The organism is Phytobacter diazotrophicus, assembly GCF_052061655.1.
Classification (GTDB): Bacteria; Pseudomonadota; Gammaproteobacteria; order Enterobacterales; family Enterobacteriaceae; genus Phytobacter; species Phytobacter diazotrophicus.
In genome coordinates this window covers 3,430,325-3,657,916 of the sequence record NZ_CM125428.1, presented here as the reverse complement: position 1 = coordinate 3,657,916, position 227,592 = coordinate 3,430,325, and the positions used below count along the sequence as shown (strand labels likewise).

Below are 227,592 nucleotides of genomic sequence, written 5' to 3'. Positions count from 1 at the left end.
GCCTGCCAGCGTTTTCTTGATGATCTGGCGCACGGTGAGGAGCGGGGCATTTTTTTCAGCGAGGCGCGCGCGCAGCACATCCTCAATTTTTATAAATTTGTGCCTCACGTTAAGGGGGCACTGGCAGGCCAGCCGATAGAATTAATGGACTGGCATGTTTTCATTCTGATTAACATCTTCGGCTTTGTTATTCCCCTGGTGAATGAAGCGACCGGGGAGGTGGTTCTGCGTAACGATGGCAGCGGACGCCCGGTAATGGTTCGCCGCTTCCGGACCGCTTATAACGAAGTGGCCCGAAAAAACGCAAAATCTACGCTTTCCTCCGGTGTTGGCCTCTATATGACCGGGGCTGATGGCGAAGGGGGCGCAGAGGTCTATTCAGCAGCGACCACCCGCGATCAGGCTCGTATTGTTTTCGAAGACGCCAAAAACATGGTGAAAAAGGCGAAAGCGACACTGGGCCGACTGTTCGAATTCAATAAGCTGGCGATTTACCAGGAGCAAAGCTCATCCAAGTTTGAACCGTTATCGTCTGACGCCAACAATCTCGACGGCCTGAATATTCACTGCGGCATTGTCGATGAGTTGCACGCACACAAAACGCGTGATGTGTGGGACGTTCTGGAGACAGCAACAGGTGCGCGCCTGCAGTCGCTTTTGTTTGGCATCACAACCGCCGGATTTAATAAAGAGGGCATCTGTTACGAGCTGCGCGACTACGCCATAAAGGTTCTGCAGGGCTACAACAGCAAGGTTGAAGGTGCTGTTAAAGATGACAGCTTTTTTGCCATCATTTTCACCCTTGATAAAGGCGATGATCCGTTTGATGAAACGGTCTGGCAAAAAGCGAACCCCGGACTGGGCATCTGTAAACGGTGGGATGACCTGCGCCGCCTGGCGAAAAAAGCCAAAGAGCAGGTTTCCGCACGTGTCAATTTCTTCACCAAGCACATGAATATCTGGGTTACGGCTGAATCAGCCTGGATGGACATGATGAAGTGGGAAGCCTGTGAAGACATCGCGCCCGTTCATGAGCTGAAAACCTACCCGATGTGGGTGGGTATGGATCTGGCACATAAAATTGATATCTGTGCCGCCGCGAAAATCTGGCGGGCCGATAACGGCCACCTGCACGCGGACTTTAAATTCTGGCTACCCGAAGGGCGTCTGGAAAAATGCTCTGAACAAATGGCGCAGATGTACCGGGGATGGGCCATGCTCGGAAAATTAGAGCTGACCGACGGTGACGTAATCGACCATCATCAGATCAAAGCTGATTTGCTCGACTGGATTGGCGGGCAAAGCCTGAAAGAGGTCGGTTTTGACCCCTGGAGTGCCACACAATTCAGCCTTGCACTCGCCGAAGAAGGGATCCCGCTGGTGGAGGTTCCTCAGACGGTCCGCAACTTCTCTGAGGCCATGAAAGAGGTTGAGGCGCTGGTGTACGGGGGCAGATTTCACCATTCAAATCACCCGGTAATGAACTGGATGATGTCGAACGTGACCGTCAAACCGGACAAAAACGACAACATTTTCCCTAACAAATCCACACCGGAAGCAAAAATCGACGGTCCGGCAGCGCTGTTTACCGGGATGAGCCGCGTGCTTGTGAACGGCGGCGATGCCCCCGACTTCCTTTCCACTCTCGACCCGGATGACGACCTGCTAATCCTATGAAATCTCTGATTATCGATATTATCGGGCTGTCCGGTTTCGGGCTGCTCGCGGGCGGGGTTTACCTGCAATTTGGGCTGGCCCCTGCGTTGATGTTTTCTGGTGGGTTGCTGCTTACAGGGGCGCTGCTGACAGCAAAAGGGGGTAAGCGTGTTACTTGATGCCATTTTCCGCAGTGAACCGCTCGAAAACCCCGCCACGCCGCTGACAGGTGAGACCGCCGACGCTGACAGCAGCCTGGGGCGTGATATTTACGTCAGCCCGGTGACCGCCATGAAGCTGGCGGCGGTGTATTCCTGTATTTACGTGATCGCGTCCAATCTGGCGCAAATGCCGTTACACGTCATGCGAAAGAACGGGAATGCGGTTGCCCCGGCGCGCGACCATCCGGTGTTTTACCTGCTGCATGATGAGCCAAACATCTGGCAGACCAGCTATAAATGGCGCGAGCTTACTCAGCGGCATGTGCTGGGCTGGGGGAATGGATATGGCTGGGTGAAGCGTTCCCGGCGCGGGGAGGTTCAGTCGATTGAAAACCCGATGCCCTGGGAAACCACCTTACTGAATACCGGTGGGCGCTACACCTACGGGGTTTACAACGAAGAGGGCGCTTTTGCGATCAGTCCCGACGACATGATTCATGTTCGCGCACTGGGTAACAACCAGAAAATGGGCCTGTCGCCCATTATGCAGCACGCTGAAACCATCGGTATGGGGATGAGCGGCCAGCAGTACACCAGTTCATTTTTTAACGGCAATGCACGACCTGCCGGGATTATCTCCGTGAAAAACGACCTGAATGAAGAAAGCTGGTCGCGACTGAAAAAAGTATGGCAAAAAGCCGTGGCCGCGCTGCGCAGCCAGGAAAACAAAACGATGTTGCTCCCGGCGCAACTGGATTACAAAGCGTTGACGGTTTCCCCGGTCGATGCACAGATCATCGATATGTCCAAACTGAACCGTTCAATGATTGCCGGGATTTTCAACGTCCCGGCACACATGATTAACGACCTGGAAAAAGCCACGTTCAGCAATATCACTCAGCAGGCCATTCAGTTTGTCCGCTATACGATGATGCCGTGGGTGACTAACTGGGAGCAGGAGTTAAACCGACGCCTGTTTACCCGCGCCGAACGTGCCGCCGGGTATTACGTCCGCTTCAATCTTACGGGGCTGTTGCGCGGTACGCCGCAGGAGCGAGCCCAGTTCTATCACTTTGCCATCACCGATGGCTGGATGAGCCGCAATGAGGCGCGCGCCTTTGAGGATATGAACCCGGTTGACGGGCTGGATGAAATGCTGGTCAGCGTGAATGCCGCAAATCCTGCCGGCGATTTTAAACCCGATAAAACAACAGAGGATAAAACCGATGAATGACCGTGAATTACGGTGTTACAGCGGCGAGGTTCGGGCAGAACAGCAGAGCGATCAGCCCACGCGGATCATCGGTTACGGTTCCGTGTTCAATTCCCGTTCCGAGCCACTCTGGGGCTTTCGCGAAATCATCAAGCCCGGTGCGTTTGATGACGTTCTGACAAACGACGTTCGCGGACTGTTTAACCATGACCCGAATTTCATTCTTGGGCGCAGCGCGGCGGGTACGTTATCGCTGAGCGTGGATGAACGCGGCCTGCAATACAACATTCTGGCACCGGATACGCAAACCATTCGCGATCTGGTCATTGCGCCGATGGTACGGGGTGATATCAGCCAGTCTTCGTTTGCGTTCCAGGTGGCCCGTGATGGTGACGACTGGTACGAGGATGACGAAGGCATTGTTATCCGTGAAATCAGCAAGTTTTCCCGTCTGTACGATGTCTCGCCGGTGACGTATCCGGCCTATCAGGATGCTGATTCCGGCGTCCGCTCTATGAAAGCCTGGCAGGAGGCGCGCAACAGCGGTGCGCTAAAGAACGCCATTAACCAACGAATGGCGCGCGAGCGCCTGCTGACTCTTCTTAACGCGTAAGGAAAATATTCTATGGCACTTCATGAACTTAAACAGAAACGTAATACCATTGCAGCCGATATGCGTGCGCTCCACGAAAAGATTGGCGATACCGCCTGGACTGACGAGCAGCGCACGCAGTGGGGCGCGATGAAATCTGAGCTTGACGCGCTGGACGCCCAGATTGCTCGCGAAGAAGAACTTCGCCGCCAGGATCAGACTTATATTGAAGATCAGGAAGGAGAGCAGCGCCAGCAGCAGGGTAACCATGGCGATCCACAGCAACAGGCCAGTGAACGCCGGGCCGCCGCATTTAATGGCTTCCTGCGCCGTGGCGTGGTTGAACTGAGCGCAGAGGAACGTCAGGCATTACGTGAACTGCGTGCGCAGGGCACCAGTCCTGATGAGCAGGGCGGTTATACCGTTCCGACCCAGTTCCAGAACCGCATTGTTGAATCCATGCGGGCCTATGGTGGCATTGCCAGTATTTCGCAAATCCTCACGACAGCCACCGGGCTGGATATCGCCTGGTCAACGTCCGACGGTACGACAGAAGAAGGTGAACTTCTTGCTGAAAATACCGCAGCCAGTGAGGGTGATACCACGTTCGGTACCGCCATTCTGGGTGCAAAAAAACTCTCCTCCAAAATCATCCGTGTATCCAATGAATTGCTGCAGGATAGCGGTGTGGATATTGAGGCATTTCTTGCGTCACGCATTGCGTCCCGTATTGGACGCGGTGAGGCGAAATACCTTGTGCTGGGTACGGGGGCTGGTACGCCGCTGCAGCCGAAGGGGCTGGCAGCATCAGTGACCAATACGGTCAGCACAGCAGCCGCCGCAACCTTTAAATGGACTGAGCTGAACTCCCTGAAACACGCCGTTGATCCGGCATATCGCAATGGTCCTAATGTGCGCTTTGCCTTTAATGATGCGACGCTGCAGGTCATTGAAGAGATGGTGGACGCGCAAAACCGTCCGCTGTGGTTGCCCAGCATCATCGGCGGTGCGCCGGCTACGGTTCTCCAGACGCCATATGTTATCGACCCGGCCATTCCGAATGTTGCAGCGGGCGCTAAGTTCGCTTATTTCGGTGATTTTAACCGCTTCATCATTCGCCGCGTGTCGTATATGACCCTCAAACGCCTGGTGGAGCGTTACGCTGAGTATGACCAGACCGCATTTCTGGCCTTCCATCGTTTTGACTGTGTGCTGGAAGATACTGCAGCGATTAAAGCGCTGGCGGGTAAAGCCGCATAATCGAACCCCGGAAATGCCTCCACCGCTTCGGCGGTTTTTTTATGCCCGCAGTTCGCTGCGGGCTAAGGAAAATCATGGTTCCTTCACTCGAACAACTGCGGATGCAGTGCCGTATTGATGACGATGACACATCAGGCGACGCTCTTTTAACGCTGATGGCGGCGGCGGCACGAAAGCGTGCGGAAAACTTTATCAACCGTAAGCTGTATGACGTGTCAGTACCTGACACCGATCCTGACGGTCTGGTTATCAGCGAGGATATTTGCCTCGCGCTGATGCTGCTGGTGGGCCACTGGAATGAGAGCCGGGAAGAAGCCGCCGAAGTGGCAAAAATGAGTATCCCCTGGGGCTTCGCTTCGCTGCTTGAGCCTTATCGTTATATTCCACTTTAAGGGGCACGGTATGCAGGCAGGTCGAAACCGTCACCGCGTCACCATACAGAATTCAGTAACAGTCAGATCATCTTCGGGTCAGCCAAAACAGGACTGGCAGGACGGGAAAACAGTATGGGCTGAGGTGAAGGGCATCAGCGGGCGCGAGCTGATGGCCTCCGGTGCAGAAAAAGCCGAAGCCACGGTGCGGGTGTGGCTGCGGTATCGTCAGGATATTTCTGCAGCGTCTCGCCTTAAAGTGCTGACTGGCCCGTTTCGTGGGCAGATCCTTGAGGTGTCAGGGCCACCTGTCCCTGATGAACGAGCCACACGGCTGGAAGTTCTCTGTAAGCAGGGGGTAAAAGCGTGATTGACCATAAACTGGATTTTTCAGGCCTGCTGGATATTTCCCGCGATATGGAAGTGCTCAGCAAGGCAGAGAACAAAAAGGTTTTGCGTGACGGGACACGGGCCGGGGCGGAAGTGCTTAAAGAGGAAGTGATTAAACGCGCGCCGGAGCGTACCGGGAAACTGAAACGCAATGTTGTCGTGGTCACGAAGCGGGGCAGCAGAAATGCGATCTCGTCCGGTGTCCATATCCGTGGCGTTAACCCCGAAACGGGAAACAGCGACAACACCATGAAAGCCAGCAACCGGCGCAACGCGTTTTACTGGCGTTTCGTTGAATTAGGCACGTCGAATATGCCTGCGCACCCCTTTGTGCGGCCTGCGTTTGATGCGCGGCAGGAAGAAGCGACCCGCGCCGTGATCGCCAGGATGAATAAGGCGATAGATGAGGTGTTGTCAAAATGAATGAGGCAACAATTTATGCGCTGATCGGTGCGCTGGCCGATGGGCAGGTCTATCCCTACGTTGTGCCATTGAACGCACAGGGAGAGCCTGACGTTAGTCCTCCCTGGGTTGTCTTCTCGCTGCCGACTGATGCAATGGCCGATGTGCTTTGCGGGCAGGCTGAATCAACCGTTTCGGTTCAGGTTGATGTCTATTCGCCGGATATTGACGAAGCCCGCAGCATCCGTGATCAGGCGCTGACCAGCCTGTCGGTACTGGGGCTGGAGAACATCAATAAGTTTCCGCTGTATGAACAAGAGACCCGTCTTCACCGCGCCTCGCTTGAGGCCTCTGTGATTGTCTGACACGTCACGCATCATCCATCCAATAACCCGCTCCGGCGGGTTTTTTTACATCTGGAGCAAACATGACCAGTAAGTATGAAAAAACAAAGGGCACGCAGATCGGTATCTCGAACGCCCCCGTCACAGAAGACGATTTTAAGGCTGCAGGTTTCCCGACGGCAGGCGTGACGTTCCTTGAAGCTGAATGTGCCACGAAGGAGATCAGCTACACAGGCGGCCAGAAAAGTGACATCGATGTCACCACGCTTTGCTCCACCGAGCAGGAGCAGACCAACGGCCTCGCGGCTCCGGCAGAAATGTCCATTTCCCGTAACTGGGTCGGTGATGAAGCCGCGCAACTGGCGCTGCAGACGGCATATGAAAATGACGAGCTGCGGGCGCTTAAAGTCGTTTTCCCTTCCGGTAACGGTTTTTATGTGCTCGTTGAGGTCCGTCAAAGTAGCTGGTCTGCAGCGACATCCCAGGTCGTTGGCGCAACCTATTCGCTGCGCGTGAAAGGCAAGCCGAAACGCATTGTAGCCTCCGGTTCTTAAGCGCCTGCGGGCGCTTTTTCCCCTCCATCTGATAACACAGAGAGTATAAAAATGTCCTTACGTGAACTGGCTCTGACACCTAATCTGGCGTTCCGTACAAAAAGCATCACCGTTCCTGAATGGAATAACGTAAAAGTCATTCTTCGTGAACCGTCAGGTGATGCCTGGGTTAAGTTTCGTGAATTTATCACCCCACCGGAACTGGGGGAGGGTGAGGAAGCTCCGAAGCTGACTGCTGCGCAGGAATTTATCCGCAATAAAAAAGCGGACACGATCCTCTTCGTTGATGTTCTTCGCGATGAAGCAGGCGAACGTGTTTTTTCTGATGATGATATCGGTACCGTCGCAGACGTTTATGGACAGGTGCATAAACGTCTCCTGAATGTGGCTCTGGCGCTCGGCGTGGATCAGGATCAGGCCGAAAAAAAGTAAAGCAACCCCTTACATTCTTTCTCATGACGCTGGCGCTCCGGCTGGGGCGCACACTCCACGAGCTGCGCAGCACCCTGACGGCCAGTGAGCTGAAAATGTGGATTGCGTATGACCGGATGAGTCCGATTGGTGACTGGCGCGGCGATGTTCAGGCAGCACAGGGCTTTGTTGAATAAATCAGATTTCGGGTAAGTCTCCCCCGTAGCGGGTTGTGTTTTCAGGCAATACGCACGCTTTCAGGCATACCTGCTTTCGTCATTTTGTTCAGCGCTCGTACCAGGGCCATAGCCTCCGCAACCTGACCATCGTAGTCACGCAGCGTCAGTGACCCCCCGAACAGCTGTTTTACCCGGTACATTGCCGTTTCCGCTATCGAGCGACGGTTGTAATCTGTTGTCCATTTCCACCGCGCATTACTCCCGGTCATTCGCTGATTAGCCACTGCACGGTTACGGTCTGCATATTCACCGGGCCAGTAACCCGCACCTTTTCGGGGAGGGATAAGCGCGCTGATTTTCTTACGCCGCAGTTCATCGTGACAGAGCCGGGTGTCGTAAGCGCCGTCTGCCGATGCTGCCCTGATTTTTCTGTGAGTCTGCCGGATAAGACCCGGGAAGGCTTCTGAGTCCGTCACATTGTTCAGCGACAGGTCTGCACAGATGATTTCATGTGTGTTGCTGTCAACGGCTAGATGCAACTTTCGCCATATACGACGGCGTTCTTTGCCGTGTTTTTTGACTTTCCATTCGCCTTCACCAAAGACCTTCAGCCCGGTGGAATCAATCACCAGATGCGCGATTTCACCCCGGGTGAACGTTTTGAAACTGACATTAACCGACTTTGCGCGCTTGCTGACACTGGTGTAATCCGGGCAGCGCAACGGAACATTCATCAGTGTAAAAATGGAATCAATAAAACCCTGTGCAGCCCGCAGGGTCAACCTGAACACGCGTTTAATGACCAGCACAGTCGTGATGGCAAGGTCAGAATAGCGCTGAGGTCTGCCTCGTGAAGAAGGTGTTGCTGACTCATACCAGGCCTGAATAGCTTCATCATCCAGCCAGAAAGTTATGGAGCCACGGTTGATGAGGGCTTTATTGTAGGTGGGCCAGTTGGTGATTTTGAACTTTTGCTTTGCCACGGAACGGTCTGCGTTGTCGGGAAGATGCGTGATCTGATCCTTCAACTCAGCAAAAGTTCGATTTATTCAACAAAGCCGCAGCACAGATATCGGCGGCAGCATTCAATGCCCAGGGCGGCAAAGCGAATATGGCTGACCTGCTGCTGAAATGGGGTGCTGAGGAAGAGGGGGGTAAAGAAGTTTCTGAGCTTGAAAAATGGATGTCTGATCTTTGAAAATCGGCTCATGCTTGAATCTTTCATTCATTAGGTTCTTTTGTGTTGTACCAGCACGGCAATCTAAAATGTTTATTGGTAAAATGGTCGCTCTAATGATGAAGGAGTGCTTATGGAACCATTATGGATTTTGTTGGGCTTTTTGGGATGGGTGTTTAATATTTTTCTTTTATTTTACTTAGCGAGAGCCAGTGTAAGAGCAAATGATCAAGTTAAAGCTCTACAAGAGATTAATAAGAAGCAAGACGCCCAAATAGACTTGTTAATTCAAATAGCCCATAACAATAAACAAGTATGAAATATAACCCGCCTCGCAGCGGGTTTTTTTTATAGGTGAAATATGGCTACGTTGCGCGAACTCATCATTAAAGTTTCTGCTGATTCCGGTTCATTCCAGCGCGAAATTGCCCGTGCCTCGCGGATGGGGCAGGACTATTACAAAACAATGGAGCAGGGCGGCAAACATGCTGCCGCCGTCACCCGTGAAACACAACGCTCAATTGCGGCGCTGAATGCTGAGCTGGTCAGCGTTAAATCTACCGCTACGGGCCTTGCGGGGGCGTTTGCAGGGGCATTTGCCACACATCAACTTATTCAGTATGCCGATACCTGGAACCAGTTAAGCGGGCGTCTGCGCCTGGCTTCCACTGGCGCGGAGGATTTTGCAGCAGCGCAACGCTCGTTAATGGCAATCAGCCAGCGCACCGGCACATCATTTGAGGCCAACGCAACGCTATATGCCCGTATAGCATCTTCATTGCGCGATGCCGGTTATGCCTCCACCGATGTGGCGAAAGTAACTGAAACGGTCGCAACTTCGCTGAAATTGTCTGGTGCCAGTACCGAGGAAGCCAGCTCCGTTATTACACAGCTTTCACAGGCTCTTGGTTCCGGCGTACTGCGCGGCGAAGAATTTAACGCCATCATGGAAAACGGTGGTCGCCTGGCGAAGTTACTGGCCGATGGCATGAAAACCACAGTGGGCGGCTTGCGCAATATGGCGCAGAACGGGCAACTGACAACGGATAAAATTGTCCCGTTACTGACCAATGTTGAATTACTTCGCAAAGAATTTGAAACGCTACCAGCCTCAATCAGCGGTTCAGCGCAGAAAGTGGAGAACGCATTTCTGGCATGGGTTGGTGGCGCGAATGACGCCCTTGGCGCGTCCACTGCGCTGTCAGGGGCGCTTGATGGTCTGGCGTCAAACCTTGATACAGTGGCTAGCGGGGCGGCAGTTCTGGCCGCTGTCGGCGGTTCTCGTCTACTTGGTGGTATTCTGTCCGGTGTTACGTCATCTGCAGGTGAGGTGCTTGAAGCCAGAAAAAACCAGATTGCTCTGGCCGATGCACAGGCATACGCCGCAACACAGGCACAGCGCAAAGCCCTAGCGAACGCCAGTGCAGCAACCTCTGCATATAACCTGGCGCTGGCCGAAGCAAATGTGGCTAAAGGTTCAAATGCTTCATTACTGGCCTCAGATAACGTCATCAAAAAACGGCGAGAGCTGATAGCTGCGAATGCCGGACTTGTGCTCTCAAACCGCGCCGTTACTGCTTCCGAAGAGGCTCTTAACCGTGCAACATCAACAATAAATTTGATGTGGAGTGGGGCTAAGGGGCTGGTATCTCTAATTGGCGGCATTCCCGGGTTGGTAATGCTAGGAGCAGGAGCATGGTACACCGTATACCAAAATCAGGAGCAAGCGCGAAAATCTGCGCTTGAATATGGGGAGGCCATAGCCAAGGCGAAGCCTGTCTCTGGATTGGTGGTGCAGGGTAATAATAGTAACGAAATCGATAAAACCGCTGTATCAATGCGTGTGCAAGCCGAAGAGGTCGCGGGTTTAAATAGTAAAATTGCCGAACTGGCTCAGCAGCAGTACAACGCTCGCGCGGCGATGAAAAACAGCGAAGAGGGGAGTTGGTCATACAATAAAGCACAAGAGTCGCTGGTAGAAATTAATGGTGAACTTGCTGATGCTGAGCGCCGCCGTGATGAGGTATCCAAACAATTAATATCTACCACAGATCGGCATAATGTCTTACTGCAACAGAATGCTGCTGCTGCAAATGTTTATTACAACAATCTGCTTCTGATGACTGGGCAAGGTTCAATATTCAGACAGGTGCTTGACGGCATAAATGATGCTATTGAGCATAATAACTCACTGACAGCCAGCCCATTGCGTTTACCCCAGGCATCTGTCTCTGACAAAGATGCCAAGAGCCTCCTGAATAAGCAACGCCAGGCTGAACTGGCCGGGTTAACTGGCATTGCTAAGGTCAATCGGCAGGTTGATTTTGACCTGCAGGATATGGGCCGAGACGGTCCGAATAATTCAACCTTTGCGTCTCAATATCGGGCAGCGGCAGAAAAAGACTATAACAACACGCAGAACGTGGCAGCGGCACAAAAAGCAAAAGCAGACGCCACCAGGGAAGCTGAAAAGGCTGACCGTGCTGCGGCGTCTCAGGCTGAACAGTACAGCCGAAAAATGGCTGATCTTTCCGTAGCTATCGAGGTGCAGAAAGTCCGCGCGACTGATGGCGAGAAAGCGGCAGATCTCTACGCCGCCGCGAATCAGGCAGGTACGAAATGGACGGATGAGCAGCGCAAAGCGATCCGTGAGTCCTCAGCAGAGTTAGCCCGCTGGACACAGCGAGCAGAAGAGAACGTGAAGAAACAGCGCGATCAGGCCGAAGCGCTGAAACAACTCACCGAAGCCGCGCGGAAATTTAAGGATGAGGCAACGGCGGCGACGGATACCGCCGGACTGAGCGACAGGCAGCGGCAACGTTTCGACGAGACCCAGCAGGTTGAACGTCAGTTCGATAAAACCGACAAAGGAACAGCCGCTGTCGCAGCACGCTCGGCAGCGTTAACCGAGCTTGATAATAAGTATCGGGCTATTGCCGAATCTGAGGCAGACTGGCGTAATGGTGTATCGCGTGGTTATGAAAACTGGCTACAGAACACGATGGACATCGCCGGGACCGTTTCACAGGGAGTTACTACCACAATGGATAGTGCTATGGATAATGTGGCATCCATGCTGGTTCGTGGTAAAGCTGACTGGAGGTCATGGGGGCTGTCGGCGCTGGAAATGATCGCCAAAGTCTCCCTGCAAATGGCAATTGTCAGCGCCATGGGTAAATCATCTGGTCTGCTTGGTTCTTTGGTTAGTGGTATCACCGGAATAATTGGCGGAAGTGCATCGTCTGCAATGTCCACCACGTCAGGCACTGTTGTTACCGGACAATCCTTTTCCGTACCCACTCCGCATTTAGAGCCTCTGGCTCTGGGTGGGGTGTTCGACTCACCGTCACTCAGCGCATACAGCAATGGTGTTTACAGCACCCCGAAAACATTCGCATTTGCCAAAGGCGCGGGTATTTTCGGAGAGGCAGGACCAGAAGCCATTATGCCTTTAACGCGCGCCAGTGACGGCTCTTTGGGTGTGCGTGCTGTCAGTTCTGGTGTGAATAATACCAGTGGCAACGCTACGAATATTCATGTCGAGGCACCAGTGAGTATTTATCAGGATTCCGCAGGGGGTGGTGGTAACGCCTCTGATACAAGCGCTATTTCCAGTCAGTTACAGTCTATTATTCAACTCACCATTACCGACAGGTTAAGAAAAGAAATTACGCCTGGCGGGATTCTGTACCGAAGCTAAATCCCGCAGCGGACGACGGGTAGGGTATCTCTATGGCAATTGAAACATTTATCTGGCCTGTGCGCACGGGGGCCACTGAAAGCATAAATATTGCAACGCAGGAAATCCAGTTCGGGGATGGTTATAAGCAGGTTGCTGGTGTTGGAATAAATGAGGATAACGCGACATGGGAACTTAGCTGTAACGGAAAATTATCTGATATGGCAGTTATTCGCGCATTTCTTAAATTCCATGTCACTAAATCATTCTGGTGGTCTAATCCGTGGGGAGAGAAAAAACTTTACAGGGTAAAGCGGGATTCAATAAAACCTGTTTTTACGAATGGAAATTTTGCGGAAATAAGTTTTGTATTTGAACAGGCTTATGCACCTTAACGGTATTTTTCTGCCAACAGATAACGTAGCTGGAGTTATTAATGAGTTTTACTCAGGATATTCAACAACTGGAACCCGGAAATATAGTTCAGTTAATTGAAATCGACGGTACGGCATTTGGTATGGAAACTGTGTTACGATTTCATGCCTTTAATATTTCAGATAATAACTGGAATGCCTTTGCTGGTGAAAATCTGCCAGCAATAATCTGGCAGGGGAATCAGTACGATCCTTATCCTTATGCGCTGAAAGGGGTGGAGCTTTCAAGTACCGGCTCTCAACCCACGCCGACGCTCTCTGTCGGTAATGTTGGTAACTATGTGACAGCGCTTTGCCTTGAGTATGATGACCTGGTTAAGGCAAAGGTTAAAATCCACACCACGCTGGTTAAATACCTTGATGCGGCTAACTGGGTTTCCGGGAACCCCGCGGCTAACCCGAACGAAGAGCGGGTGCAAGTGTTTTATGTTAATGCCAAAAAAGCCGAGAACAGAGCTCAGGTTGATTTTGAACTCTGCTCACCTTTCGATATTCAGAGCCTGCAATTACCGTCCAGACAGATAACCCCTGTCTGTACCTGGTGCCTCCGTGGGCTGTACCGGAGTGGAACGGGGTGTGATTACGCCGGAACGCTGTATTTTCTGAAAGATGGCACCCCGACAACCAATCCCGCGCTGGATGTCTGTGGAGGACGACTCCCTGACTGTGAGGCGCGTTTTGGCCCCGGAAATCCTCTGCCGTTTGGCGGGTTTCCGGCGGCAAACCTGCAGGGTAAATAATATGCGCGAAAAACTTATGGCGGCTATTCGCGAACATGCCGCTGCGGAATATCCCCGTGAATGCTGCGGCGTCGTCGTTCAGGCAGGACGAAAACAACGTTATATTCGTTGTGAAAATATCTCTGATAAACCAGAAGAACATTTCACCCTCTCGCCAGCCGATTATTTAAATGCCGAAAAGGAGGGTGAGATTATTATGGTTGTTCATTCGCACCCGGATGTGGCTCAGTTAATCCCCTCAGAGACTGACCGTATTCAGTGTGATCACTCGGGGCTGGAATGGGGCATTATTTCATGGCCGGACGGTGACTGGTGTACGTTTTCGCCGCGCGAAAATCGTGACTACACCGGACGATCCTGGGTACTCGGTCACGCGGATTGCTGGGCGCTAATCCGTGAATACTATCGTCGCGAGTTTAATCTTTCTCTCGGTGATTACTCTGTCCCGCGTGAGTGGTGGAATAACGGCGAAAACCTGTACGATGATAACTGGCAGTCGGAGGGCTTTATTCAGGTTGAATTAAATCAGATGCAACCCGGCGACATTATTATGATGCAGCTCAGCGCTCCCGTAACCAACCATGCCGCCATCTGGTTAGGTAACAATATTATTCTTCATCATTCTTCCGGCAATCTTTCTGCCCGCGTTCCCTACGGTCAGTATTATCGTGAGCGTACAGTCAGAATTGTCAGGCATAAGGAACTCATGAAATGCTGAAAACGCTGACGCTTAAAGGTGTGGCCGCAAAGAAATTTGGCAGGATTCATCGCTTTCACGTTGCTGATATTCGCGAAATGCTTCGGGCTATGTGTTCACAGGTGCCGGGTTTTAAAAAATACATGTCCAATGCGCATCACAGCGGCGTGCGCTTCGCCTTTTTCCGGGATGGTGAAAATATTGGGGTGGAAGAATTTGAACTCACGTCCACGGCCAGCGAATTTACCATGATGCCTGTTATTGAAGGTGCCAAGCAGGGCGGTGTTCTCCAGATTGTTATTGGTGCGGTGGCGCTGGTCGCGGCTTTTTTCACTGCAGGCGCTTCCTTTGCTGCATGGGCTGGCGCGGCTGGAATGAGTGCAGCCGCTATCGCAGGAACGACAACAGCATTAACCGGACTTGGAATATCTATGATGCTGGGCGGTGTTGTGCAGATGCTGACGCCTCAACCCAAAATTAATATCGGTGCCAGCAGTAGCGCAGACAATAAACCCAATTACGCCTTCGGTGCACCCGTGAATACAGTGGCGATGGGTTACCCGGTTCCACTGCTCTATGGGCAACGTGAAATTGGCGGGGCCGTCATCAGTGCCGGATTGTTCTCCAGCGATCAGCAATAGGCACGTTTATTCAGGTACAGCCGCCTCCGGGCGGTTTTTTTATGGGTGAATTATGCATATTCAGGGCAGGAAAGGTGGGGGCGGTAGTGCACATACGCCAGTTGAAGCACCTGACGATCTGTTGTCGACCGCAAAATTAAAAATGCTGCTGGCTATTGCCGAAGGCGAAATTCAGGGCGAACTGACGGCACAACAAATTTTCCTCAATGATACAGCGCTGGCTAACGCCGACGGCAGTTACAATTTCTCCGGTGTTGTCTGGGACTGGCGGCGTGGAACGCAGGACCAGACGTACATACCAGGGATGCCAGAGATTGATAATGAGCTGGCCGTAGGCGTGACGGTCACGCAGTCTGTACCCTGGACACGCCAGTTTACAAACCTGACACTGGACGCAGTTCGCATCAAATTATCTCTCCCCGTCCAGTACCAGTACAAAGACAATGGCGACATGGTGGGTACCGTTACGGCGTACGCAATTGATTTGTCCACTGACGGTGGCGCCTATCAGACCGTGGTTGATGCGACGTTTGACGGTAAAACCACCTCCGAATACCAGCGCGATCACCGTATTAATCTGCCAGAAGCCACCACCGGATGGACTGTTCGTGTCCGACGGATCACAGCGGATTCGGTTGGCAACTCAAAGTTAGCCAACGCGTTTAAGGTATTCTCGTTCGCAGAAGTTATCGACAGTAAACTCCGTTATCCGAATACCGCATTGCTCTATATCGAAGTTGATGCAAGCCACTTTAATGGGAGTGCCCCGAAGGTGACATGTGTCCCTCAGGGCCGCCGGATCCGTGTACCGTCAAACTATGATCCTGTTACCCGCGAAAGTTCCGGCGCGTGGGCTGGCGACTTCAAATGGGCATACAGCAACAACCCGGCATGGATTTTTTACGATCTGGTGCTGGATAAAATTTTCGGCATGGGCAACCGCGTGGATGCTTCCATGATTGATAAATGGGAAGTCTACGCCATTGCTCAGTATTGCGATGAAAGGGTATCTGACGGTGCGGGCGGTACTGAGCCGCGTTTTACCTGTAACGTTTACATCCAGAGCCAGCAGGATGCATACGCTGTTCTGAAAGATCTGGCCGCAATATTCCGGGGTATTACATTCTGGGGTAATGAACAGATTTACGTAAACGCTGATGTTCCGGTGGCAGATCTGGATTTTGTTTATACCGCCTCAAACGTGGTGGACGGGCTGTTTAACTACGCGGGTGGCTCCTATAAAAACCGCTACAGTTCCTGCCTGGTGTCATGGTCTGATCCGCAGAACCATTACAGCGACACCATCGAGGGCGTTTACGACAGCGATCTGGTAGCTCGCTACGACATCAATCAGACGCAACTGACTGCTATTGGCTGCACCTCGCAAAGTGAGGCACACCGCAGGGGGCGCTGGGTCTTACTGTCAAACGCAAAAGACGGCACAATCTCGTTTAACGTCGGTCTGGACGGACATATTCCGCTGCCTGCATCCGTTATTGGTGTTGCGGACCCGTTCCGCGCCGGAATGCAGAATGGAGGGCGAATCAGTGCGGTAAACGGCAGGAATATTACGCTGGATCGCGCTGTTGAATATGCGTCCGGTGACAGGCTGGCGCTGAATCTCCCCGACGGAACAACGCAGACGCGTACCATCAGCGCGATTAGCAGCGATAAAAAGACCGTCACGGTCAGCACCGATTACCGGCTGACTCCCGTTGCTGGCGCAGTGTGGGCCATTGACAGTGACAGGCTGGCTATTCAGCAATTTCGTGTGACATCCGTTGCTGCAAATGACGACGGTACATTTAACGTTTCCGGCATTCAGCACGACCCCAATAAATACCGGTTTATTGATGATGGTGTACGGATCACGCCTGCACCGATTACGGTAACGCCGATATCTGTCCTGCCTGCGCCGAAAAATATACTTATCAGCCAGACTGATTTTATCGATCAGGGGCTGACGGTCGCGAGTCTGAACAGTACCTGGGACAAAGTTGATGGTGCTGTCCGGTACCAGGCGCAATGGCGCAAGGACAATGGCGACTGGATTAACGTTCCGGTTGCCAGTGCCCAGGGTTTTTCCGTTCAGGGCATTTATTCCGGCAATTATGATGTGCGTGTGCGTGCCCTGAATGCGCAGGATTCGTCGTCGCCCTGGGGTTATGCCGATACGACCCACCTGACGGGAAAAAATGGTACACCGGGCACGCCGCAGTCACTCCTTGCTTCAAATGATGTGGTCTGGGCTATCGATATTACCTGGGCGTTTCCTGACGGATCCGGTGATACTGCTTATACCGAACTACAGCGCGCCACCACGGACGATAAGGCAAATCCCGAACTGCTGACACTGGTGCCTTATCCGGCAGCCAGCTATCAGCACGGGCCAATGCTGGCGGGTGTGCGGCATTGGTACCGTGCACGGCTGGTGGACAGAATTGGCAATGTCGGCGAGTGGACCGCCTGGGTAATGGGGCAGTCGTCGGTTGATGTCAGTGCCATTTCTGCTGAGATTCTGGAGCAGATGAAGGACACCGCGGTATTTAAAGAAATCATCGAAAACGCAGTTGAAACCAGCAAAACTGTTGCTGACCTCGCCACGGCAATTACCCAAAACGCCGACCAACTGGCGGCGGCTGTGGGCGCGAACCGGCAGACGGCAGAGGCCATCATTGGTAATGCACTCGCCATCGCTGATGTGGTAGTGAGGCAGTCGGCGCAGAACGGGGCAAACTCGGCATCGTTCACTCAGTTGCGGGAGGTGATAGCCACAGAAACACAGGCCCGCGTTACGGACGTGACGCGCCTGGAGGCGAAAACCGACCAGAACGCGGCACAGGTAACGCAACTGACTCAGGCGCTCGCCGACGAGACGCAGGCCCGCGCCACGGCAGTTGAGACGCTGACGGTGCAGACGGAGGACAATACCGCTAACGTAACGCAGCTCACACAGGCTGTGTCCACCCTCGACAGCGCTACCGCGTCCCGTTTCGACGAACTGTCAGGGAAAACGGCTAATGCGTCCGGTGGGGTGCAAAACACGGCAGTAGCGTTGATTCAGGAAACACTGGCGCAGGTTAACACCCGGATGACGCTCAGTGCTCAGTACGGCGCAAACAGTGCCGGTATCCAGCGTGTTGATAACGTGATGGTGGACGCGAGTAAAGCTGTCGCTGAGTCGCTGAAAACCCTGGATGCCACGGCTGGTGGCAATGCCAACATCACTGATTTTGCGAAAACGATGTCTGATTTTACGCAGACCTCTGCAACGAAAATTAACTCACTGAGCGTCACGGTAAACGACCAGGCTGTGGCAATTACCACTAACGCCCAGGCGGTAGCGGATATCAACGGCAACCTGAACGCGATGTACTCGATAAAGGTTGGCGTGGATGTCAACGGTGTACAGTACGCGGCAGGGATGGGGCTGGGCGTTCAGAACACTCCTTCAGGAATGCAGTCACAGGTTATTTTCCTTGCTGATCGCTTCGCTGTTATGTCTCAGGCTGGTTCAGCCGTCACGCTGCCGTTTGTTATTCAGAACGGACAAACCTTCATCAACGATGCATTTTTCCGTGATGCCAGCATTCAGTTCGGGAAAATCACCGATTCATTGAAGTCAGATAATTTCGTTTCTGGTTCTGGTGGCGCCGGGTGGAATCTGCCAAAAAGCGGCAATGCCGAACTCAACAATGTAACGGTGCGCGGAACTGTTTACGCGACGAATGGAGAATTTACGGGGAAAATCAATGCAACCAGCGGGACGTTTAAAGGCACCGTTCAGGCTGAATCATTTATCGGTGACGTAGCTGTGGGGCAGACGTTTGCTGATATTGAGGGGGAAAATGTCACCCGAAACTTTTCGTACACCGATTCTGGCAACCAGCCTGGTGAAAAACACGTAGTAGTAATGGCGCTGGTTAAGGTCCAGTTGTCTACGACTGAGGCCGGTGCAGGGATTACTCAGACAAAAGGGACGGCGATTCTCACCATTGGTGGGTCGAGCAGAACCATTGACGTTTATACCCCACCAAATACTGACAGATCGCGTCCTACGTACGTCACGGTTATGCATAGCGCCCGCGTTACCGGACAGGTGGTGAATTGTTCGATTCAGATGCGCAGTGATAATGCGACATATCATGCGAACGTTGGTATTTATTCCCCGACAATACACGTATCCAGAGGTTCCGGTTCGTTCACTCAATCCTGATTTCAACCCGCTCCGGCGGGTTTTTTTTGCCTGGAGAAAATATGATTTACACAACTGGTAGTGTTTCTGTCGCCGGAAATACGGTGACCGGAACCGGCACGAATTTTACAGCCGCAGGGTCATTGATCCGCGTTGGGTGCACTCTGGTCACTCTGGCAAACCCGGTACAGGTATTCCAGATAACGGCAATCAACAGCGCAACCCAGCTCACCGTAACGCCAGCGGCAAACCCGGCAATTGCAGCCGGTACCGCTTACGCCATCCTGCTGAGTGATTCGCTAAGCGTTGATGGTCTGGCGCAGAATATTGCTGAAACGCTGACGCTGTATCAGCGGAATATGAGCGGCTTCGCCGACGTGATGAACGGGGCGGGTGACGTCACTATCACGATTAACGGTGTGGCCGTCACGGTTCCCGGTCAGAAAGCTCTGGCAAAAAAAGGGGCGAACTCAGATATCACTTCACTCTCAGGGCTGACAACACCGCTCAGCCAGGGGCAGGGCGGGACGGGATTAGCAAACCCATTCGGCACCGTCGCCGGGTCATTTTGCCAGGGCAATGATACGCGCCTGAGCACAATAGACGGGAAGTCGGGCGGGGTTATCGCGGGGTCGGTAAAATCTGGTGGTACTTCACCCGCTGCAAACCCTGCCAACGGTACAACAACAAACGCAGAGTCAGTCGGTTCCAGATTCCGCACTGGTGTTTATGCCGGGATTGATTTTTCGCTGTATGCGCAGGTTGTCCATGGTAACGGCTCGTACGGGGTAATTCAACTGGCTTACGGAGGCGCACCAGCTTACTGGATTTTCTCTCAGTCTGGCGTGGCAACTGGCGTTTCATGGACTCCGACATGTGACGAACGACTGAAAGACCTGGACGGCCCAATCACTGACCCGCTGGGAAAAATGGCTCTTATGCGGGGGCAATCCTGGCACTGGAAAACCAACGGCAGTTACGGAATAGGCCTGACAGCACAGGATGTGCAGCGCGCGTTCCCGGATGCAGTTGTTGAGACTCATGATGTGACCCTGCCAGATGGCGGCGTGGTGAAGAATGTATTGTCTCCGGACTCCTACGGCGTTGCGGCAGCTCTGCATCATGAGGCCATTCTGGCTCTGATGGCGAAGATTGACGCACTGACCGCACGCGTTGCTGAACTGGAGACAAAAAAATCCGAGGTACCAGCGGCAGAATAATCAACGCGTTATTCAGTGCTAAAAATTGATAGTCATTAGCGGGGTTGATCTGGCCGCCATTAAAAACTACTGTTTATATATACAGTATTAGCGAGGAGGTGGAGCATGCCACGGCACCAGAAATGGACTGGTCGGAGCAGGTAATGACATAATCAACATGGTTAATTTCGGTTTTTTATAGTCATCATTTACCACAAGGCGGTGGATTATTTTGTATTTTATTTCTTAATAAGGGTGGTTATTGGAATGAAATAATTAAATGAAAAAGATAATGATGGTATTTAAAAAAGGAGAGTGGGATCTTTTTTAATATAGCAAAGGCTATGTTTTGTATTTTTTGTAATCATTATCAAAACTTGCTTGTTTATAATAAAAAGGATTTAATACTGCTGTCAGCGCTGAATGAAATTTAAACATAAACTCATCCCTAGCCGTAATCTGCAGGAAAATTAAATGGCAAATGAAGATTTAATTAATATTAATGATGAGCATGATAATGACTCTCATGAACGTTTTCAGGCAGCGAGGAAAAGTACATGGGTTAGTGTAATAGTTAATTGTCTGTTGACACTGGTTCAGGTTATTACAGGTGTTTTTTCCGGCTCTCAGGGGCTCATTGCTGATGGTATTCATTCACTTTCAGATTTGATTGCTGATTTTGTAGTGCTAGTTGCGAATAAAAAAAGCAAGAAAGAACCAGACGAAGACCATCATTACGGACATCATAGATATGAAAATGGAGCATCATTAATACTTGGCGCTCTTTTGATGGTAGTTGGCATTGGAATGCTATGGTCGTCCGCCAATAAAATCCATGCTCCGGAGACTATTACCCAGGTTCATATTGCTGCCCTGTGGGTTGCTTTACTTGCAATCGCTTTTAAGGAATTGCTTTTCCGCTACATGTTATCCGTAGCAACCCGCATAAAATCAAGCATGCTGATTGCGAATGCATGGCATGCCCGCTCGGATGCAGCATCTTCGCTTGTTGTGGCGTTAGGCATTATTGGCAATATTTCAGGATTCAAACTTCTTGATCCGGTAGCTGCATTAATTGTCGGTCTCATCATTACTAAAATGGGGTATTCATTCCTATCAGATGCGTTACATGACCTGATGGACAGGGCCGCGGATGCGGAAACAGAAGAAAAAATAAGGCTTACATTACTGGAAACCAATGGAGTCATTAATATACATAACTTAAAAACGAGAAAAATGGCCGATTCTGTAATTGTTGATGTTCATTTGGAAGTTAATGGTGATCTTTCTGTCCGGGAAGGGCATGATATAGCTATTAATGCCCGAAGAGCAGTATTGGATAAATATAACGTGTTAAATGTTATGACTCACGTAGACCCCTACAAGGGTGATTTTCGTAATCAATAAAAGATCATTCGTAAACTCATCTGAGAACAATGGCAATTTATTGTTTTTGAGGGTGTTTTTATGTTGTTGATATTTATGCAAAGTGATAACCATTTTTTTCTTAAGGATAAACTAAGGTTTACAGACTAATCTTAATGGCAAGGACAAGCAAACAGGAGTCACAATGAGCAATCAAAGCAAAAAAATTAAGGTTTGGGATCCTTTCATAAGATTTTTTCACTGGACAGTTGTTATCTTATTCTTTTGTAATTATCTGTTATCTGAAAGAGGCCAGCTATTCCAGAAAGGTAGTGCTCTCCATATATATTCTGGGTATATCATCATCAGCTTTGTGCTTGTACGTCTGGTATGGGGAATTATTGGTAGTAAAAATGCAAGATTTTCTTCTTTTATTCCTTCCTATACAGAATTTAGGGAGTATAAAAAGAAATTACTTCGTGGAGAGCACCCATACTATGAAGGGCATAACCCCGCCGGTGCCGTAATGATTGTATGCCTGCTCGCTGGGTTACTTCTTACCGGTGCGACTGGTTGGCTTGCAAGCATATCAGATAGGATTGATGGCTGGCAGGCCGTTATCGCCAGTGCTACAGATATAGTTCCCTGGGGGGACATTCACAGCTTTTTTGCTAATTTAACGATGGTTGGTGCGGGTATTCATATAACCGCCGTATTGGTTATTAGCTACCTGACCAAAGAAAACCTGATACGTACGATGATATCAGGGTATAAGAAAATTAAATAATAAAGAGTGAGAGGCAGAAATGCCTCTCACTATCAATCAAACACCAAGTTTAGAATGAAACTGCTCCATTATATTACGTAATTTTTTTGCTTCCTGTTGTGCTGGTGCTAGACCCTTCTGCTCTGCTGTCGTCTCAACTATATTTACCTGATCCAACAATTGCTTCATTCCAGAATCGAAAGTTGTCTTATCGGCCCCAGGAAGAGAGGTTCGCTGAGCCTCCTGTACCGACATTTTAAAAGAGGATAAATCTTTTTTGAATGAATCAATATTTTTATCATTCATCACTGCACGATAACTTTTACTCATTAACTTCATTGAATCTTTTACTGTAGGTGAATTTGCCATAGCATTCACACTTACAAAAAGCACAGAACTCAGAGCAACTAATACAGGAATAATTTTTTTCATAACTTGTACCGTCATTTATAAAATAAAGAGCGAATCTTCACACTAGCAAATAAGAAAATAAAATAAAAGCAATATATTAAACATTTAGACAAGAACTTAGATTCTGAAATGTCTATAAGAATTATTTACGTTTAAGAAACGTGCTGTTCTATATTAAAGTGAGAGTGATTTTTATGAGTATACTAGGTTTAATAAAAACTAAGATTTAATATAATTAGTGATGGTGACAAGACTTTTGCTCAAATTGACTGGAATGGATTTCATAATGGGAAATTAGAGGAGAGTGTAATACAGCTGTCCCTGGAAGACGTGATCGTAGTTGGTCGGGTGACATATTTCGTTAACCGGGCAGGGGAGGACGAATGCCCGGCGATGTAAATGTAATTAATCAGCAACCATCCACATATCTGCTTCTTCAAACATTTCTTCAAGCATGCGGTTGAGTCGCTCCTTCTCAGTTTTCGTACAATCGCTGTTCAGCGCGTTCGCCTGCATTGGTTTAACTCTCACATCTGCACCTGGGAAAATCTTGTGAACTCTCTTTGTCAGTTCAGCCAGAATGATTTCTTTTGCGCTTGGTAAATCCTCAACGTTTCTCTTGTCGTAAACGAGTTCAACGAACATACTTACCTCAGTTAAATTACTGGTTGGATATACAGCTATTATTAGCTGGATATTTATACAGTGTCAAGTGGTCGCTCATCTAGCAGCGAATCTGTGGGGTATTTTCGACCAGAGTTTTAGCGCGAGGCCTTTATCCGTCTGGGCTGCAGAGAATTGTCTATGGGGCACCAATGGGGCATTTACCATCGATGAAAATCGCTAAAGTTCGCAAATGTGAAATTCGTTTAATCAGTCCAACCGTGATTTACGGCGCTCCTGGACGATATTTGTCGATTTTTAAAATTACTGTTTCATGTTACTAAAATGTAGCATAGTGAGCTTTTCTCCCTGAAAAGATGAACATTCTGCGTGGCGGGATTTACGCAACAGGAATAGACTGGAGACGTAACCAAACAGAAGATGCTAAAGGTTTTTTATGACACAACAGCCACAAGCCAAATACCGCCACGACTACCGTGCGCCGGATTACCTGATTAGCGATATTGACTTGACCTTTGACCTGGATGCCGCAAAAACCGTTGTCACTGCGCTGAGCACTATTTCGCGTCATAGCGCCTCTCCAGTGCCATTGCGTCTGAATGGCGAAGACCTGACGTTAGTGTCAATCCATGTTAACGACCAGCCATGGACACAATATAAAGAAGAAGACAATCACCTGGTCATTGACGGCCTGCCTGAGCGATTCACATTGCGTATCGTGAATGAAATCAGCCCGGCTGCGAATACTGCGCTTGAAGGCCTCTATCAGTCTGGCGAAGCACTCTGTACCCAATGTGAGGCAGAAGGTTTCCGCCATATTACCTGGTACCTGGATCGCCCTGATGTTCTGGCGCGGTTTACCACCAAAATCATCGCCGACAAAGCTGCTTATCCCTACCTGCTCTCTAACGGTAACCGCGTGGACCAGGGCGAGCTGGACAATGGCCGTCACTGGGTGCAGTGGCAGGATCCGTTCCCGAAACCGTGTTACCTGTTTGCGCTGGTCGCGGGTGATTTTGATGTGCTGCGCGATACCTTTACAACCCGCTCCGGGCGTGAAGTTGCACTGGAACTCTTCGTTGACCGTGGCAACCTTGACCGCGCGCCGTGGGCAATGACCTCGCTCAAGAACTCCATGAAATGGGACGAGACCCGTTTTGGCCTCGAATATGACCTCGACATCTATATGATTGTCGCCGTGGACTTCTTTAATATGGGCGCGATGGAGAATAAAGGCCTCAATGTCTTTAACTCCAAATATGTGCTCGCCCGGACCGATACCGCAACCGACAAAGACTATCTTGATATCGAACGGGTGATTGGTCATGAATATTTCCACAACTGGACCGGTAACCGCGTAACCTGTCGCGACTGGTTCCAGCTCAGCCTGAAAGAAGGGCTGACTGTGTTTCGCGACCAGGAGTTTAGCTCGGACCTGGGTTCCCGTGCGGTAAACCGTATCAATAATGTCCGTACCATGCGCGGGCTGCAATTCGCCGAAGACGCCAGCCCGATGGCGCATCCAATTCGCCCGGATAAAGTGATTGAAATGAACAACTTCTACACCCTGACGGTGTATGAGAAAGGTTCAGAAATCATCCGCATGATCCACACCCTGCTGGGTGAAGAGAATTTCCAGAAAGGGATGCAGCTCTATTTTGAGCGTCACGATGGCAGCGCCGCAACCTGTGATGATTTCGTCCAGGCAATGGAAGATGCCTCAAATATCGATTTGTCGCATTTCCGTCGCTGGTATAGCCAGGCGGGGACGCCGATTGTCACGGTACACGACGATTACAATCCGACGACCGAACAGTACACGCTCACTATCAGCCAGCGTACGCCGCCTACAGCGGAACAGCAGGAGAAACATCCGCTGCACATCCCGTTTGATATTGAACTTTATGATAATGAAGGCAAGGTCATCCCGTTGCAGAAAGACGGTCACCCGGTGCACCATGTGCTGAATGTCACCCAGCCCGAACAGACTTTTGTCTTTGATAACGTCTACTTCCAGCCAGTGCCGTCGCTGCTGCGTGAGTTTTCCGCGCCGGTGAAACTGGAATATAAATGGAGCGATCAGCAACTGACGTTCCTGATGCGCCACGCCAGCAATGATTTCTCTCGCTGGGATGCCGCACAGAGTCTGCTGGCGACGCACATTAAGCTCAACGTTGCCCGCCATCAGCAGGGGCAGGCGTTGTCTTTGCCACTGCACGTTGCCGATGCGTTCCGCGCGATCCTGCTGGACGAACATATCGATCCGGCTCTGGCTGCGGAAATTCTGACGCTGCCTTCAGCAAATGAGATTGCCGAATTGTTTGACGTTATCGACCCGGTAGCCATCGTGACGGTACGTGAAGCGCTAACCCGCACCCTGGCCACCGAACTGGCAGATGAAGTGCTGGCCGTTTATAACGCCAATAAGCTGGATACCTACCGCGTGGAACATGCGGATATCGGCAAGCGTGCCTTACGTAATACCTGTCTGCGTTATCTGGCCTTCGGCGACGCGCAACTGGCCGATAAGCTGGTAAGCGAGCAGTATCACAATGCTGATAACATGACGGATGCGCTTGCGGCGCTGTCTGCCGCGGTTGCCGCCCAACTGCCGTGCCGTGATGCGCTGATGCAGGAATACGATGACAAATGGCATCAGGATGGTCTGGTGATGGACAAGTGGCTGATCCTTCAGGCCACCAGCCCGGCAGAAAATGTGCTGGATACCGTGCGCGGTCTGCTTAAACACCGTTCGTTTACCATGAGCAACCCGAACCGAGTGCGTTCACTGATTGGCGCGTTTGCCAGCAGCAACCCGGCAGCATTCCATGCGCAAGACGGTAGCGGCTATCAGTTCATGGTCGAAATGCTGACAGAACTGAACAGCCGTAACCCGCAGGTAGCTTCGCGCCTGATTGAACCGCTGATTCGTTTAAAACGTTACGATGCGAAACGTCAGGAAAAAATGCGTGCGGCGCTTGAGCAACTCAAAGCATTGCCGAATCTGTCAGGCGATCTGTATGAGAAAATCAGTAAAGCGCTGGCATAACATTCAGCGGGCAGGCACTGTGTGATAACAAGCCGGGTTAGCGTCTACAGCGCGACCCGGTTTTTTTATTACGAGGCTCTGGCAACACCCGGTATATGGGCACCGAAGGTGGGGACTTGCGTGTCGCGGCGGTGTAAGGCCTGCCAAAATGTTTCCAGTGCACTGTCCAGGCGCGTCTGCAAATTCGCGGTGAAGCGGGGCTTATGCTGATAATCCTCCACCTGGCTGTCATCGGCGAAGACGCCATGCAACACTTCCTGGGCTTTCAGTGCGCTCAGAACTGGCTTGAGCGCATAATCCACGGCCAGCATATGTGCAATGGTACCGCCAGTGGCGACCGGAAGGACCACTTTGCCTTCCAGCGCTCGTTCGGGGAACAGATCAAGCAGGGTTTTTAGCGCGCCGGAAAAAGAGGCCTTGTACACCGGGGTAGCGATGATCAGCCCATCGGCCTCATGTAATTGTTCGAGCAGTGTCTGCAGCGCCGGGCTGTCGAAGCGGGCGTAGAGCAAATCTTCCGGGACAAAGTTATGCAAATGCCAGTGACACACTTCAACATCAAGGGCCGTCAGGTGTTCGCGCGCATATTCCAGCAGGGCGCTTGAGCGGGAAGGGTAACGCGGGCTTCCCGCCAGGGTGACAACTCGCATATTCACTCCTTATAACCATTTGCTTCGTTTTATTAAACATCGATAACTATTTTCTCAGTGTCGCAGAGGTTTTATATTCCGCTAAATGATTTTTTTAGTGAAAACACGTTAAAAAACGAATATGCAGAAAAGGATAAGGAAACGATTGCGTTCAGTTCACCTTTTTTTGCCCAAGGTCAATTCCATTTCTTCGGCTAATCAAAGATAATACGCCCCCGGTTTGCACACCGGGAATCCAGGAGAGTTCATGTACTACCCCTTCGTTCGTAAAGCCCTTTTCCAGCTCGACCCCGAGCGCGCTCATGAATTTACTTTTCAACAATTACGCCGCATTACGGGTACGCCGCTAGAGGCACTGGTGCGTCAGCGTGTGCCGGAAAAACCGGTACAGTGCATGGGGCTAACGTTTAAAAACCCACTGGGACTTGCCGCTGGCCTCGATAAGAATGGTGAATGTATCGATGCGCTGGGTGCTATGGGGTTTGGCGCGATCGAGATCGGTACCGTGACGCCGCGCCCGCAGCCGGGCAATGACAAGCCGCGCCTCTTCCGCCTGGTCGACGCAGAAGGGTTGATCAACCGTATGGGCTTCAACAATCTGGGCGTTGATAACCTGGTTGAGAATGTGAAAAAAGCGCATTTTGACGGCGTGCTGGGTATTAATATTGGCAAAAATAAAGATACGCCCGTTGAAAACGGCAAAGATGACTATCTGATTTGTATGGAAAAAATCTATGCCTATGCCGGTTATATTGCGATTAATATTTCCTCACCAAACACGCCGGGCCTGCGAACATTACAATATGGCGAAGCGCTGGATGACCTTCTGGGTGCCATTAAAAATAAGCAGAATGAGCTTCATCAGACCCACCATAAATATGTTCCTGTTGCTGTGAAGATCGCCCCGGATCTTTCCGAGGAAGAATTGATCCAGGTGGCCGACAGTTTAGTTCGCCATAATATTGATGGCGTCATTGCCACCAATACAACGCTGGACAGAAAACTGGTTCGCGGAATGAAAAATTGTGATGAAGCGGGTGGGTTAAGTGGCCGTCCGCTGCAATTAAAAAGCACCGAAATTATTCGTCGCCTGTCCCAGGAATTAAATGGCCGCTTACCGATTATCGGCGTGGGTGGCATCGACTCCGTGATTGCCGCGCGCGAGAAGATGGACGCAGGAGCATCACTGGTACAAATTTATTCCGGCTTTATATTTAAAGGACCGCAACTGATTAAAGAAATCGTTACCCATATCTAATCTTTTGCTCACTATCGGACAACCAGGGCTTTATTTCCGGCCCTGGTTGTTTTATATTCCGTGATTGTTGCTAATTTGTACATTTTAGTCTTTGCTTATTTAGCGTAATAAGCGAAACGGCACAGGATGAAAAAGGCAAAGGGATGTTTACGGAGAGAGGGGAACAAAATGCGAATTAAACCTGACGATAATTGGCGCTGGTATTTTGATGACGAGCACGATCGTATGATGCTCGATCTGGCCAATGGCATGTTATTTCGCTCGCGTTTTGCCCGTAAAATGCTTACCCCGGATGCGTTTTCCCCCTGCGGATTTTGTGTAGACGATGCCGCCTTATACTTCTCCTTTGATGAAAAATGCCGCGACCTGATGCTTTCTAACGAACAACGTGCCGAGCTGGTGCTTAATGCACTGGTGGCCATTCGTTTTTTGAAGCCGCAAATGCCAAAAAGCTGGCACTTTACCAGCTACAATCAGCCGTGGTCTCCCTGTGCGGGAGAAGCTGCGAGCGTCGTGATGAGTGACAGCGGCGAAGAGGTGAGTTTACTGGTCGTTGAACCGGGTGAAAATGCCGCACTTTGCCTGCTGGCCCAGCCGGGTGTGGTTATCGCCGGGCGTACGATGCAATTAGGCGATCCTATTAAGATCATGAATGACAGGCTGAAACCGCAGCTCAGTGCTGCCAGTTTCAGCTTTGAACAGGCCGTTTAACTTTCCAGGCGAACTGAGGTTTTTGGTACACAGCTACAACTCAGGATAGAACCATCTTGCGCAATAGCTGATTTTTTCAACGGGCTGACCTCACCCTCAATCAGGCGAATGCGACAGCAGCCGCAAATGCCCGCCCGACAGGAATAGGGCACGCGTATCCCCTGATTTTCCAGTTGCTCAAGCAAGATTTGCTGATTGTTACCGCGAAAGCTTTGCCCCTGCCAGACAATATCCACCACGTCTTCTGTTTTCTGCTCTTGTTCTACAGACTCAACAGCCTGTCCTGCGCCATAGGGTTTAGCGGGTGCACTGGAAAGGACCACGACCTCATCACCTACCCGGACGACCCCACTATTGCGGGCAATTAAGTTCTGACCGAAATCAACATCACCATTATCTTGCGCAGTGCGAAAACGGGTGAGGGTTGCCAGGGGTTCGCCAGCGGGATGTTTTTGCCCGCGTTCGGGACTGACGGTGGTAAAAACGCAACGGCTGCACGGTTTCACCACGTCAAAGACGACATCGCCGATGCGTATTACTTTCCACGTGTCCTCTTCCCAGGCACTGGCACCCGTGACCACCAGGTTAGGGCGGAACTGTTCCATTTGCACACTCGCCGGGCAGCGGTTTTGTAAATCGCGTAATGAGGCTTCGTTGGTCAATAAAAACGGAAAGCCATCGGCAAATGAGAGTGGAACATCCTCGTAACGTTTTACCCGGCGTGTGGTTTGCGGCCCCACCCAGCGAAGCTGAACGTCTCGTGCGAAAAAACCACTGAGCCACTGGTTGATGTGTTCGGGGGCAACCCGGGCAGTAAAATGATTTCCCCATACTTCCGTTGGCTCACTCTGAGGCGCAAAATCATTAAAACGCACCACAGCGCTGCTGCCATCAGGCGCGGTTAAATGCAGGCCATCCGTCAGGGGAGAGGGAATAAAACGGACCATCTGCGGGAACTGTCGTGCAGTAATAAAGGTGCCATCCGCTTCGGTCACCATAAAAATGCGATCAAAGGATAACCCGCAGGTGTCTGCCAGGGCATGCGTCAGGCCAATACCGCGCATGGATTTCACTGGATGGATAAAAAGACGCGAAAGGGTAGCCACGTCATTTCCTCTGTGAACGAAAATAAGCCCTCAACTTTATGACATGAACGCCAGATTGGCTATAATGCGCAACAATTTTCTTCATCGATAAGTGATTTTATGATTTCTCTGTTTGCCAGTACGGCCCGTGGGCTGGAAGAGCTATTAAAAACTGAACTGGAAAACCTGGGCGGGCAAGAGTGCCGGGTGGTTCAGGGGGGCGTCCATTTCCATGGTGACACACGGCTTATTTACCAAAGCCTGATGTGGAGTCGTCTGGCCTCGCGCATCATGATGCCGCTCAGCGAGTGTAAGGTTTACAGCGATCTGGACCTTTACCTCGGCGTGCAGGCGATTCCGTGGACGGAGATTTTCAGCCCTGATGCAACCTTTGCGGTGCATTTTAGCGGCCTGAATGAAGAAATTCGTAACAGTCAGTATGGCGCGCTGAAAGTAAAAGACGCCATTGTCGATAGCTTTACGCGCAAAAATCTGCCGCGTCCGAATGTTAATCGTGAATCGCCGGATTTACGCATCAACGTCTGGCTGAACAAAGAGACAGCCAGCATTGCGCTCGACCTGAGTGGTGAAGGGCTGCATTTGCGTGGCTACCGTGATGGCACCGGTATGGCGCCAATCAAAGAAAACCTCGCCTCGGCAATTGTGATGCGTTCTGGCTGGCAGCCGGGCACGCCGCTGCTTGATCCGATGTGTGGTTCCGGCACTTTGTTGATCGAAGCGGCCATGTGGGCTACCGACCGTGCACCAGGTCTACACCGTGGCCGCTGGGGCTTTGGCGGCTGGGCTCAACATGATGAGGCAATCTGGCAGGAAGTGAAAGCTGAGGCGCAGACCCGCGCGCGAGCTGGGCTGGCTAATTACACATCGCATTTTTATGGCTCCGATAACGATCCTCGCGTCATTGAGCGCGCGCAGCGTAACGCCCGCCGTGCTGGCGTTGGCGAGCTGGTCACTTTCGACGTAAAAGACGTGGCGCAGTTAAGCAACCCGCTGCCAAAAGGGCCGTATGGTACGGTTATCAGCAACCCCCCGTACGGTGAGCGTCTGGAGAGCGAACCTGCGCTGATTGCCCTGCACAGCCTGCTGGGAAGGACATTGAAATCGCAGTTCGGCGGCTGGAATCTGTCGTTGTTCAGCGCCTCTGTCGATTTGCTTAACTGCCTGCAATTGCGTGCTGACCGTCAGTTCAAGGCTAAAAATGGCCCGCTGGATTGCGTGCAGAAAAACTACCACCTGGCGGAAAACACCGGCGAAGCAAAAGCGCCGGTAATGGCTGAGGATTACGCCAACCGTCTGCGTAAGAATCTCAAGAAACTGGAAAAATGGGCGCGTCAGGAAGGCATCGAATGCTACCGCCTGTACGATGCCGATCTGCCGGATTATAACGTGGCTGTTGATCGCTACGGTGACTGGGTGGTAGTGCAGGAGTACGCGCCACCCAAAACCATCGATGCGCAAAAAGCGCGTCAGCGTCTGTTTGACATCATTGCCGCGACCATCGCCGTGCTGGGTATTGCACCGAATAAGCTGGTGCTGAAAACCCGTGAGCGGCAGAAAGGCAATAACCAGTATCAGAAGATGAATGAAAAGGGTGAATTTATCCAGGTGAGCGAATACAACGCCAAACTGTGGGTGAACCTGACGGACTATCTTGATACGGGCCTGTTCCTCGACCACCGTATCGCACGCCGTATGCTGGGCCAGATGAGTAAGGGAAAAGATTTCCTGAATCTCTTCTCTTACACCGGCAGCGCGAGTGTACACGCGGGGCTTGGCGGGGCGCGCAGCACCACGACCGTGGATATGTCGCGTACCTATCTGGAGTGGGCGGAGCGCAATTTGCGTCTCAACGGCCTGACCGGCCGTCCGCACCGCCTGCTACAGGCCGATGTACTGGCATGGTTACGCGAAAGTGACGAGCAGTTCGATCTGATTTTTATCGATCCCCCTACATTCTCGAACTCAAAACGTATGGAAGACTCTTTCGATGTCCAGCGCGATCACCTGGCACTGATGAAAGATCTTAAACGTTTGCTGCGTAAAGGCGGCACGATCATGTTCTCAAACAACAAACGCGGTTTCCGTATGCATACTGAAGGGCTGGCTACGCTTGGGCTCAAAGCACAAGAAATTACCCAAAAAACGCAGTCGCAAGATTTCGCCCGTAACCGTCAGATCCACAACTGCTGGCTGATTACCGCAGCCTGAAAGGATAAATAGATGTCATTAATTAGTATGCATGGCGCCTGGCTGTCGTTTAGCGATGCGCCTCTCCTCGATAATGCCGAACTGCATATCGAGGATAACGAACGTGTCTGTCTGGTAGGACGTAACGGCGCGGGCAAATCGACGCTGATGAAAATCCTCAACCGCGAACAGGGGTTGGATGATGGCCGCATCGTGTACGAACAGGATTTGATCGTGGCACGTTTGCAACAGGATCCGCCGCGTAATGTCGCGGGCAGCGTCTATGACTTTGTGGCCGAAGGGATTGAAGAGCAGGCGGAGTACCTCAAGCGTTATCACGAAATTTCGCATCTGGTGATGACCGATCCGAGCGATAAAAACCTGAACGAGATGGCGCGCTTACAGGAACTGTTGGACCACCACGGTCTCTGGCAGCTCGAAAACCGTATCAATGAAGTGCTGGCACAACTGGGTCTGGAAGCTGACATGCCGCTGGCGTCGCTCTCGGGCGGCTGGTTGCGTAAGGCGGCGCTGGGCCGAGCGCTGGTCAGCGGACCGAAAGTACTGCTGCTCGATGAACCAACAAACCACCTTGATATCGAAACTATCGACTGGCTGGAAGGGTTCCTGAAAACCTTCAGCGGTACCATTATTTTTATCTCGCATGACCGTTCCTTTATCCGCAATATGGCGACCCGTATTGTCGATCTGGATCGTGGCAAACTGGTGACCTATCCCGGCGATTACGACACTTATTTGCTTGAAAAAGAAGAAAACCTGCGCGTTGAAGAACTGCAAAATGCGGAGTTTGACCGCAAGCTGGCGCAGGAAGAAGTCTGGATCCGCCAGGGCATCAAGGCTCGCCGTACCCGTAATGAAGGCCGTGTGCGCGCATTGAAAGCCATGCGTCGCGAACGCAGCGAACGCCGCGAGGTGATGGGCAGCGCGAAGATGCAGGTGGAAGAGGCAAGCCGCTCGGGCAAAATCGTCTTTGAGATGGAAAATGTCGACTATCAGGTGGACGACAAAGTGCTGGTCAAAGACTTTTCTGCTCAGGTTCAGCGCGGCGACAAGATTGCCCTGATCGGACCGAATGGCTGTGGTAAAACCACGCTGCTCAAATTGATGCTGGGTCAGTTGCAGGCCGACAGTGGACGTATTCATTGCGGTACCAAGCTGGAAGTGGCTTACTTTGACCAGCACCGCGCGGAGCTCGATCCGGACAGAACGGTGATGGATAACCTGGCGGAAGGCAAACAGGAAGTGTTGGTAAACGGTAAGCCACGCCATGTGCTGGGCTACCTGCAGGACTTTCTCTTCCATCCGAAACGGGCGATGACACCGGTTCGCGCGCTCTCTGGCGGTGAACGTAACCGACTCTTGCTGGCACGTTTGTTCCTGAAACCCAGTAACTTATTGATTCTCGACGAACCTACCAACGATTTGGATGTCGAAACGCTGGAGCTGCTTGAAGAGCTTATCGACAGCTACCAGGGCACTGTTATGCTGGTCAGCCACGACCGTCAGTTTGTCGATAACACCGTTACGGAGTGCTGGATCTTCGAAGGCGCGGGACGGATTGGTCAATATGTTGGCGGTTATCATGATGCGCGTGGTCAGCAAGCGGCATCGCAGGCATACAAATCCGCATCCGAGAAGAAAGTTGCCGAAGCTTCGGTTAACAAAACAGAAAGTGTTAAACGAACCAGTAACAAACTAAGCTATAACCTGCAACGTGAGTTGGAACAACTGCCGCAAAAGCTGGAAAAGCTGGAGGCGGAACTGGAAACATTGCAGGCGCAGGTGGCAGATGCCAGCTTTTTCAGCCAGCCTCACGACCACACGCAGAAAGTATTAGCCGAACTGGCTTCGGCGGAACAGGCGCTGGAAGAAGCGTTTGAACGCTGGGAGTATCTGGAGGCTCTAAAAAACGGCGCATAACTCAGGAAGTCAGTATGTGTGAACATCACCACGCCACACGGCATATTTTATGTACCCAGTGCGATTTACTGGTGGCTTTGCCGCCATTGCAGCATGGTCATAAAGCGGCTTGCCCTCGCTGTGGCGCCACATTAACCACGCAATGGGATGAGCCCAGACAACGGCCCACCGCGTATGCGCTGGTGGCGCTGTTCATGCTACTGCTTTCCAATCTGTTCCCCTTTGTGAACATGAAAGTAGCAGGCGTCACCAGCGAGGTGACGCTACTGGAGATCCCGGGCGTGATGTTCTCGGAAGATTACGCCAGTCTTGGGACGCTCTTTTTACTTTTCGTTCAGATGGTCCCGGCATTTTGCCTGGTGACCATACTGCTGCTGGTCAACCGCGTGTCGATGTCGCAGCAGACCAAAACGTTTCTGGCGCGTATCCTTTTCCAGCTTAAAACCTGGGGTATGGCAGAAATTTTTCTGGCCGGCGTGCTGGTGAGCTTTGTCAAACTGATGGCCTATGGAGATGTGGGCATCGGCAGCAGCTTTATTCCATGGTGTCTGTTTTGCCTGCTACAACTGCGTACCATGCAGTGTGTGGATCGTCACTGGCTGTGGGATGATATTGCCCCCGCGCCCGTGCCGGTCGCGCCGCTGCACGTTGGTGTGCCGGGCATTCACCAGGGATTACGCAGTTGCCCATGTTGCACCGCCATTGTGGCGGCGGACGAACCCGTCTGTCCGCGTTGTCATACCAAAGGCTATGTCAGGCGCAGAAACAGTTTGCAGTGGACGATGGCGCTACTGGTGACGTCGATCCTGCTGTATCTACCTGCCAATATTTTGCCGATCATGATTACCGATCTGTTGGGCGATCAGATGCCATCGACGATCCTTGCCGGGGTGATTTTACTCTGGAGCGAGGGGTCGTATCCGGTTGCGCTGGTGATTTTCATCGCCAGTATCATGGTGCCGACCTTGAAAATGATCGCTATCGCCTGGTTATGCTGGGATGCGAAAGGCCACGGCCGACGAGACAGTGAACGTATGCACTTTATTTATGAAATCGTAGAATTTGTTGGGCGCTGGTCGATGATTGATGTGTTTGTCATCGCCGTGCTCTCCGCGTTGGTGCGCATGGGAGGATTAATGAATATTTATCCGGCCATGGGGGCGCTGATGTTTGCGCTGGTCGTCATCATCACAATGTTTGCGGCAATGACGTTCGATCCCCGCCTGAGTTGGGATCGCGAGCCTGAATCGAGCCATGAGGAGTCGTAAGAACATGGAGAAAACCAGTGGGGAGGCGAAAGTGCAGAAAGTTAAAAACTGGTCGCCGGTATGGATATTCCCGATCGTCACGGCCCTCATCGGTGCGTGGATCCTCTTTTACCATTACAGCCACCAGGGGCCGGAAGTCACCCTCATTACCACCAATGCCGAAGGCATCATCGGGGGTAAAACGACCATCAAAAGCCGCAGCGTGGATGTCGGCGTGGTAGAGAGCACGACGCTGACGGACGATCTCACCCATGTTGAGATTAAAGCGCGCCTGAATACCGGGATGGAAAAGTTGCTCTACAACGACTCCGTTTTCTGGGTGGTTAAACCGCAGGTTGGCCGTGAAGGGATCAGTGGCCTGGGAACATTACTTTCTGGCGCCTACATCGAGCTCCAGCCAGGGAAGAAGGGCAACCAGCCGGAGAGATATAACCTCCTTGATTCGCCGCCGCTGGCACCGCCGGATGCAAAAGGGATTCGGATTATCCTGGACAGCAAAAAAGCGGGGCAACTCTCTCCGGGCGATCCGGTACTTTTCCGTGGCTACCGCGTCGGTTCTGTCGAGACAAGCACTTTCGACACGCAGAAACGTACGATCACCTATCAGCTTTTTATTAATGCGCCAAACGATCGTCTGGTCACCAGCAACGTGCGTTTCTGGAAAGACAGCGGTATCGCCGTTGATTTAACCTCTGCCGGAATGCGGGTTGAAATGGGGTCACTCAGTACCCTGTTTGGTGGTGGCGTGAGCTTTGACGTGCCGGAAGGGAATGAACTGGGCGAGCCTGTTGCTGAAAAAACGGCGTTTATGCTGTATGACGATCAGCGCAGTATTCAGGAGTCTCTGTATACCGAACATATCGATTATCTGATGTTCTTCAAAGATTCGATTCGCGGTCTGCAACCCGGTGCGCCGGTTGAATTTCGCGGTATTCGTCTGGGGACCGTGGCGAAAGTCCCGTTCTTCACGCCAGAAATGCGTCAGAAATTGAATGATGATTACCGGATACCTATTCTGATTCGTATTGAGCCTCAGCGTCTGATTAGCCAGTTTGGCGGCGATCCTAACGTGGATGAGCATATTACTGAGTTAATGAAACGTGGCCTTCGTGCGGCGCTGAAAACCGGCAATATTGTGACGGGTGCCCTGTATGTCGACCTCGATTTTTATCCGAAAGCACCACCTGTAACCGATATGCCGGAATTTGGTGGTTATCGCATCATCCCGACGGTCAGCGGAGGTCTGGCGCAGATTCAGCAAAAACTGATGGATACGCTGGATAAAATTAACAATCTGCCACTTAACCCAATGATCGAGCAGGCAACCAATACGTTGACGGCGAGCCAGCAGACGATGCGCCGTCTGCAGACGACACTCGATAATCTGAATAAGCTGACAGCCAGTCAGTCTATGCAGCAGTTGCCAGCAGATATGCAAAATACGCTGCGTGAGCTCAATCGCAGTATGCAGGGCTTCCAGCCGGGTTCGGCCGCGTACAACAAGATGGTGGCGGATATGCAGCGTCTTGACCAGGTGTTGCGTGAGCTACAGCCGGTGCTCAAAACGCTGAACGATAAGAGTAATGCGCTCGTATTTGAAGCGAAGGGTAAAGACGATCCGCAGCCGAAGAGGGCGAAAGAATGAAAAAAGGAATGATAGCGCTTCTGGCAATGCTTCTGACGGCCTGCAGCGCGAGCGGTGATAAGAAGAGCTATTATCAGCTACCATCACCGCCGCAATCAACGGTGACGCAAGGTGATGCGCGTGGGCAACACCTGCTGTGGGTTGAGCAGGTGACGGTGCCGGATTATCTCGCAGGAAATGGCGTGGTCTACCAGACTACCGATGTGCAATACGTTATTGCCACCAATAACCTGTGGGCGAGCCCGCTGGACCAACAGCTTCGCACGACGCTGGTGGCGAATTTAAGTAACGCACTTCCTGGCTGGGTTGTGGCTTCGCAACCGCTTGGCAGTGAGCAGGACACGCTCAACGTCACCGTAACCGGCTTTCATGGTCGTTATGACGGGCGGGTTATCGTGAGTGGTGAATGGCTGGTTAATCATCGTGGGCAGCTGATTAAGCGTCCTTTCCACATTGAGCTTAAGCAGCAGCAAGACGGCTATGACGAGATGGTGAAAATGTTGGCCCAGGCCTGGCAACAGGAATCGGCAAGCATCGCCAGTGAGCTTAAACGTCTGCCATAGTAAAATTGACTGCATTATCTACGCCGTCAGGTCATTTTTGTCTGACGGCTTTTTTTATTTTGTGCTCAATTCATTACCTGTGCTGGTTCACAGTTTTTGTACAAATGAACTTCTGTTTAGGTCACATTTATGACACTGGCGTGAATTTTGCGCATTGACGACAAACCGTATCCAGGGTATTCGTAGCCTGTGGTTGCATACTTAGTAACCACTGTTTTCTTTTCCACCAGACCAAAAAATGAGGGAAACGAGGCATGAAGAGACAAAAGCGAGATCGCCTGGAACGGGCACATCAACGTGGGTATCAGGCCGGAATCACGGGACGGCCAAAAGAAATGTGTCCTTATCAGACGCTGAATCAGAGATCCGAATGGATGGGAGGCTGGCGAGAAGCCATGGAGGACAGGGCCGTCATTGCCTGATTCTGTCTCTTTAACAAGAAACCTCCGCATTGCGGAGGTTTCGCCTTTTTTGCCCTACGCCATTTTCTGACGCATTACATGGCAATCAGCATCAGAATGCAGAAGTGTCCTGGAACAGGCCCACTTTCAGGTCCGTCGCAGTGTAGATAACACGGCCATCAACCAGTACTTCACCATCGGCCAGGCCCATCACCAGACGACGGTTGATGACGCGTTTGAAGTGGATACGGTAGGTGACTTTTTTCGCGGTCGGCAGAATCTGACCGGTGAATTTCACTTCGCCTACGCCCAGCGCACGGCCTTTGCCTTCGCCACCGAGCCAGCCCAGGTAGAAACCAACGAGCTGCCACATGGCGTCCAGACCGAGGCACCCCGGCATTACCGGGTCACCGATAAAGTGGCAACCAAAGAACCACAGATCCGGATTAATATCTAATTCAGCTTCAACATATCCTTTGTCGAAATTCCCACCGTTCTCGGTCATTGACACCACACGGTCCATCATCAGCATGCTTGGAGCTGGTAATTGTGGGCCTTTTTCGCCAAACAGCTCTCCGCGACCAGAGGCAAGAAGATCTTCTTTTGTATAGGATTCGCGTTTATCTACCATGTTCTATGTAAGCCTTATTGTGAGTTTCGGACGCAGGATAGCTAACACGTGTACGCTGAACAAGTCCGATCAGTTGGGACTGAACCAGCTAAGCCAACGAAGCGGCCACGGATAACGGTGACGAGCGTCTTGTTGCGTCGCCTGGGCGATACGCTCCAGGATGGTCTGCTTCAGTGTAGTTTGTCCTTCTGCATCCCAGACCAGTCTGGTCAATAAGGGGAGTGCATCCATGACATCTTCTATGGCCCAGATAGAGAATTGACCTGCCTTGACTGCATCCAGCAACTCCTGGCGCAGACAAAGATGGCGCACATTGGCAGCGGGTATGATCACCCCCTGGTTGCCGTCCAGACCACGCGTCTGACAGATAGCAAAGAATCCTTCGATCTTTTCGTTGAGCCCACCCACAGGCTGGGCACGACCAAACTGATCCACCGAACCGGTGATAGCGATACTCTGGCTGACAGGGACATCCGCCAGGGCGCTGATCAAGGCGCACAGTTCAGCCATCGAGGCGCTGTCACCGTCCACTTCACTGTAAGATTGCTCAAAGGTCAACGATGCGGAGAACGGGATCTGTTGCTCAAGCTCCAGCTCAGCCATCAGGAAAGACTGCATAATCATCATGCCTTTCGCATGAATATTGCCGCCCAGTTCCGCTTTACGTTCAATGTCGTTAAATTCGCCATCGCCGATGTGCACAACGCAGCTTATACGTGAAGGTTCGCCAAATGCACGTGGATGCCCCGGAAACTCAACCACTGACAGGGCATTGATTTGACCGACCTGTTCACCTTCAGTCTCAATGAGGATCTGCTCTAACAGAATTTCATCTTGCATGCGCTCCGCCAGATAGCCTTCTCGCCATTCACGCTGAGTAAGCATGGTGGTGAGCTGCTCAGCATCAAAGATCTGGGCGTTGGTCATTGCGGACACTTCACCTAACTGGCGCGTTAACCATAGCGGACAGAGCGGGAGCGTCTCTTGATCGCCGGTATAACGAACGGCTTCCCGAATCAGTACTGGCCACGCATCTGCAGACGGTGAAGGCAATTCAGCCTCCCGGGCGATCAATTGAACCCACTGACACCATTGCGCCAGTGTTTCCGCATCGCTAATCTGCAGGTTGTCTTCGTATTCGCTATAGATAGCTTGTTCGGCAAGTTCTGGTTCCATCTCCTGGAAATCAGCCAGAGAATCTCGTTCACCCACGAGGATAACCCGAAGGTCGAGCGGCAATGACGGAACTGACACGGGCAGTGGACGAGACTCATCGAATGCAACCCAGTCAAAACGACGACGCGTCACCATGGTTTTTAAACGCATCCACAGTAAAGGTTGCGCCAGAAGGGTGCGTAGAGAGATAACCAGCGTGCCACCGTTGGCCTGATGTACCAGTCCTGGCTGCAGGGTAATCTCGTTATTGAACTGGCGCAGGCAACCAAACAACTGCTCAGCTTCAGCCCAATCGGCAATAACTACCTGGTTTTTACCGGCAAAATTGGCTTCTGCGTTTTGCGCAGGGGTAAGCGTAACTGTCGAGCCATTAACCTGATAGTCGCCACCTACAACGTCGATCTCCTCGGACTGCAGCGCTGACACAGCCTCGGCGAGGATCGTCAGGTACTCTTCTTCTTCTGGCGCTTTGGCCAGCAAAAAGCGTGACGTCGCCGCAGGATGAAGCAACTGTTCCAGCGCATAGTGTAATCGGGGTTGGGTATCGCCCAGGAAGAAGACCGTCTCGTCAGTGAGTGCGGACTGCTTAAACACATCCTGATAGCTCTCGGTATCCGGAGTCAGTTCATTCCATTCAAGTTTTGTAATGGTCAAAGTCGTTTTTTAGTCTGATGTAAAAGGCGGGATTATACCGTAAACGCATGGGCAGCACACAGGGAATACACGTTTTCCCGTTGCAGATATGTTGTTGGGATAGACAGAATGTGATTTCTTTTCAGCAGAGCAGAAAAAAACTGATATTCTGAACAGAGTTACACGGTAACGTTGAGATCGCAATGAAATATCAACAACTGGAAAATCTTGAAAGCGGCTGGAAATGGAAGTACCTGGTAAAAAAGCACCGGGAAGGTGAGCTTATTACAAGATATATCGAAGCCAGCGCGGCCAAAGACGCCGTCGATTTATTGCTAACCCTCGAAAATGAACCCGTGCAGGTGAATGCCTGGATTGAGCAGCATATTAATCCGTCTCTCATGAACCGCATGAAACAGACTATTCGGGCACGGCGTAAACGCCATTTTAATGCCGAGCATCAGCATACGCGCAAGAAATCAATCGACCTTGAATTTGTTGTCTGGCAACGTCTGGCCGCTCTGGCACAGCGTCGGGGCAAAACCCTTTCGGAGACCATTGTGCAGTTAATTGAGGATGCCGAGCATAAAGAAAAATACGCCACCACCATGTCGTCACTTAAACAGGATTTGCAGGCGCTATTAGGCAAAGAGTGATTTTTTGTACAATTGGTTTTGTTCAGGCAATAAAAAACCCCGCATCGCGGGGTTTTTTTACAGCACGTGAACTTAAGCCTGAGGCTGAGTTACAACGTCTTTGCTGCCACGAACTTCGATTTCTACACGACGGTCCGGCGCCAGGCAATCGATCAGCGCAGGGCGCGCTTTCACGTTGTCACAGGTGCTGCCAGTAACCGGCTGGGATTTGCCCATGCCACGTGCAGAGATTTTGTTCGCCGGGATACCTTTAGAAACCAGGTAATCAACAACGGACTGAGCACGTTTCTCAGACAGACCCTGGTTGTAAGCGTCAGAACCGATACGGTCGGTGAAGCCCAGAACCACGACGGAACCGTCTTTCGGATCCAAGTTGCTCAGCTGACCATACAGCTGATCCAGTGCCTGCTGACCTTCCGGTTTCAGAGTCGCTTTGTTGAAGTTGAACAGGACGTCAGACTTCAGAGTGAAGTGTTTGGTCTGTACTTCCGGAGCCGGAGCCGGAGCTGGCGCTACTACTGGCGCTGCTTCTTCCTGCTGGCCGAAACGGTAGGAAACACCTACGCTCAGCATGCCGTTGTCCGGACGGGTACCAACGGTGTTTGCATCACCGATGTTGTTAACCCACTGGTATTCCAGACGGGTAGCGATATCACGGGTAACTGCCCACTCAACACCGCCAGCGAATACCGGGGAAACACCGGTGTCGTGGTCTTTGAAGTTGTTGATGTTGGCTTTAGAATCTGCACGCCATACCATGCCGCCCAGACGGGTGTAGATATCCAGATCGTCAGTGATCGGGTAACCCAGTTTAGCGGTCAGCTGTACGCCTTGAGCTTTGAACGCACCGTTTACGTTGTCGCCTTTGTATGGCATACGACCTAACCAGTCGTAACCCATCTCAAAACCAACGTACGGGTTAACCTGATAGCCACCGAACGCACCTGCACCAAGCTGGCTTGAATGGGTCGGGCCGTCGTTCGGAATGAAGCCGGTGTCGTGGAACTGAGACCAGCCCAGTTTGCCACCTGCATACCAGGTATTATCTTTCGGAGCGGCCTGCGCTACGGTAGCGAAACCAGCCAGTGCCACTGCAATCGCGATAGCTGTCTTTTTCATTTTTTGCGCCTCGTTATCATCCAAAAATCGCCATGAAAATCTCGATGAGAAGTCACGGTTAAATCCTTCACCGGGGGCGTTGCTCATCAGTCCCTATAGAGATATCTTCACGATATCTTTGGCTTATGCCGAGCACCCCTGGCGATGTAAAGTCTACAACGTAGTTGAAAACTTACAAGTGTGAAGTCCGTCAGGCATATGAAAAAAAAGGCTTTGTATACACAATATTTAACACTTTTGCGGAACTATTCGCCAGTTCAGTTGCCTTGTAAGTCGCCTGAACCGGGCGTTGGCGGCGTATTTTACTGATTACACGACAAACCTTGTCAGACAGAAAAATAATGCCAGGATTTATCCTAATTTTACTCAATGATACAAATTTGAGTGAATTTTTATCCCGGAATGCTGTCTCGCAGCGAGAGGATTACATTGTACTGGACGCATAACGAAGCCTATAGCGTTCCCTTCTTCGGCTGCAATCGCCAGACGCTGGTGTTCTTCTTCGGTCAATTCTTCGGCATGCCAGCCAATCACAACGCTATAGTTGCCGGTACGTAACGCACGAATCATCGATTCCAGCGTAAGGCAGGGGGAGAGCTGACTGATCTGCATAACTTTAGTCAGCGGCAGGCCTGCCGACAATACCCATTCACGGCTTAATTTTTGTTGCGGCGTTAACCAGAGCTGCCAGCGCGATTGTTGACCCAGTTGCTGTAATAACGGCAACAGCAGCAATTGTGTCATTCCGGGCTGATCTTCGCGATAAACAACCTCACTGATCAGACCCGTAGAAGCCTCAATGGCCTCCGCGTTGTGTGCGGAAAGAAATTGTGTTGAACGATTTGCACGGCTTAATGAATGGTACATGATCAACCCAGCCCTGTTAGTTACTGTATAAACATACAGTAACCCCTGGGCGTTCAAAGATCAACCTCATTTTCTGAAAGCATCTCGCAATTTTGTCTTGTATTGCGATGAAGACGCAAAATTTTCTTGCTGAGTTGCGCGCACTTGCCTATGTTCCTCAGTAGCGGATCGGTTAACAGAATTAATGTTTTTACTCCATGATTTACAAGGGAATAATCATGAAAAACATATCCTATCAAAGGATCTATCAGTCCCGGGAATACCTCGCACCTTTGGGGAAAATTCGCTTTCGCGCGCATTTTGGTGGCTACAGCTTATCGATAGACAACACCGTGTTTGCGATGATTTCAGAGGGAGAGTTATACCTGCGTGCCTGTGAGGAGAGTGCGCAATATCGGGTAATACGACGTTCACCTCTTCTGACAATCCAGAAGCGTGGCCGCGCTGTTTCACTTAACTACTACTTTGTTGATGAGCATCTCTGGCGTGACTTACCAACATTGTTGCGGCTTTCATCGCAATCGCTCGCGGCGGCTCGGGAGGAAAAAGCGGCGCGAGATACGCCACATCGCCTTAAGGACCTTCCAAACATAAGCTTTCAACTTGAGATGATGCTTTTTGATGCGGGGATACCAGACGAACGCATGCTGCGGCATCTGGGCGCAAAAGCGTGTTGGTTGCGTTTGAAGGCATTGAACAAACACATGGGCATCAAGGTACTGCTGGGTCTGGAAGGTGCGATCATTGGGCTGCATGAAGCTGCGCTCCCGGCGTTGAGACGCCAGGAGCTAATTGACTGGTACCACGAGGTGGGTCAGAAAAAAAACCAGGATCACTAAGTCATGATCTGCCGCTGTAAACGGCACATCTCTGGCAAAAGGGCGATAAGCAGCCCTATTTGTTGCAATACAAGGGGTTCTTTGCTGTCAGGTCGCGGCTCAAGATGCTTAATTCGTCGTGATAAATCTGCCAGTGTTAACTGTACGCGCTCTTCATCAGCAGGCTGGTGATGAAGGGCGTCATCAACATAGCAGACTGCATCATCCAATAAGCGAAGGATGGCCGGATGAGTAAGCTGTTCGCGATGCGCGCCAAGAGCAGAGATATAGCTGGTACAGGTATGATTCAGGCAAAGTAATCGAAATGCCACTTCACGCAGTTCAGGTGTCGCACCGGGTTCCGATGCCATATTCGAGACCACCGACGCCAGTTCGGCATCTCTGTTATAGGCGTTTCTGCGGGCAATACGGTAGGCCAGACGGTTATCACGCCCCTGATGATATTGTTCGAGAATTGCGTCCAGATAACGGCAGTTGGCATTAAATGCCTGCTCGGTCACGCGTGCCAAATTGCGAAAACGCCAGTCTGGCCAGATAAAACTTACCGCAGCCCAGGCGATGGCGCATCCGATGATTGTGTCAATAACTCGCGGCATGGCGACTTCAAAACCTTCGCCGAGCAAATTAAAGCAAAGCAGCACCAGTAAGGTGATGAACATGGTGGCCTGTGCGTATTGTACAAGACGAAAGGCGAAAAAAAGCACACCGGTAACAACAATCAGTATCAGTTGCCCCTCCAGGGAGGGAACAAAATAAAGGACCGGGAGGCCGAGGGCGATGCCTGCAATAGTTCCGACGATACGCAGCGTGAGACGGTGGCGCGTGGCGTTGTAGTTAGGCTGGCAGACAAACAGGCTGGTGAGCAGAATCCAGTATCCGTGGTGCAGACCGGTAATTTGGATGATGGCGTAGCCCGCACACAGCACAACAGACATCCGCACGGCATGGCGAAACAGTGCCGATTCCGGTGTAAGGTTGTTGCGTAAACGCAGCCAGATATCGCTCAATCCATGCAGGCTGTCATCTGCCAGTAAGTTTTCCGTTTCGTTTTTCTGCGCAGTTTGCGGTTGTCCGGACTCAATACTCGCTAGCTGTGCGTCGATGGCGCGGAGATTGTCGAGTAAGAAACCCAACGCTTTCAGTTGATCAGACGACGTTGTACCGCTGGCTCGAATGCGATCTAGCGCGGCATCAAGATGTATAAATGCGCGTTCGAAGCGGTGATCATGCTGGTAAGGTGTGCGAAGCAGGATGGCGTTAGCGAGCCTGGAGCAGGCCTGGGATTGCAGAGTAATCAACCGCTGAAAACGGAACATCACATCGCTGTAGCGAAAATGTTCCCGCAGTGTCTGGTACTGTATATGCGAAGAGCTGGCACGTTCATGAATATCCTGTGCGGCAAAATAGTAGTGCAGCGTACGCCGCGTTCCTCGCTGTCCGCGATCGCCCCGCAGGCGGGTCAATAATGACGCCTTGGTCTGGTTTAGTGTTGACACCAACTGCCCGTTGGCCAGCGCCAGCTCATAAAGCGGGGCCTGGCTTTCCTCCTCAATATCCGGATCGAACAGTCGCGCTTTGAGCTCCAGATAATGGGATAACTGCTCGTAGCAGCGCGCCAGATTATCCTGCAGCGGACGGATGGGGAAAACGAGATGCCCGACCAGCGTCAGCACGTTAAACCAGATGGCGCCTGCGAGCAGTAAAAGTGGCTGCTGATACCATGCGGTATATAACGTGGTGCCAAGCATGGTGTAGATGGCGATAAGCAATGCGCCGAACGCAATGGTGGCGTAGCTTTGCCCCAGTCCTCCCAACAAAATAAACCCAATGGTCGACGTGATAAGCCCAATGGCAAATAACCAGGGCCAGGGAAACAGAAGCTCGACCGACGCCGAGGCGATAAAAAAAGAAATCAGGGTAATGATTAAATTACGTAGACGGCCGGTCAGGCGATCATCGAGATCCGCCAGCGCCGCGGCAACAACGCCCAGTGTTAAAGGGATCGTTAGTTTCGCGTCGCCAAGCAGCCACGGCAATGCCGCCGTTCCGCTTAGCGCAAGAAAGATACGGATGTTGTAAAGCCAGGCACTATTCCAGGTGTACCGGCGAAGGAGGGGGCTTAGCATAGTATTCGTGACTCGTTTACGGGAAACGACGGCGAGCATTGGCTTCGCGCGCGGCACGGGCCACTTCAACCGACACAACACGACGGCCAACCGGCCATAAGGCGATTGCCGCAATTTTAAAATTGGCGATACCGACCGGGATGCCGATGATGGTCATGCACTGGGCAATACCGGCCATGATGTGCATCACGCAGAGCCACCAGCCAAACAGCACGAACCAGAGAATGTTGAGCACGGTCCCGCCAGCATTCATGAGGGTATTTTTACTGCCAGGGTTCAGCTCATCGACATGCACAGCTTCGTTGCCCCAGGGGATCAGCGACAATTTAGTGATTTCCCAACAGGAGCGCGTAAGCGGCAGGGTAATAACCAATGCAACACTCAAAATCGTTGTTAATAGCCAGCCGAGTGTGGTGGCAAAACCGCCAAGGACAAAGTTCAATATATTCAGAACGGTACGCATATTACCTCAATGCTATTCTGTCAGGGAATTGACCTGACAATTGTAACGATTTTTTGGGCTGGAGCACGTATTCTCTGGCGGTTAAACTGGCAATCACAGTCATAAGCTGAAAAAGGATGTGTGATGGAACTAAAAGCGACTTCGTTGGGAAAGCGGCTGGCGCAGCATCCATATGATCGAGTAGTCATCCTCAATGCGGGCGTGAAGGTTTCAGGTGATCGACATGAATACCTTATTCCCTTTAATCAGCTGCTGGCAATCGAGTGCAAACGTGGCCTGGTATGGGGCGAGCTGGAATTTGTTCTGGCAGATAATAAAGTCGTTCGTTTGCACGGGACTGAATGGAATGAAACACAGCGCTTTTATCAGCATCTGAATGAACGCTGGGTGGCGTGGAGCACCGAGATGAGCGAAGTGGCAGCGGGGGTGCTCTCCGAACAACTCGCGGACATTTCCGGACGTATGGATCAGGAAAAATGGCTCACTCGCGCGCAGCTTAAAGGTGTTCAGCAACAGCTTCACAAGGCGTTCGATGCGTTGCCTGTCCCCACCAGCCGCCTTGAATCTTTTGCTAACTGCCGGGAGCTGTGGCGGCAATGCCAGGCCTGGTTAAAAGATACAGAGGCTGGACGCGCGAAACATAATCAGGACTGGACCGACAAAATGCTGGTCCAGTACTCGGCATTTTTTAAAAATATCGAAAGTTCTCCGCTTAACCCGGCGCAGGCAAGGGCGGTGGTCAATGGTGAAAACGCGCTGCTGGTGCTCGCCGGGGCAGGCAGTGGAAAAACTTCGGTGTTGGTGGCTCGCGCAGGCTGGCTGCTGCTGCGTGGCGAAGCATCAGCGGATCAGATCCTGCTGTTGGCCTTTGGTCGAAAAGCCGCGCAAGAGATGGATGAGCGCATTCGTGAGCGGTTGCATACGGATGACATCACTGCACGTACGTTTCATGCGCTGGCGTTATACATCATCCAGCAGGGTGGAAAAAAAGCGCCGGAGATTAGCAAACTTGAGAGCGATACCAGCGCCCGACAAACGCTATTGCTTAAAGCCTGGCAAGCTCAGTGCGCAGAGAAAAAGGCGCAGGCCAAAGGCTGGCGACAGTGGCTGGAAGAGGAGCTGCAGTGGCAGGTTCCGGAAGGCAACTTCTGGGACGATGAGAAACTGCGGCGTCGGATGGGGCCCCGATTGGATCGCTGGGTCAGCCTGATGCGCATGCATGGTGGCAGTCAGACTGAAATGATTGATGCGGCGCCGGAAGAGGTACGCACGCTGTTCAGCAAGCGGGTCAAACTGATGGCACCCCTGCTGAAAGCCTGGAAAACCGCGCTAAAAGCGGAAAACGCCGTCGATTTTTCCGGATTGATTCATCAGGCGATTAACGTGCTGGATAAAGGACGTTTTGTCAGCCCCTGGAAGCATATCCTGGTGGATGAGTTTCAGGACATCTCGCCGCAACGTGCCGCGCTGCTGGCTGCATTGCGGCGGCAGAATTCACAAACCACTTTGTTTGCGGTGGGTGATGACTGGCAGGCCATTTACCGTTTCAGCGGCGCGCAACTCTCGCTGACCACGGCGTTTCATGACTCTTTTGGCGAAGGCGATCTGTGCGCGCTGGATACAACCTATCGTTTCAACACACGCATTGGTGAAGTCGCCAATGGATTTATCCAGCAGAATCCGCACCAGCTCAATAAACCTCTTAACAGCCTGAGCGCCGGGGATAAAAACGCGGTGACATTATTGGCGGCGGACCAACTGGATGCGCTTCTCGATAAGCTCAGCGGCTACGCCACCCAGGAGGATCGTATTCTGGTGCTGGCGCGTTATCACCATGGTAAGCCCGCCAGCCTTGAGAAAGCCGCCACGCGCTGGCCAAAACTGCAGCTCGATTTTATGACCATTCATGCCAGTAAAGGCCAGCAGGCTGAGTATGTCATTGTGCTGGGGTTACACGAAGGGCAGGACGGTTTCCCGGCTCCCGCCCGTGAGTCCATTATGGAGGAGGCGCTGTTACCGGTACCGGAAGATTTTCCTGATGCCGAAGAGCGACGCTTGTTGTATGTCGCCATCACTCGAGCACGTAAACGCGTCTGGCTGCTGTTTGATAAAGACAATCCGTCGCGATTCGTTGAGGCGCTCAGGCAGCTTAATGTGCCGGTGGCGAGAAAACCCTGAGAGCAGGCGGCATCAGCCGCCCGCAAAGACTATTTCAGACGTTCAGCGAGATAGCGCTGGTAATCGGGGATCAGGATTTCGACACTTTCTGCGAAACCGGGAGACTGGATGATGAAATCAGCGGTGGAAAGGTTGGTGGCGACCGGAATATTCCACACGGTCGCCAGACGCAGCAACGCCTTAACATCCGGGTCGTGCGGCACTGCGTTCAGCGGATCCCAGAAGAAAATCAGCACATCAATTTTGCCTTCCGAAATGAGCGCCCCAACCTGCTGGTCACCCCCCATCGGACCGCTCAGCATGGCATTCACTTCAAGACCGGTAGCCCGCTGAATCAGGTTCCCGGTAGTCCCGGTGGCATAGAGAACGTGATTAGCCAGTTTGGGCTGATGGCGTTCAACCCATGTCATCAGCATCTGCTTGCAATGGTCATGCGCAACCAGTGCGATGTGCTTACGCACGGGTAAGGAGCGTGTTGTGAGTTCCATAATCCGATTCCGTCAAAGTATTTTCGCTACAGATTACTGGAAGCGCCTGATGCTGCAAGAGAATGGCGTAAAAAATTATGCGCAAATGCGCGTAATGTTAACTGGCGCGGATCATGACGGGGGTTGTTGCTTAATCCATTGCATAAAACGGTCACGGGTTTGCGGGTCAGCCTGTTGGTACCAGAACTTAAGGCGCTGTTCTGTGAGGGTTTGCGATTGTGTCTGTGGGGTATCCAGTTCTGAAACGCCAGAGAGTAAGGTGCTGTCATCGGCCATCATCGTCGCAAATTTAGGCAGCGAAGCATATTTCCCCGCTTTGTTGTAATGCTCTGTCTCACGTTCATAATCAATGATTTTCCCGTTTGCACTGATCTCAAGGATATCGAGTTTTACCGGAATTGGTGTGGCGTTGCCATCCAGTAAAGCCAGATGAGGCGTGGCGTTAAACGCCTCGGCTGCCTTTTGCGTGTCGATAGGGGGAAGGTTGAAATTGACCTGGCTGATGCGCTGCGTATCGAAGGTGGCAATCAGCGGTACGGAAATAAATAGCCGGGATTCGTGATTGCCTGGCTCCATATTTTTTTCAACCCGGAAAACCACCTGATGAACGCCGTTTTCCAGTTCTATACTTTCCGCGCCGCGAAGTAGTGAGCTGGACACCTTTTTGCCATCAAGAACCAACAGGTCGATATCGCCAGACAGACGGAGCGACGTGGCCAGTACATTAACCGGTATCAAACACGTGATAATGAATACTGTCCACCCGCACTTCATTGCAAGCTCCCCTGTTCTCATTGCAAATTCACATTTCAATTTATTTATTAACTTATAGACATATAACCTGTTCTCGCACTCATACTTCTGTATGGGATACATGGTTGTAGCGCAATGTTTGACATACACTTTGGAAAACCGCTGGAGGAAACCATGAAAGAGACCGATATCGCCGAGATCCTGAAATCGACACGTACCATCGCGTTGGTGGGGGCGAGTGACAAACCTGACCGGCCGAGTTACCGGGTTATGAAGTATTTGCTTGACCAGGGCTACCACGTTATTCCGGTATCACCGAAAGTTGCCGGTGAAACGCTTCTGGGGCAGCAAGGATATGCCACGCTGGCTGATGTGCCGGAAAAAGTGGATATGGTTGACGTATTTCGTAATTCCGAAGCGGCATGGGGCGTTGCCCAGGAAGCTATTGCCATCGGCGCGAAAACATTATGGATGCAGCTTGGCGTAATCAACGAACAGGCCGCCGTGCTGGCCAGTGAGGCGGGATTGAAGGTCGTGATGGACAGATGTCCGGCTATTGAAATCCCGCGGTTAGGACTCGCAAAATAAAAACACCCCGCATTGCGGGGTGTTGTCAGTTACGCAGGCGGGGTGCCTGCAGTTGCCTGCGGATCGTCCGCGCCAGCTCATCCATCGAAGGTTGTTCAGGATGTTCTTGCTGAATCTCACTGGTCAGTTGTGCTTCGGCCAGATAGGTGTGTACCGGCTGGCCGTCATCATCTTCCATCACCACATGGTACCAGGGAGCAGCCCGGAGTTCATCGTTAACCGCCAGTTCGTCGACTGACGGTTCGTCGAGTGAATACTCAGGGTCAATATCCACCACTACGCCAAGATAGCCCAGCAGCGAGTGGCGAACCTGCTGACCAATACCGTATTTGCTGGCAATCATTGTCACCTCCCGGGAACCTGTACATGACCCAGATATGCGGGCAAGGCTCCAAAAATCAAGTTACATGACGCGACAGGCAAACCCTTTAAGGTACAGTCCTTCCGGGTAGGGAGCGATCACCGGGTGATCGGCGGCCTGACGGAACTGCTCTATAAATTGTACATCACGGCCAGCATCTATTGCGGCGTCGGCGATGATTTTCTGAAATAAATCTGTGGTCATCAGGCCAGAGCAGGAGAAAGTCAGTAACACGCCGCCGGGGTTCAACAGTTGGATAGCGAGCATGTTGATATCCTTATAGCCACGACATGCACCCTGAAGCTGACTCTTATTTTCTACGAATTTTGGCGGATCCATGACGATGACATCAAACGTCTCGCCCTGATCGCGATATTTGCGTAACAGTTTGAAGACGTCATCACGAATGAACTCAGCCTTGCTGAGGTCAAGCTTGTTTAACTCAACGTTCTTTTTGGCAACGTCCAGCGCTTCCTGGGAGGTATCCACACTCACCACCTGACGGCAATTGCCCATCAGAGCGGACACGGCGAAACCACCCGTATAAGAGAAACAGTTAAGGACGCGTTTGTCGGCAACGTAACGGCGGGTTGCCAGGCGGCTGTCGCGTTGATCGAGGTAATAGCCGGTTTTGTGGCCGGCCTTAATATCGACATACAGCTTCATGCCATTTTCCTGGATTGGCAGCAGATCAGGCGGCAACTCACCCACAACTGGACCCTGCGCGAGCGCCAGCCCCTCTTTTTTACGTACCGCAACATCGCTGCGATCGTAGATGGAGCATTGCGGATAGCGTGTCTGCAGCGCAGAGATAATGGCAGCGCGCTGATATTCAGCACCAGCGCTCAGCAATTGCAGTACCAGAAAATTACCGAAGCGGTCGATGGTAACGCCCGGTAAACCATCGGATTCACCTGCGATCAGACGATAGCTGTCCAGCCCGTCGCGCTCTGCCAGCCAGTCACGCCATTGCTGTGCCTGCTGCAGGCGGCGGGTAAAGAACGCGATGTCGATGAGCTCGTCTTTGTCGAAAGTCCAGACGCGAGCGCGAATTTGCGATTCCGGCGAAAAGGCGCCGCGCGCCAGCCATTTACCCTGCGCATCGACGATGTCGATAGTCTCACCGAGACGGGCTTTTCCTTCCATACGGCTTACGGCGCCGGAGAACACCCAGGGATGGCGGCGCAGCAAGGACTTCTCGCGCCCTTTGGCTAACACTAAACGGGGAAACCTTGCACTTGTAGATTCGGTCATACCGGGGAACCTCTGACGAACGTCAATATTAACCGGGGGATATCGGCCCGGCTCTTGATAATTAAACGGCGCGTAGGGTAGCACACATGCCCGGACCAGGCACCCGCCTGATGGGGTGAGCGTTTCGGCACAAAAACAAAACGTTCAGGCACAACGTCCATGCACGCTAAACCTTAAATTGTATTTCTCAACATCAACGAGGAAATACAATGAAAAAAATCACCTTCACCGTCTTAACTTTTTTGGCCGCCGGGAGTGTTAATGCCTTCGCGGCTGAGACGTTTAGCCTCAGCAGTGCGGATATTCAGAACCATCGCTTAACAGAACAACAGGTTTTTGCGGGATTTGGTTGTCATGGCGACAATACATCGCCGCAACTGGCCTGGCATAATCCACCCGCAGGAACCAAAAGTTTTGCGATTACCGTTTATGATCCCTCAGCCCCGACGGGAAGCGGCTGGTGGCACTGGACGGTGGTGAACATACCGGTGAAAACACAAACATTCCCAACGGGCGCCGGAGATGAAAAGAGCCCTACGTTGCCTGACGGGGCAGTTCAGGGGCGAAACGATTATGGCTATGCGGGCTTTGGGGGCGCATGTCCTCCCGTCGGCGATAAACCGCATCCGTATCAATTCACCGTATGGGCGCTGAGTACTGATAAACTGCCCATTGATAGCAACGCAAGTGGGGCTCTGGTTGGCTATATGCTCAACAGTAATGTCATTGCAAAAGCGAGTTTCACAGCAACATACGGAAGATAAAGGTGACACGGTGCAGAAAGTCCAGTTTCAGCATAAAACGTTAACGGCGGCAGAGGTTCGTTCGAACCATCTGCATCGTCTGCATCGTGTAAAGCTTTTCAGTGCTGCCATTTGCCATATTACGCAGGGAAGCAAGATTATTATTCAGGAAGATAATCGGGTTGTCGCGACACCTGATGAGCTTATTATCGTTCCGGCAAATACCTCTCTTGAAATCATTAATCAGCCAGTACAAGGCCAGTTTCACTCCGATTTATTAGTATTATCGCCCGATCTGCTCACAGAGTTTAAAACACAATATGTACGGGATTTTCCTGCCGCCAGGCCTGCGTCCGTATGCGCCCCTCTAAGTCATGATCTGGCATTTATGTGGGACAATTTATTGCATGCGGTTCGCCATGATTTACCGGAAAAATTACAAAAACATCAGGCGATGGGGCTTTTGCTAGCACTGCTTGAAGAGGGGGTTGCGGGTCCACTTCTGATTGAGCGTCGTTATAGTTTGACCGAGCAGGTGCGACAAATTGTCATGTTATCCCCCGCAAAAAACTGGAGTGTGCAAGAGATAGCAGGGCAACTTGCTATTGGCGAATCCACTTTACGCAGACGGCTTAAAGATGAGTCTCAAAGTTACCGACTAATTGTCGAGGAGGTTCGCATGTCGCTTGCCTTGTCACAGCTACAATCCACTACCTTGCCTATTGGCGAAATAGCTTCTCGCTGTGGGTATCTTTCGGGTTCGCGTTTTACTGCCAGATTCCGCGAGCATTATGGATGTTTACCTAAAACTGTACGCTGAAGGTTAACGTTTCTACTATTAAAAGAGAGACTGATTCTGCGTGAGAGGAGGTGGTTATGGCGAACGAGACAACATCGAATTGCGTAATATGTTGGGTTCATGGCATGGTCCAGGGCGTAGGGTTTCGTTATAGCACGCAACGTGAGGCGCAGCGTCTGGGATTAACCGGTTACGCGCGCAATATGGACGACGGCAGTGTAGAGGTTGTCGCTTGTGGCGATAACGAGAAAGTGGAGCAACTCATTACCTGGCTGAAAGCCGGTGGACCGCGCAGCGCCCGGGTTGAAAAGGTCTTAACAGAGCCTCATCAACCTGGCAGAGAATGGACGAATTTTGGGATTCGCTATTAAATGCATTTTACCGGTTTTGGCAGGCCGGCAATTTTTGTTGCCTGCTTTGCCGGTCCTTTCGGGAAGAGGCGATACAGATAACGACTGTTGCCTTTTTCTTCACCGAATTTGTTAGCCATCGCTTTTACCAGCATGCGGATGGCGGGCGACGTATTGAATTCCAGATAAAACTCGCGCACAAAACGCACCACTTCCCAGTGTTCTTCTGCGAGGGTGATTCCTTCATTTTCGGCAATCGCCGACGCCAGTGCTTCATTCCACAGAGTTGTGTCTTTCAGATAGCCTTCGCTATCGGTTTCAATTTCTTTACCGTCAAAGATCATGGTCGTTCACAAGGTGAGTCAATAACGCGGGGAGTGTAGCAAAAAACAAAGCCCCACATAAGCGGGGCTCTGGTAATGCACGATGACGCGATTAGTCGCGGCTGGCGAAGCCCAGAATGCTCAGCAGGCTTACAAAGATGTTGTACAGCGACACATACAGGCTCACGGTTGCGCGAATATAGTTGGTTTCACCGCCGTGAATGATGTTGCTGGTTTCAAACAGGATTGCGCCTGAGGAAATCAGGATGAACACTGCGCTAATAGCTAAATGCAACGCCGGAAGTTGCAGGAAGATATTGGCAACCATCCCGACCAGCACAATCACAATACCTGCCATCAGCATACCGCCGAGGAAGGACATGTCTTTGCGCGTGGTCAGCACATACGCTGAGCAGCAGAAGAACACCAGTGCGGTACCCCCGAGCGCCAGGCCGATGATATCGCCCATGCCTGCAGACAGGTAAGCATTCAGGATTGGGCCCAGGATGTAACCCAGGAAGCCGGTAAAAGCGAAGGCCGAAAAAATACCCGCCGGTGAGTTCGCCGTTTTATAGGTCAGGAACATCAGGCCGTACATCCCAACCAGCGTCAGAATCAGGCCCGGAGAGGGCAGCATCAGCACGGTGCTTGCGGTTGCCGTGATGGCGGAAAAGGCCAGCGTCAGGCTCAGTAAGAAATAGGTATTGCGCAGCACCTTATGGGTGCTAAGCAACGATGAACGGTCGCGCGAGGAGGTAATAATACGATCCATGAGGCACTCTCTTTTAACATAACAGATGTCATTAAATGTCGAGGATAGGAAATCCCCGTTTCCTTACAAAGTTGTTTTACCCATCTTTACTCAAAAAGCAAGCAAATCCATTTGGTTAAATATGCTTCTAATGCTCAAAAATTAAGCACAAGTGCGCATTTGAAGAAAATAACCATACCAGTGTCTTATATGTCACTGAAAAATATTGCCCTGATGACTTGAGCGCGCTAAGAAAGAAGTCGCGTCGTCATCAGAAATATAATCAGGGCGAAAAAGATGAAATCACGATATTTTACCCGTATTACCCTAAGCGCCTTAGCGTTAGGCATTATGAGCGCCTCCGCGTCGTTAAGTGCGGCGACAATTCCCACAGGAACTGAGCTGGCGGCCCAGCAGGAGCTGGTGCGTAACAATGGCAGCGAACCTGCGTCTCTCGATCCGCATAAAGTAGAAAGCGATGTCGAATTCGGGATTATCAGAGATTTGTTCGATGGGCTTGTTGCGGTAAAAAAAGATGGCTCTGTTGAGCCACGTCTTGCGCAATCATGGGAAAACAAAGACAACACGGTATGGGTGTTTCATTTGCGCCCTAACGTGACATGGTCTGATGGCACCGCCATTACGGCAAAAGATTTCGTCTGGAGCTGGCAGCGACTGGTCGATCCGAAAACCGTGTCTCCCTATGCCAGCTACCCCGGCAACATGCATATAGAAAATGCCGCCGACATTGCTCTTGGAAAAAAAGCGCCCGAGACACTGGGTGTCAAGGCGCTGGATGATAATACCCTGGAGGTTCGCCTGACGCAGCCGACGGCGGCTTTCCTCGCTATGCTGGGACATCCGGCAATGGTGCCGGTCGATAAAATACTTATCAACCGCTTTGGCGAAAAATGGACCAAGCCTGAACATATTGTTACCAGCGGCGCCTACAAACTTAGCGACTGGGTAGTCAATGAGCGTATCGTCGCGGTACGCAATACGCGCTACTGGGATAATAGCGCGACGGTCGTCAATAAAGTGACGTATCTGCCCATTTCCTCTGAAACCGCCGATGTAAACCGTTATAAAGCCGGTGAGATAGATATCACCTATACCGTGCCGGTAAATCAGTTTGCCCAGTTGAAGAAGACGCTCGGCGATCAGGTCAACGTTTCGCCGCTGCTGGCGACCTATTACTACGAATTCAATACCACTAAAGCACCGTTCAACGATCCGCGCGTACGTCGGGCGCTCAATATGGCGCTGGATAAAGATATTATTGCCGATAAGGTGATGGGGCAGGGGCAGCGTCCAGCCTGGTTAATCAGCCAGCCAGAAATTGGTGGAGTAACCTTATCCGCACCGGATTACGCCGCCTGGCCACAGGAAAAACGGATTGCAGAAGCGAAACGATTGCTCAATGAAGCCGGATTTAATGAAGCGCATCCACTGTCGTTTAATCTGCTTTATAACACAATGGAGACCCATCAGCGCATCGCGATTGCCGTTAGTTCGATGTGGAAGAAAAACCTGGGAGTAGAGGCAAAGCTGCAAAACCAGGAGTGGAAAACGATGCTTGATGCCATGCATACCGGTCATTTTGATCTGGTTCGCTATGCCTGGAATGCCGACTATGATGATGCCGCAACCTTTTTGAATAACTTCCGTACAGGCGATAGCGAGAATACCTCGCAGTACAGTAATCCGGCTTACGATAACGCATTACGAAATGCTGCCAAAGCAAGCAATCTCGCCGAGCGAAGCAAATATTACCAGCAGGCGGAAGATTTACTGGGGCAGGATGTCCCGGCGATCCCTGTTTACCATTATGTCCGCGTGCATCTTGTGAAGCCGTGGGTCGGCGGGTTTGACCCGGACAGGCTCGGGTATTATTTAACGAAGGATATGTACATCAAAAAACATTGAGGTGCTGTCGCCATAAAAAAACGGCTGTAAAATGGTCAGTGTGTTGTTATTTCAGGCGATTAACACACATTTGACTGTTTTTCAGGCATATGAACATTTCAGGGCTTTACAGATGCATCGGGGATGTTTATAGTGCGCCTCATTCCGGAAGTGTGGCCGAGCGGTTGAAGGCACCGGTCTTGAAAACCGGCGACCCGAAAGGGTTCCAGAGTTCGAATCTCTGCGCTTCCGCCAGATTAAACAAGGGCTTACCATTTGGTAAGCCCTTTGTTTTTGAGGCGAAGAATAAAAAGACTTTTCGAGAAGAGTAGCTCACCCCGCCATTTGCCTTAACAGTGATTTTCCCCAATAACCGCACGATCATGTCTCAGACTGCTTTGCACTCTTCGGTTATAGATCAGCACCTGACTTTCTTTTTTGGCCTGCTGAATAAAACTCCCCTTATCAGACACCTGCATCCAGCCCATCAGCTTGCCGCGTCAGCTTTTTGGACTCAAATAATGCGTTAAAACTGATCATGGTCTTTCCTCAATTGATGGATTTGCTCTGATCAGGCGCAGCTAAAACGGGATGTGGTGCATGTCTTGCGACATCGGACTGCGCATATTCGTCGTTGAGACCATAAGCTTGTTTCTGGCGTGCGGGTTTAAATACAGATGAGTTGAAAGCGTGGTGGTGTGCGCTTCCATAGCGACGCCTGTGATATACTTTCAGCCGGGCCACGGCATCGTCGTTGGTCTTTCCTCGGCGCGGGATTGGTCTCCCGTTGCCACTACCCGATGGATTGGTCTCCGCTCGGGGTAAAAGAGCCCACTTCGGTGGGCTTTTTTACATCTTTAAGGTTGTGATGCCAGGCGTTTATCTTCTGATTGCTGTCAATGCAACTGCAATTCACTCCGGGTCTTACCTCGGATCCTTTGTCTGTCTTTCCAGACTGTCAGAACGTTTTACTGAACAACTGCCGCGTGGTTAGTGCGTTGTTGGTGTGATTAATTTAGGTGTGTCTAACTTTTTATGCAACTTTAAAATTAGATAAAACGAACAAAACGAGTAAAAATAAAGTTATGTAATTGAAAAATAACTAATTATTTATTGTTTCTTGCTTTGAGCAATTCCTCGAACAACCGATTGAAATCTGCCACTTTTTCACGCAAGTCGGACAAATGTCGCTCTTTTTCAGACTCGGGAAGGGATGCAAATAGCGATAACAGCTCTTTTTCACTCTCGTTTAGCTGATTTTGCGGGGGGATGGGGTCGCCGGGGGCGCTGTTTTCGTCGCCGTAAAGAATCCATGTAGGCGAACATTGCAGCGCCGAGCTAAGGGAAAAGAGGTTCTTGCCCCCTGGTTCACTATCTCCAGTTTCCCATTGTGAAATAGTAACATGCGCGACTTTAACCAGCTTGGCTAACGCCCTCTGGGTAAGATTCAATTCTTTTCTGCGCGCTCTAATGCGCTCACCTGGCATCGTCATAGTTAGATAATTCTAAATTCCCTTGACTTCGTTATCTCGAACACCTAGCTTGTTAGAAAAATCTAACAAACAGGAAGAGATATGTTAACAAGCGAAGCGATCAAACATTTCGGTAGTAAGAAAAAACTTGCTGAGGCCGCCGGTGTGAAAGCACCGACCGTATACGCATGGGGTGAGTTGGTGCCCGAAGGTAAAGCCGCTCGATTAGCGCTGATCACCGAAGGGTTTTTGAAATATGACCCTGAGGCTTACAAAAATCGCAGCCATTCAACCCATGATGCAGCTTAGCAACAGGAGCTGGCAGACTGGGAATGACCGCCCAGTATTTGATCTGCGTGGCAATTAAAAAATTTGCGGCAGCGATTGTTGCGCTGCTTTTCGATGCGAGAGGCCGACCGCAGCACGTTGCATGCGCCTTACAGACCCAGCAGGAAACACAGCGCCTGACCAGCGTTTAACTGTGCCGAGGAAAGACCAATGCAAACACAATGTATTACTTGGCTTAATGGCTTTCGCCTGAATGCTGAGCCGGTATTTATTTCTGACGAACAGGAAATTTATGTGGTGCAGATTGACGCGGAAAACCAGGACATCCCTGGATCGCGAAAAGCTGAAACTCGTAAACAACGCCTGTCGACAGCTGATGATGAACACGTGTGCCGATACCAGGCTGAATTGTTGGGGATCTAACGATGAGCATGACGCTGACAGCCCGCGCAATGAGCATTAAAACGGGCAACCCAATTCGTAAACTGGTCCTTATCAAGCTGGCTGATAACGCCAACGACAACGGTGAATGCTGGCCGTCGTACCAACATATTGCCGATCACTGTGAATGCAGTCGAAGTGCCGTGCGCGAACATGTTGAAGCCCTGATTGAAATGGGCTTACTACAAAAACTTAATCGTCCAGGCGTTAAAAATGGAAAGGGCAATGCATCAAACATTTATACGTTAAATCTTGATAAACGTGTGCCGCGAAAAAGCACCCCCCCTGTGCCACAAGAAAACACAGGTATGCCGCCAGGGAGCACTCCCCCTATGCCAGCTGGTGGCACCAGAATCGGTCACTATTCTGAATCATCCATTGATCCAAAAGATCCCCCTTATCCCCAGCGGGAGGAGGATATGGGAATTCATGCTGACGCTCAAAAAGCCCTGGACTACTACAACGCCAAAACAGAGACCCGCTGCCGTGACATGAAACCGTTCGTTGTATTGCTGACACCGACAAGCACCCGGGCAGCATATAGCCTGGACGACATCAGACTGGTAATTCGCTGGGTGCTGGCAACCTGGAATCGACGCGGCACCGGCTTACCAAAACCGGTGAATATTTGCCGCGTGAACCGGTTCGATGGATACATCGCTGACGCTGAAAAATGGGCCATGACTGAGGCAAACATTGACCCGGTGGCTGTCATGGAGGGTTTCAATCAAATTTTTGCCGGGCTTATGCCGATGGCAGAACTGGACGCCGACCGTCGTCGCTCAATTATCCGTCTGGCTGCGCACATGAAAAACCAGACAACCGGGGCATTCCTGGGTTACTTCGAGAGATTCCGTGAAACCGCTTCTGATTTTTATTTCGGTGGTGAACACGACGACGGCTGGCGTGCCAGCTTTGACTACCTAATGAAGCCTGAAACGCTCCGCAAAACACGTGAGGGGGCACTGTGACGCCGCAGGAACTGGAATCAATCGTGCTGGCCGGGCTGCTGAACGGCGGCGCAACGCCAGACGCGTTTGACGTTATAGCCACGACGCCAGACACGGCATTCAGCACTGGATTTTACCGCCGGGCATTTGCTGAGATAAAAAAACAGGCACTGACGGACGGCATGATCGACCTGCTGTTTGTGAGTGAGGCGCTGGGCGGGCAGGGGACCCTGGGTAACCTGGCGGAAATCTGCAAACAACCCGCTACTGTGCCGAACCTCAAGGGATACGCCGCAAAAATGGTTAAGGCATGGCGTAGTCGAGAAATGGCACGCTTGCTGCAGGATGGTGCTGACGGCATACGCAATGCCGTCAATCAGGACCAGCGTGACCAGATCACAGAGAACACTATCGCGCAGTTGCTGGATATGACCGCCGACACCGGCCATGTTCAGCCGGTGCACATCCAGGATCTGTTGCCGCGCTACATGAATACGGTTCAAAAACGGATAAATGGTGATGCTGAAACCCGCAATTTAATGACAGGTATAGAAGACCTGGATCGGGCGACAGGCGGCATTAACACCACCGATTTAGTGGTTGTTGCTGGCCGCCCGGGTATGGGCAAAACCGAATTCAGTCTGAACATTGTCCATGCGGTCTCCGGACGTGGCGGAGGCGCGCTGGTTTTCAGTATGGAAATGCATGCCGGGCAAATTGTTGAGCGTTCGATCGCGGGCACCGGGAATATGTCAGTTTCGCGCCTGCGTAATCCGAAAGATATGGAGGATGGGGACTGGGCGCAACTGACCAGCGCGCTGGGGCTACTGAATAACAGGGATATATGGATTGTTGATGCAACGGATCTCACCGTTGAGCAAATCCGGGCTATCGCCGAAACCCATAAACGGCGTTATCCGCATCTGTCCATGATCATGGTCGATTACATGGGCCTGATTAAAAAGCCCAAAGCCGAGCGTCACGATCTCGCCGTCGCGCACATTTCCCGAAGCCTGAAAACCATGGCGATGCGCCTGCATACCCCGGTATTTGCCCTGAGCCAGTTATCCCGCGCCGTGGACACGCGCCCGGCGGCACAGCGCCGTCCGGTCATGTCTGACCTTCGCGATTCTGGCTCTATCGAGCAGGACGCTGACAGCATTCTGTTTTTATACCGCGAGGACGTTTACAACCTGGATAAGCCACCAACTAACATTGCTGAGGTCATCCTTGGAAAATCCCGCTTTAGCGCAGCCGGGACAGTGATTTATCAGGAATTTCGTAACGGGCATTTCCTGCCCATTGATCAGTATTGCGCAAGAGAGAAAACCCGCATTCAACTGGAGGCAAGTCATCCTAAACAGCCACGCCGCTATGACCAGAAGTACAGCAAAGAAGCCTTTTAACCGCGCCTGACCAGCGCTATTGACCAAACCGAGGAAAGACCATGACCGCTATTATCTATGTTGATCGCACCAAATACGCCGACGACGGTTGCGACTGGACCCATGTCATTGTGTGGCATATGAAGGCCGGTGCACGCGCCCGCAGCCGCTCTGTGTTGGTTCCGGCACCGCTGCCGTTTACTGCGCCACAGGTTACAACCACTCTGCCTGTGGTGTGTTCTGCTAAAGAAATCGCAGCCTGTTGTCATAACCTGTCAGAAAACCATGATAAAACCACCATCACAGCCGGTTTGTTAACCTTTTGGTAATAAAAGGAAATTTTGTAAATTTTCCAGAAATAGTGATCCTAAGTATTTGCACTACGGATGATTGGAGAGTATAAATACTGTTATTATATACAGTACTCTGAGGTGACACGTGATTGAAATTGAGGAGGTAACAGAGCAACTCCCAGCGGATGGACGTGTCCTTATAACGTGTAAAAACGGTGTTATCTGCAGCGTGCGCCAGGTGCACGAAAATGAACATGTGACATCACTTAATGCTCTGATTGAAATAGCAAAAATGGCTGGTTATACGATCACTAAAAACGGGTGCGTTAAGGTATAAAATGTGGGCTGGCCTGAACATCCAGTAACCACTTACTGAACAATTGCTGCGTTAACGGGGGAACCGATGGCGCAGTATAGTTTTATCAAATCTACTGGCGGGGTATTAATTCCCGCTACACCCGACACACAGGCCTTTATCAACTCAAAGGTCAAACCGGGTGCTGTTTTATATGCTGATTTCAGGCAAGCGCGTAATCCGGCGTTTCACCGGAAATTCTTTGCGCTTCTTAATCTGGGCTTTGATTACTGGCAGCCTGGCGGCGGTGCAATTTTTTCGGCCGATAAAACGCTGATTCGAGGTTATGTACAGCTCGTCGCACACCATGCCGGGCATGAGAAAACCCTTCTGCAATTAGCAGAGCGATATCTTCGCGAACAAGCCGGGATACGCGCCAGAAATAGCAGTCTGGTGAAATCCTTCGACGCGTTTCAGGCATTTCCCACACCGCAGGCCGCTGAAAACGCTGCCGCTCAGTTGCTGGATTACGCCGCATGAAAAAAGTCGATCTCACTAAACACATGTGCGGGCGCGCACTCATCGTCCGCATTCCTGGTCTCTGTAAATTCAATCCCAGTACCGGCGCTCCGGCGCATTATCGCATCGCAGAAACCTTCGGCACGCCGAGGGGATTTTTCGCACTCAGCAAATCTGGAGAGAAGGGGTTTTTAAAATGAAACTGGAATCATCACTCAAACATTTTAGCCCTCAGGGTATGCAGATTAGCGACAGCATAAAAGGGACTTCTCCGGATCGTCTTACTGGTACTGATGTTAAAGCTGCCATGGGTACCACCAGCACACGGGCACGCTTTGGACTTGCCGCTTTTTTGGGTAAAGCTGGCGTTAGCAAATCTGATGAGCAACTGGCGGTGCAGATGCTGGTACGGCACGCAATGGAGAATGCACCGAAGAATGTCCGAAAGGCGGCTGGCGGGCAATTCAGTCATTGTATGTTGTTGCTGGCTCAATTCGCTTTCGCGGATTACTCACGTTCGGCGGCAACTGACGCAACCTGCTCCAGTTGCAACGGTACCGGAAAGACGACCAGGACGCAGGTTACACGCAAAGTCTCTTATCCGTGGGGAAAGGCGCCTTACTGGGCCAGCCGATCCCGCGCGGTTCATCCGTCCGACTGGGAAAAATGGACAGAGGTAACGGAGATTTTTCCGATCAAATGCGAAGCCTGCGAGGGCAAAGGCCTACTAAGCGCCCGATGTCGCTGTGGCGGTAAAGGCGAGATACTTGACCGTAAGGCGACGAAAGAAAAGGGGGCTCCCGTATTCAAGACATGCAAGCGTTGCAATGGCCATGGATTTTCGACCGTCTCTTCTGCAACGGTCCATCGTGCCATCCTGACGTATTTACCAGACCTCCATCAGTCGTCATGGTCACGCAACTGGAAGCCTTTCTTTGAAAGGCTAGTGGATACGCTTCATAAAGAAGAGAAACATGCTGCGTCAGAATTCGAGAAGGTGACCTCATATTGATGCGCCCGGATAAATGACGATAACTTTTTGCATGACACTGTTGACTTTGCATAAACGTGTCCTGTATGATTCAAATCATGGGTATTAACGCCCGTAAGAAATAAGTTATAAAGCCCTGCCTTCTGGCGGGGTTTGTTTTTTTTGTGCATTGTTGTTTTTGTGAACTGTTGTTTTTGTGCATTGAATACCGTTGTTCAACGTCGGGTTACAAACCCTGAACTGGCCTGAATGATTGATGCGCGACCGCAGGATGTAATGCGTATTCTGCACTTACACCATTCAACAACAATCGCCACCCTCCAAAACGCGCTGGTGGCTCTCGGGCAAACCCTTGAGCTGAGCGCAGCGTAAAAATATTAACGTAAAAAAAGGCTCGCTTCGGCGGGCCTTTTTCATTGTCTATAGAAAACCCCCAGCTAGGCTGGGGGTTCCGGAAAGCTTTCAGCTTTAAGCCAGTTATTAAAACCCCTTTTGATTTGTTAAAACAGCTTGCGGTCTGGCAACTGCAAAAGTTCAACAAGAAATCAAAAGGGGGTCCCGATGGGGGACGAAAAGAGCTTAGCGCACACCCGATGGAACTGTAAATATCACATAGTTTTTGCGCCGAAATACCGAAGACAGGCGTTCTACGGAGAGAAACGTCTGGCGATAGGCAGCATTTTAAGAAAGCTGTGTGAGTGGAAAAACGTACGGATCCTGGAAGCTGAATGCTGTGCAGATCATATCCATATGCTTGTGGAAATCCCGCCCAAAATGAGCGTATCCGGCTTTATGGGATATCTGAAAGGGAAAAGCAGTCTGATGCTTTATGAGCAGTTTGGAGATCTGAAATTCAAATACAGGAACAGGGAGTTCTGGTGTCGGGGATACTACGTGGATACGGTAGGGAAGAACACAGCGAAGATACAGGAATACATAAAGCACCAGCTTGAAGAGGATAAAATGGGTGAGCAGTTGTCGATCCCTTATCCGGGCAGCCCGTTTACGGGCCGTAAGTAAGGAAGTTTGATGCAAATGTCAGATCGTATGCGCCTGTTAGGGCGCGGCTGGTAACAGAGCCTTACAGGCGCATCTGAAAAACCTCCGGCTATGCCGGAGGATATTTATTTCTGGCCTCGGGAATCGCACACAACCTTCACTTTTTACGAAAGAGCCCGAAGGCCAGATCTCTCTCATATAGCACCCCGACTCAATCGGAGGTGAATCTATGGCTAAGTGTATGCACGATAAAGAGGGTATTGCCGGGGTTACCTGGATTGTTCTGCTGGTCATTGCCGGCTGGGGCGGCCTGGTTCGCTATCTGATCGATATCAGACAAAACAAAGCAGCATGGAGTTGGGTAAACGCGTTAGCTCAAATGGTCGTCTCAGGTTTCACCGGTGTCATTGGTGGGTTAATTAGCATTGAAAGTGGCCTGAGTATTTACATGATTTTGGCTACTGCCGGAATTAGCGGCTCGATGGGATCGGTCGCACTGACGTATTTCTGGGAGCGGTTTACCGGAGTAAAAGTTCAATGAATCTCAATCAGTTCCAAAAGGCGGTCCCCATTGACGCCGGTTCAGCTTCGCGCTGGCTCCAGCCACTTAACGACGCGATGGCCGAGTTTGGCATTACCAGCACAATCGACCAGGCGATGTTTATTGCCCAGGCCGGACATGAAAGCACCAGCTTTAGCGCGCTGGTGGAAAATTTTAACTACAGCGTTTCAGGTCTTGCGGGTTTTGTCCGTGCGGGACGTATCACCCCGCAGCAGGCTCAGGCGCTCGGACGCAAACCTGATGAGAAAGTTTTACCCGTTGAGCGTCAGCGCGCGATTGCCAACCTGGTTTACAGCAAGCGTTTTGGTAACACCGCTTCCGGTGATGGCTGGAAATATCGGGGACGTGGACTGATTGGCATTACCTTCCTGAACAATTACCGGCGCTGTGGCATCGCGTTGAAAATCGACCTTGTTACCTCTCCTGAACAACTGGAACAGGAGGTAAACGCCGCGCGATCCGCCGCGTGGTTTTACGTCACTCACGGCTGCCTGAAATATCCCGGCGATGTGGGCCTGGTCACGCAAATTATTAACGGCGGCCAGAATGGTATCGGTGACCGCCTTGACCGTTACAACCGCGCAATACGCGCATTGGGGGAATGATGGTTATCGAAAACTGGAAACAAAGCTGGAAGTTATTCAGCGTTCAGGCTCTTGCTGTCGCCGGGGCAATCCCTGTTGTCTGGTCACAATTACCCGATGACGTCAAAGCAATGATCCCTGCGAGCTGGATGGGGGCAATCACTGCGGTTGTGGCGGTGTGCGGCATCGTTGGTCGCCTGGTGAAACAGCCTGCAGCTTCGGACCCGAAGTGATGGGCGCCCTGGAAGCCATTATCGGCGGCATTATCACTCTGGCCCTTCTTCTGTTTGGTGCACACCGTGTCGGAAAGAGTCAGGGTAAGGCAGAGGCAAAGGCCAACGTGCAAGAGCAGACCGCTGCCGCTGTTATCGCCGCCACTAAACGCCGGGTTGAAGTCATCAAAGAGGCCAGCGATGTACAGCAGACTGTTAACCATATGCCTGATGACGATGTTGATCGGGAGCTGCGCGACAACTGGACCCGCAAAGGTTGACGTTATCGACACTGCCTGCGACTGGGTAAAGCCAGTCTACCTGACTTTAGAAGACATCCGGGTAATGGTCCCGAACACAAAGAAAGACATCCTGATTCATAACAATTCCTGGCGTAGCAACTGCGCCGCAGAATCACACTCACGCCTCACTAAATGAGGTCACTTCCCAGTACCTTCTTAATGTAAGGAAATTTAATGAAAAAATGTATTTTTGCACTCGCCTGCCTTTTGTCTTTGTCTGCCCACGCTGAAAAATACCTGACTTATGCTGACTCCCCCGGTACTGCAGTGGGATTTGCTACTCAGGTTGTTTCGTATAATCCGGGGTCCGGTGCGTCGGGTAACTCGGCGCTGCCGAAAAGTGCGTTTGGTGCACCCGACGGTACTCTGGTCTCTTTAGGTAAATCAGGCAATATCGTTTTGCAGTTTGGGCCGAATGCGCTTAAAGCTGACGGCACCTCAGCTGCCGATCTGTATGTTTATGAAGGTGGCTGGTGGGAGTCCTTTGATGTCTATATTTCAACGGATAATGTCACGTACAAAAAACTGACCGCCACAACATCAGCGAAAGCCTCTGGCGGTACAGGCTCATGGCTGGGTTTCAATATTGATAGCCAGGTTGATCCTCTCCTTTCTTACCCGTACGTGAAAATTGTAGATACCAGTAACAGTTCTTCCGCTGTTACCGGAACTGACGGGGCGGATATTGACGGCGTTATGATTACCAGCGCAGTATCCCCGGTCGGCAATTACGTCATGTATGACACGGATGCTGCAGACGGGTCGGTCTACAACCTTTATCAGGATGCAGATACCGGCGCAGTGGGCGTAAAGGTTATCGCGGCGAACAATACGGTTTCTTATATCCCGTTCTCCAGCGATGACACTCTTGAGCCGATCGCGTTGTCCGTACAGTCAGATCTGAATGGCGACGCTATGAAAGACATTGACGTACTGGTTAAACGTAAAGCGGATAATGCTCAACTGAATATTACCCGAGCGCGTGACGGCTCGCTTATTGGCGTTGTTGATAATTCAGTGGCTAAATAAAAAATTGCATATTGCTGATATAGTCCAATCGTTAATTTTTTTGCAGGCGTAGATATTATCGGCGATAAACCACATAAACGATTGTCGGGATTTTTAACCGATAATAATTTCAGGTTTCGGGCACGGCTCAATGATTTGAAAATAGAAGCTTGAAAGGCCGAAAGTTAATTCTATTAATTTCTTAAAATGATGTGAAAATATATAGAGGTGCGGGCGACATGCAGAGTAAGCCAATTGCGGGAATATACAATGCCAACTGTCTGCAACCTTAAAATCATCTCTTGATATAGCGTCTCGTAATTGCGGGGATTTTTATTGTGCGTCGCATATGCATTCCGAAGAAAGACTTATCCGTGGTGAGCCCTGCCGAGTTGTTAACTCCTGGCGGGTTTGCCACCGACAGATTCAGATGCGGGATGAGGACAACTTTGCAGCCCATTCGCCGCAAGATACCCCTTTATATCCTTTTACCGGAGGTGCCTTGATTGAGTAATGACACTACAGAACCGGGGTACCTGACGCCCGTCGGCAAGGAGCCGGAGTATGACCAGGAACTGGAGCGGCAAATCAGCCGCTGGATCTGCGGCGTCACCGGGCTGGATGCCTCCCTGGTATCCCCGCGTTGGACCGACCCACAACCATCCATCCCGAATGACGGTGCAACATGCGCATTGTTCGGAATAACCACTCTGCCCGGTGACACCATGCCAGCACTCGTACAGGTTACTGACGAACAGAGCGAGCAATGGACCTGGGAACTGATAACGGTGCAGGCCAGTTTCTATGGCCCACAAGGTTCTGCTATGGCGTCGCGTTTTCACGATGGCCTCTACATCGAACAGAACAACATCACGTTGCGGAGTGCCGCCGGGCTTTCGCTGGTGGAGGCAGGAATAATTTCTAACCTTCCCGAATTAATTAACAACCAGTGGGTGCGCCGATACGACATCAATGTGACGTTACAACGCAAAAACACCCGCAGTTTTAACATCAAAACTATCCAGTCCACACCTACATTATTTTACGGAGAGTAAGTTATGGCACAGGGTTTACCTGTATCAAACGTCGTTAACGTCGACGTGATTATGTCGCCTAAGGCGGCCACGGGTCGAAATTTTGGTACGCTGCTGATCCTCGGCACATCGACTGTTATTCCGGTATCGGAGCGTATTCGTCAATATTCCAGCATAGAGGAGATTGGGAAAGATTTCGGTACTGACGCGCCAGAGTATGCCGCCGCGACTGTATTTTTTGGGCAATCACCGAAACCGACTCAAGTGCTGATTGGCCGCTGGGCTAAAACAATCGGCACGGGCGAAACGGGGAATATTGAAACGTTGCTTACGGCGGTGAATGCCTGTCTGCAGTACACCACCTGGTACGGGCTGGCCATTGCTGACAGTGCCGAGCTGGTGGATGCGGATGTGATTTCCGTTGCTGCTGCGATTGAGGCGTCCAGTCTGAGCCGCATTCTGGCTGTGACCACCAGTGACGTTAAAACCCTGACTGCGGGCGACACAACCAATCTCGGCTACAAATTGAAAGCGGCAGGCTATGCGCGCACCTTCTGGCAATACAGCTCGTCCAGCAAGTACGCGGCGATTTCTGCGTTTGGCCGTGCGTTTACGGTAAATTTCACGGGCAGCAACACCACCATCACCCTGAAATTCAAACAGGAGCCGGGCATTACGTATGAAACGCTGACGATGGGCCAGGCGGCCGCCATCGATGCTATCAACGGTAACGTTTTTGTTTACTACCAGAACGACACAGCCATCCTGCAACAGGGCGTGATGGCTAATGGCGACTTCTTCGACGAACGCCATGGCCTCGACTGGCTGCAGAACTACGTACAGACCAACCTCTTTAACCTGCTTTATACCAGCACAACCAAAATTCCTCAGACCGACGCAGGCGTTACCCGGCTGCTGGCAAACGTAGAGCAGTCTATGGATCAGTCGGTAACTAACGGGCTGGTGGCGGCTGGTGTGTGGAACGGTGGCCCTATTGGGCAACTGGCATCCGGCGACACGCTGACTAAGGGATACTACGTCTACGCGCAATCTGTTGCTGAACAGGCGCAGGCAGACCGTGAAGCCCGTAAATCGCCACTGATTCAGGTGGCCTGCAAGCTGGCTGGCGCAGTTCATTACGCCGATGTACAGATTAACGTTGTTCGATAAGGAAAAAAAATGGCTACTTATTCTTTTATGGACGTCACGGCGACCCTGGCAGGTCCGACGGGTGAAATTGATCTTGGCTACGGCTCAGCAAATGGCGAATCGGGCATTACCATCACACTCGCAGATGTCAAAAACACCATGACTATTGGTGCTGATGGTGAGGTGATGCATTCATTGCACGCCGGAAAAAACGGCACGATCACCGTCAGCTTGCTGAAAACGTCCCCGGTAAACAAGAAATTGAGCCTGGCCTATAACGCACAATCAATGTCATCTTCTCTCTGGGGGAATAACGTGATTCTGGTGCGTAACAATGTATCCGGGGATACCACTGTCGCCCGTAGTGTGGCATTTAGCAAACAGCCCGATCACGTTAACGCAAAAGATGCTTCGCTCGTCGCCTGGACGTTTGACTGCGGCAAGATCGATCAAGTGTTGGGGGAGTTTTAATCGATGGAATTTACGATCAATAGCGTGGATTACCGCGCCACTAAACTGAGTGTTTTTGACCAGTTGAAAGTCTGCCGGAAATTATTGCCGGTGCTGTCGAGCATCGTTCCTGACCTGTCAGCACTGCATAAAACCGCCACAGTTACTGGTGAAAGTGAAAAAACGGGACAGAACATTAGTACCATTCTACCGAAAATTGCTGATGTGGTGGCAGGGATGCCCGAAGAGGACGTTAACGCGATTCTGTTCCCGTGTCTGTCGGTCGTGACTCGTAAAGCGGTCACCGGAAACTGGACGCCTGTGTTCAGTCACGGTGAATTGATGTTCAAGGATATTGATCTGCTTACCATGCTGAATATCGCTGGCCGGGTGGCAGCCGATAACCTGGGAAATTTTTTGCCCGTCCCCCCTATGAGCGAGACAGCGGTCCAACAGCCAGCCTGACACTCAATACCCTGCCGGATGACGAAGACTATTTACGCCGTCCGGTACAGGCGGGTTTTATCCCCTATACCGCATTGAAAGATGGCTCCATTGATCTGGCGGATATCGCACGCATGAACGACTGGATAGATATCAAAGCGGATAACGATGCGCGTATCGCGCGCTGGGAGAGAGAACAGGAATGAATGCTGAAACCATAAAATCATTTTTGCACTCCCTCGGATTCGATGTTGATGGCGCGGGTGCCGCTAAATTTGAAGCCGCGATTTTGGGCGCAACCGAAGCCGTTATCGCACTGGGCATGGCCGTCGAGGCGGCGGCACTGTCTGTTGTGGGATTTACGACTAAAGTCGCGTCGGGGCTGGACGATCTGTCTTTGGCACCACAGCGCAGCGATGAGGCCGTGGCGGATATCCAGGCGCTCGGGTACGCAGCATCCCAAACAGGGAAGAGTGTTGCTGATGTGCGAAGTTCTCTGGAAGGGCTTGCCCGGTTCCTGCGCAGTAATTCTGGCGGTGAGGGGAGCCTGAACCGTCTGAACGTGGATACTCACGACGCTAACGGACAGGCTCGCAGTATGGAGGCGGTATTCTCCAGGCTGGATCAGAAACTCAGCACTATGCCGTCTTATCTCGCGAACCAGTACGCGCTAATGCCTGGCATTGATGAAAACACACTGGTGGCGATGCGTCGCAGCCTGGATGATTTCAATGCGCTGTATTCCCAAATGACGAAGGCTATCGGCAACAAGGCCGATACCGCGACCGTCAGCAGTAACCGCTTTATGACCTCGCTTCCTGTGTTCGGTCAGGTAGCAGGTATGGCAGACGATAAAATGGGTATCAGCCTGTCAGACGAGCAGGTCGGAAGCATTGATCACCTCTGTAAACAGATCCTGGATGACTTCTCGAAAATCGAAGAGGCAGAGACTGGTGTTATCAAAGGGACTCTCTGGCTGGGCGATTTCGGCGACCTGTTTGATAAGATCACGAAACTGAGCGGCGCAATTGTCGGTGCCAGTAAGGCCTTCTTTGAATTCCTGAACATCGACACCTCGACGTTTCCCGGTAAATGGCTTTTTGACCCGATAAGTGAATCCATTCAGAGCACTATCAAATACGTTAGTGCGTTGGTGGATGTGCTTAAAAAACGGGTTAAGGATGATTTCTCCGGTTCGTGGGGGCTGGTGAAAGACGCGGCGAAAGTCCTTTCTGACAGCCCTGTTGTAAAAGGGGGGACAAAGGTGGCCGTTGGACTGGCTGGCAGCGTCGCTGATGTCGCGCACGGGTCGCTGCCAGAGTGGATGGAGAGTAAGCCGTTACAGTCTATATCTGAAACAGAGCCAGGGCTGCAAGCTCAGTCCGTCAGAAATCCGCAGTTGAACATGCTGAACAAGGCGCAAACCGATTTACGCCAGGAGGCAGCGAAAGGCCGTCAGGAAAGCAACATGTCTGTCTCCGTCGCCAATACCTGGTTTGGGCGTATTTCGTCAAGTGTTCAGAAATCCAGTAAAGCGTTGATGCCGCTGCCGTCTAAAGAAGGGGATGCATTGCAAGGCTGGTTGCGCCCAGCGCTGGCGAATCTGGAGCGACTGTACAACCTCTCCGCGGGATTATTACAGAGTACGGTTGTGACGGAATCCGGGGGAGACCCGTTCCCAGGGGGAAAAGCGGGCGCGCACGTGCTGTTTCAGTTGATGCCGGGTACGGCGAAAGGTCTGGATCCGAAAGGCAGCGATGCTTTCGAACCAATGAAATCTGCCGAAACTGCCGTGCGTTACCTTAGTCAGCTATTGCGAGATAACGGTGGCGGATTGAGCAAGACTCTGGCGTCCTATAACCGGGGCATGGGTAACGTTGAGAAATACGGTATGGGCCTTTTACCGAAGGAGACGCGCGATTATATCCCCCAGTTGCAGAGCAATATGTTGCAGGGCAAGTTTGTCTCCGGTCCGCAAATTCAGCAGCAAAACACATACAACATCTACGGTGGAAACGCCCATGATATTGGCCGGGAAGTCGAGCAAAGGCAGATAAGTGTGAATTCACGTGTGTTACGAAGAAACCAGACAGGGGCGGGCTAATGGATATTCTATCAACGCTGTTTCACTTGCAGTCACGGAATATAGGGATACTCGTTCCGTCGGTCGTGGTGAGTGAAAAGCACACCGACAAACTGGAGATAACGGAGCACCCTGTCGAAACGGGCGCGGCGATTTCCGACCATGCCTATAAAAGCCCGTCGGAAGTTATCATGGATGTCGGCTTCGCGGGAGGGGGGGCGCTACTGGATTTCAAGAATGAACTGGCAGGTCCTCCTCTGCTTGGTATGAGTCCGAGAGAAACCTACCAGCAATTACTCGATTTGCAATCCAGTAGAACGCCGTTGGATGTAGTGACCGGGAAGCGTATATATAAAAATATGCTCCTGCGCAGTATTGAGGTAAATACCGATCAAAAAACTGAAAACGTGCTTTCTGCCTTATTGACGTTACGTGAGGTGATTATCACCAGCACGTTGGTAACACAGGTGGCTGATAAGTCCAATATGGCCCAGGGAGCTAACACGTCAGCGGTTCAGAACGCCGGGGTAAAGACAGCCACGCCGGCAAATAAAACCATTCTAAAATCGAAGGGTATTTTAGGTGGTCATAAGGGAGCCTCCAGCGGCAATATTCTGGGGAGAAAGTGATGGTATCAATCAACGAAATTCCGCTATCAGCAGATAATCAGCAGTTTTCCATCGCTATTGCCGGGGCCAGCTACAAAATGGCTGTGTCCTGGCGTGATCCTGTCTGGTGCCTTGACCTATTTCGCGACGATTCCACGCCGCTGGCGCTGGCGCTGCCTTTGGTGTCGGGGGCGGATTTGTTGGCGCAGCATATTTATCTTAACCTGGGATTTGCGCTGGTGGTCGGTACCGATATTGTCGGGCAAGAAAACCCGACAAAAACCGATCTGGGTATCACCAGTCATCTCTATGTTGTCACGGAGTAACCATGTCAAAGAACTGGATGCGTCATTTCGAGTTACTGTTGACGGACAGCAAAGGCCAATTGACAGACTTTGGGAAATTCAAAGTCCATTTCGATATCAGCTGGGTTAAAAGCAGTACGAATACCGCTGTCGGCACATTCAAAATCTATAACCTGGCGCCAGAAACTGTGAAAAAGATTTGCGAGAAGGAATTTACCCGCATTCAAGTCATCGCAGGTTATGACGGCATGGTCGCACAGGTGGTTGATGCCAGTCAGGTTGGGATTGCGAGAACGGTTAACGGCCAGTCCGACGGTCGCAACTACGGGCAGATATTCAGTGGTGAAATTCGTTATACCATTGAGGGTAAAGATGAAGATAAATCGGTGGACAGTTATGTCCTCATCCAGGCCGCTGATACCGACCAGGCATTTTCCACCACAGTGACCTCACAGACTTTAGCCGCCGGTTACCGTACCACTGATTTTGATACATTGCTGATGAAAGACTTCCAGTTGAATGGCGCGGAAGTTGGGCGTACACCAACCATGCCGGATACCGTTTTCCCGCGCGGGAGAGTCCTGTTCGGGATGACGAGACATCTGATGGATAATGTTGCGGCGCAATGTGAAGCGACATGGATGTTTGTGAATGGCAAGCGTGAGATGGTTGCCAAAAACGAGGTGGTACACGACGCCATAGTGCTGAACAGCGAGACGGGGTTAATCGGCATGCCTCAACAGACGTTTGGCAATGGCGTTAACGTCACGTGTCTCATAAACCCGAATATCCACGTCAATGGATTGATCGAGTTGAACCAGAAAAATGCTTTCATTAAACGCAAACAACTCAGTAATGAGGATCTCGGAAAGGATGGAAGTCACATTACTACAGAAACCAGGAACGGTAATATCACTGTTTCTGGTACAACTGAAAAACCTGCAAGTATTGCAACAGATGGTGTTTATGTCGTTCAGGGTATTACCTATTCTGGTGATACAAGAGGCAAGGAATGGTATATGGTTTTGACGTGTGTAGCGCGAGGGGCGTAGGCGCGGAGAATACCTGATTCTCTAAAAGGGGGCATTAAAAGCGTCAATATTTTGTATTGCTGCTTTTATCTGTTTCGGGGCTTTTACCCGCGTTATATTGCTCACGGTGGTACTTATATCCTTATATAACCAAAAGTGGCCAGATGGATATAATTGATGTCGAGCGTGTCACGTAGCAAAATCAAACTTCCAGGTTCTGACGGAATCAATGTCGACTCTGGACGTATGCAGGCCAGAGCCGATAATAATATGGGTTTCAGTCTATCCATTAGCCTGCTGTTAAGTCCCGGTTTTTGAACGTTCAGCCTTTACAAAATAATATGGATGCGTCGACGTTAATTGGCGTGTATCCATGTTGGATAATTCGCCAAATAGGGCGGTATTGTGCCAAATATCTAACTGGTGATATTTTTAAATATTCACAACCCATCCGGTTCGTGTGCAACCCAAAATTACTTGCAATTGATCAACTGATATCAATTTCCTATAAGCTTGGGTTTAATTATGGTCGCGCAATGGGCGTATGATGTCGTTAATAAATTCAAGGGTCGCTTCGGCGGCTTTTTTATTGTCCGGAGTAACCCATGTCAGCTTCAATCCAGTCTCGTAACGGCTCATTTGATGATGTTCTGGCCTCAGAACGTCAGGCGATAAATGAGCAACTTCGCGTAGCACTGCCTGGTATTGTCCAGTCGTTCGATCCTGGCTCGGTGACAGCGACAGTTCAGCCGTCGGTCCGCTGTATGGTGCGAGATAACGACGGCCACACAACGACCAAAGAGTATCCGCTACTGGTAGACGTACCTGTTATTTTCCCACGTGGTGGAGGCGTTACGCTGACATTCCCCGTCAGTCCTGGCGATGAGTGCCTGGTGATCTTCTCCGATCGCTGTATTGATTTTTGGTGGCAGAACGGTGGAGTTCAGGAACCGGTAGACCCGAGAATGCATGATTTGTCCGATGCATTTTGTATCGTCGGTCCTCAGTCTCAGGCAAAGAAAATCAGCGGCATCAGCGCCAGCGCTGCACAGTTGCGAACCAATGATGGGGCCGCGTTTGTTGAAGTGGCTGCCGGTCACGCGATTACCGTTAAAACGCCGGGTAAGTTGACGGCTAGCGCCGACGGTGGTACCGAAATAACGTCCCCGACCATCGTGCTAAACGGCAACGTAACCATTAACGGTAACCTGTCGCAGGGCATGGGCGCCAGCGGAGGCAGTGCAACAATGCTCGGTCCGGTTAACGTCACCAACGATGTTAAAGCCGGGAATAAAAGCCTGATGATGCACACGCATGGCGGTGTACAGACGGGCAGCGGAAATACCGGGGGGCCAAATTAATGCAATACCGACGTGAGGACACCGACGGCGATTATACATTTGGCCGTGGTGATGACACCTGGCTGATTAATTCACCGGAGGCGGTGGCACAGGCCATCAAAACACGGTTTGAGTTGTGGTACGGTCAGTGGTTTCTTGACACCACCGAGGGTACGCCATGGATCCAGTCTGTGCTCGGTAAGCAGCGTCCGGAACTTTATAACCTCGCCATACGGCAGCGCATTCTTGAAACGAAGGGCGTCAAGTCCATTACCGAATTTAACACAGCAGTAAACACCTCATCCCGGCGCGTAACATTCACCGCGACGGTCGAAACCTTCTACGGAATGACGACCCTTACAAGCGAGGCATAAATGGCTTTGAACCTCGACACGCTGGGGTTATCGGCAACGATAACCGCCCAGGGGATCAGTGCGCCTGATTACCAGACAATACTTGATACCGTAACCGGGTATTTTCAGCAGATTTACGGCACTGATGTGTATCTGGAACCCGACAGCAAAGACGGCCAAATGGTCGCGCTGGTGGCGCTGGCAATTCACGACGCCAACACGACAGCTATTGGGGTCTATAACAGCTTTTCTCCCTCAACGGCACTGAGTGACACTCTTACGCGCAACGTTAAAATCAACGGGATAGTGCGGCGCGGAGAAACGCGTTCGACGGTTGACCTGCTACTGACGGGGACCGCCGGGACGATCATCACCAATGGTTCGGCGAAGGATGCAAACGGAATCATCTGGCATTTTCCGGCGTCAGTTTCCATTGGAGTGAGCGGTAGCGTCACGCTCACGGCCACATGTGATGCCAACGGCGCTGTTGCCGCTCTGGCAGGTTCAGTGACGCATATAAATACCCCCACGCGAGGCTGGCTGTCAGTCACTAATCCACTGGCGGCTACGGTCGGAGCTGCCGCAGAAACCGATGCAGAGTTGCGCGCCAGGCAGGGCCAGAGCGTGGCATTACCCTCACTGACGCCGTTCGCCGCTGTTGATGGCGCGCTGGCGAATATATCCGGCGTGACACGCCACAAACTCTATGAAAACGACACCGGCTCTGTGGATGCAAACGGCTTACCGGCCCACTCCATCAGTGCCATTGTTGACGGCGGTGATGCAACAACGATTGCGCAGACGCTGCGGGGGAAAAAAGGGCAGGGGGTGGGAACATATGGCACCACAACCATTGTGGTTGCTGACATCTGGGGTAATCCGCATCCGATATCATTTTCCCGCCCGGTAAACGTGCCGGTGTTTGTCTCTATCACTCTGCGGGTATTTCCTGGCTACACCTCTTTGATTGCCGACCAGATAAAATCAACCATAGCCAGTTACATTAACTCGCTGGCTATTGGTGACGACGTGCTGATCAGCCGTGTTTACTCCCCCGCTAACCTCGGTGTCGTGAGCGGCGGAAATGCCCGTTATTACGACATTAACAGCCTGTCTATTGGTAAAACCGCTGGCAGTGTGGCGACGGCAAATATTGATATCGGTTATGCGGAAGCCGCCAGTTGCTCACCAGCGAATATCGCCATCACGGTGGTGCCATGAGCCAATACACCGATCTGATTACCAATTATCACGCTACGAAGCCTCTGTTCTTCCAGCATGTCGATTTGTCAACGCGTCCGTTTCTGGATACCAGCACTACGTTAAACCGCCTGGTGACGGCATTTGATATTGATAATGCTGTGGGCGTGCAGCTTGACATTTTAGGGGAGTGGATCGGACGCAGCCGCTACGTCGCCGTTCCCATATCCGGCATTTTCTTCGCCTGGGATACCGAGGGGCTGGGCTATGACCAGGGCGTGTGGCAGGGGCCATATGATCCTGACAGTGGGTATACCGCGCTCAGTGACGAAACTTATCGGGTAATCCTCAAAGCGAAAATTGCCATTAATAACTGGGATGGCACGAACGACACACTACCGCCCATTCTCGATAACGCGCTGGCCGGTTCCGGACTGCGTATGCAAATCGTGGATAACCAGGACATGACTATTGGTCTCTGGGTTTTTCCTGAGACCGATATTTCTCACGTCTCACTCGAACTGATAGCCGCTATCAGGCAGGGCTACCTGACCGTTAAAGCGGCGGGCGTGTGGGGTGGCAGCATTCAAATTCCGGCGGTGGAAACGCCGTCGGAGGGAAACCGCTTTTTTGGTTTTGACATGGATAACGAATACATAACCGGTTTCGATACCGGCGCATGGGGGACTTTACTGTAATGGCTAAAAATGACTTTAAACCGTTTGCGACAGGGGCCAGTGCAAACGTCATCACTCAGGCTGAGTATGAGGCGCTGACCGCTTTGTTGACGGGCTTTCAGGCTGGTAAGGCCAGCAGTGCCCAGATCAACAAGGCTATCCGGCAGGCAACATTTGTTGCGGCGGCGCTGGCGCAATACATCACCAATAAAACCGGGCAGGATGTTCCGGATAACGGCGATATCGCTGCGTTCATTACCAAAATGGCGGCAGCGCTCGGTAAAGACTTTCAGGCACTGGACGCCGCGCTGACGTCTCTGGCCGCGCTGCCGGGCACTGCTGATACTCTGGCTTATTTTACCGGGCCTGATACCCTGGCATTAACCAACCTGACCGCCGCCGGACGTAATCTGATTAATAAAGCGGACGTTGCCTCAATAATCCAGTACCTGGGATTGCAGAACACCATCACACAGGCGGCTAATGCCGTCCAGCGTATCGGTGACACCATGTCCTGGCTGAATGTCACAGGTCTGATCCAGTCGGCATCAATGCGCGTCAATACGCCTGCATCACCATCTGTACAGGGATTAACAATTGACTGGAACGGTATCGGGTTTGGTACAGCAGGGCTGACCAATAACCGGGGGCTCGGGACAGGTGGTTTTATTTTCCGCACAGTGGATGCAGAAAATAAAAATGAATATGGCCGGGTCACCTTTAATGAAGTGGGCGAGATTTTTGCCGGGCGTAACATCTATGCCGGGCCTGCCAAATACGCCATTGATGGCAATAGCTACGGCACCATATGGGGTACTGGCGGCAATAGCGAATGGTTGTCAAATAATCTGAATGCCCGTTTCGGTGCCATTCCCGTGAACAATACCACGGGTGATGTGAACGGCACCGCATGGGGCGGTTCGCTGGCCGTTAATCTGACCGCACGCTTTAATGATCTGCAAAGCAAAATCAACGCTATTCCGGTTGATAACCCGTCCGGGAATATTCGCGGTAGTGCCTGGGGTAATGACTGGTTGTCGAATTATCTCTCAAACAAATTTAACGGCATCCAAGGACAATTTTCGTCTATCCCGGTTGATAACTCGTCCGGAAATATTCATGGCAGCGCATGGGGCAACGACTGGCTATCAAACTGGTTAGCAGCACAGTTTTCTGCGCGTGACAGCAACATTAATACCAGAGCCACATTTGACTGGGTTACGGCTAATTATCTGCCTCGTGTGCAGAATTACGCTACTGTTGGGACGTTTATTCTGGCGTATTACAATGGCGGCAATATTGACCCGGAAACCATTGTTTCCGGTGGCAATCTTTTTCCGTCAACGGCGGACGGATTAGGCGCCACCTGGTCACTTCCAGGGTCGTGGCGGTGCGCCGGAATGTCCCGCACTGTTAACGACGCACATCGAACAACTTTATGGCAGAGGGTCGCGTGATGGCAAACGCTGAGCAGGAAGTGATAAAAGTAAGAAATCCACGCAGCATCAACCCGGAAAAATCAGTTGATGTTGATATTTCATTCGACGGAGAACAGTTTATCCCGTTCGCAGCAATGCCCGACGATACGGCAGGTCAGTCAATTTACCAGGAAGCAATAAAGGGCAAATACGGCGAAATTAATATTTCACCTGGCATAGAGTATTACTGGTCAGACGATGGATGGGTTGAAGTAGTTAAACCGGTAGCGGAAGATCCGAACGCGGTTAAACGTGATGAACTGCTCCGACTCGCCGCATTGCGAATTGCGCCGCTACAGGATGCCGCTGATTTGGATATGGCGACAGGCGACGAAAAAACGGCTCTCACTGCCTGGAAAAAATACCGCGTACTGCTGAGTAGAGTCGATATCTCAACTGCGCCGGATATTAGTTGGCCGGAGCAGCCTGCCGCGTAACGTTTTTGTTAACCGTGCCAATGGGGATAATTGCTCCACCATATAAACGAAAACCCATAGAACAAAAAACCGGCGACCCGCAGGGTCTTCGACTCCTAATCTCTGCGCTTCCGCCAGATTAAACAATGGCTTACCATTAGGTAAGCCCTTTGTTTTTGTCTCTTAGACATCTCATCAAATTTGAACACTTCAATGCTGGCAGTTCGCTCGTCGGCGCGACCTTAATTTTTCGGTCATACACCCCACGTGCCCCTCAGTTTTAAATCCGCTGGACAGTTCCTTTCCGGTTTCCCGCTTTGTTCTGTTCCAGCAATGGGTTAGCGTTTTGGAATTGCGCTTGCTTCCTTTCAGTCCCGGTATGATGTCGTCCTGCTGTCAGCAGCTTATAAGTAAGTTCGCTGGATATGATCAGGAAAATGCGCTGACGCGTCTTGACGATAACGAGTGTCATGATGAATACACTAGCTATATATTATATATTTAAATTTCCCAAAAGCTATTTCATCACCGTCATTCCAGCTAAGTGATATAATAAATACCCATACAAAGTTCTCCACCTGTTAAACACAATGCCGCTTTAATGGTTCTGTATTTTTAACGTTTATGTAGGACAGCTTAATTTTCCAAAAATTGGCACGGAGGCAAGGGGAATGTCAGGAAAACAGCGCTCTTTTTTTCTACAATCTTACATACTTCATTGGGAAGAAGTATGGCATTGTTTCTTTTTATCGTCAGCGTAGCCGTCGCAGCGATAAACAGTTGGACTATGTGGCAGTCCTGGCAAAATGAACTCGCAGAAAGTGAAAACCATGCACGAAACCTTTCTGTGTCGCTGGCTCGCCAGGCAGAGGATACCTTTTTACAGGTGGATATCACGCTTTCTGAGGTGGTGCGGCAATTAAATTTTTATGGTATAGACTACGCAAATAAGCCCCCCTTTGCCCGGCACCTGAAAGAACTACACGACAAACTTACACAACTGCATGGCCTGTTTATATACGACGCCGGGGGGAATTGGGTCGTCACCACAGGGAATTATATACCCGCAAAAGCTAACAATGCCGATCGTGAATATTTTATATGGCATCAGCAGCATACTGAGCAAGCCATTCATATTGGTCACGTGATACGCAGTCGCTCCACTGGCGATCTGGTTATTCCGGTGTCAATACGACTCAATGATGTGAATGGTGATTTTGCGGGGGTAGCGCTGGCTACAATCAAAGTCGATTATTTCCGACACTTCTATAGTTATTTTATTATCGGTCCGAAAGATACCCTCGGGCTCATTCTGGCTGATAGTTCTACCCTCTATGTTCGCCCTTTACCGGACTCGGCTATCAATAAGAATTTGTCTAACAGTCCTCTTTTTACTTTCGCACTTAAAGCGTCTGAGAGTGGAAGTGCGACCTGGGTTTCATTACTCGACGGCGTGGAGATGGTTTTTGGATATGCTCGCCTGGAACGGTATCCATTAATTGTGACCGCCGGTTATGACAAGGACCGGATTCGTACGAACTGGCTGCGAGAAAACATAGTAGATGCACTGCTTAATATCGCCATGCTCTTCATGATGCTTATTCTTGGCTTGTTTGTGCTGCGTCAGATTAACACAAATGCGCGAAATCAGGCTGAGCTGGCCTTAGTGCGGGACGAACTGACGACCATTAATCATACCCTCCAGTTGCTGGCACTGCTTGATGGGCTGACTGGCCTTGCCAATCGCAGACAATTTGATGAGTTTCTGGAAAGAAGCCTGATTCACTCGCAAAAAAGCAGGCTGCCTGTTTCTCTTATCATGATAGATATCGATTTTTTTAAACGTTATAACGACACCTATGGTCATGTGGCAGGTGATGCTTGCCTGAAAAAAGTCGGCAGCATACTGGGTTCTCTCGTTCATCGGCAGGGTGATCTGGTTGCCCGCTACGGTGGTGAGGAATTTGCCATCATTTTGTCTGAAGCTGATGCCTCGCAAGTAAAACAATTTGCTGATCATGTGGTTATGAGTATCAGAGCGGCGGCAATAGCGCACATCTCGACAGACCTCCCGGAAAAGGTCGTCACCATCAGCGCAGGTTGTGCAACCATCGTCTCTGATGGTCAGAAGTGGGAAGCCGAAATGCTTAAAAAAAGTGCTGACAAAGCACTGTATGAAGCAAAGTTAGCAGGGCGAAACTGCGCGCAAGCAGAAGAGAGTTAATTGCCGAATTGCGGGGGGCGGCAATACCCTGGAGTGCAGAAATTTCAGTTTCACTATGATGATATTGCCCTCATGTCAGGGCTTACTGAGTGGTTTTACACTTTTCGAAAATTAAACATACTGCTCGTTACGGGCGTATCACCTGCCGTCGATCCGCAAGGGATCAGCGTTTGAGTTTCTGCGCTTTCGCCGGAAAACGCCTGCTCATATACCTCACTTCCTCTTCGTCTCCTTTCCCCTGAACCTCCGCTTCTGTTTACAGCCCTCCGCGTAATCCAAATTACCTGCCTCATGTGCTTTCGCCAGTCAAACCCAATCCCGGTCTCCTATAGAAAAAGTCTGCATTAGGCTAGCAATATTAAATCGTAGTTCCCCTGGTATCGAAGTGCTATCACTCAGCAAATGACTGAATGCATTGACGCAAAAGGATAACGACGATGTCACTTTCTTCGATTTCGCCCATTACACCATCCGAAAGGGCAGAGCAGGGGCTTGCCGCGCTGGAAGCCCGAATCAAACAGGATTTGGAATGGCTGGCGTTGCCTGCAAAACGCTGGTTGCCACAACAATCTGACGCACAGGCGCAGAACGTGGTGATCATTGGCGCAGGCATGGCGGGCCTTGCGGCGGCGTTCGCACTGCGCCTGCAGGGTATTGACGCCGTGCTGTATGACAAAGCGCCCAAAGATTTCGAAGGTCCCTGGGCAACAACCGCGCGCATGGAAACGCTGCGCTCGCCTAAGCACCTTACCGGGCCGGCGCTTGATATTCCCTCTTTGACCTTTCGCGCCTGGTATGAAGCACAATTTGGCCTTGAGGCCTGGAATACGCTGGACAAGATCCCCCGTCTGCAATGGGCCGCGTATCTGCGCTGGTACCGCCAGGTGCTGGCGCTGGATGTGCGTAACGATCACGCCCTGACAGGTCTGAATCTACAGGACCCACAGCGTGTAGAACTGACCTTTTCGCACCAGGGTGAGATCCGGCGGGTGAGTGCGCGTAAAGTGATCCTGGCCATCGGAATGGATGCGTTTGGCGGACCTGCTATTCCTGATTTTGTCAGTGATGTACCAAAGCAGTATTGGGCACACTCAGAAGAGGCGATTGATTTTGCCGCTCTTGCGGGTCGTCGGGTTGCGGTTGTTGGCGGTAGCGCCACAGCGATGGATGTTTCGGCCACGGCGCTGGAAGCGGGGGCAGCGGGGGTTGAACTGCTGATCCGTCGTCCTGATTTTCCCCGCGTGAACCTGTTAAAAGGGGCTGGCAACCCGGGTTTTGAATCAGGCTATTTTAATCTGCCGGATGAGTGGAAATGGCGGCTGGCCCAGCATATCGCGACCGTCCAGACGCCACCGCCGCACGGCAGCACGCTGCGCGTGTCGCGTCATCCCAACGCCTGGTTCAATTTTAACGCCCCGGTTGAGCGGGTCGAAACCCGTCAGGAGGGCATCGTTGTTCATACCCCGCAGGGCGAAGTGCCGGTAGATTACCTGATCCTTGCCACGGGATATGCTCTGGACTGGCATGCCCGTCCGGAATTTCATGCGCTGGTGGATCAGGTCAAAACCTGGGGCGATGCCTGGCAGCCTCCTGCTGATAAGCAGAACGCGCAACTGGCGAGTTATCCTTATCTGGGGGCTGATTTCGCGTTTCAGGCAAAACACAGTGACAGCGCCTCTTCGCTGGCGAGGGTGCACTGTTTTAGCCACCCCGCGCTGTTAAGCAATGGTCATGTCGTTGGTCTTATTCCTGGAATCAGCCAGGGCGCACGTACCCTGGCACAACATATTTCCGGGCAGCTTTATTTTGAAGATCGTGAACACCATTATCAGGCCATTATCCATTACGATGATCTCGAATTGCTGGGTGATGAGTGGCAGCCTGCCGTGCCCTATGCCTGGCGAGAACGCTAATTTCCTTGAGGCGCAGGCTGGGGCAGTGTTGGCATTTTCCCGCCACCAGGTTGCCCCAGCCTGCGCCTTGCCGCCTGATAGCGATTACCCTTTATTTGCAGAACCCAGTCTGGCCTGGACCCTGCGCTGCTGCCGATTTGGTGTCACATCTCGCTAACAAATTTACGCATATTCATTATCAGTATTGTTCTTTGCGGTTTACCCATCGCTGTGAAAATATCAAATCAGGTTTCGGACGGCTAGCCGCCTGTATGGGGCGTCCGGCCGCGCTCAGCACGACGCTTAAACGATAACTACAGGAAAAATAACAATGTCGATTTTGCTCTCCACATACCGATTTCGCCTTTTCGCCACGATGGCACTGGCAGGGATCAGCACCGCTTCAGTGGCCGCAGAAAACGCGCCCAAAAATGGCGGCACGCTAATCTATCTGGAACAACAGGCGCACACTAACCTCTATCCGCCTGCGGGCGGGTTTTACCCTAACGGCGGAATCCTCAACCAGATAACCGACAAGCTGACCTGGCAAAACCCGAAAACCCTGCAAATTGAGCCGTGGATTGCGCAATCCTGGACCACCAACGCGGATTACACCGAGTACACCTTTAAACTTCGTCCTGGCGTCACCTTTTCGGACGGCACTCCGCTTGATGCCAACGCTGTAGCGAAAAATTTCGATACCTATGGTCTGGGCAATAAAGCCCTCAACCAGCCGGTGTCCGAGGTCATCAACAACTACCTGAAAAGTGAGGTGATCGATCCGCTAACGGTGAAGTTCTTTTTCAAATCTCCGTCGCCGGGTTTCCTGCAGGGCACCTCCGCCATTGGCTCCGGGCTCGTCTCGCTCTCGACCCTGGAGAAAAACTTTAACCAGCTCGGCAGCGCGCGCAGCATTATTGGATCCGGCCCGTTTGTGGTGGAGAGCGACCGTCCGGGTCGCGAAGTGAAACTGGTGGCGCGTAAGGACTATAACTGGGCGCCGCCGAGTTTTGCCCATCAGGGGCGTCCTTATCTGGACGGCATTAACGTGCTGGTGACGCCGGAAGATAGCGTCCGTATTGGCGCGTTACTCTCCGGCCAGGCCGATGCGATTCGCCAGATTCAGGCCTACGACGAGAAGCGTGTCTCCGACAAAGGCTTTGCCGTTTATGCCTCCCCGACGCGTGGGGTGAACAACAGTGTTAACTTCCGCCCTGATAACCCACTGGTGGCGGATCAAAAGGTGCGTGAGGCGCTGCTGCATGCCACCAACACCAAAGAGATTGTCCAGACGCTCTTCTCCGCAAATTACCCGCAGGCCACATCAGTGTTAGCCAAAACGGCGGTGGGCTATGTGGATCTTTCCGACAAGCTGAAATTCGACCCGGCCCAGGCGGCGCGTTTGCTGGAAGAGGCAGGCTGGAAAAGCGGCCCGGACGGCGTGCGACAGAAAGACGGGCAATCCCTGACACTGACGGCGTACGAATCGCCGCCACAGCCGCAGAACAAAGAGACACTGCAACTGGTGGCGCAGCAGTGGGCCAAAGTGGGCGTCAAACTCAACGTTCTGGCGGGGGATGCGGGCAGTAAAACCCTTGATAACCTTGACCCGGCTAAAACGGGCGTATATCCGAGCATGGTGGGCCGCGCGGATCCGGATGTCCTGAAAAGTCAGTACTACCCGACGCTGCGCAATGTGCTGCTGCAAAAAGGGGGCGCCAGCGACAAGGTTAAGCAGTTTGAGGACAGCCATCTGAACGGGTTACTGGAGGGTATCGCCTCCGCCACCTCACAGGATAAGCGTATTGCGCTGGTCAATGAGGTGCAGCAATACCTTATCGATAAAGCCTACGTGATCCCTATCTTTGAAGAGCCGCAGGTCTATGCCGGTGCGCCATCCACCAGGGGGCTGAGCTTCGAAGCCGTAGGGCGTCCGAGTTTTTACAACACCTGGTTAGATAAATAACGCATGGGTTTCCCCTTGTCATCGGGCGAGGGGTACCGTGCAAGAGGACAAGCCATGGGCAGATATCTGACGGTACGTTTTGGTCAGGCGCTGATAGTGTTATGGGCCGCCTTTACGCTCTCATTTGTGCTGTTACAGGCGCTTCCGGGCGACGCAATATTGATCAAGTTCCAGAATCCGGATCTTGGGCTGAGCGCCGATCAAATTGCTCAGTTGCGCCTGAGCTATGGTGCTGACACACCGGTGCTGACGCAATATGTCCACGCCGTGGTCAGCCTGTTACATGGGGATTTCGGCCTTTCCGTCCAGACCGGCGTGCCGGTCAGTGAATTGCTAAGTGAGAATCTTCCTTCCACGCTCCTGCTGGCGCTGTTAGGGCTGATCGTCGCCACGATCCTGGCCTTTGTGCTGGCGGCACTCTCATTTTTGTCGCCGTTTAGCGGGCTGCGTGCGGCGCTGCAATCGCTGCCATCACTGTTTATTTCGGTACCGACTTTCTGGCTTGGCATCGTGTTAATCCAGATTTTTTCTTTCCAGTTAGGGTGGATCCCCGTTATTAACCCAGGCCCATGGCAGGGGCTGATCCTGCCCACATTGACGCTGGCGTTACCGATTTCCGCGCCGCTGGCGCAAATTTTGATGCGCAGTATTGACCAAATACAAACCCAGCCGTTTGTCGCCGTGGCACGCGCGAAAGGGGCCAGCCGGGCGGGGGTATTGTGGCGCCATGTGTTGGGCAATGCGCTGTTGCCAACGCTGACCGTGGCGGGGCTGTTATTGGGCGAACTTATCGCCGGCGCGTTGATAACCGAAACCGTATTTGGTCGCAGTGGCCTGGGGCAACTCACCCAGGAAGCGGTCAATACCCAGGACAGTAGCGTGTTACAGGCCATCGTGGTGATTTCCGCCAGCGCTTTTGTGGTGATTAACCTCGCCATCGATCTGCTATATCCCTTGCTCGATCCCCGCCTGAAAAACAGTACAGGAGTCACCTCATGACGGTCGTTCCTCAGGGGAAGCTCAGCTTCCCGTCATTATACAAACGCGCTCGCGTACCCCGTATTACGCTGAGTCCGGGATTGATTGCCGCCTGGCTGGTTTTGCTGACGGTTGTGCTCTGGGCGCTGTTTCCCGCCTGGTTCACCCATTTCAGCCCGACAGACGGCGTGGCGGGCGCACAGCGTCTTGCCCCCGGCAACGGCTATCTGCTTGGCACCGACCAGTTGGGCCGCGACCTGTATACCCGCATTGTCTATGGTGCCGTGCATTCACTCTCCGGCGCGCTTATTGCGGTTGGTCTTGGGCTGGCGCTCGGTAGCACGCTTGGGTTATTGGCCGGGGCGATTAGGGGCTGGTTCGATAGCCTGATCATGCGCGTTATCGATATTCTGCTCGCTATTCCCGGGCTGCTGCTGGCGCTGAGCGTCATCATTCTGCTGGGCTTCGGCACGGTGAACGCCGCCATTGCGGTGGGGATCACCTCGATTGCCAGTTTTACCCGTCTGGTGCGGGGTGAAACCCTGCGTGTGCGCCACAGCGATTTCGTCGAAGCGGCATGGGGCAGCGGCGGCACTTTTTTCAGTGTTCTATTACGCCATATCGTGCCTAACGCCCTGAGTACCGTCTTTGCCTTTGCCGCCCTGCAATTCGGCAGCGCGATTCTGGCTATTTCCACCCTCAGTTTCCTGGGGTATGGCGCACCGCCGCCCACGCCAGAGTGGGGATTGCTGATCGCCGAAGGCCGGAATTACCTTTCAACGGCCTGGTGGCTGACGGCCTTCCCGGGGATTGTCGTCGTGCTGGTGGTGCTGGCGGCCAACCGTGTCAGCCAGTCATTACGCAGGGGGCAATCATGAGCCTGAACCTGAGTTTGCAACAGAGCAGCGCCACCGTACCGGTACTGGAGCTGGAGGATGTCACCATCCGTTACCGCACCGCCGAAGGCGATCGCACGGTGGTTGAAGGAGTGTCATTTCAGATCAACCCCGGTGAAGTGGTGGCGCTGGTAGGGGAGTCCGGTTCCGGCAAGACCACCACGGCACAGGCGGTGATTGGCTTGCTCAGTGAAAATGGTCGCCTGACCCGGGGGGCGATTCGCCTGAACGGCACCGATATCAGCCGTTGGTCGCAAAAGCAACTGGACGGCATTCGCGGTGCGCGTATCAGTCTGATTCCCCAGGATCCCACCAGCTCGCTCAATCCGGTCAAAACCATCGGCGCGCAGGTTGATGAGATCCTGCGTTTGCACCAGCGCGCACCCCGTCAGGTTATTCGCCAGCAAACTCTGGCGCTACTGGCCCGCGTTGGGCTGACGCAACCCGAGCTACGTGCGCAGCAATATCCGTATCAGCTTTCGGGCGGTATGAAGCAGCGGGTCTTGATCGCCATTGCCATTGCATTGAAGCCTGCGCTGATTGTCGCCGATGAGCCGACCAGCGCGCTGGATGTGACGGTGCAAAAGCGCGTGCTGGATTTACTGGATGAACTGCGGCGTGAAAGTGGCACTGCCGTGCTGTTTGTGACCCATGATTTAGGCGTGGCGGCAGAACGCGCCGACCGGCTGGTGGTCTTCCAGCGCGGACATGTGCAGGAGCAAGGCCCCATTCAGGCGGTGTTGCAGGCACCCCGCAGCCAGTACGCGAGAGCGCTGCTGGCGGATGTGCCGTCGCTCAATCCCACGCCGCGCGCGCCGCGGACAAACGGCGGTGACACAGTGATTCGGGTGGATAATCTGGTCCAGACCTATCCGCTCTCCACAGACAACAAAACGCTGTTCCGTGCGGTGGATAATTTGTCGTTTAGCGTTGAACGCGGCACCACACATGCCATTGTGGGGGAGTCGGGGTCGGGGAAAACCACAACGGCGCGCAGCCTGCTTGGCTTTCATCGCCCCACCAGCGGACAGATTCTGATCGAGGGGACAGACATCACCCGCCTGAAAGGAGAGCCGCTGCGTCAGTTCCGGCAAAAAATTCAACTGGTTTATCAGAATCCGTTCAGTTCGCTCGATCCAGCGCAGCGTCTGTTTGACATTGTGGAGGAGCCTCTGCGCAACTTTGGTCGCTTCGACCGGGCAACGCGCGCGCAGAAAGTCCATGAGATGTTTGAACGCGTGGCGCTACCGCACGAGCTACTGACCCGTAAACCGCATGAACTCTCCGGCGGCCAGCGCCAGCGCGTGGCCATTGCGCGAGCGCTCGTTCTGGAACCCCAGGTGCTGGTTCTCGACGAAGCGGTTTCCGCCCTTGATGTGACGGTACAGGCGCAAATCCTGCGCCTGCTCGACACGCTCCAGCGCGAACTCGGCCTGACCTATCTGTTTATCTCCCACGACCTCTCCGTGGTGCGGCAAATTGCCGACACCGTGAGCGTGCTCCACCACGGAAAGCAGGTGGAGTCCGGCCCGGTAGAACACATTTTTAGCCACTCCCGTGATCCTTACACGCGGGAGCTGATCGACGCCATTCCCGGCATGACGCACCGTACTCAACAACAGGAGATTTTATGACGTTGCATGACCCTTTGATTCCGGAAAAAGAGACGGCGTTACACGCTCACGACCTGCTCGACAGCCTGGCCGGGATTGCGCCGGACAGTGAACTGGCCGCCGCTCGCCAGACGCGGGAAGCGGCAACGCGCCATACTCAGGGCAGCTATGAGGCGCTTTTTTCCGCCCGGACTGTACAGGGAAAGCTGACGCTCACCGTGCGATTCTGGCTGGCGGCGCAAATTAGCAACTGGCTGCGGGACAGCGTACTGCGCCGCTATTACGAGCAACGCGGCAAGGACGTTACTGTCCCGAACGTGACCCCGGCGCTGAACGCGGCGCTGGCCCATGCCAGGACACTCACGCTACATCCCGTAAGCGCGCAGGCGGCTGACTTACAGACCTTGCTGAACGCCGGATGGTCAGAGGACGATATTGTGACCCTGTCGCAATTAACCGCCTTTATCAGTTTCCAGAGCCGCTTATTGCGCGGCTATCGTTTACTGGCAGGCCATGAGGTGGACATCCCCCAGCCACAAGCCGTAACGGCAGGGGAGTGGCATACGCAGCCACAGACGCTTACGGGCAAACGGGCGCCGGTTGCCTTTACCCAGGCGGAGCTCGGCTGGGAGCCGTGGATTGCGGCAAAAGCGCTGCCTGATTTTAACGCCGACGAGCAGGCGACCCTGGCCCGTTTCGGCCATAGCGAGTCGGACTATTTCCGTCTGCTGGGGCGTAATCTTCCCGTGCTTGAGCAGCGCACGCTGACGGATAAAGGGATTTTCTATACCGCGTCGGGACTGCCGCGCGCCGAGCGTGAGCTGGCGGCAACTGTCGCCAGTAAGGTCAACGGCTGCATTTATTGCGCCTCGGTACATGCCCGTAAAGCCAGCCAGCTTTCTAAACAGCAGGAGGCGGTGCAACGTCTGTTGGATATCGCCCCCGGTGGCGATTTGGCACAAGGGCAGTCGCCACGCTGGCAGGCGCAGATCAATTTCGTTGCACGTCTCTCCAGCACGCCCGCGCAGGCCAGCGCGCAGGATGTGGCGCAACTGCGTGAACAGGGGCTGAGTACCCTGGAGATTGTGGATCTTGTGCAATCAGCCGCCTTTTTCGCATGGGCCAATCGCCTGATGCTGACGCTTGGCGAACCTTACTGGCTCACAGGCGTGAGCCGTTAAAGAGAATATAAAGGATGATCCGCGACGATAAAGAGCGGATCATCCTTTCCCCCACCTTCATTTCCCCTTAATAGTTTAAATAGGTCAATTTCCGGAAATACTCCCATTTCGGAAATGTGTTTTTCAACTTTGCATATGTATTTTTCTTGTTTGTCTTTATAGACCCACCGGCAATATAGTTTTTGTAAAGAAATAGATGCCGCCGTTGTGCATTTATCAGGGATAGCCCGCTGCGAAAATATAATGATGATTGCCATTGAGAAAATCAGTAAAAGTTTTACTGGCGAAAAAATACTAAAAGAGGTTTCGCTTTCCATTAATGCAGGGGAAATTATCTGCATTATTGGCCCAAGCGGCTCGGGTAAAACGACACTGTTGCGCACGCTGAATTTTCTGGAACCCGCCGATAGCGGGCAAATAAAAATTGACGACGCCATTGTTGATTGCGCCAAAGCAGGAAAAAAAGAGATTGAAAAAATACGCGCGAAAACCGCGATGGTTTTTCAATCCTGGAATCTGTTTCATAATCTCACCGCCTTGCAAAATATTACCGAAGGCTTGATCTATGCGCAAAAGCGCCCGCGTCAGGAGGCGGTCGCGACGGCTGAACGCCTGCTAAAACAGGTCGGATTGTTACATAAAAAAGATCACTATCCGAACAGCCTTTCTGGCGGGCAAAAACAGCGTATTGGCATTGCCCGTGCGCTGGCGATTAACCCGGCGGTGCTGTTGCTGGATGAACCCACATCGGCGCTGGATCCGGAGAAAGTCGGCGAGGTTCTGACACTCATTCAGGAGATTGCCGCGAACGGGCAAACGATGATTATCGTAACTCATGAAATGGAATTCGCCCGCCAGGTCGCTTCCAGTGTGGTGTTTATGGAAAACGGCGAAATCGTGGAGCAGGGGCCGCCGGAGCAGATTTTTGGCGCGGCGTTACACACGCGCACACAGGCGTTTCTTGCCCGACTCCGTTTCCACGCCTGAGGCTAATGTAATGAATCCACAACCGTTGTTGCGTTCCGACGATCTGCTATTGATTGTGCCGAAATTACTGGAAAACCTGCCGATCACCCTGGGGATCACGCTGGCCTCTTTGTTGCTCGGTCTGGCACTTGGTCTGGTCGCTACTGTCTTGCAGTTTAGTCGCTCATCGTTATTGAGATGGCTGGCAAAAGCATACACCGATGTGCTGCGCGGTGCGCCGCTGGCGCTGTTAATCCTGCTCTTTTTCTTCGGCGGGAAACTGATTCTCTCAGCGCTGGAACTTCCTGTGCTACTGATTAGCGATATGACTTTTGCCATCTTGTCTATTTCCGTCGGCATCAGCCCTTATTTTGCCGAAATGATGCGCTCGGCATGGAATGCCGTGGATATCGGACAAAAAGAGGCGATACGCAGTTTGAATATTCCCTGGCACATGGGTATTGCGCGCGTTATTTTTCTGCAGGGGCTCATTATCGCTATTCCCAATTTCGGCAACCTTTTAATCAATCTGGTGAAGATGACATCGCTGGTAAACATTATTGGTATTGTCGATATTTTTGGTCGCGCACAAAAAATCTCGCAAAACAGTTATGGTGCGAAGCAGGTCGCGGCGTTTATTAGCGTCATTCTCATCTACTGGTTGCTTAACATGATTATCTTTTATCTCACAAATCGTATTGAGAAAAAGTATCAATATTTACTGGAGTAAAAGACGACTATGTTTAGCATCGATTTTATCCGAGATAACTTCACCTTTATATTAAGCGCGCTACCGGTCACGTTACTGATCACTTTTTTATCGTTAATATTTTCAACGTTATTAGGCGGTGTTTTTGCCTGGGTGATGATTGGCAATGTGCCGTACGTGAAATATCTGGTGCAGGTGTTTATCTCTTTCGGGCGCTCTATCCCCATGCTGGTAATGCTCTATTTTGTCTTTTATGTCTGGCCGTGGATTGCCAGCGGGCTTTGGGGCGGGCCGCAGGATACGCCGTTTAGTTACAAACTCTCACCGCTGGTGGCCGCCGTAACTGCTTTTTCCGTGGTGTTTAGCGCCTACTTTGCCGAGACTTTTCGCTCCGCGTGGAATGCCGTGGAAAAAGGGCAACGCGAGGCCGCATGGTCGATAGGGCTGAGCGGCTTTACCCAGTTTCGACGCATCATTTTTCCGCAGGCGGCGGTATCCGCTCTACCTAACTACACCAGCGTCCTGATTGACCTGATCAAGGATACGTCACTGGTTTACACCATTACGGTGGTGGATGTGATGGCTAAGGCGAATATCGCAGCGGTGCGCGGTTTTCATTATGTGGAGGCCTATTGCATCGTTCTATTTATTTATATTGCGCTCTGTCTGGTCCTTACCTGGATATTGCGACATATCGAGGTGTATCTCAGTAACCGGTGGAAAAGCCATGCACGTAAAGTGGTTCCATCTCACTCATTTTGGGGAAAGAAATATGTTCAAAAATAAGGTGTTGTTGGTAAGTTCACTGCTCCTGGCAATGAATATAACGGTGGCGCAAGCGGTCGAAAAAAGCCCTGATGCGCAAACTGTTGAAGTGGTGGTGAATGCAAACGGGTTCCCGTTTAGCTTTGTAGACGATAACAATAATATTACCGGTTACGACGGTGAGTTATTAAAGGTCATTGATCAGAAGCTCACCAACTATAAGTTCCATTTTAATGCGGTCTCCCGCGATGCGATGATTGTCGGTCTGTCCACCGGCGCATACACCCTTGCTGCTGACCATTTTTATCTGACAAAAGAGCGTGCGGCGCAATACGCTTACTCCGGCCAGCCTTCGGGCATCAGCGACCTGCGTTTAATTGTGCGTAACAATGAAAACGACATTCATACGCTGGCCGATCTGGCGAGCGGCAAGAAGAAACTGGTGCCGATTCATACATCCGATGCGCGTTATACCGTGATTGATAACTACAACAAAAAGCACCCAGGCCAGCAAATCAATCTGCAGCCGAACGGTGAGCAGTCTGCTGCGGACATTTTCAAAGCCGTTGCTTCTGGTGAATATGATGCGGCTATCTATCCGATTGGCGCCTTACTGGCGTTAAACAAAGCGCTCAATCTTAACCTGAAAGCCTCCGAGTCTGTCGGCCTGTTCCCTAACGTCTATCTCTACAAAAAGAGTGCTGACCCGAAACTGATCAAAGCCATCGACACGGAGCTGGAAGCCCTCAAAAAAGATGGCACGCTCGCCGCGTTGTCTCGCAAGTGGTATGACGAAGACGTTTACGGCCTGCCGGGTGCAGAGAACGTCAAAGTGAACACCGACTGGGAATAATCATTCAAGGGGGCTTCATGACCACATTAAAATGGGACCATGCCGTGCAGTTTGTTAACCAGCCGCAAGAGGCCATCACCATCTTTACGGGACAGAGGCTCAACGCGCTTGCCGGTGGGCGTCACCCTGGCTGGGGAACCTGGAATGCACTCAGCTATTTTGGGCTGATCTATATTGAATTTCTCGCCATCGCTGATCAGGCTGAACTGGCGTCGGCACAGACCGATTTTTTGCTCTCCCGCGATGCGGCGCACCTGTTGCCGGAAAACCAGGCGCTGCATCGGGTGGCGCTGCGCACGGATGATATTGACCAGACGCATGCGCAATTGCGCAGCAAAGGATTACAGGTCTCGCCGATAGTCGATGGCCAGCGTAACGACCCGCAGGGCAATGTGATTAGCTGGCGCATCTTCACCATCGATGGGGATTTTAACGGCCTGCCATATCCCTTTATTTTGCAATGGGGTGAAGACGATAACGCCCGGCTGGCGCGGCTACGTGCTCAGGGGCTCGACAGGCCACATCCCGCAGGCGAAGTGACATTACAGAGTGCCATTTTTGACGTGCAGGATCCGCAGGCCGCGCGAGCACACTGGCATAAGTTGTTTGGTTTCAACGAATCGCCGGAGGGACTGGCGGTGGGCGAACAGCGCTTTATCTTTCGCCAGAGTGTGGCTAATCGGTTAGTTGAACTGGTCTTTAACGTCTCTGACCCGGCGCTGAAAGGCCACCGTTTTCATGTAGGTAACGGCGAATATCGCTTTCAATAAGGAGAGGCGGCTCATGGCAAAAGTCCATTTTATTGGTGCCGGGCAAATGGCGGAGGCGATTATTCGTGCCTCTCTGGCGGCGGGAACACTCCGTTCGCAGGATATTTCGCTGGAGGATATCGACCCAAACCGTATTGCACTGCTCACTGAACGTTATGGTCTGGCGCCGGAGCGGCAGAACGGGCAACGGCTACACGAGGCTGCGCTGGTGGTTCTGGGGATCCGTCCGCAGGATGATTTAGCAAGTGTCGCTGCGCGTATTCAGCCTCATCTTTCTGCCGCAACGACGGTGGTCTCGCTGATTGCCGGGGTGACATTGCGCCAACTGGAAGCGGCGTTGGGGACGGGAAAACCCATTGCCCGCGTTATCCCCAATACGCTTACCGACACCGGGTTTGGCTACAGCGGGGTGGTTCTGAATGCGCAGGCGAGCGCCGAACAGGTGGAACCTTTTCTCAACGGCTTTGGCAAGGTGCTCTATCTGCCGGAACGGCTCATCGATATCTTTACCGGCTTCGGTGTTGCCGGGCCGAACTACATTTATTACTTTATCGAGTCGTTTACCGACGCGGGCGTTCTGGCCGGTCTGTCGCGTGCGCAGGCAAGCGAAGTGGTGCTCGAAAATCTGCAGGGCGCGGTAGAGATGCTGCGCCGAAGCCAGAAACATCCAAGACAGCTTCTGGATATTAACAATTCGCCGGCAGGCGTCGGGATCCATGGGTTGTATGAGCTTAACAACAGCGATTTTGCCGCAGGCCTGCAACGCAGCGTGCTGGCGGCGGTGAAACGTACCCGAGAGCTGGGTGAGGCACATTAAACGTAATCAGGAGGGATCGCTATGAAGAAAAAAAACACATTAATCCTCGCCGGGCTGCTCTGCGTGATGGGGGCATTGAGCACATCTGCGACTTGGGCTGTTACGCCTAAGTCCCCGCCTGCCTGGGGGGAGCGCTGGAAAAAATTACCGCGAACGCCTGCTCCTGTTGCCGCGCTGAAACCGGCGTATGCCAGCGTCAACGGTATACAACTCTATTACGCAACGACCGGAGAGGGGAAGCCGGTGGTGTTACTCCACGGCGGTCTGGCTAATTCCGATTACTGGGGCCTGCAAGTCGCCGCGCTGGCAAAAGATCATAAGGTTATCGTGGTCGACAGTCGGGGGCACGGGCGCAGTACGCGCGACGAACGGCCTTACAGCTACGACTTAATGAGTGATGATGTGGTGGCGTTGCTCGATCACCTGAATATTCAGAAAGCGGATATTGTCGGCTGGAGTGACGGGGGGATTATTGGTATCGATCTGGCGATTCGCCACCCCACACGAGTGAACCGTATTTTTTCCTTTGCCCCTAACACCAAAACCAGCGGTGTGAAACCGGATACCGAGAAAAACCCGGTCTTTGCCAGCTATATCGAGCGGGCGGGCAATGAATATCGCAAGCTTTCCAAAACCCCGGACCAGTATGATGCCTTTGTCGATCAGATAAGCCATATGTGGGCAACGCAGCCCAACTGGAGCGATGAGGATCTTAAGAAAATCTCCAACCGGGTACTGATTGTCGACGGCGATCATGACGAGGCCATTGTGCGTGAGCACCTGGAATATATCGCCAATACGATCCCGAAAGCCGGATTGCTGATATTGCCGAACACCAGCCACTTCGCCTTTATTCAGGCACCGAAGGAGTTCAACGAGGCCATCCTGAACTTTATCGATTACAAGTGATATTCAGGCCGGGTAACCAGCCTTATTTTATTCCCTTCTGAGTACTGACCTTCCACTGCTGCCTGTTGAGCCCACTGAACAAAAAACTATGGTTTAACAAAACGTTGCCGATAACAGTTTCACTGAAAGTCTATGAACAGGGAAAAGGTATAAATGAATCTGGCAACTTTTCTTGGTAAACAGGTGCTCGGCATATTGGCGGGTTACCAGCAGGACAATGTGGTTATTCATGTTTGTGGTGTTTTTATTCAGTCGGATAACAGCCTGCGGGTTTACTTCCCAAAAGGACATACGTTTTCGGCAGGGGATTTCGTTACCCTGCATCTGGATAACCGTTCGGGCGTTGATGAGTTCGATGCCGAAATCAGTGTATATCGCGCCTCGTATAAAGGCCGCGTTATCAGTCAGGAAGAAGACTGGGTGGTTGTCGCGCCACGGGAATGTCAGTTGATTCACGGAATGAGCGTCGTGCTTGAGATCCGGGAAGAGGGGTATCAATTCCCGGCTGACAACAGGCCCGAACTGCCTGTGCCATTCACCACGCTGCGCAATATGCCTGAACCTGAATCAAAAGATGCGGTGAATAAAGTTGGTGTATTGATTACCATGGCCAACGAGCAGCCGCACACCACGGTGCTGGCGTTTTTATCGTCCGTCGATGATGATATTTTCCTCATTACCTTCCCGCAGATGTTCAAATCCAGGCTGCTAAAACGTAATCCACATTGTTTTTTTGCCATGGATGAACGTGCTCACTATACGTTTGAGCGGGCGATTGAATGGAACTACACCATTGTGGAAGGCGAGGCTTCTCTGGTGCCATCAGATAGCCCACTTTATGAGACCATTCGGGAAGCATTTATCCGCAAAAATCCCTGGGAAATGGGCTTCTTCCTGCAATCGGATGTTGAGATGTACCACATCAAACGTCGACAACTGGTGTGCTCAGGTTCAAGAGGAACGTTGCGCTAGTTTTGCGATGTTGTCTGAAAGCGCGAACACTTTCAGGCCTGTCCGGGGAAGAGACGGGCTTTTGCGTTATGTGCTAAGGGCATACTGCGATACAAAAACGACGGTATACTCATCGGACGCGTCGATATTCCCTTCTGATAGCAGGGTGCCATGACCCCGATAAAAACGCTTTGTTTATGTATTTTTTGCATCATTCTGCTCTCTCTAATTGCCAGTCTCGTCCAGGCGATGCACCAACGTGAATCGCGGGTGCAGGAAGGGGGGTGGGCCGCCAGGCGTGATTCTTCTGGCATTGCACCTGATGCCCGGCAAAATGCCCAACTGGCGATTGTTCAGGTTTATGCCGCGCCGACATGGGGCTGGAAAGGGGTGGTGGCTGTGCATCCATGGATTGTGTTTAAGCGTGCGGGTGATACGGAATACAACCGCTACGAGGTTGCCAGTTGGGGTGGCGGCGAAAAAGTGCGACGTAACCGCAACGCGCCGGATGGCTACTGGTACGGGGCGAAACCCCGCCTGCTTGTTGAACACCGTGGCGCGCAAGCCGAGGCGATGATCCCGCAGATTGAGGCGGCCATCGCCTCATACCCGTGGCCGGATACCTATCACGCCTGGCCCGGACCAAACAGCAATACGTTTGTTGCTCATATCGGCCGTGTCGTGCCTGCTTTAAAACTGGATATGCCCGCTAATGCGGTGGGCAAAGATTTTCGCTCGCTGCGTAACCTCATCGGTTTACCCCCGTCCGGGCGCGGTATACAGGTGTCGCTGTTGGGTGTCGCGGGTATCACCCTGGGTGCAGAAGAGGGATTTGAGCTTAACGTCCTTGGCCTGAGCATGGGGCTGGATTTCACGCCGTTGCGGTTGCGGCTGCCGTTTATTGGCGGGGTGGGGCGCGATAATCTGCAAAACAGTGAGCCGTGAGGCGCCAGGGAATATATTGAATTATCATGGAGAGACTTTTTCCATCCGCAACTTTTCCCCAACTGTTTTGCCTTTCTCGCCGTCAATCCAGTACGAAATCGTGGCCCCCGGTTTTTCAGGGCATGCTACCCTCTTTAACCTGTTTCCCGACATTGTTTGCGTCTAAGCGTGGCTTTTCATGTCATGATATGGCAATTAATATTCCCTTCACGAAACGATGTGTTTAATAATGGAGGAATTAAAGGACGGGTAGTATTATCCTTTTGATGTATCAATAATACGATTATTTAAATTTGCGTAATTATTAATAGAGAATAATATTTTTTATCTCAAACACTCATGATATAGCCTCATTTTCGAGGGCGCTTCCTGTGGATTAACACGATTGTTAGACAGGAGCTTCGGCTTTTGCGTTATTTTTTATCAATGAGATTTTACATATGTTTCCTCTGTGACGCGTAGTAGTATTGAATACGATTAAATAAAAGTATTTGGCAACGGGGCTGTGATGCTAAGAGATAATTTTAACGATCTGTTCTACTTTATCGTTGTTGCCCGTGAACGCAGTTTTACTCGAGCAGCAGCAAAATTGGGATTATCTCAATCGGCATTGAGCCATTCAATTCGTGGGCTTGAAGAGCGCCTGAAAATACGGCTGTTAACCCGTACTACCCGCAGCGTCGCGCCTACGCAAGCCGGTGAGCTTTTAATTAATAGTATTGCGCCACGCTTTGCGGATATAGAAAACGAATTGATCATGTTGAGCAGCATGAGTGAGAACATTGCCGGGAATATCCGCATTACGCTCGGTGAGCATGCGCTGCAATCCACCGTCTGGCCCGCGCTGAAACCCTTTCTGCAGACATATCCGGATGTGCATGTGGAACTGGTAATCGATAACACGCTGACCGACATCGTCAGCGGGCGTTTCGATGCGGGGGTACGTCTGGGCGAGCAGGTGGCCAGAGATATGGTCGCGGTGCGTATCGGGCCGGACTGGCGGATGGTGGTGGTGGGTTCGCCCGACTATTTTTCTCGCTACGGTAAACCGCAAATGCCCCATGATTTGCAGCAACACAACTGCATCAATCTGCGCCTGCCGACTATGGGAGGCTTATATGCCTGGGAGTTTTCAAAAAACGGTCAGCAACTCCGCGTCAAAGTCGAAGGGCAGCTTACGTTTACTAACCTGTCCTCCCGTCTTGATGCCGCTTTGTCTGGTATGGGGTTAGCCTTTGTCCCGGAAGATTGCGTCAAACAAGATATCGCTGATGGGAAGTTACTCACTGCCCTGGACGAATGGTGCGAACCCTTTCCGGGATATTACCTTTACTATCCCAGCCGCAGGCAGCATACCCCGGCCTTTGCCCGGTTAATTGAAACCTTGCGCTATCGCCAGTAATCGGTGCGATGGGGGAGACGTTTGCCGTCTGCGGTAGTCGACCATAATCCCCACTCTCAATATTGCATTGCCGCTTAGACACAGTTTAAAAATAGTTACAACATACTATGGTTTTGGACTGCCTCGCCATCCATTGACCCTTTATCCGGGGAAAGCCGTTTCTGCAGATGATTGCCGTCACGTTTGTTTAAAGATTACTACGCTTATTAAGAGTGATCTGCTTCTCAGGAAAGCTTCAAAAATTTATGTTTTGTTTAATGTGGGAACAGTAGTGTTTACCACCATTAAATAAAGACCTGACAGTAGACAGTGACGTTTATTTCAGGATGGCAAATGTATTATGAGGTGGTATATGTTAAGGCTATTCATTGTGTGCTGGGCTATTGGGTGGGCTGCTTTCGTCCCGACTGATGCAGAGGCGGTCATTTACGGCGAACAACGGATAGCGCAATGGTGGGACGGGTTTAAACAAGATGTGACCGAAACCTGGGACCATCCACAGAGTTATGATCTCTATTTACCTTTTCTCACCTGGCATAACCGCTTCACCTACGACCAAGAAAAAACGGACCGCTATAACGAGAGGCCGTGGGGCGGCGGTTTTGGTGTGTCCCGCTATAACGCCGATGGAAACTGGAGCTCATTGTATGCCATGGCGTTTAAGGACTCCCACAACAAATGGGAGCCCATTATCGGCTACGGCTGGGAAAAGGGCTGGTATCTGGATCAAAACCGTGATTTTCGTCTGGGGCTTGGTTTGACGGCAGCGGTGACCGCGCGACAAGATTTCGCCAATTATGTTCCTTTGCCTGTCGTGCTGCCGCTGCTTTCTGCAAGTTATAAACAGGCCAGCGTGCAATTTACCTATATTCCAGGCACTTATAATAATGGCAATGTCCTCTTCGCCTGGTTCCGCTACGGTTTTTAACCACAGGCAGATTACGCAAAAGGATGAGAGTCGTGCATGTGATCACTGCAACTTGTGGGAGAAAGCGCCCGTTTTTATCGGTATGGCGATAAACACGGGCTTTGACGCATAACCGATTGCTGCGCAAATTTCGACACATTGTTGACGTTGCATTGCGCTATGGAATGTTATTTTATAACAGTTAATGGCGGTTGCGGGCTACCGGCATGTAGCGACTTATCAAAATGACGTCTTCCTTTTGAGGGCAATACCCTATGAAAATCAGTCAGATTTTAGCGATTTCGTTGTCGGTTGTGTCTGGTAGTGCGATGGCGTTTCAGGCGAAAGATAAAGATCCCGCTGAATTTTCCCGCCAGCAGATCCGTGGGGCAGAATTTGCTATCTATGATCAGGCCATCACTACCCAGGGAATGCCTGGTTTAAGCCTGGGGAGTTGCGCTGCCACACCGGTGAGCGGCTGTAATTGCCCGTTCTGCACCATGTTGCGCAGCCAGCGCGTCTGAGCCTTTAAGGTGAATGCAGTTGGTTCAGGCGAGTCTGTCGCGTCTGAACCCTCAGCCTTAGGCTGTCACAATCCTCTTCCTGCCAGGTAGTCGTTATCTTCAACACATACATGTGCGGAATATCGTCAGCATCTCATTTCGCAAGAACTCATTCCCGCGCTTTTACTACACAACACATTGCGTTAAGCGTAATAAAATCGAGCTGCCTGTATTGCACGATGGCATCGCTAAAATGGGAATTATCACTGACAAAGTCATGATGCGACATTGCCTGTTTTACACTTAACGGTCTCTTTAAATCGCCAGAACCCTATTCCGCCTCACCCGGTTTGTTGAGGTAATATTTAAGACAGACCCTGTTCAATACGCTAAAAGGGAATGCCCGAAATGCTCACGGACGCCGGAATGAATATGGAGTGGTTGAACAGCCTGCTTGCCCATTTTGCATCGCACCCGGTGCAGATGTTCGCGCTGCTGTTTATGGTGGCGTTTAGCAAATCCACGGTGCTCATCTCCACCGTGCTTCCCCCGGCGTCGGTGATGCTGGTCGCGGCGCTCTCCGCAAGCCATTTAAGCCTGCCGCCAATCATGGCGTGGCTGGCGGTCACCGCAGGGGCAACGCTCGGTTCGCTGGTGAGTTACCATCTGGGCTTACTGATAACCCATAGCGACCGTTTTCATCGCGTGACATCCCGGCATGAGGAGACATTGCTGCGCGTTCGCAGCAAGTTACAGCGCAATGGCGCCATGGTGCTGTTTACGTCCCGTTTTATCGCCTTGCTGCGCTATCTCGTTCCGCTGGCGGCAGGAATGCTGCGCCTGAATCCGGGCAAAGTTTATGGCATCTGCCTGTTTTCGTCTGCCATATGGGCCGCGCTGTTTGTCGGGGTAAGTGCAGGGATTAATCTGTTTCTGCCGCTACTTTTTTGATGCGAAGCGAAAGAGGTTCCGCTCCGCTCAGATTTACAAAATCCGGGTGCCGCCGCCCCATTGTTCTGCGTTGAGGGGTATCGCTGGATACAACGGCGTGAAGTAACCGCGTCTTGCGTGAAGCGTTCGCCAGTGGAGGTTGCAACTGGCGAACCGGATTTCACGCTCAGACTATTGGGTAGCGAGAGGCGGGCGTACCGTTACGTGATGCGCTGAACAGCGCCAGACGCGCTTCTTCCCAACGCTGCCACAGCTCAAGGTCTTCTACGGGTGGAATGGTCACTCGTTCACCCTGGTCCAGGCCTGCCAGCGCCGCGTCCACCAGATTTTCGGTGGTCATTACCGACCCGGCGGGCAGTGAGTCCAGCGTTACGCCGGAGTGTCCCCAAATTTCTGTCGCCGTCGCGGCAGGCAAAACTGCCTGAATACGCACTGCGCTGTCGGCAAACTCCTCCTGCAACCCACGGGTGAAATTCAGCACCCAGGCTTTGGTGGCGCTGTATACAGCGCTACCTGCCGGGGCGTGAAAGGCCAGTACAGACGCGATGTTGATGATGGTCCCGCGGTTTTGTTCAACAAAGCGTGGCAGGGCCGCCAGCGTCAGGCGCATCAGCGCCGTGGTGTTGAGCGTATTGAGCGCTTCATGCGAGTCGGCATCTGAGGAGAGAAACGGCGCGAGATTGGCGGCCCCGGCATTATTCACCAGCAGCTCAATGGCACTGTTTTGTCGTAACGTCTCTTCAACACGCTTAATGCCCTCTGTTTTGCTGAGGTCGGCAACCAGTGTCGTCACGCTGACGCCGTAACGTTTTTCCAGCACACTGGACAGCGCCTCCAGGCGGTCAGCGCGTCGTGCCACCAGCACTAAATCGTAATTGCGGGCCGCCAGTCTGTCGGCATAAACCGCACCAATGCCTGATGATGCGCCAGTGATAAGCGCGCTAATGCGTTGCGTAGCCATTCTCATACCTCGTTAAAACGAAAGGGGGATAAAAGGTTTTATAATGAAACCAAATTCAGCATGAAATATTTGGTTTTATAATGCAACCATTCAGCGTGGCAAAACGTGCGATTCGCGATCGCCGATTATTAACGCGTTGATTTATCGATATCAGGATAGCGGGGCGCGATCTCGTCGGGTTGCAGGACGCGGCCATCTTCTGCCAGCAGTTGTAATTTTTGCAATGGCCGACGGTGCCGGGCATCAACGAGCACCGTACCCTGCTCACCCCCGGCAAAAAGATGCTCATTGCCCCATTGTGACAGGGCAACCAGCACGGTTTGCAGAGCGCGGCCTTTTGCGGTCAACACATATTCCTGCCACGCGCTGCCGTCGGAGGCAGGCTGCAATTGCAGGATATCTTCATCAACCAGCAACTTAAGGCGCGTGGTGAGCATATTTTTGGCGATACCCAGACTTTTTTGAAATTCACCGAAGCGTGTCATGCCACGCAGCGCATCACGCACGATCAGTAACGACCACCAGTCCCCAACCACATCCAGTGAACGGGCGACGGGGCAGGTGCTGGCTTCAAGACGGGTACGTTTCATATTCACTCTCCGGTTAATGGTTTTATTATAAAACTACTCAGCCCCGTGGGAAAGCAATGTTGTGGCAGGCCACTTCTGTGCCCTAATTCACTGCAAAGCGTTACAAATGTGTCACACTTTCTGTTCACCACTATCAGGATGAGGAAGTCAGGATGAAGCCGTCTACATGGACACTCGCGCTTTCCGCGCTGCTACCGTTCACCACAACCGCGCAGGCAGACACCGTGCCGCAGGGTTATCAGCTTGAACAAGTGCTGATTATGAGCCGCCATAACTTACGTGCGCCGCTGGCAAACAACGGTAGCGTGCTGGAACAATCCACCCCCAACAAATGGCCGGAATGGGAAGTCCCGGGCGGGCAATTGACCACCAAAGGTGGCGTGCTTGAGGTCTATATGGGCCACTACATGCGGGAGTGGCTGGCCGGGCAAAAACTGGTGACCTCTGGCGAATGCCCGGCACCGGGAACCGTTTATGCCTATGCCAACAGCCTGCAACGTACGGTTGCGACCGCGCAATTCTTTATCACCGGCGCGTTTCCTGGGTGTGATATTCCTGTCCACCATCAGGAAAAAATGGGGGCAATGGACCCGACATTTAACCCGGTTATCACGGATGGATCCGCCGAGTTTGGCGAGAAGGCGATTAAAGCGATGGAGGCGCAACATCAGCACGATGCGCTGGGTGAAAGCTATAAATTGTTGGAAAAAATTGTCCGCTATGACCAGTCACCTTCTTGTAAAGAGAAGCAGAACTGTTCGCTGGCGACGGCCACCGATACCTTTAGCGCGTCGGTACAACAGGAGCCTGGGGTTTCCGGGCCGCTGAAAATCGGCAATTCACTGGTAGATGCTTTCACGTTGCAGTATTACGAAGGCTTTCCGTTGGATCAGGTCGCGTGGGGCGAGATCAAAACCGAGCAGCAATGGCGTTTGCTCTCTAAGATCAAAAATAGCTATCAGGATGCCCTGTTTACGTCACCTGATGTGGCGCGCAATGTGGCGAAACCACTGGTGAAATACATTGATAAAGCGCTAGTGACCGATGCGGCAAATACGCCAAAAGTGACCGTGCTGGTAGGCCATGACTCCAACATCGCATCGCTGCTGACCGCGCTTGATTTTGCGCCATATCAGCTTCATGACCAGTATGAACGCACACCGATTGGCGGCAAGATCGTCTTTCAGCGCTGGTATGACAGCGAGCGCAAACGCGAGCTGATGAAAATCGAGTATGTCTACCAGAGCAGCATCCAGTTGCGTAATGCGGAGGTGCTGACCCTGAAAGCCCCGGCGCAACGCGTGACGCTATCGCTGAAAGGCTGCCCGATTGACAATGAGGGTTTTTGTCCGCTGGAGAAATTCAATGCGGTTGTGAGCGCGGCGGCGAAATAAAAGAATCCCCCGCGCAGGCGGGGGAGAGTCTTATCAAACGTTTTGACGCTCAATCGTTTGTTCACCCCAGAAGAGCGAATCTTTGTCGGTTTTTTCGAAGGCGCGAATCAGAACCTCATCGCTGCCTTCTTCCCAAATTTTTTCGGCCAGCGCCTCGTCGTAACCTGCAACCTCGAAGATCGCTTCGGCAATTTCCGGTGAGGTGTTGCGTAAGCTGGCCCATTCCCCAACGTGGTGGGCTTTTGTATCTTGATTAGGCATTCATCTCCTCCTGTGGAAGCTTAGCCGTTCAGTTTGACTGCCAGACCGGCAACATATTCACCCTGGTAACGGGCAATCGCCAGTTCTTCGGGGCTTGGCTGACGCGAACCGTCGCCCCCGGCGATGGTCGTTGCGCCGTAGGGGGTGCCACCGTGTACCTGAGAAACATCAAACAGCTCTTGCGCAGCGTAACCGATGGGCACAATGACCATGCCATGATGTGCAAGCGTAGTCCATGTAGAGGAAATGGTGTGTTCCTGGCCGCCGCCTGTTCCCGTAGAGCTAAAGACGCTGGCCAGTTTGCCGTAAAGCGCGCCGGAGGCCCATAGCCCGCCCGTCTGGTCAAGGAAGGTGCGCATCTGGCCGGACATATTGCCAAAGCGGGTCGGGGTACCAAAGATGATGGCGTCGTACTCGGCCAGCTCCTGCGGCGTGGCGACTGGCGCATTCTGTGTTTTCCCGCCGGCTTTCAAGAACAGTTCAGCGGACATAGTTTCGGGTACACGCTTGATAACCACCTCTGCGCCTGACACTTTCTCTGCACCTTCTGCTATTGCATGGGCCATGGTTTCGATGTGTCCATACATGGAATAATAAAGCACCAGCACTTTAGCCATTTTCATCACTCCTCGTTTTGATGTTACCAGACGGCATTTTGCCGCGTTCACTTAAGCGTATGCCCTGGTGGGCAGAGTGCAAATTTGAACGTCATTTCCTTGATTGATAACAATTTGCCCATGGGCGGGTAGCGGTTGCGGTTAACGGCATTTCAAACGCCGCACTCTTTTGTTGCCGATGCTGCCCCCGGAAATAAAAAAGCCCCAACACCGGGGGATGAAGGGGCGAACACAATGTCAAGTTGGTCTACTTACCGCCACCGCTCAGGTTTCCCACCTTTGCGGTTTCGATGTGTCAATTCTACTTAAAGTGATTATTAAGTCAATTAACTATCATTGGTTTGTCATTGCAAAGTCAGTGGTGTAGTCTTTTTGATGTCTTTTTTACTGCTTAGGCATCTGAAATTCGAACTTGTCTAATGTGAGATCGCCTGCTTTCTGAATCGCTTGTGAAAGCTCGGCATAGAATTTTTCGAGACCGTACTCTTTGATTTGCAATAAGGTGGTTTGAATCGGTGCGCAAAAAACGTCAGCGTGACCAGCCGCAACTTTTTTATTGTTCGGCGGTAACTCACCCGTAATCGCTTTAAACCAGGTTCTTGTTGCGCCTTTGAGCGGCGTCGGCGCTTTACTGATGTCATCCTGGCCGATTAACACCTGCATGGTCGGGAATTGATTAGCGAGGACGGCATCCGAGAGATGTGAAAAGAACTGGCTGAACATTTCAAAAGAATTCAGGTCATGCACTTTGGGCTGCGTCGATAACCTGTTTTTATTGCCGATTCTACTTGCGGGTGGTTGAGTGTTAACGGCCGGCGTTCTGGCGTTAATGGTATCCAGTTTGAGATTAAACAGCAGATCGCAGTGAACTCTTCGCTCGTTGACATCGGTAAATCTTTCGAGGAACTCTTTAATAAACTGCACAATCGTCTGGTCGTGCATTTCTTTGTTTTTAAGCCATGTTTCACGCATAAACTCACCTGGCTCCGGGTACCAGTCAGGTGTCTTCGTGAGAGGGGGCTTAATCTTGCCTTTGCCATCAAATTCGATGAACTCTTTACCATCACCAAACGCAAAACAGCAGTTTTTGAAATCGGGCATTAACTGACCATCGCGAAAAGCAATGGCGCCTTTAATCCAGTGAACCAACTCAGGGGTAATTGAGTAGGTTGTATCTTTTGAATCACGCAAAACATGACTAAGATCGGCTGGGGTTTTTAAGCCTGGGTCAATACCCGAAATTTCAAGAAAGATGTGTGCCATTTATAAGTTCCTTGTAGGTTTACCAGGCCACTATAACAAAGATGTTACTTTTCGACCAGTGAAGGGTAAGCCTGGAAATTGTGAAAAAAGATTACGCCTCGTTTTTCACAAAAAAGTGATGGGCCAAGATTAACGAAAGTCATCACAATGGAACTCAAACAAATGTCTTTTCATTACACTTTTGACTGGCGGCTTCGTTGTAAGCGCTGGCTGCTTCCTCAATGGTGTCAAAGGTTCCCAGCGCTTTTAATTTACCATTAACCTGAATATGCGCCCGAAAGCGAGAACCTCGCTGAGTTACCCCTTTCACACCTAATTTGTTTCTTTTTCGATGCTGACGGTAAGCCTGACTTGCTGCGCCAGTAGACTCGCGCAGATTGGCTATCCGGTTATCTCTTTCGCCACGCTCATTTAACCTCACACAACAGTGGTCAATCAAATCAGGTAATACGCCTTTCTCCAGCCACCATATCAGGCGATGCGTGCGATAAAGGTTCTTCTGGAATCGAAAGCGTCGATAGCCGTTATGTACCAATACGCCTATTTCATCGTCGATTTTTACACGCTTACCCGGGCTGACGGCCCAAAATACGCGGCCTTGTTCAGCATCGTATCGGATTAGCGGTTTGAGTTTAATGAAGGTTGCAATCTCATTAGCGATTTTCTGTTTCACACATTTATCCCTGTCAGCAGACATCTATAAAGTCAGGATAACCAGCTCAGAACAACCAATATGGCGATGATGACGCAAAAGGCTTTAAACGTCTTACGTGACTCGGCGTAAGCGGGGTTCGTAACTGTGGTTCTGGTTTTGCCGCGCATTCTTCAATACTCTGAATGGATAAATGTCGGTTAATTTTTTTGCGCATCCCGACAAATAAAAAGGCTGCAAAAAAGCAGCCTTCAGTAACGGGGAACGATTTAATGCAAATATCCCTGAACCACACGATTTTTCAAAAGGGCAACCTTACCCGATTTGTACAACACCACCTGATAAAGCCCCTGAGAATAAACATCACTTGTTTCGCCATGTTCATCCCGTGCCGCGGGTTTATCATCAATATAAACTTGCTGACCATCGATCCTGACGGTGACCCCATATCCTTTAACGGTCCGTGTCGCAGGTGCGGTATTGATATGGCAGTGGGGGATCTGTTTTTGCTGACCGGGGGTAAGGGCTATGCCTGCGTCGATAAAACGCCGGAGATCGTCGCAGGAAATAGTGTCCCGGTTTTTATGTGCCGCCTGGGCGAATTGCGTTGAATCATGATGATGTTTATATCCCGCAGCCGGTTCGACAGGGTAGAGCACCTGAGCATTACGCATCGCCTGCGCTTGCGCCTGGGCGTTGATGCCATTTTGACGGTTCTGTTCAGCGACATAGCATGCATCGCGTGAAATACCCTGGGCCTCGCAATCATTCATACGTTGCGCAGCGCTTGTGCATCCTGCCAGAAAGGCCACCGGAACAAGTAAAAATAACTTTTTATTCATTATAATCAATAACCTTGCTAATCATATTAAAGGGTGGCGGTGTTCATTTTTGTGTTGCGATACCCGCCAGGGCTTCGTCGCAGCACCATCACGGAGTGCCTGCGTCTGTAATCATTCAGCATGCGCAACGTTCAATACTGTCGCCGCGAAGAAAGTCAGCGAAATGGCGCTTATCGGCAGTTGAATGTTTGCTCATGAGAAAGTAGTTTTACGCTTTTAAAGTCATTAATATGTCTTATAATGTTGTGCATTCTAGTCTTTGACTTTGTTTGGTCAAGTCTTTTTGTTGCTTATTTTTATTGTTATTTTAAGTCTTAGTTAAGTCAATGGTTTGAAAGGGTGTGGCTAGTCTGCAGTATCACCTGAACGTTTGCTGTCTGTACCATTCTTTGGATGGCTGAACAGTATCGGTTTGCGTGACATTGCGTTTATCTCTGCGGGTGAAAGCGGAAGGGAGGTATATCGTTGATTAATATCTCATTAATTAAATTTACTTTGCCTGTTGCAATTTGACACATTTTAAACGCAGCCGTTTTTTTAAAGCATAAGAGCGGCTTATCATTTTGCTGCTTAAAAAATCAACGATTTGCCCGATTTCCTGTTGCAGGATATTACGATTCACTGGCTGATTAACCTTGCTCTACTAAGCTTAGTTTCACGTGGCGAAGACATCGGTACATTGATGTCGCCGCGCGGTGAAAGAATCCTCTTTTACTGAATGCAGTATGATGTCTAATGTTTCACACAACCGGAGGTCAGAAATGGCAAACCATCGTGGTGGTTCAGGTAATTTCGCTGAAGACCGTGAAAGAGCATCAGAAGCAGGTCGTAAAGGTGGCCAGCATAGTGGGGGTAATTTTAAAAATGACCCACAACGTGCCTCGGAAGCTGGTAAGAAAGGGGGCAAAAGCAGTCACGGTAGCCGCAGCAGCTAGTCTTCAAGTGTTGTGGTAGCGGTTCATCCTTTTGACCGCCGCCGTCTGCTCGCCGCCGGGTTTTGCCCGGCGGTTTTTTTTTGAGTTGAAGAAATAGGCCGCAGGTCGCAAACTAGGCGGTTTCCGTTAACCGGTTTGCAACATGCGTACCTCGCGATTCCAGTTCTCCGTTAAACCTCAGGAAGCGCTCCTGATCCTCATCACCATGTTCTGGGGTGGGACATTCCTTGCCGTGCAATATGCGGTCACTATGAGCGGCCCGTTCTTTTTTGTTGGCCTGCGCTTCGCGACGGCCGCGCTGGCGGTGGCGTTACTCTCCTTTAATGTCCTCAAAGGTATCACCTGGCTTGAAGTTAAGGCCGGTGTCGCCATCGGTGTGGCGATTGCGCTGGGATACAGCCTGCAAACCTGGGGGCTACAGTCTATTCCCAGCAGTAAATCGGCGTTTATTACTGCCATGTACGTCCCGCTGGTGCCGTTGTTGCAGTGGTTATGTCTGGGACGTATACCGGGGCTGATGTCCTGCATTGGCATTCTGCTCGCTTTTATTGGTCTGATTTTGTTGGCCGGGCCGGATGGCAACATGCTGGCGTTGGGGAAAGGCGAAATCATTACGCTGGTAGGCGCGGTGGCGATTGCCGCTGAGATCATTTTGATTAGCGCCTGGGCCGGGAAGGTGGATGTGCGTCGCGTCACCGTTGTGCAACTGCTAACAGCTTCGCTGGTGGCATTCGCAGCTATGGCGCCGGTCGGAGAATCCCTTCCTGATATCTCGCCAACGCTACTGGGGCTGGCAGCGGGGCTGGGCATTTTCAGCGCAATTATCCAGGTCACCATGAACTGGGCACAGCGCAGCGTCTCGCCGACCCGCGCTACGGTTATCTATACCGGGGAACCGGTGTGGGCGGGTATATTTGGCCGTATGGCGGGAGAACGCTTGCCGTTGCTGGCTATTCTGGGGGGCGTGTTTATTGTCGTCGGCGTGTTAGTCAGCGAACTGAAATTAAAAAAGAAAACGGCGCCGATGAAAGCGCCGGAAACGACGGCTGAACCGGAGTCCTGATCAGCAGGCCGGGCGCATCAGCGTATGGTAATGACGATTAAACCACACCAGGCCCTCCGGGGCAGGGTGATGGATGATAGCTTTAATCTCGCAAAAAAGAATATCGTGTGTCCCCACACTCACCACCTGATTGATATGGCAGTCAAATGAGGCCAGCGCCCCCTCCAGCCGTGGACAGCCCGTTTCACCGGTTTGCCATTGCGCTGCGGCAAAGCGCTCCGCCATCGCCGTCTTCCCTCCAAATAAGTTCGACAGTCCCTCCTGACCTGCTGCCAGCGTATTTACGCACAGTGCCCGGTTATGATTAAACACCGGCCAGACCGATGCCGCGCGGTTCAGGCAGACCAGAAGCGTTGGCGGTGAATCGGTCACGCTGCACACGGCGCTGGCGGTAAACCCCGCCTGACCGGCTTCGCCATCGGTGGTGATAATATTGACCGCTGCCCCTACACAGGCCATGGCGTCGCGGAATGTCTGTTGATTAATCGCCATCATCACCTCTCAAATAAGCTGGCAAGCGTCGTTGAACGCCAGTCGCGGCAGGCGGCCATACAGCTTGCTGGCATCGCCATAGCCAATATTGACCAGCAGATTACTGCGCCAGGAGGTATCGCTGAAAAATGTCTTATCCACCAGCGCGCGGTCGAAGCCGGACATCGGTCCGGTATCCAGCCCTAAGGCCCGACAGGCAGCGATAAGATAAGCGGCCTGCATGCTGCTGTTACGAAACGCGGTCTCTTCTGCCAGTTGCGGGCTTGACGTAAACCAGCTTCGCGCGTCGCCATGAGGAAAGAGTTCCGGCAGTCGGTCATAGAATTCGGCGTCCCAGGCGACAATCGCGGTTACGGGCGCGCTGAGCGTTTTGGCCAGATTCCCACTCGATAATGCCGGACGCAGCCGCTCTTTGCCTTCCTCGCTGCGGATAAACACAAAACGTGCCGGGCTACAGTTGGCCGACGTCGGTCCCATTTTGACCAGTTCATAAATTTCGGCGAGTGTCGCATCGCTTACCGGTCTGTCCTGCCAGCCGTTGTGGGTGCGGGCGTCATAAAACAGGGTATTCAGCGCGCTTTGGCTCACGGCTTCACTCATAACAACTCCTTTTCGGCAATGGGCAGTAAGGTTTCCAGCCCGCTGAGTAACAGGGTATTAAAGGCGTCACTGTCGGTGACATTACAGGCGTGCCCCCCGCGTTCCATCAGCCGGATTTCACTATGGGGTAACGCGTCGTGCAGCGTTTGCGAACAGGTCCAGGGCACCAACAGATCGTCCCGTGAACAGATAATCAATACAGGGCAGCGAATCTGCGCTGCTGTGGCGCTAAAATCGGCGCGTTTCAGGGCGTTCAGGCGTCGCAGCAGGTTATGCTCGCCCTGAAAATGGGCCAGGGCGAGGGCTTCCTCCGCCTCCATGCGTGGCGCGTGCTCCTCCAGCCAGTCGGCGGGGTAGAGAAACAGCGGCTGCGCCTCAATCCATGCCTGTGCGCCGCCGGCCAGCAATAAGCGCTCGCGGACGTGAAAACAGCGGCGGGTGTGATCGCTCAGTTGTAGCCAGCCATTGACCAGGACCAGCGCGCTAATGCTATGCGGGTAATCCTGCGCCATATGTAACCCGACCAGTGCTCCCAGCGCGTGGCCAACCACGCAAAAACGGTCAATGCCCGCCTGTTGCAGGGCGCTCAGCAATTCTGCGGCCATATCGGCGATACGGTAGCCATCCGGCAGTGTCGCCGGGTTATTGCCGGTGCCGCATTGATCGTAGCTGACCACCTGATACCGGGTTTGCAGGGCCGCCGTTTGCGCCAGCCAGTAGCTGGCATTGCCGCCAAGTCCCGCAATCAACACCACCACGGGTGCGCCAGCAAAGGGCGGTTCACTGAGGATCAGTTTCATGCAAACCTCACTTTGCGATATGCGCGACGGTGGCGATTTCGACCAGTGCCTCCGGCTTAACCAACCCGCACTGGATACAAAAACGGGCGGGTTTATCGCCGGGGAAGAACTCCGCATAAACTTCATTAATCGCGGCGTAATTTTTCCAGTCGGTGATAAAAATACTGTTGAACGTCACGTCCTCCATCGAGCCGCCCGCCGTTTCGATAACGGTGCGGATCGTCTCCAGCACGTGACGGGTTTGCGCCTTTGGGTCGCCGGGGTAGACCACATTATTTTGCTTATCAAAGGGTAGCGTCCCGGAGACATAGACCACGCCATCTGCCAGCGTACCTGGCACAAACGGTGCAATCGGGGTGGTGGTTCCGGGGGGAATAATGACCTGTTTTGGCATGGTGTTCTCCTTAAGCAATTTTGACCCGAGGCTGAGGGGAAAGGGCGTTGCAGAATGTCCCGACATCGCTGACCCAGCCAAAGAACGTTTCAATGTTAAAAAGCGCGGCCTGTTGTGCGAAAGCCGGGCCAGCCTGGTGGGTGGCGTCTTCCAGAACCACGCCGAAATATTCGAGGAAAAAGCCGTCGCGCAGTGTCGACTCCACGCAAACATTGGTGGCTATACCGGTAAACACCAGATGGCGGATGCCACGGCTGCGCAAAATGCTGTCCAGCGGGGTGTTGAAAAAGCCGCTATAGCGGGGCTTCGGCAGCACAATATCGCCATCTTGCGGCACCAGCTCATCCACTAACTGGTAATCCCAGCCGCCTTTCGCCAGCAGCTTGCCCTGTAACTCAGGACGTTTGCGCATGGTCTTGAGCGCGTTGGACTTGTGCCAGTTCGGCGAGCCCGGACCGCCGGCTTCCACATACTGCTCATCCCAGCCATTCTGGAACCAGATAATGAGCATGCCCGCTTCGCGCGCGGCGGCAACGGCGGTCTGAATCTTCTCAATCACCGGCGCGGTGGCGGAGACATCAAACCCCGCCAGGTCGAGGTACCCCCCTTTTGTGGCATAGGCGTTTTGCATATCCACCACAATCAGCGCGCTCTGCGCCGGGTCGAAGCGCAGCGAATCGGGACGGGCGTCAAGCGTTATCATCAGGCGACCTCACGGGTAGGGGCAGGGATCTGGCGGCGGCAGTTCATCAGTGGCTGGATACGCTCACCGAAGGCCTCAATGCCAGTCAGAAAATCATCAAATGTCAGCAGCACGCCATCGGTACCGGGGACAGTTGCCACCTCATCGAGCAGACGCGCGACGGTGGCATACGAGCCGACCAGCGTCCCCATATTGATATTGACGGCGGAGGTGGGGTCAGCCATCTGGCGCACGTTGGTATCGCTGCCGGAGCGGGTATCTTTCTGGCTTTGCTCGGTCAGCCACGCCAGCGCTTCGTCATCCGCGCCTGCCTTGTAGTGTTCCCATTTAGCGCGTGCGGCGTCATCGGTTTCATCGGCGATAACCATAAACAGCACGTACGAGCCCACGTCGCGCCCGGTTTTTTGTGCCGCCTCGCGCATCCTTTCAGCGGTTGGCGCAAATGCCGTTGGGGTATTGACCCCTTTGCCGAAGCAGAAGTTGTAATCAGCGTATTGCGCTGAAAACGCCATCCCTGCATCGCTTTGCCCGGCGCAAATCACTTTCATGGGCTGCGACGGCTGCGGGCTGACGCGACAGTCATTCATGGTGAAAAACTCACCTTTGAAATCGCTTTTCCCGGTGCCCCATAAATCGCGCAGTACCTGGACATACTCGGTCAGGTAGTCATAACGGCGTGAAAAGTACTCATCGCCGGGCCAGATGCCCATCTGGTCGTATTCCGGCTTTTGCCAGCCGGTGACCAGGTTGACGCCGAAACGACCGCCGGAAATGGAGTCGATGGTGGAGGCCATGCGCGCCACGATGGCGGGCGGCAGCGTTAAGGTGGCGGCGGTGGCGTAGATCTGAATCCGCGATGTCACCGCAGCCAGTCCGGCCATCAGGGTGAAGGATTCCAGATTGTGATCCCAGAATTCTGTTTTGCCGCCAAAACCCCGCAGCTTGATCATCGACAGAGCAAAGTCGAAGTGATAATGCTCGGCCTTTTGCACAATCGCCTTATTGAGTTCAAAGGTCGGTTTGTATTGCGGCGCATGGGTGGAAATCAGCCAGCCGTTGTTGCCAATCGGAACGAAAACACCAATTTTCATCTCGTACCTCGCGTTGTCGGTTGAACGTTGGGCGTGGCGTTGCATCCTGCACTCTCCTGTGAGCCTCGCATCAACGATTTAGCAAAGGAGATGCCAGTTTTGAAAACTGCATTGTTATTAGGGTGTTAAACAAAAGTTGACGAAATGCAGATTAAAAAAGTGGACTAAATGGTCAAAAACAGTGCACAAAAAACAGGCGCCCTTGCGCCATGGCTGTGCAGGGGTCGAGTCGGCTCGCGCCATTTGATATGCTGAGAAAAATCAATAAGGAGAAAAATATGGCGCAGGATACGGCGAAAAAAGTGGGCAAGCGGACGCAGGCGGTGAACGAGAAAAAAGAGGCCATTCTGGCTGCGGCGCTTGAGACCTTTTCCCTGTATGGCATTCACGGCACGCGCATAGAAAAGGTGGCGGAGCGAGCGGGGGTGTCGAAAACCAATCTTCTCTACTATTACCCTTCCAAAGAGGCGCTCTACCTTGCCGTGTTGCGGCACATTCTTGCTATCTGGCTGGCGCCGTTAAAAGCGTTTCGTGAGGACCTGACTCCGCTGGTGGCGATTGGGGAGTATATTCGCTTAAAGCTTGAAGTTTCGCGTGATAATCCGCAGGCGTCACGGTTGTTCTGCATGGAGATGCTGCAAGGCGCGCCGGTGCTGAAAGAAGAGCTGGAAGGATCGCTGAAAGCGCTGGTGGAAGAGAAATCGGCCATTATTGCCGGTTGGGTGGCCAGCGGCAAACTGGCACCGGTCGACCCGCATCATCTTATTTTTATGATTTGGGCCTCAACCCAGCATTATGCCGATTTCGCCACGCAGGTAGAGGCGGTGACCGGCACAACGTTACAGGATGAGGCCTTTTTTCAGCGCACGGTAGAAAACGTGCAGCGGATGGTGACCGAAGGTATCCGCGTGCGTTAGTTGGCGGTCGGGAAAGGGCAGCTCAGATCACCCTCACCGCACTGCAGGAGAGACGAAAGCCAGGCTTCGCGCTCGTTCGTTTTATCGGTCATGCACTGGTTGATGACCATAGGCTGCGCGCTGCCTTGTTCGGAGCCGGAGCCGATAAACGCACAGTCGGCATCACGCAGGGCAATCCAGTTTTTCTGCGCTTTTTTCAGTAAGTCACGCTGTTGTGGCGTGGCGCGTTTGAGTGCCGTCTGCCAGGTCTGGTTGAGCTTTTTGTCCGCCTTGTCGTATTGATCGGCGCTACACATGTTCATTTCTGTCTGCGAGATGGCGTTGTCGCAGTCCTCCGCCAGTGCGCTGGCGCTGACCAGCAAAACCACCCCTGCAATCAATAAACGTTTCATATTTTCTCCGTATAAAAAAATGCCGGATAGCATTGTGCATATCCGGCATACGGTACTACGGCTTCGCGCTGAATTGTAGCCCCGACATTCAGTACATTATCGGCGAGTTTTGCGCCCTTAGCCGATGGTCATCAGGCTGGCATTGCCGCCTGCGGCCGCGGTGTTGATACTCAGCGAACGCTCCAGCCATAAACGCTCCAGCAAAATGTTGCTCTCACCACGGGCAAAACCCTGTACCGAGATGATGGCGCCATCGCGCGTCGCGATATGTCCGCACAGTTCGCGTAGCTGATCGGAGTCACCGTGATAGATAACCGCATCAAATGGCTGTGAAAGCAGGTTATCGAGCGCGGCCAGCGTGATCCTTGCGCTGACACTCTCCGGTAGGGCGTTATGCAGGGTGCGGTGAAGTTCATCATCTGGCCACAATACCCGACAGCCGCTGGCGAGGGCTGCCGCAAGCTGTGTCAGGCTATCTTCTGCGTTATCGGCTATGCAGAGAACCGACTCGCGGGGCAGCAGCGTCCAGGTATTGCGTTCACCGGTAGGGCCGGGGAGTACGCGCTGGATCCCGGTCTGGGCCAGTTCGCCAAACCGCTGGCAAATGGCCTGCAATGCCGGTTTATCCTCTGCCCATTGTGTCAGCGCATCCAGCGGCTGGATCAGGCTCGGTTTAAGCTGTGCATCAAGCGGGAAGCGGGCATCGTGACGTGACAGCGTCTGCTTGATGGCCGTTTCCGGGCGGCTGGCGAGCAGGCGATAAAGATACAACGGTCCGCCAGCTTTGGGCCCGGTGCCAGAAAGCCCTTCGCCGCCGAAGGGCTGTACGCCCACGACCGCGCCGACCATGTTGCGGTTCACGTACAGGTTGCCGACATGCGCGCTGCCGGTCACCTGAGCGATGGTCTCATCGATACGGGTGTGAACACCCAGCGTCAGGCCATAACCTGCGGCATTAATCTGACTTACCAGTTTGTCGAGATCGTTGCGGCGGTAGCGCACCACATGCAGCACCGGACCAAAGACCTCTTTTTTCAGCTCGTCCACACTCTCCAGCTCAATCAGCGTTGGCATCACAAAAGTGCCGGTTCGCCATTCACGGGCATCAAGGGTATTTTCATGGGCCGTCTGGAACACCGGGCGACCTTTCTCGCGCATTGCCTGAATATGTTTCTCAATATTCTCTTTGGCTTCGCGGTCAATCACCGGACCGATATCCGTTGTCAGACGTCCCGGATTCCCCATGCGACATTCCGCCATCGCGCCGCGCAGCATAGTGAGGGTATGTTCGGCAATCTCTTCCTGCAGGCAGAGTACGCGCAGTGCCGAACAGCGCTGTCCGGCGCTATCAAAGGCCGAGGCGAGCACATCGACCACCACCTGCTCGGTCAACGCAGAAGAGTCGACAATCATTGCATTCAGCCCGCCTGTTTCGGCGATAAGCGGCGTTGGACGCCCTTGTGCATCCAGTCTTGTGGCAATATTGCGCTGTAACAGGCTTGCCACTTCCGTAGAACCGGTGAACATCACGCCGCGTACGCGGTTATCTGACGTCAACTGCGCGCCTACGGTTTCGCCCCGGCCTGGTAGCAGTTGCAGCACGCCCGACGGGACGCCCGCTTCCCGCAGAATAGCGATGCCCTGTGCGGCAATCAGCGGTGTCTGCTCTGCCGGTTTTGCCAACACGGTGTTACCGGCCGCCAGCGCAGCCGCGATTTGCCCGGTGAAAATCGCCAGTGGGAAGTTCCACGGGCTAATACAAACCACCGGACCCAGCGGGCGGTGGGTTTCGTTAGCAAAATCTTCCCGTACCTGGCCTGCGTAATAGCGCAGGAAATCGACCGCTTCGCGGACTTCGGCAATCGCATTGTTGAATGTTTTGCCTGCTTCACGTACCAGGATGCCGAGCAGTGTCTGCATCTGATCTTCCATCAGTACCGCCGCACGTTCGAGGATCGCCGCGCGCTCCTGGGGCGGGGTGGCAAACCAGATAGGCGCGTTATTCACCGCACTTTGCAGCGCGCGCGCCACTTCACTGCCGGAGGCTTCCCGAACATAGCCAACAACATCTTTCGGCTCTGCCGGGTTGAGCACGGGCTCCATTTCACCTTCCGTTACCGGGGTTTCCAGCAACGGTTTGGCCTGCCATTTCTGCGTCGTGCTGTTGAGCAGGGAAGAGGAGAGGGAGGCCAGCCGATGTTCATTGGCCAGATCCAGCCCTGCTGAGTTGATACGCCCCTGTCCGTACAGCCAGCGTGGCAGCGGGATTTTCGGATGCGGCAGGCCAACATGGCCTTCTTGTGTCGCCAGTTTCTCTACCGCCAGCACAGGGTCGGCCACCAGTTCATCGAGCGGCAGTGATGTATCGGCAATACGGTTCACAAAGGAGGTATTGGCGCCGTTTTCCAGCAGGCGACGCACCAGATAAGCCAGCAAGGTTTCGTGGGTGCCCACCGGAGCGTAGATGCGGCAAGGGCGGTTCAGCTTGCCGTCCGAGATTTTTCCGACCACCTGCTCGTAGAGCGGCTCACCCATGCCATGCAGACACTGAAACTCGTATTGGCCCGGATAGTAGTTTTGCCCCGCCAGTTGATAGATAGCGGCCAGAGTATGGGCGTTGTGGGTGGCGAACTGCGGGTAAATCAAATTCGGCACGGCGAGCAATTTTTTCGCGCAGGCCAGGTAGGAGACGTCGGTATAGACTTTGCGCGTATAGACCGGATAGCCCTCCAACCCTTCCATCTGCGCACGTTTGATCTCGCTATCCCAGTATGCGCCTTTCACCAGACGGATCATCAGGCGACGGCGACTACGTGAGGCCAGATCCGTCAGGTAATCAATGACGAACGGACAGCGTTTCTGGTAGGCCTGAATCACAAAACCGATGCCGTTCCAGCCCGCCAGTTCTGGTTCGAAACAGAGCTTTTCCAGCAGATCGAGGGAGATCTCCAGCCGGTCGGCCTCTTCGGCGTCGATATTGATGCCGATGTCATACTGGCAGGCCAGCAGCGCCAGTGATTTCAGGCGCGGGTAGAGCTCGTCCATCATTCTATCGTACTGGGCGCGGTTGTAGCGCGGGTGCAGCGCAGAGAGCTTAATGGAGATCCCCGGCCCTTCATAAATGCCGCGGCCATTAGAGGCTTTCCCAATCGCGTGGATCGCCTGTTGGTAAGAGACCATGTAGGCCTCAGCATCGGCAGCGGTCAGCGCGGCCTCACCCAACATATCGTAGGAGTAGCGGAACCCTTTTTCTTCCAGTTTGCGGGCGTTAGCCAGCGCTTCGGCAATGGTTTCCCCGGTGACGAACTGCTCGCCCATCAGGCGCATCGCCATGTCCACCCCTTTGCGGATCAGCGGTTCGCCGCTCTTGCCGATAATGCGGTTAAGCGAGTGCGACAGGCTGGCTTCGTTGTGGGTAGAGACCAGTTTGCCGGTAAAGAGCAGGCCCCAGGTGGCGGCATTAACGAACAGCGAGGCGCTGCGGCCAATATGCGACTGCCAGTTCCCATTGCTGATTTTGTCGCGGATCAGCGCATCACGGGTGGCCTTATCAGGAATGCGCAACAACGCCTCTGCCAGGCACATCAGGGCCACCCCTTCTTGTGAAGAAAGTGAAAATTCTTGCAACAAACTCTGTACCATACCCGCCCGGCCGGACGCGGTCTTTTGGTTACGCAACTTCGCCGCCAGTTGGCTGGCTAACTGCTGGGTATTTTCGGCAATTGGCGGCGCAAGACGCGCCTGCTCAAGCAGCATGGGAACCGCATCCGTTTCCGGGCGACGCCAGGCGGCGGTGATAGCGGCACGTGAAACCGACTGCGGCAAAATGTTTTCGGCGAATTCGAGGAAAGGCTGGGCACTTTCATCAGCGCTGCTATCGGCTTCATCGTTTTCGGCGTACTGACCCGCATGGGTCGCAGGCAATTCTGGAATTATTTCGTTATTTTCGAGTTTTTCCAGGTAGCTAAAGATGGCCTGCTTAATCAGCCAGTGTGGTGTGCGGTCAATTGATGCAGCAGCGGCTTTCAGTCGCTCACGCGTCGCATCATCAAGTTTAACGCCCATGGTGGTGGTACCCATGTTTTTCTCCTGCAATTTTTGTTGTGTGCAGACTATCCGTCATGTTGCAACTTTGTGCAACCTTGTTAAATGTGACTGAGTTAACAAGGTCAATATTGAACGATAAGTTAATTGTATGTAACTGGAATTGGCATACTGAATTACGGTTAAAAGCGAGTTAGTTTGCGGTAGATAACACTTTTTTAAGGTGCAACCTTTGAAAGTGTGACATGGTGCAACCTGATGGAAAATAATGACGGTTTCGGGATGAAATTAATGTAAATGCTGTGTTAAATCATTTGTGAATAACCGGGGCTTCCGGCAGGATACGGTCGCTTCATAACAACAATCACATCGCTACCCCGTTCCGGTGGTGAAGATAACGGGTAAATCCTGGAGACTTTTATTGATGGCAATTAGCACACCGCTGCTGGTGACCTTTTTCATTTATATCTTTGGCATGATTCTCATCGGGTTCTTTGCCTGGCGTTCAACAAAAAACTTTGATGACTATATTTTAGGTGGTCGTAGTCTGGGCCCGTTAGTGACTGCGTTATCCGCAGGGGCATCGGACATGAGCGGCTGGTTGCTGATGGGGCTGCCCGGCGCCATTTTTATCTCGGGTATTTCAGAAAGCTGGATCGCCATTGGCCTGACGCTTGGCGCGTGGGTCAACTGGAAACTGGTCGCAGGGCGCTTGCGCGTGCATACCGAGGTCAACAATAACGCCCTGACGCTGCCGGACTATTTTACCGGCCGTTTTGAAGATAAAAGCCGCCTGCTGCGTATTATTTCGGCGGTCGTCATTCTGGTGTTCTTCACTATTTACTGTGCCTCCGGCATCGTGGCGGGCGCGCGTCTGTTTGAAAGTACCTTCGGCATGACATATGAGCACGCGCTATGGGCGGGTGCGGCGGCAACCATCATCTATACCTTTATCGGCGGTTTCCTGGCGGTAAGCTGGACCGATACCGTACAGGCGAGTCTGATGATTTTCGCCCTGATCCTGACCCCGGTGATTGTGATCCTCTCCGTGGGCGGCCTTGCGGATTCGCTGGAAGTTATCAAGCAGAAAAGCATCGAAAATATCGACATGCTGAAAGGGCTGAACTTCGTTGCCATTATTTCGTTGATGGGCTGGGGGCTGGGATATTTCGGTCAGCCGCATATCCTGGCGCGCTTTATGGCGGCGGATTCCCACCACAGCATCGTCCATGCCCGCCGTATCAGCATGACCTGGATGGTCCTGTGCCTTGCCGGAGCCGTTGCCGTGGGCTTCTTCGGGATTGCCTATTTTAATAACCACCCTGAACAGGCTGGCGCGGTCAATCAGAACGCAGAACGCGTATTCATTGAACTGGCACAGATTCTGTTTAATCCGTGGATTGCCGGGGTGCTGCTGTCAGCGATTCTGGCGGCGGTAATGTCCACCCTGAGCTGCCAGTTGCTGGTGTGCTCCAGCGCACTGACCGAAGATTTCTACAAAGCGTTCCTGCGTAAAAACGCCGGACAGATCGAACTGGTCTGGGTTGGCCGCGTGATGGTGCTGCTGGTGGCGCTGGTATCCATTGCGCTGGCGGCGAACCCGGAAAACCGCGTGCTGGGTCTGGTCAGCTACGCATGGGCAGGCTTTGGCGCGGCGTTTGGCCCGGTTGTGCTGTTCTCGGTCATGTGGTCAAAAATGACCCGCAACGGCGCGCTGGCCGGGATGGTTATCGGTGCGGTCACCGTTATCGTCTGGAAGCAGTTCGCCTGGCTGGGGCTGTATGAGATCATTCCGGGCTTTGTGTTCGGTAGCCTTGGCATTGTGATATTCAGCCTGCTGGGTAAAGCACCGTCTCGCGCAATGCAAGACCGCTTCGCCGAAGCAGACGCACATTATCACTCTGCGCCACCGACGCGCTTGCAGGCCGACTGATCCCTCTTGCTAAACCCGCTTCGGCGGGTTTTTTCTTGATATAACAGTGCATTTACGCTCTTATCACATTGCTTATAACAATGAGGATAGCAAGATGAAGATGAAGATAAAGACAGGGGTTACTGCACTGGCGTTCGCGGGTTTACTGGCAGGCTGCGTCGCACAGCCAGCAAAACAGGCGCAGCAGCCGGCCCAGAGCTGCAAAGCCGACAATCAGATGCAACAAACCACGCTCTATTTCGGCTTAAGCCGCCCGGCAGGGAAAGATGTCACCGCACAGGAGTGGCAGCAGTTTGTCGATACGGACGTGACGCCGCGCTTTCGTGATGGCCTGACGGTGTTTGACGCGCGCGGACAATGGCTGGGTAACGACGGCAAAGTGGCGAAGGAAGCGAGCAAAGCGTTAATGCTGATCCACGGGAAAGATGCCGGAAGTGAAAGCAATATCGAAACGCTGCGCACGCTCTACAAAACCCGTTTCGGTCAGGAGTCTGTGATGCGCGTAGATCAACCGGTTTGCGTACAGTTCTGATAAAAAAACGGCGGGCGTGAAGCCCGCCGTGAGGATTAAAGTACAACGCCTGCAAAAGCGGCGGAAAGCAGGCTTACCAGCGTTGCACCATAGACCAGGCGCAAACCGAAGCGTGACACGACATTCCCCTGCTGCTCGTTAAGCCCTTTAATGGCGCCCGCCACGATGCCGATTGAGGCGAAGTTGGCGAACGACACCAGGAAGACGGAGAGGATCCCAAGCCCGCGCGGCGTCATTTCAGCGGCAACTTTCTGCAGTTCGATCATCGCCACAAACTCGTTAGCCACCAGTTTGGTCGCCATAATGCTGCCCGCATGCAGGGCATCCGAAAGCGGAATGCCGACCAGCCACGCCAGCGGATAGAACACATAACCAAGAATTTGCTGGAAGCTGATGCCAAACAGGGCAGAGAAGAGAGCATTGACCGCGCTAATCAGGGCAATAAAACCAATCAGCATGGCCAGGATAATCATCGCCACTTTGAAACCGGCCAGAATATATTCCCCCAGCATCTCAAAGAAACTTTGTGATTCGTGGAGTTTTTCCAGCTTAATTTCCGGTTCGGCTTCCGGGCGCGTCGGGTTAATGACTGACAGGATAATAAAGGTGCTGAACATATTAAGGATTAACGCCGCCACCACATATTTTGCATCCAGCATCGTCATATAGGCGCCGACAATCGACAGCGATACCGTCGACATCGCGGTTGCGGCCATAGTGAACAGACGACGTGAGGACAGGTCGGCCAGAATCCCTTTGTAGGCAATGAAGTTTTCCGACTGGCCAAGGATCAGCGAGCTGACTGCGTTAAACGACTCCAGCTTGCCCATGCCGTTGAGTTTTGACAGCAGTGTGCCGATAAGGCGAATAAAAATCGGCAGAATACGCCAGTGCTGCAAAATACCGATCAGCGCGGAAATAAAAACGATAGGGCACAGAACGCCGAGGAAAATAAACGCCAGCCCTTTTTCACTCATCCCGCCAAAGACAAAACCGGTGCCTTCACCTGCAAATTTGAGCAGTGTTTCAAAAAAGCCAGAGACATATTTAATAAGCGTCTGTCCGCTTTGCGCATGCAAAAAGAACCATGCCAGCGCCAGTTCAATAACCACTAATTGCAGAATAAAGCGCACGCGAACTTTGCGGCGGTCAAAGCTGGTGAGCCATGCCAGAGCCAGAATGACGACCAGCGCCAGCAGAAAATGTAGGAAGTTGATCATGTCGAAAATTGTGCAGGTAATTGGGGCGCTCATTTAGCCACAGCCCGTATACTCAGTAAACAAAAAGTTAATGATTTGTAAGCTAACTTTTTGCCATATACCTTCTGATTCTGCATAACAGCCGTTTCGATTAGCCTTAGCCAGCTATCCGGTTACATCCTTTCATTATTCAGATTAATTTTCGCTTGAGTTTCTTTTTTCCGTAATGATAATCACTATCAAAGAAATTTACTTTTCTTTTCAGCAATTGACCATTGATGACAGCAGAGGCGTCCGCATGTTTGTTCCATTTCTCATTATGTTACGTGAAGGCCTCGAAGCGGCACTGATCGTAAGTTTGATTGCCAGTTACCTTAAGCGCACTCAGCGCGGACGCTGGATTGGCGTGATGTGGATAGGCGTATTCCTCGCCGCGGCGCTATGTCTGGCGCTCGGCATCATCATTAACGAAACCACCGGTGAGTTCCCGCAGAAAGAGCAGGAGCTGTTTGAAGGTATTGTCGCGGTGATTGCCGTGGTGATCCTGACATGGATGGTCTTCTGGATGCGCAAAGTCTCCCGCAACGTCAAAGTGCAACTGGAGCAGGCGGTAGATAACGCCCTCGCCAGCCGAAACAACCATGGCTGGGCGCTGATCATGATGGTCTTCTTCGCCGTGGCGCGCGAAGGGCTGGAATCGGTCTTCTTTCTGCTGGCGGCCTTCCAGCAAGATGTGGGGATCTGGCCGCCTGTGGGCGCGGTGCTTGGGCTGGTTACTGCCGTGGTACTCGGCTTCCTGCTCTACTGGGGCGGCATTCGTCTGAACCTTGGTGCGTTCTTCAAATGGACCAGCCTGTTTATTTTGCTGGTTGCGGCAGGTCTGGCGGCAGGGGCGATTCGCGCCTTTCATGAGGCCGGACTGTGGAACCACTTCCAGGATGTGGCGTTCGATCTGAGTAACGTGCTGACTACGCACTCCCTGACGGGCACGCTGCTGGAAGGTATTTTCGGCTATCAGGAGACACCGAGCGTCAGCGAAGTTGGCGTCTGGTTCCTCTACTTAATTCCTGCGCTGGTGCTGTATGTCATGCCATCGCGCTCAGGCTCGCAGCCTTCCAGAGCTGCACAATAATCGCTGTACCGGGTGAATTATAGTTACAACATACTTTAAGAAGGGAAGGGGTCATGGCAATTCATTTTCGTCGTAGTGCGTTACAGGCAGGGATCGCAACGCTGCTTTCTTGCGCGTTTGCTGCCCATGCAGCGGATGTCCCTCAGGTAAAAGTGACCGTCACGGACAAGCAGTGTGAGCCGATGAATCTGACGGTAAACGCGGGTAAAACGCAGTTCCTCATCGTCAACCAGAGTCAGAAGGCGCTGGAGTGGGAAATCCTCAAAGGGGTGCTGGTGGTTGAAGAGCGCGAAAACATTGCGCCGGGCTTTAGCCAGAAGCTGACCGCTAACCTGCAGCCGGGTGAATATGACATGACCTGCGGCCTGCTTACCAACCCGAAAGGCAAACTCATCGTTAAAGGCCAGGCGACGGCGGATGCGGCAAAAAGCGAAGCGCTGCTGAGCCTTGGCACTGCTATCACCGACTATAAAGCCTACGTGACGGCCGAGACAGCCGAACTGGTCAAAGGGACAAAAGCCTTTACCGATGCGGTGAAAGCGGGCGATATCGAAAAAGCGAAATCGCTGTATGCGCCGACGCGCCAGCACTATGAGCGTATTGAACCGATTGCTGAGCTGTTCTCCGACCTGGACGGCAGTATTGATGCCCGCGAAGATGACTACGAGAAGAAGGCGGACGATCCGAAATTCACCGGTTTCCACCGTCTGGAAAAAGCCCTGTTTGGCGACAACTCGGTGAAAGGCATGGACACCTATGCTGACCAGCTCTACACCGACGTGCAGGATCTGCAAAAACGCATCAGCGAGCTGGCTTTCCCGCCGTCAAAAGTGGTGGGTGGCGCTGCGGGTCTGATTGAAGAGGTCGCAGCGACCAAAATCAGCGGTGAAGAAGACCGCTACAGCCATACCGATCTGTGGGATTTCCAGGCTAACGTCGATGGCGCACAGAAAATTGTCAACCTGCTGCGTCCGCAGTTGCAGAAAAACAACGCCGAACTGCTCGGTAAAGTGGATGCGAACTTTAAGAAAGTCGACGCTATTCTGGCGAAATACCGTACCAAAGACGGCTACGAGACCTATGACAAGCTGACGGATGCTGACCGTAACGCGCTTAAAGGGCCAATCACGACGCTGGCGGAAGATCTCGCTCAACTGCGCGGTGTGCTCGGTCTGGACTAACTATCATGAATGACAAAGAAGAGTACGGCGTTAGCGAGCCTTCGCGTCGCCGTTTATTAAAAGGTATGGGCGCGCTGGGAGGCGCCCTTGCCCTGGCCGGAGGATGCCCGGTGGCGCATGCGGCCAAACCGCAAAGTGCGCCAGGCACACTCTCGCCGAATGCGCGCATGGAAAAGCAGCCCTTTTATGGTGAGCATCAGGCCGGGATTTTGACGCCGCAACAGGCGTCGATGATGCTGGTGGCGTTTGATGTACTGGCGTCCGACAAAGCCGATTTGCAGCGTCTGTTTCGTCTGTTAACGCAGCGTATCGCTTTTCTGACAGAAGGGGGGCCGGCGCCGGAAACCCCCAATCCGCGCCTGCCGCCGATGGATTCCGGTATTCTCGGGCCGTTTATCGCACCGGATAATCTGACCATCACGGTTTCGTTGGGCGACTCTCTGTTCGATGACCGCTTTGGCCTGCGTGCGCAAAAGCCGAAAAAATTGCAAAAGATGGAGCGCTTTCCCAACGATGCGCTGGTCTCTTCATTAAGCCACGGTGACCTGCTGGTACAAATCTGCGCCAATACCCAGGACACAGTGATTCATGCTCTGCGCGATTTGATCAAACACACGCCAGATTTACTGAGCGTTCGCTGGAAACGAGAAGGGTTTATCTCCGACCACGCCGCGCGCAGTAAAGGAAAGGAGACGCCGGTAAACCTGTTGGGCTTTAAGGATGGTACGGCAAACCCGGACAGCAATGATAACGCGCTGATGGAGAAGGTTGTGTGGGTAACAAGCGATCAGGCGGAGCCTGCATGGGCTGTGGGCGGTAGCTATCAGGCCGTGCGTATCATTCAGTTTCACGTGGAGTTTTGGGATCGTACGCCACTCAAAGAGCAGCAGACTATCTTTGGTCGCGATAAGCAAACCGGCGCGCCGCTGGGGATGCACAACGAGCATGATGTCCCCGATTACGCCAGCGACCCCGGTGGCGATGTGATTGCCCTGGACAGCCATATTCGTCTGGCAAATCCGCGTACGCCAGAGACGCAGTCGAGCCTGATGATGCGCCGGGGTTATAGCTATTCCCTGGGTGTCACCAATGCCGGGCAGCTTGATATGGGACTCCTGTTTGTCTGCTATCAGCACGACCTGGAGAAGGGTTTTCTGACCGTGCAAAAACGTCTCAATGGCGAAGCGCTGGAGGAGTATATTAAGCCCATCGGCGGCGGCTACTTCTTCGTGCTGCCAGGGGTTAAAGACCAAAACCAGTATCTCGGGCAAGCACTGCTCGAAGCCTGAAAAAGAATCCTGCCTGAAGCCAGGCAGGATAATCTCTTATCTGTAGCATCCGTTCACACTTTTTCTGCCATCAAAATATCGATTTTTCGTATTAGAAAGTATCTGTTATTTTTCTGTAATATTCTTCGTAGACACTCTTTTCCATAGCGCAGGGTAAACGCTCGTTACCTTTTGGTGAAAATAATGTTGCGTTTATGATAATTCCTGATGTACTTATTACATAGAATTACTGCCCTGCGGTGATGTCGTCACCTGGAGATCGCGGATGGTAAAGTCCACAACTGGACGTAACACCAACAAACAGCGCAACACCCGGCTCGGGGATGCACACTCCGGCAGTAAACGCTTCACCTCTGAATTTCTCTCCTTCATTCCTGTTTCTGATTTAACCGACATGGCAAGCGCTGATGACGGCTGCTTTGTTATGTCAATTTCAAAGGCAAGACATGGCTTAAAAGGAAGCCAAACCTCAGACGTTCGTGCGCATAATCGTGCCGATTTTGGTGCGTGTGATGTAAACCAACAACTCAAGGTGCTATCCATGGGAAGACAGAAAGCAGTGATCAAAGCTCGTCGTGAAGCTAAACGTGTGCTGAGACGCGATTCGCGCAGTCACAAACAGCGTGAAGAAGAGTCGGTCACCTCGCTTGTGCAGATGAGTGGCGTTGAAGCAATTGGAATGGCAAGGGATAGCCGTGATAATTCACCGATTGTTGCGCGTAATGAAGCTCAGGCGCAGTACCTGAATGCTATCGAGAGTAAACAACTGATATTCGCGACCGGGGAAGCCGGCTGCGGTAAAACATGGATCAGCGCGGCGAAAGCGGCGGAAGCCCTGATTCATAAGGATGTGGACAGGATTATTGTAACCCGACCGGTTCTGCAGGCCGACGAAGATCTCGGCTTCTTACCTGGTGATATTTCGGAGAAGTTCGCCCCTTATTTCCGGCCCGTCTATGATGTGCTGGTGAAAAGGCTGGGTGCGTCCTTCATGCAATACTGCCTGCGACCAGAGATTGGTAAGGTAGAGATCGCGCCGTTCGCCTATATGCGCGGACGTACCTTTGAAAATGCGGTTGTCATTCTTGACGAGGCTCAGAATGTGACCGCTGCGCAAATGAAAATGTTCTTAACGCGCCTCGGGGAAAATGTGACGGTAATCGTCAACGGTGATGTGACTCAGTGTGATTTGCCCCGCGGGGTGCAGTCCGGTCTGAGCGATGCGCTGTCGCGTTTTGAGGAAGATGAGATGGTAGGGGTGGTGCGTTTCACCACAGACGATTGCGTCCGCTCCGCACTCTGCCAGAGAACGCTGAAAGCCTACTACTAAGCCTTTTTAGCGCATGACAAGGGCCCGGGAAACCGGGCTTTTTTTTGCTTTAAATAAAATCATTAACGGGTTTCACGTGTACTAAAACAGGTGGGTACATGTCGTCTGATAATCCTGTTAGTGTTACGCGCCGTTTTTTAATTATCAACATTGCCGTTGGCTATTTCGCCTGACCTGAATGTGACAACTTCTGCGGACTGGACGCTGCCACTGATTGTTTTTAGGTGATGCTGATAAATGCGGAACATAAAGCAAAAGTGCCATTATTTTAAGAGGGAATTATGCGCGGGATTGTATGTATTTTAGGGCTGTCAGTCGTATTGGTTGGCTGCGATAAAGCGGTTGAAGATAAAAAAATTTCTGAACTGACAAGTGAAGAAGCTCAGACTTTATGTAAGTCGCCACAGGCAATTGAGCAATTAACGAACAACTTCAAAGCGGGCACCAGTGAGTTTTTAACCCAACATCCCTTTAACTATTATCCTTTTAGCGATCGTAACGTTGACTCGACCAAAAGCATTACTGATTCGGACCTGAGAAGAAAAAGTCGTATTGATGACAGTTTTCTCTATTCCGCTGATATCTTCAATAAAGGCTTTGGTCAGACAGACGTTCTGAAAATAAGTAACCCGACGCTTTCTGCAACAGGCCAGGACAGCCTGACCTGTAGTGCCCAGGCTGATTTCAGCAGTGATGAGATTTACGGTAAAGCCTTCTCAACGCCGGTCTCCTATACCATCACTAAGGCTGACAAGAAAATTATCACCGAAGGGAAATTCGCGCTGACCGACATGAAGCAGAGCAAAGTCGAGCCGACTGCGGGCCAAAAGGCGTGGCGTGATAAATATGAAGCAGAATTAAATGCAAGAGATCAGGCGCTGAAAAACGTTGCCGACAGCGAATACCAGCCGATTTCTACAAAAGATCTCTTTTATATCTATTTTGCCCAGACACCGCGCCAGTTTAACGATGATGAACTGATGGGACTCTTTAGCAACAAATGGAACAACACCAGCGATTCATTTGCGAAAGAAGACATCAAAAAAGAAGAACTGCCGCAAATTAAAGCAAAAATTGCGCAATATAAAGACATCAAAAATATCGTCATTTATTCCACCACCGATGGTTCTTATCATGATGAGGACTTCCTGAAGCTGAAAACAGCGTCGGGTGAAAACGCGATCAAAATTAACGACATGGGGATCTTTACCCTTACCGATAGCAGCTATGACTTTGCAAAGAAAGGCTATGAATATCATAACTTCCTTTGCAACATGAACGGTGGCATCACCGTCAACGAACGGGGCGTATCGTTATCTGTCGATAAGACTGTCCGTGGCTGCACAGTGCTGGTTCCTGACGATCAGGCCCGTGAGATCTCTGCGAAGTTCGCTGATTTCAAAGGCAAAGGCAAAAATGTCAGCACCGCAGCGAAATATTTCATTCATATTGACAGCATTAATGGCGATCGTAATACCATTGAGGCAACGCTGGTAAAAGATGATGTACAGCTTATCGACCCTGACACTAAAGCGGTGATTTTGCATACGGTCATCAATTAAAAGGCTGTTCAGCGCAACGAAAAATTGACGCCAGAATCCTTATTATAAATAGCCGGGCTTGTCCCGGCTTTTTTACGCTTATCGTTTCTGTGATACCCTTCTTTTTTATCCCTTATGCCATCAGGAGAGTCGTAAATGACCGAAGGCCCGTTAAATGAAAATGAATTGCAGTGGCTGGAAGAGACATTGGTCGCTTATGGCCACAACGATGAGTCCGTACTCGATGTGGCGGAGCTGGATGGTATGTTGACCGCCGTATTGTCCGGCCCGGTGGTTGTCGAGCCGGATCGCTGGCTGGTGGCCGTATGGGGCGGCGAAAAGAACATTCCGCGCTGGAAAAACGATCGTGAAATGAATCGTTTTATCGATCTCTGCTTTAAACATTTGAACGATATTGCCGAGCGCCTGAGTGATTACCCGGATCAGTTTGAACCCGTCTTTGGTTACAACGAAGTGGACGGTAAGAGCTACACGGTGGTTGAAGAGTGGTGTTTTGGCTATATGCGCGGCGTGGCGCTAACCGACTGGTCAGGCTTGCCGGAGGAGCGTAAGGCCGATCTGGATATTATTGCCTTGCACGGGCTGGAAGAAAACTTTGAGCGACTGGATGAATTCACCGAAGAGGAATTCAATGAAAGCGTAGAGGCTATCAGGCCTGCCGCTCTGCGTCTGTATGAGTACTGGTCGGCGAATCCACAACAGGCTGTTGCTCAGAAACCGCAGGTGAATGGTGTAAAAGTAGGGCGTAACGATCCTTGCCCGTGCGGCAGCGGTAAGAAATTCAAAAGCTGCTGCCTGCACTAAAAAATCGGGCTCCTGATGAGCCCGAATTCTTATCCCACTTCCGGCAGCAAGCCTGCTGAAATCGCAAACTGTACGGCAATAATGGTCACGCCGCAGGCCATCACCAGGCAGAGCATAGGTCTCCCGCCCATAACACGATATTGCGCTTGTCCATGCGCCTTACGGCTTTGCCATGCGAGCAGGGCGGGGATCAGCAGGGCCAGCACCGCAAGCGCCACGCCAGCATAACCGAGCGCCATCACGAAACCGCGCGGGTAGAAGAGGGCGAAGGCCAGCGGGGGCAAAAAGGTTATCGCCCCGGTTTGCAGACGTCCTAAGGCCGTGTTGCGGCGCTGGAAGAGGTCGGCCAGATAATCAAACAGACCAAGCGACACACCTAAAAATGAGGTCGCCAGCGCCAGGTCGGCAAACAGATGAACAGCCAGTTCCACATGCGCGGAGGCAACCACTTCGCGCAGCGCCTCAAGAAGTCCATTCAGTCCGGCATGGTTAGCCAGCATCCCCATAAAGGTTGAAGACTCGATACTGCCCAGGGTCGCCAGTTGCCAAAAAATATAGGCGACCAGCGGGATCGCGCTGCCGATGATAAATATCCCGCGCAGCTTGCGAACGTTACCGCCCATATAACTGACAATGCTCGGCACACTGCCATGAAAGCCAAAAGAGGTAAAAATCACCGGCATGGCGGAGAGGGCCAGCCCTTTTTCCAGCGGTAGGGTGAGTAAATTCACCTGATGGACATGTGGCAGGAGCAGCGCGAGCATTACCACCAGGAAAATAATCTTGGCACTAAACAGGAAGCGGTTGAATAAATCGACCAGTGATGTGCCAATACAGACCACGCCACCAGCGACAAAGGTAAACAAAAATACCCCGCCTGATGACGATACATTGATGCCAGTCCATACGCTGAGGCTGGATGCCAGCAGCTCACCGGCGCCGCTGATATAGGCCGCCGTCAGGGCATACATCAAAAACATCATGCTAAAGCCGGTGATCCACTGCCCGTAGCGCCCCAGGTAACGTCGCGCCAGACTACCGAGCCCTGTGTCGGCGGGCACGTGCTGATAGACTTCCAGCAATAACAGCGCGGTATAACACATTAGTCCCCACAGGGCGAAGAGTAAAACCAGCGTTACACTAAATCCGACCCCGGCGGCGGCCAGCGGCATCGCCAGCATCCCTGCGCCAATAGTGGTACCAGCCACAATAAAAACACTGCCAAGTGCTCGATTCTTCACACTTTCCTCTGGATTCAAACCACATTCTTTATCAAATATGCGGCGCAGAGTATGTGAAAAACCGATCTGCGTCAAACCGGACTTACAAACAGTGTAAATAAATAATTACATGAAAAGAGGCGCTTGCCTTTGGTCGTTTGGCTGGCGGCCTGGAGGTTGTGCGCAATGCAGGGAAACCTGTCGCAGCGCAATAAACCCTTATAAAGATGTGTCTATGATGCATCTTTTAAGCGGAGGATGTATGGCGTCAATTCATGGTCATGAAGTACTTAATATGATGCTGGAATCAGGGGAGCGTTATTCAGAGCAAAGTCTGGAAGCGGCAATCTGTATGCGCTTTGGTCAGGATGCCCGTTTTCATACCTGTTCAGCAGAGGATATGACGGCAGCGGAGCTGGTGGCGTTTCTGGCATCGCGTGGGAAATTTATTCCTGCGGAAAATGGGTTTTCTACCCACGAAAGTAAAATCTGCCAGCACTAAAAAATAATGCGGTAATGTAGAGTCATTACCGCAGTTTGCTTAATTTGCGGTATCGAGAGTAGACAGTTCTTTATCGATAAAATAAAGACCTTCGCCGCTTTTACCCGCCAGCGTCAGTTTATCAATAACGGATTTAAACAGTTTTTCTTCTTCATGTTGTTCCGCTACATACCACTGCAGGAAATTAAACGTCGGATAATCCTGCGAGGTCATTGCCACGTGCGCCAGTTCGTTAATTTTCTGGGTAATCAGTTGCTCGTGTTCGTACGTAGAACGGAAGAGTTCATCCAGCGAAGCGTATTCGGCAAACGGCGACTGAATAGTGTTAATACGCGGTAAGCTGCCGGTATCTGCCAGATAATCAAACAGACGCTGCATGTGCGTCATCTCTTCCTGTGCATGGCGGCGTAGAAATGCGGCAGCGCCTTCAAAGCTGTTATAGCTGCACCAGGCACTCATTTGTTGATAAAGCAGAGACGAAAAAAGTTCGAGGTTCATCTGCTCATTGAGTTTTTCAATCATTTCAGCTTTAAGCATGGTGCCACTCCGAAAAATAATAAAAGAGGTAAAGAGCGGCCACTATAATTTGTTATTTAATTATTTGCAAAAGGTAAAATAAAAAATAATTTTTATTAAAAATGAGAATGGGAATAACACGCATTGCAGGAAAATAACCGGGGAAATGATAATTATTCTTTTATTTAAATAAAGAGTAATGCCAGCGGTGGAGCACTGGCATTAATTGTTACCAGGCTCTGGCGGCCGGCACGTTGTTGAGCGCCATACCACGGCACTGGTACTGAATGGTGATGGTTGTGTTCATACAGACGGAGCCACTGATCAGGCTACAGGTCGAAATGGGCTGACCATAGGCCACTGCGGTCGCATAGCCCATTTGTTGACACTGTTTGTTGGCGGTTCCCTGCGTGGTGTATTCGTCATAGTGTGCGTTTTGCATCATCGCCTGATTAAAGCTAAGACGGATCAGACCATTGGTCGTATCAACATTGCTGACTTTGGGTTCTTTGGTTATTGAGCACCCGGCGAGCAGTAGCAGCGAGGTGGCAACAAGGATTTTGTTCATGAAAGCGCTCTGATTCATATGGGCATTGTTGCATCTTACCGACTTATTACCCGGGCAATCGGCAGAATAGCCTGCGTAACTGGCCTTTTTACGCGCAACGGCGGGACATGCAGGTTAATTTCAGGCAAAACTGTGAACGCAATTTGCTTTTTTAAAACTATTTTTCATTAAATTTGAAAGTGCGTTTATCAGGTAGTAAGGTTGATCCAATTTGCCAACTTGTTGCACTAACCAGGAGATGAAGATGAAGATTGCACTGATGATGGAAAACAGCCAGGCAGGGAAAAACGCCGTCATCCTTAAAGAACTGAAAGCGGTTGCGGATGAAAAAGATTTTCCGGTCTTCAATGTGGGTATGAGTGACGAAAACGATCATCACCTGACCTATATCCACCTTGGTATTATGGCCAGTATTCTGCTGAATGCTAAAGCGGTCGACTTTGTAGTGACAGGTTGCGGTACAGGGCAGGGGGCGCTGATGTCCCTGAATATTCATCCTGGCGTTATTTGTGGTTACTGTATTGATCCGGCTGACGCTTTCCTGTTTGCCCAGATTAACAACGGCAACGCGCTCTCATTGCCGTTCGCCAAAGGGTTTGGCTGGGGCGCGGAGCTGAATGTGCGCTTTATCTTTGAAAAAGCGTTCACGGGCCGTAAAGGTGAAGGCTATCCGCCAGAGCGTAAAGAGCCGCAGGTGCGTAATGCCGGTATTCTCAACCAGGTAAAAGCGGCGGTAGTCAAAGACAACTACCTTGATACCTTACGCGCCATCGATCCGGAACTGGTGAAAACCGCCGTTTCCGGCCCGCGCTTCCAGCAGTGCTTCTTTGAAAACTGCCAGGATAAAGCCATCGAAGCTTTCGTGCGTGAGATCCTCGCCTGATACCCCTGAGGTCAGCACACGCTGGCCTCTGTTTTCCTTCCGTGTTCACCCGCCACTGTTTCCTTGACTTATCCAATTATTTTTTAAAAATACAAAAAATTTTTAGATTGTAAGTCGCAGATTTCACACTAATTTTTAACAAAAACTGTTTTTCTTTAAAAATAAAACGTGATTTCTATCACGTAAATATTGCTTTTTGTGACGGAGGTCATATTATATGCACATCAACCGATAACACCTGCATAACAAATCGCCGGAGCAAAACATGAAACTGCGCAAAATCCTGAAAAGCATTTTTGAAACCTACTGCAAAACCTTCAAAGATGTACCCCCGGGTGCCATGTTCTGATGATAAAAAAACCTGCCGAGGCAGGTTTTTTATGTCCGCAACAAAAGGCGGAAGGATGATAAAAGCGGCGATCTTCGCCGCTTTTTGCTTATCAGAAGAAGGCTGAAACCAACATATAGCTGGCAGCGCAGGCACAACTCACGCCAATCAGACCCGGAATAATAAAGCTGTGATTAATGATAAATTTGCCGATACGCGTGGTGCCTGAGCGGTCAAAACCGATACAGGCTAGATCACTCGGGTAGGTCGGCAGAACAAAATAGCCGTACGAGGCCGGGAAGAAGGCGATCAACATTTTGGGTTCAACCCCCAGCATCAGGCCCATTGGCGCAACGGCGGTCAGTGCGGCGGCCTGGCTGTTAACCAGTTTTGAGACGAGAAACAGCACGATAGCATAGGTCCACGGATGGCTTTTTACGACCCCTTCCAGCGCCATTTTCAGTTCGTTCAGATGTGCCTGGAAAAAAGTATCACTCATCCATGCAACACCAAACACCGAGAAAATAGCCACCATTCCCGCTTTGAATACCGCACCGCCTGATATAGCAGAAGCGTTGACCTTACAAACCATTAGCATTACGGCACCGGCAATCAGCATCATCATCTGAATGACCAGGTTCATGGACAGGGGTGAAAGTTTACCTTTTACGTCGAAAGCCGGGCGCAATTGCGGGAGCGCGCCGAGTAATACCACGACCAGGATACCGGCAAAAAAGATCCACGTTGACCAGTAGGCCTCTTTGGGGAAGCGCTGATTCATCAGTGTTTCGCTACCGCCGTAAATGAATTCACGTTGTTTCGGATCTTTTAATTTTTCCTGGAATTCTTTGTCGTCTGCCAGATCTTTACCACGACGCAGACTCCACAGCGCGGCGATGGCGACCCCGAACAGCGAGGCCGGAACAGAGACGGCCAGTATTTCAAGGATACTCCAGGCATGACCAATGCCGTGTTGCGCGGCAAGAATGGAGACCAGCGACACGACGGCAACGGAGACCGGCGATGCGGTAATCGCCATCTGCGAGGCAATAGAAGCCACGGCCATCGGACGTTCCGGGCGGATATTTTTCTTAAGCGCAATGTCGGCGATAATAGGAAACATGGTGTAGACCACATGCCCGGTACCGCAGAGAAACGTCAATGTCCATGTGGTGAAGGGGGCCAGCAGCGTAATATGCTGGGGATGGCGGCGTAATAACCGCTCCGCAAATTGCATCATTACGTTCAGACCGCCTGCGGTTTGCAGCGTAGCTGCGCAACCAATAACGGCAAGAATCGTGAGCATAACATCAACCGGCGGCTTGCCTGGCTCCAGACCAAATACAAAACTCAGGAGAAAAAGGCCAATACCGCTGATTAAACCCAGCCCCATCCCGCCAAAACGTGTCCCTATTAATAAACAGAGAATTATAATGATAAATTCAATGGTAATCATGACTCACCTTGTCCTGGACATTAATACATTGAATAGATCATTACATTTTGTAACGTCTCTCAATGAGAGCCAGATCCAATTTGAGCAAAATTAATAAAAGCAATAACTTATATACTTTTTATTAACAAATAATTCATACCCTGGCAATATAATGGGTCAGTCGGGGGGGTAAACATCGACTGACCTGAGAAAGAGCTGGCGTGGAAATATTAACAGGCGAGGGAAGCGGATGCGGAATACTGAATAGCGAGAATGTTTTTTAATTCTTCGTTATTATTTTGGTACTCTGCACGAATGTTGTGTATGAGTTCGAGAGTGGCCATATTAGTGTCCAATGTGGTCTCTTCGGCCAGACATTCCAGTGCACAGATACGCAGGGCCTGGTTTTCCATGAGTTGCCTTAGAACATCCTCAACAGAAACAAAATTATTGTCCACCATATCAACCGCCGTAATAACTGGCCAGGTCCCTGATGCCTTAATATATTCGAACAGTTGCATCATTCGCGTCACACTTTTTTGTGCCTGAATGCGCAGAAACACTCCCATGCCAGCAAGGTTACGAGTCATACACCAGTTGCCAAGAGAGATATAAAGATGTGACGCATGAAACTCAAGATTCATCTGAGTATTCAATTTCTGAGTCATTACAGAGGTCATCATAATAATATCCTTATTACAGGGTAAGTTTTTGCACGTGTTAAATTAATACGGCAATCCATTCAGGTATCCCTCTGTCTCAACGTAAGTTGCATAACGAGTTCAGAAGAATAAGCACAACTTAAGTTATATTACGTTAATGTTCATTACGCCCATATGACATGCGGATGATAGTCTTATCCTGTCATAAATATTCGTTTTCTCTTACTTCGGGCGCACCTGTTCCGGCAGGAAAATAAAGCTATTTTTCAAAAGGGTGAGGTTTCTCTGGTTACCTGAAAAGTGACGGCTTGCGCACGTCTGGCGGTAAGAATGTGACTTAAGAACGATTTTGAAACGATGTTTTGATTTATCGTAGGGACAATTGATGACAACAACAGGGTAAGGAGTGGGCAATGAAAAAAGTGGCGGTGTTGTTAGCGCCAGGGTTTGAAGAAGCAGAAGCGATTATTACCATCGACATTCTGCGTCGCCTGAATATTGAGGTTGAAACGCTGGCCTGCGCACAATCACGTGCGGTAGTGAGCTATCACAATATTCCGATGGTGGCAGACAGCACGCTGAGCGAGCGCGCTGACACAGTTTATGACGCCGTGGTGCTTCCGGGCGGCCCGCAGGGTAGTGTTAATCTTGCCGCGAATGCAGAAGTTATCGCATTTATTAAGCATCATGATGCGCAGAATAAGCTGATTTGCCCGATTTGCTCCGCAGCCGCAAGAGTGCTTGGCGGCAATGACCTGCTGGATGGCCGCCGCTACGTCTGCTCCGGCGATTTGTGGCAAGGGGTTCGAAACGGTGAGTACGTTGATGCCCCGGTGGTGGAAGACCGTAATCTGCTAAGCGGCAAAGGTCTTGGCCACGCGTTTGATTTTGCGTTTGCCCTGTCGGCACGCTTGCTGGGTGATGAAACCCCCGTGCGCGATCACGCAGATCATATTTATTACCACTGGTAACCTGTACACCCCGATACACCTTGTATCGGGGGACAAGGATAACCGAGCTGGAGCTATGGATTATTCTGCTAACATCCTTCTGATTTGTACGACAAATACTCCCATTTTTATGTCTTAATCCGCTGAATTTATGTACGGAATTACTGTAATTCTGCGGTGTGATATTGCTCTCCTATGGAGAATCAATTTCCCGCTAAAACTACTGCCAGCACAGGTATCCAGGGAAGCACGGATCCTAATGCCTTGTTTTATGACCTTTTAAGTTAACCGGTAGTTATTTTTCCCTACGTAAAAGAAAGTCAAAGCTGGAGTTAACCATGCACAAATTCACTAAAGCGTTAGCAGCCATTGGCCTTGCAGCCGTTATGTCACAATCCGCTATTGCTGAAACAATGAAACTGGGTTTTTTGGTAAAACAACCTGAAGAACCCTGGTTCCAGACTGAATGGAAATTCGCCGATAAGGCGGGCAAGGATTTAGGGTTTGAGGTGATTAAAATCGCCGTTCCGGATGGCGAAAAAACACTTAATGCTATCGACAGTCTGGCAGCGAGCGGCGCAAAAGGCTTCGTTATCTGTACGCCGGACCCGAAATTAGGTTCCGCGATTGTTGCTAAAGCGCGCGGTTATGACATGAAAGTTATTACCGTGGATGATCAGTTCGTTAACGCCAAAGGCGAACCGATGACCTCCGTTCCTCTGGTCATGATGGCCGCCAGCGAAATCGGCGCGCGTCAGGGTCAGGAATTGTACAAAGAGATGCAAAAACGCGGCTGGGATGTGAAAACGACAGGCGTTATGGCGATCACGGCCAATGAACTGGATACCGCACGTCGCCGTACCACCGGTTCAATGGATGCGCTGAAAGCCGCAGGCTTCCCGGAAAAACAAATTTACCAGGTACCGACAAAATCAAACGATATCCCCGGTGCGTTTGATGCCGGTAACTCTCTGCTGGTGCAACATCCGGAAGTGAAACACTGGCTGGTGCTGGGTATGAACGATAACACCGTCCTGGGTGGCGTGCGCGCAACCGAAGGTCAGGGCTTTAAAGCTGCAGATGTGATTGGCATTGGTATTAACGGTGTGGACGCGGTGAGCGAGCTGTCTAAAGCGCAGGCGACCGGCTTCTACGGTTCTCTGCTGCCAAGTCCGGATGTACACGGCTATAAAACCAGCGAGCTGCTCTACAACTGGGTGACCAAAGGTGTTGAGCCGCCGAAATTCACTGCGGTTACCGATGTGGTGCTGATCACTCGCGATAACTTCAAAGAAGAGCTGGCGAAAAAAGGGTTAGGCGTGAAGTAAATCTCTGATGGTTGTGCCCTCCCTTGTCAGGGAGGGCCAGAAGTACACTGAACTGATTCACGGAGACGTTATGCAAGACTCTACTCCTTATCTTTCCTTCCGCGGCATCGGCAAGACGTTCCCCGGCGTCAAGGCCCTGAGCGACATCAGCTTTGACTGTCATGCCGGTCAGGTCCACGCGTTGATGGGGGAGAATGGCGCGGGTAAGTCGACCCTGTTAAAAATTCTCAGCGGTAATTACGCACCGACGACCGGTACGCTGGCAATTAAAGGACAGGAAGTTAGCTTCGCGGATACCACGGCGGCGCTCAATGCCGGTGTCGCTATCATCTACCAGGAACTGCATCTGGTACCGGAAATGACGGTGGCGGAGAATATCTATCTCGGCCAGTTACCCCATAAAAGCGGGATCGTTAACCGCTCACTCCTTAATTATGAAGCGGGTCTGCAACTCAAGCATCTGGGGCTGGATATTGATCCACAGACGCCGCTCAAATATCTCTCCATCGGCCAGTGGCAGATGGTCGAAATCGCGAAGGCGCTGGCACGTAACGCCAAAGTTATTGCCTTCGATGAACCGACAAGCTCACTGTCGGCGCGCGAAATCGAAAACCTGTTCAGGGTTATTCGTGAGCTGCGCAAAGAAGGGCGCGTCATTTTGTATGTCTCGCACCGCATGGAAGAGATCTTCGCGCTCAGCGATGCCATTACCGTGTTTAAAGATGGACGTTATGTCCGTACGTTCACGGACATGCAGCAGGTTAACCATGACCAGCTAGTACAGGCGATGGTTGGCCGTGACCTGGGCGATATCTACGGCTGGCAGCCGCGCGACTATGGCGATGAGCGGCTACGCCTCGATCAGGTTAAAGCACCCGGTGTTCGCACACCGATTAGCCTGACGGTACGCAGCGGCGAGATTGTTGGCCTGTTCGGCCTGGTAGGGGCAGGGCGCAGCGAGTTAATGAAAGGTTTGTTCGGCGGTACGCGAATTACCGAAGGGAAAGTCTTTATTGACGGTGCTGAGGTTAATATCCAGAAACCATCCCATGCCATTCGCGCCGGTATGATGCTCTGCCCGGAAGATCGTAAAGCAGAGGGGATTATTCCCGTCCACTCCGTACAAGAGAATATCAATATCAGCGCCCGGCGTAAGTTTATCCATGCGGGGTGTTTGATCAATAACGGCTGGGAGGCGCAGAACGCCGAGCATCATATTCGTAGCCTGAATATCAAAACGCCCAGTGCCGATCAGTTAATTATGAATCTTTCCGGGGGTAATCAGCAGAAGGCCATCCTGGGACGCTGGTTATCGGAAGAGATGAAGGTCATTTTGCTCGATGAACCCACTCGCGGGATTGATGTGGGGGCCAAGCATGAAATCTATAACGTTATCTATGCGCTGGCAGCCCGTGGTGTAGCGGTGTTGTTTGCCTCAAGCGACCTGCCGGAAGTCCTTGGCGTCGCCGACCGCATCGTGGTGATGCGCGAAGGCGAAATTGCCGGTGAATTGCTTCATGGTCAGGCCGATGAACAGCGAGCGCTCAGCCTCGCGATGCCTAAAGTTAGCCAGGCTGTCGCCTGAGCAAGGAGAATATGATGTCATCTGTAACTTCTTCTGGCGCACCGAAGTCGCCATCGGCCTTTAGCCTGGGCCGCATCTGGGATCAGTTCGGTATGCTGGTGGTGTTTGCCGCACTGTTTATCGGCTGCGCCGTTTTTGTGCCGAACTTCGCCTCGTTTGTGAACATGAAAGGGCTGGGGCTTGCAATCTCCATGTCCGGCATGGTGGCCTGCGGGATGCTGTTCTGTCTGGCCTCCGGTGACTTCGACCTTTCGGTTGCATCCGTCATCGCCTGTGCTGGTGTCACCACCGCCGTGGTGATCAACATGTCAGGTAGCCTGTGGCTGGGCGTGTTTGCTGGCCTGATGCTGGGCGTGGTGAGCGGGTTTATTAACGGTTTTGTGATTGCCCGGCTGAAAATTAACGCCCTGATCACGACCCTTGCCACGATGCAAATCGTGCGCGGGCTGGCTTATATCATTTCTGATGGTAAAGCGGTCGGTATTGAAGACGAGAGCTTCTTTACGCTTGGTTATGCCAACTGGCTGGGGCTGCCTGCGCCAATCTGGCTGACTGTCGCCTGCCTGATCGTGTTTGGCTTCCTGTTAAACAAAACGACGTTCGGTCGAAACACGCTGGCAATTGGCGGCAATGAAGAAGCGGCGCGTCTGGCGGGCGTACCTGTGGTGCGCACGAAAATCATTATCTTTGTTCTGTCCGGGCTGGTATCCGCAGCGGCAGGGATTATCCTGGCCTCGCGTATGACAAGCGGTCAGCCGATGACCTCTATCGGTTATGAGCTGATTGTGATTTCGGCCTGCGTACTGGGTGGGGTTTCGCTGAAAGGCGGTATCGGTAAAATCTCTTACGTGGTCGCCGGGATCCTGATTCTGGGGACGGTAGAGAATGCGATGAACCTGCTGAACATCTCGCCGTTTGCCCAGTATGTGGTGCGTGGTTTGATCTTGCTGGCTGCGGTGATTTTTGACCGCTACAAACAGAAGGCTAAACGGACGGTTTAATCCTCCTGTCATCGCTATGATGATTGATCTTTAAGCATACCTCCAGTAACCCATCAACCGCCAGAATGGTTGATGGGTTATGCATAAAATGGCGAGCAGCGTCACACTGTCTATACTTACATGGCTAATGATAATGAAAGGTTATCGTATGAGACCTTTCACCGTTGACCATTAAGGAGGAAACCAGGGTGGCTGACCTGTTATCTGAACCGCCTGTCTTTTCCGGAAATTTTGCTTTTTTCTTCGATCTTGACGGAACCCTCGCTGATATCAAACCTCACCCTGACCAGGTTTTTGTTCCGCCGGATGTTCTCAAGCGGCTCGCACGCCTTGCTGAAATGAATGATGGCGCGGTGGCATTGATCTCAGGGCGCTCAATGGCAGAGCTGGACAGGCTTGCCAGGCCTTACCGTTTTCCCCTGGCCGGGGTTCATGGGGCAGAGCGCCGCGATATCAACGGTCAAACTCACCGGGTCACGTTGCCAGATGAGATCATCCAGCCGCTGGAACAGGCACTGACTACGGGAATGGCCGTACTTAAGGGTGCCGAGCTTGAAACCAAGGGGATGGCGTTCGCTCTGCATTATCGGCAGGCACCGGAGCATGAAGAGGCAATCTTCGCTCTGGCACGCAAAATGGTGGAGACCTGGGGCCAACTGGCGATGCAGCCAGGCAAATGTGTGATCGAACTTAAACCGTCTGGCATCAACAAGGGTGCCGCTATTGACGCGTTTTTACAGGAATCGCCGTTTAAGGGCAGAAAACCGGTATTTATCGGTGATGATCTGACGGATGAGCACGGCTTTGAGGTCGTGAACGCGAAATCAGGTATTTCGGTGAAAGTAGGGGCTGGTGCAACTCACGCGCAATGGCGTTTGGGTTGTGTAAATGACGTCCATCAGTGGCTTAAACGTATAACTGACCATCAAGAACAAGAAAAAAAGGCGCTAACAAACAGGAGAGATGGCTATGAGTCGCTTAGTCGTAGTATCTAATCGTATTGCTCCGCCTGACGATAAAAAGTCCAGCGCAGGTGGGCTGGCCGTAGGGATTCTGGGAGCATTAAAAGCCACGGGCGGATTATGGTTCGGCTGGAGTGGTGAAATTGGCGATGAGGATGCACCGCTGAAAAAGGTCTCGCGTGGAAATATCACATGGGCTTCCTTTAACCTCAGCGAAGAGAATTACGAGCAATATTATTCTCAATTTTCCAACGCCGTGCTATGGCCAGCTTTCCATTATCGCCTGGACCTGGTGAAGTTCCAGCGTGAGGCATGGGAGGGCTATCAGCGGGTAAATTCTTTGTTGGCGGATAAGTTATTACCGCTGGTGGAAGATGACGACAATCTGTGGATCCATGATTACCATCTGCTGCCTTTTGCCAGTGAATTGCGCAAGCGCGGGGTAAACAACCGTATTGGTTTCTTCCTGCATATTCCTTTCCCGACTCCGGAAATCTTCAACGCGCTACCGCCGAATGCCGAACTGCTTGAGCAGTTGTGTGACTATGACCTGCTGGGTTTCCAGACCGAGAGCGATCGCCTGGCGTTCCTTGACTGCCTGTCTATCCAAACGCGACTGACAACACGCGGCGGCAAACACCATACCGCATGGGGCAAAACATTCCAGACCGAGGTTTACCCTATCGGTATCGAACCGAAAGAGATTGCCCAGCAGGCTTCGGGGCCGTTGCCACCCAAACTGGCGCAACTGAAAAACGAGCTGAAAAACGTCAAGAATATCTTCTCCGTTGAGCGTCTGGATTACTCCAAGGGGTTGCCGGAGCGTTTTCTCGCCTATGAAACGCTGCTGGAGAAGTATCCGCAGCACCACGGCAAGATTCGCTATACGCAAATCGCACCGACCTCGCGTGGCGAAGTACAGGCCTACCAGGACATTCGTCATCAACTGGAAACGGAAGCAGGGCGTATTAATGGGAAATATGGTCAGCTTGGCTGGACGCCGCTTTATTACCTGAACCAGCACTTTGATCGCAAAGTGCTAATGAAAGTCTTCAGATACGCGGAAGTCGGCCTGGTCACACCATTGCGTGATGGGATGAATCTGGTCGCGAAAGAGTATGTTGCCGCGCAGGATCCTGCGAATCCGGGCGTACTGGTGCTATCGCAATTTGCCGGTGCGGCAAACGAGCTAACCTCGGCGCTGATTGTTAACCCTTACGACCGGGATGATGTGGCTGCCGCAATGGACAGGGCACTGACGATGCCGCTGGCTGAGCGTATTGCGCGCCATGCTGAAATGCTTAAGGTGATTGAGCAAAATGATATCAACCACTGGCAAGAACGGTTTATTAGCGATTTAAAGCGCATCACGCCACGTAGTGCTCAGAGTAGCCTGCAAAACAAAGTGGCGACCTTCCCGAAAATGGCCTGACAAGAGCCCCTTCCGTTACGCGGGAGGGGTTATTCGCTTAATGGCACCAGCAAGACATCCACTTTACACGAACCGACTATCGCTTTAGCGGAGCAGGCTGCTCGTGCAAAAAAACTCTGATTGTGATTCCCACAGATAACCAGGTCGACGCCTTGTGTACGACAGGTATGCAGCACGTGCTCGCTCAGCTCACCAGAGGTAATAATCACCTGTTCAATAGGGTAATCAGCGCGGCTGACCAGGTCATTCATAAACTGTTGCGTCTCTTCCTGCAGCATCTCGCGCACATTCTCCATCATCGGTGCCGCAAGCTGGTTATACATTTCGGGATCGGACGTTAGTGTGATGAGGGTTAAGCGGGAGTGAAACGGACGTGCTATTGACACCGCTTTTGCCACCAGGGCGTGGCTTTCCGGAGAGGCCGATACCGCAACCAACAGATGCGTGTAGCCCATGACTGGCTCCTTATCTATGAGGTTCACATATCACCATTACTCCGTTTGCGCCAACGTAGCAATAGACCAATATGACAAACTTGTGAAGAAACTCATAAATATTCATTAATTAATCTTATGAAATGGACAGTTTGAAGTTTAATCATCTTAATTAGAATTAGGTGCTTAAGCGAAATTTTAAGAATTTAAAGTTAAATCCCTAAATTATTAATCGTCCTGATTAACAAATTTAAAATGATCCCGCGCGGCAATTAATAAGCGTGGCTGTATTTCTAATTTCTTGTTTTATAAAGGTATTTATTATTGTCTCTTTATTAGATACAAAATGTGTATTTTAAACGGGTAAAGATAGTACACATCTGACCACTGCGCCGTATTTCGATATGTCATATGAATGAGTATTCGCATTAAAAGAATAGAAAAGAGTGTTGTTAGAACAAAAAATAATCAATTCAGAAGCGGTACTGATAGATTTCTTACCAGGAAATGCGTAAATTATGTGACGTGGATCACATTTTTTCCAAAATTTCACTCTGGTCACATTGTATGTCTCAGCACCTACGAGTACAGTTGCGTCGAATTAGGAAAAATCTTAGTTCTTTGTAAGAAATGATTAAGAGTGTGGCAAGGTAAAAACATTTGAGCGAGAGACCTGCCGCGCGAGATCCTAAGTCTGTTATGCATTTAGCCTTTCTTTTTATACCGGGTTTTTTCCCGGCGACATCACGGGGTGCGGTTTGTCCGCATAAGATACAAGTTGGTTATTCGGGATGGGAAAAATGCATACATCCGAGTTGCTGAAACACATTTATGACATCAATCTGTCATATCTGCTCCTTGCTCAGCGTTTAATTAGTCAGGACAAAGCGTCCGCCATGTTCCGCTTAGGTGTTAACGAAGAAATGGCGAATACGCTGGGAGAGTTAACCCTTCCTCAGATGGTTAAGCTCGCTGAAACAAATCAAGTTATTTGTCAGTTCCGCTTTGACAACCATCAGACCATTACGCGTCTGACTCAGGAATCCCGTGTGGATGATTTACAGCAAATCCATACCGGCATTCTGCTCTCTACTCGTCTGCTGAATGAATCCACCCAATCAGGTGAACCAGCCCGGAAGAAAAGGGCGTAATCATGAGCGAGAAAAGTATTGTTCAAGAAGCCCGCGACATTCAGTTAGCAATGGAACTGATCACGCTGGGCGCACGTTTGCAAATGTTGGAGAGTGAGACGCAACTGAGCCGTGGTCGTCTCATCAAGCTTTACAAAGAGCTGCGTGGTAGCCCGCCGCCGAAAGGTATGCTGCCATTCTCCACCGACTGGTTTATGACGTGGGAGCAAAATATTCATGCTTCAATGTTCTGTAATGCCTGGCAATTCTTACTAAAAACCGGGTTATGCAGCGGCGTTGATGCGGTAATCAAAGCCTATCGACTCTATCTCGAACAATGCCCTCAGCCTGAGGAAGGGCCACTGCTGGCTCTGACTCGTGCCTGGACTTTGGTACGTTTCGTGGAAAGCGGAATGCTGGAGTTGTCTCGCTGTAACTGCTGTGGTGGTAACTTTATCACCCACGCGCATCAGCCTGTTGGCAGTTTCGCCTGTAGTTTATGCCAGCCGCCTTCTCGTGCGGTAAAAAGACGTAAACTTTCCCGGGATGCTGCCGATATTATTCCACAACTGCTGGAAGAACAGATCGATCAGGCTGTTTGACCGAACAAGGTGTGGGACAAACTCCAGCAGCGGTGAAGTTATACCGCTGCTTTTTTTTACCCTGCCTTTCGTGAAAACCCTGCGATTTGTCTTCCTTGCCATAGTCATTAGCGGAAGGATGATGTCGTGCTTATCGTATTAGGTTACATAGTGGTTGTGGGTGCTGTCCTTGGCGGGTATATGATGACCGGCGGGCACCTTGGCGCACTTTATCAACCGTCCGAGCTTATCATCATTGGCGGCGCTGGCATCGGTGCGTTTATCGTCGGCAACAATGGTAAAGCCATCAAGGGCACCATCAAGGCGTTACCTTTGCTGTTTCGCCGCTCGAAATACACAAAAAGTATGTACATGGATTTGCTGGCGCTGCTCTATCGGCTGATGGCGAAGTCTCGCCAGCAGGGGATGTTCTCCCTTGAACGGGATATTGAAAACCCGAAAGAGAGCGAGATTTTTGCCAGCTATCCGCGCATCCTTGCCGATGCCACCATGCTCGAATTTATTGTTGATTATCTGCGCCTTATCATCAGCGGCAATATGAACACCTTCGAAATTGAAGCGCTGATGGACGAAGAGATCGAAACCCACGAAAGTGAAGCGGAAGTCCCGGCCAACGCCCTGGCGGCGGTAGGGGATTCGTTGCCCGCATTTGGTATCGTTGCGGCGGTTATGGGCGTGGTTCACGCACTGGCCTCGGCGGACCGTCCGGCGGCGGAGCTTGGTGCGCTCATTGCCCACGCGATGGTGGGAACCTTCCTTGGTATTTTGTTGGCGTACGGCTTTATTTCTCCGCTGGCCAGCGTGTTGCGCCAGAAAAGCGCCGAAACCACCAAAATGATGCAGTGCGTCAAGATCACACTGTTGTCGAATCTGAACGGCTACGCGCCGCCAATTGCCGTCGAGTTTGGGCGTAAAACGCTGTACTCAACCGAACGTCCGTCGTTTGTCGAACTGGATGAACACGTGCGCGCGGTAAGAAACCCTAACCAACAGACAACGACTGAGGACGCATGAAAAATCAGTCCCATCCTATCGTCGTCGTAAGACGTAAGAAACATAAAGGACATGGCGGGGGAGCGCACGGCTCCTGGAAGATAGCCTATGCCGACTTTATGACGGCGATGATGGCTTTTTTCCTGGTTATGTGGCTTATCTCAATTTCTAGCCCTAAAGAACTGATTCAGATTGCCGAATACTTTCGTACACCCCTTGCAACAGCGGTAACGGGTGGGCCAAGAATTTCGAATAGCGACAGTCCGATTCCGGGCGGTGGCGATGACTACACACAGCAGCAGGGTGAAGTTAAAAAACAGCCGAACATTGATGATCTCAAACAACGAATGGAGCAAGCGCGGCTGAAAAAATTGCGCGGCGATCTGGACCAACTGATCGAAGCCGATCCGAAATTGCGTGCTTTACGCCCGCACCTCAAGATCGATCTTGTTCAGGAAGGTTTGCGTATTCAGATTATCGATAGCCAGAATCGACCGATGTTTAAAACCGGCCGGGCAGAAGTGGAGCCCTATATGCGTGACATTTTGCGGGCTATAGCACCGGTACTAAATGGTATTCCGAACAAAATTAGCATTTCCGGACACACCGATGACTATCCCTACGCCAACGGTGAGAAAGGATACAGCAACTGGGAACTTTCAGCGGATCGTGCAAACGCCTCGCGACGAGAACTGGTTGTTGGGGGTCTCGACGATGGAAAAATGCTTCGAGTCATTGGCATGGCAGCCACAATGAGGCTGGCAGAGCGCGGACCGAATGAGGCGATCAACCGCCGTATCAGCCTGTTGGTGCTAAACAAACAAGCAGAAGAAGCCATTCTGCATGAGAACGCCGAAAGCCAGAATGTGCCAATAAGCGTCATTACACAGCCGGAGGCAGAAGCGGCGCCAGCGCCAGCATCCGCGCCTGCGGCGGCAGTTACAACATCGCCACAACCCGAGTCGAGGTGATTGCGTGAGCATGGATATTAGCGATTTTTATCAGACGTTCTTTGATGAAGCTGACGAGTTGTTGGCCGACATGGAGCAGCATTTGTTAGACCTGGTGCCAGAAGCGCCGGACTCTGAACAACTCAATGCCATCTTTCGTGCCGCCCACTCTATCAAAGGCGGTGCGGGCACGTTTGGCTTCACCATTTTGCAGGAAACCACGCACCTGATGGAAAACCTGCTTGATGAAGCCCGCCGTGGGGAAATGCAGCTCAACACTGACATCATTAACCTGTTTTTGGAAACCAAAGATATTATGCAGGAACAGCTCGATGCCTATAAAAGCTCTACGGAGCCAGATGCCGCCAGCTTTGAATATATCTGCAATGCGTTGCGTCAATTAGCGTTGGAAGCCAAAGGGCAAGCTGTTCCGGCTGCAGCCAATAGCGCCACATTGTCCGTCGTTGAAAGCGCCGTACAGGACGCTGAGACTGCCGCTCCGGCGAGCCCAGCCGATGACGGAAAGCTGCGTATTGTGCTGTCGCGTCTAAAAGAAAACGAAGTCAGCCTTCTGGAAGAAGAGTTGGGTAACCTTGGTACGCTCACCGACGTTGTAAAAGGGACCGATACCTTACGCGTGACGCTGGATGGCGGTGTAAGCCAGGACGATATCATTGCGGTGCTGTGCTTCGTTATAGAAGCAGACCAGATCGCCTTTGAGAACGCCAGCGTACCTGCGGAAACCGCGTCTGCGGAAGCTGCAACGGTTGAAGCCGTTGAAGAGGCCGCACCAGAAGCAGCAGCAGCCCCGGTTTCAGCCCCAGCCCCGGTTGTCCAGGCTGCACCTGTCGCGGCGCTGAAAGCGGTCGCCAAAGAGCAACCTGCAGGTCGTGAAAAACCGGCCCGCGCCAGTGAGTCAACCAGTATCCGTGTTGCGGTAGAAAAAGTTGACCAGTTGATTAACCTCGTCGGCGAGCTTGTTATTACGCAGTCGATGCTGGCCCAGCGCTCGAACGAACTGGACCCGGTCACCCACGGCGACCTGATTACCAGCATGACACAGTTGCAGCGTAACGCACGCGATCTGCAAGAATCGGTCATGTCTATCCGTATGATGCCGATGGAATATGTATTCAGCCGCTTCCCGCGTCTGGTGCGTGACCTCGCGAGCAAGCTGGATAAACAGGTTGAACTGACCCTGCAAGGTAGCTCGACGGAACTGGATAAGAGCCTGATTGAACGCATCATTGACCCGTTAACGCACCTGGTGCGTAACAGCCTTGACCACGGGATTGAAGTTCCGGAAAAACGCGTTGCAGCGGGTAAATCACCGATTGGCAACCTGACCCTTTCCGCAGAACATCAGGGCGGCAATATCTGCATCGAAGTCACCGACGATGGTGCAGGCCTGAACCGTGAACGTATCCTGGCAAAAGCCATATCGCAGGGTATGCCGGTGCACGAAAACATGAGCGACGAAGAAGTCGGCATGCTGATCTTCGCACCGGGCTTCTCTACCGCTGAGCAGGTGACCGATGTCTCCGGGCGTGGCGTGGGCATGGACGTGGTGAAACGTAATATCCAGGAGATGGGCGGCCACGTTGAGATCAAATCACGTCAGGGCGCAGGTACCACAATCCGCATTTTGCTGCCGTTGACGCTGGCAATCCTTGACGGCATGTCCGTTAAAGTGAGCGATGAAGTGTTCATTCTGCCGCTGAACGCGGTGATGGAATCGCTGCAGCCGCGCGAAGAAGATTTGCACCCACTGGCCGGTGGCGAGCGCGTACTCGAAGTGCGTGGCGAGTACCTGCCGCTGGTAGAGTTGTGGAAAGTATTTGATGTTAATGGCGCGAAAACCGAAGCTACGCAGGGGATTGTCGTTATCCTGCAAAGTGCCGGTCGTCGCTATGCATTGCTGGTTGATCAATTGATTGGTCAGCATCAGGTAGTAGTGAAAAACCTTGAAAGCAATTACCGCAAAGTGCCGGGAATTTCTGCGGCAACCATCCTTGGTGATGGTAGCGTTGCGCTGATTGTTGATGTTTCGGCACTACAGGGATTAAACCGTGAACAACGTGTGGCGCACACTGCCGCCTGACTGAGTTAAAAGAAGGTAAAAACATGACCGGTATGAGCAATGTAACAAAACTGGCTGGCGAGCCATCGGGCCAGGAATTCCTGGTATTTACCCTGGGCGATGAAGAATACGGTATCGATATTCTGAAAGTGCAGGAGATTCGTGGCTATGACCAGGTCACCCGTATCGCCAACACGCCTGACTTTATCAAGGGTGTCACTAACTTACGTGGTGTCATCGTCCCTATCGTCGACCTGCGCGTGAAGTTCTGCCAGGTTGACGTTGAATATAACGATAACACGGTGGTCATCGTCCTGAACTTTGGTCAGCGCGTGGTTGGGATTGTTGTCGATGGCGTATCTGACGTGCTGTCGCTGGCTGCGGATCAAATCCGCCCGGCACCGGAATTCGCGGTTACCCTGTCCACCGAGTACCTGACAGGTCTTGGCGCACTGGGTGAGCGTATGCTGATTCTGGTCAACATCGAAAAACTGCTGAACAGCGACGAGATGGCACTGCTTGATATCGCAGCTACCCACGTCGCCTAATCGCGCGTCCTTAAACCCCTGCGCCATCGCGTGGGGGTTTCTTTCCTTTCCTGCCATTCACTCGCGCTTTTTGTTTTTTATTCATCTGTCCTGATTCCTGTATTTATCACCGTAAATATAGCGACGCAAAGAAATACCTGACGATAAATGATATGAATGTCCGTTATGTTGCGTGTTAATACACACGGCACATTGTATTTACTGAATAATGTCGCATTACGTATATGGGGTTTCTTTAAAAGAGACAGATGGCAGCATAGCGTTGAATTTGTTTTAGTGTGCGTAAATAATGTTTTCTTTCGGCTTAACTTCCTATATTATAGAATCTGTTACGCAACTGAATTATTTGAATTCTAACTTACGTCAAATTGTAAGAAACTTTCATTAATTTGTTGAATAGCATAGATATTTATAATTTTTTATTTGTCAGTGACATGCAATTTTTGGAATGCCCGATGTTATGCAGCGATGGAAGTGCAATTTTTTAATTGTTACTGCGTGATGAATAAACTGCGCTTTTTCCGGAACTGTACTATGAAAAAATATCTGTTTCTGTTGGCCTGCATATTGCCGCTGGCGTTACCGGTTAAGGTTTCGGCAAGCAGCAGTGGCACCCTTGGCGTATCCCTGACGCTGACGAACGGCTGCCTGGTTAATGGTTCCGCCAGCCAGAATGGTATTTCCTTCGGTACGCTCAATTTTGGCGACCATTCCGCCACCTTTTCCGAACTCTCCACGCAACTGTCGAACAGCGGGCCAGGTGGGAATGCATTTGGGATCCAGTGCACCACCAATAGCTACAGTGTACAGATAACCGGTAATACCAACACCACGGCGCCCACGTCGCTTGTTGGTATACCCGGAACTACGGCACGCTATCTGCGAAGCGCCAGTAATAGCACCCAGGGCGTTGCCTACAGTCTCTATAGTGACAGTAGTTTTAATCACGAGATTGCCAATAACACAGCGCTTCCTCGTCTGTCGACAGTTGACGGTGTGGATTATTACACGCTGTATGGCCGCATTCGCGGCGGTGGTAAAAATACTGCGATCGCACCGGGTAACTATTCAGATACTATTTATGTCAGTGTGAATTATTAAATTTAGCAGGTTGAAGTCATTTTTTAAGGCCTGCAATTGGTATGGGCTTTTTATTTTTAAAAAATGGTCGAGCATCATAATAAGGTTAATAAACAATAAACTTATTTTTTAAAGTTTAAGTGCTGCTTAATTTCAGTGATTGCACCAGTGCGAATCAGCATTTTAAATATGCTAATGGTGAATTTACGTTATACCATATATTGTGATGTTTATCACATTATTGCTAATATATCCTTTTCATATATCTTTCTCGTTACGCTTCATTATAATTAACTTATTGAAAAACAATCAAAATATATACTAACGCACCCTTTGAGGGCGTTGGTCATATTCAGTGGTTGAAGCGTTGGACATCAACTAAATTTTTCTTATTACTCCTATTGAGTTACGCACATCCGTTTTTAATGACGTTGCTCTTTTATATTGAATGAACGCTCGCCTTTCCCGGAGATATAATATGAAGAAAATACGCCTTATCCTGTTAACTGGATTGGTGACGTTGTCGGTAAATAATGCCGATGCGGTTACCAGTAACGGTATTATTGGGGCGACGTTGACATTATCAAACGGATGTTTAATTAATGGTTCTCCCTCTCAAAGCGGTATCAACTTCGGTACACTGGACTTCGGTACAAATCCCGCCACATTTTCTCAATTGACCACTCAACTTTCTAACACGGGCGCTGGCGGCAGTTCGTTCACTATTCAATGCACGACCACCAGCTATACCGTCCAGATAACCGGCAACACCAATACTGCAACACCAGGCACTACGGTGGGAACGCCGGGTACAGTGGCACGGTATTTGCGTTCCGCAACGCCAACGAACACGCAAGGGGTGGCGTACAGCGTTTTTAGCGACAGCGCGTTCAGTAATGAGATCGTTAACGGTGCCGCCATCCCGCGAACCACCACCAGCGGTGGAGTGGATTCTTACACGTTGTATGGCCGCATTACTGGCGGGGGTAACAGCGTAACGGTATTGCCCGGGACCTATACGGACACCCTAAACGTGAGTGTGACCTACTAGCGTCAATATGATGCAACCAGAAGGAAAGTGCGCTTCTCTCGCGAGAAGTCACGGGGTGTTGCGCGCCATTTTTGGGCTATCGCTGAGCATGAGTACACTGCCAGGGCCTGCGGTTGCCGTCACGGTGACGCAACAAACTTTTACCGTTGGCGCGACCATTACACCCGGATGTTCTGTAACGAGAGGCGTCGGTGGGGTTTTGGGCGCACTTGATTTTGGTACTCATACGGGGGTGGAGAGCGGCCAGATCTCCACCAGCTTTGTACCGAATGCCGGAATGTCACTCGCCTGCACGCCGGGTGTTGCCTTAACCATGAGCATCAATGGTGGGATGTATTACTCAACGGTACGCAATATGCAGCTAAACGGTGGAACACAGCGGGTTCCGTATCGCATTTACCGCAGTAGCTCGCTGGCGGCAAACACAGAAATTGGTGTTAATCAGTCGGTGTCAGTCACCTATAGCGATGCCAATAATATCGCGCTCAGCATCTTTGGCGCCGCGCAACTGTCCCCGTTCGGCACAGCGGGAACATATTCTGATCAATTGACTGTGACATTGACATGGTAAAGGGAGAAGGGAAATGAGCGTCACCTCCGGCGCCGCAAGGGCGGCAGGTTTAATGATGATGCTGTGTACTGCGATGGGAGACGCCAATGCGGCAGCCACAATCTTACTCTGGCCGATTGATCCCTGGTTAGGATCAGAGAATAAAGCCACCGAGTTGTGGATCCAGAACCAGGGCAACACGCCAGCAACCATGCAGGTGCGTATCGTCCGTTGGCGCCAGGAGCGTGGCGATGAGCGCTATCAACCGCAGACGGATGTGGTCGCCAGCCCGCCCATTGTCACCATACAAAAAGGGACTAAGCAGCTTATCCGCCTGATAAAACAGACGGAGATACCCGCAGGCACAGAACAGTATACCGAATCATTGTTGATGAAATCCCTCCAGCCGGCTCATCTCAGGGACAGATGGGTATCAAACTGCAAATGCGTTACTCCATCCCGCTCTTTGTTTATGGCAAGGGGATTACTACTTATCCTGAGAGTGCAAACCATGCGCTGGTGGATCCGCGCGAACTCAGTTGGCAAGTCGTACGAGAAAATGGAAAACCTGCGCTGCAGATACGTAACCAGGGTGATGTGCATGTTCGATTGACGGCTGTCTCTGCCAGACAAGGTGGACAAACACGGGTCATTGCTGACGGACTGCTGGGTTATGTTCTGCCAGGGGAAACGCGTTCCTGGCCGCTCCCTGCCGGGTTGCCTGCCCCTGTCGAGCTTAAAGCGACAATCAATGCCAGAGAAAGTGAATGGCAGTCTCCCGCCAGGTAATTTTCCCGGCGATGATCATGCTGCTAGGCAATTCGGCTAATGTCAGAGCACAGCAGGGCGATGACACACTTCCGCCGCCGCCGGATGCACAAGTAGTGAATGAACAGGTGGTGTTTCATCTAAACCTGGTCATAAATCATTATGATACGCAACAGGTTGTACCGGTGACGCGACGTGGCAGTGCTTATTTTGTCGCCAGCGCCGATCTGCAGCGTTGCGGAATATCTGCGGATTATATTCCTCAGGGAGAGGTAAACGTGTCAGCGTTACCCAACGTGCGCACTGACTACGATAGCGAACGTCAGCGGCTATTGCTGTTTGTTCCTGATGGGTGGTTGCCGGAGCGGTTTACCGCGTTCAATGGCGGACAGCAGCGTAGCCCCTTACCCAATGGGCGTGGCGCGCTGCTGAATTATGATGTCTACACCAATAACACGGAAAATATCGGTACACGTGCTTCTCTTTGGCATGAGTTTCGCTATTTCTCCGGAAATATGACGTTTTCCACGACCGGGACAGCCATCTCCCGCCTTTCGGGTCAACCTGCGCAACAGGATGGCTATACCCGTTATGACACCACCCTCCATTTGACTGATGAAGACAAGGCTATCCAGTGGAGTGTGGGGGATGTGATTTCCGACTCGCTAAGTTGGAGTAACAGCGTACGCGTAGGGGGGATCAGTTATGGGCGTGACTTTTCACTGCGTCCTGATCTGGTGACCTGGCCCATTCCGTCATTTTCCGGCGAGGCGGCGGTTCCGACCTCGGTTGATGTATTCATTAATGGCTACCGCGCCGGGTCGAAACAAATTGAGCCAGGCCCTTTTACCCTGACCAATTTGCCTTATATAAACGGTGCAGGGAATGCAGTACTGGTCACCACCGATGCTTTAGGGCGCAAGGTCAGTACCACCATGCCGTTTTATGTCGCCAGCGAGTTGCTTAAAGAGGGGCTCAGTGATGGTTCGGCAACGCTGGGGGGGCTGCGGCGTAATTACGGTATCGACAGTTTCGACTATGGCTCCATGGTGGGAAGTGCGTCTTATCGCTACGGCCTGACAGATTATTTGACGCTGGAGGCTCATGGGGAAGGGGCGCAGAAACTGGCGCTAGGCGGCGTGGGCGCTGTCGCGAAATTGTGGCGTCTTGGGGTGGTGAATTCGTCATGGACGCAAAGTCAGATGCGGGGCGACAGTGGTAGTCAAATGAACTGGGGATATCAGTACAGTACCGGTATGTTCAGCATTGCCACGCAGCATATCCGTCGCGATCGCGGTTTCGGCAACCTGGCGCTGTATGAACAAAACTTCTATTACGACCATCCCAATGACAATAACACGCCGCCAATAGCCAGTTTGAGTCGTAAAACGGACCAATACTCACTCTCTTTTAATCTCGGCGATTTTGGCAATATTGGCGCGGCATGGATTGGCGTTCGCAATTTTGACAACAGCAAGACTGAATTGCTTAACCTCTCATGGAGCCGGAATCTGTGGGGAGACAGCAATATTTATGTTTCGGCAAGCCGTGACAATGGGCGCGGTGACTGGAACGCCGCAGTCTCGGTACAAATTCCGCTCGGCGATCGGGACAGCGTGTCTCTGAGCGTAGATAACACTGCGGATGCGGGCACGGCGCAGCGGATTAACTACGGACATTCGATGCCCTCTTACGGTGGTTTGAGCTGGAATATGGCGCTGGCGCGACAGACCAAAGGCGACAGTTATCAACAAGGAACGCTCGGCTGGCGCAATAACAACGTTGAACTGCAGGGGGGCATGTACGGCTACAGCGACATGCGGACATGGTGGGGGGAGGCGATGGGATCGCTGGTACTGATGGATAACGAATTCTTCTTCGCCAAAAGAATCAATGATGCCTTTGTGGTCGTGAGTACGGGGGGAGAGCCGGAAATTCCGGTAAATTATGAAAATCAACTCATTGGAAAAACGAATAAAAATGGCTACCTGCTCATAAGCGGCGTGTCCTCGTATTATCCGGCCAATTACAGCATTGACACCCTGAATTTACCCGCCGACACGCAGATCATTGAGACCGAGCGGCGGCTTGCTCTGCGTCGTTACTCAGGCTATCTGGTGGAATTTCCGATGGTGCGCGAGCGGGTGGCGAGTGTGATCCTGCATGATGAGCAAAACAATCCGTTACCGCTCACCAGTGAAGTGAGTCGCCAGGGCAAACCGACGGCTATTGTGGGCTATGACGGTATTGCCTGGCTGGAAAATCTGGATGAAGTCAGTGTGCTTAATGTCCGGTTACCCGATGACACACGCTGCACCGCTAACCTGACCCTGAATGCCAACCCGGAGCATAAGCTGGAAACATACGGCCCGCTTATGTGTAAGAGGAGCAACTGATGCGTCGTATCCTGTTAATGCTGTTATTACTGTCGGGAACGAGCGCACAGGTTTGGGCTGCCTGTACCGCCAGTTTATCCAATAACAGCCCGTCATTTGGCACGTCAGTGACATCTTTTACCCTCAATAGCGCCGAGCAACCGGTGTCTACCAATATCTATCTTGATTGCGACTCCGCGCTGTCGCTTCTGACAAATGACTACGCAACACTCACTATGACAGGTGCCTCAACGCTGGTTGCCAGTCGTGGGGCGATGAAGCGTACCGATGATTTAACAGTGACGGATTCCATCCCGGTGAAATTATGCGGTGTGTCTGGCTGTTCGTCGGGCGAAGTCACGAACGGTGGGGCTGGCTATACCTGGAATGGCACTTTTCTTTTGACGGTACTGGGATCGAAGCGCTATACGCTGCCACTCTTTTTACGCACTGTGACCGGTCAAAGCGTTTCGGCTGGCCCCTATGCGGGGACGTTAAACCTGAATCTCTACTACAACATATGCGCGGTGGGGACCATTTTAACCGGTTGTACGCAGTTGCAAAGCGGTAACCTGGCGCTGAATCTTACGGTAAGCATGACAGTGACCAACGATTGCACTGCGATTTCAGCACCTAATGTCAATTTCGGCAGTGCGCCAATCGCGAAGGCGTTCCCCGCCATTTCACAATCGATTAGCGTGACCTGCACTAAAGGGTATGCCTATACCATTGGTATCAATAATGGCAACAATGCCAATGGGACGGTACGGCAGATGGCAAACGGTTCAAATCGGCTGAGTTATGAAATCTATAAAGGCAGCACATCATCCCGTTGGGGGGCTGCGGGGGCGGAGCGCTGGTCCAGTGGGACGTCTTCATCGATCAGCACCGATGGCACGTTACGCACCTATAACTATACGGCGCAGGTCATGCCGAATCAGACGACCCCACCGGGAGGAACATACAGTGACACATTACTTATCGATCTCGCTTTTTAGTTGAGTTATCGCTTTTTAACATTCCAGACGAAGGAGATTTCTACGGTTAATATTGAGACGGTTTAATTCCCTTTCGCAAATGTAAAGTTCTATAGCCCCTTGCCGATAACACCGTTAACAAGTTTTCAGGAAGGTGTAGCATGTTGAACCGTATTCGCGTTGTCACAATGCTGATGAGTGTACTGGTAGTGTTTGCGCTGCTGCAGTTGCTCTCGGGCGGGCTTTTATTCTCTTCTCTTAATCAAAATCAGCAAAGCTTTGCGGTTTCCAACGATCTGCGCATGCAACAGACCGAACTGACGAAAACCTGGGAACTGATGCTGCAAACACGTATCAACCTGAGCCGTTCATCTGCACGTATGATGATGGACCCGAACAACCAACAAAGTAGCGCTAAAACAGATTTATTAAAAAGCGCGAAATCCAGCCTGGCTGATGCGGCAAAACACTACGACGCCTTCCGTGCCATGCCATCAGTACCCGCGATGGAAGAGGCGCGTCAGGTGCTGGATGAAAAGTATAAAACCTATGCGGCGGGACTGACAGAACTGGTGCAGTTTCTTGAAGGCGGCAACATGGATGGCTACTTTGCGCAGCCAACACAGGGTATGCAAAACGGTCTCGGTGATGCGATGGGCAAATATGCCCAGTTGAGCGAATCGCTGTATCGCAAAGCCTATGACGAAAGCGTGAGTGATTATAACTTTGCAAAATGGCAGATGGTGGCCCTCGCGCTGGCCCTGGTCGTTGTGCTGGCGTTGGTCTGGTACGGCATTCGCCGCATTCTGCTGGCGCCGTTGACCGCCGTCATTAAACACATTCGTGAAATCGCCAGCGGCAATTTGACCGACACGCTGGTGGTTGAAGGGCGCAGTGAGATTACCGATCTGGCCCAAAGCGTTGATCATATGCAGCGCTCGTTGATTGATACGGTAACCAATGTGCGTGCCGGTTCTGATGCTATTCATTCTGGCACCAGCGAAATCGCCGCGGGCAACAATGACCTGTCATCCCGTACCGAAGAACAAGCCTCAGCGCTGGAAGAGACGGCGGCCAGTATGGAAGAACTGACCGCAACGGTGAAACAGAACGCCGAAAACGCCCGTCAGGCATCGCTGCTGGCGAAGAGCGCCTCCGAAACCGCTGAACGCGGCGGTAAAGTGGTGGATGGCGTGGTGAAAACCATGCATGACATTGCCGCCAGTTCGCAAAAAATTGCCGATATTACCGGCGTCATCGACGGTATTGCCTTCCAGACCAATATCCTCGCCCTCAACGCGGCGGTTGAAGCCGCCCGCGCCGGTGAGCAGGGCCGTGGCTTTGCGGTGGTTGCTGGCGAAGTGCGTAATCTTGCCAGCCGCAGCGCCCAGGCGGCAAAAGAAATCAAAGCGCTGATTGAAGACTCTGTCTCCCGCGTGGATACCGGTTCGGTACTGGTTGAAAGCGCCGGTGAGACGATGGGTGATATCGTCAGTGCAGTAACCCGTGTAAACGACATTATGGGTGAGATTGCTTCGGCATCTGATGAACAGAGCCGTGGCATCGACCAGGTTGCGCTGGCGGTATCCGAAATGGATCGCGTCACGCAGCAAAACGCCTCGCTGGTACAACAATCTGCCGCCGCTGCGGCTGCATTAGAAGAACAAGCCAGCAGGTTGACGCAAGCGGTTTCTACTTTCCGTCTCTCTTCTGTCCCTACAAAAACCGCGCAAGGAGCGCTTAATCCGGCGGCAGCCATTACTTCGGCTCCTTCCAGAGCCCGTCAGCTAACGTCCGGACAAAACGATAACTGGGAAACTTTTTAACTGCTTTAACCCGCGGCACTTTGCCGCCTGATGGGAGCGTTGATGTTAAACCGTATTCGAATTTCTACGACACTTTTTTTGATCTTGATCGTTTGTGGCATTTTGCAGGTAGGGAGCAACGGATTGTCGTTTTGGGCGTTTCGTCAAAGCACCGCCCATTTATCAGAAGTTGAAAAAAGTAACATCCAGCGCAACGCATTGATGCAAACCCGCGCCTGGTTATTACAAGCCAGTACATCATTGAATAAAGCCGGTACGTTAACGGCGCTGAGTTATCCGCCGGACGATATCAAAGCGCTAATGAAACAGGCGAAAGATAATCTGAAAGATGCCGATAACAGTATTAATGAGTTTCTGAGTATCCCGGCGCTGACCGATGAAGGTAAGCGTCTGCAGGACGGAACGAAAGTGGCTTATACGGCATGGCATGGCGATCTGGAACACCAGGCAGCGTGGCTTGAAAGCAACCAGCTATCCGACTTTATGTCGGCGCCGATTCAGCAGTCGCAGGATGTGTTTGATAAAAACTTTACGGCCTGGCAGCAGCATATTAACCACTTTGTGGAGACCGCTAAGGCAGAGGGTCAAAGCAATTACCAGCGCTCAGCGGTGATTTTTGCCGTGGTGGTGATTCTGGCCGCGTTGCTGACCTCGGTCGCGCTGTGGTGGTCGCGTAAGATGATTGTTCAGCCGCTGGCCATTGTCAGTAGCCACTTTGACAGTATTTCCGAGGGCAATCTGGCCCGACCAATTGCGGTAGTGGGTAAAAATGAAATTTCGGCCATTTTTGCCAGCCTCAAAAAGATGCAGACTGCGCTGCGTTCTACCGTGACCGAGGTGCGTCACGGCAGCTACGCGATGCATACCGGTATCTCGGAGATTGCCGAAGGCAACAACGATCTGTCGGCGCGTACCGAACAACAGGCGGCGTCGCTGGCGCAAACGGCGGCCAGTATGGAAGAGTTAACGGCCACCGTGGGACAGAACGCTGATAACGCTCGTCAGGCATCTGTCCTGGCACAGAGTGCAGCAGAAACGGCGCGTAAAGGTGGGCAGCAGGCGTCGAATGTGGCAAGTACTATGCATGAGATCGCAGCCAGTTCGCAAAAGATTGGCGATATTATCAGCGTGATTGACGGTATCGCTTTCCAGACCAATATTCTGGCCTTGAACGCGGCGGTAGAAGCGGCGCGGGCAGGTGAGCAGGGACGTGGTTTCGCTGTGGTGGCCGGGGAGGTGCGTAACCTCGCCAGCCGAAGCGCGCAGGCTGCGAAAGAGATCAAGGGCCTGATCGAAGAGTCGGTTTCACGTGTTGAGCAGGGATCTGTGCTGGTGGATACCTCTGCGAAAACCATGATGGAGATCGTCCACTCTGTCACCCAGGTGAACGATATTATGGGCGAAATTGCCTCTGCTTCGGATGAACAGCGCCGGGGTATTGAGCAGGTCGCACTGGCAGTAAGCCAGATGGATCAGGTGACCCAACAGAATGCGGCGCTCGTTGAAGAAGCCGCCGCGGGAACCGATCAGTTAGCGCATCAGGCAGATCATCTGACCTCCCTGGTGGCTGTGTTTAAGTTAGAAGAACATGTCGTTACATCAGACGCGGTACTCCCCAAAGGAGTGCCGGTTGTATCCTAAATCAGAATGAGAAGGCGCTATGACATCATCAATGCCTACTGGGCAAACGTCATCACTCATGCAACAGATGACTCAGCGTCTTGCGCTGTCTGACGCGCATTTTCGTCGAATATGTCAGTTGATTTATCAACGCGCAGGGATCGTGCTCGCCGACCACAAGCGGGACATGGTCTATAACCGCCTTGTTCGTCGTTTACGCACCCTTGGGCTGGATGATTTTGGTCGCTACCTGAGCATGCTGGAAGCGAACCAAAATAGCGCCGAGTGGCAGGCTTTTATAAACTCGCTGACCACTAACCTCACGGCCTTTTTCCGGGAAGCTCACCACTTCCCGGTTCTTGCGGAGCATGCCCGCAAGCGTACCGGCGAGTACCGCGTCTGGAGTGCCGCGGCGTCTACCGGTGAAGAGCCTTATTCCATTGCGATTACGCTGGCGGATGCACTCGGTATGGCACCGGGTCGTTTCAAGGTAATTGCCAGCGATATTGATACCGAAGTGCTGGAAAAAGCCCGCAACGGTGTCTATCGCCAGGATGAATTGAAAACGCTGTCGCCGCAACAGCTACAGCGTTACTTCATGCGCGGAACCGGGCCCCATGCCGGTCTGGTGCGCGTGCGTCAGGAACTGTCGAATTATGTTGATTTCACCTCGGTGAATTTGCTCGATAAACAATATAACGTCCCTGGACCGTTTGACGCGATTTTTTGCCGTAACGTAATGATTTATTTTGATAAAACGACGCAGCAGGATATCTTGCATCGTTTTGCACCATTGCTTAAGCCTGACGGACTACTTTTTGCCGGGCATTCGGAGAATTTCAGCAACCTTGTGCGTGAGTTTAGCCTGCGTGGTCAAACCGTTTACGCGCTGAGTAAGGATAAAGCATGAGTAAAATCAGGGTAATGTCCGTCGATGATTCTGCATTGATGCGCCAAATCATGACCGAAATTATCAATAGCCACAGCGATATGGAAATGGTGGCGACGGCGCCGGATCCGTTGGTTGCACGGGATTTAATTAAAAAATTTAACCCTGATGTGCTGACGCTTGATGTGGAAATGCCGCGGATGGACGGTCTGGATTTCCTGGAAAAACTGATGCGTCTGCGTCCGATGCCGGTGGTGATGGTTTCTTCCCTGACGGGAAAAGGCTCAGAAGTGACGCTGCGTGCGCTGGAGTTAGGGGCGATTGATTTCGTCACTAAACCCCAGCTCGGTATTCGCGAAGGGATGTTGGCCTACAGCGAAATGATCGCCGAAAAAGTGCGTACCGCCTCGCGCGCGCGCCTTGCGGCACATAAACCCATGTCGGCAGCTCCGGCAGCGTTGAAGTCTGGTCCGTTGTTAAGTTCGGAAAAATTACTGGCGATTGGCGCTTCAACCGGAGGAACAGAGGCAATTCGTCATGTACTCCAGCCATTGCCACTATCAAGTCCGGGTATTCTTATTACTCAGCACATGCCGCCAGGGTTCACCCGTTCGTTTGCCGAACGCCTGAATAAGCTGTGCCAGATTACCGTAAAAGAGGCGGAAGATGGCGAGCGTGTCCTGCCGGGGCATGCGTATATTGCACCGGGCGACAAGCATATGGAGCTGGCGCGAAGCGGGGCAAACTATCAGATTAAGATCCACGATGGGCCGCCGGTGAACCGTCACCGTCCTGCTGTGGACGTACTGTTTCATTCGGTCGCGAAATACGCCGGGCGCAATGCCGTGGGGGTTATCCTCACCGGTATGGGCAATGACGGTGCGGCCGGAATGTTAGCGATGCACCAGGCTGGAGCCTGGACCATTGCACAAAATGAGGCAAGTTGTGTGGTGTTCGGCATGCCGCGCGAAGCTATCAATATGGGTGGCGTCAGCGAAGTGGTCGATCTTAGCCAGGTAAGCCAGCAGATGTTGGCAAAAATTAGTGCCGGACAGGCAATACGTATTTAACGAGGAGTGATGTTTTATGGCGGATAAAGAGCTCAAATTTCTGGTTGTCGACGACTTTTCCACGATGCGTCGTATCGTGCGCAACCTGTTAAAAGAGCTGGGGTTCAACAACGTCGAGGAAGCCGAAGACGGCGTTGACGCGCTGAACAAACTCCAGACCGGTGGTTTTGGTTTCGTCATTTCCGACTGGAACATGCCGAACATGGACGGACTGGAACTGCTTAAGACGATTCGTGCTGACGGCAACATGTCTTCGCTGCCGGTACTGATGGTCACGGCAGAAGCGAAAAAAGAAAACATTATCGCGGCGGCTCAGGCTGGCGCGAGCGGCTATGTAGTGAAACCTTTCACTGCTGCAACCCTGGAAGAGAAACTCGGTAAGATTTTCGAGAAACTCGGCATGTGAGGACTGGACGATGATTCAACCTTCAATTAAACCTACGGAAGAACATTCAGCCAGCGATATCATTGCCCGTATCGGTAGCCTGACACGTATGCTGCGTGACAGTTTACGTGAATTGGGATTGGATCAGGCGATTGCTGAAGCGGCGGAAGCCATTCCTGATGCCCGTGATCGTCTTGATTACGTGGTGCAGATGACCGCGCAGGCAGCTGAACGCGCACTCAATAGCGTCGAGGCGTCGCAACCGCATCAGGATGCGATGGAAAAAGGGGCTAAATCCCTGTCCAAGCGTTGGGATGAGTGGTTTGAAAATCCTATCGAGCTGAAAGATGCCCGTGAACTGGTGACCGACACCCGTAAATTCCTCGGGGATGTGCCGGGCCACACCAGCTTCACCAACGCGCAACTGTTAGACATCATGATGGCGCAGGATTTCCAGGACCTTACCGGTCAGGTTATCAAGCGTATGATGGATGTGATTCAGGAAATTGAACGACAGCTTCTGATGGTGCTGATCGAAAACATTCCCGATCAGTCTGCGCGTCCGAAACGTGAAAACGAAAGTCTGCTCAACGGGCCGCAGCTTGATGCGACGAAAGCGGGCGTGGTGGCAAGCCAGGATCAGGTTGACGATCTGCTCGACAGTCTCGGTTTCTGATGTCCTTGCACTGAGCCATACTGATAAAACGGGAAGCAGCAATGCTTCCCGTTTTTTTAGCTCATCGTGGACAAGGAAAATGAGGCGGTGTTATTCAGCATATGTAGCAGCATTGGTACTAGTAGCCCACCGGATGACATTCTTACCACGCAAAGCAGAGCCGAAAAAGTAAACAGCCAGATAAAGGTGGCTGGCGCGTGGTATTGCGTATGCATAAGCGCAAAGGCTACCGAAGTCACCACGATGCTCTGCTGCCTGGCAAAGCGTCCCCAGCGCAGAAAGGCGTTGAGTAAGAAGCCGCGAAAAATCACCTCTTCACAAAACGGGGCAATAAAACAAATGGCGAACGCCAGACCCCAACGCGCAGAAACCGAGTAGCTCTTTAGCGATGCTACCCACTCTTCTTCGATCCCCAAAAACTGCCAGACAATATTGAGTGCGATGATAGCCAGTAAGCCCAATGCGAAATAACCGGGATTAAATTGCCCCAACGGCATAAAAGGGTAGTGATGGTTGTAGTATTGCCAGAGCAGGAGTGTGCACGGCAAGCTCACGGCCAGGCCGACAAATAGCGCAGCAAAACCTGAATGATAGAGCACGGCATAATTGGGCAGCAGTGCCACAATAAAGAAAAAACAATGATAAATCAGTACCGCTGCGAGACACATCATTGTGTGATGACGTCTCTGCTCCTGATTGAACAGCATGGTTATCATCCCTGTGTTAATTACGGTTTATATCTTTTATATAGGCATATGCTGCAAAAGCAGCTTATCTGACCCACACGGTAGTATATCGTTGGCGAATAAGTACATGCACTTTTCCTTTTCTCAAATCGCGAAAACCCCGTGTTTTTATGCCTTACTCTGCCCATTAGACCGACTTGACTCTGGCATTATGTCATCAAACATCTACCCGTGGATTTGAGCCGTGGCAGACGATAGCGACGACAAAACAGAAGCCCCCACACCCCACCGAAAAGAGAAGGCCCGTGAGGAAGGGCAAGTTCCCCGATCGAAAGAGCTGACATCAATATTGATGCTCTTTGTTGGGGTGGGCGTGCTCTGGATGGGTGGGGACGCGTTTGCCCGCAAACTGTCGGGCATCATGTCGTCGGGATTACGTTTTGATCATGGCATTATCAATGACCAAAAAATGATCCTTGGGCATCTCATCGAGTTGCTCAAAAATGCCGTGCTGGCGCTATTGCCACTGGTGACAGGTGTGGTGCTGGTGGCGCTTGCTGCTCCCCCGGTACTGGGTGGACTGGTATTAAGCGGAAAATCGGTACAGTTTAATTTTTCCAAAATTAACCCGTTGAGTGGTATTAAGCGTCTGTTTTCAGCGCAGGTCGTGGCAGAACTGGTCAAGGCCATCATGAAAACGGCCCTGATGGGCAGCGTGGCCGCCTTTTATCTGTGGCATAAATGGCCGGAAATCATGCGCCTGATGATGGAAGCACCGGTCACTGCGATGGCCAGCGCGCTGAATCTGGCCGGGATGTGTTGCCTGTTGGTCGTGCTGTCGATAATCCCGATGGTGGGGTTCGACGTCTTCTGGCAGATCTACAGCCACCTGAAAAAATTGCGCATGTCCAAACAGGATATCCGTGATGAATTTAAACAGCAGGAGGGTGACCCGCATGTTAAGGGGCGTATCCGCCAGCTACAACGTGCCGCGGCACGCCGTCGTATGATGGCAGATGTGCCGAAAGCCGATGTGATTGTAACGAACCCGACGCACTACTCCGTCGCACTGCAATATGACGAGAATAAAATGAGTGCGCCAAAGGTGATTGCGAAAGGTTCAGGTTTGATTGCGCTGCGTATTCGTGAAATTGGCAGCGAAAACCGTATTCCGATTCTTGAGGCGCCGCCGCTGGCGCGCGCCCTGTACCGCCATGCTGAAATCGGTCAGCAGATCCCAGGCCAGCTTTACTCGGCCGTGGCTGAGGTTTTAGCCTGGGTATGGCAATTGAAACGCTGGAATTTGGCCGGGGGTAAACGCCCTGCCAGACCTGAAAATCTCCCAGTGCCAGAGTCGCTGGATTTTATGAACGAGAAGGACACTGATGGCTAATCTGGTGGCAATGTTGCGTCTGCCTGGCAACCTGAAATCAACACAATGGCAAATTCTGGCGGGGCCCCTGCTGATTTTGTTGATTCTGTCGATGATGGTTTTGCCATTGCCGGCATTCGTGCTCGACCTGCTTTTTACCTTCAACATTGCGCTCTCGATCATGGTGCTTCTGGTGGCGATGTTCACCCAGAAAACCCTCGAGTTCGCGGCATTTCCCACCGTGTTGCTGTTTACAACGTTGCTGCGCCTGGCGCTGAACGTTGCCTCTACCCGTATCATTCTGTTGGAAGGCCATACCGGCACGGCGGCGGCGGGTAGGGTGGTTGAAGCCTTTGGTCACTTCCTTGTTGGCGGTAACTTTGCCATCGGTATCGTGGTGTTCATCATCCTAGTTATCATTAACTTTATGGTTATCACCAAAGGTGCGGGGCGTATCGCGGAAGTGGGCGCACGTTTTGTACTGGACGGGATGCCGGGTAAACAGATGGCGATCGACGCCGACCTTAACGCCGGGCTTATCGGTGAAGATGAGGCGAAACGTCGTCGTTCCGATGTGACCCAGGAAGCTGACTTCTACGGCTCCATGGACGGTGCAAGTAAGTTTGTGCGCGGTGACGCCGTCGCGGGCATCCTGATCATGGTTATCAACGTCATCGGCGGTCTGCTGGTGGGCGTATTGCAGCATGGCCTGTCGATGGGCGATGCGGCGCAGAGTTATACCCTGTTGACCATCGGTGATGGTCTGGTGGCACAGATCCCGGCGCTGGTTATCTCCACCGCAGCGGGTGTTATCGTGACCCGCGTGGCAAACGATGAAGACGTTGGCCAGCAGATGGTTAGCCAGTTGTTTACTAACCCACGCGTAATGGTGCTCAGTGCCGCGGTACTGGGTCTGTTTGGTCTGGTCCCGGGTATGCCGAACTTTGTCTTCCTGCTTTTCACCGTGGGTCTGCTGGCGCTGGCCTGGTGGCTGCGCGGTAAAGAAGAGAAGGCGCCGGCGGAAGCGACGCCAATCAAGATGCCAGAAAATAACCAGGCGGTGGAAGCCACCTGGAATGATGTGCAACTGGAAGATTCACTGGGCATGGAAGTGGGCTATCGCCTGATTCCGATGGTGGATTTCCAGCAGGATGGCGAACTGTTGGGACGTATCCGCAGTATTCGTAAAAAATTCGCCCAGGACATGGGGTTCCTGCCGCCGGTGGTGCATATTCGTGACAACATGGACTTGCCGCCAGCCCGTTACCGCATCCTGATGAAAGGGGTGGAAGTGGGGAGTGGTGATGCCTATCCAGGGCGCTGGCTGGCGATTAACCCGGGGACCGCAGCAGGTTCGTTACCAGGGGAACAGACTGTCGATCCGGCCTTTGGCCTGGCGGCTATCTGGATTGAGAGCGCCCTCAAAGAGCAGGCGCAGATCCAGGGCTTCACCGTAGTGGAGGCCAGTACGGTTGTCGCAACGCACCTGAACCACGTGATCGGCCAGTTTGCGCCGGAGCTGTTTGGGCGTCAGGAAGCGCAACAACTGCTTGACCGCGTGACCCAGGAAATGCCGAAACTCACCGAAGATCTGGTACCGGGAGTTGTTACGCTGACAACGCTGCATAAAGTGCTGCAAAACCTGCTGGCAGAAAAAGTACCGATCCGCGATATGCGCACCATTCTGGAGACGCTGGCAGAACACGCTCCGCTGCAAACCGATCCCTACGAACTGACCACGGTCGTTCGTGTGGCGCTGGGCCGTGCGATTACGCAGCAATGGTTCCCTGGCAGTGGCGAAGTGCAGGTTATTGGCCTTGATACGCCGCTGGAGCGCCTCCTGTTGCAAGCATTGCAAGGCGGCGGTGGGCTGGAGCCGGGCCTTGCCGATCGTTTACTTGAGCAAACCCAGGAAGCATTGCAGCGTCAGGAGATGCTTGGCGCGCCGCCGGTATTGCTGGTAAACCATGCGTTGCGTCCATTACTGTCTCGTTTCCTGCGCCGCAGCCTGCCGCAACTGGTGGTGCTGTCGAACATGGAAATGTCAGATAACCGTCCGATTCGGATGACGGCGACCATCGGAGGCAAATAATGCGTAAGCTTGCCGGATTACTTCTTGCGTTGCCTTTGTTTGTCCATGCCGCCGGAAACGGCGCATGGCAGGCAAGCAATATCGGGGTCATTCTTAGTAATCGTGGGCAGGCCATGTCATCGCGTGTTCTTGCCCCTTCGCAGCCGGTCAATGGCCTGATGACAGTAGTTTCGTGGCGTTATGAGCTAAACGGCCCGACGCCTGCGGGGTTAAATACACGCTTGTGTAGCCAGACACGCTGTGTGCAACTCGATGCCCAGAGCGGAACCACTGTCGCCTTCGCCGATGTGCCCGCGATTGAGCCGTTACGCTTTATCTGGGAAGTCCCCGGCGGTGGAAGATTGATTCCCGCCCTCAATGTTAGCAGTATCCAGGTTATCGTTAACTACCGTTAGCCGCTCGTCTTTTCACCAGCCATCGCCATTCCTCTCAGGAATCTGATGGCTGGCTCGCAAATTATGACCCTGCCTTTTGAACCAAAAGAAACACTGTTTTATAAATCAGTGAAGCGCGTTGCGGCACTCTTTGTATTTTTGCCATTTGCCTCCCGGTCGTGGCAGAAACAGAAAGGTATCCCAAAGCACATACTCTTACTTTAGCCGTGTAAGCATTACCTTTGGCGAAGCCGGATTGCCAGAGGTCCCTCACTGATAAACAGGGTTAACGGCAATGAAAACACGTAAAATTGGATTGGTTAACTACCTCGCCTATGGTTCGGGCGACTTCCTGGGGGCGGGCACGACAGCACTTACCGCCGCATGGTTACTCTATTTCTACACCACGTTCTGTGGCCTGACGCCTATCGAAGCGACGTTTATTTTTGCGGCTGCCAGGGTACTGGATGCGGTGGTGAGTCCATTGATGGGCTTTTTAACCGATAACTTCGGCTCGACCTGGCTGGGTAAACGCTTTGGTCGCCGGAAGTTCTTTATCCTGTTAGGTATCCCCTGTGTGTTCAGCTACTCCATTATGTGGGTAGGGGACATGAGCTTCTGGTATTACCTGCTGACATACCTGCTGTTTGATGTGGTCTATACCATGATCCTGGTGCCGTACGAAACGCTGGTGCCGGAAATGACCGATGATTTCAAACAGAAAACCAAATTCTCCGGCGCGCGTATCTCGATGGCGCAGATGTCTGCCATCCTGGCCTCGTTCCTGCCGGGGCTGCTGCTGGCACACTTCGGTAAAGACAACCCCATCTCTTTCTTCTACGCAAGCCTGGTGTTCTCTGTACTGTGCGCACTGATGCTGACTTTTGTCTGGTGCTTTACCTGGGAGCGTCCGCGCGAAGCGTGGACCGAAGCCGCGTTGCGTGCCGAAGCGGAGAAAAAACACCTGACCCTGGGGCAGAGCCTGCGTCGCCTGTTTGTTGAACTGAGCTCAACGCTGCGCATCAAGATTTTCCGCCAGCACCTGGGGATGTACCTGGGCGGCTATATCGCACAGGACGTCTTTAACGCTGTCTTTACCTACTATGTTGTTTTCGTTCTGATGCAGGAAGCGTCTGTCGCGTCTAACTTGCTGGGCACCATGGCTATCTTCCAGTTTATCGCCGTTATCGCCATGATCCCGCTGTGCATCCGTTTTGGACCGGCGCCATCTTATCGCATGGTGGTGGTGCTGTTTGGTCTGAGCGCGGCGTCTTTCGCCATCCTCTACTGGGCGGGTCTGAGCGACATCTATGCCTTGTTGCTGCTGGTGTCTGCCGTTGCCGGTCTGGGCCGTGGTGGTATCAACTACGTACCCTGGAACACCTATACCTATATTGCGGATATCGATGAAGTGGTTACCGGTCAGCGTCGTGAAGGGATCTTCGCCGGCATCATGACCCTGACCCGTAAAGCCTCTCAGGCCGGTGCGGTCATGCTGGTGGGAATTGTGATGCAGGCATCCGGGTTTGTCTCCGGTCAGAAAACGCAGGTGCCGGAAGTGAGCCATACCATCCTGATGATCATGTGCTTCGGTACGTTGCTGGTGCTGGCCTGCGGTTTCCTGGTCTCTCTGCGTTTCAAACTGAACCTGAAAACCCACAGCGTTCTGCGTGAAGAGACGGCCAAAATGCGTGAGTCCGGTCGTGTAATTCCGGAAAGCGCAACGCCACAAGCGCGTGCCACAGTTGAGATGCTGGCCGGCATGCCGTTTGAGTCCCTGTGGGGCAACAACAATATCGGCTACCTGAATCGTAATAAACCTGCCGCGCCTTCCCTGAAAGAAAACGCGTCACTGAAATCGACTTACAACTGAGGTTAAGAATATGAAGGTTTGGCCTGTCAAACATAGCCCGTTACTTTGTCAGCCAGAGCGTTTTATCGCCCGCGACGAGCTGAAATCATTGATTCAGAAGATCACGCATAATCTGGTCAATATTCACGACACCACCGGCGAGTTTTTACTGCGGCTTGACGACGGGCGTGTGATTGACACCAAAGGTTGGGCGGGCTGGGAATGGACCCATGGCGTCGGTCTGTACGGTATGTATCAGTATTATCAGCAGACGGGTGACCAGACGGTGCGTGACGTGATTGATAGCTGGTTCGCTGACCGTTTTGCCGAAGGCGCGACGACCAAGAACGTAAACACCATGGCACCATTTCTGACGCTGGCGTATCGCTATGAAGAGACCCGGAATCCGGCTTTCCTGCCGTGGCTGGAGACCTGGGCTGAGTGGGCGATGAATGAGATGCCGCGTACGGATCACGGCGGTATGCAACACATCACTCTGGCAGAAGAGAATCATCAGCAGATGTGGGATGACACCCTGATGATGACCGTTCTGCCGCTGGCGAAAATCGGTAAGCTGCTTAACCGTCCTGAGTATGTGGAAGAGGCGACCTATCAGTTCCTGCTGCATGTGCAGAACCTGATGGACAGGGAGACAGGCCTGTGGTTCCACGGCTGGAATTACGAAGGTTGCCATAACTTCGCGCATGCCCGTTGGGCGCGCGGCAATAGCTGGCTGACCATCGTGATCCCGGATTTCCTGGAGCTGGTGGATTTACCGGCAAACAATGCGGTACGCCGTTATCTGGTACAGGTGTTGAACGCACAAATCGCTGCGCTGGCGAAATGCCAGGACGAAAGCGGGCTGTGGCATACGCTGCTCGACGATCCGACATCCTATCTTGAGGCATCGGCAACCGCCGGTTTTGCCTACGGTATTCTGAAAGCGGTACGTAAGCGTTATGTTGGCCAGGAATATGCGCAGGTTGCTGAGAAAGCGATCAAAGCGGTGGTGAAGAATATCTCACCTGAAGGCGAATTGCTGCAGGTCTCATTCGGTACCGGTATGGGCAGCAATCTCGATTTCTACCGCCAGATCCCGCTGACTTCTATGCCGTATGGTCAGGCCATGGCGATGCTGTGTCTGACCGAGTATCTGCGTAAGTATTTCTAAGCTTCCCCGACGGCGCAAAGCTTGCCGGGGCTACGTTTGGTGCGATCGGTAGATGCTGTGAACGTCTTCGACCTTTTTTAGCCAGGGCTGACCCTTTTTCCCGACCGCAGGCAGCGGGGCGGGAGGCGAACACAGTGCGAAGCACCGATTTCTTTGCGGGGCCGCGGGGATTGTAAAGGTGAAAGGATCCCACCAGCTGAGCTGCATACACCCCTCACCCTGAGCCTCTCCCTGGGGGCTGAGGGAATCTTTATCATGCATGGCGATATAAAAACAAAACCCGGCATTTGCCGGGTTTTGTTACAGACCGTCGATTTACATACGTTCGATGGTTTCGATACCGAGCGTATCCAGACCCAGTTTCAGCGTCTTCGCGGTCAGCAGCGCCAGTTTCAGGCGGCTGTTGCGGACTTCTTCATTCCCGGCGCTCAGAATCGGACAATGTTCATAGAAGCCAGAGAACAGGCCCGCCAGATCGTACAGATAGGCACACATCACGTGCGGTGTCCCTTCACGGGCAACCACATTCAGCGTCTCTTCAAACTGCATCAGGCGTGCGGCCAACTGGGCTTCGCGATCTTCGCTGATCACCACCTTCGCGGCGAGAAGGGCGCTTTCGTCGATATCCGCTTTACGGAACACTGACAGTACGCGGGTGTAAGCGTATTGCATATACGGTGCGGTGTTACCTTCAAACGCCAGCATATTGTCCCAGTCGAAGACATAATCGGTGGTACGGCTTTTGGAAAGATCCGCGTATTTCACCGCGCCGATACCTACGGCATTAGCCAGTTTTTCCAGCTCGTCTGCCGGCATATCCGGGTTCTTCTCAGCCACCAGACGACGGGCACGCTCCAGCGCCTCATCAAGCAGATCAGCCAGTTTCACTGTGCCGCCCGCACGGGTTTTGAACGGCTTGCCGTCTTTACCCAGCATCATGCCGAACATATGGTGTTCGAGAGAAACAGACTCCGGTATATAACCGGCCTTACGCACGATAGTCCAGGCCTGCATCAGGTGCTGATGTTGACGGGAGTCGATGTAGTACAGCACACGGTCTGCATGCAGCGTTTCATAACGGTATTTGGCACAGGCAATGTCGGTGGTGGTATAGAGGTAGCCGCCATCTTTCTTCTGGATGATCACACCCATCGGCTCGCCTTCTTTGTTCTTGAACTCGTCCAGGAACACCACGGTTGCGCCTTCGCTCTCCACTGCCAGCCCTTTGGCTTTCAGATCGGCCACGATCCCCGGCAGCATTGAGTTATAGAGGCTTTCGCCCATCACGTCTTTACGCGTCAGGGTTACGTTCAGGCGGTCATAGGTCATCTGATTCTGGGACATGGTGATGTCGACCAGTTTTCGCCACATCTGCAGGAAATATTCATCGCCACCTTGCAGTTTCACGACGTAGCTACGGGCACGCTCGGCGAAGGCTTCATCTTCGTCGTAATGCTTTTTGGCTTCACGGTAGAAACCTTCAAGATCCGCCAGCGCCATTTCACCCGCGTTTTGCTGCTGTTGCAGCTCCAGCCAGGCAATCAGCATACCGAACTGAGTACCCCAGTCACCGACGTGGTTCGCGCGGATCACGTTATGACCGAGGAACTCCAGGGTTCGCACGGATGCGTCGCCGATGATGGTTGAACGCAGGTGGCCAACGTGCATCTCTTTCGCCACGTTCGGCGCTGAATAATCGACAACGATGGTTTGTGCCTGCGGCTTCGTGATGCCCAGACGGTCGGACTGCAACGCCTGGCTTACCTGGTCTGCCAGAAATTCCGGGGCAAGGAAGATATTGATAAAACCAGGCCCGGCGATTTCCACTTTGCTGGCGATCCCGCTGAGATCGAGATGAGTCAGTACCTTCTCGGCCAGTTGTCGCGGTGCCATGCCCAATTTTTTGGCAATTGCCATCACGCCATTAGCCTGATAATCGCCGAACTGGACTTTTGCAGACTGGCGGACCTGCGGTTCGCAATCCGCATCCGCACCTGCGGCAATGAGTGCCTGACCGACTTTTTCTGAGAGTAGAGCCTGAATATTCACCGGGATACCTTACATTGATGACGCGGCACATAAGGGCAGGCCGCGTCCGGGTGTTGATTATGAAAGGCGGGAGTATACTGCAAATGCCCGCAGGCGTCAGCACCGTAACCCGGTGGTTCACGTCAAAAAGCGTGGCCTGTTAGCGCCCGGATGAATGCTTAACACATTCGCTCATGGACGTGATTTCAGCCCCCTCATCCGAAACGCCAGGCGCCTGATCTTACTCACTATCCTGCGTGGGGGATTTATCCGTAGTATAGTAAGAAGAGTTTATTTCTTTGAGCGTACTATGACTTATTCCATTGGCGAATTTGCCCGGCTTTGCGGGATAACGGCGACCACACTACGCGCCTGGCAGCGCCGCTACGGTCTGCTCAAACCGATGCGCACGGAAGGTGGGCACCGGCTTTACAACGATGACGACGTGCAACAGGCGCTTAAAATTCTCGACTGGGTGAAAAAAGGGGTGCCTGTTAGCCAGGTTAAACCGCTGCTGGCAAGGCCAGAGATGCGGCGAACGAACAACTGGGTCACTCTGCAAGAGAATATGCTGTCACGGCTGAAAGAGGGGAAGATTGACTCTCTGCGACAGCTTATTTACGACTCCGGACGTGAGTATCCTCGCCCGGAACTGGTCACGGAAGTGTTGCGCCCGTTGCGCAGTAAAATGTCCGCCAATATTGCGGCAATGATGACGCTACGTGAAATCCTCGACGGCATTATTATCTCCTACACCTCGTTTTGCCTTGAAGGGGATAAGCGAGCGCCAGGCGATAATTATTTAATCACCGGCTGGCATCTGACTGACCCTTGTGAAATCTGGCTTGAAGCGCTTCGGCTGACCGGGCAGGGGCATCGCATCGATATCCTTCCGGTTCCGCCAGCCATGCTGGCGCCGGAGATTTTGCCGACAAGAAAATGGTTGCTGGTCACCAGCGGTAAGTTATCGGCCGCGCGTAAAAAACAGATTGAACTGTGGCAATCACAGGTCAATTCCCTCGACGTTATTACCCTCTAACTCCTCTCTTCTGCCTGCGTGCATGGTCGCTGCATAGCGACCTGGACGCTTACGCCTTTTTCTCAAATTAAGCATAAAAATTAATCACATTTAATTTGTTGATATTTAAGGTTTATAAAATATTTACGCAACAAAACTTGGACAAATATAATTAATTGTGTAAGTTTTAGATCAGGCGATAGCCGCGTTTTGTCAACGGAAAGGGTAAGACCCATGAGCACCATGCAGTCCGTCATTGATCGGTTTGTTCATTACTACGCTGAACTGGACAGCCAGCCGCCGTCGGCGCTGAGCGCGCTCTATCATCCCGATGCTGTGTTGCAGGATCCGTTTGGCGAGCATCACGGATTCGTTGCTATCCATCGTTACTTCACTCATCTACTGGCAAATGTTGAACAGTGCCGTTTCGCTATTGATCCCCCGCTTTGTGATGGTCAGCGTTTTGCGGTGACCTGGACCATGCACTGGTCGCATCCGCATATCCGTGGCAACGAACCCCTCACGCTGCCAGGCTGCTCGGTCGTGGAAGTGCAGGGGGAGCATGTCTTACATCAGCGTGATTATTACGACGCCGGGGAGATGCTGTATGAGCATCTTCCCGTACTGGGCTGGGCGGTCCGCGGTGTGAAAAAGAGGGTTCGCACATGAAAACGGTGCTTATCACGGGTGCCAGTTCGGGTATTGGCGAGGGGCTTGCTAAATCCTTCGCCGCCGATGGCTACCTCGTCATTGCCTGCGGGCGCGATCCATCGCGTCTTGAGGCATTACAACAATTCAGCCCCAACATTAGCGTGCGTCTTTTCGATATGACAGGCAGGGACGCTAGTCGCCAGGCGCTGGCCGATTGTCATGCCGATCTGGTTATTCTCTGTGCGGGCACCTGCGAATATCTGGATCATGGGGTGGTGGATGCCGCTCTTGTCGAACGGGTGATGAAAACCAATTTTCTTGGCCCGGTGAACTGTCTTGCCGCGCTCCAGACACAGCTTAAACCCGGAAGTCGCGTTGTGCTGGTCAGTTCGATGGCGCACTGGCTGCCATTTCCCCGCGCCGAAGCCTATGGCGCGTCAAAAGCTGCGCTCAGTTGGTTTGCTGACAGTTTGCGCCTGGACTGGGAGCCAAAAGGGATCGCTGTCACCGTGGTCTCGCCGGGCTTTGTCGACACCCCGCTGACCCGTAAAAACGACTTTTCTATGCCTGGTCAGGTGAGCGTCAGGCAGGCGGTAACGGCGATTCGTCGCGGTCTCGCAAAGGGCAAAACACATATCGTATTTCCGGGCGCTTTTGGGTTGCTGTTGCGCGCGCTCTCCTCTCTTCCCGCCGTTGTGCAGCGGGCATTCTTACGCAGGATGGTACGGCCATGAACATTGCAATTATTGGTAGCGGCATTGCCGGGCTGACCTGTGCATGGCGGCTGGCCGGTCATCACAAGGTGACGCTATTTGAAGCACAAGCCACGCCCGGCGGGCATACGGCTACAGTGGATGTCGCCACGCCACAGGGGACATGGGCCATTGATACCGGTTTTATCGTCTACAACGATCGCACCTATCCGCGTTTTATGGGGCTGCTCAGCGAACTGGGTATTGCCGGGCAGAAGACGCAAATGAGTTTTTCCGTCCACAATCCGCAAAGTGGGCTGGAGTATAATGGTCACACCCTTGCTTCGCTGTTTGCCCAGCGCGGAAATCTCATTAACCCATCTTTCTGGCATCTGCTCAGCGATATCGTGCGTTTTAACCGCCAGGCAAAACAGGCTCTCGCGGGCAAGGTAGATGAGAAAGCCACACTGCAAAGCTTTCTCGACGAGCACCGGTTCAGCGCCTTTTTTGCCCGCCATTACATTCTGCCGATGGGGGCGGCCATCTGGTCATCGTCCCTGCAAGAGATGCGGCGTTTCCCGTTGCCGCTGTTTTTGCGCTTCTTTGAGAATCATGGACTGCTGGATGTGACCCATCGCCCGCAGTGGTATGTGGTACCCGGCGGTTCGCGTGAGTATATCCGCGCCATGCTCGCCAAACTCGGCGACCGCCTGACGCTGCATCTCAATACGCCGGTGCAGAGCGTTACCCGCTACGATAAGGGGGTGGAAATCCAACTTGCCGATGCGACCTCTACGTTTGACCACGTTATTTTTGCCTGCCACTCCGCACAGGCGCTGGCGATGCTGGCGGATCCCACGGTTGCGGAAACAGAGATTCTCGGCGGTATCGGCTGGCAGCGTAACGAGGTGGTCTTGCACAGTGACCGACGCTGGCTCCCGGAACGTGAGCGTGCCTGGGCAAGCTGGAACTACCGCCTGAGTGAGCAGGATCAGGCCAGCGCGTGCGTGACCTACAACATGAATATCCTGCAAGGGCTGCCAAAGGAAGCGCCTTTATTCTGCGTAACGTTGAACCCGGACAGGCCCGTTGATGAGCTCTACGTCTGGAAACGCTTTGTTTATGAGCACCCGCTGTTTAACCCACAAAGCTGGCAGGCACAGGCGCGGCGCGGTGAGATTAATGGCCGTCAGCGTAGCTGGTTCTGCGGCGCTTACTGGTATAACGGCTTTCATGAGGATGGTGTTCGCAGCGCGCTCGATGTGGTGCAGGGCATCGCGCATGGGGAGGGCCAGTAACATGAACAGTTGTCTTTATGAAGGCGTTTTACGCCATCGGCGTCTTCTGCCCCGTGAGCACCATTTCAACTATCGCGTATTTATGGCCTGGCTCGACCTGGATGAGCTGGACGCACTCCCGATGTCAGGCATTCGTCGTAACCGTTTTGCTGCCGCCGCCTTTTATGACGAGGATTATCCGCTGGGATCGCCGCTTAAGGCGAAAGTTCTCGAACGGCTGGAAAATCTGACCGGCGAGCGTCCGCAGGGGCGGGTGATGTTGCTCACTCAACTGCGCTATTTCGGCTTTCATTTTAACCCGGTCAATTTCTATTACTGCTACGACCAGCAAGACGTTCTGAGTTGGGTGCTGGCCGAGGTGCGCAATACGCCCTGGAATGAACGACATTACTATGCCGTTGACGGACAGAATGCCCGCCCGCTGGAAAAAGCGTTCCACGTTTCTCCGTTTAATCCGATGGATATGGTCTATCACTGGCGCTTTAACCGTCCTGGAAAAACGTTGCATATGCATATCGAAAACCATCAGGAGGCGAAGGTCTTCGACGCCACGTTGCGCCTGACCCGGCGCCCCTTAACGCGCGCTGCACTCACCTCCTTGCTGTTGCGTATTCCGCTCATGACGCTCAAGACCGTGATGGCCATTTATTGGCAGGCGCTGCGTCTGTGGCTTAAGCGCGTACCTCTTTATAACCATCCCGTCAGCAGGAGTGAACGCTCATGACCGATCCCGTCTTTGCGCTTGAACCCGATATGCCGCGTAATGCTCGTGTCGCGCGCTGGTTGCTCTTTCGCCTTCTGAACGGTTTACGCGTGGGATCTCTCACGCTTCGCGAGGGTGGGCAAACTTACCATTTTGGCGACACTGCCGCCGCGTTGTGCGCAGAAGTGCAGATCCTTTCCCCGGTCGTTTACTGGCGTTTACTGACTGGCGGTAGCCTTGCGGCGGCGGAAGCCTGGATGGATGGCGAGTGGGAGACGCATCAGCTTACCCCGCTGTTGCAGATTTTAGCGCTCAACAGCCAGGTTTTAGGAAAACTGGAAAGCGGCTTTCGCCTGCTCGGGCGTCCAATTGAACGGCTACGCCACTGGACACGACGTAACGACCGTTTGCAGGCGCGGGAAAACATCGCCGCGCACTATGACCTGGGGAATCTTTTTTACGCCCATTTTCTGGATGAACAGTTGCTCTACTCCAGCGCGCTGTTCACCGCGCCCGATCAGGATCTCGCCAGTGCGCAGCAGGCAAAAATGGCGCGATTGTGCGAACAACTGGCGCTGACGCCGGACGATCACCTGCTGGAGATCGGCACCGGATGGGGGGCCATGGCGGAGTATGCCGCACGTCATTACGGCTGTCGGGTGACCACCACCACGCTATCACGCGAGCAGTACACGTGGGCTCAGGCGCGTATTCTCCATGCAGGCTTGCAGGATAAGGTTCAGGTATTGCTGTGCGACTATCGCGATCTGACCGGACAGTTCGACAAACTGGTTTCGATTGAGATGATTGAAGCGGTAGGAAAACGCTATCTTCCGACCTTCTTTCGAACCTGTCAGGCGCGCCTGCGCGCAGGTGGGAAGATGGCAATTCAGGCCATTACCATTCAGGATCAGCGCTACAACGATTACAGCAAAAGCGTCGATTTTATCCAGCGTTACATCTTTCCCGGCGGTTTCTTGCCGAGCATAACCGCAATGAACAACCTGATGACCCGCCACACCGATTTTGTGGTGCGCAATGTGTTCGATATGGGGCCGGATTATGCCCGCACTCTCGCGCACTGGCGTCAGCGTTTTGTTCAGGCCTGGCAAGAGATTGAAAAGCTGGGGTTTGATGAGCGTTTTCGCCGCATGTGGCTTTACTATTTTGGCTACTGCGAAGCGGGTTTCAATGCACGCACCATCAGCGTGGTGCAACTGACCGCGGAACGTGTATGAACCGCCATCTGCAGGTTTTCATCATGGCCGTGGCGTTCGATCTTTACTGGACGCTGGTGGTGCTGTTTCGTGAGCGCGGCATTATCGTCTGGCTCGCACTGGCGATGCTTGCCTGCGTTATGCTTGCGCCAGCGCTGCGCATATATGCCCTGGCGCTGGCTGTGGCTGGCAGCTCGCTGGATGCCCTCTGGGCGCTTACCGGATTGATCCGCTTTAGCGGAGATGGCGTGCTGCCATTATGGATGGTGGCGCTGTGGCTGATGTTTGCCGTCGTCTGGACCCGACTCACCCACACCAGTGCCTTGCCGGGCTGGACGCTGGCGCTGCTGGCGACGCTGGGCGGGCCTGTTGCTTACTATGTCGGTGAACGGCTGGGGGCGATTACATTCCTGCAACCGAACTTTATCGTGCTGAGCTGGCTCGGACTCGGATGGCTGGTTCTGGCGCTTTTTTTCCATTTATTGATGGGGAGGCGGCAATGAAAGCGCTGCGCTTTGCGCTGTTATTACTGATAGCCGCTGCTCCCTTAGCCAGCGCCTCTGACTGGCTAAACTGGCGCAAAACCGGTGACGCAACGTTAACCTGGGGGCCCTTTACCGTCTATACCTCGCAACTGCGCACGCCGCAGGGGCGTTATATCGCAGCGGATCAGGACCAGGCGTTAATCATTACCTACGCGCGGGACATCACGCGTGATGAACTGGTCGATGCGACTCGCGAACAGTGGCAGGCGCTGGGCATTCTGACGCGCGAAGCGCAGAGTCAGGCCTGGCTACGCACCCTGGCAACGCTCTGGCCGGATGTCCGTTCGGGCACGCAACTGGCGTTTGTTCTGCACGATAAACAAGGGCAGTTCTGGTATCGCGCTTCGGCGGCGCAAAAAGCCTTTACCCCGCTGGGGCCACCGCAATCCCTGGCGTTCAGCATCAGCTTTCTGGCCATCTGGCTCGATCCCCATACGCAATACCCCAGGCTGCGTCAGCAGCTCATTGGAGGTGAACAATGAAACGCATTCTGGCACTTGGACTGACACTTCTCTTAATGCTAACGGGCTGCAGTAGCGAAATAAATGACTATCAACGCCAGCAGCCGCCACTCGATATATTTCACTATTTTCAGGGCAAGACCGAAGCCTGGGGCATGGTGCAGGACTATAGTGGTAAACAATTGCGCCGCTTCCACGTTGAGATAGAGGGCGACGTGGTGGGGGACACGCTGACACTCAACGAACATTTTGTGTACGACGATGGCGAAAAACAGCAACGGGTGTGGCATATCCGGCGTACCGGTAACGGCCGCTATGAAGGGACTGCCGGCGATATCGACGGTGTTGCACGGGGTCAGGCGGCAGGCAATGCCTTTAACTGGCGTTACAGCATGAACGTGACGGCTGACGGGAAAACCTGGCTGCTACACTTTGATGACTGGCTGTATCTGCAGGACGATACACACCTTTTCAACAAAACCGCCATGAAGAAATTCGGCATTACCGTTGCAACGGTCACGCTCTTTTTCACCCGAAAAACACAATAAAAAGGAGAGGGGTATGAAAACTCAACCGACGATTGGTATCAGCGGCTGTTTGACCGGCTCGGCCGTGCGTTTCGATGGCGGACATAAGCGCATGGGGTTTGTGATGGACGAACTTGCCCAGTGGGTGACCTTTAGCCCTGTCTGCCCGGAGATGGCTATGGGGCTGCCCGTACCCCGCCCGGCGTTGCGTCTGGTTCAGACCGCCAGTGGCGAGACCCGGATGCGCTTTAGCCAGGCGCCGAATGAGGATATGACCCAGAAAATAGATGACTTCACCACGGCGTATCTGCCCCGCGTTGCCGAACTGGCCGGTTTTATCGTCTGTGCGAAATCACCGAGTTGCGGAATGGAACGCGTGCGACTGTATGATGAAAAAGGCGGGCGAGGGCGTAAAGAGGGGGTGGGGCGTTTCACCGGCGCGCTACTCTCGGCGTACCCGTGGCTGCCGGTGGAAGAAGACGGTCGCCTGCACGACCCGGTATTGCGCGAGAACTTTGTGGAGCGCGTATTCGCGTTGTATGAGCTCAATACCCTGCGGGCACGTGGTCTGACCCGTCACAGCCTGCTTGATTTTCACAGCCGCTACAAACTTCAGTTGCTGGCACATCATCAGGCGGGATACCGGGAGATCGGGCCGTTTGTCGCGTCACTTTCCCAGTGGGACAACCTGGAGGCGTTTTTCGAGGCTTACCGGGAAAAGCTGATGGCGATCCTCAAACACCCGGCCTCCCGCAAGAATCACACTAACGTATTGATGCACATTCAGGGGTACTTTCACGGCAAACTTACGCCTCGTCAGCGCGGTGAGCTTCGGGAGGTGATTCTTCACTATCGCGCCGGGTTGCTGCCGATACTTGCCCCCTTAACGTTGCTCAAACATTACCTTGGCGAATACCCTGACCATTATCTGCTGGCACAAAACTATTTCAACCCCTATCCCAACGACCTGGGGCTTCGCCTGAACCTCAAATAACCGGGTGGCAGTGACGTCAGACGCGGGCGACGTCACTGCATAACCTGAGTTGGTGACGTGCGCAGAACAGGGTAAAGTATCGCCCGAATTCATCGCATGGGAATAAACAATGGCTGGCTGGCAACATATTGACGAGCTGCAGGATATCGCTGCAGATCTCCCGCGTTTCATTGAGGATCTGACACACCTTGTCACCCGCCTGGGGCTGGATATCCGTGACCTCAATGCTGACCATATCTCCTTGCGCTGTCATCAGAACGCGACGGCTGAGCGCTGGCGTCGCGGCTTTGAACAGTGCGGTGAGCTGCTTTCAGAAACCCTTATTAATGGCCGACCCATCTGTCTGTTCAGGTTATCGCAACCGGTGCAGGTCGCGCACTGGGCATTTAGCGTGGTCGAACTGCCGTGGCCGGGGGAAAAACGTTACCCGCACGAGGGGTGGGAGCATATCGAAATTGTACTGCCGGGTGAGCCGGAAACGCTCAATGCCCGCGCACTGGCGCTGCTTTCGGATGAGGGGTTGAGCCAGCCAGGCATTTTTGTGAAGACCAGTTCGCCAAAAGGTGAACGAGAGCGCCTGCCGAACCCCACGCTTGCCGTGACCGATGGTAAAGTCACCATCAAATTTCACCCCTGGTCGATAGAAGAGATAGTCGCCAGCGAGCAATAGAATCTCACTGTGTGAGGGCGCTCAGCACACGGGTTGTCAAATAATGCCATGCTGAGCATGCTGCATCTTAAAGGGAGAAGAGATGACGTTACTGGAAATATGTTGCTATAGCGCAACCTGTGCGGAGATCGCGCAGCAAAACGGGGCGGACCGCATTGAGCTGTGCGCCGCGCCGAAAGAAGGTGGGCTTACCCCCTCCCTCGGGACGCTTAAAGCCGCCCGTCAGCGGGTCACCATCCCTGTGCACCCGATAGTGCGCCCGCGCGGGGGCGATTTTTGCTACAGCGACGATGAATTCGCCGCCATGCTGGAGGATATCCAGTCCATCCGCGAACTGGGTTTTCCGGGAATGGTAACCGGCGTGCTGGATGAGGACGGCAATGTCGATATGCCGCGTATGCAACAAATTATTGAGGCGGCAGGGGGGATGGCGGTCACTTTTCATCGCGCTTTTGATATGTGTGCAAAACCGCGTGAAGCCGCTGAAAAATTGAGAGATTTAGGGGTTGCCCGCATCCTGACGTCAGGTCAACAGGCGAGCGCAGAAAAAGGTCTTTCATTAATTATGGAACTAAATACCCATTCAGGTGTTCCAATCATTATGGCTGGCGCGGGTGTCCGTGCAGCGAACCTGATGCGTTTTCTTGACGCAGGCGTGAAAGAAGTTCACAGCTCAGCGGGTATCTGGACACCATCGCCCATGCGTTATCGCAATACAGGATTATCCATGTCGTCGGACGCTGCCGCGGATGAGTATTCGCGTTATGGTGTGGACGGCGAGGCAGTGGCGGTGATGAAGACAATGATTGTTCAGCATCGCCCATAACCGGTTTTTACCGCGCATCATGTCGCCCAATATGATGCTTGCTCGTACCAGGCCCCTGCATTTAACAGGGGCCTTTTTTTATCTATAGAAAACCCCCAGCTAGGCTGGGGGTTCCGGAAAGCTTTCAGCTTTAAGCCAGTTATTAAAACCCCTTTTGATTTGTTAAAACAGCTTGCGGTCTGGCAACTGCAAAAGTTCAACAAGAAATCAAAAGGGGGTCCCGATGGGGGACGAAAAGAGCTTAGCGCACACCCGATGGAACTGTAAATATCACATAGTTTTTGCGCCGAAATACCGAAGACAGGCGTTCTACGGAGAGAAACGTCTGGCGATAGGCAGCATTTTAAGAAAGCTGTGTGAGTGGAAAAACGTACGGATCCTGGAAGCTGAATGCTGTGCAGATCATATCCATATGCTTGTGGAAATCCCGCCCAAAATGAGCGTATCCGGCTTTATGGGATATCTGAAAGGGAAAAGCAGTCTGATGCTTTATGAGCAGTTTGGAGATCTGAAATTCAAATACAGGAACAGGGAGTTCTGGTGTCGGGGATACTACGTGGATACGGTAGGGAAGAACACAGCGAAGATACAGGAATACATAAAGCACCAGCTTGAAGAGGATAAAATGGGTGAGCAGTTGTCGATCCCTTATCCGGGCAGCCCGTTTACGGGCCGTAAGTAAGGAAGTTTGATGCAAATGTCAGATCGTATGCGCCTGTTAGGGCGCGGCTGGTAACAGAGCCTTACAGGCGCATCTGAAAAACCTCCGGCTATGCCGGAGGATATTTATTATCTTTCGCCTGCATATTTCGGCCTGCAACGGCGTTGGCTTTCCTCGCTCACCCTGGTCACATAGTTATCTACGCTCCCGGGGATGCGCTGCGTCGCCGCCTTGCTGCAAACCAAACTATTTTGGCAAAAGGGCTTCGTCACTCATCACGGTTTACGTGCAATTAACACCGCACGCACCGGGGCCGGGTAGCCTTCAATGGTCTTCGTGTTGTCATTTGGGTCGAGGAAATCTGCCAGCGACTCGGTCACCATCCATGACGTACCGCGCTGCTCCCCGGTGGTGGTCGCGCAGACATCGGCGATACGGACATCAACAAAGCCGCACTTCTCAAGCCAGTTTTTCAGCGCCGCCGCCGAGGGAATAAAATAGACGTTACGCATCTGGGCATAGCGATCACCCGGCACCAGAACGGTATGCTCATCACCGTCGACAACCAGCGTTTCCAGTACCAGTTCACCGTCTTTCACCAGTTGATCTTTCAACTGCCACAGGTGCTCCAGCGGTGAGCGACGGTGATACAGTACGCCCATTGAAAAGACGGTATCGAAGGCATTCAGCGCCGGAAGCTGCTCAATACCCAGCGGCAATAAATGGGCGCGACGATCATCCCCCAACAGCTTACGCACTGCTTCAAACTGACACAGGAACAGTTGCGTCGGGTCGATGCCCACGGCCAGCTTTGCCCCCGCGCCAATCATGCGCCACATGTGATAACCACTGCCACAGCCTACATCGAGAATAGTCCGGCCCTGCAAGTCAGACAGGTGCGGCAGCACGCGATCCCATTTCCAGTCGGAACGCCATTCCGTGTCGATATTGATGCCATAAAGAGAGTAAGGCCCTTTGCGCCACGGCATTAGATTGCGCAGCAGGGTCTCCATGCGCGTCAGTTGCCCTGGGCTTAATGGCGTTTCGCTTTCGGCGGTGACGCTATTAAGCAAGTCGAGATGCGAAGGCGTCAGTTCGGGTAAAAAATTCACCGCATTGGTCCACTGTTTGAACTGACCATGAAGCTGGTCACGTTGCCAGGCGGCAATCTGCGCCGGCAGGGTTTCTAACCAGTGAGACAGGGGGCTGACGGCGATTTGCTGATAAAAACGCTCGAAGGTGATCATGCCTGGTCACCCGCTTTCAGGGCAATCAGCGAACCAAAGTTAAAACACTGGAACCAGACTTCGCTATGTTCAAACCCGGCCTGTTGCAGGCGGGATTTATGCTTTTCGACCGAATCCGTCAGCATGACATTTTCCAGCATGCTGCGTTTCTGGCTGATTTCCAGCTCGCTGTAGCCATTGGCACGTTTAAAGTCGTGGTGCATGTTGAATAACAACTCGCCGACGTTGGCATCTTCAAAACTGAATTTCTCGGACAGCACCAGCGCGCCGCCGGGATTTAACCCCTGATAAATCTTATCCAGCAGCGCCTGACGTTCTTCTGGCACAAGGAACTGCAGGGTAAAATTCAGCACCACCATTGAGGCGTTTTCAATGGTGATATCGCGAATATCGCCTTCAATAACCTCGACCGGCGTAGGCGCTTTATAGGCATCAATATGACGGCGGCAGCGTTCAACCATTGCCGGCGAGTTATCAACGGCAATGATTTTGCAGCCGTCGTGGTGAATATTACGGCGCACGGAAAGCGTCGCGGCGCCTAAAGAGCAGCCCAGGTCGTAAATCTGCGTCTGTGGCTGAACGAAACGCTCCGCCAGCATGCCGATCATCGAGATAATATTGGAGTAACCCGGGACGGAGCGCTGGATCATATCCGGGAAGACTTCGGCAACCCGTTCATCAAAGGTCCAGTCGCCCAGGCTGGCGATAGGCGCGGAAAAAAGCATGTCGCGGTTAGACATAATGTAAACATCCGGGAAAACAAAGTGGCGTATTGTGCGCTAACGCAGGGAGAAAACCAACTCCCACGGCATATACCACAGGTTTGCGACCACCATCAGTAGCAGCGAACTCCAGGTCGCGCTCATTCCGGAACGACGCCAGCTTAGCTGTCGGTGATGAAGCCCGTAGTAATGCATTAAACGTCCGGCAATAAGTAGAATGCCGCACACGTGAACCATCCAGGTTTCAGCGCCGTTCATCTCCATAAATAACAACAGCACCAACGCCAGCGGAATGTATTCCACCGCGTTGCCGTGAATACGGATGGCGCTTTGCAACTCGCTGAACCCACCGTCGCCATAGCTGACGCGGTATTGCATGCGCAGACGCACAACATCAAATGAAAACTTAATGAGCAGTAACGCACCCAGCACGGCATACAGCGCGCTTACCATACAAACTCCCTTTATACGCGGATGGCTTTACAATGATAGGTAATCCATTCAGAAAAGAGAAGATTGCTGAGGAATGGACGGAGGAGTGCCAATAGAGGGCAGCGCCTGCTGAAGATCTTTCCATAATACATCCACGAGTTCCGGCGACTGGCCGTTATCAGGGGTATGCAAAAACAGATATGGCGTGCTCTGCTTCTCCCATTGCGGCAGCTTCTCCAGCCAGACGCTGAATAATTGACGATTCTGTTCCATATCGTCACTACCGATAAAGCGGATCAATGGGTTTTGTGCGGTCACCAGGGCATGAACCGGCAGCTTAGGCTTCTTGCGCTGCGCATCCCTCACCGCTTCGCTGTGGGGGATGGCGCTGTGAATAGGGCGGCTATCCAGAATCACCCGGTTGACGCCGCGCTGGTGCAGACCGCGGTTAAGCGACAACTCCGTCTCTCCTTTGGCAAAAAATTCCGGGTGGCGCACTTCAACACCGTAGGTGAAATCCGCCGGAAGCGCATCCAGGAAAGCCCACAGTGCCGGAAGATCGCGCGGACCAAACGTGGCGGGCAGTTGTAACCAGTACTGGCCGATACGCGTTTCCAGCGGCGCAAGACGGGTGAAAAATTCCTGCGTCAAATCGCTGCACTGGCGCAGCGAGGCCTGATGGGAAATGGTCGCCGGAAACTTAAAGCAAAAGCGAAAATCATCGTGGGTTTGATCGTACCAGCGCTGGACAATTTCGGCTTTCGGCAGGGCATAGAGCGTGGTGTTGCCCTCCACGCAGTTAAAGTGGCGGGCATACTCTTCAAGACTGGTGATGCCAAGGCGCACCCATTTCGGGTGCGACCATTGCGGCAGGCCAAGGTAAATCATAACGCGGCCAGGATCTCCCCGGTGCTGCGCACGCGACCAATTCGCGGGAAGATATTTTTCATGCTGCCCTGATGCTGTTCGCTGCTGGCGGCGGAGCAGGCATCTTCCGCAACCACCAGGTTAAAGCCCAGTTCCCAGGCGTTGCGGGCGGTGGATTCCACGCCGATGTTGGTGGAAATACCGCACAACACGATGGTGTCGATACCGCGGCGGCGCAACTGCAACTCCAGATCGGTACCGTAGAATGCGCCCCACTGGCGTTTAGTGACCTCAATGTCGCTCTCTTTCTTGCCAAGCTTCAGCGGATACGTCCACCAGTTTTCCGGCAACGCGTGACCGCCAGTTTGCGCATCGACCGGCTGTTTTAACGCTTCGGCAAAATCGGCAGACCAGCCAACGCGGACCAGAATGACCGGCGCACTGTTAGCGCGAAACGCCTCAGCCAGCGTCGCGGCACGTTTCACCACATCCTCAGCGCTGTGCGGACCACCGGCAAACGGCAGAATACCTTCCTGTAAATCGATAACCACCAGGGCGGTGTTGGCAGCATTAAGTTCAAGCATGATAACTCCTGAAAAAAGAATGAGGTCGCACTTACCTTACGCGGTATCCTGCTGCACCCGGTTTACAAATTTTGTTAATTTTTGTGAGAATACGCACTAAGCGTGCGCAGCAAACGCGCGTACAGGCGGTATCGGGCTTATCGTGTGCCATTATTTCCAGTATAATAGCCGCCTTTTTTCATCCAGTTGTGACATTCAGCTAAAGCTGCGACATCGTCGCCTGCACGGCAGGCAACAATCAGCCTGCGGCAAAGTTAAGGGATATCTCATGCGTACAGAATATTGCGGACAGTTGCGTAAGTCCCACGTGGGGCAGCAGGTGACTCTGTGTGGTTGGGTCAATCGTCGTCGTGATCTCGGCAGCCTCATTTTTATTGATATGCGTGATCGTGAAGGCATCGTTCAGGTGTTCTTCGACCCGGACGCCGAAGCCTTCAAACTGGCTTCCGAACTGCGTAATGAGTTCTGCATCGTGGTGACTGGCACCGTGCGTGCTCGTGACGAAAGAAACGTCAACAGCGATATGGCGACCGGCGAAGTGGAAGTGTTTGCCAGCGAACTGACCATTATCAACCGCTCTGAGCCGCTGCCGCTGGATTCCAATCAGGTTAATACCGAAGAAGCGCGTCTGAAATACCGCTATCTGGACCTGCGTCGTCCGGAAATGGCCCAGCGCCTGAAAACCCGCGCCAAAATTACCAGCTTCGTGCGTCGTTTTATGGATGACCACGGTTTCCTTGATATCGAAACCCCGATGCTGACCAAAGCGACGCCGGAAGGCGCGCGCGACTATCTGGTGCCTTCACGCGTACATAAAGGCAAATTCTACGCGCTGCCGCAGTCTCCACAGCTATTCAAACAGCTTCTGATGATGTCCGGCTTCGATCGTTACTACCAGATTGTGAAATGCTTCCGTGACGAGGACCTGCGCGCTGACCGTCAGCCAGAATTCACCCAGATCGACGTGGAAACCTCCTTCATGACCGCACCGCAGGTGCGTGAAGTGATGGAAGAGCTGATCCGCAACCTGTGGCTGGACATTAAAGGCGTCGATCTGGGCCAGTTCCCGATCATGACTTTCGCCGAAGCGGAGCGCCGTTACGGTTCCGATAAACCGGACCTGCGTAACCCGATGGAGCTGGTGGATGTAGCCGATCTGCTGAAAAACGTTGAGTTTGCAGTCTTCTCTGGCCCGGCTAACGATCCGAAGGGCCGCGTTGCCGCGCTGCGCGTGCCGGGCGGTGCCTCTCTGACCCGTAAGCTGATTGATGAATACGGCAACTTTGTGAAGATCTACGGCGCGAAAGGCCTGGCTTACATTAAAGTGACCGAACGTGCGAAAGGCATGGAAGGCATCAACAGTCCGGTGGCGAAATTCCTGACCGCGGACATCGTGGAAGCTCTCCTGGATCGTACTGGCGCACAAGACGGCGACATGATTTTCTTCGGCGCTGACAACAAGAAAGTGGTAGCTGATGCGCTGGGTGCGCTGCGTCTGAAACTCGGTAAAGACCTGAGCCTGACCGACGAAAACAAATGGGCGCCGCTGTGGGTTATCGACTTCCCGATGTTTGAAGACGACGGTGAAGGCGGCCTGACCGCAATGCACCATCCGTTCACCTCACCGAAAGACATGACGGCGGATGAACTGAAAGCCGCGCCGGAAGAGGCGGTTGCGAACGCTTACGATATGGTTATCAACGGCTACGAAGTGGGCGGTGGTTCTGTGCGTATTCACCGTGGTGACATGCAGCAGACCGTGTTCGGCATTCTGGGCATTACTGAACAGGAACAGCGCGAGAAGTTCGGCTTCCTGCTGGATGCGCTGAAATTCGGTACCCCGCCGCACGCAGGCCTGGCATTTGGTCTGGATCGTCTGACCATGTTGCTGACCGGCACCGACAACATTCGTGACGTTATCGCCTTCCCGAAAACCACTGCGGCTGCTTGCCTGATGACCGAAGCACCGAGCTTTGCTAACCCGGCTTCTCTGGCGGAACTGGGTATTCAGGTGCTTCCGAAAGCGTCAAAAGAGATTTCGGAGAACGAATAATATGCAATTCAAGTATCCCGTTTCTGTCTTAGTTGTTATTTATGCCCAGGACACGAAGCGGGTGCTGATGTTGCAGCGACGCGACGATCCCGATTTCTGGCAGTCGGTTACCGGCAGTCTGGAAGAGGGAGAGTCCGCATCGCAAGCCGCCGCGCGCGAAGTAAAGGAAGAGGTCGCCATTGACATTGCGACTGAGCAACTGGCCTTAATTGACTGTCAGCGCACGGTGGAGTTTGAAATTTTTGAACATTTACGTCATCGCTATGCCCCTGGCGTGGTGCGCAATACCGAATCCTGGTTCTGTCTTGCGCTACCCCATGAACGGTCGGTCGTGTTCACTGAACATCTGGCTTACCGCTGGGTTGATGCGCCGCAAGCGGCCGCGTTAACCAAGTCATGGAGCAACCGGCAGGCGATTGAAGAATTTGTAATTCATGCCGTATAAATCAACGGTTAAGTGGAGAGTTTCTTATGGCAGGTCACAGTAAATGGGCCAACACCAAACACCGCAAAGCGGCACAGGATGCCAAGCGCGGTAAAATCTTTACCAAAATTATTCGTGAGCTGGTTACCGCAGCGCGCCTTGGCGGCGGCGATATCGGTTCCAACCCGCGTCTGCGTGCGGCAGTGGATAAAGCGCTGTCGAACAACATGACCCGTGACACCCTGAACCGTGCTATCGCACGTGGCGTGGGCGGTGATGAAGACGCGAACATGGAAACCATCATTTATGAAGGTTACGGTCCTGGCGGCACAGCGGTAATGGTGGAATGTCTGTCTGACAACCGCAACCGTACCGTTGCCGAAGTGCGCCATGCCTTCACCAAAACCGGTGGTAACCTGGGCACTGACGGTTCTGTTTCTTACCTGTTCAGCAAGAAAGGCGTGATCTCTTTCGAGAAAGGCGACGAAGACACCATCATGGAAGCGGCGCTGGAAGCGGGCGCGGAAGATGTTGTGACCTTCGACGACGGTGCCATTGACGTCTACACCGCATGGGAAGAGATGGGCGCAGTGCGCGATGCGCTGGAAGCGGCAGGCCTGAAAGCCGACAACGCCGAAGTCTCCATGATCCCGTCAACCAAAGCGGATATGGATGCGGAAACCGCACCGAAACTGCTGCGTTTGATCGACATGCTCGAAGATTGCGACGATGTGCAGGAAGTTTACCATAACGGTGAAATTTCTGACGAGGTTGCGGCTACTCTGTGATGAGGCAACTTATCGCAATAACCGGAGACGCGTGATGTCTGTCATTCTCGGTATCGACCCGGGTTCACGCGTAACCGGTTACGGTGTGATTCGCCAGGTAGGCAGGCAACTGACCTACCTGGGCAGCGGATGCATCCGTACCAAAGTTGATGATTTACCGTCGCGCCTGAAATTAATTTATGCCGGTGTGACGGAAATCATCACCCAGTTCCAGCCTGATTACTTCGCGATTGAACAAGTCTTTATGGCAAAAAACGCCGATTCTGCGCTCAAGCTTGGGCAGGCGCGCGGTGTGGCCATTGTGGCTGCTGTAAACCAGGATCTGCCCGTGTTTGAATATGCGGCCCGTCAGGTCAAACAAACCGTCGTCGGTATTGGCAGCGCCGAGAAAAGCCAGGTTCAGCATATGGTACGCACCTTGCTAAAACTTCCGGCGAACCCGCAGGCCGACGCCGCCGATGCGCTGGCGATTGCTATCACCCATTGCCATGTCAGCCAGAACGCAATGCAGATGAGCGATACCCGGCTTAATCTGGCGCGCGGGCGGCTGCGCTAAGTAACGCACTGATTTTTTGGGCATCCTCAGGTGTTGACGGGTTATAGACGATCATCGTCAGATCTGGCTGCCCTTCAACGGCAAAACTCGAATATTCCAGCGATAATCTCCCCGCCTCGCGATGAATCAGCACTTTCGTGCCTTCACCCATCGTGTCGATGGTATTGCTGCGCCACAGTTCGGCGAACAGCGGCGACGCGGCCATCAATTCATCAATAAGCGGTTTCACTTCTGCTGTTGCGCCTGAGCGGGTGGCATCCGCGCGAAAAGCGGCGACCAGCGACTGCGCCAGGCCTTCCCAGTCTGCCTGAACCTCACGCACCCGTGGGTCGAGAAAGATACGCCGCAGAATATTGCGCTCGGTATGGGGCAGCTTTGCATAATCGGTCAGCACGACGGCAGCGGGCTGATTCCATGCCAGTACACACCATGTCGCGGTGCGGATCATCGCCGGGCTGAGCGTCATACAATCCAGCACCTTTTGCAGCCGTGCCGTGACGGCCAGCGACGGGGTATAACGCACCTCAGGGGCGCGTCCGAGCGCCAGATGGAAGACATGCTCACGTTCGGGTGGGCTAAGTTGTAGAGCGTGGCATAAGCGCTCCAGCACTTCTGCTGAGGGGGTGCCGCCGCGCCCTTGCTCCAGCCAGGTATACCAGGTGGCGCTAATACAGGCCAGATGCGCCACCTCTTCACGACGTAATCCGGGTGTTCGACGACGCCCGGTATGAAAGCCAAGCGCATCCGGGTCGAGCCGCGCACGGCGGTGTTTGAGGTAATCGCCTAACTCTGTGGGACGGGTATCGCGCTGCATCCTGTTAGTCCTTATACCACCATGTATCATGCTACTATACAGTATGAGTTTACTTAGGATCCGGTACATGAAAACGAAAAAAGTGTATTGCTACTGTCGCGTAAGTTCAGGTCGCCAGAAATCAGAAATGGGTGGTTTTGGTATGAGCCGCCAACAAAACTTACTAATGCAGTACATTAATAACTATGACGATGAACCAAAACTTGGATATACACTTGATACCAGTGCTGTTGTTTTTCTTAACGCCGAGGGGGTTTCTGGTTTCTCAGGAAAGAACATTGCACCAGGTTCAGTACTGCATGGATTCATAGATGATATTGTAAAAGGAAGAATCAAAAATGCAGTATTGGTTCTTGAAAATATTGATAGATTTTCGCGTGTAAATCCAAACACTGCAACTGAATTGTTTTTGAAATTAATTAATAACGGTTGCGATATACACGAAGCAGAACAGGAAACAGTACATCATCAGTTATCTGATACGAATCTAATAAGTGCAGGATTAACACGTAGCCATAAAGAATCATTACGTAAACAAAAGCTATCTACGAAAAATTGGGATAAGAGATTTGATAGTCTCATAAAGAATAAAGAAGCTCATACTGCTCGTTGCCCTGGCTGGTTGAAAGTTACAAATGGTGAGTACAATATTATTGAAGAACATGCTAGAGCAATACGATTAATCTTTGAATTGTACAATAAAGGTTATGGACAAGCGTTTATACGTGATGAACTGAATACCAGGGGTTGGCTATACAATGGTAAGACTTGGGGAGGGTGGAATATTCATCGCGTTCTTACGGATGTACGAGTAACCGGAAAATATAGACCTCAGTCGAAAATACGAAAAGAATATGATGGAATGATTATTTACCCTGAAATCATTTCACAAAGTGAATTCAAAACTGCCGAGCAAAAATTAAAAAGTAAAGGACGCAGTAAAACTATATTGAGAAGTGCTAATAATCTTTTTTCTGGCATGCTAATGTGTGGCATATGCAATGAGGCACATCTATTCGTTATGATAGATTACAAAAATAGGTACTGCCGTTGCTCACATGTTGTAGCAGGAAATAAAAGATGTAGTGCCAGAGGTTTTAAATATGAATTTCTCGAAGTGGCACTTCTAAATCATTTGCGAAAATTAAATGATGTAATCATAGCACCAGTGCAAAATGAAGAATTTGACAAGATCAATGATGAACTAATTTACACTATAAAGTACCGTGATGAAGTTAGGAGTGATATTGATCAAGAGGATATACCCGATCCAAGCGATAGACGCATATTAAAAAATCTGCAAATTAAGATTAGAGAACTTGAAAATAGACTTGATGATTTGAAGAAGAATAGTAATATAAAAGATGAAGTTAATGCTATTGCTCAGAACATTACTGATCGTTTATTAGACCGAAAGAATGTTGCAATGAGGCAAGAGTTCAATGTTCATCTTCGAAAGGTTATCAAGAGAATAGCAGCTTTTAGAACTAACTCTGATACTATTCTAATATCAATTGAATACTATTCTGGGAAGGAATTGCAATGGCTCAACGTTGATGCCAAAGATGGTCAGGTAATAGGTAATGTATATATCAGCGAAGATGAAGTAACCTTTTTAACAAAACAAGGTACTGTAATTTATAACCAAAAAAACAACACATATATACAAGGCGAAAACATTATCAGTAAAGATGAAGTACTTAACCTTTTACCCAAAGATACTTTGTAATTTTGATATATAAAAACGCGGTACTTCTTAAATTTCGACCTCGCAGAACGCTTCCTGTGAGGTTTTTTTACGCCTGCCAATGTAATTGTTCGTCTTTAGCCTAGTGGCCTTAAAATGCGATACAGAGCGTTTTAGACGATCCATGAATAATCACACCCCATTATTGCATTTTGATGCACATTAGATGCATGAATATTGAATTAATGTGCAGGAGTTTTAACCTGTCTGTACAATAAATGAACTTTCTATGTCTATTTGATGATTCTTGGGCCGACTTATCGCGATAACGCCAGCGTCAAGAATAGAGCAATAATATTAAAATCAAGTACTGGAATATTATTTGAATGGAAAAATACTAGTAATTAAATGTACTAATAAAATAACTATTAGAACGTGCGGAAAGAGTTATTAAGAAGGAATTTAAAGTACATTTTTAATTTTGAGTTTTGTCAACAATTACTTTAAGATTTTCTCATTTATTTGTTGCTGCAAGCCGTTCAGAATGGTAATATATTTCCATCAGCCCGACACGCGATAAAATTAAATTGAACGTCAATCAGATTATTAATTAATCGACGGGCCGCTCATTGTCATTTTATAATTAAGCGAGGCAGTCATGAGTAAAAATAAAAAGGTAACTATTAATGATCTCTTGAAAAAACAAGAAGCTATTCAAGAGCAGATTAATAAAATTAAAGAACAAAATGGTTTATATAATGAATGCAAGAATGAACTTATTAATAAAGGTATCAATATTGAAGAGTTTATTCGTTATCTCGGTGGTGTACCATCTGCTAATGATAAATTTCTAGTTGTTTTTGATGGGGCTGAATACAGTACTTCCCATAAGAAACTAGTTAAAAAGCTAACAGACAGTGATGCATATAAACAATTGATTATAGAAAAACCGGAAATGATGGTACTTGATACTTTCATGCGAGCATATAGTACCCAGTATTGTGAAGCCTATCCATTGAATGCTCGATATAAAGATTCAGAATTTTATTTAAATGCTAACGGTACACTTAATTCAATATCACAGCGAATGTTTGACAAGTATTGTACTGATAGTGGATTGAAGAAATCCGATAACTTGATTAAGCAATTTAAAGAAGCAGTTTTTATTATGTGAGATTAAGTATGGATAAAAGTATTTAATGCCTAAAAGCTATGTACATCAAATGATGTGGCTAAATTCAATAAACAAAGAGATCTAAATGATAACTAAAAATCAACCATACGGCGATCAAGATGACCCGAATCTCCAGCTTTACATTGTACTGAGAGCTATATTCCCCCAAGGGCAACTTTACGAATCATCTAAAACGTATGATCCCGATGGCTTCATGTATGAATTCGTCGTAGATAATACGCAGTATACAGTTGATTGTAACCGCCGTGGTATGTGTCTACTGAAAGGGGCAGATAGACCCGGCGACGAAGATACCCATTTTGTTGCGATTAGATCTGGAGGCGTTTATCATTATAACTGGCGTATTCGTTATAGAAAAGTTGACGGTGAAGTAATTAATGAAGTTGAGAAAGCTATCTTGAACATTATGGTTCCATACTTCTAATTATCCACGATTTACATTTTGCATAGTTAACACTACTAATATGGGGTTTATTATTGACGTTATTCAGTTTACTACTTAACTATCGGTTGCGACATAATCATAATTTTTTATACCATATCATTAGTAATTAGCCTCCATTATGGGGGCTTTTTTGTACTTGATGATAAATACAATGTAATTCAAATGGAGATTAATTCATGTTGTGTTTATTACAAGAATTTATAGTCGGTTTGTTATACATTTTTCTACTGTATCCATTAATAATGATTTTTTATATCTTAGTACTTATATTTCGGATTATATACCCATGCATGACAAAAAGAATAAATAAAGATAATAAGAAGTAAATCATTCCTGAAACAAAAATGATTTATGGCTTATACTCTTAATGTCAGACTGATCTGATAAATAGAATAGTAATCTCCAGAAAAGAATCCCCTCGTGACATTGGGGATCTTTTTTGGACGGTTTTTTTTATTAAATGTATAGCAGAGGGGAAACTCAATGAAAAATCAACAAATCAATGTTCGACTCAATGAACAACATTTAAAAACATTACAACAAATAGTACAACAGGGTAAGGCAAAAACACAAAGTGCTGCATTGGTCTATCTCATCGATCAGTACGCAATATTAGGTAGTAAGTAATCAGTACTTCAAGGATTGAAGTACTTTAATATAAAGGATTATATAAAATGATAAAGATAAATGATTTAAAATATACACGTAATCAATACCAACTATATAAAGAAGCATACAGGTATTGGCAGAATATGCATTACAGAGTTGAACATAGCAAAAATTACACTAGTGTGAGTATATGCAATGCATGGTATGCATTTAGTAATTTCTATGCTTGGTTCGAGCCAAACTATGAAATAGGCTGGCAATTAGATAAAGACCTTCTATCAGGTACTATATACAGTCCAGACACCTGCTTGTTTGTACCTAATGAAGTAAATCAGTTGTTTCGAAAATTCAGCACATCCTTAATGAAGGGAGTTGTACAAAATCATAAAGGGTATCAGGCTCAAATTTCTATCAATGGGGTAATAATAAAATTAGGTACATATCCTACAGTGCAAGAAGCACATGAAGAATATGTACTTGCACGAAAAGAAAGGTGTTTAGCTTTATCTAACCAATACTCAAATTACACAAAGTTAAGTTCAGTACTTTACAACTATTCAAAATAATAAAAAAGCCAGCGGGAAGGCTGGCTATTTTAATGCAAATGGAGATATTACATGACTATTTATAAAAAATTAAAGTACATTAGTTCAGATTGCGGCAGTGGTAAGACACATACACTAATACAACAAATAAAACGTACTGATGATCGGTATATCATCATACAAGGTACATTACAATTGGTCGAACAGACACATAACGACTTAGGTATTGTATCAAAGATGATAACGTCCCGAAGCTGTACCGAGAGCGTAGAGAAGGATTTACATACCTTTCTACTTAATCCTACACACCGGGTACTAATCATTACAGACAAGGCTTTTATGCGTATAACTGATTTATCATTACTTCGTCAGTGGCGAATCTACTTGGATGATGTAGTGAGTTTTCATACGTTCAATGTAATTAATAGTGAGAAGAAGTTTGAAGTTGAATGTCAATTATTCCGGGATTTTGATGAATTATCCGATCAGTACCTAACAGCAAAATCCGTTACGGAATTCAATGATGATTTAGTACAGGCAATGAGTACCAAATTTGGTTTTATCCAAGACTATGACCACTTCGTGATGAATAGTAATTTCTTTACTAAGATTGGTAAGGTAAGTAATCAGGATGTTTACTCAAATGAGTGTAAGCAACTAACAATTCTGGCTTGGGTTGATATTGCAAAGTACTCAAATCTTGATATTACGTTCATGGCAAATAAATTTGAAGAGAGTCTAATCTATAAGGGTAATTCAAATCTATTTGAAGAAGTAAAACTAACTGGAATGCTTGAGCGTACAGTACCTGTAAGTGATAGATTGAAGGTGTATTATTTCAGTGAGGAACGTTTTACACGTACCTATAGAGATAAGAATCCAGATGCATTAGCAAAAGTAGCTGAGTGGATTAATAGTAACTTGAATGCATCTGAGTACTTCTATACTACTAATTCAGACAGTAAGGGTATCCTAAATGGTAAGTATATTGATCCTGTTAGTCGTGGTATGAATACATTTCAGAATTACACAAAATGCGTCTGGCTTGCGAGTATGAAGCCGTCACCTGTCGAGACTAAACAATTAGAACTAATGTTCACATTAACTCGTGATGAAGTAGTACAGGCACGTGAGAGGGAAAACCTTTATCAATTTATCAACCGATCTAATCTTCGTGATTACGCTAGTACAAACATGATTGAGGTGTATGTATTTGACAAAGAACAAGCTCAATCGTTAAGTACTAACATTGAGTACATTGATATAGGTCTTGATGGTACTGATGCAAATAAATTTGTACCTTTGACTCTTTCAAGGGCAGAGGCAAAACGTTTGGAACGTATTACAAAAGAGAAATACCCAACTATTGAGGAATTTGATAAATGGATGAGTAAGATAAACAATATGGAAATGGATCAGGCTAAACGGGATCATTTCTACGCTAAGTACTCAAAATTGCAAAATGGGAAATCACCATCAGTACCCCAATAAAATGTCGCAAAATTACCAAAGGATCTATAGGTAAAAACACGACAAAATTAATACCGAAGGGAGTAAAACAAGTGCAAGAGGACGGGCTTTGCTCGTTCGATTGCACTTGTTTTATGACATAAGGCGGTATGTGCCGCCTTATCGAGATTATTTCCCTTTATATAATTAAGATAGCACACGAATTCGCTCCGCTCATTCGCGGCTATATTATGATGTACTGAACTCGCTCGTACCTCGCCAGATTCAGTACATCATAATATTTTCTCTTTATGTACTAATAAGTACAAATAATAATACGGGCCGGCCTTACGGCCTAAAGTATTTCGCTGTACAAGGGCGTGCCGTCGGCTGTTTAAGCCTCCTAATATGTAATCAGTCAGTACATCCAAGAGCGAAGCGATGCCCCATCTGATCATTTCCTGGCATGATGGTGAAATTTTCAATCAAGACATCAAACGAATCTATTGATCCGGCATATTGTTTGGCTATGTAATGAGCATTAGACTATGTAAAAATGTGTAGAGCGATGTTCAGATTGAAGTACTTAAAAGGATACTAAAATGAACAGGAAACAATTCATCCTCAGTCACGGTGCGACTTGCAATAACTGGACTTGGAGTTGGTCATTTGTAAATCACGAAAAGAAGATGGTGATTTTCGGTGCATGGGATGTTGAGAGTGATAAAGAGCGGGACGTAATCTTAAAGGAAGATTGGGAACTTAGTGCCAAGAACAAAAAGCAACCAGGATACACCCAAGCCTTGGAACATATATCATATATCGAAAGGGGCTATGAACTTTTTACCTTTTATATGGTTTTTTCAGAGAGAGAAGATAACCCGGATGTTGCAGTGATTGAAGACTTCGAACGGAAGTTGAATAAAAGATATTTGCGTAAAGAAAATGGTATATGGTATGCGGATTTCACTGAAAGCTATTTTCCAAATGAAATCCCATCAGCGGAAACATACATTGAGGGAGCTAAAACGCAAGTAATAGTAAACTCATATGAGCGTGATCCTCAAGCAAGGCAAGCATGTATTGACCATCATGGAACATCCTGTAAATGTTGTGGGGCTTTGTTGAATAAATCGAACTTTTGCTGAGTTGAAGGATCAGATCACGCATCTTCCCGACAACGCAGACCGTTCCGTGGCAAAGCAAAAGTTCAAAATCACCAACTGGCCCACCTACAATAAAGCCCTCATCAACCGTGGCTCCATAACTTTCTGGCTGGATGATGAAGCTATTCAGGCCTGGTATGAGTCAGCAACACCTTCTTCACGAGGCAGACCTCAGCGCTATTCTGACCTTGCCATCACGACTGTGCTGGTCATTAAACGCGTGTTCAGGTTGACCCTGCGGGCTGCACAGGGTTTTATTGATTCCATTTTTACACTGATGAATGTTCCGTTGCGCTGCCCGGATTACACCAGTGTCAGCAAGCGCGCAAAGTCGGTTAATGTCAGTTTCAAAACGTTCACCCGGGGTGAAATCGCGCATCTGGTGATTGATTCCACCGGGCTGAAGGTCTTTGGTGAAGGCGAATGGAAAGTCAAAAAACACGGCAAAGAACGCCGTCGTATATGGCGAAAGTTGCATCTAGCCGTTGACAGCAACACACATGAAATCATCTGTGCAGACCTGTCGCTGAACAATGTGACGGACTCAGAAGCCTTCCCGGGTCTTATCCGGCAGACTCACAGAAAAATCAGGGCAGCATCGGCAGACGGCGCTTACGACACCCGGCTCTGTCACGATGAACTGCGGCGTAAGAAAATCAGCGCGCTTATCCCTCCCCGAAAAGGTGCGGGTTACTGGCCCGGTGAATATGCAGACCGTAACCGTGCAGTGGCTAATCAGCGAATGACCGGGAGTAATGCGCGGTGGAAATGGACAACAGATTACAACCGTCGCTCGATAGCGGAAACGGCAATGTACCGGGTAAAACAGCTGTTCGGGGGGTCACTGACGCTGCGTGACTACGATGGTCAGGTTGCGGAGGCTATGGCCCTGGTACGAGCGCTGAACAAAATGACGAAAGCAGGTATGCCTGAAAGCGTGCGTATTGCCTGAAAACACAACCCGCTACGGGGGAGACTTACCCGAAATCTGATTTATTCAACAAAGCCATGTTGTGGTTTTAATTTTGAGAAGTTCTATGGTGAACATGGTAAAGGATTCATTCATGTACATCATATCAAACCAATACATACATTAGGTGATAACTATAATGTCGATCCTATAAGTGATTTGATTCCCTTATGTCCGAATTGTCATTCAATGATACATAGGGGCAGTAAGGTACTAACTTTAGATACTTTAAAAGAAATTATTAAGAAAAATGAAAAGATTGGTTGAAATGTTAGGGGGTAAGATGAAGAAGTTATTAACAGTCGCGGTATTATTAATAGCGAGTACTAACGCAAATGCTGCGTTTTATTTAATAACTAATGAAGGGAATAAAGTGACTGTCAGCAATGACTTATCGATTGCTGTATACATTAATCCTAAAACTGGAGCGGAGAGGTTTGTTAGGGATATGACCTCTACTGACCAGGTTGATAATTATGGTCGCCCATATACATCTGTTGGTTACTATAATTCAAAATGTCAGAAAGTTAAAAGATGTGGGGAGCGATCACTGGGTATTAAAATGTATGGTGATAAAGTTGGGGGGGGCTAATATAATATTTTTTGATTCTGATTTTCATGTAATAAAAACCGAAGATGTTGATGAGAAAAACATAACAAAAGATTAAGTTATATTATTGCCTTTGAATAGTATGAGCCAAAGGCAATGCACAACTCAGATGTATTATAGTAAATACCATAAAACATTGCTATGGGTTTACAAAATGATAATTGAATTTAAACATTATGATGATGGCAGTTACTACTACCACTATATAACCAATGATATACGCATCTGTACTGATGGTACTGAGATGACTATTGAAAATCGCGATTACGATATTAAAAAAATATGTAATATGTGGCACTATTTGAATCCATCAGATGAGATGCGTTTTCAATTGAGTACTGTAACTGATTATGTAACTGATATATGCAGGGCAGTTACAGTACTGGATGTTATAATGAATGGAAAATAATTTATAAAATATATTATAAAGCTCAGTTTTTTTATTTAACTGAGCTTTTTTTTAAACCCTAACTAGAAAATCAAAACCATGAATCAAAGAAATTTGATATTTTATCGCAAAAATAATCTTTCATTTTCTTCAATGGTTCCTTAACCATTTTAGGAATTGGGGCATAGTCAATGACGTCGTCTAGAACGTTTTTTACGGTTTCGGTGAAACCCTTTTTTGACTCATCTTTTGCCTCTTTTGTTTTGTTCTCTTCCCGTAATGTACTATAGACTGCCGCTTTAGATTTATTTGGAAGCTGGATAACCATCTTTTTAACGAGATTGCTAATGTTGTATTTCAATGGAGATGAAACATAAACACAACCATTACCATTGTCAAAAAGTCGATTATAAATATCAATTTCTTTCGCTTCGAGATTATTAATTTGAGTACTGGACGGTCTGTTGTTATTGCGGTCCCATTCATATGAAGGTTCTATTTTGTCGGCCTGGTTAATTACAAAAAGAATCTTTTCTTCTGCTTTTAATGGTTTTATTACGTTACTGTAAAAATATTCATCTGGGGCCAGTACTCTATCATCTGCCTTGATAACCCACAATATCAAATCGAGACTAGGGATTTGTTCTTCATAGAGTTTTTTGTATTCAGCATCACGCTTTTCACTTTCACCAACTCCTGGCAGGTCAACGATTGTTAGTTTCCGACCGCCAACCTCGATTTTGAGTTCTTCAATAGTTCTGGTACAAGCCTCAACATGGCTTACTTTGCATACTTCCTGTTGAAAAATTGCATTACAAAGTGAAGATTTGCCTACGCCGGTTTTCCCCATGACGCCAATGCGTGGTTCATAATCAATAACTTCTGTCAATTTTTTATTAATATATTTGGATACATCACTGGGAAGATCGGAAAAAATATCGTCGAGTATTTTTGTATGTTTTGATTTGTGTGTATTCTCAATTGCTACAGTTGGCTCTGTTGTGTCTGAGAGATTTGATAAAGCTTTAAAAATATTGAGCATGAGATAACTCCATTTTATGCTGTATGCCATACGATATTAAATTCATGGAATTTTTTTTCAAGCTCTATTGGTAAAATTTTTCTGTAGAAGTACAGTGTTGTTATCATTGTTAATAACTTTATAAAATCTATAGGGAATGATGATGACGAACGTTAGTGTACTGGCCCCACTAGGGATTGGTTTACTGGTGTGGGCTATAGCTGGATGCACCATTTCAGCTACTATGCAGGATAAAAACCGTAGTAAATTGACCTCCCGTGTTTCAGGTACATTGGGAGGTTTTGTATTAGGTTTTGTTTCTTTAGTAGCGTCAATAATATATTTTAATGATACCAGTACTGAAACTAATGAACCAGTTAGTGCTAGTACTGAGTCGGTGAATGGCAGTACTGAATCCACGCCACAGAAATCTCTTGATATCACTATTGATACTCTGACTGCTCGTATGCAGAAAAACCTAATCGCACTGGGTTCAACATACAAGATTCATTTTCAGACGAAAAAACTTGAACATTCCACTGTGTCTGAACAGAAAGTGGATGAACATAATGCCATACTAATTACATCAGATAATAATACAGGAATGATCACCAGTATGATGATTGTCACGTCTGGTGATGGCACTATGAATGGCGGTTTCAACGTACTGCATACAGTACTCTCAGCAGTTTCAGCAACATTGGGTGAGAGTGAAATGAAAAGCGGTAAATCATCAGAGATCGTAATGGGACTAATAAAACATACTTATCCGAATGATGAAGTTTTTGTAGGCAAATTACGATATTCAATTGTTAGTTCAAATGATGGATTAAATTCTTTTTTTATATCTCGAACACAGGAATGATAAATTATGGCAGATATCATAGAGCAACGCGTGTATGAAATCGTTCGCACATATGTGGGGGCGTATGATTTGGATAATGGACCTGTTCCATTAACTCCAGAAATGGATTTTGATATTGATCTGTCTATCGATGAATTGGAGGCAGAAGATCTAATGGAGCAGTACTTCAACGAACTACATGTTGAAAGAGGGAACTTTAATATAAAAATATATTTCCCAGATGTTCATATTTCATGGAATCCATTTAAAAAAACGGAACAAGTACCCGTTCCGCTTTTTACTATCGGGATGTTAGTTGAATCAGCACGGGCGGGTAGATGGTTGTACGAATAAAATTATTGCGGGTACATAATAAAATTATATACAATTTGAATTCACGCCCACTCACAATGGGTAGGTTTGTTAATGGTGTGGGTGTGGCGTGAATTGGATTTCAAAACGGTAATTCTCCCTGATCAACGAACCAACCTGATGCATGTTCACGTATCATCTCATCCTGTGATCTAATCAAATCAATTCCATCCAGTACTCTCAGTAACGGCACATCAGATATCAGTACGAAACAGTCACGTTCTATAGTACCGAACCAGTACTCACCCCTGTAGTTCTGAAAAAATATCCTCTCGCCTATCAGTACATCACTCAGACCAGAACCCCAATAACACACCCTGAACCAGTTCCCCCTGGTATCTACAAAACGTTGAATGCCTGATCTCTGACCTGGGTCGAACAAATTTTTATTACCCATCACTGTAGCCCCATATGTGTAGTACTGTAAGTATATACAGTATTATGCAAATCTTCAAGTTACCGTTTCGTTTTCATTGTGGCAGTACTACACTAGTACCAAAAACTAAAAAAATGATCATTTTCAGTAGCTTACATTGATCATTTCGTGCTGTTGCCACTTCCATTAATATCAAAAATGATCAAATATTGATCATCTATTCAAATTGGATATAACAGCATGGATGGGTTTTGTAGGGTATTGCATACGGTCAACGGAAGAGTTACAGGGCTTCAATATCAGGGTAAATACACCCCTCAATTACTGAGACACATTGAGGATAAACGGCAGTACTTCATGGATAACGATCTACTACTGATCATGCCTGTTGATTTTCATCAGGCATCAGTACTGACACATGAACAGAGCGAATTGCCATTCCTGCGACTGATGATTACGGATGATTTCCCAAACCTGTCAGATGGCATCAGAAACCGGCTTCTGTTTGAACTGAGTGAGAGATACAAATTGTGGCTAGGCAATCTCGGTAGTAATGCAAGTACGAATCTGGCCGCAGTACTGCAAGGTTGTTATGACGGGTTAGTACTGGATGAGGCATTCACTGATGTGAACAGAGATAAGCCCATATTCCAGACAGTACTGAATGAAATGAGTAAATACTGCAATCACCTCATTGTGCCGGGTATCAACACTGGCAGGTATAAACACATTCGTTTGAGGTGTGAATCGCCACGGGTTTAACAGACACCTCAGAGTCATTTAAGATGGCTTAAAGAGAGGTGCCCATGAGCGGTAAGCGTTATCCCGAAGAGTTTAAAACTGAAGCAGTCAAACAGGTTGTTGATCGCGGTTATTCTGTTGCCAGCGTTGCAACACGTCTCGATATCACCACCCACAGCCTTTATGCCTGGATAAAGAAGTACGGTCCGGATTCTTCCACTAATAAAGAACAGTCAGATGCTCAGGCCGAGATCCGCCGTCTCCAGAAAGAGCTGAAACGGGTTACCGACGAACGGGACATATTAAAAAAAGCCGCGGCGTACTTCGCAAAGCTGTCCGACTGAGGTACGCCTTTATCCGTGACAACTCCTGTTGCTGGCCTGTTCGCCTGCTCTGTCGGGTGCTGGATGTTCATCCCAGTGGTTTTTACGCCTGGCTTCAGCAGCCGCATTCACAACGCCATCAGGCAGACCTGAGACTGACAGGACAGATTAAACAGTTCTGGCTGGAGTCGGGATGCGTCTATGGTTATCGCAAAATCCATCTGGATCTGCGTGACAGCGGGCAACAGTGCGGAGTAAACAGAGTCTGGAGACTGATGAAACGTGTCGGAATAAAGGCTCAGGTCGGATACCGAAGCCCGCGGGCACGTAAAGGCGAGGCCAGTATCGTGTCACCCAACAGGCTCCAGCGACAGTTCAATCCGGATGCTCCTGATGAGCGTTGGGTAACGGACATAACCTACATCAGGACCCACGAAGGCTGGCTGTATCTTGCCGTTGTTGTTGATCTGTTCTCACGCAAAATTATCGGCTGGTCCATGCAATCCCGGATGACAAAGGACATTGTCCTGAACGCACTGCTGATGGCTGTATGGCGGCGTAATCCCGAAAAACAGGTGCTGGTTCATTCGGATCAGGGCAGTCAGTACACAAGCCATGAGTGGCAGTCGTTCCTGAAATCACACGGCCTGGAGGGTAGCATGAGCCGTCGCGGTAACTGCCATGATAATGCGGTTGCAGAAAGTTTTTTCCAGTTGTTGAAACGTGAACGGATAAAGAAAAAGATCTACGGAACGCGGGAAGAAGCCCGCAGTGATATTTTTGATTACATCGAAATGTTTTATAACAGTAAGCGTCGGCATGGTTCTAGCGAACAGATGTCACCGACAGAATATGAAAACCAGTATTATCAACGGCTCGGAAGTGTCTAGATTATCCGTGGCGATTCATTTTTCCCCGAAAGTGGGCTAAAGTGGTTTCAGTTATTAACGGACGGGAGTTATTGTTTTCCTGGAGCGAGTATGTATGAACAGGGTACAGGACGTTTTATGATATGCAGTAATACCACTCCAATTCAATCTGGATATCTGGATGTTTTTGATCCAGCCGGTAATCTTGTATGGAGTGCGGCAAGTGCAGGTACTATGCCCCGTATATCTGATTTCATTACTGTGCCACCATCACATGATTTGAAAAACGCTCTAACTGTGAATACTGCTATTGCTAATCCGTGGATTTGCATCAGTCAATGCCCTGGTAATTACAGTACTGATGGTACTACGTCTGGATATTCAGGCATTGTGATTAGACGTAATAGCAGTACATCATTCTCGATTCAGTACATCAACAGGTTACAAAAAACATATCAACAGGCGATGGGCGGTAATGGAATCCGTATTGCTTTAGCCAGTTTTACTGGATATTAAATATAAATACTAATATTACAATAATAAGGTGTTAAAAATGGACATTGGAACAATTGCAGCCTGTGTAGTTGCTTTTTGTACGCTTTTGTGGACGATCTATCGGGATAACAGTACTGATACAAATGATTTGCTGGATCGAATGGGAAATGTAGAGACTGAAATTGCATTACAGAAAAGTAATATTTCACGACTTGAAGCAGAACAGGATGAGATGAAGAAATCGCTAAAGAATCTGGAAGATCAGATTCATCAACTCGATTTAAAAATTGAACGTATCTTAACGATTCTGGAAAATGAAAAAGGGGCATAATGCCCCTTATTTATTTGTTAGTTAATTGTCGAATCATATCATCTACACGATTGGGTGTTTGTCGATACCAAAGACTGTCTTTAGCTTGTACGATTGCTTCCCTAAAGTTCTTTACTTGTAATGCATTAATCATTCTTTTGAATTTCTTTACACCATTAATGCCTAACTGAAATGTCATGATGATCATAAAATCATTCCAGTCATCAGGCACATTCAATTCCAATGACTGTACCTCCAAAATAACATTCGCGAGATCACGTGATAACAGAATATCCGCTTCTTTTTCTGTTATACCATCGCTAAAAGTTTCATTTTTCAGTACTAAATGACCGCAACCGATCGTTAATTTCCCCAATGAATCCTTATACGGATAAAACTTCCCATTCCTGAAATGGTTCATTTTAGTTTGATACTCTTTAGTACCTTCGTATATCCATAATCTGCCTTTAATGTCCATAAATATTCCTATAGTAATTGTTATATTGGAATATTTATGGAATGGAACTACACAACAGACTGGAGTGAAGAAGAATTAACAAATGGTAGCTATTGTGGATTCGTTTACTTATTTGAGTTTGAGGACGGCTCTACGTATATCGGTAGTAAACAGATGTACAAAAGAGTGAAAGACATTAAAAAATTAAAAATTGATTCAATTGAAAATGAATGGCGTGAGTACACATCAAGTTCAAAAATAGTTAATCAAAAAATTACTGATGGTGAACAGTACAGAAAAACTGTCCTGTGGGCTTTTCCAACAATGCGGGAGACTCTATTGATTGAGGCTGCATTGATACTATATGAGGGATTAAAACCACAGTGTCTGAATTTATCTCTTATGCATAAGGCTCGTTTGCCTGTAGGCAAAGATAAAAAACGACTTCATGGGATATTGCAGGAATTGCTATCCTGTTTAAATTAAGGAAAAGAGATGAGTAGTATAAGTGGTATAAGGAATGTACAGAGATACATAAACAGTACGGGACAGGATTTAGGCCGTAATTTTCAGAAGGAAATCATTAATCGTACTCGGATACTGTCAAAGAATTTACAGACAGGTATGACTAACTCGGTTGATCGTGGTGCGGTTCCATTTACTAACCGTGCTGTTATGTTTACCTATCAAAAAACCAGTACTGGTGTCACCTGTGAAATCTTCGTTAAGAAACTACAGGCGAAGTACTTATATAACGTTCTCGTAAAAGAAGAGGCTGTACGCAAGTTTGTACCCACCAGTTCAGCACGATTAACGAAACAGGGTAACATTTCTGGTCTGTATACAAACCTCAAGAAAGGCCGTTATAAAATCGTCAGGCAGGGTAATAAAGAGCGTCTGATAGATACGAATGTTAAGAACAAAAAGAATAAGAAAAAACGTGTAATTGGTATGCGTGAAGATAAGAGACGTAAGATAATTTATGACTTCTATAAAGAAGCAAATAAGGGGGCACGTTTAGTAATTAGTGGTATTAAAGGAACTTTGAGGGTAACAAGTACATGATATTTGATAAACATTATGGTGAACAAACTGCATATATAACAATGAATGGTATTGAACCCTTCGCTAACAGTACTCCAATTGATATTTGTTTTCTTGGTAAGAAATTTAAGAAAGTACTAACCGCTAACGATATCAAATGTGGTAGTTACATGAATGTGGCATATGAGAAGCCACAACAATTTCAGGAAGGTTCAGTACTGAAATGGAAATTAAGAACTGATGAAACATCAGTATACTTGATAGAAGAGAAAAAATTATTTGTAAAAGGTAAACACTTTTGGGTGTATTGCGTGGGGATCATGGAATGATAAATTTACTGATTGATTTGATTAAAACTGGAATTGACTTCTTCATCAAGAAGAAAACGGTTGAACAGGAAGTTACAAAAACTAATGCAGAAGGGCAGATAGAAGTAAACAAAGAAGAAATTGAAAAAAGTTCATTTCACTGGCGAAACTTTTTAGGTTTCGTATTGAGTTTGATTATTCTCTATAACTGGATCATAGTTCCAGTACTGGATGCATTTGGGATTGTAGTGATCCAAGTACCATTAGGGCAGTTGTTGCAAGTACTATTGATTATGGTTGGTGGTAGTTAAAAAGCCCCTTAAGGGGCTTTTTTTATGGTTGTAATAATAGTAATGGCGTCATCATTTTCTCTTAATATTGAAAAACTTTCTTTCTCCAAAACCCTAATTTTTGGTTTTATTATATGCTTGTGCTTTAAGTAAGCAGATGCAACCATTCCTATGATTAGTAAAACTAACGTCGAAATGATGGTTACTTGTTCTCGTGGTTTTAAACTACTTTCATCTACTTTACATGCTATTGATATAATAGATGTTATTGCCACGGCAACACTGAATACTACTAATAGATCCACAGGTGGCTTATTTTCACGATCAATTGATGTGAGGTTTTTAAAAAAATCAAATCCGGAAAGACCGGTTAGTATGAAAGCTATTACTGTTAATGCTATGTTTACATTGAATTGATTTGCAGCAAAAAGATAAAGTACAAAAAAAATAAATGACAATATTACAGTGGAAACAAATGGAATATTTTTAAATTTGCTTCTCTTCATAAATCCCCCGCCTTATTTTTAAAATGGATATTTTATGCCAAGAATCATTAAAAGGGAATCCATTAAGCACAGTAAATTGATAGTTTTATTCATTCAGATAAGCAATTAACACATAATTACAAAGAGTTCATGTCCAACAACTACAGGAGGAATAATATTGCTACGACAAGTAATTAAGGAACAAACCAACATATAATACCTATGTTAAACTTAATTGAGTACATGATGATTGGAAAGAGGGTACAACAATAGTCAGTATAGATTAGAGAAAGTGCATTACAGTACTCACTAAACCGATTTTATGATGTTGATTCATAAGGATCATGGATAATACTGTATGTTGTAAATATGCTTCTCTAAGTTATTGTTAATTAATATAAAAATAAAACTGTAGATTAGCTGTGCTTACCACGATAATGTCACTACTTTTCACCTCTGAGGATATTCATCACTATCACGTGATGAGTCAACACAAGGGGAGTGAGCTATGCATGTTTTTCTGACGGGGGCGTCTGGCTGGGTTGGTTCAGCCGTTGCTGAAGATCTACTGGCGGCCGGGCATCAGGTTACCGGGCTGGTGCGCAATGCGCAAAAAGCACAGGCGCTGGCGGCCCTGGGAATGCAGGTGGTCACGGGAACGCTGGACGATCATCAATTGCTGCATGATGGCGCAAGCCGTGCCGATGCGGTTATCCATACTGCCTTCAACCACGATTTTTCACGCTTTAGTGAGAACTGCGCGCAGGATGAGCGCGCCATCCAGATTCTGGGGGATGCGCTACGCGGTAGCGACCGCCCTCTGTTGGTGACCTCCGGGCTGGCGATGATCGCCCCAGGACGTCTGGCGACAGAGAACGACCTGCCGTTTGTGGAGCCAGCGTATCCACGCCGTTCTGAGCCTGCGGCACGTGAGCTGGCAGACAAGGGCGTGCGGGCCGCAACGATACGCCTGTCGCCGACAGTCCACGGCGTCGGCGATCATGGCTTTATTCCCATCCTGATGGGCCTTGCGAAGCAAACGGGTGTGTCTGCCTGGCCTGAGGACGTAGAAAACCGCTGGGCGGCGGTGCATCGCCGGGATGCCGCCACGCTTTATCGATTAGCGCTGGAGACGGGGGTGACTCAGGCGGTTTATCACGCGGCGGCGGAAGAGGGCATCCTGTTTCGCGATATCGCGCAGGCCATCGGTAAACATCTAGGGGTACCCGCTGAGCCGCGGGCGAGGGAGCATTTTGGCTGGTTTGCTGATTTTGCTTCTCTCGATATGGCCGCAAGCAGTGAACAGACGCGGGCGGTACTGGGCTGGAACCCGACGCATCCAACGCTACTTGCTGACCTCGCGCAGGCGCAATATTAGGCCAGTAAATTAATACACTTCGCTTTTCAGCAATAAGCGGCTGGATATCTATCCAGCCTTTTTTTATGATACAGCATTCTTACTTCGGCCATTAACGCAGGAGCGTCATGTGATAGGCAGACTCAGAGGCATTATTCTGGAAAAACAGCCCCCTTTAGTCCTGATGGAAGTCGGAGGCGTGGGCTACGAAGTGCATATGCCGATGACCTGTTTCTATGAATTGCCGGAGGCGGGGAAAGAGGCCGTGGTCTTCACCCATTTTGTGGTGCGTGAAGATGCGCATCTGCTGTTTGGTTTTAACAACAAGCAAGAGCGCACGCTGTTTCGCGAACTGATCAAAACCAATGGCGTGGGGCCAAAACTGGCGCTGGCCATTCTTTCCGGCATGAACGCGCAACAATTTGTGAATGCCGTCGAACGCGAAGACCCTGCGGCACTGATTAAACTGCCGGGTATCGGCAAGAAAACGGCAGAGCGACTGATTGTCGAAATGAAAGATCGCTTTAAAGGGTTACATGGCGACCTGTTCACGCCAGCCGCCGATCTGGTGCTGACATCACCCGCCAGCCCGGCTGCGGATGATGCAGAGCAGGAAGCGGTTGCCGCACTGGTGGCGTTGGGCTATAAACCTCAGGAAGCCAGTCGGATGGTTAGCAAAATCGCCAAACCGGGCGCCAACAGTGAAACTCTGATCCGCGAAGCATTACGCGCCGCGTTGTGAGGTAAAGGATGATTGAAGCAGACCGTCTGGTCTCCCCCGACAGCGTTATTAATGCGGAAGAGGTCGCGGATCGCGCGATCCGCCCTAAATTGCTGGCGGAGTATGTGGGCCAGCCTCAGGTGCGCTCGCAAATGGAAATTTTTATCCAGGCTGCGAAGCTGCGTGGTGACGCGCTGGATCACTTGCTGATTTTCGGCCCCCCAGGGCTTGGGAAAACCACCCTGGCGAATATTGTCGCTAATGAGATGGGCGTCAACTTGCGTACCACCTCGGGTCCAGTGCTGGAAAAAGCGGGCGACCTGGCGGCGATGCTCACCAACCTTGAGCCGCATGACGTATTGTTTATCGATGAAATTCACCGTCTCTCGCCAGTGGTAGAGGAGGTTCTCTACCCGGCAATGGAAGATTATCAGCTCGATATTATGATCGGCGAAGGCCCGGCGGCACGCTCAATCAAAATTGATTTGCCTCCTTTTACGCTGATTGGCGCAACGACGCGTGCAGGTTCATTGACCTCACCGCTGCGTGACCGTTTCGGTATTGTGCAGCGGCTGGAGTTTTATCAGGTGGCGGATTTACAGCACATTGTTGGGCGCAGCGCCCGTTACATGGGGCTGGAGATGAGCGAAGAGGGCGCGCTGGAAGTCGCAAGACGTTCGCGCGGCACACCGCGTATCGCTAACCGTCTGCTGCGCCGGGTGCGTGATTTTGCCGAAGTGAAGCATGATGGCGCGATTACGCTTGATATCGCCTCTCAGGCGCTTGATATGCTGAACGTGGACGCGGAAGGGTTTGATTACATGGACCGCAAGCTGCTGCTGGCGGTCATCGATAAATTCTTTGGTGGGCCGGTAGGGCTGGATAACCTTGCCGCCGCTATCGGAGAAGAGCGTGAAACCATTGAAGATGTGCTGGAGCCCTTTTTAATTCAGCAAGGCTTCCTGCAACGTACTCCCCGTGGCCGCATGGCGACGGTCAGGGCATGGAACCACTTCGGGATCACGCCGCCGGAGATGCCCTGAGATTTTCCCGCATCAACCGTCGTCTCTATTCTGAATAGCAGAAAGGCCGAAACAGCAGGTTTCGGCCAGGTAAGAAGGGTCAGGTAGCGCTTTTTTTCATCATACTGAAAATGAATAACAGCGCGGCGCACAGCACGACAGACGGTCCTGCTGGCGTATCGTAAAAGGCAGAGAAGGTTAGCCCGCCGGTGACGGCAATCATGCCGACACCTACTGCCACTCCCGCCATTTGCTCTGGCGTCCGGGCAAAGCGGCGCGCGGTGGCCGCAGGAATTATCAGCAAGGACGTGATAATCAGCGCCCCGACAAACTTCATCGCCACCCCAATTGTCAGCGCGGTAACCAGCATTAACAGCAACTTCACACGCTGCAACTTCACGCCATCGACAAACGCCAGCTCCGGACTGATGGTCATCGACAGCAGGTTACGCCACTGCCAGAACAGGATCCCGATAACCAGTACAACACCAACAGCAATGGAGATTAAATCCGTGGGCGTGACTGCCAGCAGGTCGCCAAACAGGTAGGCCATCAGATCGACGCGAATATTCGACATCAGGCTGACAACCACCATGCCGAGGGATAACGCACTGTGAGCCATAATCCCCAGCAATGTATCGATAGCAAGGTGAGGGCGTTTTTCCAGCCAGACCAGCCCGGCGGCAAGCAGCAGCGTGACGGCAATCACCGCATAAAAAGGGTTAACGTCGAGCAGCAAACCGAAAGCGACACCGAGCAATGAAGCGTGGGCGAGGGTATCGCCAAAATAAGACATGCGACGCCAGACCACAAATGAACCCAACGGGCCAGCGGCGCAGGCGAGCATCATCCCGGCTAACCAGCCGGGCAATAGTAATTCAATCATCCGCGTCCATTTCCCTGACGTAATATAATGCGCCCCTGCAAATCATGACGATGATTATGGCGGTGGCGATAAATACCCAACTGCTCTGCGCCGCGTGGGCCGAACATTGAGATAAACTCAGGGTGCATAGAGACCACTTCCGGTGCGCCGGAGCAGCAAATATGGTGATTCAGGCAGAGGACTTCATCCGTTTTTGCCATCACCAGATGCAGGTCATGGGAGACCATCAGTACGGCGCAATCAAGCTCGCGACGTAATTGATCAATAAGATCGTAGAGTGCAACCTGACCGTTAACATCGACCCCTTGCGTTGGCTCATCCAGTACCAGCAACTGTGGCTGATTGAGTAGGGCGCGGGCCAGCAGCACGCGTTGCGTTTCGCCGCCGGATAATTTTTGCATAGGGGCATCGACAAGGTGCGCGGCATTCACGCGTTTTAGCGCCGGAACAATATCATCTTTACGGGTGCCGGGCCGCAGACGCATAAAGCGACCCACGGTCAGCGGCAGCGTGGTGTCGAGATGCAGTTTTTGCGGCACATAACCAATACGCAGGGCATTGCCACGCTTGATCGTCCCGGTATCGGGTGCTACAAGCCCCAGTACCACGCGCACCAGCGTCGATTTCCCCGCGCCATTGGGGCCGAGCAGGGTAAGAATTTTACCGGGTTGTAGAGTGAGCGAAATGTCAGACAGTACGCGTCTTTGGCCGAAACTGACGGAGACATTTTCCAGCGTTACCAGATTAGTCATAGCATTTAAAGGGTTGCACAAGTTGTCGAATGTTATAATATCACATTCCACATATTCATTACGATAATTAGTCGCATTATGTTACATAAAAATACGCTTCTTTGCGCAGCGCTTTGCACCGCCTTATCCGGCGGAGTAATGAGCACCGCAAACGCCGCTGTTGTCGCGTCGCTCAAGCCTCTGGGCTTCATCGCTTCCGCGATTGCGGATGGGGTAACGACAACAGAAGTGCTGCTTCCCGATGGGGCTTCTGAGCACGATTATGCTCTGCGCCCGTCTGATGTAAAACGCTTGCAGAACGCGGACTTAGTCTTCTGGGTAGGTCCTGACATGGAAGCGTTCATGGATAAGTCCGCGCAGCAGATTCCGGCGGCAAAACAGGTGCTCATGCAGGCGCTGCCTGGCGTGAAACCGTTACTCATCAAGGGCAGCGATGATGACGACCACGACCATGACGCAGGCCATCACGGCGACGAAAATAGTGACGAACATCACCATCATGGTGATTACAACATGCATCTGTGGCTTTCACCAGAGATTGCACGGCTGTCGGCGGTTGCAATCCACGATAAATTAGTAGAAGTTATGCCCCAAAGCCGAGCACGGCTGGACGCCAACCTGCAAGCGTTTGAGGCCAGTCTGGCACAAACCGACAAAGAGGTTGGCAGCGAGCTGGCGCCAGTGAAGGGTAAAGGTTATTTCGTTTTTCATGATGCCTATGGCTATTTTGAGAGGCATTACGGGCTGACTCCGTTAGGTCACTTTACCGTCAACCCTGAAATTCAACCTGGTGCGCAGCGTTTACATCAAATCAGAACACAGTTGGTTGAGCAAAAAGCAGCCTGCGTTTTTGCTGAGCCACAGTTCAGGCCAGCGGTCGTTGAAGCTGTTGCCAGAGGGACATCCGTTCGAATGGGAACGTTGGATCCCCTTGGCACCAGTATCAAGCTTGGCAAAGAGAGCTATTCGCAGTTCCTTGCCCAGTTATCTAACCAGTATGCGAGCTGCCTGAAAGGAGATTAACGAGGAAGTGGATACGTGCAACAGATAGCCCGCTCTGTCGCCCTGGCATTTAATAATCTGCCCCGACCCCACCGCGTTATGCTGGGGTCACTTACAGTTCTCACTTTAACGGTTGCCGTCTGGCGACCGTATGTCTACCACCCCGAATCCACGCCGACACCTATCGTCAAAACCATCGAGCTGGAAAAGAAAGAGATTCGTTCGCTGCTGCCTGAGGCCAGTGAGCCTATCGATCAGTCTATGCCCGACGAAGTTGAAGACATTCCCCAGGATGAACTTGACGATAAAACTGCCGGCGAAGAGGGCGTGCACGAATACGTCGTGTCGACCGGCGATACGCTGAGCAGTATCCTGAATCAGTACGGCATCGATATGGGTGATATCAGCCAGCTCGCCGCGGCAGATAAAGACCTGCGTAACATGAAAATTGGTCAGCAGATCTCCTGGACGTTGACCGCAGACGGCGATCTGCAGCGCATGACCTGGGAAGTTTCCCGCCGTGAAACCCGCACTTATGACCGCGTTGATGGCGGTTTTAAAATGACCAGTGCGATTCAGGAAGGCGATTGGGTCAACTCTGTGCTGAAAGGCACGGTTGGCGGCAGTTTTGTCAGCAGTGCGAAAGAGGCCGGATTAACCAGTGTGGAAATCAGCGCGGTCATCAAAGCGATGCAGTGGCAAATGGATTTCCGTAAGCTCAAAAAAGGCGATGAGTTCTCTGTGCTGATGTCCCGCGAAATGCTGGAAGGAAAACAGGAACAGAGCCAACTGCTGGGTGTTCGTCTGCGCTCTGACGGTAAAGATTATTTTGCGATTCGCGCCGACGACGGCAAATTTTACGACCGCAACGGTACCGGGCTGGCGAAAGGCTTTATGCGTTTCCCCACGTCGAAACAGTTCCGCGTCTCCTCCAACTTTAATCCGCGTCGCCTGAACCCGGTCACGGGTCGCGTTGCGCCGCACAAGGGTGTCGATTTCGCCATGCCGCAGGGGACGCCGGTTCTCTCTGTGGGTGATGGCGAGGTGGTGGTTGCCAAACGCAGTGGCGCGGCGGGGTATTATGTCGCTGTGCGTCATGGCCGCACCTACACCACGCGCTATATGCACCTGCGCAAATTGCTGGTGAAAGAAGGGCAGAAAGTGAAACGTGGCGATCGCATCGCGCTCTCCGGTAACACCGGTCGTTCAACAGGCCCGCATTTGCATTATGAAGTGTGGATCAACCAGCAGGCGGTGAACCCCTTAACGGCGAAACTGCCAAGGACCGAAGGTCTGAGCGGTACCGATCGTCGTGATTATCTGGCGCAGGTGAAGGACATCGTTCCGCAATTGAAATTCGATTAACGCCTTACAGCATACAAGCCGGCGTCGACACACGCCGGCTTTTTCTTTTGTAGGAATTAACGCACCTCGTTACACTATTCTTACTTTGCTTACTTGAATACTTGCCTGCGGAACATGCATGGAAACGAAGAAAAATAATTCTGAATACATTCCCGAATTTGAAGATGGCTTTCGCCACCCGCGCTACTGGGGCGCGTGGATGGGAGTTTTTGCGTTTGCCGGTGTAGCGCTGCTCCCTGCGTCGTTACGCGATCCGTTGTTGGGGACGCTGGGGCGACTTGCCGGTAAATTCGGTAAGAGTGCGCGTCGGCGTGCACAGATCAACCTGCTGTACTGCTTCCCGGAAAAATCAGAAGCGGAACGCGAAGCGATCATTGATGAGATGTTTGCCACTGCACCACAGGCAATGGTACTGATGGCAGAACTGGCGCTGCGTGGGCCAGAGAAGATCCTGCCGCGCGTTGAGTGGCAGGGCCGTGAGATTATTGATGGCCTGCGCGACAACAACGAAAACGTGATTTTTCTGGTCCCGCACGGCTGGGGCGTTGATATCCCGGCAATGTTGATGGCATCCCAGGGGCAGAAAATGGCGGCGATGTTCCATAATCAGGGCAATAAAGTGTTCGATTATGTCTGGAATACGGTGCGCCGTCGCTTTGGCGGACGTCTGCATGCACGTAACGATGGTATCAAACCGTTTATTCAGTCCGTACGCCAGGGGTACTGGGGCTATTATCTGCCCGATCAGGATCACGGTGCTGAGCACAGCGAATTTGTTGATTTCTTTGCCACCTATAAAGCCACGCTTCCGGCGATTGGTCGTTTAATGAAAGTGTGCCGTGCACGCATTGTGCCGCTTTTTCCGGTGTATGATGCGACGACGCATAGGCTGATCATTCAGGTGCGCCCACCGATGGACGATCTGTTAACGGCGGATGACGTCACCATTGCGCGCCGAATGAACGAAGAGGTTGAAGTGTTCGTCGGTCCGCACCCTGAGCAGTACACCTGGATTTTAAAACTGCTGAAAACACGCAAGCCGGGCGAGACTGAACCGTACAGACGCAAAGAGTTATTCCCGAAGAAATAAAAAAACCCCGCCAGGCGGGGTTTTTGCTTTTTGGATACGGCTTATTCCACGGTCAGAATGCGCGTGGTGTTAGTGGTGCCCACGGTGCTCATCACGTCGCCCTGGGTGACAATCACCAGATCGCCAGAAATCAGATAACCTTTGTCACGCAGCAAATTGACCGCATCGTTGGCAGCGGCAACGCCTTCGCTCGCGCTGTCAAAATGGACTGGCGTTACGCCACGGTACAGCGCGGTCAGGTTCAGCGTACGCTCATGGCGGGAGAGCGCGAAAATCGGCAGGCCGGAACTGATACGTGACGTCATTAACGCCGTACGCCCGGACTCCGTCATCGAGATAATCGCCGTTACCCCTTTCAGGTGGTTAGCGGCATACATTGCCGACATGGCGATCGCTTCTTCCACGTTATCAAACTGAATATCCAGGCGGTGTTTCGACACGTTGATGCTGGGGATCTTTTCCGCACCCAGGCAGACGCGTGCCATCGCGGCAACGGTTTCTGCCGGGTACTGGCCTGCGGCTGTTTCCGCAGAGAGCATAACCGCATCGGTACCATCCAGCACGGCGTTTGCCACGTCCATCACTTCTGCGCGAGTTGGCATCGGGTTGGTGATCATCGATTCCATCATCTGCGTGGCGGTGATGACCGCACGGTTAAGCTGACGCGCACGACGGATCAGCGCTTTCTGGATACCCACCAGTTCCGGGTCGCCAATTTCTACGCCGAGGTCGCCACGGGCAACCATCACTACGTCGGAGGCGAGGATCACATCATCCATCGCTTCCTGGCTGCAGACCGCTTCTGCGCGCTCAACCTTGGCGACAATTTTGGCGTCACAACCAGCGTCGCGCGCCAGGCGGCGTGCATAGTTCAGGTCTTCGCCACAGCGCGGGAAGGAGACGGCGAGATAATCCACGCCAATCAGCGCCGCAGTCACAATATCTGCTTTGTCTTTATCGGTCAGTGCTTCTGCAGAGAGGCCACCGCCCAGTTTGTTGATACCTTTGTTGTTAGACAGCGGGCCGCCCACCGTGACTTCGGTGAACACTTTCATACCCTGAACTTCCAGTACTTTTAACTGAACGCGGCCATCATCAAGCAACAGGATATCGCCAGGCACCACGTCAGCGGGCAGGCCTTTATAGTCGATACCGACTTTTTCTTTATCGCCTTCGCCTTTGCCGAGGTTGGCATCAAGCAGGAATTTATCGCCAATATTAAGGAATACTTTGCCTTCCTTGAACGTGGACACGCGAATTTTCGGTCCTTGTAAATCGCCAAGAATAGCAACATGACGTCCCAGTTTTGCCGCAATTTCACGCACTTTATCCGCACGTAATTTATGATCTTCCGGTGTGCCGTGTGAGAAGTTCATGCGTACCACGTTGGCGCCTGCGGCGATAATCTTCTCAAGATTATTATCGCGGTCGGTGGCCGGGCCTAAAGTGGTAACAATTTTGGTTCTGCGAAGCCTTCTGGACATGTAATACTCCGTTGTCTAAAACAACCAGGTGTTGCGTGAACATGGATTCAGTTAAGTTATCAAAATGAGAATTTAACCGAACAGCGTAAGATGTTACAACTTTGTTATTACTATCGGTCTATTAATGTTTGTCGCTCCGGATGAGCAACTCCTTATCAAAGCGCGATTCTTTCAGTGCTTCTTTGACACGCTTCAAGTTATCCCGGAATTTTGCGCCACGTCGCAATGTGAAACCGGTGGCGAGGACGTCAATAACCGTGAGCTGTGCCAGACGCGACACCATGGGCATGTAAATGTCGGTATCTTCCGGAACGTCGAGGGTAATGGCCAGCGTCGCTTCCCGCGCAAGCGGAGTATCGGCTGATGTCAGCGCAATGACCATGGCGTCGTTTTCCCGCGCCAACTGTGCCAGTTCAACCAGACTCTTTGTGCGCCCGGTATGAGAAATCAGCACAACCACGTCATCATCACTACAATTCATACAGCTCATGCGTTGCAGCACAATGTCGTCGGTATAAATCACCGGGACGTTGAAGCGGAAAAATTTGTTCATCGCATCATGCGCAACGGCCGCGGACGAGCCAAGACCGAAAAAGGCGATTTTCTTTGCCTGCGTCAGCAGATCTACGGCGCGGTTGACCGCCGTCATATCGAGTGACTGGCGCACATGGTCCAGGCTTGCCATCGCTGACTCGAAAATTTTGCCAGTATAGGCTTCGACACTGTCATCTTCATCGACGTTGCGATTAACATAGGGGGTGCCGTTTGCCAGACTTTGCGCCAGATGCAATTTAAAGTCCGGAAACCCGCGGGTATCCAGACTGCGGCAAAATCGGTTCACCGTTGGTTCGCTGACACCCGCTTGCTGGGCAAGGGCGGCGATACTGGAATGAATGGCTTGATCGGGGAAGGCGAGAATCACTTCCGCCACTTTGCGCTCGGATTTGCTAAGGTGTTCCAGTTGAGACTGGATTTTTTCCAGCATATTCATTGTTAACGAATCGCTCATCAGTGAAACGATTCCACAGAAACGTGAAATCGTGATGCGTTTTAGCAAGAATATACCTTTCTGCCGCAAAGAAAGGTAAGCGACAACATTAAATGTTGTTGTTTTTTTTCATTACTTGATCGCAGTCGGATTTTATTCGCTGCGTATCGGGCAAACATCCAGCATTTTCAAGGCGAAAACCCAGATTTTTGCCGAAGAGCAGCAGAACGCACATGTAGCCAAGCGTTAGCGGTTTCGGGAATTACGTAAAAGCAGTACAGTGCAGTGTAATAAAATTACAACTAAAACCTGGCATAAGCACCAGGATAGCCAACTGAGGAGAATGACATGGCGGTAACGCAAACAGCCCAGGCATGTGACCTGGTCATTTTCGGCGCGAAAGGCGACCTCGCACGCCGGAAATTGCTGCCTTCCCTGTATCAACTGGAAAAAGCGGGTCAGATCCATCCGGATACGCGTATCCTGGGTGTTGGACGCGCCGACTGGGATAAAGAAGCCTATATAAAAGTGGTGCGTGAAGCGCTCGAAACTTTCATGAAAGAAAAAATTGATGAAAGTTTATGGGATACGCTGAGCGGCCGCCTGGATTTCTGCAACCTGGACGTTAATGACACCAAAGCGTTTAAACGCCTTGGCGCCATGCTTGACCAGAAGAATCGCACCACTATTAACTACTTTGCGATGCCGCCAAGCACCTTTGGCGCAATTTGCAAAGGCCTGGGCGAGGCGAAGCTGAATGCGAAACCTGCCCGTGTGGTCATGGAAAAACCGTTGGGTACCTCGCTTGCCACCTCACGCGAAATTAACGATCAGGTTGGCGAATATTTCGAAGAGTGCCAGGTCTACCGTATCGACCACTATCTGGGTAAAGAGACGGTGCTGAACCTGCTGGCGCTGCGCTTTGCCAACTCCCTGTTTGTGAACAACTGGGATAACCGTACGATTGATCATGTGGAAATTACGGTGGCGGAAGAGGTGGGTATCGAAGGTCGCTGGGGTTACTTTGACCAGGCAGGTCAAATGCGCGACATGATCCAGAACCACCTGCTGCAAATCCTTTGCATGATCGCTATGTCTCCGCCGTCCGATCTCACCGCAGACAGCATTCGTGACGAAAAAGTGAAAGTGCTGAAATCCTTGCGTCGCATCGATCGCTCGAACGTGCGCGAGAAAACTGTTCGTGGTCAGTACACCACCGGCTTTGCGCAGGGCAAAAAAGTTCCGGGCTATCTGGAAGAAGAGGGCGCGAACAAATCCAGTAACACCGAAACCTTCGTCTCTATTCGCGTGGATATCGACAACTGGCGCTGGGCGGGCGTGCCGTTCTATCTACGCACGGGTAAACGCCTGCCGACGAAATGCTCCGAAGTCGTGGTCTATTTCAAAACACCGGAGCTGAACCTCTTTAAAGAGTCATGGCAGGATCTGCCACAGAACAAGCTCACGATCCGTCTGCAGCCAGACGAAGGCGTGGATATCCAGGTACTGAATAAAGTGCCGGGGCTGGATCACAAGCACAATCTGCAGACCACGAAGCTGGACCTGAGCTATTCCGAAACTTTCAACGAAACGCATCTGGCGGACGCTTACGAGCGCCTGTTGCTGGAAACCATGCGTGGCATTCAGGCGCTGTTCGTGCGCCGTGACGAAGTTGAAGAAGCGTGGAAGTGGGTTGACTCCATCACCGAAGCCTGGGCGATGGATAACGACTCGCCGAAACCGTATCAGGCCGGGACCTGGGGACCGGTCGCCTCTGTGGCGATGATCACCCGTGATGGCCGTTCGTGGAACGAATTTGAGTAATCAGATTGTTGCCAATGTTACGCAGTTTTACCGGTAACATGATCTAACTCAGAAATCAGGCCAATATTTCAACTTTCAGGCTCCGACTGGATTCACCAGCGGAGCTTTTTTTATTACACTGGCTACAGTAATTTTGCCTTTGGGCGCGGTGTGGCGGCGTTTCTGCTGGAATTAAAAGGCTGAAAACCTCCTGTATACCGTTGTCCCGGACAGATAAATTTCAGGAGCCTTTATGAATCCAGTATTGTTACGCGTAACAAATCGCATTGCTGAACGCTCGCGCGAAAGCCGAACTGCCTACTTAAAACGCATCAATCAGGCGAAGAGTGAAACCGTACACCGCTCCTCGCTGGCATGTGGAAACCTGGCCCACGGCTTTGCCGCCTGTCAGCCTGACGACAAAGCTTCGCTCAAAAGTATGCTGCGTAACAATATCGGCATCATCACCTCCTATAACGATATGCTTTCAGCACATCAACCGTACGAAACCTATCCAAATATCATCCGCAAAGCGCTGCATTCTGTGAACGCGGTCGGCCAGGTGGCAGGTGGTGTTCCGGCCATGTGTGACGGGGTTACGCAGGGGCAGGACGGGATGGAGCTTTCACTGCTGAGCCGTGAAGTGATCGCCATGTCGGCGGCAGTCGGCCTGTCGCATAATATGTTTGACGGGGCGTTGTTCCTTGGCGTCTGCGACAAAATCGTCCCCGGCCTCGCGATGGCTGCGTTTTCGTTTGGTCATCTGCCCGCCGTGTTTATCCCGTCAGGTCCGATGGCCAGCGGTCTGGCAAATAAAGAAAAGGTACGCATTCGTCAGCTTTATGCAGAAGGCAAAGTCGATCGTATGGCACTGCTGGAATCCGAAGCGGCCTCTTACCACGCACCGGGTACGTGTACTTTCTACGGTACGGCCAATACCAACCAGATGGTCGTTGAATTCATGGGCATGCAACTGCCGGGCTCTTCCTTCGTGCATCCGGATGCACCGCTGCGTGAAGCGCTGACTTCGGCTGCCGCACGCCAGGTGACACGCTTAACCGGTAACGGCAGTGAATGGATGCCGATAGGCAAAATGGTCGATGAAAAAGTGGTGGTTAACGGTATCGTTTCACTGCTGGCAACCGGCGGCTCCACCAACCACACTATGCATCTGGTGGCGATGGCGCGCGCTGCGGGCATCATTATTAACTGGGATGACTTCTCTGAACTGTCGGACGTGGTGCCGCTGCTGGCGCGACTCTATCCGAACGGTCCGGCGGATATTAACCACTTCCAGGCGGCGGGTGGCGTACCTGTGTTAATGCGGGAACTGCTTAAGGGCGGTTTGCTGCATGAGGATGTCAACACGGTGGCCGGTTTTGGCCTCACCCGTTACACCATGGAACCGTGGCTCAATAACGGTGAACTGGACTGGCGCGAAGGGGCGGCAGCGTCGCTGGATGCGGACGTTATCGCCACAATTGAGAAACCGTTCTCTCGTCATGGCGGTACCAAAGTGCTGAGCGGCAACCTTGGCCGCGCGGTGATGAAAACCTCTGCCGTGCCAGTTGAATATCAGGTCATTGAAGCGCCGGCGGTGGTATTTGAGAGTCAGCATGATGTGTTACCGGCCTTTGATGCGGGGCTATTGAACAAAGATTGCGTCGTGGTGGTGCGTCACCAGGGACCAAAAGCGAACGGCATGCCAGAATTACATAAACTTATGCCGCCACTTGGTGTATTATTGGACCGCTGTTTCAAAATTGCGTTGGTTACAGATGGACGACTCTCCGGCGCATCAGGTAAAGTGCCTTCAGCGATTCATGTGACACCCGAAGCGTATGACGGTGGATTACTGGCGAAAGTACGTGATGGCGACATCATCCGTGTAAACGGACAGACCGGCGAGTTGACGCTGCTGGTCGATGATAACGAGCTTGCTGCACGTCAGCCGCATATTCCTGACCTGAGCGCTGCGCGCGTTGGCACAGGACGCGAGCTGTTTGGCGCACTGCGAGAAAAACTTTCCGGTGCCGAGCAGGGCGCGACCTGCATTACTTTTTAAAACGACAAGATTTTTAGTTCAGGCGAGAGAATAATTCTGATGAAAAATTGGAAAACGAGTGCAGAAGCAATCCTGAAAACTGGCCCGGTAGTGCCGGTTATCGTTGTCAACAAACTGGAGCACGCTGTCCCCATGGCGAAAGCACTGGTTGCAGGCGGCGTGCGCGTTCTTGAAGTGACATTGCGTACTGCCTGTGCCATCGATGCGATTCGCGCGATTGCAAAAGAAGTGCCGGACGCCATTATCGGTGCTGGTACCGTCCTTAACCCGCAGCAACTGAAAGAAGTCACAGAAGCGGGTGCGCAGTTCGCGATCAGCCCGGGTCTGACTGAGCCGCTGCTGAAAGCCGCCACCGAAGGCACCATCCCGTTGATTCCGGGTATCAGCACGGTTTCAGAACTGATGCTGGGCATGGACTACGGTCTGAAAGAGTTCAAATTCTTCCCGGCGGAAGCAAACGGCGGCACCAAAGCGCTGCAGGCCATCGCAGGTCCGTTCTCTCAGGTGCGTTTCTGCCCGACTGGCGGTATCTCTCCGGCGAACTACCGTGACTACCTGGCGCTGAAAAGCGTGCTGTGTATCGGTGGCTCCTGGCTGGTTCCGGCCGATGCGCTGGAAGCAGGCGATTATGATCGCATCACGAAACTGGCTCGCGAAGCGGTAGAAGGCGCGAAGTAATCTGTTTCAGTGGGCGGCGTATTGCTGACTGCTCATAAAATTGAAAAGCCCGGTAAGCGTCACTGCTACCGGGCTTTTTTTGCATGGCCTAATTTAACCCGCCACTTTCACTGCTGCCGCTGCGGCTTTTGCACGTTCAACAGCTTCTTCAACGGTATCTGCCGTTGCCAGCGCAACGCCTAAACGACGCGTACCGTCGATTTCGGGCTTGCCAAACAGACGGAGCTGCAGGCCCGCACCAACGGCATTTTGCACGTTATCAAACGTGACGTTCTGGCTTTTCAGCTCGGGCAAGATCACCGCCGATGCCGACGGTCCGTACTGGCGGATTTGCCCAATGGGCAGACCGAGGAAGGCGCGAACATGCAGGGCGAATTCTGAAACATCCTGAGAAATCAGCGTGACCATGCCTGTATCGTGCGGACGCGGAGAGACTTCGCTAAAGACCACCTCATCGCCGCAGACGAACAATTCGACACCAAACAGCCCATAGCCCCCGAGAGCCAGTACCACTTTACTGGCGATCTCTTTAGCACGTTCCAGCGCAAGGTCGGTCATTGATTGTGGCTGCCAGGATTCACGATAGTCGCCATCTTCCTGGCGATGACCGACTGGCGCACAGAAATGCACGCCATCTGAGGCGCTAATGGTCAAGAGGGTGATTTCAAAATCAAAATTCACCACACCTTCAACGATAACGCGACCGGCACCTGCGCGCCCGCCTTGTTGCGCATACGCCCAGGCTTTCGCCAGTTGCTCTGCGCTGCGAATGAAACTCTGGCCCTTACCGGAAGAACTCATTACGGGTTTCACGATGCAGGGCAGACCGATCTCATCAACGGCCTGACGGAATGCCTCTTCACTGTCGGCAAAGCGGTAGCTTGATGTAGGAAGGGCAAGTTCTTCGGCTGCCAGACGACGGATACCTTCACGGTTCATGGTCAATTTGGTTGCCCGTGCACAGGGCACAACATGCTGCCCCTGAGCTTCCAGCTCCAGCAGTGTATCGGTGGCAATCGCTTCGATTTCCGGCACGATAAAATGCGGTTTTTCCAGCGCGACCAGCGCTTTTAACGCCTCACCATCAAGCATATTAATAACATGTGAGCGGTGGGCCACATGCATTGCGGGCGCGTCGGCATAACGGTCTACGGCAATGACTTCAATGCCCAGACGCTGGCATTCAATCGCCACTTCTTTGCCTAATTCCCCTGAACCCAATAACATTACGCGAGTCGCCGCCGGACGCAGCGCAGTACCTAATAGAGTCATAGTAAGTCGACCTTCTTAAAAAAATCTGGCGGCAGTATATACGAAAACGTTTGCGTCTGTCTTTTACGACTTGCGCTCTGATAAATGGCGCAGTACTATACTGTATATAAATACAGTTAAAAGGGGCTGCATCATGGCGGTTGAAGTCAAGTATGTTGTGATTCGTGAAGGTGAGGAAAAAATGTCTTTTGCCAGCAAAAAGGAAGCTGACGCTTACGATAAAATGCTCGACCTGGCCGAGGTACTTGAAGGCTGGCTGGGCGAAGCGCCAGTGACGCTTGAAGAAGGCCAGCGCGATCAAATGGCGCTCTGGCTGGCTGAACAAAAAGATGTGCTCAGCCATATCCTGAAGTCCGGTAAGCTACCAGGTTCGGATACCCAGGAAAGCGTACCAGAAGTGGCTCAGGATGACGCAGAAATTGAGTCATCAGACGCGGTTGATATTAAGTCAAAAGCGAAACGCTCTGCCGCCTGATCCCGGCTTGCACTGCCAGTAATTTGTACCATGCTTTGATTGGGCTCTGTGCACAGGAGAAAAGCATGAAAATAGCAGGAATGTTGCTGGGTACAATATTACTGGCGGGCAGCGTAGTCGCGTCGGCTGCCACTGCCAAATCGGTGAAATTTCCCTCTTGCGAAGGCATGAACGCCGAAGGGATCGCTGCGAGCGTCAAACGCGATTATTTGCAAAACCGCATCGTACGCTGGGCTGATGACCAAAAAAAACTTGGCCAGGCGGATCCCGTTGCCTGGGTTACGCCGAAAGACATTCGGGGTAAGAACGATCAATGGGATGTTCCCTTGACGGTTCGCGGCAAGAGTACAGACATTCACTATCTCGTCAAAATCGATTGTAAAGCAGGAAAAGCGGAGTATCAGCCTCGTTAAGGCTGCTACCTTTTCTCATCTTTTGCTGTTTTAGACATTTCCTGACACCCCCTCGCTTAGGCTTCTCGTTTACGAAACGATTAAGTGAGGGGAATCATGTCAAACTGGTTAAACCAATTACAGTCTCTTCTTGGCCAACAAGGCCAGTCATCGTCTTCCTCCGGCGGGCAGGACCTCGGCAAATTACTCGTGCCCGGTGCTTTAGGAGGGCTTGCCGGTTTGCTGGTCGCCAGCAA

236 protein-coding genes, 1 tRNA gene and 4 pseudogenes (2 of these 241 only partly in view) are annotated in these 227,592 nt (G+C 51.2%); 183 read left to right on the top strand and 58 right to left on the bottom strand.

The genetic code is table 11. From position 1 onward, the window contains the following. From ACS0RQ_RS17870 to ACS0RQ_RS17815, 12 genes and pseudogenes are all read left to right on the top strand, one after another. Nucleotides 1–1,677, top strand: partial view of a terminase large subunit gene (locus tag ACS0RQ_RS17870; protein WP_317078723.1) — the 3' portion only. It extends 81 nt beyond the left edge of the window; only the last 1,677 of its 1,758 coding nucleotides appear in the window; its start codon lies beyond the left edge, outside the window; it ends in the stop codon at nt 1,675–1,677. After that, complete coding sequence (locus ACS0RQ_RS17865) at nt 1,674–1,835, top strand: hypothetical protein (RefSeq protein ID WP_317078722.1); 162 nt, start codon at nt 1,674–1,676, stop codon at nt 1,833–1,835. The genes ACS0RQ_RS17870 and ACS0RQ_RS17865 overlap by 4 nt, the downstream gene beginning before the upstream one ends. Continuing rightward, entirely contained in the window at nt 1,825–3,051 is a 1,227-nt protein-coding gene (locus tag ACS0RQ_RS17860; RefSeq protein ID WP_317078721.1) for a phage portal protein, read from the top strand. Before ACS0RQ_RS17865 ends, ACS0RQ_RS17860 begins: the two co-directional genes overlap by 11 nt. After that, a complete protein-coding gene (locus ACS0RQ_RS17855; RefSeq protein WP_071196294.1) occupies nt 3,044–3,643 on the top strand; it encodes an HK97 family phage prohead protease in 600 nt (199 codons plus the stop codon). The genes ACS0RQ_RS17860 and ACS0RQ_RS17855 overlap by 8 nt, the downstream gene beginning before the upstream one ends. A 12-nt stretch (nt 3,644–3,655) precedes the next feature. After that, nucleotides 3,656–4,882, top strand: a complete 1,227-nt coding sequence (locus tag ACS0RQ_RS17850) for a phage major capsid protein (RefSeq protein WP_317078720.1) — start codon at nt 3,656–3,658, stop codon at nt 4,880–4,882. 74 nt (nt 4,883–4,956) lie between these two features. Next, on the top strand, nt 4,957–5,274 hold the full coding sequence (locus tag ACS0RQ_RS17845) for a head-tail connector protein (protein WP_334634829.1): 318 nt from the start codon (nt 4,957–4,959) through the stop codon (nt 5,272–5,274). A gap of 10 nt (nt 5,275–5,284) precedes the next feature. Further along, nucleotides 5,285–5,623 carry a phage head closure protein gene (locus ACS0RQ_RS17840; protein ID WP_334634831.1) on the top strand — a complete coding sequence of 113 codons (339 nt, stop codon included), beginning with the start codon at nt 5,285–5,287 and terminating at the stop codon, nt 5,621–5,623. Beyond that, nucleotides 5,620–6,066 (top strand): HK97-gp10 family putative phage morphogenesis protein, encoded by a 447-nt coding sequence (locus ACS0RQ_RS17835; protein WP_110296791.1) that lies wholly within the window; start codon nt 5,620–5,622, stop codon nt 6,064–6,066. Before ACS0RQ_RS17840 ends, ACS0RQ_RS17835 begins: the two co-directional genes overlap by 4 nt. Continuing rightward, complete coding sequence (gp17, locus tag ACS0RQ_RS17830) at nt 6,063–6,410, top strand: tail completion protein gp17 (protein ID WP_334634834.1); 348 nt, start codon at nt 6,063–6,065, stop codon at nt 6,408–6,410. Before ACS0RQ_RS17835 ends, gp17 begins: the two co-directional genes overlap by 4 nt. A gap of 62 nt (nt 6,411–6,472) precedes the next feature. Next, nucleotides 6,473–6,943, top strand: coding sequence for a phage tail tube protein (locus ACS0RQ_RS17825; RefSeq protein ID WP_107224829.1), 471 nt, complete (start codon nt 6,473–6,475; stop codon nt 6,941–6,943). A 51-nt stretch (nt 6,944–6,994) separates the two neighbouring features. Further along, entirely contained in the window at nt 6,995–7,375 is a 381-nt protein-coding gene (locus ACS0RQ_RS17820; protein WP_334634839.1) for a phage tail assembly chaperone, read from the top strand. 23 nt (nt 7,376–7,398) lie between these two features. Then, nucleotides 7,399–7,536, top strand: a pseudogene (locus ACS0RQ_RS17815) (phage tail assembly protein T); the annotation flags it as partial. A gap of 56 nt (nt 7,537–7,592) precedes the next feature. Here the strand turns inward: ACS0RQ_RS17815 and ACS0RQ_RS17810 are convergent. Beyond that, nucleotides 7,593–8,561, bottom strand: a complete 969-nt coding sequence (locus tag ACS0RQ_RS17810) for an IS5 family transposase (protein WP_023279773.1) — start codon at nt 8,559–8,561, stop codon at nt 7,593–7,595. 17 nt (nt 8,562–8,578) lie between these two features. Next, the gene (locus ACS0RQ_RS17805; protein WP_334634261.1) at nt 8,579–8,758 is read right to left on the bottom strand and encodes a hypothetical protein; all 180 of its coding nucleotides are present in this window, start codon (nt 8,756–8,758) and stop codon (nt 8,579–8,581) included. 85 nt (nt 8,759–8,843) lie between these two features. Here ACS0RQ_RS17805 and ACS0RQ_RS17800 point away from each other — a divergent pair, with 85 nt between their 5' ends. The 10 genes and pseudogenes from ACS0RQ_RS17800 (at nt 8,844) to ACS0RQ_RS17755 (ending at nt 22,447) form a co-directional block, all read left to right on the top strand. Next, nucleotides 8,844–9,029, top strand: coding sequence for a YebO family protein (locus ACS0RQ_RS17800; RefSeq protein ID WP_107224755.1), 186 nt, complete (start codon nt 8,844–8,846; stop codon nt 9,027–9,029). A gap of 42 nt (nt 9,030–9,071) precedes the next feature. Further along, nucleotides 9,072–12,410: a phage tail tape measure protein gene (locus tag ACS0RQ_RS17795; RefSeq protein ID WP_334634257.1), complete on the top strand. Its 3,339-nt coding sequence runs from the start codon at nt 9,072–9,074 to the stop codon at nt 12,408–12,410. Nucleotides 12,411–12,442: 32 nt separating this feature from the next. Next, nucleotides 12,443–12,784: a phage tail protein gene (locus tag ACS0RQ_RS17790; RefSeq protein WP_125125514.1), complete on the top strand. Its 342-nt coding sequence runs from the start codon at nt 12,443–12,445 to the stop codon at nt 12,782–12,784. Between the two features lie 41 nt (nt 12,785–12,825). Then, nucleotides 12,826–13,563, top strand: a complete 738-nt coding sequence (locus ACS0RQ_RS17785) for a phage minor tail protein L (RefSeq protein ID WP_334634254.1) — start codon at nt 12,826–12,828, stop codon at nt 13,561–13,563. A gap of 1 nt (nt 13,564) precedes the next feature. Further along, nucleotides 13,565–14,281, top strand: coding sequence for a C40 family peptidase (locus ACS0RQ_RS17780; RefSeq protein ID WP_132438886.1), 717 nt, complete (start codon nt 13,565–13,567; stop codon nt 14,279–14,281). Further along, a complete protein-coding gene (locus tag ACS0RQ_RS17775) occupies nt 14,275–14,901 on the top strand; it encodes a tail assembly protein (RefSeq protein ID WP_334634249.1) in 627 nt (208 codons plus the stop codon). The genes ACS0RQ_RS17780 and ACS0RQ_RS17775 overlap by 7 nt, the downstream gene beginning before the upstream one ends. 52 nt (nt 14,902–14,953) lie before the next feature. After that, a pseudogene (locus ACS0RQ_RS17770) lies at nt 14,954–18,631 on the top strand (TipJ family phage tail tip protein); the annotation flags it as partial. 527 nt (nt 18,632–19,158) lie between these two features. Then, nucleotides 19,159–20,316, top strand: a complete 1,158-nt coding sequence (locus ACS0RQ_RS17765) for a tail fiber domain-containing protein (protein ID WP_334634247.1) — start codon at nt 19,159–19,161, stop codon at nt 20,314–20,316. Nucleotides 20,317–20,769: 453 nt separating this feature from the next. Further along, nucleotides 20,770–21,702 (top strand): cation diffusion facilitator family transporter, encoded by a 933-nt coding sequence (locus ACS0RQ_RS17760; RefSeq protein WP_317077872.1) that lies wholly within the window; start codon nt 20,770–20,772, stop codon nt 21,700–21,702. 163 nt (nt 21,703–21,865) lie between these two features. Then, nucleotides 21,866–22,447, top strand: coding sequence for a cytochrome b/b6 domain-containing protein (locus ACS0RQ_RS17755; RefSeq protein WP_317077873.1), 582 nt, complete (start codon nt 21,866–21,868; stop codon nt 22,445–22,447). A gap of 36 nt (nt 22,448–22,483) precedes the next feature. Here the strand turns inward: ACS0RQ_RS17755 and ACS0RQ_RS17750 are convergent, their stop codons facing one another. Together ACS0RQ_RS17750 and ACS0RQ_RS17745 are read right to left on the bottom strand one after the other, a co-directional pair. Then, entirely contained in the window at nt 22,484–22,858 is a 375-nt protein-coding gene (locus ACS0RQ_RS17750) for a cytochrome b562 (protein ID WP_317077874.1), read from the bottom strand. A 384-nt stretch (nt 22,859–23,242) separates the two neighbouring features. Beyond that, nucleotides 23,243–23,482, bottom strand: a complete 240-nt coding sequence (locus ACS0RQ_RS17745; RefSeq protein ID WP_317077875.1) for a DinI family protein — start codon at nt 23,480–23,482, stop codon at nt 23,243–23,245. A 415-nt stretch (nt 23,483–23,897) separates the two neighbouring features. Between ACS0RQ_RS17745 and pepN the strand changes: the two genes are divergently transcribed. Then, nucleotides 23,898–26,510 carry an aminopeptidase N gene (gene pepN, locus ACS0RQ_RS17740; protein ID WP_271850929.1) on the top strand — a complete coding sequence of 871 codons (2,613 nt, stop codon included), beginning with the start codon at nt 23,898–23,900 and terminating at the stop codon, nt 26,508–26,510. A 68-nt stretch (nt 26,511–26,578) separates the two neighbouring features. On the opposite strand, the gene ssuE is transcribed toward pepN, so the two are convergent. Beyond that, nucleotides 26,579–27,160: an NADPH-dependent FMN reductase gene (gene ssuE, locus ACS0RQ_RS17735; protein ID WP_271850928.1), complete on the bottom strand. Its 582-nt coding sequence runs from the start codon at nt 27,158–27,160 to the stop codon at nt 26,579–26,581. A 247-nt stretch (nt 27,161–27,407) separates the two neighbouring features. On the opposite strand from ssuE, the gene pyrD reads away from it, so the two are divergent. Further along, nucleotides 27,408–28,418 carry a quinone-dependent dihydroorotate dehydrogenase gene (gene pyrD, locus ACS0RQ_RS17730; protein WP_271850927.1) on the top strand — a complete coding sequence of 337 codons (1,011 nt, stop codon included), beginning with the start codon at nt 27,408–27,410 and terminating at the stop codon, nt 28,416–28,418. 168 nt (nt 28,419–28,586) lie between these two features. Further along, nucleotides 28,587–29,129, top strand: coding sequence for a cell division protein ZapC (gene zapC, locus ACS0RQ_RS17725; RefSeq protein ID WP_039078575.1), 543 nt, complete (start codon nt 28,587–28,589; stop codon nt 29,127–29,129). On the opposite strand, the gene ACS0RQ_RS17720 is transcribed toward zapC, so the two are convergent. Continuing rightward, nucleotides 29,126–30,235, bottom strand: a complete 1,110-nt coding sequence (locus tag ACS0RQ_RS17720) for a YcbX family protein (RefSeq protein WP_271850926.1) — start codon at nt 30,233–30,235, stop codon at nt 29,126–29,128. The genes zapC and ACS0RQ_RS17720 overlap by 4 nt on opposite strands. Nucleotides 30,236–30,334: 99 nt before the next feature. Here ACS0RQ_RS17720 and rlmKL point away from each other — a divergent pair, with 99 nt between their 5' ends. The 6 genes from rlmKL to rmf all read left to right on the top strand — a co-directional run bounded on the left by rlmKL (nt 30,335) and on the right by rmf (nt 38,261). Then, on the top strand, nt 30,335–32,443 hold the full coding sequence (gene rlmKL, locus ACS0RQ_RS17715; RefSeq protein ID WP_334634232.1) for a bifunctional 23S rRNA (guanine(2069)-N(7))-methyltransferase RlmK/23S rRNA (guanine(2445)-N(2))-methyltransferase RlmL: 2,109 nt from the start codon (nt 30,335–30,337) through the stop codon (nt 32,441–32,443). Nucleotides 32,444–32,455: 12 nt separating this feature from the next. Further along, nucleotides 32,456–34,363, top strand: a complete 1,908-nt coding sequence (locus ACS0RQ_RS17710) for an ABC transporter ATP-binding protein (RefSeq protein ID WP_334634230.1) — start codon at nt 32,456–32,458, stop codon at nt 34,361–34,363. A gap of 14 nt (nt 34,364–34,377) precedes the next feature. Next, nucleotides 34,378–35,631 carry a membrane integrity-associated transporter subunit PqiA gene (gene pqiA / locus ACS0RQ_RS17705; RefSeq protein WP_271850923.1) on the top strand — a complete coding sequence of 418 codons (1,254 nt, stop codon included), beginning with the start codon at nt 34,378–34,380 and terminating at the stop codon, nt 35,629–35,631. 4 nt (nt 35,632–35,635) lie between these two features. Next, complete coding sequence (gene pqiB, locus ACS0RQ_RS17700) at nt 35,636–37,276, top strand: intermembrane transport protein PqiB (RefSeq protein ID WP_039078580.1); 1,641 nt, start codon at nt 35,636–35,638, stop codon at nt 37,274–37,276. Further along, complete coding sequence (pqiC, locus tag ACS0RQ_RS17695) at nt 37,273–37,839, top strand: membrane integrity-associated transporter subunit PqiC (protein WP_271850922.1); 567 nt, start codon at nt 37,273–37,275, stop codon at nt 37,837–37,839. Before pqiB ends, pqiC begins: the two co-directional genes overlap by 4 nt. A gap of 254 nt (nt 37,840–38,093) precedes the next feature. Next, entirely contained in the window at nt 38,094–38,261 is a 168-nt protein-coding gene (gene rmf / locus ACS0RQ_RS17690) for a ribosome modulation factor (RefSeq protein WP_039078582.1), read from the top strand. A 91-nt stretch (nt 38,262–38,352) separates the two neighbouring features. Here the strand turns inward: rmf and fabA are convergent, their stop codons facing one another. Together fabA and ACS0RQ_RS17680 are read right to left on the bottom strand one after the other, a co-directional pair. Then, nucleotides 38,353–38,871: a bifunctional 3-hydroxydecanoyl-ACP dehydratase/trans-2-decenoyl-ACP isomerase gene (gene fabA, locus ACS0RQ_RS17685; protein ID WP_071194677.1), complete on the bottom strand. Its 519-nt coding sequence runs from the start codon at nt 38,869–38,871 to the stop codon at nt 38,353–38,355. A gap of 69 nt (nt 38,872–38,940) precedes the next feature. Then, nucleotides 38,941–40,701 carry an AAA family ATPase gene (locus ACS0RQ_RS17680; RefSeq protein WP_271850921.1) on the bottom strand — a complete coding sequence of 587 codons (1,761 nt, stop codon included), beginning with the start codon at nt 40,699–40,701 and terminating at the stop codon, nt 38,941–38,943. A gap of 182 nt (nt 40,702–40,883) precedes the next feature. Here ACS0RQ_RS17680 and matP point away from each other — a divergent pair, with 182 nt between their 5' ends. Beyond that, nucleotides 40,884–41,336: a macrodomain Ter protein MatP gene (gene matP / locus ACS0RQ_RS17675; protein WP_047371001.1), complete on the top strand. Its 453-nt coding sequence runs from the start codon at nt 40,884–40,886 to the stop codon at nt 41,334–41,336. A 72-nt stretch (nt 41,337–41,408) separates the two neighbouring features. On the opposite strand, the gene ompA is transcribed toward matP, so the two are convergent. Both ompA and sulA read right to left on the bottom strand, forming a co-directional pair. Then, nucleotides 41,409–42,455, bottom strand: coding sequence for a porin OmpA (gene ompA / locus ACS0RQ_RS17670; RefSeq protein ID WP_132441225.1), 1,047 nt, complete (start codon nt 42,453–42,455; stop codon nt 41,409–41,411). 366 nt (nt 42,456–42,821) lie between these two features. Further along, on the bottom strand, nt 42,822–43,322 hold the full coding sequence (gene sulA / locus ACS0RQ_RS17665) for an SOS-induced cell division inhibitor SulA (protein ID WP_271850920.1): 501 nt from the start codon (nt 43,320–43,322) through the stop codon (nt 42,822–42,824). A gap of 218 nt (nt 43,323–43,540) precedes the next feature. Between sulA and ACS0RQ_RS17660 the strand changes: the two genes are divergently transcribed. Further along, the gene (locus tag ACS0RQ_RS17660; RefSeq protein WP_271850919.1) at nt 43,541–44,161 is read left to right on the top strand and encodes a TfoX/Sxy family DNA transformation protein; all 621 of its coding nucleotides are present in this window, start codon (nt 43,541–43,543) and stop codon (nt 44,159–44,161) included. Here the strand turns inward: ACS0RQ_RS17660 and yccS are convergent. Further along, nucleotides 44,158–46,287 carry a YccS family putative transporter gene (gene yccS, locus ACS0RQ_RS17655; protein WP_334634223.1) on the bottom strand — a complete coding sequence of 710 codons (2,130 nt, stop codon included), beginning with the start codon at nt 46,285–46,287 and terminating at the stop codon, nt 44,158–44,160. The two genes, ACS0RQ_RS17660 and yccS, sit on opposite strands and share 4 nt — an antisense overlap. 16 nt (nt 46,288–46,303) lie before the next feature. Further along, nucleotides 46,304–46,750: a YccF domain-containing protein gene (locus tag ACS0RQ_RS17650; protein WP_271850917.1), complete on the bottom strand. Its 447-nt coding sequence runs from the start codon at nt 46,748–46,750 to the stop codon at nt 46,304–46,306. 123 nt (nt 46,751–46,873) lie between these two features. On the opposite strand from ACS0RQ_RS17650, the gene helD reads away from it, so the two are divergent. Then, nucleotides 46,874–48,928: a DNA helicase IV gene (helD, locus tag ACS0RQ_RS17645; protein ID WP_271850916.1), complete on the top strand. Its 2,055-nt coding sequence runs from the start codon at nt 46,874–46,876 to the stop codon at nt 48,926–48,928. Nucleotides 48,929–48,957: 29 nt separating this feature from the next. On the opposite strand, the gene mgsA is transcribed toward helD, so the two are convergent. After that, the gene (gene mgsA / locus ACS0RQ_RS17640) at nt 48,958–49,416 is read right to left on the bottom strand and encodes a methylglyoxal synthase (protein WP_039078592.1); all 459 of its coding nucleotides are present in this window, start codon (nt 49,414–49,416) and stop codon (nt 48,958–48,960) included. 111 nt (nt 49,417–49,527) lie between these two features. Beyond that, a complete protein-coding gene (csgI, locus tag ACS0RQ_RS17635) occupies nt 49,528–50,211 on the bottom strand; it encodes a curli synthesis inhibitor (protein WP_271850915.1) in 684 nt (227 codons plus the stop codon). 132 nt (nt 50,212–50,343) lie between these two features. Here csgI and ACS0RQ_RS17630 point away from each other — a divergent pair, with 132 nt between their 5' ends. Continuing rightward, nucleotides 50,344–50,757 carry a CoA-binding protein gene (locus tag ACS0RQ_RS17630; RefSeq protein WP_193795638.1) on the top strand — a complete coding sequence of 138 codons (414 nt, stop codon included), beginning with the start codon at nt 50,344–50,346 and terminating at the stop codon, nt 50,755–50,757. A gap of 25 nt (nt 50,758–50,782) precedes the next feature. On the opposite strand, the gene hspQ is transcribed toward ACS0RQ_RS17630, so the two are convergent. Continuing rightward, nucleotides 50,783–51,100: a heat shock protein HspQ gene (hspQ, locus tag ACS0RQ_RS17625; RefSeq protein ID WP_039078594.1), complete on the bottom strand. Its 318-nt coding sequence runs from the start codon at nt 51,098–51,100 to the stop codon at nt 50,783–50,785. Nucleotides 51,101–51,160: 60 nt separating this feature from the next. Then, nucleotides 51,161–52,372 (bottom strand): 23S rRNA (cytosine(1962)-C(5))-methyltransferase RlmI, encoded by a 1,212-nt coding sequence (gene rlmI / locus ACS0RQ_RS17620; protein ID WP_271850914.1) that lies wholly within the window; start codon nt 52,370–52,372, stop codon nt 51,161–51,163. A gap of 209 nt (nt 52,373–52,581) precedes the next feature. Here rlmI and ACS0RQ_RS17615 point away from each other — a divergent pair, with 209 nt between their 5' ends. The 3 genes from ACS0RQ_RS17615 to yccX are packed head-to-tail and all read left to right on the top strand — an operon-like array spanning nt 52,582 to nt 54,285. Next, complete coding sequence (locus ACS0RQ_RS17615; RefSeq protein ID WP_271850913.1) at nt 52,582–53,136, top strand: YbhB/YbcL family Raf kinase inhibitor-like protein; 555 nt, start codon at nt 52,582–52,584, stop codon at nt 53,134–53,136. Between the two features lie 10 nt (nt 53,137–53,146). Next, complete coding sequence (locus tag ACS0RQ_RS17610; protein ID WP_271850912.1) at nt 53,147–53,935, top strand: helix-turn-helix transcriptional regulator; 789 nt, start codon at nt 53,147–53,149, stop codon at nt 53,933–53,935. 56 nt (nt 53,936–53,991) lie between these two features. Further along, a complete protein-coding gene (gene yccX / locus ACS0RQ_RS17605; RefSeq protein ID WP_039078597.1) occupies nt 53,992–54,285 on the top strand; it encodes an acylphosphatase in 294 nt (97 codons plus the stop codon). Here yccX and tusE read toward each other — a convergent pair. Then, on the bottom strand, nt 54,282–54,608 hold the full coding sequence (gene tusE / locus ACS0RQ_RS17600) for a sulfurtransferase TusE (protein ID WP_039078598.1): 327 nt from the start codon (nt 54,606–54,608) through the stop codon (nt 54,282–54,284). The genes yccX and tusE overlap by 4 nt on opposite strands. A 91-nt stretch (nt 54,609–54,699) precedes the next feature. Further along, nucleotides 54,700–55,359 carry an FtsH protease modulator YccA gene (yccA, locus tag ACS0RQ_RS17595; RefSeq protein WP_039078599.1) on the bottom strand — a complete coding sequence of 220 codons (660 nt, stop codon included), beginning with the start codon at nt 55,357–55,359 and terminating at the stop codon, nt 54,700–54,702. A 330-nt stretch (nt 55,360–55,689) separates the two neighbouring features. Between yccA and ACS0RQ_RS17590 the strand changes: the two genes are divergently transcribed. Both ACS0RQ_RS17590 and ACS0RQ_RS17585 read left to right on the top strand, forming a co-directional pair. Beyond that, the gene (locus tag ACS0RQ_RS17590) at nt 55,690–57,264 is read left to right on the top strand and encodes an ABC transporter substrate-binding protein (RefSeq protein ID WP_420372477.1); all 1,575 of its coding nucleotides are present in this window, start codon (nt 55,690–55,692) and stop codon (nt 57,262–57,264) included. 146 nt (nt 57,265–57,410) lie between these two features. Beyond that, nucleotides 57,411–57,498 (top strand) — tRNA-Ser (locus tag ACS0RQ_RS17585). An 851-nt stretch (nt 57,499–58,349) separates the two neighbouring features. Here ACS0RQ_RS17585 and ACS0RQ_RS17580 read toward each other — a convergent pair. Next, the gene (locus tag ACS0RQ_RS17580; protein WP_079496795.1) at nt 58,350–58,736 is read right to left on the bottom strand and encodes a helix-turn-helix domain-containing protein; all 387 of its coding nucleotides are present in this window, start codon (nt 58,734–58,736) and stop codon (nt 58,350–58,352) included. A gap of 81 nt (nt 58,737–58,817) precedes the next feature. Here ACS0RQ_RS17580 and ACS0RQ_RS17575 point away from each other — a divergent pair, with 81 nt between their 5' ends. From ACS0RQ_RS17575 to ACS0RQ_RS17395, 37 genes and pseudogenes are all read left to right on the top strand, one after another. Continuing rightward, nucleotides 58,818–59,024, top strand: a complete 207-nt coding sequence (locus ACS0RQ_RS17575; RefSeq protein ID WP_271851865.1) for a Cro/CI family transcriptional regulator — start codon at nt 58,818–58,820, stop codon at nt 59,022–59,024. Between the two features lie 14 nt (nt 59,025–59,038). Beyond that, nucleotides 59,039–59,194 (top strand): annotated as a pseudogene (locus ACS0RQ_RS17570) (toxin YdaT family protein); the annotation flags it as partial. 19 nt (nt 59,195–59,213) lie between these two features. Beyond that, entirely contained in the window at nt 59,214–59,426 is a 213-nt protein-coding gene (locus ACS0RQ_RS17565; RefSeq protein WP_271851866.1) for a hypothetical protein, read from the top strand. A 2-nt stretch (nt 59,427–59,428) separates the two neighbouring features. Next, nucleotides 59,429–60,415 (top strand): helix-turn-helix domain-containing protein, encoded by a 987-nt coding sequence (locus ACS0RQ_RS17560; protein WP_271851867.1) that lies wholly within the window; start codon nt 59,429–59,431, stop codon nt 60,413–60,415. Then, nucleotides 60,412–61,800 carry a replicative DNA helicase gene (locus ACS0RQ_RS17555; protein ID WP_271851868.1) on the top strand — a complete coding sequence of 463 codons (1,389 nt, stop codon included), beginning with the start codon at nt 60,412–60,414 and terminating at the stop codon, nt 61,798–61,800. Before ACS0RQ_RS17560 ends, ACS0RQ_RS17555 begins: the two co-directional genes overlap by 4 nt. Before the next feature lie 41 nt (nt 61,801–61,841). Continuing rightward, entirely contained in the window at nt 61,842–62,108 is a 267-nt protein-coding gene (locus tag ACS0RQ_RS17550) for a hypothetical protein (RefSeq protein ID WP_271851873.1), read from the top strand. A gap of 367 nt (nt 62,109–62,475) precedes the next feature. After that, entirely contained in the window at nt 62,476–62,907 is a 432-nt protein-coding gene (locus ACS0RQ_RS17545; protein WP_271851869.1) for a DUF1367 family protein, read from the top strand. Further along, nucleotides 62,904–63,086: a nuclease domain-containing protein gene (locus ACS0RQ_RS17540; protein ID WP_271851870.1), complete on the top strand. Its 183-nt coding sequence runs from the start codon at nt 62,904–62,906 to the stop codon at nt 63,084–63,086. Before ACS0RQ_RS17545 ends, ACS0RQ_RS17540 begins: the two co-directional genes overlap by 4 nt. Continuing rightward, nucleotides 63,083–63,898 carry an antitermination protein gene (locus ACS0RQ_RS17535; protein ID WP_271851871.1) on the top strand — a complete coding sequence of 272 codons (816 nt, stop codon included), beginning with the start codon at nt 63,083–63,085 and terminating at the stop codon, nt 63,896–63,898. Before ACS0RQ_RS17540 ends, ACS0RQ_RS17535 begins: the two co-directional genes overlap by 4 nt. A gap of 540 nt (nt 63,899–64,438) precedes the next feature. Continuing rightward, complete coding sequence (tnpA, locus tag ACS0RQ_RS17530) at nt 64,439–64,897, top strand: IS200/IS605 family transposase (RefSeq protein ID WP_038918153.1); 459 nt, start codon at nt 64,439–64,441, stop codon at nt 64,895–64,897. A gap of 220 nt (nt 64,898–65,117) precedes the next feature. After that, nucleotides 65,118–65,417, top strand: a complete 300-nt coding sequence (locus ACS0RQ_RS17525; protein WP_143348910.1) for a phage holin family protein — start codon at nt 65,118–65,120, stop codon at nt 65,415–65,417. Beyond that, complete coding sequence (locus ACS0RQ_RS17520) at nt 65,414–66,043, top strand: glycoside hydrolase family 19 protein (protein ID WP_271851784.1); 630 nt, start codon at nt 65,414–65,416, stop codon at nt 66,041–66,043. The genes ACS0RQ_RS17525 and ACS0RQ_RS17520 overlap by 4 nt, the downstream gene beginning before the upstream one ends. Beyond that, nucleotides 66,040–66,255 (top strand): DUF7940 domain-containing protein, encoded by a 216-nt coding sequence (locus ACS0RQ_RS17515; protein ID WP_271851786.1) that lies wholly within the window; start codon nt 66,040–66,042, stop codon nt 66,253–66,255. Before ACS0RQ_RS17520 ends, ACS0RQ_RS17515 begins: the two co-directional genes overlap by 4 nt. Next, complete coding sequence (locus tag ACS0RQ_RS17510; RefSeq protein ID WP_271851822.1) at nt 66,255–66,515, top strand: hypothetical protein; 261 nt, start codon at nt 66,255–66,257, stop codon at nt 66,513–66,515. Before ACS0RQ_RS17515 ends, ACS0RQ_RS17510 begins: the two co-directional genes overlap by 1 nt. 195 nt (nt 66,516–66,710) lie before the next feature. Further along, on the top strand, nt 66,711–67,565 hold the full coding sequence (locus tag ACS0RQ_RS17505) for a cell envelope biogenesis protein OmpA (protein WP_271851787.1): 855 nt from the start codon (nt 66,711–66,713) through the stop codon (nt 67,563–67,565). 485 nt (nt 67,566–68,050) lie between these two features. Further along, nucleotides 68,051–68,599, top strand: coding sequence for a phage neck terminator protein (locus tag ACS0RQ_RS17500; protein ID WP_271851788.1), 549 nt, complete (start codon nt 68,051–68,053; stop codon nt 68,597–68,599). 3 nt (nt 68,600–68,602) lie between these two features. Then, nucleotides 68,603–69,748 carry a DUF3383 family protein gene (locus ACS0RQ_RS17495; RefSeq protein ID WP_271851790.1) on the top strand — a complete coding sequence of 382 codons (1,146 nt, stop codon included), beginning with the start codon at nt 68,603–68,605 and terminating at the stop codon, nt 69,746–69,748. A gap of 9 nt (nt 69,749–69,757) precedes the next feature. Then, the gene (locus tag ACS0RQ_RS17490) at nt 69,758–70,198 is read left to right on the top strand and encodes a DUF3277 family protein (RefSeq protein WP_271851791.1); all 441 of its coding nucleotides are present in this window, start codon (nt 69,758–69,760) and stop codon (nt 70,196–70,198) included. A 3-nt stretch (nt 70,199–70,201) separates the two neighbouring features. Then, the gene (locus ACS0RQ_RS17485; RefSeq protein WP_271851792.1) at nt 70,202–70,642 is read left to right on the top strand and encodes a phage tail assembly chaperone; all 441 of its coding nucleotides are present in this window, start codon (nt 70,202–70,204) and stop codon (nt 70,640–70,642) included. Between the two features lie 11 nt (nt 70,643–70,653). Continuing rightward, nucleotides 70,654–70,827 (top strand): DUF6889 family protein, encoded by a 174-nt coding sequence (locus ACS0RQ_RS17480; RefSeq protein ID WP_039078618.1) that lies wholly within the window; start codon nt 70,654–70,656, stop codon nt 70,825–70,827. Beyond that, nucleotides 70,824–72,725: a lytic transglycosylase domain-containing protein gene (locus tag ACS0RQ_RS17475; protein WP_271851794.1), complete on the top strand. Its 1,902-nt coding sequence runs from the start codon at nt 70,824–70,826 to the stop codon at nt 72,723–72,725. Before ACS0RQ_RS17480 ends, ACS0RQ_RS17475 begins: the two co-directional genes overlap by 4 nt. Then, nucleotides 72,725–73,333, top strand: a complete 609-nt coding sequence (locus tag ACS0RQ_RS17470) for a phage baseplate protein (RefSeq protein ID WP_271851795.1) — start codon at nt 72,725–72,727, stop codon at nt 73,331–73,333. Before ACS0RQ_RS17475 ends, ACS0RQ_RS17470 begins: the two co-directional genes overlap by 1 nt. Beyond that, the gene (locus ACS0RQ_RS17465) at nt 73,333–73,638 is read left to right on the top strand and encodes a phage baseplate plug family protein (protein ID WP_039078621.1); all 306 of its coding nucleotides are present in this window, start codon (nt 73,333–73,335) and stop codon (nt 73,636–73,638) included. Before ACS0RQ_RS17470 ends, ACS0RQ_RS17465 begins: the two co-directional genes overlap by 1 nt. 2 nt (nt 73,639–73,640) lie before the next feature. Further along, nucleotides 73,641–74,669 carry a hypothetical protein gene (locus ACS0RQ_RS17460; protein WP_271851796.1) on the top strand — a complete coding sequence of 343 codons (1,029 nt, stop codon included), beginning with the start codon at nt 73,641–73,643 and terminating at the stop codon, nt 74,667–74,669. 584 nt (nt 74,670–75,253) lie between these two features. Then, nucleotides 75,254–76,009 carry a Gp138 family membrane-puncturing spike protein gene (locus ACS0RQ_RS17455; RefSeq protein WP_271851797.1) on the top strand — a complete coding sequence of 252 codons (756 nt, stop codon included), beginning with the start codon at nt 75,254–75,256 and terminating at the stop codon, nt 76,007–76,009. Beyond that, the gene (locus ACS0RQ_RS17450; RefSeq protein ID WP_039078623.1) at nt 76,009–76,362 is read left to right on the top strand and encodes a contractile injection system sheath initiator; all 354 of its coding nucleotides are present in this window, start codon (nt 76,009–76,011) and stop codon (nt 76,360–76,362) included. Before ACS0RQ_RS17455 ends, ACS0RQ_RS17450 begins: the two co-directional genes overlap by 1 nt. Further along, nucleotides 76,363–77,562 (top strand): baseplate J/gp47 family protein, encoded by a 1,200-nt coding sequence (locus tag ACS0RQ_RS17445; protein ID WP_271851799.1) that lies wholly within the window; start codon nt 76,363–76,365, stop codon nt 77,560–77,562. It begins immediately after the preceding gene. Then, nucleotides 77,559–78,239, top strand: a complete 681-nt coding sequence (locus tag ACS0RQ_RS17440) for a baseplate wedge 1 family protein (RefSeq protein WP_079496780.1) — start codon at nt 77,559–77,561, stop codon at nt 78,237–78,239. Before ACS0RQ_RS17445 ends, ACS0RQ_RS17440 begins: the two co-directional genes overlap by 4 nt. Then, nucleotides 78,239–79,675 (top strand): hypothetical protein, encoded by a 1,437-nt coding sequence (locus tag ACS0RQ_RS17435; protein ID WP_271851800.1) that lies wholly within the window; start codon nt 78,239–78,241, stop codon nt 79,673–79,675. The genes ACS0RQ_RS17440 and ACS0RQ_RS17435 overlap by 1 nt, the downstream gene beginning before the upstream one ends. Then, on the top strand, nt 79,675–80,133 hold the full coding sequence (locus ACS0RQ_RS17430; protein WP_271851801.1) for a tail fiber assembly protein: 459 nt from the start codon (nt 79,675–79,677) through the stop codon (nt 80,131–80,133). Before ACS0RQ_RS17435 ends, ACS0RQ_RS17430 begins: the two co-directional genes overlap by 1 nt. A 709-nt stretch (nt 80,134–80,842) precedes the next feature. Then, complete coding sequence (locus ACS0RQ_RS17425) at nt 80,843–82,336, top strand: sensor domain-containing diguanylate cyclase (protein ID WP_271851802.1); 1,494 nt, start codon at nt 80,843–80,845, stop codon at nt 82,334–82,336. Between the two features lie 437 nt (nt 82,337–82,773). Continuing rightward, nucleotides 82,774–84,249 (top strand): NAD(P)-binding domain-containing protein, encoded by a 1,476-nt coding sequence (locus tag ACS0RQ_RS17420; protein WP_271851804.1) that lies wholly within the window; start codon nt 82,774–82,776, stop codon nt 84,247–84,249. Between the two features lie 310 nt (nt 84,250–84,559). After that, nucleotides 84,560–86,194: a TIGR04028 family ABC transporter substrate-binding protein gene (locus tag ACS0RQ_RS17415; protein WP_420372498.1), complete on the top strand. Its 1,635-nt coding sequence runs from the start codon at nt 84,560–84,562 to the stop codon at nt 86,192–86,194. A 54-nt stretch (nt 86,195–86,248) separates the two neighbouring features. After that, a complete protein-coding gene (locus ACS0RQ_RS17410; RefSeq protein WP_271851805.1) occupies nt 86,249–87,193 on the top strand; it encodes an ABC transporter permease in 945 nt (314 codons plus the stop codon). Further along, a complete protein-coding gene (locus ACS0RQ_RS17405; RefSeq protein WP_271851807.1) occupies nt 87,190–88,050 on the top strand; it encodes an ABC transporter permease in 861 nt (286 codons plus the stop codon). The genes ACS0RQ_RS17410 and ACS0RQ_RS17405 overlap by 4 nt, the downstream gene beginning before the upstream one ends. After that, complete coding sequence (locus ACS0RQ_RS17400) at nt 88,047–89,702, top strand: dipeptide ABC transporter ATP-binding protein (RefSeq protein WP_271851808.1); 1,656 nt, start codon at nt 88,047–88,049, stop codon at nt 89,700–89,702. The genes ACS0RQ_RS17405 and ACS0RQ_RS17400 overlap by 4 nt, the downstream gene beginning before the upstream one ends. Further along, nucleotides 89,699–90,862 (top strand): alkylhydroperoxidase domain protein, encoded by a 1,164-nt coding sequence (locus ACS0RQ_RS17395; protein ID WP_271851810.1) that lies wholly within the window; start codon nt 89,699–89,701, stop codon nt 90,860–90,862. Before ACS0RQ_RS17400 ends, ACS0RQ_RS17395 begins: the two co-directional genes overlap by 4 nt. Here ACS0RQ_RS17395 and ACS0RQ_RS17390 read toward each other — a convergent pair. After that, nucleotides 90,859–91,119, bottom strand: a complete 261-nt coding sequence (locus tag ACS0RQ_RS17390; RefSeq protein ID WP_271851811.1) for a hypothetical protein — start codon at nt 91,117–91,119, stop codon at nt 90,859–90,861. The two genes, ACS0RQ_RS17395 and ACS0RQ_RS17390, sit on opposite strands and share 4 nt — an antisense overlap. Between ACS0RQ_RS17390 and ACS0RQ_RS17385 the strand changes: the two genes are divergently transcribed. From ACS0RQ_RS17385 to ACS0RQ_RS17325, 13 genes are all read left to right on the top strand, one after another. Continuing rightward, nucleotides 91,109–91,849: an amino acid ABC transporter ATP-binding protein gene (locus tag ACS0RQ_RS17385; protein WP_271851827.1), complete on the top strand. Its 741-nt coding sequence runs from the start codon at nt 91,109–91,111 to the stop codon at nt 91,847–91,849. The two genes, ACS0RQ_RS17390 and ACS0RQ_RS17385, sit on opposite strands and share 11 nt — an antisense overlap. Nucleotides 91,850–91,859: 10 nt before the next feature. Further along, nucleotides 91,860–92,558 (top strand): ABC transporter permease subunit, encoded by a 699-nt coding sequence (locus ACS0RQ_RS17380; protein ID WP_271851813.1) that lies wholly within the window; start codon nt 91,860–91,862, stop codon nt 92,556–92,558. 9 nt (nt 92,559–92,567) lie between these two features. After that, nucleotides 92,568–93,323 carry an amino acid ABC transporter permease gene (locus ACS0RQ_RS17375; protein WP_334633721.1) on the top strand — a complete coding sequence of 252 codons (756 nt, stop codon included), beginning with the start codon at nt 92,568–92,570 and terminating at the stop codon, nt 93,321–93,323. Beyond that, complete coding sequence (locus ACS0RQ_RS17370) at nt 93,310–94,155, top strand: transporter substrate-binding domain-containing protein (protein ID WP_271851816.1); 846 nt, start codon at nt 93,310–93,312, stop codon at nt 94,153–94,155. Before ACS0RQ_RS17375 ends, ACS0RQ_RS17370 begins: the two co-directional genes overlap by 14 nt. Nucleotides 94,156–94,172: 17 nt before the next feature. Beyond that, entirely contained in the window at nt 94,173–94,925 is a 753-nt protein-coding gene (locus ACS0RQ_RS17365; RefSeq protein ID WP_271851817.1) for a VOC family protein, read from the top strand. Nucleotides 94,926–94,938: 13 nt separating this feature from the next. Continuing rightward, nucleotides 94,939–95,742, top strand: coding sequence for a pyrroline-5-carboxylate reductase family protein (locus tag ACS0RQ_RS17360; RefSeq protein WP_271851818.1), 804 nt, complete (start codon nt 94,939–94,941; stop codon nt 95,740–95,742). Between the two features lie 21 nt (nt 95,743–95,763). After that, nucleotides 95,764–96,651, top strand: a complete 888-nt coding sequence (locus ACS0RQ_RS17355) for an alpha/beta fold hydrolase (RefSeq protein ID WP_271851819.1) — start codon at nt 95,764–95,766, stop codon at nt 96,649–96,651. A gap of 153 nt (nt 96,652–96,804) precedes the next feature. Next, nucleotides 96,805–97,623: a hypothetical protein gene (locus ACS0RQ_RS17350; protein ID WP_271851820.1), complete on the top strand. Its 819-nt coding sequence runs from the start codon at nt 96,805–96,807 to the stop codon at nt 97,621–97,623. Between the two features lie 150 nt (nt 97,624–97,773). Further along, entirely contained in the window at nt 97,774–98,547 is a 774-nt protein-coding gene (locus tag ACS0RQ_RS17345) for a DUF3750 domain-containing protein (protein WP_334633718.1), read from the top strand. 508 nt (nt 98,548–99,055) lie between these two features. Next, nucleotides 99,056–99,949: a LysR family transcriptional regulator gene (locus tag ACS0RQ_RS17340; RefSeq protein WP_271850857.1), complete on the top strand. Its 894-nt coding sequence runs from the start codon at nt 99,056–99,058 to the stop codon at nt 99,947–99,949. Nucleotides 99,950–100,301: 352 nt separating this feature from the next. Beyond that, complete coding sequence (gene pagP / locus ACS0RQ_RS17335; RefSeq protein WP_271850905.1) at nt 100,302–100,877, top strand: lipid IV(A) palmitoyltransferase PagP; 576 nt, start codon at nt 100,302–100,304, stop codon at nt 100,875–100,877. 254 nt (nt 100,878–101,131) lie between these two features. Continuing rightward, the gene (locus tag ACS0RQ_RS17330; RefSeq protein WP_039078641.1) at nt 101,132–101,380 is read left to right on the top strand and encodes a hypothetical protein; all 249 of its coding nucleotides are present in this window, start codon (nt 101,132–101,134) and stop codon (nt 101,378–101,380) included. 411 nt (nt 101,381–101,791) lie between these two features. Next, nucleotides 101,792–102,310, top strand: coding sequence for a DedA family protein (locus ACS0RQ_RS17325; RefSeq protein ID WP_271850906.1), 519 nt, complete (start codon nt 101,792–101,794; stop codon nt 102,308–102,310). A 166-nt stretch (nt 102,311–102,476) separates the two neighbouring features. On the opposite strand, the gene ACS0RQ_RS17320 is transcribed toward ACS0RQ_RS17325, so the two are convergent. Together ACS0RQ_RS17320 and ACS0RQ_RS17315 are read right to left on the bottom strand one after the other, a co-directional pair. After that, entirely contained in the window at nt 102,477–103,271 is a 795-nt protein-coding gene (locus ACS0RQ_RS17320) for an SDR family NAD(P)-dependent oxidoreductase (protein ID WP_271850858.1), read from the bottom strand. 128 nt (nt 103,272–103,399) lie between these two features. Then, a complete protein-coding gene (locus ACS0RQ_RS17315) occupies nt 103,400–103,861 on the bottom strand; it encodes a winged helix-turn-helix transcriptional regulator (protein WP_271850859.1) in 462 nt (153 codons plus the stop codon). A gap of 152 nt (nt 103,862–104,013) precedes the next feature. On the opposite strand from ACS0RQ_RS17315, the gene agp reads away from it, so the two are divergent. Next, on the top strand, nt 104,014–105,255 hold the full coding sequence (gene agp, locus ACS0RQ_RS17310; RefSeq protein WP_271850860.1) for a bifunctional glucose-1-phosphatase/inositol phosphatase: 1,242 nt from the start codon (nt 104,014–104,016) through the stop codon (nt 105,253–105,255). Between the two features lie 33 nt (nt 105,256–105,288). Here agp and ACS0RQ_RS17305 read toward each other — a convergent pair whose 3' ends face one another. From ACS0RQ_RS17305 to ACS0RQ_RS17285, 5 genes are all read right to left on the bottom strand, one after another. After that, nucleotides 105,289–105,516, bottom strand: a complete 228-nt coding sequence (locus tag ACS0RQ_RS17305; RefSeq protein ID WP_039078645.1) for a YccJ family protein — start codon at nt 105,514–105,516, stop codon at nt 105,289–105,291. A gap of 20 nt (nt 105,517–105,536) precedes the next feature. Beyond that, nucleotides 105,537–106,133 carry an NAD(P)H:quinone oxidoreductase gene (wrbA, locus tag ACS0RQ_RS17300; RefSeq protein WP_271850861.1) on the bottom strand — a complete coding sequence of 199 codons (597 nt, stop codon included), beginning with the start codon at nt 106,131–106,133 and terminating at the stop codon, nt 105,537–105,539. 384 nt (nt 106,134–106,517) lie between these two features. Continuing rightward, complete coding sequence (locus ACS0RQ_RS17295) at nt 106,518–107,396, bottom strand: hypothetical protein (RefSeq protein WP_271850862.1); 879 nt, start codon at nt 107,394–107,396, stop codon at nt 106,518–106,520. 154 nt (nt 107,397–107,550) lie between these two features. Then, on the bottom strand, nt 107,551–108,069 hold the full coding sequence (locus ACS0RQ_RS17290) for an AP2 domain-containing protein (RefSeq protein ID WP_271850863.1): 519 nt from the start codon (nt 108,067–108,069) through the stop codon (nt 107,551–107,553). Between the two features lie 248 nt (nt 108,070–108,317). Beyond that, nucleotides 108,318–108,890: a hypothetical protein gene (locus tag ACS0RQ_RS17285; protein ID WP_420372490.1), complete on the bottom strand. Its 573-nt coding sequence runs from the start codon at nt 108,888–108,890 to the stop codon at nt 108,318–108,320. Between the two features lie 761 nt (nt 108,891–109,651). On the opposite strand from ACS0RQ_RS17285, the gene ACS0RQ_RS17280 reads away from it, so the two are divergent. After that, nucleotides 109,652–109,825, top strand: a complete 174-nt coding sequence (locus ACS0RQ_RS17280; RefSeq protein ID WP_071845896.1) for a con-10 family general stress protein — start codon at nt 109,652–109,654, stop codon at nt 109,823–109,825. A 142-nt stretch (nt 109,826–109,967) separates the two neighbouring features. Beyond that, a complete protein-coding gene (locus ACS0RQ_RS17275; protein ID WP_271850864.1) occupies nt 109,968–110,888 on the top strand; it encodes a DMT family transporter in 921 nt (306 codons plus the stop codon). On the opposite strand, the gene rutF is transcribed toward ACS0RQ_RS17275, so the two are convergent. Genes rutF through rutA form a run of 6 tightly spaced genes read right to left on the bottom strand, consistent with a single transcriptional unit; the run spans nt 110,889 to nt 114,968 of the window. Further along, nucleotides 110,889–111,380, bottom strand: coding sequence for an NADH-dependent FMN reductase RutF (gene rutF, locus ACS0RQ_RS17270; RefSeq protein WP_369944952.1), 492 nt, complete (start codon nt 111,378–111,380; stop codon nt 110,889–110,891). A gap of 9 nt (nt 111,381–111,389) precedes the next feature. Beyond that, a complete protein-coding gene (locus ACS0RQ_RS17265; RefSeq protein ID WP_271850865.1) occupies nt 111,390–111,980 on the bottom strand; it encodes a malonic semialdehyde reductase in 591 nt (196 codons plus the stop codon). Then, the gene (gene rutD, locus ACS0RQ_RS17260) at nt 111,977–112,780 is read right to left on the bottom strand and encodes a pyrimidine utilization protein D (RefSeq protein ID WP_271850866.1); all 804 of its coding nucleotides are present in this window, start codon (nt 112,778–112,780) and stop codon (nt 111,977–111,979) included. The genes ACS0RQ_RS17265 and rutD overlap by 4 nt, the downstream gene beginning before the upstream one ends. Nucleotides 112,781–112,787: 7 nt before the next feature. Next, entirely contained in the window at nt 112,788–113,174 is a 387-nt protein-coding gene (gene rutC / locus ACS0RQ_RS17255; protein WP_039078653.1) for a pyrimidine utilization protein C, read from the bottom strand. Nucleotides 113,175–113,184: 10 nt separating this feature from the next. Further along, entirely contained in the window at nt 113,185–113,877 is a 693-nt protein-coding gene (rutB, locus tag ACS0RQ_RS17250) for a pyrimidine utilization protein B (RefSeq protein ID WP_071194645.1), read from the bottom strand. After that, the gene (gene rutA / locus ACS0RQ_RS17245) at nt 113,877–114,968 is read right to left on the bottom strand and encodes a pyrimidine utilization protein A (RefSeq protein WP_271850907.1); all 1,092 of its coding nucleotides are present in this window, start codon (nt 114,966–114,968) and stop codon (nt 113,877–113,879) included. The genes rutB and rutA overlap by 1 nt, the downstream gene beginning before the upstream one ends. 278 nt (nt 114,969–115,246) lie before the next feature. On the opposite strand from rutA, the gene rutR reads away from it, so the two are divergent. Then, entirely contained in the window at nt 115,247–115,885 is a 639-nt protein-coding gene (gene rutR / locus ACS0RQ_RS17240; protein ID WP_271850867.1) for an HTH-type transcriptional regulator RutR, read from the top strand. Here rutR and ACS0RQ_RS17235 read toward each other — a convergent pair. Next, entirely contained in the window at nt 115,882–116,277 is a 396-nt protein-coding gene (locus tag ACS0RQ_RS17235) for a lysozyme inhibitor LprI family protein (protein ID WP_039078656.1), read from the bottom strand. The two genes, rutR and ACS0RQ_RS17235, sit on opposite strands and share 4 nt — an antisense overlap. A gap of 117 nt (nt 116,278–116,394) precedes the next feature. Next, on the bottom strand, nt 116,395–120,357 hold the full coding sequence (putA, locus tag ACS0RQ_RS17230; RefSeq protein ID WP_271850868.1) for a trifunctional transcriptional regulator/proline dehydrogenase/L-glutamate gamma-semialdehyde dehydrogenase: 3,963 nt from the start codon (nt 120,355–120,357) through the stop codon (nt 116,395–116,397). A 388-nt stretch (nt 120,358–120,745) separates the two neighbouring features. Here putA and putP point away from each other — a divergent pair, with 388 nt between their 5' ends. Together putP and ACS0RQ_RS17220 are read left to right on the top strand one after the other, a co-directional pair. Next, nucleotides 120,746–122,254 carry a sodium/proline symporter PutP gene (putP, locus tag ACS0RQ_RS17225; RefSeq protein ID WP_271850869.1) on the top strand — a complete coding sequence of 503 codons (1,509 nt, stop codon included), beginning with the start codon at nt 120,746–120,748 and terminating at the stop codon, nt 122,252–122,254. A 100-nt stretch (nt 122,255–122,354) separates the two neighbouring features. Continuing rightward, the gene (locus tag ACS0RQ_RS17220; RefSeq protein ID WP_108701624.1) at nt 122,355–122,786 is read left to right on the top strand and encodes a DUF3574 domain-containing protein; all 432 of its coding nucleotides are present in this window, start codon (nt 122,355–122,357) and stop codon (nt 122,784–122,786) included. Nucleotides 122,787–122,821: 35 nt separating this feature from the next. Here ACS0RQ_RS17220 and ACS0RQ_RS17215 read toward each other — a convergent pair whose 3' ends face one another. Next, nucleotides 122,822–124,006 carry a NupC/NupG family nucleoside CNT transporter gene (locus ACS0RQ_RS17215; RefSeq protein ID WP_271850908.1) on the bottom strand — a complete coding sequence of 395 codons (1,185 nt, stop codon included), beginning with the start codon at nt 124,004–124,006 and terminating at the stop codon, nt 122,822–122,824. Nucleotides 124,007–124,283: 277 nt separating this feature from the next. On the opposite strand from ACS0RQ_RS17215, the gene efeU reads away from it, so the two are divergent. From efeU to ACS0RQ_RS17185, 6 genes are all read left to right on the top strand, one after another. Further along, a complete protein-coding gene (gene efeU / locus ACS0RQ_RS17210) occupies nt 124,284–125,117 on the top strand; it encodes an iron uptake transporter permease EfeU (RefSeq protein ID WP_271850870.1) in 834 nt (277 codons plus the stop codon). A 53-nt stretch (nt 125,118–125,170) separates the two neighbouring features. Further along, nucleotides 125,171–126,298, top strand: coding sequence for an iron uptake system protein EfeO (gene efeO, locus ACS0RQ_RS17205; protein ID WP_271850871.1), 1,128 nt, complete (start codon nt 125,171–125,173; stop codon nt 126,296–126,298). A gap of 5 nt (nt 126,299–126,303) precedes the next feature. After that, nucleotides 126,304–127,587, top strand: a complete 1,284-nt coding sequence (gene efeB / locus ACS0RQ_RS17200) for an iron uptake transporter deferrochelatase/peroxidase subunit (protein WP_271850872.1) — start codon at nt 126,304–126,306, stop codon at nt 127,585–127,587. Nucleotides 127,588–128,128: 541 nt separating this feature from the next. Beyond that, entirely contained in the window at nt 128,129–128,917 is a 789-nt protein-coding gene (gene phoH / locus ACS0RQ_RS17195) for a phosphate starvation-inducible protein PhoH (protein ID WP_039078777.1), read from the top strand. Between the two features lie 281 nt (nt 128,918–129,198). Then, complete coding sequence (locus ACS0RQ_RS17190; protein WP_271850873.1) at nt 129,199–130,479, top strand: hypothetical protein; 1,281 nt, start codon at nt 129,199–129,201, stop codon at nt 130,477–130,479. Nucleotides 130,480–130,614: 135 nt separating this feature from the next. Further along, nucleotides 130,615–131,283 carry a YecA/YgfB family protein gene (locus ACS0RQ_RS17185; protein ID WP_271850874.1) on the top strand — a complete coding sequence of 223 codons (669 nt, stop codon included), beginning with the start codon at nt 130,615–130,617 and terminating at the stop codon, nt 131,281–131,283. A 29-nt stretch (nt 131,284–131,312) separates the two neighbouring features. Here the strand turns inward: ACS0RQ_RS17185 and tyrP are convergent, their stop codons facing one another. Continuing rightward, nucleotides 131,313–132,524, bottom strand: coding sequence for a tyrosine transporter TyrP (gene tyrP, locus ACS0RQ_RS17180; RefSeq protein ID WP_271850875.1), 1,212 nt, complete (start codon nt 132,522–132,524; stop codon nt 131,313–131,315). A 241-nt stretch (nt 132,525–132,765) separates the two neighbouring features. Here tyrP and ACS0RQ_RS17175 point away from each other — a divergent pair, with 241 nt between their 5' ends. Then, nucleotides 132,766–133,005, top strand: coding sequence for a YecH family metal-binding protein (locus ACS0RQ_RS17175; RefSeq protein WP_271850876.1), 240 nt, complete (start codon nt 132,766–132,768; stop codon nt 133,003–133,005). Nucleotides 133,006–133,044: 39 nt separating this feature from the next. Here ACS0RQ_RS17175 and ftnA read toward each other — a convergent pair whose 3' ends face one another. Further along, complete coding sequence (ftnA, locus tag ACS0RQ_RS17170) at nt 133,045–133,542, bottom strand: non-heme ferritin (protein WP_271850877.1); 498 nt, start codon at nt 133,540–133,542, stop codon at nt 133,045–133,047. A gap of 208 nt (nt 133,543–133,750) precedes the next feature. Next, nucleotides 133,751–134,089 carry a YecR family lipoprotein gene (yecR, locus tag ACS0RQ_RS17165; RefSeq protein WP_271850878.1) on the bottom strand — a complete coding sequence of 113 codons (339 nt, stop codon included), beginning with the start codon at nt 134,087–134,089 and terminating at the stop codon, nt 133,751–133,753. Between the two features lie 244 nt (nt 134,090–134,333). On the opposite strand from yecR, the gene ACS0RQ_RS17160 reads away from it, so the two are divergent. Both ACS0RQ_RS17160 and azuC read left to right on the top strand, forming a co-directional pair. Further along, nucleotides 134,334–134,972, top strand: a complete 639-nt coding sequence (locus ACS0RQ_RS17160) for an RpiB/LacA/LacB family sugar-phosphate isomerase (RefSeq protein WP_271850879.1) — start codon at nt 134,334–134,336, stop codon at nt 134,970–134,972. Between the two features lie 265 nt (nt 134,973–135,237). Continuing rightward, entirely contained in the window at nt 135,238–135,321 is an 84-nt protein-coding gene (azuC, locus tag ACS0RQ_RS17155; protein WP_088218881.1) for a stress response protein AzuC, read from the top strand. 91 nt (nt 135,322–135,412) lie between these two features. On the opposite strand, the gene ACS0RQ_RS17150 is transcribed toward azuC, so the two are convergent. Both ACS0RQ_RS17150 and ACS0RQ_RS17145 read right to left on the bottom strand, forming a co-directional pair. After that, nucleotides 135,413–136,756 carry an anaerobic C4-dicarboxylate transporter gene (locus tag ACS0RQ_RS17150; RefSeq protein ID WP_079496746.1) on the bottom strand — a complete coding sequence of 448 codons (1,344 nt, stop codon included), beginning with the start codon at nt 136,754–136,756 and terminating at the stop codon, nt 135,413–135,415. Between the two features lie 209 nt (nt 136,757–136,965). Next, nucleotides 136,966–137,418: a ferritin-like domain-containing protein gene (locus ACS0RQ_RS17145; protein ID WP_271850880.1), complete on the bottom strand. Its 453-nt coding sequence runs from the start codon at nt 137,416–137,418 to the stop codon at nt 136,966–136,968. 392 nt (nt 137,419–137,810) lie between these two features. Between ACS0RQ_RS17145 and ACS0RQ_RS17140 the strand changes: the two genes are divergently transcribed. From ACS0RQ_RS17140 to otsA, 6 genes are all read left to right on the top strand, one after another. Beyond that, the gene (locus ACS0RQ_RS17140; RefSeq protein ID WP_271850881.1) at nt 137,811–138,368 is read left to right on the top strand and encodes a DJ-1 family glyoxalase III; all 558 of its coding nucleotides are present in this window, start codon (nt 137,811–137,813) and stop codon (nt 138,366–138,368) included. A gap of 317 nt (nt 138,369–138,685) precedes the next feature. Then, nucleotides 138,686–139,675, top strand: coding sequence for an arabinose ABC transporter substrate-binding protein (locus tag ACS0RQ_RS17135; RefSeq protein WP_039078671.1), 990 nt, complete (start codon nt 138,686–138,688; stop codon nt 139,673–139,675). Between the two features lie 70 nt (nt 139,676–139,745). Next, nucleotides 139,746–141,260, top strand: a complete 1,515-nt coding sequence (gene araG, locus ACS0RQ_RS17130; protein WP_039078672.1) for an L-arabinose ABC transporter ATP-binding protein AraG — start codon at nt 139,746–139,748, stop codon at nt 141,258–141,260. 11 nt (nt 141,261–141,271) lie between these two features. Next, nucleotides 141,272–142,261, top strand: coding sequence for an L-arabinose ABC transporter permease AraH (araH, locus tag ACS0RQ_RS17125; RefSeq protein WP_162303309.1), 990 nt, complete (start codon nt 141,272–141,274; stop codon nt 142,259–142,261). Between the two features lie 188 nt (nt 142,262–142,449). Further along, nucleotides 142,450–143,256, top strand: coding sequence for a trehalose-phosphatase (gene otsB / locus ACS0RQ_RS17120; protein WP_271850882.1), 807 nt, complete (start codon nt 142,450–142,452; stop codon nt 143,254–143,256). Continuing rightward, nucleotides 143,231–144,655: an alpha,alpha-trehalose-phosphate synthase gene (otsA, locus tag ACS0RQ_RS17115; RefSeq protein WP_271850883.1), complete on the top strand. Its 1,425-nt coding sequence runs from the start codon at nt 143,231–143,233 to the stop codon at nt 144,653–144,655. Before otsB ends, otsA begins: the two co-directional genes overlap by 26 nt. 29 nt (nt 144,656–144,684) lie before the next feature. On the opposite strand, the gene uspC is transcribed toward otsA, so the two are convergent. Then, the gene (gene uspC / locus ACS0RQ_RS17110; protein ID WP_271850884.1) at nt 144,685–145,110 is read right to left on the bottom strand and encodes a universal stress protein UspC; all 426 of its coding nucleotides are present in this window, start codon (nt 145,108–145,110) and stop codon (nt 144,685–144,687) included. 779 nt (nt 145,111–145,889) lie between these two features. Here uspC and flhD point away from each other — a divergent pair. The 18 genes and pseudogenes from flhD to cheZ all read left to right on the top strand — a co-directional run bounded on the left by flhD (nt 145,890) and on the right by cheZ (nt 164,659). Beyond that, the gene (flhD, locus tag ACS0RQ_RS17105) at nt 145,890–146,240 is read left to right on the top strand and encodes a flagellar transcriptional regulator FlhD (RefSeq protein WP_228007953.1); all 351 of its coding nucleotides are present in this window, start codon (nt 145,890–145,892) and stop codon (nt 146,238–146,240) included. A gap of 2 nt (nt 146,241–146,242) precedes the next feature. After that, nucleotides 146,243–146,821 (top strand): flagellar transcriptional regulator FlhC, encoded by a 579-nt coding sequence (gene flhC / locus ACS0RQ_RS17100; RefSeq protein WP_039078678.1) that lies wholly within the window; start codon nt 146,243–146,245, stop codon nt 146,819–146,821. Nucleotides 146,822–146,947: 126 nt separating this feature from the next. Then, on the top strand, nt 146,948–147,835 hold the full coding sequence (motA, locus tag ACS0RQ_RS17095; RefSeq protein WP_039078679.1) for a flagellar motor stator protein MotA: 888 nt from the start codon (nt 146,948–146,950) through the stop codon (nt 147,833–147,835). Continuing rightward, a complete protein-coding gene (gene motB, locus ACS0RQ_RS17090; protein ID WP_039078680.1) occupies nt 147,832–148,785 on the top strand; it encodes a flagellar motor protein MotB in 954 nt (317 codons plus the stop codon). Before motA ends, motB begins: the two co-directional genes overlap by 4 nt. A gap of 4 nt (nt 148,786–148,789) precedes the next feature. After that, complete coding sequence (cheA, locus tag ACS0RQ_RS17085; protein ID WP_334633700.1) at nt 148,790–150,865, top strand: chemotaxis protein CheA; 2,076 nt, start codon at nt 148,790–148,792, stop codon at nt 150,863–150,865. Nucleotides 150,866–150,888: 23 nt separating this feature from the next. Beyond that, nucleotides 150,889–151,392, top strand: coding sequence for a chemotaxis protein CheW (gene cheW / locus ACS0RQ_RS17080; protein WP_039078682.1), 504 nt, complete (start codon nt 150,889–150,891; stop codon nt 151,390–151,392). Nucleotides 151,393–151,926: 534 nt separating this feature from the next. After that, nucleotides 151,927–152,493: a Csu type fimbrial protein gene (locus ACS0RQ_RS17075; RefSeq protein ID WP_271850886.1), complete on the top strand. Its 567-nt coding sequence runs from the start codon at nt 151,927–151,929 to the stop codon at nt 152,491–152,493. Nucleotides 152,494–152,950: 457 nt separating this feature from the next. Beyond that, nucleotides 152,951–153,523 carry a spore coat protein U domain-containing protein gene (locus ACS0RQ_RS17070; protein WP_271850887.1) on the top strand — a complete coding sequence of 191 codons (573 nt, stop codon included), beginning with the start codon at nt 152,951–152,953 and terminating at the stop codon, nt 153,521–153,523. Nucleotides 153,524–153,611: 88 nt separating this feature from the next. Next, nucleotides 153,612–154,094, top strand: coding sequence for a Csu type fimbrial protein (locus ACS0RQ_RS17065; protein ID WP_271850909.1), 483 nt, complete (start codon nt 153,612–153,614; stop codon nt 154,092–154,094). 52 nt (nt 154,095–154,146) lie between these two features. Next, a pseudogene (locus tag ACS0RQ_RS17060) lies at nt 154,147–154,862 on the top strand (fimbrial biogenesis chaperone). Next, nucleotides 154,841–157,237 carry a fimbria/pilus outer membrane usher protein gene (locus ACS0RQ_RS17055; RefSeq protein WP_271850889.1) on the top strand — a complete coding sequence of 799 codons (2,397 nt, stop codon included), beginning with the start codon at nt 154,841–154,843 and terminating at the stop codon, nt 157,235–157,237. The pseudogene ACS0RQ_RS17060 and the gene ACS0RQ_RS17055 overlap by 22 nt, the downstream one beginning before the upstream one ends. After that, nucleotides 157,237–158,214 carry a Csu type fimbrial protein gene (locus ACS0RQ_RS17050; protein ID WP_039078688.1) on the top strand — a complete coding sequence of 326 codons (978 nt, stop codon included), beginning with the start codon at nt 157,237–157,239 and terminating at the stop codon, nt 158,212–158,214. Before ACS0RQ_RS17055 ends, ACS0RQ_RS17050 begins: the two co-directional genes overlap by 1 nt. Nucleotides 158,215–158,354: 140 nt before the next feature. Continuing rightward, nucleotides 158,355–160,019, top strand: coding sequence for a methyl-accepting chemotaxis protein II (gene tar / locus ACS0RQ_RS17045; RefSeq protein WP_271850890.1), 1,665 nt, complete (start codon nt 158,355–158,357; stop codon nt 160,017–160,019). A 42-nt stretch (nt 160,020–160,061) separates the two neighbouring features. Further along, nucleotides 160,062–161,660, top strand: a complete 1,599-nt coding sequence (gene tap, locus ACS0RQ_RS17040) for a methyl-accepting chemotaxis protein IV (RefSeq protein ID WP_271850891.1) — start codon at nt 160,062–160,064, stop codon at nt 161,658–161,660. A gap of 19 nt (nt 161,661–161,679) precedes the next feature. Beyond that, nucleotides 161,680–162,549 carry a protein-glutamate O-methyltransferase CheR gene (gene cheR, locus ACS0RQ_RS17035; protein ID WP_039078691.1) on the top strand — a complete coding sequence of 290 codons (870 nt, stop codon included), beginning with the start codon at nt 161,680–161,682 and terminating at the stop codon, nt 162,547–162,549. Next, nucleotides 162,546–163,598 carry a protein-glutamate methylesterase/protein-glutamine glutaminase gene (locus ACS0RQ_RS17030; protein ID WP_039078692.1) on the top strand — a complete coding sequence of 351 codons (1,053 nt, stop codon included), beginning with the start codon at nt 162,546–162,548 and terminating at the stop codon, nt 163,596–163,598. The genes cheR and ACS0RQ_RS17030 overlap by 4 nt, the downstream gene beginning before the upstream one ends. A gap of 16 nt (nt 163,599–163,614) precedes the next feature. After that, a complete protein-coding gene (cheY, locus tag ACS0RQ_RS17025) occupies nt 163,615–164,004 on the top strand; it encodes a chemotaxis response regulator CheY (protein WP_039078693.1) in 390 nt (129 codons plus the stop codon). A 10-nt stretch (nt 164,005–164,014) separates the two neighbouring features. Then, nucleotides 164,015–164,659: a protein phosphatase CheZ gene (gene cheZ, locus ACS0RQ_RS17020; protein ID WP_039078694.1), complete on the top strand. Its 645-nt coding sequence runs from the start codon at nt 164,015–164,017 to the stop codon at nt 164,657–164,659. A 56-nt stretch (nt 164,660–164,715) separates the two neighbouring features. Here cheZ and ACS0RQ_RS17015 read toward each other — a convergent pair whose 3' ends face one another. Further along, complete coding sequence (locus ACS0RQ_RS17015; protein WP_334633694.1) at nt 164,716–165,366, bottom strand: CPBP family intramembrane glutamic endopeptidase; 651 nt, start codon at nt 165,364–165,366, stop codon at nt 164,716–164,718. 223 nt (nt 165,367–165,589) lie between these two features. On the opposite strand from ACS0RQ_RS17015, the gene flhB reads away from it, so the two are divergent. From flhB to bglB, 5 genes are all read left to right on the top strand, one after another. Further along, complete coding sequence (gene flhB / locus ACS0RQ_RS17010) at nt 165,590–166,738, top strand: flagellar biosynthesis protein FlhB (protein ID WP_039078696.1); 1,149 nt, start codon at nt 165,590–165,592, stop codon at nt 166,736–166,738. Then, on the top strand, nt 166,731–168,809 hold the full coding sequence (gene flhA, locus ACS0RQ_RS17005; RefSeq protein ID WP_039078697.1) for a flagellar biosynthesis protein FlhA: 2,079 nt from the start codon (nt 166,731–166,733) through the stop codon (nt 168,807–168,809). Before flhB ends, flhA begins: the two co-directional genes overlap by 8 nt. After that, a complete protein-coding gene (gene flhE / locus ACS0RQ_RS17000) occupies nt 168,809–169,204 on the top strand; it encodes a flagellar protein FlhE (protein WP_271850893.1) in 396 nt (131 codons plus the stop codon). The genes flhA and flhE overlap by 1 nt, the downstream gene beginning before the upstream one ends. 274 nt (nt 169,205–169,478) lie before the next feature. Continuing rightward, nucleotides 169,479–171,056: an MFS transporter gene (locus ACS0RQ_RS16995; RefSeq protein WP_071194621.1), complete on the top strand. Its 1,578-nt coding sequence runs from the start codon at nt 169,479–169,481 to the stop codon at nt 171,054–171,056. A 10-nt stretch (nt 171,057–171,066) separates the two neighbouring features. Then, nucleotides 171,067–172,206 (top strand): beta-galactosidase BglB, encoded by a 1,140-nt coding sequence (bglB, locus tag ACS0RQ_RS16990; protein ID WP_271850894.1) that lies wholly within the window; start codon nt 171,067–171,069, stop codon nt 172,204–172,206. A gap of 315 nt (nt 172,207–172,521) precedes the next feature. Here the strand turns inward: bglB and argS are convergent, their stop codons facing one another. Next, nucleotides 172,522–174,255 carry an arginine--tRNA ligase gene (gene argS, locus ACS0RQ_RS16985; protein ID WP_271850895.1) on the bottom strand — a complete coding sequence of 578 codons (1,734 nt, stop codon included), beginning with the start codon at nt 174,253–174,255 and terminating at the stop codon, nt 172,522–172,524. Between the two features lie 289 nt (nt 174,256–174,544). Here argS and ACS0RQ_RS16980 point away from each other — a divergent pair, with 289 nt between their 5' ends. From ACS0RQ_RS16980 to tnpA (ACS0RQ_RS16920), 13 genes are all read left to right on the top strand, one after another. Further along, nucleotides 174,545–175,273 (top strand): MerR family transcriptional regulator, encoded by a 729-nt coding sequence (locus ACS0RQ_RS16980; RefSeq protein WP_039078702.1) that lies wholly within the window; start codon nt 174,545–174,547, stop codon nt 175,271–175,273. Nucleotides 175,274–175,486: 213 nt separating this feature from the next. After that, a complete protein-coding gene (locus tag ACS0RQ_RS16975) occupies nt 175,487–175,921 on the top strand; it encodes a nuclear transport factor 2 family protein (protein WP_271850896.1) in 435 nt (144 codons plus the stop codon). Further along, nucleotides 175,918–176,637 (top strand): SDR family NAD(P)-dependent oxidoreductase, encoded by a 720-nt coding sequence (locus ACS0RQ_RS16970; protein ID WP_271850897.1) that lies wholly within the window; start codon nt 175,918–175,920, stop codon nt 176,635–176,637. The genes ACS0RQ_RS16975 and ACS0RQ_RS16970 overlap by 4 nt, the downstream gene beginning before the upstream one ends. Continuing rightward, nucleotides 176,634–177,893: an NAD(P)/FAD-dependent oxidoreductase gene (locus tag ACS0RQ_RS16965; RefSeq protein WP_334633688.1), complete on the top strand. Its 1,260-nt coding sequence runs from the start codon at nt 176,634–176,636 to the stop codon at nt 177,891–177,893. Before ACS0RQ_RS16970 ends, ACS0RQ_RS16965 begins: the two co-directional genes overlap by 4 nt. Before the next feature lies 1 nt (nt 177,894). After that, complete coding sequence (locus ACS0RQ_RS16960) at nt 177,895–178,617, top strand: DUF1365 domain-containing protein (protein ID WP_271850899.1); 723 nt, start codon at nt 177,895–177,897, stop codon at nt 178,615–178,617. Continuing rightward, nucleotides 178,614–179,834 (top strand): SAM-dependent methyltransferase, encoded by a 1,221-nt coding sequence (locus ACS0RQ_RS16955; protein WP_271850900.1) that lies wholly within the window; start codon nt 178,614–178,616, stop codon nt 179,832–179,834. Before ACS0RQ_RS16960 ends, ACS0RQ_RS16955 begins: the two co-directional genes overlap by 4 nt. Further along, nucleotides 179,831–180,316, top strand: a complete 486-nt coding sequence (locus tag ACS0RQ_RS16950; RefSeq protein WP_271850901.1) for a DUF2878 domain-containing protein — start codon at nt 179,831–179,833, stop codon at nt 180,314–180,316. Before ACS0RQ_RS16955 ends, ACS0RQ_RS16950 begins: the two co-directional genes overlap by 4 nt. A 5-nt stretch (nt 180,317–180,321) precedes the next feature. Further along, nucleotides 180,322–180,840: a hypothetical protein gene (locus ACS0RQ_RS16945; RefSeq protein WP_039078780.1), complete on the top strand. Its 519-nt coding sequence runs from the start codon at nt 180,322–180,324 to the stop codon at nt 180,838–180,840. Continuing rightward, nucleotides 180,837–181,367 carry a DUF3833 domain-containing protein gene (locus ACS0RQ_RS16940; protein ID WP_107223001.1) on the top strand — a complete coding sequence of 177 codons (531 nt, stop codon included), beginning with the start codon at nt 180,837–180,839 and terminating at the stop codon, nt 181,365–181,367. Before ACS0RQ_RS16945 ends, ACS0RQ_RS16940 begins: the two co-directional genes overlap by 4 nt. 13 nt (nt 181,368–181,380) lie before the next feature. Beyond that, the gene (locus ACS0RQ_RS16935) at nt 181,381–182,340 is read left to right on the top strand and encodes a YbgA family protein (RefSeq protein WP_271850902.1); all 960 of its coding nucleotides are present in this window, start codon (nt 181,381–181,383) and stop codon (nt 182,338–182,340) included. A 109-nt stretch (nt 182,341–182,449) separates the two neighbouring features. Continuing rightward, nucleotides 182,450–183,010: a VOC family protein gene (locus ACS0RQ_RS16930; protein ID WP_271850903.1), complete on the top strand. Its 561-nt coding sequence runs from the start codon at nt 182,450–182,452 to the stop codon at nt 183,008–183,010. Nucleotides 183,011–183,092: 82 nt separating this feature from the next. Next, on the top strand, nt 183,093–183,836 hold the full coding sequence (gene cutC, locus ACS0RQ_RS16925; RefSeq protein WP_271850904.1) for a copper homeostasis protein CutC: 744 nt from the start codon (nt 183,093–183,095) through the stop codon (nt 183,834–183,836). Between the two features lie 223 nt (nt 183,837–184,059). Beyond that, on the top strand, nt 184,060–184,518 hold the full coding sequence (tnpA, locus tag ACS0RQ_RS16920; protein ID WP_038918153.1) for an IS200/IS605 family transposase: 459 nt from the start codon (nt 184,060–184,062) through the stop codon (nt 184,516–184,518). Nucleotides 184,519–184,772: 254 nt separating this feature from the next. Here the strand turns inward: tnpA (ACS0RQ_RS16920) and cmoB are convergent, their stop codons facing one another. From cmoB to ACS0RQ_RS16895, 5 genes are read right to left on the bottom strand one after another with little or no spacing between them, the layout of a single operon-like run. After that, nucleotides 184,773–185,744, bottom strand: coding sequence for a tRNA 5-methoxyuridine(34)/uridine 5-oxyacetic acid(34) synthase CmoB (cmoB, locus tag ACS0RQ_RS16915; RefSeq protein WP_271850984.1), 972 nt, complete (start codon nt 185,742–185,744; stop codon nt 184,773–184,775). Continuing rightward, nucleotides 185,741–186,484 carry a carboxy-S-adenosyl-L-methionine synthase CmoA gene (gene cmoA, locus ACS0RQ_RS16910; RefSeq protein ID WP_271850983.1) on the bottom strand — a complete coding sequence of 248 codons (744 nt, stop codon included), beginning with the start codon at nt 186,482–186,484 and terminating at the stop codon, nt 185,741–185,743. Before cmoA ends, cmoB begins: the two co-directional genes overlap by 4 nt. Before the next feature lie 39 nt (nt 186,485–186,523). Further along, complete coding sequence (locus tag ACS0RQ_RS16905; protein WP_039078715.1) at nt 186,524–186,919, bottom strand: MAPEG family protein; 396 nt, start codon at nt 186,917–186,919, stop codon at nt 186,524–186,526. A gap of 48 nt (nt 186,920–186,967) precedes the next feature. Continuing rightward, the gene (locus ACS0RQ_RS16900; RefSeq protein WP_039078716.1) at nt 186,968–187,786 is read right to left on the bottom strand and encodes a DUF72 domain-containing protein; all 819 of its coding nucleotides are present in this window, start codon (nt 187,784–187,786) and stop codon (nt 186,968–186,970) included. Next, entirely contained in the window at nt 187,783–188,349 is a 567-nt protein-coding gene (locus tag ACS0RQ_RS16895; protein ID WP_039078717.1) for a hydrolase, read from the bottom strand. Before ACS0RQ_RS16895 ends, ACS0RQ_RS16900 begins: the two co-directional genes overlap by 4 nt. 268 nt (nt 188,350–188,617) lie before the next feature. On the opposite strand from ACS0RQ_RS16895, the gene aspS reads away from it, so the two are divergent. From aspS to ruvC, 4 genes are read left to right on the top strand one after another with little or no spacing between them, the layout of a single operon-like run. Beyond that, the gene (gene aspS / locus ACS0RQ_RS16890; protein WP_039078718.1) at nt 188,618–190,402 is read left to right on the top strand and encodes an aspartate--tRNA ligase; all 1,785 of its coding nucleotides are present in this window, start codon (nt 188,618–188,620) and stop codon (nt 190,400–190,402) included. 1 nt (nt 190,403) lies between these two features. Continuing rightward, a complete protein-coding gene (nudB, locus tag ACS0RQ_RS16885) occupies nt 190,404–190,847 on the top strand; it encodes a dihydroneopterin triphosphate diphosphatase (protein WP_039078719.1) in 444 nt (147 codons plus the stop codon). 26 nt (nt 190,848–190,873) lie between these two features. Beyond that, a complete protein-coding gene (locus ACS0RQ_RS16880) occupies nt 190,874–191,614 on the top strand; it encodes a YebC/PmpR family DNA-binding transcriptional regulator (protein ID WP_047370910.1) in 741 nt (246 codons plus the stop codon). Nucleotides 191,615–191,648: 34 nt separating this feature from the next. Next, the gene (gene ruvC, locus ACS0RQ_RS16875; RefSeq protein ID WP_039078721.1) at nt 191,649–192,170 is read left to right on the top strand and encodes a crossover junction endodeoxyribonuclease RuvC; all 522 of its coding nucleotides are present in this window, start codon (nt 191,649–191,651) and stop codon (nt 192,168–192,170) included. Here ruvC and ACS0RQ_RS16870 read toward each other — a convergent pair. Next, entirely contained in the window at nt 192,142–192,984 is an 843-nt protein-coding gene (locus ACS0RQ_RS16870) for a helix-turn-helix transcriptional regulator (protein WP_107222996.1), read from the bottom strand. The genes ruvC and ACS0RQ_RS16870 overlap by 29 nt on opposite strands. A gap of 67 nt (nt 192,985–193,051) precedes the next feature. Between ACS0RQ_RS16870 and ACS0RQ_RS16865 the strand changes: the two genes are divergently transcribed. From ACS0RQ_RS16865 to ACS0RQ_RS16820, 10 genes are all read left to right on the top strand, one after another. Then, complete coding sequence (locus ACS0RQ_RS16865; RefSeq protein WP_334634738.1) at nt 193,052–194,713, top strand: recombinase family protein; 1,662 nt, start codon at nt 193,052–193,054, stop codon at nt 194,711–194,713. 616 nt (nt 194,714–195,329) lie between these two features. Then, nucleotides 195,330–195,845: a hypothetical protein gene (locus ACS0RQ_RS16860; protein ID WP_334634737.1), complete on the top strand. Its 516-nt coding sequence runs from the start codon at nt 195,330–195,332 to the stop codon at nt 195,843–195,845. Between the two features lie 85 nt (nt 195,846–195,930). Then, nucleotides 195,931–196,290 carry a hypothetical protein gene (locus tag ACS0RQ_RS16855; protein ID WP_334634736.1) on the top strand — a complete coding sequence of 120 codons (360 nt, stop codon included), beginning with the start codon at nt 195,931–195,933 and terminating at the stop codon, nt 196,288–196,290. Between the two features lie 504 nt (nt 196,291–196,794). After that, nucleotides 196,795–196,938 carry a hypothetical protein gene (locus ACS0RQ_RS16850; RefSeq protein ID WP_334634735.1) on the top strand — a complete coding sequence of 48 codons (144 nt, stop codon included), beginning with the start codon at nt 196,795–196,797 and terminating at the stop codon, nt 196,936–196,938. A 47-nt stretch (nt 196,939–196,985) separates the two neighbouring features. Beyond that, entirely contained in the window at nt 196,986–197,486 is a 501-nt protein-coding gene (locus ACS0RQ_RS16845) for a hypothetical protein (protein WP_334634734.1), read from the top strand. Between the two features lie 51 nt (nt 197,487–197,537). Continuing rightward, nucleotides 197,538–198,956, top strand: a complete 1,419-nt coding sequence (locus ACS0RQ_RS16840; protein ID WP_334634733.1) for a hypothetical protein — start codon at nt 197,538–197,540, stop codon at nt 198,954–198,956. A gap of 560 nt (nt 198,957–199,516) precedes the next feature. Then, the gene (locus ACS0RQ_RS16835) at nt 199,517–200,062 is read left to right on the top strand and encodes an HNH endonuclease (protein WP_334634731.1); all 546 of its coding nucleotides are present in this window, start codon (nt 199,517–199,519) and stop codon (nt 200,060–200,062) included. Between the two features lies 1 nt (nt 200,063). Beyond that, a complete protein-coding gene (locus ACS0RQ_RS16830; protein ID WP_023279773.1) occupies nt 200,064–201,032 on the top strand; it encodes an IS5 family transposase in 969 nt (322 codons plus the stop codon). A gap of 36 nt (nt 201,033–201,068) precedes the next feature. Then, complete coding sequence (locus ACS0RQ_RS16825; RefSeq protein ID WP_334634822.1) at nt 201,069–201,317, top strand: HNH endonuclease; 249 nt, start codon at nt 201,069–201,071, stop codon at nt 201,315–201,317. A 16-nt stretch (nt 201,318–201,333) separates the two neighbouring features. Beyond that, nucleotides 201,334–201,642: a hypothetical protein gene (locus ACS0RQ_RS16820; RefSeq protein WP_499079220.1), complete on the top strand. Its 309-nt coding sequence runs from the start codon at nt 201,334–201,336 to the stop codon at nt 201,640–201,642. A 497-nt stretch (nt 201,643–202,139) separates the two neighbouring features. On the opposite strand, the gene ACS0RQ_RS16815 is transcribed toward ACS0RQ_RS16820, so the two are convergent. Continuing rightward, nucleotides 202,140–203,090, bottom strand: coding sequence for a GTPase family protein (locus tag ACS0RQ_RS16815; RefSeq protein ID WP_334634820.1), 951 nt, complete (start codon nt 203,088–203,090; stop codon nt 202,140–202,142). 142 nt (nt 203,091–203,232) lie between these two features. Between ACS0RQ_RS16815 and ACS0RQ_RS16810 the strand changes: the two genes are divergently transcribed. The 6 genes from ACS0RQ_RS16810 to ACS0RQ_RS16785 all read left to right on the top strand — a co-directional run bounded on the left by ACS0RQ_RS16810 (nt 203,233) and on the right by ACS0RQ_RS16785 (nt 207,420). Continuing rightward, nucleotides 203,233–203,934 carry a hypothetical protein gene (locus ACS0RQ_RS16810; protein ID WP_334634818.1) on the top strand — a complete coding sequence of 234 codons (702 nt, stop codon included), beginning with the start codon at nt 203,233–203,235 and terminating at the stop codon, nt 203,932–203,934. A 6-nt stretch (nt 203,935–203,940) separates the two neighbouring features. Beyond that, a complete protein-coding gene (locus ACS0RQ_RS16805) occupies nt 203,941–204,267 on the top strand; it encodes a DUF1493 family protein (protein ID WP_334634815.1) in 327 nt (108 codons plus the stop codon). A gap of 751 nt (nt 204,268–205,018) precedes the next feature. Further along, nucleotides 205,019–205,423 carry a hypothetical protein gene (locus ACS0RQ_RS16800; protein ID WP_334634813.1) on the top strand — a complete coding sequence of 135 codons (405 nt, stop codon included), beginning with the start codon at nt 205,019–205,021 and terminating at the stop codon, nt 205,421–205,423. Between the two features lie 44 nt (nt 205,424–205,467). Further along, nucleotides 205,468–206,615, top strand: a protein-coding gene (locus ACS0RQ_RS16795) for an IS3 family transposase (protein ID WP_085949497.1) whose coding sequence is annotated in 2 segments (ribosomal slippage) — nt 205,468–205,705 and nt 205,705–206,615 — 1,149 coding nt in all. Because the reading frame shifts where the segments join, the coding sequence is not laid out codon by codon here. Continuing rightward, nucleotides 206,616–207,110 carry a DUF8377 family phage-derived protein gene (locus tag ACS0RQ_RS16790; protein WP_499079334.1) on the top strand — a complete coding sequence of 165 codons (495 nt, stop codon included), beginning with the start codon at nt 206,616–206,618 and terminating at the stop codon, nt 207,108–207,110. Nucleotides 207,111–207,147: 37 nt separating this feature from the next. Continuing rightward, nucleotides 207,148–207,420: a hypothetical protein gene (locus ACS0RQ_RS16785; protein WP_103245541.1), complete on the top strand. Its 273-nt coding sequence runs from the start codon at nt 207,148–207,150 to the stop codon at nt 207,418–207,420. Nucleotides 207,421–207,430: 10 nt separating this feature from the next. On the opposite strand, the gene ACS0RQ_RS16780 is transcribed toward ACS0RQ_RS16785, so the two are convergent. Next, complete coding sequence (locus tag ACS0RQ_RS16780; protein ID WP_334634177.1) at nt 207,431–207,877, bottom strand: glycoside hydrolase family protein; 447 nt, start codon at nt 207,875–207,877, stop codon at nt 207,431–207,433. A gap of 36 nt (nt 207,878–207,913) precedes the next feature. On the opposite strand from ACS0RQ_RS16780, the gene ACS0RQ_RS16775 reads away from it, so the two are divergent. Genes ACS0RQ_RS16775 through ACS0RQ_RS16760 form a run of 4 tightly spaced genes read left to right on the top strand, consistent with a single transcriptional unit; the run spans nt 207,914 to nt 209,519 of the window. Further along, nucleotides 207,914–208,342, top strand: a complete 429-nt coding sequence (locus tag ACS0RQ_RS16775) for a GIY-YIG nuclease family protein (protein ID WP_334634179.1) — start codon at nt 207,914–207,916, stop codon at nt 208,340–208,342. 9 nt (nt 208,343–208,351) lie between these two features. Beyond that, entirely contained in the window at nt 208,352–208,921 is a 570-nt protein-coding gene (locus ACS0RQ_RS16770; RefSeq protein ID WP_334634181.1) for a hypothetical protein, read from the top strand. After that, nucleotides 208,918–209,229 (top strand): hypothetical protein, encoded by a 312-nt coding sequence (locus ACS0RQ_RS16765; RefSeq protein WP_071195187.1) that lies wholly within the window; start codon nt 208,918–208,920, stop codon nt 209,227–209,229. Before ACS0RQ_RS16770 ends, ACS0RQ_RS16765 begins: the two co-directional genes overlap by 4 nt. After that, nucleotides 209,226–209,519, top strand: coding sequence for a hypothetical protein (locus ACS0RQ_RS16760; protein ID WP_334634183.1), 294 nt, complete (start codon nt 209,226–209,228; stop codon nt 209,517–209,519). Before ACS0RQ_RS16765 ends, ACS0RQ_RS16760 begins: the two co-directional genes overlap by 4 nt. An 8-nt stretch (nt 209,520–209,527) precedes the next feature. Here ACS0RQ_RS16760 and ACS0RQ_RS16755 read toward each other — a convergent pair whose 3' ends face one another. After that, a complete protein-coding gene (locus tag ACS0RQ_RS16755; RefSeq protein WP_132438933.1) occupies nt 209,528–210,004 on the bottom strand; it encodes a hypothetical protein in 477 nt (158 codons plus the stop codon). Nucleotides 210,005–210,491: 487 nt separating this feature from the next. Here ACS0RQ_RS16755 and ACS0RQ_RS16750 point away from each other — a divergent pair, with 487 nt between their 5' ends. From ACS0RQ_RS16750 to ruvB, 3 genes are all read left to right on the top strand, one after another. Next, nucleotides 210,492–211,361 (top strand): SDR family oxidoreductase, encoded by an 870-nt coding sequence (locus ACS0RQ_RS16750; RefSeq protein WP_271850982.1) that lies wholly within the window; start codon nt 210,492–210,494, stop codon nt 211,359–211,361. Nucleotides 211,362–211,470: 109 nt separating this feature from the next. Next, nucleotides 211,471–212,082 carry a Holliday junction branch migration protein RuvA gene (ruvA, locus tag ACS0RQ_RS16745; RefSeq protein ID WP_039078724.1) on the top strand — a complete coding sequence of 204 codons (612 nt, stop codon included), beginning with the start codon at nt 211,471–211,473 and terminating at the stop codon, nt 212,080–212,082. Nucleotides 212,083–212,090: 8 nt separating this feature from the next. Beyond that, entirely contained in the window at nt 212,091–213,104 is a 1,014-nt protein-coding gene (ruvB, locus tag ACS0RQ_RS16740) for a Holliday junction branch migration DNA helicase RuvB (protein ID WP_039078725.1), read from the top strand. A gap of 79 nt (nt 213,105–213,183) precedes the next feature. On the opposite strand, the gene znuB is transcribed toward ruvB, so the two are convergent. Both znuB and znuC read right to left on the bottom strand, forming a co-directional pair. Next, on the bottom strand, nt 213,184–213,969 hold the full coding sequence (gene znuB / locus ACS0RQ_RS16735) for a zinc ABC transporter permease subunit ZnuB (protein WP_039078726.1): 786 nt from the start codon (nt 213,967–213,969) through the stop codon (nt 213,184–213,186). Continuing rightward, nucleotides 213,966–214,721 carry a zinc ABC transporter ATP-binding protein ZnuC gene (gene znuC, locus ACS0RQ_RS16730; RefSeq protein ID WP_039078727.1) on the bottom strand — a complete coding sequence of 252 codons (756 nt, stop codon included), beginning with the start codon at nt 214,719–214,721 and terminating at the stop codon, nt 213,966–213,968. The genes znuB and znuC overlap by 4 nt, the downstream gene beginning before the upstream one ends. A gap of 78 nt (nt 214,722–214,799) precedes the next feature. On the opposite strand from znuC, the gene znuA reads away from it, so the two are divergent. The 3 genes from znuA (at nt 214,800) to lpxM (ending at nt 218,178) form a co-directional block, all read left to right on the top strand. Beyond that, nucleotides 214,800–215,744 carry a zinc ABC transporter substrate-binding protein ZnuA gene (gene znuA, locus ACS0RQ_RS16725; RefSeq protein ID WP_271850981.1) on the top strand — a complete coding sequence of 315 codons (945 nt, stop codon included), beginning with the start codon at nt 214,800–214,802 and terminating at the stop codon, nt 215,742–215,744. A 15-nt stretch (nt 215,745–215,759) separates the two neighbouring features. Continuing rightward, on the top strand, nt 215,760–217,088 hold the full coding sequence (gene mepM, locus ACS0RQ_RS16720) for a murein DD-endopeptidase MepM (RefSeq protein WP_271850980.1): 1,329 nt from the start codon (nt 215,760–215,762) through the stop codon (nt 217,086–217,088). A gap of 118 nt (nt 217,089–217,206) precedes the next feature. Next, complete coding sequence (gene lpxM / locus ACS0RQ_RS16715; protein WP_271850979.1) at nt 217,207–218,178, top strand: lauroyl-Kdo(2)-lipid IV(A) myristoyltransferase; 972 nt, start codon at nt 217,207–217,209, stop codon at nt 218,176–218,178. 41 nt (nt 218,179–218,219) lie between these two features. Here lpxM and pyk read toward each other — a convergent pair whose 3' ends face one another. Together pyk and ACS0RQ_RS16705 are read right to left on the bottom strand one after the other, a co-directional pair. Next, nucleotides 218,220–219,662, bottom strand: coding sequence for a pyruvate kinase (gene pyk, locus ACS0RQ_RS16710; protein WP_039078731.1), 1,443 nt, complete (start codon nt 219,660–219,662; stop codon nt 218,220–218,222). 121 nt (nt 219,663–219,783) lie between these two features. Next, entirely contained in the window at nt 219,784–220,653 is an 870-nt protein-coding gene (locus ACS0RQ_RS16705) for a MurR/RpiR family transcriptional regulator (protein ID WP_039078781.1), read from the bottom strand. 345 nt (nt 220,654–220,998) lie between these two features. On the opposite strand from ACS0RQ_RS16705, the gene zwf reads away from it, so the two are divergent. The 3 genes from zwf (at nt 220,999) to kdgA (ending at nt 225,196) form a co-directional block, all read left to right on the top strand. Beyond that, nucleotides 220,999–222,474: a glucose-6-phosphate dehydrogenase gene (zwf, locus tag ACS0RQ_RS16700; protein ID WP_039078732.1), complete on the top strand. Its 1,476-nt coding sequence runs from the start codon at nt 220,999–221,001 to the stop codon at nt 222,472–222,474. A 232-nt stretch (nt 222,475–222,706) separates the two neighbouring features. After that, entirely contained in the window at nt 222,707–224,518 is a 1,812-nt protein-coding gene (gene edd, locus ACS0RQ_RS16695; RefSeq protein ID WP_271850978.1) for a phosphogluconate dehydratase, read from the top strand. Nucleotides 224,519–224,557: 39 nt separating this feature from the next. Next, on the top strand, nt 224,558–225,196 hold the full coding sequence (gene kdgA, locus ACS0RQ_RS16690; protein WP_039078734.1) for a bifunctional 4-hydroxy-2-oxoglutarate aldolase/2-dehydro-3-deoxy-phosphogluconate aldolase: 639 nt from the start codon (nt 224,558–224,560) through the stop codon (nt 225,194–225,196). Nucleotides 225,197–225,289: 93 nt separating this feature from the next. Here the strand turns inward: kdgA and purT are convergent, their stop codons facing one another. Next, a complete protein-coding gene (purT, locus tag ACS0RQ_RS16685; protein WP_271850977.1) occupies nt 225,290–226,468 on the bottom strand; it encodes a formate-dependent phosphoribosylglycinamide formyltransferase in 1,179 nt (392 codons plus the stop codon). 133 nt (nt 226,469–226,601) lie between these two features. Here purT and ACS0RQ_RS16680 point away from each other — a divergent pair, with 133 nt between their 5' ends. From ACS0RQ_RS16680 to ACS0RQ_RS16670, 3 genes are all read left to right on the top strand, one after another. After that, nucleotides 226,602–226,943 carry a YebG family protein gene (locus ACS0RQ_RS16680; RefSeq protein ID WP_271850976.1) on the top strand — a complete coding sequence of 114 codons (342 nt, stop codon included), beginning with the start codon at nt 226,602–226,604 and terminating at the stop codon, nt 226,941–226,943. A gap of 65 nt (nt 226,944–227,008) precedes the next feature. After that, nucleotides 227,009–227,356, top strand: coding sequence for a protein YebF (gene yebF, locus ACS0RQ_RS16675; protein WP_271850975.1), 348 nt, complete (start codon nt 227,009–227,011; stop codon nt 227,354–227,356). A 96-nt stretch (nt 227,357–227,452) separates the two neighbouring features. Beyond that, on the top strand, nt 227,453–227,592 hold the start of the coding sequence (locus tag ACS0RQ_RS16670) for a tellurite resistance TerB family protein (RefSeq protein WP_271850974.1). 520 nt of this gene lie beyond the right edge of the window; only the first 140 of its 660 coding nucleotides appear in the window; it begins with the start codon at nt 227,453–227,455; its stop codon lies beyond the right edge, outside the window.

Coding starts and splice junctions, on each gene's coding strand:
- ACS0RQ_RS17865 (WP_317078722.1), top strand. CDS start 1,674: ATGAAATCTCTGATTATCGATATTATCGGGCTGTCCGGTTTCGGGCTG.
- ACS0RQ_RS17855 (WP_071196294.1), top strand. CDS start 3,044: ATGAATGACCGTGAATTACGGTGTTACAGCGGCGAGGTTCGGGCAGAA.
- ACS0RQ_RS17850 (WP_317078720.1), top strand. CDS start 3,656: ATGGCACTTCATGAACTTAAACAGAAACGTAATACCATTGCAGCCGAT.
- ACS0RQ_RS17845 (WP_334634829.1), top strand. CDS start 4,957: ATGGTTCCTTCACTCGAACAACTGCGGATGCAGTGCCGTATTGATGAC.
- ACS0RQ_RS17840 (WP_334634831.1), top strand. CDS start 5,285: ATGCAGGCAGGTCGAAACCGTCACCGCGTCACCATACAGAATTCAGTA.
- gp17 (WP_334634834.1), top strand. CDS start 6,063: ATGAATGAGGCAACAATTTATGCGCTGATCGGTGCGCTGGCCGATGGG.
- ACS0RQ_RS17825 (WP_107224829.1), top strand. CDS start 6,473: ATGACCAGTAAGTATGAAAAAACAAAGGGCACGCAGATCGGTATCTCG.
- ACS0RQ_RS17820 (WP_334634839.1), top strand. CDS start 6,995: ATGTCCTTACGTGAACTGGCTCTGACACCTAATCTGGCGTTCCGTACA.
- ACS0RQ_RS17805 (WP_334634261.1), bottom strand. CDS start 8,758: ATGAAAGATTCAAGCATGAGCCGATTTTCAAAGATCAGACATCCATTT.
- ACS0RQ_RS17800 (WP_107224755.1), top strand. CDS start 8,844: ATGGAACCATTATGGATTTTGTTGGGCTTTTTGGGATGGGTGTTTAAT.
- ACS0RQ_RS17795 (WP_334634257.1), top strand. CDS start 9,072: ATGGCTACGTTGCGCGAACTCATCATTAAAGTTTCTGCTGATTCCGGT.
- ACS0RQ_RS17790 (WP_125125514.1), top strand. CDS start 12,443: ATGGCAATTGAAACATTTATCTGGCCTGTGCGCACGGGGGCCACTGAA.
- ACS0RQ_RS17785 (WP_334634254.1), top strand. CDS start 12,826: ATGAGTTTTACTCAGGATATTCAACAACTGGAACCCGGAAATATAGTT.
- ACS0RQ_RS17780 (WP_132438886.1), top strand. CDS start 13,565: ATGCGCGAAAAACTTATGGCGGCTATTCGCGAACATGCCGCTGCGGAA.
- ACS0RQ_RS17775 (WP_334634249.1), top strand. CDS start 14,275: ATGCTGAAAACGCTGACGCTTAAAGGTGTGGCCGCAAAGAAATTTGGC.
- ACS0RQ_RS17765 (WP_334634247.1), top strand. CDS start 19,159: ATGATTTACACAACTGGTAGTGTTTCTGTCGCCGGAAATACGGTGACC.
- ACS0RQ_RS17760 (WP_317077872.1), top strand. CDS start 20,770: ATGGCAAATGAAGATTTAATTAATATTAATGATGAGCATGATAATGAC.
- ACS0RQ_RS17755 (WP_317077873.1), top strand. CDS start 21,866: ATGAGCAATCAAAGCAAAAAAATTAAGGTTTGGGATCCTTTCATAAGA.
- ACS0RQ_RS17750 (WP_317077874.1), bottom strand. CDS start 22,858: ATGAAAAAAATTATTCCTGTATTAGTTGCTCTGAGTTCTGTGCTTTTT.
- ACS0RQ_RS17745 (WP_317077875.1), bottom strand. CDS start 23,482: ATGTTCGTTGAACTCGTTTACGACAAGAGAAACGTTGAGGATTTACCA.
- pepN (WP_271850929.1), top strand. CDS start 23,898: ATGACACAACAGCCACAAGCCAAATACCGCCACGACTACCGTGCGCCG.
- ssuE (WP_271850928.1), bottom strand. CDS start 27,160: ATGCGAGTTGTCACCCTGGCGGGAAGCCCGCGTTACCCTTCCCGCTCA.
- pyrD (WP_271850927.1), top strand. CDS start 27,408: ATGTACTACCCCTTCGTTCGTAAAGCCCTTTTCCAGCTCGACCCCGAG.
- zapC (WP_039078575.1), top strand. CDS start 28,587: ATGCGAATTAAACCTGACGATAATTGGCGCTGGTATTTTGATGACGAG.
- rlmKL (WP_334634232.1), top strand. CDS start 30,335: ATGATTTCTCTGTTTGCCAGTACGGCCCGTGGGCTGGAAGAGCTATTA.
- ACS0RQ_RS17710 (WP_334634230.1), top strand. CDS start 32,456: ATGTCATTAATTAGTATGCATGGCGCCTGGCTGTCGTTTAGCGATGCG.
- pqiA (WP_271850923.1), top strand. CDS start 34,378: ATGTGTGAACATCACCACGCCACACGGCATATTTTATGTACCCAGTGC.
- pqiB (WP_039078580.1), top strand. CDS start 35,636: ATGGAGAAAACCAGTGGGGAGGCGAAAGTGCAGAAAGTTAAAAACTGG.
- pqiC (WP_271850922.1), top strand. CDS start 37,273: ATGAAAAAAGGAATGATAGCGCTTCTGGCAATGCTTCTGACGGCCTGC.
- rmf (WP_039078582.1), top strand. CDS start 38,094: ATGAAGAGACAAAAGCGAGATCGCCTGGAACGGGCACATCAACGTGGG.
- fabA (WP_071194677.1), bottom strand. CDS start 38,871: ATGGTAGATAAACGCGAATCCTATACAAAAGAAGATCTTCTTGCCTCT.
- matP (WP_047371001.1), top strand. CDS start 40,884: ATGAAATATCAACAACTGGAAAATCTTGAAAGCGGCTGGAAATGGAAG.
- ompA (WP_132441225.1), bottom strand. CDS start 42,455: ATGAAAAAGACAGCTATCGCGATTGCAGTGGCACTGGCTGGTTTCGCT.
- sulA (WP_271850920.1), bottom strand. CDS start 43,322: ATGTACCATTCATTAAGCCGTGCAAATCGTTCAACACAATTTCTTTCC.
- ACS0RQ_RS17660 (WP_271850919.1), top strand. CDS start 43,541: ATGAAAAACATATCCTATCAAAGGATCTATCAGTCCCGGGAATACCTC.
- yccS (WP_334634223.1), bottom strand. CDS start 46,287: ATGCTAAGCCCCCTCCTTCGCCGGTACACCTGGAATAGTGCCTGGCTT.
- ACS0RQ_RS17650 (WP_271850917.1), bottom strand. CDS start 46,750: ATGCGTACCGTTCTGAATATATTGAACTTTGTCCTTGGCGGTTTTGCC.
- helD (WP_271850916.1), top strand. CDS start 46,874: ATGGAACTAAAAGCGACTTCGTTGGGAAAGCGGCTGGCGCAGCATCCA.
- mgsA (WP_039078592.1), bottom strand. CDS start 49,416: ATGGAACTCACAACACGCTCCTTACCCGTGCGTAAGCACATCGCACTG.
- csgI (WP_271850915.1), bottom strand. CDS start 50,211: ATGAGAACAGGGGAGCTTGCAATGAAGTGCGGGTGGACAGTATTCATT.
- ACS0RQ_RS17630 (WP_193795638.1), top strand. CDS start 50,344: ATGAAAGAGACCGATATCGCCGAGATCCTGAAATCGACACGTACCATC.
- hspQ (WP_039078594.1), bottom strand. CDS start 51,100: ATGATTGCCAGCAAATACGGTATTGGTCAGCAGGTTCGCCACTCGCTG.
- rlmI (WP_271850914.1), bottom strand. CDS start 52,372: ATGACCGAATCTACAAGTGCAAGGTTTCCCCGTTTAGTGTTAGCCAAA.
- ACS0RQ_RS17615 (WP_271850913.1), top strand. CDS start 52,582: ATGAAAAAAATCACCTTCACCGTCTTAACTTTTTTGGCCGCCGGGAGT.
- yccX (WP_039078597.1), top strand. CDS start 53,992: ATGGCGAACGAGACAACATCGAATTGCGTAATATGTTGGGTTCATGGC.
- tusE (WP_039078598.1), bottom strand. CDS start 54,608: ATGATCTTTGACGGTAAAGAAATTGAAACCGATAGCGAAGGCTATCTG.
- yccA (WP_039078599.1), bottom strand. CDS start 55,359: ATGGATCGTATTATTACCTCCTCGCGCGACCGTTCATCGTTGCTTAGC.
- ACS0RQ_RS17590 (WP_420372477.1), top strand. CDS start 55,690: ATGAGCGCCTCCGCGTCGTTAAGTGCGGCGACAATTCCCACAGGAACT.
- ACS0RQ_RS17580 (WP_079496795.1), bottom strand. CDS start 58,736: ATGACGATGCCAGGTGAGCGCATTAGAGCGCGCAGAAAAGAATTGAAT.
- ACS0RQ_RS17575 (WP_271851865.1), top strand. CDS start 58,818: ATGTTAACAAGCGAAGCGATCAAACATTTCGGTAGTAAGAAAAAACTT.
- ACS0RQ_RS17565 (WP_271851866.1), top strand. CDS start 59,214: ATGCAAACACAATGTATTACTTGGCTTAATGGCTTTCGCCTGAATGCT.
- ACS0RQ_RS17560 (WP_271851867.1), top strand. CDS start 59,429: ATGAGCATGACGCTGACAGCCCGCGCAATGAGCATTAAAACGGGCAAC.
- ACS0RQ_RS17550 (WP_271851873.1), top strand. CDS start 61,842: ATGACCGCTATTATCTATGTTGATCGCACCAAATACGCCGACGACGGT.
- ACS0RQ_RS17545 (WP_271851869.1), top strand. CDS start 62,476: ATGGCGCAGTATAGTTTTATCAAATCTACTGGCGGGGTATTAATTCCC.
- ACS0RQ_RS17540 (WP_271851870.1), top strand. CDS start 62,904: ATGAAAAAAGTCGATCTCACTAAACACATGTGCGGGCGCGCACTCATC.
- ACS0RQ_RS17535 (WP_271851871.1), top strand. CDS start 63,083: ATGAAACTGGAATCATCACTCAAACATTTTAGCCCTCAGGGTATGCAG.
- tnpA (WP_038918153.1), top strand. CDS start 64,439: ATGGGGGACGAAAAGAGCTTAGCGCACACCCGATGGAACTGTAAATAT.
- ACS0RQ_RS17525 (WP_143348910.1), top strand. CDS start 65,118: ATGCACGATAAAGAGGGTATTGCCGGGGTTACCTGGATTGTTCTGCTG.
- ACS0RQ_RS17520 (WP_271851784.1), top strand. CDS start 65,414: ATGAATCTCAATCAGTTCCAAAAGGCGGTCCCCATTGACGCCGGTTCA.
- ACS0RQ_RS17515 (WP_271851786.1), top strand. CDS start 66,040: ATGATGGTTATCGAAAACTGGAAACAAAGCTGGAAGTTATTCAGCGTT.
- ACS0RQ_RS17510 (WP_271851822.1), top strand. CDS start 66,255: ATGGGCGCCCTGGAAGCCATTATCGGCGGCATTATCACTCTGGCCCTT.
- ACS0RQ_RS17505 (WP_271851787.1), top strand. CDS start 66,711: ATGAAAAAATGTATTTTTGCACTCGCCTGCCTTTTGTCTTTGTCTGCC.
- ACS0RQ_RS17495 (WP_271851790.1), top strand. CDS start 68,603: ATGGCACAGGGTTTACCTGTATCAAACGTCGTTAACGTCGACGTGATT.
- ACS0RQ_RS17490 (WP_271851791.1), top strand. CDS start 69,758: ATGGCTACTTATTCTTTTATGGACGTCACGGCGACCCTGGCAGGTCCG.
- ACS0RQ_RS17485 (WP_271851792.1), top strand. CDS start 70,202: ATGGAATTTACGATCAATAGCGTGGATTACCGCGCCACTAAACTGAGT.
- ACS0RQ_RS17475 (WP_271851794.1), top strand. CDS start 70,824: ATGAATGCTGAAACCATAAAATCATTTTTGCACTCCCTCGGATTCGAT.
- ACS0RQ_RS17470 (WP_271851795.1), top strand. CDS start 72,725: ATGGATATTCTATCAACGCTGTTTCACTTGCAGTCACGGAATATAGGG.
- ACS0RQ_RS17465 (WP_039078621.1), top strand. CDS start 73,333: ATGGTATCAATCAACGAAATTCCGCTATCAGCAGATAATCAGCAGTTT.
- ACS0RQ_RS17460 (WP_271851796.1), top strand. CDS start 73,641: ATGTCAAAGAACTGGATGCGTCATTTCGAGTTACTGTTGACGGACAGC.
- ACS0RQ_RS17455 (WP_271851797.1), top strand. CDS start 75,254: ATGTCAGCTTCAATCCAGTCTCGTAACGGCTCATTTGATGATGTTCTG.
- ACS0RQ_RS17450 (WP_039078623.1), top strand. CDS start 76,009: ATGCAATACCGACGTGAGGACACCGACGGCGATTATACATTTGGCCGT.
- ACS0RQ_RS17445 (WP_271851799.1), top strand. CDS start 76,363: ATGGCTTTGAACCTCGACACGCTGGGGTTATCGGCAACGATAACCGCC.
- ACS0RQ_RS17440 (WP_079496780.1), top strand. CDS start 77,559: ATGAGCCAATACACCGATCTGATTACCAATTATCACGCTACGAAGCCT.
- ACS0RQ_RS17435 (WP_271851800.1), top strand. CDS start 78,239: ATGGCTAAAAATGACTTTAAACCGTTTGCGACAGGGGCCAGTGCAAAC.
- ACS0RQ_RS17430 (WP_271851801.1), top strand. CDS start 79,675: ATGGCAAACGCTGAGCAGGAAGTGATAAAAGTAAGAAATCCACGCAGC.
- ACS0RQ_RS17425 (WP_271851802.1), top strand. CDS start 80,843: ATGGCATTGTTTCTTTTTATCGTCAGCGTAGCCGTCGCAGCGATAAAC.
- ACS0RQ_RS17420 (WP_271851804.1), top strand. CDS start 82,774: ATGTCACTTTCTTCGATTTCGCCCATTACACCATCCGAAAGGGCAGAG.
- ACS0RQ_RS17415 (WP_420372498.1), top strand. CDS start 84,560: ATGTCGATTTTGCTCTCCACATACCGATTTCGCCTTTTCGCCACGATG.
- ACS0RQ_RS17410 (WP_271851805.1), top strand. CDS start 86,249: ATGGGCAGATATCTGACGGTACGTTTTGGTCAGGCGCTGATAGTGTTA.
- ACS0RQ_RS17405 (WP_271851807.1), top strand. CDS start 87,190: ATGACGGTCGTTCCTCAGGGGAAGCTCAGCTTCCCGTCATTATACAAA.
- ACS0RQ_RS17400 (WP_271851808.1), top strand. CDS start 88,047: ATGAGCCTGAACCTGAGTTTGCAACAGAGCAGCGCCACCGTACCGGTA.
- ACS0RQ_RS17395 (WP_271851810.1), top strand. CDS start 89,699: ATGACGTTGCATGACCCTTTGATTCCGGAAAAAGAGACGGCGTTACAC.
- ACS0RQ_RS17385 (WP_271851827.1), top strand. CDS start 91,109: ATGATTGCCATTGAGAAAATCAGTAAAAGTTTTACTGGCGAAAAAATA.
- ACS0RQ_RS17390 (WP_271851811.1), bottom strand. CDS start 91,119: ATGGCAATCATCATTATATTTTCGCAGCGGGCTATCCCTGATAAATGC.
- ACS0RQ_RS17380 (WP_271851813.1), top strand. CDS start 91,860: ATGAATCCACAACCGTTGTTGCGTTCCGACGATCTGCTATTGATTGTG.
- ACS0RQ_RS17375 (WP_334633721.1), top strand. CDS start 92,568: ATGTTTAGCATCGATTTTATCCGAGATAACTTCACCTTTATATTAAGC.
- ACS0RQ_RS17370 (WP_271851816.1), top strand. CDS start 93,310: ATGTTCAAAAATAAGGTGTTGTTGGTAAGTTCACTGCTCCTGGCAATG.
- ACS0RQ_RS17365 (WP_271851817.1), top strand. CDS start 94,173: ATGACCACATTAAAATGGGACCATGCCGTGCAGTTTGTTAACCAGCCG.
- ACS0RQ_RS17360 (WP_271851818.1), top strand. CDS start 94,939: ATGGCAAAAGTCCATTTTATTGGTGCCGGGCAAATGGCGGAGGCGATT.
- ACS0RQ_RS17355 (WP_271851819.1), top strand. CDS start 95,764: ATGAAGAAAAAAAACACATTAATCCTCGCCGGGCTGCTCTGCGTGATG.
- ACS0RQ_RS17350 (WP_271851820.1), top strand. CDS start 96,805: ATGAATCTGGCAACTTTTCTTGGTAAACAGGTGCTCGGCATATTGGCG.
- ACS0RQ_RS17345 (WP_334633718.1), top strand. CDS start 97,774: ATGACCCCGATAAAAACGCTTTGTTTATGTATTTTTTGCATCATTCTG.
- ACS0RQ_RS17340 (WP_271850857.1), top strand. CDS start 99,056: ATGCTAAGAGATAATTTTAACGATCTGTTCTACTTTATCGTTGTTGCC.
- pagP (WP_271850905.1), top strand. CDS start 100,302: ATGTTAAGGCTATTCATTGTGTGCTGGGCTATTGGGTGGGCTGCTTTC.
- ACS0RQ_RS17330 (WP_039078641.1), top strand. CDS start 101,132: ATGAAAATCAGTCAGATTTTAGCGATTTCGTTGTCGGTTGTGTCTGGT.
- ACS0RQ_RS17325 (WP_271850906.1), top strand. CDS start 101,792: ATGGAGTGGTTGAACAGCCTGCTTGCCCATTTTGCATCGCACCCGGTG.
- ACS0RQ_RS17320 (WP_271850858.1), bottom strand. CDS start 103,271: ATGGCTACGCAACGCATTAGCGCGCTTATCACTGGCGCATCATCAGGC.
- ACS0RQ_RS17315 (WP_271850859.1), bottom strand. CDS start 103,861: ATGAAACGTACCCGTCTTGAAGCCAGCACCTGCCCCGTCGCCCGTTCA.
- agp (WP_271850860.1), top strand. CDS start 104,014: ATGAAGCCGTCTACATGGACACTCGCGCTTTCCGCGCTGCTACCGTTC.
- ACS0RQ_RS17305 (WP_039078645.1), bottom strand. CDS start 105,516: ATGCCTAATCAAGATACAAAAGCCCACCACGTTGGGGAATGGGCCAGC.
- wrbA (WP_271850861.1), bottom strand. CDS start 106,133: ATGGCTAAAGTGCTGGTGCTTTATTATTCCATGTATGGACACATCGAA.
- ACS0RQ_RS17295 (WP_271850862.1), bottom strand. CDS start 107,396: ATGGCACACATCTTTCTTGAAATTTCGGGTATTGACCCAGGCTTAAAA.
- ACS0RQ_RS17285 (WP_420372490.1), bottom strand. CDS start 108,890: ATGAATAAAAAGTTATTTTTACTTGTTCCGGTGGCCTTTCTGGCAGGA.
- ACS0RQ_RS17280 (WP_071845896.1), top strand. CDS start 109,652: ATGGCAAACCATCGTGGTGGTTCAGGTAATTTCGCTGAAGACCGTGAA.
- ACS0RQ_RS17275 (WP_271850864.1), top strand. CDS start 109,968: ATGCGTACCTCGCGATTCCAGTTCTCCGTTAAACCTCAGGAAGCGCTC.
- rutF (WP_369944952.1), bottom strand. CDS start 111,380: ATGGCGATTAATCAACAGACATTCCGCGACGCCATGGCCTGTGTAGGG.
- ACS0RQ_RS17265 (WP_271850865.1), bottom strand. CDS start 111,980: ATGAGTGAAGCCGTGAGCCAAAGCGCGCTGAATACCCTGTTTTATGAC.
- rutD (WP_271850866.1), bottom strand. CDS start 112,780: ATGAAACTGATCCTCAGTGAACCGCCCTTTGCTGGCGCACCCGTGGTG.
- rutC (WP_039078653.1), bottom strand. CDS start 113,174: ATGCCAAAACAGGTCATTATTCCCCCCGGAACCACCACCCCGATTGCA.
- rutB (WP_071194645.1), bottom strand. CDS start 113,877: ATGATAACGCTTGACGCCCGTCCCGATTCGCTGCGCTTCGACCCGGCG.
- rutA (WP_271850907.1), bottom strand. CDS start 114,968: ATGAAAATTGGTGTTTTCGTTCCGATTGGCAACAACGGCTGGCTGATT.
- rutR (WP_271850867.1), top strand. CDS start 115,247: ATGGCGCAGGATACGGCGAAAAAAGTGGGCAAGCGGACGCAGGCGGTG.
- ACS0RQ_RS17235 (WP_039078656.1), bottom strand. CDS start 116,277: ATGAAACGTTTATTGATTGCAGGGGTGGTTTTGCTGGTCAGCGCCAGC.
- putA (WP_271850868.1), bottom strand. CDS start 120,357: ATGGGTACCACCACCATGGGCGTTAAACTTGATGATGCGACGCGTGAG.
- putP (WP_271850869.1), top strand. CDS start 120,746: ATGGCAATTAGCACACCGCTGCTGGTGACCTTTTTCATTTATATCTTT.
- ACS0RQ_RS17220 (WP_108701624.1), top strand. CDS start 122,355: ATGAAGATAAAGACAGGGGTTACTGCACTGGCGTTCGCGGGTTTACTG.
- ACS0RQ_RS17215 (WP_271850908.1), bottom strand. CDS start 124,006: ATGATCAACTTCCTACATTTTCTGCTGGCGCTGGTCGTCATTCTGGCT.
- efeU (WP_271850870.1), top strand. CDS start 124,284: ATGTTTGTTCCATTTCTCATTATGTTACGTGAAGGCCTCGAAGCGGCA.
- efeO (WP_271850871.1), top strand. CDS start 125,171: ATGGCAATTCATTTTCGTCGTAGTGCGTTACAGGCAGGGATCGCAACG.
- efeB (WP_271850872.1), top strand. CDS start 126,304: ATGAATGACAAAGAAGAGTACGGCGTTAGCGAGCCTTCGCGTCGCCGT.
- phoH (WP_039078777.1), top strand. CDS start 128,129: ATGGGAAGACAGAAAGCAGTGATCAAAGCTCGTCGTGAAGCTAAACGT.
- ACS0RQ_RS17190 (WP_271850873.1), top strand. CDS start 129,199: ATGCGCGGGATTGTATGTATTTTAGGGCTGTCAGTCGTATTGGTTGGC.
- ACS0RQ_RS17185 (WP_271850874.1), top strand. CDS start 130,615: ATGACCGAAGGCCCGTTAAATGAAAATGAATTGCAGTGGCTGGAAGAG.
- ACS0RQ_RS17175 (WP_271850876.1), top strand. CDS start 132,766: ATGGCGTCAATTCATGGTCATGAAGTACTTAATATGATGCTGGAATCA.
- ftnA (WP_271850877.1), bottom strand. CDS start 133,542: ATGCTTAAAGCTGAAATGATTGAAAAACTCAATGAGCAGATGAACCTC.
- yecR (WP_271850878.1), bottom strand. CDS start 134,089: ATGAACAAAATCCTTGTTGCCACCTCGCTGCTACTGCTCGCCGGGTGC.
- ACS0RQ_RS17160 (WP_271850879.1), top strand. CDS start 134,334: ATGAAGATTGCACTGATGATGGAAAACAGCCAGGCAGGGAAAAACGCC.
- azuC (WP_088218881.1), top strand. CDS start 135,238: ATGAAACTGCGCAAAATCCTGAAAAGCATTTTTGAAACCTACTGCAAA.
- ACS0RQ_RS17150 (WP_079496746.1), bottom strand. CDS start 136,756: ATGATTACCATTGAATTTATCATTATAATTCTCTGTTTATTAATAGGG.
- ACS0RQ_RS17145 (WP_271850880.1), bottom strand. CDS start 137,418: ATGATGACCTCTGTAATGACTCAGAAATTGAATACTCAGATGAATCTT.
- ACS0RQ_RS17140 (WP_271850881.1), top strand. CDS start 137,811: ATGAAAAAAGTGGCGGTGTTGTTAGCGCCAGGGTTTGAAGAAGCAGAA.
- ACS0RQ_RS17135 (WP_039078671.1), top strand. CDS start 138,686: ATGCACAAATTCACTAAAGCGTTAGCAGCCATTGGCCTTGCAGCCGTT.
- araG (WP_039078672.1), top strand. CDS start 139,746: ATGCAAGACTCTACTCCTTATCTTTCCTTCCGCGGCATCGGCAAGACG.
- araH (WP_162303309.1), top strand. CDS start 141,272: ATGATGTCATCTGTAACTTCTTCTGGCGCACCGAAGTCGCCATCGGCC.
- otsA (WP_271850883.1), top strand. CDS start 143,231: ATGAGTCGCTTAGTCGTAGTATCTAATCGTATTGCTCCGCCTGACGAT.
- uspC (WP_271850884.1), bottom strand. CDS start 145,110: ATGGGCTACACGCATCTGTTGGTTGCGGTATCGGCCTCTCCGGAAAGC.
- flhD (WP_228007953.1), top strand. CDS start 145,890: ATGCATACATCCGAGTTGCTGAAACACATTTATGACATCAATCTGTCA.
- flhC (WP_039078678.1), top strand. CDS start 146,243: ATGAGCGAGAAAAGTATTGTTCAAGAAGCCCGCGACATTCAGTTAGCA.
- motB (WP_039078680.1), top strand. CDS start 147,832: ATGAAAAATCAGTCCCATCCTATCGTCGTCGTAAGACGTAAGAAACAT.
- cheW (WP_039078682.1), top strand. CDS start 150,889: ATGACCGGTATGAGCAATGTAACAAAACTGGCTGGCGAGCCATCGGGC.
- ACS0RQ_RS17075 (WP_271850886.1), top strand. CDS start 151,927: ATGAAAAAATATCTGTTTCTGTTGGCCTGCATATTGCCGCTGGCGTTA.
- ACS0RQ_RS17070 (WP_271850887.1), top strand. CDS start 152,951: ATGAAGAAAATACGCCTTATCCTGTTAACTGGATTGGTGACGTTGTCG.
- ACS0RQ_RS17065 (WP_271850909.1), top strand. CDS start 153,612: ATGAGTACACTGCCAGGGCCTGCGGTTGCCGTCACGGTGACGCAACAA.
- ACS0RQ_RS17055 (WP_271850889.1), top strand. CDS start 154,841: ATGGCAGTCTCCCGCCAGGTAATTTTCCCGGCGATGATCATGCTGCTA.
- ACS0RQ_RS17050 (WP_039078688.1), top strand. CDS start 157,237: ATGCGTCGTATCCTGTTAATGCTGTTATTACTGTCGGGAACGAGCGCA.
- tar (WP_271850890.1), top strand. CDS start 158,355: ATGTTGAACCGTATTCGCGTTGTCACAATGCTGATGAGTGTACTGGTA.
- tap (WP_271850891.1), top strand. CDS start 160,062: ATGTTAAACCGTATTCGAATTTCTACGACACTTTTTTTGATCTTGATC.
- cheR (WP_039078691.1), top strand. CDS start 161,680: ATGACATCATCAATGCCTACTGGGCAAACGTCATCACTCATGCAACAG.
- ACS0RQ_RS17030 (WP_039078692.1), top strand. CDS start 162,546: ATGAGTAAAATCAGGGTAATGTCCGTCGATGATTCTGCATTGATGCGC.
- cheY (WP_039078693.1), top strand. CDS start 163,615: ATGGCGGATAAAGAGCTCAAATTTCTGGTTGTCGACGACTTTTCCACG.
- cheZ (WP_039078694.1), top strand. CDS start 164,015: ATGATTCAACCTTCAATTAAACCTACGGAAGAACATTCAGCCAGCGAT.
- ACS0RQ_RS17015 (WP_334633694.1), bottom strand. CDS start 165,366: ATGCTGTTCAATCAGGAGCAGAGACGTCATCACACAATGATGTGTCTC.
- flhA (WP_039078697.1), top strand. CDS start 166,731: ATGGCTAATCTGGTGGCAATGTTGCGTCTGCCTGGCAACCTGAAATCA.
- flhE (WP_271850893.1), top strand. CDS start 168,809: ATGCGTAAGCTTGCCGGATTACTTCTTGCGTTGCCTTTGTTTGTCCAT.
- ACS0RQ_RS16995 (WP_071194621.1), top strand. CDS start 169,479: ATGAAAACACGTAAAATTGGATTGGTTAACTACCTCGCCTATGGTTCG.
- bglB (WP_271850894.1), top strand. CDS start 171,067: ATGAAGGTTTGGCCTGTCAAACATAGCCCGTTACTTTGTCAGCCAGAG.
- ACS0RQ_RS16980 (WP_039078702.1), top strand. CDS start 174,545: ATGACTTATTCCATTGGCGAATTTGCCCGGCTTTGCGGGATAACGGCG.
- ACS0RQ_RS16975 (WP_271850896.1), top strand. CDS start 175,487: ATGAGCACCATGCAGTCCGTCATTGATCGGTTTGTTCATTACTACGCT.
- ACS0RQ_RS16970 (WP_271850897.1), top strand. CDS start 175,918: ATGAAAACGGTGCTTATCACGGGTGCCAGTTCGGGTATTGGCGAGGGG.
- ACS0RQ_RS16965 (WP_334633688.1), top strand. CDS start 176,634: ATGAACATTGCAATTATTGGTAGCGGCATTGCCGGGCTGACCTGTGCA.
- ACS0RQ_RS16960 (WP_271850899.1), top strand. CDS start 177,895: ATGAACAGTTGTCTTTATGAAGGCGTTTTACGCCATCGGCGTCTTCTG.
- ACS0RQ_RS16955 (WP_271850900.1), top strand. CDS start 178,614: ATGACCGATCCCGTCTTTGCGCTTGAACCCGATATGCCGCGTAATGCT.
- ACS0RQ_RS16950 (WP_271850901.1), top strand. CDS start 179,831: ATGAACCGCCATCTGCAGGTTTTCATCATGGCCGTGGCGTTCGATCTT.
- ACS0RQ_RS16940 (WP_107223001.1), top strand. CDS start 180,837: ATGAAACGCATTCTGGCACTTGGACTGACACTTCTCTTAATGCTAACG.
- ACS0RQ_RS16935 (WP_271850902.1), top strand. CDS start 181,381: ATGAAAACTCAACCGACGATTGGTATCAGCGGCTGTTTGACCGGCTCG.
- ACS0RQ_RS16930 (WP_271850903.1), top strand. CDS start 182,450: ATGGCTGGCTGGCAACATATTGACGAGCTGCAGGATATCGCTGCAGAT.
- cutC (WP_271850904.1), top strand. CDS start 183,093: ATGACGTTACTGGAAATATGTTGCTATAGCGCAACCTGTGCGGAGATC.
- tnpA (WP_038918153.1), top strand. CDS start 184,060: ATGGGGGACGAAAAGAGCTTAGCGCACACCCGATGGAACTGTAAATAT.
- cmoB (WP_271850984.1), bottom strand. CDS start 185,744: ATGATCACCTTCGAGCGTTTTTATCAGCAAATCGCCGTCAGCCCCCTG.
- cmoA (WP_271850983.1), bottom strand. CDS start 186,484: ATGTCTAACCGCGACATGCTTTTTTCCGCGCCTATCGCCAGCCTGGGC.
- ACS0RQ_RS16905 (WP_039078715.1), bottom strand. CDS start 186,919: ATGGTAAGCGCGCTGTATGCCGTGCTGGGTGCGTTACTGCTCATTAAG.
- ACS0RQ_RS16900 (WP_039078716.1), bottom strand. CDS start 187,786: ATGATTTACCTTGGCCTGCCGCAATGGTCGCACCCGAAATGGGTGCGC.
- ACS0RQ_RS16895 (WP_039078717.1), bottom strand. CDS start 188,349: ATGCTTGAACTTAATGCTGCCAACACCGCCCTGGTGGTTATCGATTTA.
- aspS (WP_039078718.1), top strand. CDS start 188,618: ATGCGTACAGAATATTGCGGACAGTTGCGTAAGTCCCACGTGGGGCAG.
- nudB (WP_039078719.1), top strand. CDS start 190,404: ATGCAATTCAAGTATCCCGTTTCTGTCTTAGTTGTTATTTATGCCCAG.
- ACS0RQ_RS16880 (WP_047370910.1), top strand. CDS start 190,874: ATGGCAGGTCACAGTAAATGGGCCAACACCAAACACCGCAAAGCGGCA.
- ruvC (WP_039078721.1), top strand. CDS start 191,649: ATGTCTGTCATTCTCGGTATCGACCCGGGTTCACGCGTAACCGGTTAC.
- ACS0RQ_RS16870 (WP_107222996.1), bottom strand. CDS start 192,984: ATGCAGCGCGATACCCGTCCCACAGAGTTAGGCGATTACCTCAAACAC.
- ACS0RQ_RS16865 (WP_334634738.1), top strand. CDS start 193,052: ATGAAAACGAAAAAAGTGTATTGCTACTGTCGCGTAAGTTCAGGTCGC.
- ACS0RQ_RS16860 (WP_334634737.1), top strand. CDS start 195,330: ATGAGTAAAAATAAAAAGGTAACTATTAATGATCTCTTGAAAAAACAA.
- ACS0RQ_RS16855 (WP_334634736.1), top strand. CDS start 195,931: ATGATAACTAAAAATCAACCATACGGCGATCAAGATGACCCGAATCTC.
- ACS0RQ_RS16850 (WP_334634735.1), top strand. CDS start 196,795: ATGAAAAATCAACAAATCAATGTTCGACTCAATGAACAACATTTAAAA.
- ACS0RQ_RS16845 (WP_334634734.1), top strand. CDS start 196,986: ATGATAAAGATAAATGATTTAAAATATACACGTAATCAATACCAACTA.
- ACS0RQ_RS16840 (WP_334634733.1), top strand. CDS start 197,538: ATGACTATTTATAAAAAATTAAAGTACATTAGTTCAGATTGCGGCAGT.
- ACS0RQ_RS16835 (WP_334634731.1), top strand. CDS start 199,517: ATGAACAGGAAACAATTCATCCTCAGTCACGGTGCGACTTGCAATAAC.
- ACS0RQ_RS16820 (WP_499079220.1), top strand. CDS start 201,334: ATGAAGAAGTTATTAACAGTCGCGGTATTATTAATAGCGAGTACTAAC.
- ACS0RQ_RS16815 (WP_334634820.1), bottom strand. CDS start 203,090: ATGCTCAATATTTTTAAAGCTTTATCAAATCTCTCAGACACAACAGAG.
- ACS0RQ_RS16810 (WP_334634818.1), top strand. CDS start 203,233: ATGACGAACGTTAGTGTACTGGCCCCACTAGGGATTGGTTTACTGGTG.
- ACS0RQ_RS16805 (WP_334634815.1), top strand. CDS start 203,941: ATGGCAGATATCATAGAGCAACGCGTGTATGAAATCGTTCGCACATAT.
- ACS0RQ_RS16800 (WP_334634813.1), top strand. CDS start 205,019: ATGGATAACGATCTACTACTGATCATGCCTGTTGATTTTCATCAGGCA.
- ACS0RQ_RS16785 (WP_103245541.1), top strand. CDS start 207,148: ATGGACATTGGAACAATTGCAGCCTGTGTAGTTGCTTTTTGTACGCTT.
- ACS0RQ_RS16780 (WP_334634177.1), bottom strand. CDS start 207,877: ATGGACATTAAAGGCAGATTATGGATATACGAAGGTACTAAAGAGTAT.
- ACS0RQ_RS16775 (WP_334634179.1), top strand. CDS start 207,914: ATGGAATGGAACTACACAACAGACTGGAGTGAAGAAGAATTAACAAAT.
- ACS0RQ_RS16770 (WP_334634181.1), top strand. CDS start 208,352: ATGAGTAGTATAAGTGGTATAAGGAATGTACAGAGATACATAAACAGT.
- ACS0RQ_RS16765 (WP_071195187.1), top strand. CDS start 208,918: ATGATATTTGATAAACATTATGGTGAACAAACTGCATATATAACAATG.
- ACS0RQ_RS16760 (WP_334634183.1), top strand. CDS start 209,226: ATGATAAATTTACTGATTGATTTGATTAAAACTGGAATTGACTTCTTC.
- ACS0RQ_RS16755 (WP_132438933.1), bottom strand. CDS start 210,004: ATGAAGAGAAGCAAATTTAAAAATATTCCATTTGTTTCCACTGTAATA.
- ACS0RQ_RS16750 (WP_271850982.1), top strand. CDS start 210,492: ATGCATGTTTTTCTGACGGGGGCGTCTGGCTGGGTTGGTTCAGCCGTT.
- ruvB (WP_039078725.1), top strand. CDS start 212,091: ATGATTGAAGCAGACCGTCTGGTCTCCCCCGACAGCGTTATTAATGCG.
- znuB (WP_039078726.1), bottom strand. CDS start 213,969: ATGATTGAATTACTATTGCCCGGCTGGTTAGCCGGGATGATGCTCGCC.
- znuC (WP_039078727.1), bottom strand. CDS start 214,721: ATGACTAATCTGGTAACGCTGGAAAATGTCTCCGTCAGTTTCGGCCAA.
- znuA (WP_271850981.1), top strand. CDS start 214,800: ATGTTACATAAAAATACGCTTCTTTGCGCAGCGCTTTGCACCGCCTTA.
- lpxM (WP_271850979.1), top strand. CDS start 217,207: ATGGAAACGAAGAAAAATAATTCTGAATACATTCCCGAATTTGAAGAT.
- pyk (WP_039078731.1), bottom strand. CDS start 219,662: ATGTCCAGAAGGCTTCGCAGAACCAAAATTGTTACCACTTTAGGCCCG.
- ACS0RQ_RS16705 (WP_039078781.1), bottom strand. CDS start 220,653: ATGAATATGCTGGAAAAAATCCAGTCTCAACTGGAACACCTTAGCAAA.
- zwf (WP_039078732.1), top strand. CDS start 220,999: ATGGCGGTAACGCAAACAGCCCAGGCATGTGACCTGGTCATTTTCGGC.
- edd (WP_271850978.1), top strand. CDS start 222,707: ATGAATCCAGTATTGTTACGCGTAACAAATCGCATTGCTGAACGCTCG.
- kdgA (WP_039078734.1), top strand. CDS start 224,558: ATGAAAAATTGGAAAACGAGTGCAGAAGCAATCCTGAAAACTGGCCCG.
- purT (WP_271850977.1), bottom strand. CDS start 226,468: ATGACTCTATTAGGTACTGCGCTGCGTCCGGCGGCGACTCGCGTAATG.
- ACS0RQ_RS16680 (WP_271850976.1), top strand. CDS start 226,602: ATGGCGGTTGAAGTCAAGTATGTTGTGATTCGTGAAGGTGAGGAAAAA.
- yebF (WP_271850975.1), top strand. CDS start 227,009: ATGAAAATAGCAGGAATGTTGCTGGGTACAATATTACTGGCGGGCAGC.